The organism is Bradyrhizobium sp. U531 (assembly GCF_051710265.1).
In the GTDB taxonomy this organism is placed as follows: domain Bacteria; phylum Pseudomonadota; class Alphaproteobacteria; order Rhizobiales; family Xanthobacteraceae; genus Bradyrhizobium.
On sequence record NZ_JASVEN010000012.1, the window covers coordinates 1 to 212,649 of the forward strand.

Here is a 212,649-nt window from a genome sequence, read left to right on the forward strand (position 1 = left end):
CTGCCGCCATGATTTGCCGTCGCGTCAGCTCGCCGATAGCGAGATCGAAATGATCCTTGAGACCGCGCCGAAGCGCCGACATTGCCGGCCTCCAGTTGACGACTTGACGTTCGGTCAAGGACGTCTGGTAGGGACCATCTTCGACAATGAGCGTCGCGAGCGTGGTGCGCTGTTTCTCGGCTGCCTGTTGCCGCCTCGCCTCGCGCTTCGCATCGTTCGGGTCCAAGCCCTTGACTACCTCGCCTGCGGCGATGGTAGCGGCCTTGCGCGCGGCCTTTTCATTATATTTGGGCCATGCGCCGAGGGTCTTGCGCGGGGTCCCCCTCACCCCCGGCTTGGTGAAGAGGTAGACCCAGGTCCGGCCGCCGGTGGCGCGCATGCGTAAGGCGAGGCCGGGCAGCTTGTCGTCGTGGAGATAATGCTGCGCCTTACCCGGCGGCAGCGTTGCGTTGCGGATCACCGTATCGGTGAGTGTCAGCTGGTTGGCCGGCTCCGTCATGATTCCTTCACTCTCTCTGCGCCCGGTGTGCCACGCAAGAAGGGCGATCAGCCCTCGATCTCAACTATGGCTGGAATTGGTTAGCTAGGGTCTACGGATTGTGGTTCTTGCTGGGGATGCCGATCTTATTGCCTCAGACCGATCACGGTTCGGGGCCGAGGCCATGGGCAGCAAGGAAGAAAAGACTTAAATCGAGGCATTTGGATCGCCAGGTAGTAGGAAAATGCCGCGCGCCACGAAGCGCCATCGCAAGAGCCGTGGCATGCCGCCGCCCGCGACATTCAACATCGACAAGCTGCCGGGCAGCTCCAACTTGACCGCATTAGAGGCGGCCACGGTCATCCGGCGCACGCCCGGTGCACTCGAGCCGGCGCGACCCGAACCAACCGCTGAAATGGCGCTACGTCGATGGCCGGCCACTCTATCGAACAGATGCAGTGCGTGACTATCTGGCCAAGTGCGACAAAACCACTAAGGCCCCTCAGCCGCATAATGCTCACAGAGACGCCCGAGGAGCTCGGCCTTGATCGGCCAATCGGTTCGTCCGCTGCAGGAAACCGCCGACTGCCTGCGCAAGGATGGGGACACGCTGCTGGCTTTCTACGACCTCCTGGCCGAGCATTGGAAACACCTACGCACGACGGATGAGATGGACAAGCGATTTGTTCATGACCGAGATGACGATTGCAGAAATCGCGTACGTCCATTCTTTTGTTCGGCTGCGCCGCGGCCATTCTTCCGTCCCGGCCATCGATCTCGCAGCCGCCGCGCGCAGGGGCGGTCAAGGCTGGCCGCGTTTGCGGCCACCGCAAGGCTTGGCCTTGACCGGCCCGAGCACGGCGGCATGCTGGCGTGGAACGGGAATACATTCCTGGCTGGCACTTGCCGTCAGACGGGATTACCCTCGGCGGGCGCGGGCGACCTCGTGGCGAAGCGTGGCGCATCGGCTGCAAGCGCCACCAGGCTGCCCTATTTTGTCTTGCCGACCTGAGGCGCCCGCGCGCCGGTTTTTGGCCGTGGTTTCCATTGCGTCACCAAGCGCTCGTAGCTTTGCTCCGCCTGTGCGGCAATCAACATCTCGCGGTCGCGCAATGCCTTGATGTTGTAGGCATACGCTGGCCCACGTCGGCTGCCTTTCTGTTGCGGATGTCCGGCTTGAAGCTGCATCGCGCGGGTCTTGATGGCGACCAGTGCCGGGCGCGCCCACAGGTAATCCTCGCGCTTCGTCAACAAATGCCAGCAAAGCACGGTGAGCTTCCGGGCCACGGCCACCGCGGCGATCTGATGGCCGCGCCGGGCTCGGATGCGCACGAAAAACGCATGCAGCGGACCGGGCGCCTTGGCCGCTGCCCAGGCCGCCTCGACCAGCATGGCGCGCGCGTGACTGCGGCCGATCTTGCTGATGCGGCCGTGATGAGCGGCGCCCAGTCCGGATTGCCGCACCCGCGGGTTCAGCCCAAAATAGCTCACCAGCTTCTGCGGGCTGTTGAACCAGCTTATGTCGCCGATCGCCGCCATGATGCCGGCAGCGACCGCCAAGTTGACGCCGGTGATCGTCATCAATCTGTTGACCGCGGAATCGTCTATGGCGTCCTGCGCGATCTCGCGGTCGAGCAGGGCCAGATCTTCCGCCAGCCGGTCAAGCTCACGCACGTGCCGATCGATCGCTGCGCGCTCATCGTCCGGCAACGGTTGGGCGGCCAACCACGTCCGGCCGCGGCCGTTGAAAAGATCGGCATGCGGGCACTTCGGGATCAGGTGCGCGTGCAGGATCGAATGGACCTCGTTTTTGAGCCGCGTGCGATGCCGCACGACCTGGTAGCGCCGCGCCACCAGCCGACCTTGCGTTCCGTCTCCGCGTCAGGCGTCCAGATCTGCGGCAGGTACCCGGCCGCCTGCAGACTGGCGAGCGTGCCGGCATCAATCTTGTCGGTCTTGACGTGAGCCTGGGCGATCGCCTTCACGTGCAGCGGATTGGCGATAATCACCCGTGCCACGAACGGAGCCAGAACCCGGGATACCGCCATGCTGTTGCCGGTCGCTTCGACCACCACCTCATCACTGGCAGGGTCTTGCCAAATCCTTCCAATGCAGTCCGCGTCATATCAATGCGGCATGTCGGAGCCTGCCATCCTCCCAAACCACCACCTCCCCGAAAGTTCGGTGGACGTCGATGCCAATCACCCGTCGCATTCGCATCTCCTGCCAATCAGACCACAGAACGGGAGCTACGGGCGACACGACAACTACGGATTCGCGCTCTCAGCGCAACCGGGCGAGTCGCAGAGGCGGCCAGCTACTAACTCGAGCTCGCGGCTCATCGAATGCATCGGCCTGCCCGCACCTTTCGTGCTCCCGGTGCCTCTGTCCCGATGGTCGCACCATACGCTACGATCCTGAATATCGCAGCGGAACATCGGCACCGAGAAACTCTCATACCGGTTACCAACCCCATCGAAAGTACCTTCTCCACTATGTGCCACCGCACCATCCGATCGAAGGGCTGCCTAGCCAACAAGACCGCGCTTGCGATGGTCTTCAAACTGGTCGCGGGCGCACAGAGAAGCTGGCGCCGCCTCGACGGTCATAATCAGTTCTCAGAACCCGTTCTCGGTGTGACATTCAACGACGGGATCGAGGTCATCGACAAGTCACCGACCGTCAGCCCACAACCGCCGCCGCCTAACCGGCTCAGGCCGTCACCGAAATTTGGCGATAGCTCTCTCCCAAGCACAGCGTCGTCGACCTCTACAGCGGTGTTCTCAAGGACGTTTGCTTTGATGACAACGATAGCCCACGCGCGCTGCAACGTCTCGACCTAACCATGTGATCGGAACCGATGTCGTAGTTCGTAAACTGATGGACTGTGATCTTCGCTACAGGGTTATCCCGCGGCCTGATCCTGGGGTTTTAGTCACGAGAGTTCGCCATGAATGACCATCACCCCGATCGGGCGATCCTGGCTACTACGCCTGAATCATGCGTGATCTAAATGATGCTCATAAGGGAACGTCAAGCCGGCTCGCTTCGAAATCGACAGCTTAAGGGGAATCATTGATCTGTGTGGCACTTTCGACTAAAACAAATGTCTCAACCGGATGGTCGCCTGCTCCCAATCAGGATTGAACGGTACGGCTTTGTTGGCCCGCGGCATTCGTCAGCGATTTAGGCTGAGCTCGCACATTTATTTTAACTGCGCGTGTAGCGAAACATTATCGAGTTCGCCTTCCCACCAGGACACAAACACCGCGGCAATACCGTTCCCGATGACGTTGGTCAGCGCACGCACCTCGCTCATGAACTTATCGATCGAGAATACGATCGCAATGCCAGGGACAAGTTCAGGACTGACCACAGTCAAGGTCGCGGCCAGGGTGACAAAGCCGGCACCGGTAACACCGCTTGCGCCTTTCGAGGTGAGCATCGCCACAATGAGTATCGTGAGCTGCTGGCCGAAATTGAGATCGATCCCGAGCGCTTGCGCGATGAACAAGGTCGCCAACGTCATGTAAATGTTCGTCCCGTCCAAATTGAAAGAATATCCTGTCGGCACCACCAGGCCAACGACCGCCTTCGAACAGCCGAGCCGTTCCAGTTTTTCCATCAACTGCGGCAGCGCGCTTTCGGACGACGATGTTCCGAGCACGATCAGCAGCTCATCCTTGATGTACCTGATGAACTTTAGAATAGAAAAGCCTACCAAGCGCGCGATCAGGCCAAGCACAATGATCACGAAGAGCCCGGCTGTCACATAAAACAGGGCAACCAATCCGAGGAGTTTACCGAGCGCGGACGGTCCGAATTCGCCGATAGTGTAGGCCATGGCGCCGAACGCTCCGATTGGCGCTGCCTTCATTACGATCCTAATGACTCCAAACACCGCTTGTGCGGCATCGTCAACCAGACCGCGCATCCGCTCACCCCCCTCCCCAAGCGCCATCAGCGAGAACCCGAATAGGACGGCAAACAGTAGCACCTGGAGCACGTCACCTCGGGCCAAGGCGCCAACTACACTATCCGGAATGATATTGAGGAGGAAATCGACCGTCTTCTGCGCTTCCGCCGTCTTGACGTAGGTGGCTACGGCCGCGGCATCCCCCTTGGGAGCGAGCCCACGACCGACCTGAGCGAGATTGCCCATCAAAAGACCCAGGATGAGCGCGAAGGTTGACACGATCTCGAAATAAAGTAGCGCCTTGACGCCGACTCGGCCGACCTTTCGTGCATCCTGAACATGCGAAATTCCGGACACAACAGTGCAGAAGATGATCGGCGCGATCACCATCTTGATCAGCTTGATGAAGCCATCACCAAGCGCTTTGACCCAGCTACTCGTCCCGACAGCGGGCCATAGCCAGCCAACGAGAATGCCAATCAGGATCGCTATGAGCACCTGGACATAAAGAACTTTGTACCAGGGCCCAGATTGCCGGAACAGGGCGGCCGGTTTGACAGAGCGGCGCTGGCGCTGATTGTACATCATGCTCGCCCCGGCGCCGTGCTCGCAAAGAGGGCGCTCAATGAAGGTACAACTTCGCTCAGTGTTCCTTCACGGGCGGGCGCAGGGGAATCTGACGGCTCCGAACAGCACAGTCCAGAGCCACGGACTGGCGCCTCTCCCGAATCGGCTTGCCGTCCACGCGGAACGAAGTTCTGAACCGCTTCCGAGAGCAGCGATAGAACGTTGAGAAAGCTTCCTTGAGAGCTGGAAAGCATCAGCGTCACCACCCTTTTCTATCTTTTTCTTTATTCGAAGATGCCATCCAGCATCTTCTAGGACGCCAATCTTAGCAGCCGCCGACCACTCTTCACTTTAGCAGGCACTCTCGCCGCTATCGCGTCGGAGCGATCAACCTTGAGGAAATACTCGCCATAAGAACTCATGGTGGTGCGGCCTCGCCTGCGTCCACCGGCTCGCGCCTCCTGTCCTCACTTCATGTGAATGCCCCGACATTCCCAAGAGGCTTCGATTTCGATCGCAAAACCACGAGGCCGAAAAGACATGCCAAGCAGCATTGCTCACGCTGCCTCCCTTGGCGATCTCGGTTCCGGTTTTTCGAGAGCCGTGTTTTGCGGGCCTGAACAGCACTCCTGAGAGAGCTTCTCACGCCTGTAGCTCGCCAACGCCTGGACAGAGCACTGCACGACGTCCCGTTTCGCTAGATCCGCGGCAGGCGCTGCATCCAGCCACTTCAGCGCCAGCTCGACCAATTCGACCGCGCGGTCCCTCTTACCGGTCTCGTAATAGTACTGAGCGACCGCCCCGTACGACAGGAACTTCGCGCCCTCGCTGCCTCGGGGCGGATTCGCAGCCAGGATGTGTTCGGAGAGCTCCTTGCCCATGGCAAACCGCTCCGCATGTGGAAAATCGGAGTAGTCTTTCGCGGGGTCGAACAGTTGGCGAATCGCGACGCTCATCCAAACCACGGACTTCTTCTCGATCGCGTCGCGAACTAATTGGCGCAACACCGGTAGGCCAGCCCCCAGGTCGCGTATCTTGTGAAGCAACAATTCCGCGTGAAGCCCACGGAAGGTGACCTCGTCCGGCATCGCCGCGAGGGCCTCCTCGATAGCTGAAAGGGCTGCCGGCCAATCCTTTCTCTTCATGGCGGGCTCAAGTCTGGCAAGGATCGGCTCCACCAGAGCTCTCTTCTGCGATAGTTCACGCTTTCTGCGTCGGCCCGTGTTTATGCTTTCCGCATCCAGCGCTTTGGCGTCATCGCTCATTGCCCAGGATCCGTTCAGAACTTTGGGGAAGGCATGATCGAGCTGCGTCGGATGGCCAATAAAGGCGATGCGGCGGTCACGGTCAACGACGAATGACGTGGGAATCCCGACAGAAAAGCTTGGATCCAGCCAAAGCTTGTTCATTTCGCCGGCGTAGTCGAATGCAATCGCGTAGTTCAGATTTGACAAGCTCTTTGTCAACCAGGCGTCCAAGCTGGCTCGCGCTTCATTTTCCGTCGAAGCTAGTTCGTGAGCCGCGATGCCCACCACCTCAACTCCGTTGTTCCTGTACTTATCTTGCAGGACCACCAGATTTAGCATCGAGGCGATACATGGCCGGCACCACGTCGCCCAAAATTCGAGGATATATACTTTCCCACGTTCGAACTTTCTAACGGGCTGGCCGCGTAGCCAGTTCTCCACTTTGATCGAGGGGGCCCGCGAACCGACGCTCAGCAGGTTCGCCGCACCGACTTGACTTGCGCTCTCAGTCAGACTGGTCATTGCTCAAATTCGCTTTACCTGGCTCTGCGGAGAAAATAGCAAGTCGCATGCCAGCCAGCGCTCATTGCAATTACGCTTTTTTTGTATCATTCCTGTCGTGCTTGCGACGCATGTCGCATATCCGACCAGCTGCTTGGAGCTTCTCAGGCAATCAGTCGGTCGGAGAGGCGGGAAGTCAGGCAGCGCAAGGTCGAGTTCACCACTCCACGTCCTGATCGGCTTCCAGGATGACCATTTCGGCGCTCGGGATCGCGACGTGAACTGACCTGCTTTGGCCCGTCGACTTGCGCTTGAGTGCAATCTGAGACTTCCAATTTAACTCTTTAGCCAAGGGGGATTGAGGGATAGTGTCCTTCCTTTGCCGGCCATTGCTCGAGATTCACCCCGTCCCGTACTGGACGAGGAAAGCCCCACCCGAAATGCAGAAGTTGAGCACCTGCTCATTCCGATCGATGGCGGTGTAAACAAAAGCATCCCTAGGCGGCCCGATCTAGGAAGCGCACAAGAGCCGCCTGGGCGACGACCCTCTCGCGCATCCCCGGGCGGTCAGTCGCGGCTTCAAGTCGCTGGAAAATGCTGTCTGAAAGTTGAATCGTTATCTTTCTGGTCCGCTGAGCTTCGCTTGGGCTCAGCTGCGCGTCCACCTCAGCTTCATTCCGACTTGAGCTCGGTGTTTTCCGGCGCTCGCTGCTAATCTGCATACTCCAGCTTGCTTCTCTCTGCGACTGCACATCGCCCGCACTTGCTCGCGTGGTCGGGATGTCCGGTCGAAACGGCCCTGCTATGCCGCATGACAAACGGGACGAAGAACCGCATGCCGCGTCAACCGCGGGGACATCCTGTGTCGCAGTCTGGCGTACCGAACGAAAGAAACGGCGGACTTCACCGCGCCAGACCTCTCGTAGTCGCGTGCCCCTCTAGACAGTCAGGTCGCCGCAGACGAGCGATTTCGCGGATGGTGCCTGCACCCTTGCTTGAAATCGACAAAGTTGCCGGCCCAGAAACAGGCGCAGGCGCAATCTAGATGGCGCGCTCGCGCCGTGATCGCGCGAACGGGACGCACCGGCGTTGTTCCTGTGGGAGTGATGCGCGTCATACTAAGCGCACCAGCTCATGCGCGCGACCGAATACACCGCGCCTCGCCGAGGTCCGGCATACAACCCCAACGTGCGACAGGACTTACAACGGGTCGCGTGCCGCGCCGTTGAAACGTATCTGCTGGCCCGGTGCGACCACTCACTCATCGGGAACCTCCGCGTGGGAAGATCGCGCTGTTGGGCGCGCTCTCGCCGATGTGGATCTATGCCGCCTACGTTATTGCGGACGTGGCGTCAGCGCTGCGAAGAGGTTATCAAGCTCGCCGAGAATTCGGGAATCGATCTCAAGGCTGCCCATCTCGACCGAGACTTGGGATATCGCCAGTACGATCGCGAACTGCGCGCCCCAATTGCGAGATGCCCAGGAGCGGCCCGAACTTGTCGAGCAGATGCGCATCGACCTGCGGCGGACGGAGATGGGCTTCACCACGCTTGAGTTCATCCGGGTGGCGCTCGCGAAGCACGAGGTGAGCAAGAAGGGCAACAAGAAGCCCATTGCGTTCGCGCCGGGCCTTGCCCGTCCCAACCGCTGGTGCGGCTCGATGGAGTACGAAGCTGAGCAATGGTGGCGCGATCATCAGCTACGTCACGCCTCGCGACATCGCCGAGACCATCCGGTGCATTCCCGAGGCCGAGAATCCGAGCGACGAGGATCTGGCCGGTTTCCGAGCCTATATGAACCCGCCTGACTGTCGAGGCTCCGGCCGGGTGATGGGATCATGAGCGAGAAGCCACCACCAGAAGTCCCGGTTCATTGCTGCGATCGGTGTTGAGATTGACGAGCGAGATCGAAAGAAGATGGTTGAGGATCGTCTTGAAGAAGTCCTCCGCGTGCTTGTTGAGGTCGGTTAGGCCAAGGCGACCGCGGGTCGAGACCTAGTCCGCAACGTCGCTCAGGGCGTCTACGATCTCGCCAATGAAATACCCCCGTGTGAGCATGTGTAGTCCCGCTCTCGATCTCAGCTTCGTCGTGAATCAATATGAGCGCTTAGCGCTCTCAGGCTCGGATCGCGATGGACGACAGGGAAGAGGGAAAGCAATGTCATGCGGTCAGCTCGACAGGGCAGGCTGTGCCGAGTGCGTCGTGCCCTCTGACGGGGGCAGCCATGTCGATCCAGAGGTGATGAAGTTGTATATCTGGAAGGCCTCCGTTTCGCTGGTGCATAGATTCCAGCAGCGCTCACCTTGCCGCCGTATCGCGCTTAGTGATGCGGAGCTCATCATTCAGACTCCACCCATCGACCGGAGTTGCGACCAACCCCTGAAGCCAGGCGCGAATCTGCGTCCCAGAAGTCAATTCACGAGACTGGATGTATCCAATCATGGCGCCGATCGCGTGAGCGGCACCGTGATGGGCAGCTTTGAAACGTTGAACGCCACCAGTCGAGGAATGAGCGCTATAAAGGTACTCGCGGTCATCGCGGGTTGCGCTGGCGGGGATGGGCAGGCGCTTGCATTCGATAGGAACGAGAGACGAATACTGCGAGTATTCGCGGCCTTCGATCCAGATCGTCGCTGCGCTGGGGGCCGGAACCAAGTCGACCTTTCGCCTACCGACGATTTCGTCAGGCTCCTCGATATGAAACTGGAGAAAATCCCATCCACCAGACTTCCTCGTTGCGCTATTCATATGAGCGCAGAGCCGGGACGTCAGCGATGTCTCGGCGGTTTCGATCGGCCGCTTGGGATCATCACGCCATTTTGGCAGCTCGTCGGCGAATCAAAAGCGGTTCGCGCCTCAGTTTACCCCAGTGAACCACATCATGACATGTCAGCGGATGGTTCGCGGGGAGGGCGGCGACGACGCGTTCGCTCCAGAGCAACAATGACTTGCCGCTCCATCTTGGAGCGGACTCGGCCGCGAAGGCGACGTCAATAGCGGAACTGGCGAGATCCGAGATCAGATGGTCGCTCGCTCCGTCGACCAATTGTCTCTCGACATGGCGAAAGCGCTGCCGATGCTCGAGGAGAGTGGCCCGGAGATTGCCAGCTGAGAGGGAGGTGTGAATGCCGATGATCAACCGACCACTCTCGCCACGCGAGCGGATCTTGAGGCGAGCGGTCATTGCGTCAGTTGCGCCTACGATGCGCCGGGCATCCTCGATGAATTCCTCACCCTCAATGGTTGGTTGCGTGCCGCCGTTCGTGCGCTGGAAGATCTTGCTGCCCAAGGCGTGCTCGAGATTTCGAAGAGAGCGACTAAGCGTCGGCTGCTTGATTCTGAGTGTCTCTGCCGCCTGGCGAAGGCTGCGATGCTGGGATGCGACGATCGCCCAGCGCAGAGCTCGAAATTCCACTGGCACGTCGAACCCTACGGGGGTTGCCTCTGACTAAGAGTTCTCTTGAAAGGAGCCTTGCTTGCACTGCTTCAGCGCCTCCTCGTCCGCGATACTATTCCGATGGCCCCGACGGGGCGGATCAATTGGCAAACCTGCTGCTTGCTGGGATTCCCCGCTCGTCCATGATGGCATAATTGTCCACGCGATGATGATGCGTCCGTTGGGAGCCTCGCCTTCTCGTGGCTCGCTCCTTTGGCGCAGAACTATTCGTAACGCTCTAGTCCGAGATCCTCAGCTTCGATGTCGGGTTTTCTTCCCGAGACAAGGTCCGCTATGACCCGAGAGGAGCCGCAGCTCATCGTCCAACCGAGAGTGCCATGCCCGGTGTTCAAGAAGAGATTTCTGATCCTGGTCCCGCCGATGATTGGGGTGCCGTCTGGGGTCATGGGTCGAAGGCCTGACCAGAAGGATGCGCTCTTGGGATCTCCGCCAGGGAACAGATCCATCACGGAACACTCCAGGGTCCGTCGACGCGCTTCGACGAGGTCATTGGTGTAGCCCGAGATTTCAGCCATCCCGCCGACACGAATTCGATCTCCCAGACGGGTAATTGCAATCTTGTATGTCTCATCCATGACCGTCGATTCGGGGGCACGGGAAACGTCGGTGATTGTAATTGTCAGCGAGTATCCTTTGACAGGATAGACTGGCAGCTTGATTCCGATCTTCTTGAGGAGAAGAGGTGAATAGCTCCCTAATGCGACAACTACTGCGTCCGAGCGAATAGTCCCGCGATCGGTGATCACACCACGCACCTGGCCGGCATCGATGTCCAGTCCATTGATGATATGTCCGTAACGGAAGTCAACGCCCAATGCTGAGGCTCTTTGCTCCAGCGCATTGGTGAACTTGAAGCAGTCGCCGGTCTCGTCTTTCGGAGTCAGAAGTCCTCCCACTATGCGGTCGCGAACGTAGCGTAACGCGGGTTCAGCCCGAACACAACCATCGCGATCCAGTACCTGGAAAGGGATGCCGTCTGCCGCAAGAGCCTTCACGTCCTTAGTTGATGCATCGAGCTGCTGCTGAGTTCGGAACAGCTGCAGGGTTCCCTGCATGCGCTCGTCATAGTTCAGGGAGGCCTCCCCTCTCACCTCGGCAAGCGCCATGCGACTGTAGTCGGCTAGGCGCAGCATCCTTCCCTTGTTGAGCGCATATCGGCTCGCCGTGCAGTTGGACAACATGCGGAGGAGCCAGGAGAGCATGGCCGCATCAAGCTTTGGCCGAAGGATTAATGGTGCATGCCGCATGAGCATCCACTTGATGGCCTTCGTTGGGATTCCGGGGGCAGCCCAGGGCGAACAGTAGCCGAAGGAAACCTCCCCCGCGTTCGCGAAACTCGTTTCCAGCGCTGGACCCGGCTGTCTGTCAAGAACAACCACTTCGTGCCCGAACTTTCCAAGTTGAAATGCGGTTGTGACGCCGATAACGCCCGCGCCTAAAACGGTGACTTTCATTATCTGCTCCAATGTTCTGCCAGATGATGCTGTTTGACTGGGGACAAGTTCAGCAATGGCTTCTTTGGAAGCGATGACCGAGGCCGGTGAGGATCTCGTAGGAGATCGTGCCGGCGTCAGTCGCCAGCATTTCGAGGGTCTGATGAGGACCGATCACTTCGACCAAGCTTCCGAAATCGAGCGCGCCATCCCGCAAATCGGAGATGTCGACGGTCATGCTGTCCATCGAGACTCGCCCCACGATGGGCAGACGTTGACCGCCGAAGTAGACAGCTCCGCGACCGCTCAAGCTGCGTGGGAGCCCGTCGGCATAGCCGGCGCAAAGTGTGGCAAGCCGGGTGCAGTCGTGGGTTACGTGCGTTCCACTATAGCCGACCATGGCACCACCCGGAACCGTGCGGGTCTGCGCAACTGCGATAGAGAGGCTCACGACGGGCTCCATCGGATTTACAGCGTTTACCTGCGGCGCACCGCCATAGAGCGCGATCCCTGGGCGAACGAGAGAGCCGTGATAGTCCTTTCCCATCAGCACGCCAGCGGAGTTGGCGAAGCAGGACGGTATCGGCCCGAATTCCTTTATCACGATCTGCATCTCTGCGAGCTGCGCGGCGTTTTGCGCTTTGGTAGGCTCATCTGCGGAGGCGAGATGGCTCATGACGTAGAGAATCTCGAGCTCCGGCGATTGCGCTATTTCCATGCGCACCGCAGCGCGCTCGGCGGGCGCCAATCCGAGCCGTGACATGCCAGTGTCGAACTGCAGAACGGCAGGAAGACGCCTACGCTCCATGCGGGCCTGAGCGCGCCATCCGTGAAGCTGGCTTAAGGAGTTGATCACCGGTATGACAGCGGCAGACGCGCAAGCAGCCTCTGCGCCGGGCAATAGACCGTTCAGCACGAAGAGCTGCACGTCCCCCGGAAGATGAGGTCGCAACACAATAGCTTCCGCCGCATGTGCCACGAAGAAGTGCTTGCAGCCGGCTGCAAGCAAAGACCTCGCCACTTGGATGGCACCCAGGCCGTAGGCATCGGCTTTCACCACTCCCGCCACGCGAGCTGGATTCGCGATCGATGCAATGAGCTGAAAATTGCGGCGCAATGCGGCCAAATCGACGGTCATGTAGCCCGGAAGGCCCTGCGCTTTCCCGTCCAACACCGCCCTCGAAGCAGTCCGGCCCAATGTCTCCTGGCTTTCCATGAGGAAAGGGTTAGCGCAATATTCGAGCAAGTGCCGGGCGTTCCTTGCTTGATTATTCGAGGAATGCTACAAATTCAAACAATCTACTAACTTCTCGAATAAATCGTACAGCGCGATGGATAGCATAGATCGCAATATCTTGCGCGCGCTCCGCGTGAACGCCCGGGCGAGCAATGTCAATCTGGCGGAGGAAGTTGGGCTTTCTCCTTCGGCGTGTCTGAGACGGATCAAGCTGCTCGAGAAGGCAGGCGTCATCCGCGGGTACACGGCCCTCGTCGAGACGGGTGCCGACTCGCAAGGTCTTGCCGTTCTGATCAACATTACGTTGGAACGGCAGACAGTAGAGTATCTCAATAAATTTGAGGCTGCGGTACGCAAATATCCGGAGATACAAGAGTGCTACCTCATGACCGGGGGAGCGGATTACTTCCTGCGGGTGGAAGCGGCCAATGCTGTCGAGTTTGAGCGGATTCACAAGGAGATCCTCTCGACGCTTCCAGGCATCTCACGTATTCATTCCAGCTTTTCGATTAGAAACGTACTTGCGAACCGGCCAAAGGGCCGACGCTGACATGTGCTTTGCGCGGTAAGGCCGCAATCTTGGCAGCTCCCAATGGCCCAGAAACGGTCGCTCTGTTGCTTTCCGTTCGAGCTTCGTCTTCGGCCATTTGGCGGTAGACTTTTCCGAATGATCTTATCAGTCGTCGTGATCGGCATCTGATCAATGAACCGTACGACCCGGGCACGATCCTCCGACAGGCCGGCATCGACTAATGGCAGAGGTATCGTCCTATGCCTTTGGCACTCCGCGGGATTCCCGGGCGAATGCCTCGTGCAGATGCAGTACTTCTTTTCCCCTGCGTCGAGGCAGGTAAGACGTGGGATATAAGTATTCTGTCGGGGCCAGATTCGTGTGAGTCCCCTCATATGCCTAAAAGGACGCGGGAGTAAAATCGGGTCCGACTTTATCTGTTGGCTTTGACTCTGGGGAAGTTCGTGACCCAATTTCACTCGCAGCCTGCTTTGCTGTTTGGCACTTGCTCTCGCTGCTGCAAATTTAGTCGCACGATCCTTCCACGCAGTCGGAGTGATCCTCCGCGCCCCCTCGATTAGGCGATTTACGGCTCGGCGGCAGTATTGAACTCGAGTTCGGGCGACATTTCGATGACGCCCTCAGAATGCCCGCTCTTTAGCACGAATTTGATGGCTTGGGCGCGGTCCACAAACAGGCCGCCGAACGCGCCGTTCTTCTCTCGAACGACCCAGTTACCTTGCTGATTCCTACCAACAAAGACGATAGACGCGGTAGAGCGACACAGGGGATCGACGAATTCACTCATCACATACCTCTCCTGATGTTGGCAACAGATCGGGTGGGGTGCATGTTCCGGAGCTGCTGGTTGATCACCGCTCTTGGGCTCAAGAACCTGAACGAAAGCTGGGAGTCTCCCGCCTGGATGATGTAGTTGCACGCCCCCCGTTTGATGGGGAAGAAATACGCGGAGACGAACTGTGAAGTCGCGTATGGGTCAAAGTACGAGCGCAACGAACGCCTCGTCGCACCTGAGGCGGCACGCATTCGCGTTGCACGTGGTCCAACATAACAGCCTCTCCTGAATAGCTGAGAGTCCGAATCCACGAACCTATCAACGCTAGTAGTCGCCTGTGCGCGTGACTTGCCTTCGTGGGTCTCGGTTCGGTGCCTCCTCTCCAAAAGTGTGCGCGAGAACGAAAAGCAATCGCGACGGTTAGATCAATTCTCTAACTCTCATCGATCGCCGGGAAGCGCCTATTTCTCAAGTCATGTGCTCGGATTCGGGCCTAGTGGTCCGCGGCCGGAGGTAGAGCGCCTCTATCCCCATCCGCCGCATCAGCGTTGTGGCATGCCGGCGGCCGATCTTGCACCGTTCGGCAGCCAGCAGGTCTCGCAACATTCGCGAACCGGCGAAAGGACATCCAAATGCAGCCGGTCGACGTTGCATGATCGCGAGGTCGGCGGGCGATACCGGACGTGGTAGACAATCGACACTGCCACGGCTGATCTTCAGAACTTCCGCCTGTTTCGTGATTGGCAGGTCGTGCTCACGGCGATCATCGCTTGGCGCTCAGCAAGCTTTGCTGCGCGCGCCTTCTAAAAATCGTACTCCAGCGTCAGCTCCCCAATCTTGCCGTGCCGCGTTGTCACGTCTACGGCAGGCTCGGTCGTTCTGTTGCCTCCTGCAGGGCCAAATACCGCGGCCGCCGCTTCCTGAAGCTGGGGACTTTCACTGCGCGATCTGGTTCGGGTGCACGTCGATGCTCTGCCAGCTGGGCCAGCGTCACGGCTAACACCACGTCGGCCTTGAATGCCGGTGCGTCGTGCCGGCGGGCTCGTTTGCTCATCGTCTCTCCTGATTCGTGGGACAATCCTGCCCGCCGTCAGGCAGAAACTCGACTTATCGCCCTGTCCAGATTTCCGGAGCCAGCTCTAACATCATTCTCGGCTTGGTCGTCTTTTTAGCTGCCTCGATGCACGCCAGACGCGATCCGCGTCCCCATCAACTACTTTGCGAGGGGTACCGCTCTGCATTCCTCCTCGAAGGCACTTATTGGTCGGTGCCTCTGACTAAAATGCGCCACCGATCTCCTTAATTAGGGCTTCTGTGGAGACCAAGCGGCTATAAGTTGCACTGACTCGCAAACTGTTCTCGTGGCGCTGCTGGCTGTAAGTGGCACACGCATCTGGCACGAGAGTGACGAGGTAGCCGCGATCGCAGGCATCTCGCGCCGCAGACTCGACACACTCGTCAGTAACGACCCCCGCCAGCACGAGTTGCCTAACCCCTAGATTGCGCAGCAAATAGTCGATTTGAGTGGACACGAACGCACTCGATGACGTTTTCGGCAGTATGATTTCATCATCGCCGGGGGCGATCTGATCAATAACTTTCCCGTCCCATGCTCCCTTCGGCACGTGAAAGCCTAAGATCTTGTAGTTCAGCCCACGATCTCGACCGTCTTTGGTCAAATTTTCGATAGTTGTGTAGAGCACTTCTATGCCCGTTCTACGAAATGCCGCCTGCAACCGCTGCATGTTGGGTACCGCAATGGTACTCAGACGATCGAAATAATAGCCATACTTGGCTGCAAGCTCCGTGTCAGACACATTCTTGAACTCACCGCCATCACGGTGCACGCAAAAGTTTTGCACGTCGATGAACAGTAGCGCAGACTTCCTCGGATCGAGTGGAATCTCTCGCGTGGCCGGGCATTGTGTTTTTGACATACTCTCTCATCCTCGCAGTGGTCAAATAGCAGAGATCAAGGTTATCTATTACGCTGTGGCAACGCCGGGAAAGAACCATCGAAACACCCGACAAGTCGTATGTTGGTCCAGCAGACGCCGAGAGCGTGATGGAGCAGATTTGATGCTCGCAAGCGGCAATCGCGCCGGTCCCTTAGCAACTGCATCGCGCGTAGCAGAGGCAAGCCAACAGCGGCTTGACTACAACCCTAACCCCAGATCGGCTTTCTCTTCGGAGACTATGCGGCTTCTCAGCTCGTCGCCGGTGAGCCAAACCAGCCAATCGTCGTCGACAATTCCCTCTTCCACGAGCTGTAGTGCTGAGCCGCCTCTCTCTTGATGCGTATATCCGTATCGTGAGACCACGCCCTTATAGATCGCCCAGTGCGCCACGAGTGCACACACGAAATCAGGAGCCCATATAGCAAAAGACACGCCAAAAGCGAGTCCTGCTAAAATACTTGTCATACCAGCCCCTCGGTAGTCTCTGCGCACCCACACATCTCCGTGGTAGGCGACTTTCCCGGTCATTCTCTTTGCACCTTCTGCAATAGATACGCATTTGTCGTGAGGATGCGCATGTTGGGTTGGCGACGCGTAAAACGCCTTAAGAGATTCAAGGTGTTCTGCAAGGTTACTGCTTGAAAGGTCGTAAAGCCGAACTGCCTGCAAAACCGCAACTTCGTTGCCCTTGTCACGACCAACGACCCAAAATCCTTCCCCGGATTCAATTGGAGAGCGGTCAGGCCGAAAAACTGGAGATGTAGGCCCCTTGGTCGGAGTCGATTGAGTGATCGAGACGTATTCTCTAAAGTCATCCCCCAGCGAAAGCTTTATGCCTCTTTGGGACGCGGCAACATCATAATGCCGAATGACCCTAGCGACGTGTAGTAGGTCAACCGCGTTCTTCGTTGCATTGCTACGCGCTGTTGCGTTTAACACCGGAGCACCTTTCAGTCGCATGTTGCTAAAGCATTGTTCAGGATCGTTACACTACCTATTTCGATAGGTGGCTCAGCGCGAGGATTGGTGAATTGGCTCTCCTCGAGCTCATCGAGAAAGGCGAGAACGAGGTCCGGATCGAGATTCTTGAAGGGCGAACGTCGCGGGTTTCTTCCGCAAACGGAGGGCGGCAAAGAGGCGCGAAGCGCGCTGCGGTCGCGCATCTGCAGTCCCTCTATAGCCTGTCGGAACGGCGGGCGTGCTCGATCGTGGGCGCGGATCGGAAGATGATCCGCTATCGCTCCATCTGTCCTTCGGACGTGGCTCTCCGTGGCCGGCTGCGTGACCTCGCCAACGAGCAGCTACGTTTTGGCTACCGCCGGCTGTTCATGCTGCTGGGACGGGAGGCCGGAGGACGCGCCGTCGGGGATCAATCAGAGCCGGCTATGCGGCGGGCTCGCCGCAGGGCCGGGGAGGCTCGCGCTCCGATCCTGGGTGGAGGCCAAGCCCAACGCACGCTGGTGCTGGACTTTGTTCACACCAGTTCGCCGAGGGCCAGCGCATTCGCATCCTCAGCGTTGTCGACGACGTCACTAAGGAATGCCCGGGCGCCGTTCCGGCGACGTCGATCCCAGGGCGGCGCGTGGACCCGCGAACTGAGGGCAATTGCACAGCAACGCGGCAAGCCGGGAATGATCGAGTCGGACCGTGGCACCGAGTTCACCTCTAACGGCATGCCCCCCGTGCAAGGAGGTAGCCGAGAGTTTCAACCGCCGGATGCGCGACGAAATGCTCAACGAGACCCTGTTCTCCGATCTCAACGACGCCCCCGCCTGGCAATCGCGAGATCGTCGGTGCGATCCCTTCCCCTCCTTTTGCAGCGCGAATTGCTTTCCCCAATGCCGCCTCGCACCAGGCCGCTATGAAAGTGATATTCCGTTCCAGTACCAGCGACGGAGAAGGGCACGGCTGTGAGGCGCGTTTCGATAGTTCTTAAAAAAGACCGCTGTCTGGTTCTCGATCAACTGACAAACACAGCATTGACTGCATCCACCATGCTCTCGACGATGATATCGGCTTCGTGCCTTGTTAAGCACAACGGTGGCGCGAGCCCGAGAATGTCGCCCTGCGGCAAGGCGCGGCCGATGACGCCGCGCTCAAGCAGCGCGGCAGCGACCTGCTCCCCCACTTTTTTGGACGGATCGAAGAAGATGCGGTTATCCCTATCCTCGACAAATTCCACCGCCGCCATGAGCCCGTCGCCGCGCACCTCGCCGACGTTTCGATGATTACCCAGCGTCTCAGCCAATGCAGACCGGAGATAGGCTCCAGTATCGCGGGCATTCGCGATCAGGCCCATTTCATCGATTAGCTCGAGATTAGCAATGGCAGCCGCTGCGCAGATAGGATGAGCGGAACAAGTCCAGCCATGGCCGATAGTACCGAGTTGGTCGGAGCCTTTCACGACAACTTGCCAAACTTTGTCCGAAACGATGACGCCGGAGAGGGGCGCGTACGCGGAGGTCAGGCCTTTTGAAATTGTGATCAGGTCCGGTCTGATATCGTAGTGATCGGAGCCAAACATCCTCCCTAGGCGGCCGAATCCGGAGACGACTTCATCCGCGATGAGTAGAATGTCGTATTTCTTCAACACGGACTGCACCTTCGACCAGTAGCCGGTGGGCGGCGGAATTATGCCGCCAGCACCTTGGATCGGCTCCCCGATGAACGCCGCGATTGTATTGGCACCCTCGGCTACAATCATGTCCTCAAGCTTGTCGACACAGGCCTGGGCGAACTGCTCCTCGTTCATAGTCGTATCAGCGCGACGAAAATAGTACGGGGCTTCAGTGTGGAGAATCGGCGCGCGCGGTAGATCAAAGGCGTTGTGGTACAGTTCAAGGCCTGTCAGCGAGCCCGTCATGACCGTTGAGCCGTGATAGCCGCGCCAGCGGGAGATAATCTTCTTCTTCTCCGACCGGCCAAGCACATTATTGTAGTACCACGCCAGTTTGATATTTGTCTCGTTCGCGTCCGAGCCTGATAGACCGAAAAAAACGCGACTCATGCCCGCCGGCGCGCGATCGATGATCATCTTGGATAGTGTGATCGGGGCTTCTGTGCCGTGGTCGACAAATGCGTGGTAATAGGCGAGTTCGTTCGCCTGCTTTGCAATCGCTTCCGCGATCTTCCGGCGGCCATATCCGACATTCACACAAAAAAGACCCGCAAAGGCGTCAAGGCTGGTTCTGCCAGACTTATCTGTGATGTAGACTCCTTTACCCCCGGTGATCACGCGCGTTTGGATTTCACCTCGCGCATGGGCGCCAGCTTGCGTAGCTGGGTGGAAGAGGTGATCGCGGTCCCAGGCGCCGAGTTCGTTCGATCTGTCGAACATTCTGTTTCCTCTGCTACTTTGCATGAAAAGGCGTCGAGGCACATTCTATGGCGATAAGTGCCCCACCTGTGGCTCTATGGTGGGCTGCTTGCTGCCGCCGAAAGTTCGGATTCTTGTTGGGCGTTACGTTCGACAATAACGAACTCTGATGTTGCGAAAAGAGGCCCATCCCAGCCAGGGTTGGTAGTTGCGCCACAACGATGGCGCGGTACTCAGCTGAGAGCACGTCGAGCTCGGAGACCCGGCAGCAAACGTGAACGTGCTCGGGCAGGCTGCTCGGCTACACGCTCACTTCTTCTCCCAAGGGCTGGGCAAGGTACGGAGCCGTCTCGTGCAGCAGCCCAAGGGTCGGCACGGGAAAGCTTTCGACCGGTAGCTGCGCGCAAAGCTTGCGGTGATCAGCCAAAAGGGCAAGCTGGTGATGCCCATCCGTTACGCGCTCTCACGCTGGGAGGGGCTGACGCGCTTTATCGGTGCTGGCCACATCGAGCTCGATAGCAACGCAGTCGCGCGCTCAATCCGCCCCGATCACGCTCAACCGGAAGAATACAGTCCTCGCAGGCTCTGACTGCGGCGTCCCGCATCAGCTCTGCCGCCAAGCAGTTCCAGCGCGCGAGCTGTCGCAAAATTGTGGTGACGGCCTGGCTGGTCGGGCTGCGGCGGTTATGAGCTGACGGTCAGTCGGTTTGTCGATGACCTCGATCCCGTCGTTGAATGTCACCCGAGAACGAGTTTTGGAAATTGGTTGTGGCCATCGAGACGGCGCCAGCTTTTCTGCGCGGCTTCAGGCAGTTTGAAGACCATCACGAGCGCCGTCCTGTTGGACAGGCAGCCCTTCGATCGGATCGTGCGGTGTCGCAGGTAGCGAAGGTGCTTTCAATGGGATTGGTAACCGGTATGAGATTTCTCGGTGGCATCGTTCCGCTGCGGTATTCGACATCGTGGCGTATGGTGCGTGCGACCATCGGGACAGAGGCACCGCAGCACGATGTGCGGGCAGGCCGATACACACGATGAGCCGAGAGCTCGAGTTAGTAGCTGTCCGCCTCTGCGGCTCGCCCGGTTGGGCCGAGAGCGCGAATCCGTAGTTGTCGTGTCGCCCGCCGCTCACGCGTCTGGCAGGAGGTGCAATTGCAAAGGGGTAAGTTGGATTGATGTCTACCGAACCTTCGAGGAGGTGGTATCTTGGGAGAACGGCTGGCTCCGCCATGCCGGCCGAGTTGATATGACGCGGACCGCGCTGAGGGATTTGGCAAGACGCCTGCTGCTGGCCAGTGAAGAGATAGTGCGCGAATGCGACCGGCAACATCATTGCGGTCTCGCGAGTGCTGGCGCCGTTCGTGGCGCGGCTGATTATCCAATCCGTTGCAGCTGAAGGCGATCGCCCAGGCTCACGTCAAGACCGATAAGATCGATGCTGGCACGCTCGCCAGTCTGCAGGCGGCGAGATACCTACGGCAGATATGGACACCTGACGCGGAGACCGAACGCAAGCGCAGGCTGGTGGCGCGGCGCTACCAGAACGTGCGGCATTACGCGGCTCAAGAACGAGGTGTGTTCGATCCTGCACGCACACCTGATCCCAAAGTTCCCACATGCCGATCCTTTCTACGCTCGCGGCCGGGCGTGGTTGGCTGCTCAACAGCTGCCGGACGATGAGCGAGCGGCCATCGATCGGCACGTCCGCGAGCGGTTGACTGGCTGGCGGAAGGCCTATGCTACTCGACCGGCAGATCGCGCAGGACGCAATCGAGGATTCCGCGGTCAATAGATTGATCACGATAACCGGGTGAATCTGGCGGTCGCTGCCGGCATCCTGGCGGCGATCAGCGACGTCTGCCGCTCCAACAGCCCGCAGAAGCTGGTGAGCTATTGCGGGCTGAACCCGCGGGTGCGGTAGTCCGGGCTGGGAGCGGCCCACCACGGCCGTATCAGCAAGATCGGGCGTAGTCATGCGCGCGCCACGCTGGTCGAGGCGGCCTGGGCGGCGGCCAACGCGCCCGGTTCTCTGCATGCTTTTTTCGTGTGCATCCGCGCCCGGCGGGGCCGTCAGATCGCCGCGGTCGCCGTGGCTCGCAAGCCCACTGTGCTCATTACCTATGGGCGCGCCCAGCGCTGGTCGCCGACAAGACCTGCGTGGTGCAACTTCGAGCCGGAAATCCACAACAAAAAGGTAGCCGTCCCGGCCCAGCCTATGCCTACAACATCAAGGCGCTGCGCGACCGCGACATGTTGATTGCTGCCCAGGCGGAGCAAAGCTACGAGAGACGCCAAAAACCGGCACGCGGGCGCCTCAATCCGGCGGGAGAAAATAGGCAGTCCGGTGACGCTTGCAGCGGACGCGTTACGCTTCGCCATGAGGTCGCTCACGCCGGAGAACCATAATCGCGGCTGACGGCAAGGTCGAGCCACGCCTGGAATGCAGTCCCGTTCCACGCCCGCGTGCCGTCGTGCTCTGGCCGGTCAAGGCCAAGCCCGTGCGGTGGCCGCAAGTGCGATCAGCCTTCACCGCCTGCCCGCGGCGGCTGCGAGATCGGTCGCCGGGACGGAAGAATGGCCCGCAGCGCGACCGAACAAAAGAATGGACTAGCAGCGACTTTCGCAGTCCTCGGCTCGGCAGAGAAATCGCTTGTCCATCTCATCCGTCGTCCGCAGGTGTTTCCGGTGCTCGGCCGGGAAGTCGTAGAACGCCAGTAGCGTGTGCCGATCCTTGCTTAGGCAGTCGGCCGCCTTCTCGTATTTCGGCGTGTAGCTCTCGATGAACGCGTCGAACGCCAGCTCGGCCGCGGCCTTAATCTTGGCCATCCAGATCTCCTGCAACGCGCGTTTGGCCTTCGGTTGCTGGCTCGTCGGCAACGTGGCGATCGCATTCGCGGTCTTGTCCACCCAGCAACGCTGCTCGCACGTTTTTCGGCCAGAAATGTACTCATCTGATTCCGCACCAGTCGATTATTCCGGCGGCCAGAGTTTTCGTTGTCTCCTCCAACGAGGCGATGACTACGTACTCGTCACTACTGTGAAGACCGTCGCCAGAGGCGCCGTAGATCATGCTGTCCACCCCCGCGCCGGCGTAATGCGCGCAGTCGGCGACAGCGATGAATCCGGTGATCTTCGGCTTGCCGCCGAGTTGGGCTCGGCGCCTGAGAAGCGACTGTGCAATCGGATGATCGGATGGCGTATTCATCGGCGGGAAATGCAGGCCGCTGAGTTCCCACTGGACCTTGATCGGGTTATGCTGGAGCCAGAGGTCCTGCTGACAGAAGTGGTGCACAAAAGCTTCAAACTCGGACCGCACATCTTCCTTCGTTTGGTTTGGAAGAAATTTGTAGTCGAGGTCGATGACCGCGACGTCCGGGATAATTGCAGGATTCGTCATGACGAGCGGCAACCCATCCAGCCCGAGGCCCGCACCGGCGCGCATCGCGCCTACGTTTATTGTGTTCATGCCCGGCGGCAATAGCGGATGCTGGCGATAGCGACATCGCGAGCTTTCGAAGTGTCTAAGAGCGTCCAGAAATCGTGCAGCAATATCGATCGCATTTACAGCTCGCGCCGACCGATCAGGCTCGTCGCGCTGCGGCCAAATTTCATTGTAGCGCCAAGCGGAATGGCCTTGTCGACCCATAATGGTAACGCGGATCCATTCTAAGCCACCCTCACAAATCAGGATATTGCCCCAGCTTGGCTCGGTAATGATGGCTGCTTTGGCAAGATGACCCCGCTCCACCGCATCAATGGCGCCGAAGCCGCCAGCTTCCTCATCGATGACGGAATGGATGGAAACGCGACCATCAAGTTCGATACCGGCGGCCTTGATGCCTCGGACCGCGGCTATGGCGGCTGCTACACCGCTCTTCATGTCAATGGCGCCGCGGCCGTAAAGTCTACCGTCTTTAATTTCGCCCCCGAACGGATCCATCGTCCATGCGCTTCGCTCGCCGATCGGCACCACGTCGATGTGGCCGCATAAGAGTAGGCTGCGCTCCTCAGAGCCGGCTAGCTGACCAACGACATTCGGTCTGCCCGCGAACACGTCCCATCGGTCGATCGCCATTCCAAGTGACTTTAGCGTCGATTCGATCAAGTCTTGAGCCGCGTCCTCGCGATTCTGGATCGGGTCCTTCAGAAACTTTGGATTCACCGATGGAATCCGAACAAGCTTTCGAGTGAGTTCCGTCACATAACTCCGCTCACGATCGATCGCCGCCCAGGCAGCTGTGACTGCAGCTTCGAGAGTTTCCATAGGGCCTTGTTTCTCAGCGTTGCGGTTGATAGCGACCTCAGGGTGATCAGGCTAATGCTACGCGCCCGGATAAGTCCCCGCCGGTCATGCGCCGAGCTCTCGGGCGGCAGAGCTTAACGCGCGGTACCCGATCCCAGAGCCTTCAAGGAAGTGCCACGCCGGTCAGCCTGGCAAACTCTGCGATCATCCGCTCCTGGAATTCCGGACGGGTCGCCTCGTTGGCAGGCGCTTCTTGCCTAAGTCGGTGCCAATAGCCGCCGCTGACCTTGGCTGCTGGCTCGTCGCTCACGGCGAGCCAGCTCTGTGTGCGCTGACCGGTGTCGACGTCTACCGGGGCGGCGAGGCCGCCCATCTTCGTGCGCGCCCAGCCCGGATCGACGGCATGGCTCAACACCTGTGGCCACCGTCGCGACAGCGCGAGGGCGAGCGCGACGACGTGAAGCTTGCTTTCCGCGTAGGCTCTCGCCCAATCCCAAGGTCGCTTGGTCCAGTTGAGATCGCCGAGTGAACCTTCGCCGCCATGATGCAAACCGCTGCTGAGGTAAACCAGCCGAGCCGGGCGCTCGATCAAAGCCGTCAGCATGTATGGCGCCAGGGAATTGACGGCAAGCGTGTTCGGATGCCCCTCAGGGGTCGAGCCACGGGTTCGTTCGGTGTAGACGCCGGCATTATGAATAACTGCATCCATGCGACCGATCGCGTTCACTTGATCGGCGATGCTTTTGACCTCTCGCGCGCTGCAGAGATCGCCAACCGCAAAACCCGCGGCGCGCGAAGCAAAGTCGCCCATGGCAGGAATGCGGTCCTTTAACCTGGCATGGAGCAACACTCTGTGCCCTTCGCTCAGCAAGGTCTCGGCCGCCGCGCGTCCAAGACCGTCTGCACTTCCCGTAATGAAAACAATAGCCACTCGCTCATCCTCTCCGATCCTAACGGCGCAAACACATATCTCGGTCTGGCTTAAGTGAGACCCCGAGCTCTACAGCCAGCCCGCACCGCCCGTGTTTAGTGTTTACCCCGGGCTCGCCGAATGAGATTGTGCAACTGGCGCGCATAGAGATCGCCCTCCGGGTGGTACGAGATATGAAAGATACCATTCTTCTCCGCCGCGAAGATGCGGATGCCCGGTTCGTCGAACCAGCCGAGATCAACCGGATGAGCGGCAAACGGGTTGGTGAAGAGACGAAGCCCATCGGCCAGGCTCTCTTTGTCTTTCTTTTGCGCCAGAGTGCGGGTCGATCCTGCCGAAAATTTGGGTATGTGGGCCTTTAGTAGGCGCCGCGCGTGCGATATCGATGTAGTCATCGAAATTGATTGCTATCGAGAGCCGTAAGCCTTTTTCCAAGGCGTCGACGTCATACGACTGAAGGAAACGCGATACATGCAAGGGATTAAAGAGGCCAGTCATTGCTACACCCTCGTCCTGTCGCGATGAGGAACATCATCTGCTGCGAGACAACTTTCCGGTACAACATGGAAGGACGACTGAGACACTACTAGTCTTGGTGGGTCGCTGGCCGGGTGATAATTGATCGGTACCGCGGAGGAGAGAACATTCCGGAACAAGGACGACATCATTTCGGTTTCAGGGAGCGACTAATCACCACCATCGGACCGTCGCATGGGTCCAAATGGCCTTATGTCGCCTTAGGCCTTGCAATCGGTTCGAGCCGAAGATGTCGGCAATTGAAAGCTTCCCGGAGGGGTACCGTTTACCGACGACACCATTACCAGGATCATCAACAGCCACCCAGGTAGCAGCATCGGCGAGCTAGGTCGCCAGCCTATTGCCCTCATGACTCAAGACGTTGGTTAAAAAAGACGCATCGGTCGCTTTCAAATTTCAAGCTGCCGCACAGGAGCTGCGGACTCAGAAGTTGTAGCCATCTAAAATGTCTCTTTTAATGGCGATAGCAGCGCTCTTTGGATCGTGCACGACAATCGCGTCATAAACTTCCTTGTGCCGTCGGGCAGCGCTTTGGAATAACGCTTCGTTCGGGACGGACTGCCTGATGGAGGGGCCGATGTGCATCCAAAGCGGTTCCAGAAGGGTACGGACGAACGCGAGCCGGCTCATATCGGCAACTAGCATGTGAAAGTGGTAATTCGCCTCTAAGAAGAGATCGATGCTGTTTGTTTCCGCTGAGCGGTCAATGTCCCTGACGAATACGGCGAGTGACGCTAGTTCATCGTCCGATCGCAGCATAGCTGCACGCTCCGCCGTGGTCGTCTCCAGGACGATACGTAGCGTGCAGATATCCTGAAGCTGCTTAGGGCTGAATTGAGGGACTGCCATCGTCCGATTGGCTGTTGAAACGACGCAGCCGGTACTTTCGAGACGCTGCAGTGCGTCCCGAACGGGCATCAGGCTTGTTCCTAAACTCTTCGCGAGCGTTCTCAGCGGTAGCTTCTGTCCAGGCGTGAACCGGCCCATCATCAGATTCCGCTTCAGACGGTCGTAGATTTGCTCGTGAAGCATGTCCCGCGAGACCGGAGTGAGGACCGGCCCCTGTACAGCTTCAGGAAGGAGGTCGTTTTCTGGGCGCATTGCTCAACTCCGTTTAGATTTTTTTGTTATAACACTAGACAATCCTGTTGACATCAAAATTTAGGAAGCGCAGATTTCATTCTGTTATAACACTAGACGGATTATGGGATGAGCGTCACGCTGAACTGCGATATGGGGGAAGGCTACGGAAATTGGCGCTTTGGGAACGATGCCGGCATCATGCCCTTCATCGATTGCGCCAATATCGCGTGCGGTTTTCACGCCGGCGACCCCATGACCATGATGCGGGCGGTCGAGCTGGCCGCTTGCGAGGGAAAAAGGATTGGGGCCCATCCCTCACTGCCAGATCGTGAAGGCTTTGGTCGGCGTGAGCTGCGCTTGTCCCCCGAGGAATTGCGCGCAGCATTCATCTATCAGATTGGTGCTCTTGCTGGTGTTGCTCGCGCCGTCGGGAAAAGCCTGAACCATGTGAAACCACACGGCATCATCTACGGTATGGCCGCGCGCGACATGGCGCTTGCCACCGCAATGGCGGAGGCCGCGAAGACATTCGACCTTCCGCTCTTCGGAATGGCAGGCACTTTTCACGAGAGCGCGGCCAGGGCGGTGGGGACGCATTTCGTAGCGGAGTTTTTCGCTGATCTTTCCTACGGCGCGGCCGGCGAACTGATCATTCCGCGGACCCAGTCGGCGGTCGATATCGAAAAGACGGCCGCTCGTCTCGAGCGGGCGGTGCGAGAGGGGAAAGTCGAAGCGGTCGACGGTACTCTCCTCGACGTCTCTTTCCAAACTGTCTGCATTCACTCGGACCCGCCCAATGCGCGGGACGTCGCGGCTGCCATGCGCCGCGTGCTCGATACCGCTCAGCGGTAAAACAATCGGGCGGAAGACCCGAACAACAACAGAACGCACTCTTTCAGGAAGAAATGAACATGAGAGGACTGATGAGGACGAGCGTGCTTGCGGCTTTGGCCAGCTGCGCCTTTGTGGGAAGCGCGCAAAGCCAGCAGCCGGTTACGAGCTTCCCTGTGCAGCTTGTTGACGGGGATAAGAAGACCGATGCCGACTGGAAGCTCTTGGGCGGGGAGGAAGTGACGAAGCCCTGGAACATCTGTGTACTCTTCCCGCATCTCAAGGACAGCTATTGGGTTGCCGCGAACTATGGCGTCGCGGCTGAGATTCATCGTGCTGGAAGCGCAATGACGCTTTACGAGGCCGGAGGGTATACGAACCTTTCAACCCAGCTCAGCCAGATGGACAACTGCATCGCGCAGAAATTCGACGGCATCATTCTGGGTGCGATCAGCGCTGACGGTGTTGGGCCTCTGGTCAAGAAGGCGACGGATGCTGGCATTCCGGTGATCGATTTCGTCAATGGCGTCAAAGAGCCGAGCGTTTCCGGTCACGCCCTCGTCAGCTTCTACGACCTCGCCTACCAGACCGGAAAATACATCGTCGAGCAGTCTGGCGGAAAGTCCACGGTAGTTGGCTTCTTTCCGGGCCCGCAGGGAGCGGGCTGGTCCGATGACGCGGTGCGCGGCTTCAACGACGCAATCAACGAATCGAAGGTCGAGATTGCGGTGACGCGGCGCGGCGATACCGGCCTGAATGTTCAGCTCGACATGATCAACAACGCGCTACAGACGTACGACAAGCTCAATTGGCTGGTCGGCGTCGACATTGCCGCGCAGGCCGCTGCGGTTGCAGTTCGCAACGCCAATTTAGGAGGGAAGGTCAGCGTCGCAGCGTTCGATATTATCCCGCCGGTGTACGACGATATCGCCGCTGGAGCCACGAAAGCTTCGCCCACCGACTTTACTGTTCTTCAAGGGCGCCTCGCTGTGGACATGGTTCTGCGAGTGCTGCAGGGCCAGAAGTTGCTGGCCAAGCGTGCGGGGCCGAAGCCCCAGATGGTGACCGCGGATACGATCAAATCGGTTAGCAAGACCGACATGTTTGCACCAGCGGGATACAAGGTCGAATTTTCGGTCGAAGCGACCAAGAAATGACCATCGTTAGCGACTTTCAGGAGGGCGAAGTATTTGCCTCGCTCTCCGGCGTATCCAAATTCTATGGGAGTTTCGCCGCATTGAAGGACGTGAGCATTACGCTTCGGTGCGGCGAGGTTCATATGCTTCTTGGAGAGAATGGGGCGGGCAAGTCAACGCTTGTTTCGTTACTTATTGGAGCAAATAGGCCCAATGAAGGCGCCCGCATTCTGTGCGGGCGCGCCTGCCCGGATCTTACTCCGTTGGAAGCGCGCGAGAGTGGAGTCAACGCCGTTCTGCAAGACTTTGGCCTGGCGCCCTCGATGACGGCGGTGGAAAATTACGCTCTTGGCCGAGAAAAAACACGAGGCGGGATTCTAGACAAGGCCGCAATGCGCGCCGGGATGATGAGGTCGATGGAGAAACTCGGCGTCGCCATCGACCCCGACGCACGCGTCGACACTCTAACGCGCGCTGAACAACAGCTCCTGGAAATCGTACGTGCACTTGGCGGAAAACCAGGTGCGTTGATCCTGGATGAGCCAACCGCAACCCTCAGCCACGACGAATCCGAGCATTTGTTTTCCACCGTGGAGGTGTTGAAAAAAGAGGGGTGGGCGATCCTCTACATCAGCCATCGTATGGAGGAGATCCAGCGCCTCGGCGACGTTGTGACAATCCTGCGAGATGGATGCTTTGTGAGCTTTCATCGGCTGGCAGACGTGACGAACGAGCAGATGATCGCTGAGATGGTCGGCCGGGAGATAGCGAATTTCTATCCCCAGATTCCGCATACTCCTCGCCATGCTGTCTTGGAGGTGAAAGGGCTTTGCTCCGGGCACAAGATCAAGAACGTCTCATTTGAGGTCAGGGCCGGCGAGATTGTCGGGCTTGGCGGGCTCGTTGGTTGCGGTAAGGCGGAGGTCGCCCGCGCGATCTTCGGATTGCAGGCGATTGACGCAGGGGAAATTGTGCTCGTCGGCGAGAGCATCAAGGCTCATTCGCCGACCGCCATGCTCAAACGCGGGTTGGTTTACCTGCCGCAGGACCGCCGGGGTGAGGCGCTCGCGCTGAACCGTCCGATAGCAGAAAACATCTCAATTGAGGTGCTCGGGGAAGCTGGGTCGGCGTACGCCGGCTTCGTGCGAACGACTGTCCTCGCGAAGATTGTGAACGGTCTGCTCGCAAGGCTGAAAGTTCAACCCGCTGAGCCCAATAAAGCAGTTCAGGAGCTTTCAGGCGGCAATCAGCAAAAGGTGGTGCTCGGCCGAGCGCTGAGCCGAAAGCGGAACCTCTATATGTTCGATGAGCCGACGGCTGGCATCGATGTTGGTGCCCGCCTTGACTTCTACCATCAACTCCAACGGCTGTGCGCCGAAGGTGCTGCAATCCTCCTCATCACTTCCGACCTCCAGGAATTGGTTCATCTTTCTCATCGTGTCCACGTCATGCATGAGGGCTCGTGCACGGCGAGCTTGGAAGGAGACGGGATCAACGAGGAAGCCGTCATCGCGTACGCCTTTGGCGATACGCCACAAAAGGATCTTCAATGACTCTGATACGCTCCCAGGCGGGTATCAAGCCTTCAGCAAGCGTCAATGCCGTATCGACACTCTTGACGTTCGGTGCGCTGCCGGTCGTCTTGGTTGTCTGCGTCGTCGTGTTCCAGTTTGGAAATCCGCGCTTTCTCAGCTCGGCCAATATGCTCAACATACTGCAGCAAGGCGTGTTCCTGATGCTGATCGCATTCGGGCAGATGCTCGTTCTGCTCGCTGGCGGATTCGATCTGTCGGTAGGATCAGTCGTTGCGCTGACTTCCATCATATCGGCGCAGGTCATGGTTGCCGTTTCGCTGGCCTATCCCGAAGCGCCCAGTCTTGCTATTGGCGCAGGTTTCCTCGCGACTGTCATCGTGGGTTTGATTTGCGGGCTAGTAAACGGGCTTGGTGTCGCGGTGCTGAAGGTGAACGCCTTCATTGTGACACTGGCGACGGCCTCGATCTTCCGCGGCGTGACGCTTGTTATCTCGCAGGGCCTGCAGGTAAGCGGCCTGCCGCGTGAATTCGTCTATGGCATCGGATCTGGTTTCTTCCTCGGCCTGCCTGTCTCGTTCTTCTTCGCACTTCCAGCACTGCTCGCCGTCTTTCTACTGGTCCGGCAAATGCGCTTCGGCCGCTACATCTATGCCATCGGCTCCAACATCCGCTCTGCTATGGTGGCTGGCGTCCACATCAACCGCTATCTTATCGCTTGCTATATGCTGTGTGCGACGATCACCGCCTTCGCAGGCTGGCTTTTGACCGCACGGGTGTCCTCAGGCGAGCCATTGCTCGGCGGTGAATTTCCACTCAACTCGATCGCAGCAGCGGTCATCGGCGGATGCTCCCTTCGTGGCGGTGAGGGCTCGCCGACGGGTGTCTTTATGGGCGTGATCTTCATCACCGTGCTGGCGAATGGTATGGACCTTCTACGGATAGGATCGAACTATCAGATGATCGTGCTGGGGGTCGTGCTCGTTGGTGCGGTCGTGCTGGATCGCTATCGGCTCGCGGATGCAACGAAGCGCTGACGAATGCCGGGAGCAGTCTGTTTTGATGCGCGGCTTCCGTTATAACGAAACACCACCCGTTGGGTTTTTATATCCGAGGTCCGCGACATGCGCGATCTCGGGATGCCCATAGTAAGGACTACATGATGCTCAAACAGCTTTCGAATTCCCTCGCTCATACCGACGTCTCCACAACGTTACACCCCTATACCGATGCGCGGGCCCATGAGCGGGAAGGCCCGGTCATCATCGATCGCGGTAAAGGGATCTACGTCTACGACGATGCTGGCAAGGAATACATCGAGGGTCTTGCAGGTCTGTGGTCCGTGGCTGTCGGGTTTGATGAACCTCGCCTTGTGCAAGTCGCGAGTGCGCAGATGGCCAAGCTTCCCTACTACCACACGTTCAGCCACAAGGCTCAGGAGCCTTCGATCCGGTTGGCTGAAAAACTTGTCGGAATGACGCCCGCTCCCCTGAGCCGCGTCTTCTTCACGAGCTCGGGCTCCGAAGCAAACGACACCATGATTAAAATGGTGTGGTACATGAACAATGCATCGGGGCGACCCAAAAAAAAGAAGTTCCTTGCGCGCAATCGCGCCTATCACGGTGTTACCGTGGCTTCGGGCAGTTTGACCGGTCTGACTAATAACCACACCGATTTTGACCTGCCGGTCATTCCGGTCCGTCACCTAACTTGCCCGCATTTTTATCGTTTCGCTCAACCCGACGAAACAGAAACTGGATTTGCTGCGCGCTTGGTCGCGGAGGCCGAAGCGGTGATTCTACAGGAAGGCCCAGAAACGGTCGCGGCTTTCGTTGGTGAGCCGCTGATGGCTGCCGGCGGTGTGATGCCGCCTCCTGCCGGGTACTGGAAGGGAATTGAAGCACTGTGCCGCAAGTATGACATCCTTCTGGTCGCCGACGAGGTGATTTGTGGCTTCGGACGGCTGGGTGCGACGTTTGGCTGCGAACTTTACGATTTTACGCCCGATATCATGATTGTCTCGAAACAACTCACTTCATCTTACATGCCGCTTGCTGCGGTGATCTTTTCGCAAAAGGTGTACGACGCCATCGCCGACAACACGGCGAAGATCGGTACCTTCGGTCACGGATTTACTGCATCGGGCCATCCTGTCGCGACCAGAGTAGCTTTGGAAAACCTCAAAATCATCGAAGAGCGCGATCTCGTCGGAAACGCCGCGCGTATGGGGCGGATCCTTCAGGCTCGCCTTGGCGAGCTTGCCGATCATTCGCTTGTCGGCGAGGTGCGAGGAGCGGGGCTAATTGCCGGGATTGAACTTGTCTCCGACAAGGAAACACGTCGTCCCTTTGCGGCCGCGAGCAAGGTTGGAGCAGCGGCTTTTGCTGCGGCCCAAAAGCACGGTCTCATCGTGCGCGCGATCGGCGATACGATCGCCCTGTGCCCTCCGCTCATCATCAATGAGGATCAAGTGCACGACTTGGTTGCCCGTCTGAGCGATGCGCTCGACGATGTAGCCCAATGGCGATCCGCCGAGAACCTTAGTTGACGTCAGCGAGGAGGCGTATGTGATTTACGAACAGCCAAAGTTCTTGCCTGCTGGCGACCGATATCTGCTGATTGAGTTTGGGAACGAGATGAATCTCGATCTCAACTTCACGGCACAGGGCCTGGCGTCAGCGGCTGCGGAGGCAAACGTACACGGCGTCATCGAGACGGCGCCTTGCTTTGCTTCGCTGCTCGTTCACTACGAGCCGACGCTGATCGGCTATGATGATGTGGTCCGCGAGTTCTCTCGGCTTTCGGACTCTCTGGGCTCGTCGGAGGATATCGAACTCGAAAGCCGGCTGTTCTACCTGCCGACGCTTTACCTCGATCCATGGACGAAGGCTTGTGTCGAAGACTACTGCGCGAAGATCGCGAGGAAGGTGCCAGATCCCGAGCTGTTGGTGCAGCAAAATGGCCTTGAGGATGTCAACCATCTAGTTCGGCTTCACTCGTCCTCGGAGTATTGGGTTGCGTCCCTGGGCTTCTGGCCGGGGCTGCCCTTCTTGATGGCGCTCGACCCGCGGGCGCGTCTGACCGCGCCCAAATACAACCCTCCGCGGACGGACACGCCGGAGGGGGCAGTTGGGTTGGGCGGCGCCGCAAACTCCATCTATCCTGTCGCCACGCCCGGCGGCTACCAAATCTTTGCCCGCACGCCAGTGCCAATTTGGGATCCAACTGGCAAACGCCCGGCTTTCGAGGGAAGTCTGTGTCTCTTTCGTCCAGGAGATCGCATCAAGTTCGTTCCAGTCACGCGCGAGGAATATGACGACGCGGAGCTAGCGGTGAAGGAGGAGCGCTACGACTACACGATCGTGGAGTACCAGAAGTTCGCGGTCCGCAACTACAACAACTGGGTCTCGAAAGTGAGCGGGGCCAACAAGGCGCATGTACCGACATGATCAAGGTATTGAAAGCCGGACTTGAAACATCGATCCAAGACTACCCGGGGCGCATCGGATATTGGAATCAGGGCTTTCCGCCCTCTGGCCCCATGGATAGCTGGTCATTCCGCTTGGCGAACGTACTCGTCGGTAATCAGCCAGGTGCTGCGGGGCTCGAATGCCAGTTCCTGGGGCCTACACTTTCCTTCGATGCTGACACGGTAGTCGCCGTTACTGGTGCAGACATGCGCCCGGCGCTTGACGGCGAGCCGTTCCCCATGTGGCAGTCGCTCGCCGTAAGAGCCGGCCAAACACTAGCCCTAGGGGCAGCTCGTGTCGGTGGTCGTGCTTACATCGCGGTCGCTGGTGCGTTCGCGAATGAGGAGCGGCTTGGTTCGCGCTCCACCTTTAACAAAGCCGGTGTCGGCGGCATGGACGGCCATTCCATCAAGGCCGGCCAGGATTTGCCTGTTGGGGAAGCGAGAGCGACCCCCGGCCTCCTGGTGCCCAATAACCATAGGCCTGACATCCGCACAGACCGGACGTGGACCATCGAGGTCTGCGCGGGTCCAAACGATGACTGGATCGACGAGGCCGCCAAGGAAAGATTTCTGAGCTCCGCGTGGACACTTTCCGCTAAGTCGGATCGCACCGGCTTCCGGCTGCAAGGCCCCGAATGGACGTTCACGGAAAAGGCTTACAACAAGCCGAAAGAACATGGATCGTTACCGTCGAACATTATCGATCACGGTTATCCCATGGGAGCGATTAATCTCGCCGGCCAGACGCCGATCATTCTGGTGAATGACGGTCCCTCGATGGGAGGCTTCATCAACCCCTATACGGTTCCCTCAGCTGCATTCTGGAAATTGGGCCAAGCAAAGCCCGGGGAGCACCTGCACTTCCGGCTCGTCAGCGTTGCGGAAGCTCAAGGCATGGCTAGGCAAATCGCAGAACGTTGCGTGCGCGAGATTCTTGTAAACGCCTGATCGAGAGAAGAGGAAATGTCCGACATGGTCAAACAAATTTTGGCGCCCCTACCGGGCCTTTTCTATCGCAAATCTTCCCCGGACGACGCTCCGTTCAAGCAAGAAGGTGATCCCGTCGTGGCCGGCGAAACGATCGGGCTAATCGAAGCCATGAAATCCTTCTTCCCCGTTGAGGCGGGAGTTGCCGGCACGCTCGCTCGGTTTCTGGTGCAGGATGGCGAGACCGTCGACGCCGATCAAGCCATTGCAGAATTGGAGTAGGTGGGAATGGCTATCAAGTCGCTCTTCATCGCCAATCGCGGCGAAATTGCCGTGCGAATTAATAAAGCGGCAAAGGCCTTGGGTATTCGGACCATTCAGGCCGCCAGCGAGGCCGACACGGATTCGCTCGCCTGTCGTATGGCCGACGAGGTGGTTGTGATCGGTCCACCGCAAGCCGCAAAGTCTTACCTGGACGTGCAGGCGATCGTTCAGGCAATCAAGGCAAGTGGCTCCGACGCGGTGCATCCGGGCTACGGCTTCCTGTCCGAGAACCCGCGGTTCGTCTCAGCTGTAGAGGCGGCGGGGATCGCATTTGTCGGTCCGGACGCGGCAACGATCGCGAAGATGGGCGATAAAGCAATGGCGCGCGCTGAGGCGGTGGCAGCTGGGGTTCCCGTCGTTCCAGGCAGTGAAGGCCGGATCGGTGACCTCGACGATGCGCGCCGACAAGCCGACCGCATCGGCTATCCTGTAATGATCAAAGCCAGCGCGGGAGGAGGCGGGCGCGGCATCCGTGTCGTGGAGGACGAGGCAAGCCTGGAAAGGCTGGTGCCGCAGGCCATGGCGGAAGCGCGTGCTTCCTTCGGCGATGACGGTTTGTACATGGAGCGGTACATCCAGCATGCGCGTCATATCGAGGTGCAGGTGCTGGGGGACGGGACCGACGTCGTGCATCTGTTCGAGCGGGAATGCTCGCTTCAGCGCAAGCGCCAGAAGGTGTGGGAGGAGGCACCTGCGGCCATGCTTTCGAAAGCGGTCCGCGATGCCCTTTGTGATTCAGCTGTTTCACTGGCAAGGCGGGTGAACTACCGCAATGCCGGTACGCTCGAATACCTCTATGACAGCAAGACTCAGGAATTCTTCTTCATCGAAATGAACACGCGGATCCAGGTGGAACACCCGGTGACTGAGGCAATTACGGGAATTGATGTTGTGCAGGCGCAGCTCAGGATCGCCGGGGGTGAACGATTGTGGTTCGCGCAGCGCGACATCACTCAAACCGGTCACGCGATTGAAGTGCGTATCAACGCCGAGAATCCGGCCAAGATGTTCATGCCGTCGCCTGGTTTGGTGACAACATATAGTTCACCGGAAGGCGACAATATCCGCTTCGATACGCTGCTGTTCGAAGGCTATCGGATAGTGCCCTATTACGACTCTCTTGTAGGTAAGCTGATTGTTTGGGCACCCGATCGTCGCGCCGCGATCGTCACCCTGCAGACCGCGTTGAACAGCCTGAAAGTGGAAGGGATCCACACGACAGTGCCACTGCATCGGGCGCTTGCCACGGATATTGAAGTGGGTGAGGGAGCTTTCCACACAGCTTGGCTGGAGAGCTGGATGGCCGCCCGTGAGCTGGAGGCGAGCCGCGCGTAAAGCATTCGAATGCGAGCTTTTTCGGTTTGCGCGACGGATCGAATTCGAAAGCGCGACAGCTCAGAGCATCGGCGGCGTTCCTGGAAAAGACAGACGAACTTCATCACTGCCGCGGTACTTGCGGCCCTCCAATAAGACGACCGGAGTTATGGACATGAAGCATAAAAGCTATGGCAATCTGTTCGTTCAGGCTGCCCTGATTGACGGTAAGTGGGTCGGCGCAGTTACAGGAAACACGATTGCGGTCATGAATCCGGCCACTCGGGAGGCCGTCGGTACCGTCCCAGATATGGCTCGCGCTGAAACGCGGTCTGCGATCGAAGCCGCCGAACGAGCCTTCGGACCGTGGAAGAGGAAAACACATGCCGAGCGCGCGGGCCTGCTGGACTCCTGGCACAGGCTGATGATCGAGAATCTGGAGGATCTCGCGCACCTTCTCACTTTGGAGCAAGGCAAGCCGCTGGACGAAGCACGGAGCGAAATCCGCTACGGTGCCTCCTTTGTGAAATGGTTCGCGGAAGAGGCTCGGCGCATTGGAGGTCATACGATTCCGTCTCCGACAGCCGATCGCCGTATTGTGGTGCTGAAGGAGCCGATCGGGGTTTGCGGCATCATCACTCCGTGGAATTTTCCAAACGCCATGATCACGAGAAAGGTTGCCCCCGCGCTGGCAGCAGGCTGTACTGTCGTCATCAAGCCGTCTGAATTCACTCCCTACTCCGCAATCGCGCTTGGTTTATTGGCGGAGCGAGCCGGAATACCAGCGGGCGTCGTCAACATTGTCACAGGCATGCCGACGGAAATTGGTAACGAGCTGCTGCAGAACGAGACGGTTCGTAAGATCTCGTTCACCGGATCGACACGCGTCGGATCCGTACTGATGCGGGGTGCAGCCGATAGTGTGAAGCGGCTCTCTCTCGAGCTCGGCGGCAATGCACCCTTCATCGTATTCGATGACGCCGATCTCGAGGCGGCGGTTGAGGGAGCCATCGTTTCCAAATTTCGCAATGGTGGTCAAACCTGCGTGTGCGCGAACCGCATTCTGGTCCAGGCCGGCATCTATGATGCGTTCGCGGAAAAGTTGAGCGCCCGCGTAGACATGATGACAGTCGGTGACGGCACACAGCCTGGCGTCTCGATCGGTCCAATGATCAACGAAGCGGCCGTGCTCAAGATCAATCGGCATCTTCAAGATGCATTCGCGAAGGGCGCGAAAGTCATCACGAAGCGGCACGTTCTGCCGCCGGGCACGCAATATGTCGCACCTGTCGTCTTGACCAGCGCAACAACGCAGATGCAACTTGCAAGTGAGGAAACCTTCGGTCCGGTCGCACCGCTCTTTCGTTTCGAGACGGAAGATGAAGCAATCGCCATTGCCAATGGAACGCCTTTCGGATTGGCCGCCTATTTTTATACCGAGAGCCTCAAACGCGCTTGGCGCGTCGGCGAGGCGCTCGAATTCGGCATGATCGGCCTGAACACGGGGCTGATCTCGACGGAAGTCGCACCCTTCGGCGGAGTAAAGCAGTCCGGGCTTGGTCGAGAGGGGGGCCAGGTCGGAATCGAGGAATATCTTGAAATGAAGAGCTTCCATATCGGGGGACTCAACTGAAGCGGCCTCTTCGATGCGTCATTTCTCGGATTTCGATCTGGGCAGCTACATTGCAGTACTCGTGCCGGCGCGGCATCAGATTTCGAAAAACCGACTCGCAATCTCGTGTCGCAATGAGCAGCCGTAACCGGTATCTCAGCGATGAAGACCGAGGGCGGGCCATCGCCATCCGGTCGTGGAGTGCCCGCTGTAAGGCCGCTACGCCGCCCCGCAGCACTGTGCGTGGTGGCCTATGTCGGTTCGACGAGGCTTATCGACAACGTGCTACTTCAGCCAACTCCGTAGGGCGACAGGGGAGAAGGAATCGTCTTGATTGAAGCTGCCCGACGCGAAGCGCCTCCCGCAAGCCGTCTTCACCCTTGCGGGGCGGCTGAAGAGATCATCTTCGAACAAGTGCAGCTTCGGCGCGCGCACCGTCAGGTCCTTGTCATTCCCGGGCTTTGCTTGGCTGAGCGCCGGATCGGCCTGATTGGTGACAATGGTTCGGGCAAGAGCACGATGCTGCGGCTTATGAACGGGTTGCTTCCGCCAACACGTGGCCGCGTCGAGGTGGCGGGGCTCGATACCGTACGGCATCGCAAAGACCTTCCGGCCAAGGTCGGCTTTCTGTTTCAGAACCCCGACCACCAGCTCATCTTCCCCACGGTTGTTGAGGAGGTCGCTTTTGGGCCTGCGGAGCGGGGAAAGCCAGCGCCACAGGCGCGCCAACAGGCGATGGCACTGCTGGAGCGGCACGGCTGCGCGCAATGGGCGGAACGCAACGTCAATGAGCTATCCGGCGGTCAGAAGCAGCTTGTCTGCATCCTGGCGCTGCTCGCAACGGAGCCGTCGATCCTGCTAATGGACGAGCCGTTCTCCGGTCTCGACTTGCCGACACGATTGTTGTTGTACGGCAGGATCATGGCGCTGCCGGAGCAGGTGGTGATGGCGTCTCATGATTTTGAGCTGCTCGCCGCGTTCGATCGCGTGATCTGGCTGGATGAGGGCCGCATCCGTCTCGACGGCCGACCTGTCGAAGTCCTGGCTGCCTACCGGGCCCATGCAACGATCGTTGGTCAGGGGACGCCCTAACGTCATGATGACCGGCGGCCTCGCCCCACAGACCTGGTTGCACCGCGTACCGGCTGGCATCAAGCTTGCGGGGCTCGCTCTCCTCAGCGTACTTCTGCTGCCGGTCGGCGACTGGCGAATTCTGGCGGGCACCTTGGCGATGATTGCCGGGGTCTATGCTGGCTTCGGCCGCGTCGGCATGGCGCGCATCAGCTTGCTGCGGCCATTGCTGCCGTTGCTTGTGGTCGTTGGCGGCGTGCAGACCGCATCGGTTGGTTGGAATGCCGGCGCCGTCGTCACCATGCGGCTCCTAGCGATGCTTCTGCTTGCCGATCTCGTCAGCATGACCACCACGATGAGCGCGTTGATGGATGTGCTGACGCCGGTGCTCCGCTTGCTGCGCCCGCTTGGGGTCAATCCTCGCAAGATGGCGCTCGCAGTCGCTCTTGTCCTGCGTTTCGTGCCCGTCCTGATGACGCGGTGGCGCGCGCGCGAGGAGGCCTGGAAGGCACGCACGTGCCGGCGAGTTCCGCTGCGACTGGTGGCCGCTTTCGTCGCCGACATTCTGCAACTGGCCGACCGCGTCGCGGAAGCACTCGATGCCCGCGGTTTCGACCGGTCGACCGTCGATCGTCAGTCAGCCCCGTTGTAGGAGAAAATCCCGTGGAGTCGCGCGCCATCGTTCGTATCGCCTTGCTAGCCGCCGTCATCGCAGCGCTTGGCATGGTGCCCAGCATCGTCTTACCGATCGCCGTGGGGGTGCCGATCACGGCCCAGACGCTCGGCGTCATGCTGGCCGGGATCGTCCTCGGCCCTCGCCATGGCGCGCTGGCGGTGCTGCTGTTTTTGTTCGTGGTGCTTCTCGGAGCGCCGCTGCTGTCCGGCGGACGCGGTGGGCTCGGCGTGCTGTTCGGACCCTCCGTCGGCTTCCTGCTGGGTTGGGCTCCCGCGGCCTTCGTGTCGGGTCTCGTGATGGCCCGGCTGAGGACTGTGCCGGTGCTCGCGGCGGCGCTCGTTGCCGCGACGATGGGCGGTATCGTCGTGGAGTATGCCTGCGGCATTCTCGGCCTAATGGGGATGGCAAGGATGAGCTTGCCGCAGGCCTTGGTTGCAATCGCGGTGTTCGTGCCGGGCGATCTCTTGAAGGCGCTGGCGTCGGGCTTCGTCGCGGAGGCGGCGCACCGGAGCTATCCGGCCGCAATCGTCAGCCGTTCATGATCGCGGCCGCCACCATCACTGCAACGCTATCGCGGCATGCGCGCAAAACGCCGGACCGACCGGCCGTCGTTTGTGACAATTTTGCAGTGAGTTGGAAAGACCTCGATCAGGCGGTGAATCGTCTAGCCGGACATCTGGCGAAGGTGGTGCCGGCCGGCCGCGGCGTCGCCTTGCACCTACCGAACGGGCCGGCATTCGTGTTGCTGTTTTTCGCAGCCTGCCGCGCAGGTCGGGAAGCGCAAATTCTCGATCCGTCCTGGCCGACGGAGACGGCGCGGCTTGCGATCACGGCGCTGGCGCCTGGGATCGTCGTCAGTGGCGATGCAGGATTGGCCAGAGACACAGAGGTGTTTGCGGTTGTCGATCCTCACGGCCCGTTCGAGTCCGTCGCGGATGCCATTGGCGCCGGTCCGTCGCCCGCGGCAATTGCCGAGCCAGATCCGCTGACGCCGTTCTATGTCGGCTTTACCTCGGGATCGACTGGAATGCCGAAAGGATATCGCCGCCACCATCAATCGTGGATCGAGAGTTTTCGGGCGGGGGACCGCGAGTTCGATATCGGCGCCGGCGACATCGTTCTCGCACCGGGCGCGCTGACGCATTCGCTATTTCTCTACGGTCTTGCGCATGGGCTCTATGTCGGGGCAACCGTCATTCTGTGCCGCCAGTTCCGGCCAAATCTCGTCAACCGCCTGATCGCGGCCCACCAGGTCAGCGTGATTTACGGCGTGCCGACCCAGCTCGAAATGATGATTGAGGCCGCCATGCGTGACGGCCTGCCGCCGTTCCCAAACGTGCGGTGGATGCTGTCGTCAGGTGCCAAATGGCAAGGTCGCGCGCTGGTCGAACTGCGACGGCAATTTCCCGCGACGGGGTTTTCCGAGTTCTACGGCGCCTCCGAGTTGAGCTTTGTGACCGTGGCGAAGGACGACGAGGACGTCCCATCGGACTCCGTCGGGCGTTCGTTCGCAGCCGTCAGTCTCACCATTCGCGACCATCTCGGGCGATGCCTTCCACCCGGGGAGCCCGGTCAAGTGTTCGTGGCAAGTCCTTTCCTCTTCATGGAGTATGCCTGCGGAAGCGAAACGGTGCTGCCACGTCATGGCGACGCGGTGTCGGTCGGTGACATCGGCATGCTGGACGAGCGTGGTTTCCTGCGACTCGCTGGCCGTGCCAGCCGCATGATCATCACTGCCGGCAAGAACGTCCATCCAGAGGAGATCGAGCATGTACTCGAAGGACATCCCGCCGTGGCCGCGGCGGGGGTTCTTGGCGCCGTCGACCAACTTCGGGGCGAGCGGCTGGTGGCTTTGCTGAGACTGAGTCTGGATGGGCGCGTAGCGTCTTCCGATCTGATCAGCCATGCGCGCCTGAGCCTGCCGCTCTACAAGGTCCCGCGCCGGTTTGCCGTGCCACCGCACTGGCCCATGACCTCGTCCGGCAAGACTGATTTCCATGCGCTGCGGCGACTGTGGGAATCCGGCGCCTGCGAGGTGCTGCGATGAGCGCCGCCTATCTCGTCGCCGCACGGCGGACGGCGGTCGCTCCTCGAGGCGGCGCGTTCAAGGCGGTGGAGGTCGACGAACTCGGCGCGGCGCCAATTCGGGCCGTGCTGGCCGACACCGGCATCGCGCCGGAGGCGATCGACGACGTCATCTTCGGCAATGCATTATGCGGCGGCGGAAACCCGGCACGGCTCGCCGCGCTCCGAGCAGGTCTTCCGGATCACGTCCCGGCCTTGACCATCGATAGCCAATGCTGCGGAGGCCTCGACGCGATCATGCTAGCCGCCGAGCGTATCGGGAGCGGACGAGCAGACGCCGTCATGGCCGGCGGTGTCGAGAGCTTCAGCCGTGCGCCGTTGCGCGCGGTGCGGCCGCGCCATGCGGACGAGGCGCCGCAGCCCTACGAACGTCCTCCGTTCGCGCCATGGCCGGAGCGGGACCCTGACATGATTGCCGCCGCCGCGACGCTGGCTGAAAGATACGGCATTTCGCGTGCACGGCAGGATGAATTCGCCGTCGCAAGCCATCGCAAAGCGCTGCAAAATCCACTCGGCGCGGCCGAGATCACGCCGCTTGCCGACCTGTCGCACGATCCCTTTCCCCGTGCCCTGACGGGGGCGACCTGCACACGCCTTGCACCACTTGCGGGCGACACTGAATTCGGCGTGACGCGCGCGACGGTGGCGGTCGAAGCTGACGCGGCAGCAGCCCTGCTGGTGGTCTCCCAGACGATGGCCCGACGACTCAACGCGAGGCGGCCCTTGCGGATCATATCGGCGACCCGCCGCGGCGGCGACCCGGCCATGCCCGGTACGGCGCCGATTGCGGCGGCTGAGCGCCTCCTTGCAGCGGAACGGATCGCGCCTGCTCGGATTGCCGTGGCCGAGATCATGGAGGCCTTTGCGGCCCAAGTGATTGCCTGTATCGACGGCATCGGGGTGTTGGAGTCTTCGCTCAATCGCTGCGGCGGCGGACTAGCGCGGGGGCATCCGATCGGTGCATCCGGCGCGATCCTAGCCGTACGCCTCTGGCACGAGATGCAATCGGAATCATCCGGTGCGATCGGGCTGGCGGCGATCGCGGCTGCGGGCGGGCTCGGCAGCGCTCTGCTTGCGACAGTTTGAAGAAGGACGGGCCGCGATGATTCAAATGCCACCACGCTCCGAACCACCGACACACGCGGGCGCACTTCGCGTTGCGCGCGCGGTCGATCTTGCAGCCTTTGTGGGCACCGAGCTTGCTCCCGGCCGCTGGCGATCGGTGACGCAGGATGAGGTCGATCGTTTCGTCGCGCTGACGGATGATCGGAACTGGCTTCATTCCGATGCGGAGCGTGCCAGGCGCGAACTGGACGGAGGTACGACAATCGTGCCGGGCCAGTTGCTGCTGGCGCTCGTTCCAGCTCTTTTGCAGGAGGCGTATGTGGTCACCGGTGCCGCGCAAGGCCGAGCGGTGAGCCTCCGTGCGGTTCGGTTTCGCCATCCGGTATGTCCCGGCGCTGTGTTCCGGCTACAGGCGCGATTGACGCTCGTGAAGCACCGGCCGCGTTTCGTGCAAGTCGACGCATCGTGCGACCTCGAGCTGGCCTCCGGACAGCGGGCTCTAACCTCACACCGCACTGATGTCTTTTTCGACTGAGGCACGCACGCGACCCGAGAAATCAACAGCTACAGGATGATTTTCGCTTCGGAACGCTGCATGCAGGAGTGGTTCGACGCCGGAGCTTGCGACGGCTTCATGTTGCAGGTGCCATATAGGTGCTGGTCGACGAGTTGGTGCCCGAGCTGCAGCGTCGCGGCTTATTCCGCACGGAGTATGACGGCTCGACCTTGCGGGATTCGCTTCAGCTGGCCCGCCCGGCCGGCTAAGGGGCGCCCTCGGCCGATTCGACGTTCTGCTCTTCAGCATCGTCATGGCGCCCTTTTCATCCTCATGCTGTTCCCGCTGAGCACTCTTTGGCGCCGGTACGAACGCAAGGAGGCGGCCTAATGACCGCAACATCCACCGATAGGAAGCTGATTGGCTTCGTGGACTCGGAGATCAAGAGCTACGGCTTGTCAGTGCTTGTGACGGTCCATCTCACTAAGGAGCGCATGGAGAAAGTCGCTGGCATGGTCATAGTGTGCCCTGCCGTTGGTGAGCTGCCGGGTGCAGGGGCCGATTATGTCGCCCACGATCTCCGGCCCGAGCACCTCAGTGCGATCCGACCAAAGCTCAAGCAAATTGTCGGGAATGTCTTGGCTCGAGCCGAACAGCTTCAACAGAGATCGTTCCCCGTCGGGCTCTTTGTCGTGGTGAGCCTTGGCCGCGTAAAAGGCAAACAGCCCACGGAATGCGTCGCGAGTAAAAGCGGGCTTCGCCATCACCACTTCCTCGTAATAATTGAATTTCTAATGCGAGGAAGTCTGAAGCTCCCGTTTAGGAAAAGCCAGCAAAAAGTGAGACTACTGCGCTCTGGAAAAGAGACAGCAAAACTCACCAATTCATCGGGGCACCACGCAAAAAAGGCTAAGCCATCAAACGTTGCGTTCGTCATAGCACGCCTGAGGAGCTTTATTCCTCATGCTGCAAGCCATTCTCATATTGCTGACGTCAGGGACCCTTCTGCTGATCGCGTTCTGGGGATTGCACAAACACGTCTGAGCTGATTTGCGCCCAGCCGCTACCGAGTATCCAGGACGGCCGGGCGATCTGATTGAAGTTTGTTTCGAAGAGCGTTGGCTAATCTCTCGAGCTCTGATCGCTCTTCGCTCAAGCGCTTTTCGATAAACTTGCGCTCAAATTCGGTCAGGCGGGTTCGCAACAAACGGCGGTATCGTTGGATGTTGTTGTGACAAGCTTGTGTTCGAGCCGATTGCTCTGCTTCCATCATCGGCATCTCACACTGGCCTCTTTCATGCACTTCGAAGGCTCAATGCTGCCCCATGCCTCACCGGATCAGTGGCCTCGCCGCAAACGATCTGGTCACAAACTTGCGCCGCCCGGCTCGAAATACGGCGTCCTAGCGGCGTTTATTTCAGCCGGGCCCCTGAAATCCCCGGCAGAGTGAGCCTAGCAGGCCAACGGTGACGGAGGTGTGAAGCAGTTCACAAAGCGCCGAGACAACGATTAAGGTCCGCTATCGCGGGTGCTTCAGCTTGATTCAATGCTTCTGACGCGCGCCACGGCTGGGGCCGATCGCGATGTTTGACACAATCCCCGCCAGCGGGTCCGGCAGGCGGATGCGTCAGGACTCCTCCGTCCCTGGGGCAGCCTTTTTGTTTCGTCGTTTTCCATAGCTATGGTGTACCTTTTTCTCAGAACGTCCAGGTGCCGCTGACATGAAAAAGGCCCCAGGATCTGAGTGGATCCTGCGGCCTGTCCGGGAAAATTGATTGTTTACGGAATGAGCACTTCCAGCCCGGTTACCAGTGATGATTCCAGAACTTGGTTCGGGGGGTGAGTCCAAAAGCAACTGTTCCGAGGCGGAACATGAAGAGCTGTTGCGCAAGTGCAACGTCTTTACGTCACAGGCGAATAGGAACCCAATTTTTCTCGCAACATCGATTCAGAGCCCCGCCGGATGGAGCATGGTCAGGTGGGGAAGCGCAAATCCTTGCATGTTTGAATGTTGATGGTCCACCGGCAACTCAATATATCCGAGCGTCTATCCGTCACCAAGGACGTTTTCGCTAGGACCGACAAGCATATTGAGCAAGGTGACGCGCTCGGCGCCATTAGGCCCGCCGACTTCGAGCGGCGGTCCTATCGGATCAGCGCGCAAAGGCGGCGCCTCGATCTGGTCCCTTGTCACACGATCCGATGCCGGGAATGGTGACGATGTCCGACCAGAACAAATCGACATGAAGATCATCGATTGAATTTGCGTCGAACAACGGGCGAGCATAAGAAATCGGCGTGTTCCTCGGTGAGGTCTTCGTTGACGAGGAAACGACGCTCGATTGGTTGAGCAATATTACGGAACGGTGTGCGGCACGATCTGATTGCCCGGTGGGCCGCGCGCGCATTGGCCGGCGCGAAGTCGGGCTCGTGGTGTCTGCCACCGCATCGGCCACTTTCGACTGAACGCGCCGAATCATACGTCTGCGGCGCGGGTTAAAGCGTGCAGGTTGCTCCCTCACTCATCGCGAGCCCACGCGCACCTCACCCCGCTCCCACCTTGACCTCCGTGAGCGGCCCCACCGGCATCGGCATTGTCACATAATCCTTCGGCAGATTCACCGGGCGATATTTCGGCTCCACCGCCATCCGCTTCAGCACGCTCTCATGCACATGCGCGCCTTCGGGAATGAATCGGGGTTCGCAATCGGGGATGTAGAAGCCGAGCACCACCTTCCGGTCCGGCCATTCCTTGTAGCTCGCGCTCTTCGGCAGAAATTCCAGCACGCGCCAGGCCGCACTCATGGAATCGTGCAGCTCGCCCGTCTTGCCGGTGAAGGCGGGCGCGACATAACTGAACGGGCTGTTCTTGCGCTGGATGCCCCAGGCGAGCTGATTCACCGTGCGCGGGTTGAAATTGAGGCCGGCCTTGGTCGCCTCCTCGATCATCCAGAGCAGCGGATATTTCGAGTCCCCGCTCTCGGCCTCCGGATAGCCGCCCCCGACGTCGCAATGCACGCCGGCGAACCACACCTGGAGAATGTCCTGCGGCACCTTTTTTTCGTCGGGCACGTAGCGGTGGCTCCAGAACTCCTGCGGCTCCTCATACGCTTTCAGGCGGAACATGCAGCGCCGCTCGTCGATCGCGATCGCCTGCCGGAAGATGTTGACGCTGGGATTGCGCAGCGTGAAGGCGAGCTCCTCCAGGCTGAACAGATAGAAGAGATTGTCACGCCGCGGCACGATCAGGCTCGCCACCGTGTCCCAGACGCCGATGAAATGGATGGTCGGCCAGCGCGTCGAGGTGATGCGCGCGAATTGCGCGGCGAGGTCGAACTGGTCCTTCGGCAGCGGCCCGTCGGCGTCGATGGCGATATCCTTGAGGTCTTCGATGTCGTTGCCGCGCCCGGTGCCGGAATATTGCTTGTAGGCGACGAGGCCGGAGCCGGCGAGGTTGACCTGCTCCGGCGAGATCAGCCCGATCTTGTGGATCAGCCCCGCCAGCACCCGCACGCAGTAGGCGCCGCGCGAGAAGCCGAACAGATATATTTTGTCGCCCGGTTTGTAATGCTCGACCAGGAAGCGGTAGGCGGAGAGCACATTCTCATCGAGCCCGAAGCCGGTGGCGAGCCCCAGCACCAAATTGACGTCGGCCTTCCAGCGATTCCACGTCGACGGCTCCGTCACGGTGCCGACGCCGGGATCGTAGAACACCTTCTGCGTCGGGTGGGTGTTGTCCGTCTTGCGCAGGCAGCGATAGACCTTGAGGACGTTGGAAATGTTCTCGGAGATCTCGTTGCCGGTGCCGTCACAGCAGATAACGAGGTTGTTGCCGTAACCGTTCATGTCGCCTCACGGTGATTCAATGCGCGGTCGCCGTGTCGTCTTGCTGCGTTCAAAGCTTTGACCGGCTCGAATTGCGATCGTTAGCGGTTGCGATTTGAGAGTGAATCCACTAACAGTCGTATCGTATATTTGTCGTTTGATTCAGGTCTCACACGGTGGCGCTTAGCCAAGCCTCCAAGGATAGTGTTGAATTCGGTGCATGGAAGGAGCGTGCATGCGCGCTTGCGACAACGCATGCCACCGTTAACGATTTCAGCGCCGAGAACCTTCGGCGCGTTCTTGTCCAACTGAATGGACTGTTTCTGAGTTCGACGGGGCCCGTCCTCAAGGCTTATCGTGCCATGGCTGACGGAAGGATCGCGGGCCGGGAGAGGAAATTCTCGGATGCTCTCGCGACGGGATCGATTGCTTGGACGCTGCCCGACGGGCTGGAAGAGATCGCGGAGACGATCGGTGGTTTGATCCGAGCGGTCGATTGGACACTGGGCCAGTACCGCTCTCAATGGCCGAAGGAGCCGTCGCAATGGATCGTGGATAACTGTTACGTCATCCCGCGAGACAGCGTAAGCACGGCGAGGTCGCTATCACAAACGCAACCATATCAACGGCGTGGCTTGGTCTTCCATCGCATCATCCCCAAGGAGATCGATGGATACGCCGTTGAGGTTTTCAATGGCCGAACCCTACATCTTTCTGCGGCGGATAAAAGCAACTGGAAGATGGGCGCGTGCCTTTTCGAGGAGTTGAAGCTCGATCCAGACTTCTCTGAACATCTCGGAGAGAAACGCTTCGTCGTAAGGGGCGCGAATTCTCCTTATGCGGATGCGGTCGTCGAAGATCAGATCACGAAGTGTTTGGACGAAGAGTGCGTTGCCGTGGTCTGGCCTGAACTGGCTGTACCTCCAAAGCTACGCGGTCGGATTAAGGCTCTTCTTCAAGATCGTGACGTGGCCGATGATCGGTTGCCACCCGAAGTCGTAGTTGCGGGGACCTGGCACGAAAGCACGAAAGAGGGGGTCGTCAATCGCGCGCTCGTTTTCGACGGCTACGGGATCGAGCGGCTGGTTTACGATAAGATTGCTCCCTTCTCGGGTGGGGGCTGGGGCAAGGAAGACATCACGCCGGGTACCAAGTTGTGCATTCTCGCCACGGAGGCCGCAATAATCGGCTTCGCGATCTGTTTGGACTTCTGCGACGCAGATGCCGAGACGAACCCGTTCACCAAAATGGATATCGACCTGATGCTCATTCCCTCGATGGGGAACGATCAAACCATGGAGGGACATCAGACGACTGCGGCCCAAATGGGAGTGAAGTTCGGCACCCGAACCTTCGTCGTTCAACACATGACGGACACCGAGTTCAAAGACGGGCGCATAGGTGCTATATTACCTATGCCCAAGCGCCCCAATAAGGTTCCCGTTGAGCAACTGGGTCAAAAAACCGTTTGGAAGTCTTATCGCTGGCCTCAGACCACCTAGATTCAAGAGGCAAAATCACGGTAAAGCGTACTAAAGCGTTATTAACCGTTATGATGTATGGACATGGTCATGGATGCCGCGCTCGAAAGAATCGAATTAGGCGACGCTTCGGCTTCGGAAGCTAGGCTTGCCGTGTCTGCGCTCCTGAAGGAGGGGTCCGAGGCAAGTTACGGACGCCTGTATTCTGCGCTTGGCGCTTGGCTCTGGAAGGCGCTTGACGGAAGGCGCCGCGACGACGAGTTGCGTCAGTGGTTTGATATCTTTCGCCGTTCGAGCGCCGCCCTCTTGACGAAGAACGCGGCCTATGCGGAGCGTTTGCGTGCGTTCTACGATCTATTGGAGATGTCGATTGCGACATCCAAAGTCGCGAACGTCAGCGAAATTCTCAGTCGGCAACACGTCCTAGCGATACTAAGGCTTCTTCGCTCCGCTGACGGGAAGCCTCTGGAAAAGGCCGCGATCGCTCGAAAACTCGGACTCAAACCGGCCAATCTGAGCCGGATACTGCACATGATGGCGAATGCCCGTCTTGTGGAGCGGACGACTTATGGGAAAGAAGCTCATTTTTGCATGACGCGAGATGGCGCGATTGCGCTTTCAAAAAAGGAAGCTTCTGCCGCGCGTCCTGCACGACCCATTAACGCTGCGCAACCCGCTCGCGCTGTGCAATCCCCGCGCGCCGTGCAGCCAGCTCGTCCGGCGCTGTTCGGCCGTCATGTGCAGCCTCTTCTCCCGCATGCACCGGCCCAGATCGCTGCGGACGCCGGAGAACTGTATCTCAACCTTCTCAGAAAGGCAGTTCATGATCCGGTATTGAAGTCAGATTATGATCACCTGGTGCAGATCGGAGGCTTGCCGTTCAATAGACCTCCCCGACTAAACATGTTTGACGTGCTGCAAATGCTGGCAAATCATGAGCCGCCGACGATGGCGCCACCCGCGCCCGTGCCGGCGCAAGCGCATCATGTGAAGGTAGTAGGGAAGCGCTCCTATCGAGGTGCCCAGGTGGTAACGGCAAACGAAAAGAAGTCGGAAGCGCAAAGAACGCACATGCTCGTCGAGCCGGTGCAGCCAAAAGTGTCGCACTTTATAATGCACGCCTACAACGAGGAAAGCGAAAATCATGTCGACTGAGGATCAGTCTGCTCTAACGCCGACCGAAGGCCTCACCGAGGAAACGCTCGTTCTCTATAGCCAATCGGTAGTCGATCGTGTCATCTATGTTCCCTCTACCTACACCACATTGCTCACTTGCATGGGCAAAGTAAGTCAGGACGCGCCCGATGTGCTTGTCCCTTTGGTAGACGTGAGGCTAAATGGTCCGCTTGTGGAAGATGCAGCAGTTTCAAGCCCACTATTCTATCAATTGATGACGCTTGAGAACCTGACGTTTGTCCTGGAAGACATGACAAGCGACTTGGTCAAGGTTTGTCAGCATTTGGGCGCTGCCAGTTCTGGACGAGCCAAGCCGGATGTCGGTCAACTTTCTTCCATGAGGTCCTATCTCTCTCAAGCAAAGGCCAATCTGGAAAAGTGCCTTTCTGAGCTGGAGCCGATCGCGTAGTCGCTGAAGACGGCTCGTGAACCGTCGCTCCGGACGCAAAGTCTGAGGAGCAGCAAGTCGTAGGCTACTTCCTTGCTAGACAATGAGGATTAATCAGCGGGCTTCTGCGCGACAGGATACTCGATCTGATGGATCACCGCACATTTTGCGCGACCTCCGAGGAAGAACCCTGCGGCTTCCGCCCACTTCCGGGCGGCGGGATCGCAGCGGATCGCCCTCGCAGACCAGGCAGATGTAGCGCGACCGGCCGGGCCCGACGTCGTCGAGCACGGCCGTCATCGGCTTACTGTACTTCGGGCACAGCTTCCGGCTGAGCGAGAGCCGAGTCATGTTGTTTGCCTGCTGGGAGCAGCTTAGTTCCCCTCGTGCCGCGAGCCCAAGTAAGTCGCCGAAAATTGTTCTCATGTACCAGGCCGCTTGATCGGAGCAATTTTATAGGGGCTTCGCGCACAGCGGGCGCGCGATCTGGCGGAGAACGCGGACCCGTTCACCAAGCGGCGGCTACTCGAGCTAGCCCAACGATACGATCTCAAGAGCAGACCGGGAGCCCCGGGCGGTCGGACCCTCCCGCCTCCGCGCGCGGCGCCACCGACGGTGCTGTTTTGCGGCTCCGGCGAAGCTTAAGAGTAGCCGGAGCGACGGCCCGGTCGTCGGTTTTCTATGTGTTCATCGACCGGTCTGGGTGTCGCCGCGCGCGGTCGTGGTGCTCGCGTTAGTACAAGCTGGCTTTACGGCACTGAACCGCGCTGACTGCGGCGCGAGGAGTCATCGCCTGCGCCGCGCGATCTCGTCAGCGATCATGCCCTCCGCCCGCACCAGCCGCTCATGCAGAGTCTCGAACATATCGAGGACGCATCATTGGGTTCATTCTTGCCCTGCTCGATGGATTCGGCGAGGAGCTCATCGAGGGGCGTCTCCTTCAATTGGCTTTTGAGTGGGATGGTGCGAACAACCCAACGACTTAGCTTTGTTTGCTTCGCGTCAGCCTCGCCGTTGTCCGCACTTCCAATTGCAGGGAGCTCAGTGCCGGCATGGGCTTGGCGATTTCAGCGAGCAAACGAGCGGTGGCTGAGGATCCCTCCGGATGGCCGTGGCAGAACGAAAGGGATTTGGCCTTGCCTACCTGAGAAGTGAATGTCACACTCTACCTGTAGTTTAGGCATTTGACCTTGCACCGAGGATGTTTACCGTGGTTGGCCGGCCGGCGTCCGCTGGGCGGATTCCCCCCGTCCCTTCGATCTGACCTGAGTTTTTTAGGAGCATCCCTTGGATTACGAATTGCCCACCGATTTGTATTCTTCCGAAGATCTTCTGCGCGGCTACGATCCAAGTTCGAAGATGGGACTGGCGGAGGCGTGGGATTTCCGGGTCTTCCGGCAATATGTCGCTGACGGCGCTGACAACCCGGCGACTCTGGACGTGCGGAGGAAGCAGGCCGACCACGATGCCAACATCTCTGACGCGCTCAGACGGTTCCTGACGCAGGAGACGCCAAAGCTCGTCGGCATTATGGGTGGGCACGAGCTGTCGAGGGCGGAACCGGCCTATGCGACGCTAGCAAGGCTGGCGCGTCAACTGACTGAACAGGGCTTTATGATCGTTACGGGCGGCGGCCCCGGTGCGATGGAGGCCGCTCACGTCGGCGCAACTTTCGCGGGCGCCGACGATGCGGCCTTCTCGGCGGCGCTGTTCATCCTCGGGAAGGAGCCCCTGCTTCCTGTGCTGGATCAGCTCGTGACCAGCGACGGAGGGGTCGCGCCGGGCCACGAGACCCAATTCGACGACGCGAGGCGCTGGATCAACGCCGCTCTGGACGCCAGGACGCGTGCACCGGCCAAGCCGAGCCTCAGCCTCGGTGTGCCCACCTGGCTCTATGGTCAGGAGCCGACCACGCCCTTTGCGACGCATTACGCTAAGTTCTTCCTCAATAGCATTCGCGAGGAGACACTCATCACCAACTCGCGCGCCGGCATCGTCTACGCCCGGGGTAGCGGCGGCACGATGCGCGAAATCTTCGAAGACGCCGAGCGAAACTGCTACGTCCCTGACGCAAAATCGTTCACGCCAATGATTTTCTTCGACGAAGACCGCTACTGGCAACGCGATGCCGAATACGATGCGAATGGTGATCCCATTCCGTCGAAGAAGGGCGTCAAGGTCGACGACACCGTCCGCAACCTGTTCACCTTGGCGAGAGCTCGCAAGAAAGATGGCGCGGCCTGTCTGCTCAAGGTCAGATTCACGGTAGACGCGAAGGAGATAGGCGATGTGCTGCGGCTTCATTCTGGCATAGCGCTGCAGAACTTGATGTTTGCGCTGGCCGACGAGCCGATGAAGGTGTCGACCAGCTTCCTGAGCCGAGCCTGACAGACAAAGGGTCACATGCCCATCGAGGGGAGGAGGCATCGCCATGTCGGTTGCGGTTTCGAATACGGTCAATGGAACTCAGATACGAGCAACTGCCTATCATGATTGCGACGATGTCCAGCTCTTTTGGCGCGTCTCCAGCGGTGGTGCTTCGGACGTACCGATCCCCGGATGCCTGGGCTTCATGATTGAGCGCCAGCGCCAGGTGGGTGGGAATTGGTCGCCCACGGAGATCCTGCGCAATCGCGTGGGCTTTACCGATCAGCCGGCCGCTGATGGCGCTGATGACACAAATAGCTCAAGGCCGTCGAATGTATGGCCTTTCCAAAGATACGAATGGACGGATCACGGCGCCAACAACGGCCAGACGGTCCGCTATCGGATCAATGCGGTAGGATCGTCCGGGGAGGGCATTGTCGGAGAAAGCACGCTGGTGTCCTTGGCGGATTCCGGCTGGACCGAAGCCATCGACGTGAATGGCCAAGCCGGCAACGGCATAGAGGCGTATTTTAATCGCGGCTTCGTCATGTCTCAATTCGTCGCACGCATCGCGCGTGAGAAGAACTGGAAGCCGCGCGACATCAAGGATCACATAGCCGACCTCGAAGAGCCTTTGAGGCGATTTCTCTCGGGTGAACTTCGGTTGGCGCTCCTGCGCTTGCTCGATGAAGTCATCGGGGATCCCAGGCTGGAGCTTTATCTGGCGATTTACGAGCTCTCGGATGAGGAACTGATCGCGCGGCTGAAGCTTTTGAAGCGTCGCGCGCACCTGGTGCTCTCGAATGGCTCCGACAAGGGGGGCGACGGCAACGCGGATGCCCGCGAGGAGCTGAAGGCGGCCGGCGTTGACGTCCACGACAGGATCCTCGGCTCAAAGGGCCTGGGTCACAACAAGTTCGCCGTCGTTGTGTCCACCAAAGGCGACGTCGCAACGAAGGTGTGGACCGGAAGCACGAATTGGGCGCCGACCGGCCTCTGCACGCAGGCCAACAATGGAATTCTGTTTGTCGACCCAAAGATCGCCGGATTGTATTTCGAGCAGTGGGGCCGCCTGAGAGATGCTGGCAGCGACTTCACGCCGGATCTCGTGGGCGACAACGCCAAATCGCCGCGTCCGGCGAACGGGACAGACGTCTGGTTCACCCGGGTCCGAAGCAAGTCGAAGAAGAACGTCGGGAAAGGTATCGACATCGAGGCGCTCATTGAGCTCGTGACGGGCGCCAAGGACATGATCCTCTATGTGATGTTCCAGCCCGGTCCCGATCCACTCGCTGATATTGTCGCAAGGGCCTCAGAGATCTACGTCAGGGGTGTCGTCAGCACCGTCACGTCGGATAACCGCGAAAAATTCTCGCTGAGAGGTGTAGATACGGAGTCCCATGAGTTTGAGACGGCTCTGGTGCAGCCCGAAGGCGTCGTGAAGTCCTTTTCGGACTGGATTGGGGAAGTGACGCGCAGCCAGTTTCTGTTTCCCAACCAGAACCCGGGCATCGGCCATGCGATCACGCACTCAAAGATGATCGTGATCGACCCCTTTTCAGACGACTGCAAGGTGGTCACCGGATCCCACAATTTTTCCGGCTCCGCCAGCGAGCAGAACGACGACAATTTTGTCGTGGTGCACGGCAATCGATCTCTGGCGGAGGCGTACAGTGTCGCCTGTCTCGCCACCTATGAGCACTATTCCTGGCGTGCCTACGTCAAGCGGCAGTTCGATCAGGGCAAGGTACCGTGGTCACACTTGTCGGACGATCCCGCGTGGCAGGGCCGCTATCTATCCGCTTCGCGCAAGAAGCACTTGGCAGTATGGTGTCCACAGTAGCGTTCAACAAGGCACTGCGCCGCTGAGTGGTACGATATCCTTTATTAGCGAATGGTTACACGAATGGAATTGGATGCAAAGCCGCCCGTCGAAGGCAGAAATTTCCGGTTCACGATCCTGGGTGGCATCGGCGTGACCCGCATTACCGTCCGACTGAGCGGGAAGGTGGTGCACGACAGCGATTGTCCCGACCCACCGTGTCACGAAGAAATGCGGATGCCGCAGGGCGTGGGCGGCGCGGAATTGGTCGTGATCGCCAAGGATTCGACCGGAAAGGTCCTGGAACGGAAATTCATTGTCGGCAGAACGGAAGGTCAGGCGGGCGGAGCCATGTCAGCCTGAGATCCTCTCCATGAGCGCGCTTCAAGAGTTTTTTCAAGAGCTGTCCAAGCTGCAGCCGACTACGTTGACGGCCGTAACAGCCGTCGTAGGTGCGACCGGCGCCGTGATCGTTGGCGTCATTACAGGGGTGATCACCAAGTTCGTCATAGGCGCGCGCGACAGGCAAGATAGAGAAGTCGAATGGCGTAAGCATGCAATCGAGCTCACCAAGCTCGACCTTGACCGGAAGCTCAAAACTCGCGCGCCGGCAGACACACGGCCACTGAGGCCGAGCATCCTGGATTTCTTGGCCAACTATCGCGATCTGCAGGATCTCGATAAGGCCTCGCCGCGTGATCTTTATGCGACTATCCTGGCGATGCGGATCAAGAAGCAATATGCAACAGCGCCCGAATCGTCGCCCAAAGAGCCGCCCGCGGCTACCGAGTACGAAGATTGATGCATCGTTCCCGCGCAAGTAACTTTCTGACTAAGGCCAAAGGTGGTTCACGATCTCGGCGAGACGGGCTCCCGCCTTGGCAAGCTGCTGCCGCTTGATAGTATCCGCCGACTGAAGGTACGCGGCTCGATCCGAGAAGGAGATCGTCCACTTCCTGGGACCTATCTTGGTGTAGGTCACATTCGACATCGCCTGTTTCGCGACCGCGATCGTGTCCGTGGCCCAAATTGCTGACCAGTTCTCGATGCGGTCCGTATCGGCCGGAACGGCCTTTGCGACGTTCACCAAAGCCAGCGGGGCGGTGTCTCCCAGATCGGATGGGATGTCGTCCCAGGCATGATGGAACGCGTCGTTTCCGACCGTGATGGCTTTATCGTGGATCCAGTTGCCGCCCGCGGTTTCGGTCGACGGATCAATCGTGTGCGTGACGTCCGGATCGGCCAGGCTTCCGTTGGGATCGAGGTACGGCGCAGTGACGTGAAGGGGCTGTGCCATGTCGCCCACCAGATGAGCGACTATCAACAGAGCCTCCTTCTTGTCTTTGATGTCGAAGGGTGGCGGCGCCGGCCTGCCAAGCAGCACGGCGATCGCGGCGTTGGTAGCTGCGACCAGATCATGATCATTGGTACCCGCATCGTTTCGATCGAACTTGTCGCGCTGAACGGCCACGTCGTCGAAGTGGTACGTATTGTGACAGCCAAGATTGGCGGTCGCACTCGCTCCTTCCGGATAGACGCAATCGATCCAGTTTCGGCCGGCGTAATCGACCATAGCCTTGCGGTCGTTCGCGAAGGGGGTGCATGGAGGTTCGTACTGAGGATCCACAACGTAGGCGAGGCTGCCATCGTTTTGCCTGTGCACGCTCTTCACGCAATCGAGCCATGGCCCGGCTTGCCGTAGATCGACGCCCAGCAAGGTCTTCACCTGCTGCTTGGCATTCGGGGTCAGGAGCTGGTCAGCAATGGACCCGACCAAGCGGTGTCCGTCGGGTCCCCAAGCGGATGCGGGCTTTGCCAAGAAGAGGCTCAAGAGCACAACTGCGCTGGCGGTAATTTTAGCCATGACGGATCCTCGGGTGGGGAAAAGTTCAACACTTCGTTCCATTCATGAGCCCACGGTCGCGGCGATCGCGATCGTGTTGGCGAGCGCCTCTGCCATCCGGCGGGCGCTCCAGTCACTGTGGTGGAGGCGGTCGGGATCGGTGGGATCGACCATCCGGTCAAAGGAGATCCGTTCTGCCTCATGCCACTGCTTCATCAATGCGAAGCGGCGGAACACGTTGACCGGGAAGCCGGCCCGGCTGGCTGCCGTCTCAATCAATGCCACCATCCGGTGTGCTCGCTCCTCCATTGCCGGAGTGAGCACGGCCGGCACGTACTGAAGATCCATGAGCACGACGTCCATCAATTCATTTGCGAACATCGCGAGACCGCGCTGGATCGCGCCGGCGGTGGCGTCGAGATCCTGGCTCTTCCAAACCGCGTTGGTACCAACCTGCCAGACCACGACCGATGGCCTCTCGCCGAGTACGTCGCCTTGAATCCTTCGTAGCTCGTCTGGAGCTTCTTCACCGCCGACGCCGCGGTTGAGAATATCGAAGTTCCTGCCCGGAAAGCTTGCGCGCAGCGCCCGCTCGAGACGCTGCGGATAGGGCACGATGTCGCCTTCACCCGCCGTGGTGGACGAGCCGATCGCGACGATCTTGATCGCTCCGGCGCCGGCCAAGCGTCCCGACAGCCACCGCATGTGGTGCTGAAACCGCATCGGTTGGGCCGGAATGGCGCTCTGATCGACTGCGGGCATGAGGTTCACCTACGCGCTCGAGAGTTTCGATGGAGTTTGGTGCCGAAATGTGACAGGGCGATTACGCTATCGCAGTTGCATTCGACTATTATCAAGCCGTGTTGGATCTCGATCGCGGATACGCGGCTAGTAGAAATCTTAACCACTCAAATTTACGGCGGCTTTGCCGGAGGCGGCGGAACTGGTACTGGGCTGGGCGCGACGCTTGTAACGGGGCTCGAAGGTGACGGCATTACATCGTGCAGAGTGTGGACACCGGCGGCAACGAGAGCTCCGATCAACAGTCCATAGACCACAAGCAGTACGCCGCGGGTCTCCCGATAGTTCTTCATCGCTTGTTCGATCGGCGTTTCAGCGATTTCTTCCCGCTCGCGAACGGAGATGTAACTAAAAAGACTTTGCATCCAGCTCCGTCGGGACGAGGCTTGGCTTTGGAAGAACGCGCCATTGATCCGCCACTGCAACGCGAACGACAGACCGATGAATACGGCGGCCGCAAAGTAGAATAAGGAAGAGATGAGAGGACCCGGTGTCTTGGCCGCATCTCCCAGGATCTTCAGTATAAAAGGCGCAGCCGAGACGGCCAGGTCGCGCCAGAGCGTAGCCGCAAGATCCTGCGCCCGTTGCGCTACCTTCTGAGTTTCATCAATCACGGTCTTGCGGAGATCGGCGAGCGCCTTCAGAGTCTCGCGGCTCGATGATTGGACGTGAGCTTCATAGGCAGCTTTGGCCGCCTCAAGCGCCTGCTCCAATGTCGTGGCGAGATCTTGCTGAGGACGGCTCGCCCGAGCCAACTCACCGGAAAAGAGCAGGTGGCGTGCCTCGACATCTGTCCCCGAAAGAAAAACCCAGTTGGCGGATTCAGTCAATCGAGAACGAGCGCCGGGCAGGGCAGGATCATCGGCTCTAATGCGATAGATCGGAGGCGTCGCCGCCGCTTGCAGCCAGACCTGGCCATCCTCGAGCCAGGCGCGGGAGACGAGACCGCCCAACAGTCTGCGGGCAGAAACCGTTTCCCAAGCTTGATACGCCGGCGATGAAACCGCTGGCGCGGCCAATAATAGCCAGGGATTGAGATCGGTAACGATTTCACGGGCGGGGACGAAGTCACGAACATAGCGAGTGGGGTCGATAGACCCAAGCAAAGGCTCGGGTCGCGGTGGCGTTTGCGCGAAATCCCATGAAGCGAACTCCAATCCTCGTGCGCGAAATGCCTGAGTGGAATTGAAGTCGGCGATCGCAAGGCGCGGAAGAACAGTTCGCTGCGCCAAATATTGTGGGATGTCGGACTGGAAGATAAAGAAGGCGCAGCCGTCGGCAGTTGGCTTTCCGAGCGTGATCACGATCTCGCGGGTCGAATCAAAGATATCAGCCCCAACGAGATCACCACCCAGACCCGGATTATAGACTTGCAAGGACGAGAACGGCGGTGGGACGTCGTCGACGAAGCCGAGCCAGGCGACCTGCGCATCGACCGACGGTAGCCGGCCTCGCAACACGAGGGCGTCAATACGTTCGTCCGCCACGGCGCCGTTCGCGACAAGCTCACGTACGCGTTCGACCAGATGTGTTGATCTCGAAGTCATCGAGTGTGATCTTGTCCCTGATGATAATCTCGCCCCTGTCGCGGTTCACCGAAATGACTGAAGACATCAAACCGACAGGGAAGGTCAATTTGACCCCGCTTGCCGTCTCAACGCGACGGTTCTTGGGAGCCTGAATTGCGTTCTTTTGGAGCACGAACGATTCGCCCGCCATTCCTTCCCGCTTCAGCTTTGCTTTGAAGTCGGTCAGCACGGGGCTATCATCAGGCAGCGGCCCGAAAATGCTCTTCAGCCAATTTTCAGCACTTTCGCCGTCGACAGAACCGCCTGACTGGCTGGCGTCGTAGAGGCGTTGCGCCAGATTTTTCATCGTGTCCTGCGGAAGTATGTCTTTGTGCTTGTGCGCAATGTTGCGCGTGACCTCGACGATTGTCCTTGTCAGCTCCTCTTCCGTTCGCTGGCGTCGCACGAGCAAGAACTGTTCGAAATAGGCCGCAGGCCGTTGCGGATTTTGACGATCGACAACGCAGATTTCGTCGCGCTCTTTGCCCAGCTTGATGAGCGCGGCCTTCTGTAGGGCGTTGCGGTTCTGGACAAAAGTCCGTTCAATCTCGCCGAAGGTCGGCTTCGGCTTGCCCGAACGCCCGCGGCTGACGTCGTAGTCGTAGCTGAGAACCTTTTCGTCCTCGAATTTCAGAAGTGCATATAACCGGCCACCTGAACAAGACAGCGAGAAGATCAAGAAGGCACCGACAGCCGTGCTGCCTCCGTGAGCCTCATTGAACGCTGTCGCGAGTTTCTCGCTTTCCTCCTGGAAAGTTGCCCTATCCCGGCTGATCCGCGCCAGTTGCGCCCTCACCGGCGCGTCCGCGAGAAACTCGTATCGGTTTCCGCTGTTGACCGATCGGACGCGGCCCAGGAAAAAAGCTGCGTGTCGACCGGCATCGAACGCAGTCAGTAGCTGAAAATGTTCCTCTCCCGGGCCGACAATATGAAAAACGCTCTGATCGATGCGCAGGCTTTCGAGTTCCTGCTCAGTAAGGAAGGCCATTTATCACCATAGAACAAAAAGAGAACGAGCGCAATCGCGCCGCTCTTTTATTCCAAAATTTGCGTCGTGTTCCGTTAAGAATCTTGCATCTTGTTAAGAATTCCACCCCCAACGAGTGGCCACGCGCCGGTCTGTTGAACAGTGAACGAGGCCGCCACGCGCCGCTAAATGCCTTGCTGGTTCTCTCAAAAGCATTCCTTGGGTGGGACCGAGGGAGAACTCCAACGTCTTCGCGAAGACATTTCACATTTACCGTGTTGTGTGAGTGTTTTTCACGGTGTAAAAGGTTTTTGCGGCTCGAAGGCCGAGTTGAGAGTGAAATTCACGATCGAGAACGTTTTTCACGGATCTGGGACAATGCAGACAAAGTTTTCAGGACCAGTGTCTGTTATTCATGACCGGCGGCTGCCGGAGATCGCAACTCCTGTTGGCTATGCTGCGCTGGTTGACGCCTACAGCCTATCCGTCCCGGTCCCGCGCGTGCTTTCCGCAATCGGAACAAAGCACCGGATCATTGAGCAGGAGGGGTGGCGCATCTACACGCCGCGCCATGCGCCGGACGCGACGCTTGAGGGGCATCTCACCTTCGCTCTCAAGAATGAAGGACTAGACCTTGCAATCCTGAAACGGCTTTTCCTCATTGTGAACGAGGATGAGATTGCGGATCTTGTGAGACAGAAGCCGACCGGTCTGTATACGCGTCGTATCTGGTTTCTGCATGAATGGCTATTGGGCCGCCAACTCAACCTGCCTGCGGCAGATAAAGTCTCTTACGTCGACGCCGTCGATACCGAACTTCAACATGCGACCTCCGGGCAGAATTCGGCACGACACCGCGTCCGGAACAATTTGCCAGGAACGCCGGAATTTTGTCCGCTTGTTTTCAAGACTGCAGCGCTGAGCGAATTTATTGCGCAGGATCTCAAGGAGCGCGCCCGTTTCGTGGTGAGCCAGGTTCCAAAGGATCTGCTGGCGCGAACCGCCGCCTTCCTTCTTCTCAAGGATTCAAGGTCAAGCTACGTCATTGAAGGAGAGAGACCGCCACAGGACCGTATCCAGCGGTGGGGCCGGGTCATCGGTGAAGCGGGACGGGCCCCGCTCGACGAGGCGGAGTTTCTACGCCTGCAGCGCATCGTGATCGGCGATGAGCGCTTCGTGAAACTTGGCTTCCGTAACGAAGGTGGTTTCGTCGGCGAGCATGACCGTGAGACGCAGCGACCTGTCCCGGATCATATCAGCGCGCGTCACGAAGATATCCCCTCCCTCGTGCGCGGACTGATCGCGTTCGATCATGCGGCGGAAAACGAGCTTGATCCTGTCGTCGCTGCCGCCGTGCTCGCCTTCGGGTTCGTTTATATCCACCCGTTCGAGGACGGCAACGGACGCATTCACCGATACCTGATGCACCATGTTCTGGCACGGCGCGGATACAATCCCGCCGGGATCCACTTTCCGGTTTCTGCCGCGATTCTCGACAAGATCAGCGAATACAAGACCGTGTTGGAAAGCTATTCGACTAGATTGCTTCCATGTGTTGAATGGGAATCGACCCCACAGGGCAACGTCAAGGTCTTGAACGATACCGGTGATTTTTATCGTTTCTTCGACGCGACGCCCCACGCCGAGTTTCTGTACGAATGCGTGCAGAGGACCATCGAACAAGATCTTCCAAAGGAAACGCAATTTTTACGGAGCTTCGATACCTTCCGCGCGGGCATCGAGAACATGATCGAAATGCCGGAGCGGACGCTCAATAACCTCTTCGGATTCCTGCAACAGAATGGAGGACAACTCTCAAAGCGTGCCCGCGACAACGAATTCTCCGAACTAACGCCGGATGAAGTCACGAGGATTGAGGAGCTTTATCAAGCGGCTTTCTCGAAAGACTCTGGAACGGCGAGTTGACTGTGTCGGAGTGCCACCTTCATTGAATTGGGCCTGTCGGATCAGATGCTGGTCGACCTCTTGATAAAAAATAGCGCCCTCAATCGGCGTGGTCGCAGCTAAGACGCGCCGCATCGGTGAGTTTTGACCGTGGGAGGTTATCTTCTTTTTCTTCTTTATCCGCATCCCGCCAGAGTTTCCCCGCAGAGGACTGTACGCGCGCGTCTCGCGCGTGGATTCATTGAGCACGAGCCCTCATCGCCGTGCATCCTTCGAATTTGATTGCATCGATGCCGACTATGTTGATGGCGCCGGACCGCGGCTCTTGGACGGGTTTCGTGCTGAACAGACCAAACCATTCGCGCTCATGCGGAATCCGGGGCAAAGCGGCCACCGATTCCGACGGAAGGCGGCCACCGATTCCGATCGAAAGCGGCCACCCGATCCGAACGAATGCGGCCACCCTGTTGATAGGGTGAGACGGGGGGCGTTGTCGGCAATCTGAACGGGGCAAGGTCCCTCCTTTTGCGGTTGACGCAATGGGAGGTCCGATGCCCGCCGAGAGATTGCCGATGCGGAAGATTCGAGAAGTTCTACGCCTGAAGTATGCCTGTGGGGTGAGCGATCGGGTGATCTCCCGATCGGTCGGGATCGGTCGCACGGCGATCGCGGAGTATGTCCGCCGGGCCGCGGTGATCGGCATCACCTGGCCGATCCCGGAGGAGCTCGACGACACAGCCCTGGAGCGCAAGCTGTTTGCGCCGGCCGGCTACAACCCGCCACGATCGAAGCCGCTTCCGGATTGGGGGCATGTCCATGCCGAGTTGCGCCGCCGCAGCGTAACGCTGGCACTGCTGTGGGAGGAATACCGCGGCCATCATCCCGACGGCTACGGCTACAGCCGGTTCTGCGACCTCTACGTCGAATGGCGCCACGGCATCACGGCGACCATGCGGCAGACCCACGCGGCCGGCGAAAAGCTGTTCGTGGACTTCGCCGGCGATACCATGCCGGTGTTCGACGGGCTCACCGGGGAGGTGCGCGCCGCCAAGATCTTCGTCGCGGTCATGGGAGCGTCGAATTACACCTTTGCCCAAGCCCGGTTCAGCGAGGCGCTGCCCGACTGGATCGGCGCCCATGTGGATGCGCTCACCTTCCTGGGCGGGGTGCCGAAGGCGCTCGTCTGCGACAATCTGAAGGCCGGGGTGACGGTGGTGAGCCGCTACGAGCCAGGCGTCAACCGGACCTACCAAGATCTTGCCGCCCATTACGGCACCACCATTATGCCGGCGCGGCCCCGCAAGCCGCGCGACAAGGCCAAGGTGGAGGCGGCGGTTCTTATCGTCCAGCGATGGATTTTGGCGCGGCTGCGCAACCGGCGCTTCTTCTCGCTCGCCGAGTTGAATGTTGCGATCCGCATCCTGGTCGACCAACTCAACGCCCGCCTGATGCGCAAGCTCGGTGCCAGCCGCCGCGAGTTCTTCGACACCATCGATCGTCCGGCCCTGATGCCGCTGCCGGCCGAGGCCTATCAGTACGCCGAATGGCGTCGTGCCCGTGTGGCGCCGGATTACCATGTCGAAGTTCAGGGACACTTCTACTCGGTGCCATCCCGCATGATCCGCCAGGTTGTCGAGGTTCGGGCCACCGAAGCCACCATCGAGGTGTTCCATCGCGGCACCCGCATCGCCAGCCATGCACGCTCGGGGGTGAAGCGCCGCCACACCACGATCCCCGAGCACATGCCGAGCGCGCATCGCCGATACGCCTTCTGGACGCCGGCGCGTCTGCTGGCCGCCGCTGAGAAAGTCGGTCCGTCCACAATCGCGCTGTGCGAGGCGATCATGCGGACAAAGCCGCATCCCGAGCAGGGCTTCCGATCCTGTCTCGGCATCCTGCGGTTGGAAAAGACCTATGGGACGCAACGTCTCGAAGCCGCTTGCCGCCGCGGGATCAGCATCGGCTCAGCGAGCTATCGGTCGATTGCCTCGATTCTCAAGACCGGCCTGGACAAGTCCTTCCTTCCCGACACCACCCCCGACGCCGATCCCATCCAGCACGGTAACATCCGTGGCCGCGGCTACTACCACTGACCGCAACAAGGAGGCATTATGCTCAGCAATCATACCCACGAACGTCTCGCCGCTCTCGGGCTCGCCGGAATGGCCAAGGCCTTCGATGATCAGCAACGCCAACCGGACGTCACCGCGCTGACCTTCGAGCAGCGCCTCGGCCTGATGATCGATCGCGAAGCAACTGAGCGAGAGAACAAAAGGCTCATCGTACGCCTGAAGTTTGCCTCGCTACGGCAGGCCGCAATCGTCGAAGATGTCGATCTGCGCGCTCCGCGCGGCATCGACCGCGCCTTCTTTGCCAAGCTCGTCGATGGCGATTGGATCGGCCGCAAGCAAAATTTGCTCATCACCGGGCCGACCGGCGTCGGCAAGAGCTGGATCGCCTGCGCGCTCGGTCACAAGGCATGCCGCGATAATCGATCGGTCTTATACCATCGCCTGCCAAGGCTGTTCGAAGCTCTTGCGCTCGCCCGCGGCGACGGACGCTATGCGCGGCTCCTCAAGACGTTATCGAGGGTCGATTTGCTCATCCTCGACGACTGGGGCCTCGCTCCGATTACCGGCGAGCAGCGTCGCGATCTCCTCGAAGTCGTCGACGATCGTCACCAGCGCGGATCGACCATCATCACCAGCCAGGTACCGATCGAAAATTGGCATGAGATCATCGCCGACCCGACCATCGCCGACGCCGTCCTCGACCGCCTCGTCCACAACGCTCACCGCCTCATCCTCAAAGGAGACAGCATGCGGAAAATAACTGCCCAACGCGCCAATCTTGACGCCGCGAAGAAAACCTGACCCAACTCCTCATGCCGGCAACGACACCCCGGCCGCCTTCGTCGGAACAGGTGGCCGCCTTCGATCGGAATGCATGGTCGCGTTCAATCGGAATCTCTGGCCGCAATCCCCGGAATCCGCACGCTCATGCGCGTAGTGACGACACCAGCCCGATTTGGCCACTTTGCGGGCGCGACACCGGCGCCAGCCGATTGGTTTTATCTCGAGATCGAGCGGGATGGCTCCGGCCTGCCGGCATGGCACGCTCAACTTGAAGGCAACGGCTACTCGGCGCACGCACGCGGAGTCCTCACCTACGCGCGGCAGCTTGATACACCGGACGAGACCCGAGGGCCGCGATCGAGACCCCAAACTCTCGGTGCCGCTGCCGCCCCACGGCTAGGGCTGCCGCGTTCGCTCGTCACTGCCTGTGCGCCATTGCCGAAGCCGGCAACGCGCGCCGCAATATCGACTGTTCTCAAAAGGGTCCCACAAGCGGCATCTGTCCTGGTCAGGGATGTCGGTCAGGCAAACTTTGTCTCCCTATGCGATGATCGCGGCCGCGCCATTCTGCACTTCGATGTCGGATTTCCGATCTCCTTCAATCGCCATACATTCCCCTCCAATTTCGACATCAATCGAAGCGAGGCGCCCCCGATCGTTCTGTCGCATTGGGATTGGGATCATCTTCACGGTGCCTTCCACCTCCCCCATCTGCTAGAATGTCGCTGGATTGTTCCCAATCAGCGGCTGGGGCCTGGCGCGGCGCGACTGGCGCGAATACTCGCCCAAAAGGGCAATCTGCTCGTACGCCCCGCCAACGCAAGAATCCGCTTTCCGTTTGGTGAATTGGTAAGGAGTCGAGGCCCGGCCCGCGATCTCAATGATAGCGGATTGACCATCCTTGCCACCCTCACTAGCGGACGGTCGGCCTTGCTGACCGGAGACGCGGACTATGCGTACCTCATGCATGCCAATGCCACGAAGGTAGATCACCTCGTCGCAACTCATCATGGTGCGCGCTTCAATGCGGACGCGGCGTCGGTGCCGATGCCGAATAACAGGCATGGACAACTGGTGATTTCCTACGGTTATCGCAACGTCTACCGGCATCCACACGCGGAAGCGCTATCTAAGCACGCAAACTCGGGTTGGACGACGTGTCTGACCACCGCAGGGCGAAGAGGTGTCGCCAGCCGAGGCGATCGCATCGTGAATTGACGTTGGACAGCCAAGGTTCTGGCGCTGCAGCTTTCCGTGCGGCCGGCACTTCGATGACTCGTGATCGATGGCGAAGTTCATTTCGCGTAATTTGCCGCACTGCGACGGACGCTCTGCAAGCAACATGGACGCCAGGTCAGACAGCATTGCTTCACCTGTGTCGGCCCGACCAACGGTCAAAAGAAGTATCACCGCCGATCGGCGTTAGAGCGCGAACGTCATATCTGGAGAGCCCCTTTAGGTGTGGGGCGACTGTTCGGCTCAACTCGGGGGCTTGATTGCGACTGCATCACAAGACGAGCCACAAAGCCGAGGCCTGTTGCTCCAATTCGGGCTCCAACGTGGTTGTCTTGATTCTCTCGACAATCAATTCGAGATCAAGCGGGCGTACGGCATGGTCGGCTTCGACGAACTCCTTGTCTTTATCGACAATCTTACCTCAGTTTGCCATCATTTGGGAGGCAGCGAGCCAAAACTCGCGCGCGTTGCATATTTACAACCCGCGCTGCCATTCGAGATACTAAGCTCCTTCATCGAGCCGACGAAAGTATATTTCATGCGTACTTGAATATGATCGCGGGGGCGAAATGTACGATGTCTATCGCAGCAGCAAGCGCGACTTGCTCGTTCTGAGTACAGGCTCTGCCGTACCCCTGCTTTACTCTGCACACAAGTGGCGCAAGAGAAGAGCAAGAGTTCTCAAGGTCAGCGACGAAATCAAATCAGCCGTTCGGGCTCAAGGGTACTACGTCCGCAGTCTGTCGCGCGCCGTGGAAAACTGCCCCCTCTGCGTCACGAGGAATTGCCCCTCCTCGAATAGCTGAGGAGAGAGTGAATGAAGCGGGAACGAATCACTGAAGGCTCGCCGTGGAATGATCCACGGGGGCAGGTGATGAAGACGCCGGATGACGTGGCGGAGATGATGCGCCTGAGGGCGTGCGGATGGGGTGTGAAGCGGATTGCGCGGCAGCTGGGCTGCAGCCATCACACTGTGAAAGACTACGTTGCGGCGGGCGGTGTGAAGCCGTTCAAGTCGCCTGAGCGGAAGAAGCAGCTCGACGGCCTTGAGGGCTGGCTGCGCGAGAGGCTCATTCGGCATCGCGGCAATGCCGATGTGGTGCGCCAAGACCTGTTGGCCGAGAAAGGCGTGGCAGTCAGCCGGCGGACGCTGCAACGCGCCGTGCAGCCCTATCGCCAGGCGCTGAAGGCGGAGGCGCTGGCGACGACGCGGTTTGAGACGCCACCGGGTCGGCAGCTGCAGATCGACTTCGGGGAGCGCCTGGTCGAGATCGGAGGGGCGAAAGTCAAGGCATTCGTGTTCGTGGCGACGCTCGGGCACTCGCGACGGCTCCATGTGCGTGCGTTCCGGGCCGAGAGGCAGGAGCATTGGTTCGCCGGGCTCGAGAGCACATTCACGACCTTCAGCGGTGTGCCGGAGGAAGTGCTGATGGACAATCCACGCGCGCTTGTCGTGCGCCACGACGCGGTGAGCCGGTCGGTTCAGTTCAACGACAAGCTTATAGCCTTCGCAAAGCATTGGGGCTTCCGTCCTCGCGCCTGCGCGCCATATCGGGCGCGCACGAAGGGCAAGACGGAGAACGGCGTCGGCTACGTGAAGAAGAATGCGATCGCCGGTCATTCCTTCTCAAGTTGGGAAGCATTCGAGGCGCATCTCGACAGATGGGAGCGTGAGGTTGCGAACGTTCGTATCCACGGCACGACCGGCGAGGCGCCGATCATCCGCTTCGCGCGTGAGGAGATACATCGGTTGAAGCCGCTCGGGGGGCAGCCGTCGTTCGGATCGTTGCGTGAACTGACCCGCGTCGTCGGCAATGATTGCGCCGTCGAAATCGACACGAACAGCTACTCGGTGCCCTGGCGCCTTATTGGCGAGCGCGTGGCGGTAACGATCGCGGCCGGCGAAGTCCGGATCCGCCATGGATTGCACCAGGTAGCAGGGCACAAGCAGTCCGAGGGACGCCGGCTGCGGATCGTCGACGCCGCCCATCTCGATGGTGTCGCTGGGCGCAATGGCGCGGTCCGCCAGGAGATCGCGGCAGTGCTGGATCCGTCTCCACCGCCGTCGTTGTTACGCTCTCTTGCCGAATACGAAGCTGTGGTCGGAGGAGGCTTCTGATGGCGTGGGGAAAGAAGATAATGGAAGAAACGATCGATCCGCTCGATGCCATGCTGGCGCGATTGCAGCTCTCCTGCATCCGCGATCAGCTCGACAGCCTGCTCGACGAGGCGGCGCGCGCGAACCTGTCGGCGCGTGAGACGCTGATCCTGCTGTGCGAGCGCGAGATCGCACGCAAGGATCATCGCCGCATCGAGATGGCGCTGAAGCTCGCACACTTCCCAGCCGTCAAGGAACTGGCGGGCTTCGACTTCGAGGCGCAGCCGTCGATCGATCCCAAACAGATCCGTGACCTTGCCGCGTCACGTTGGATCGCCAACGGAGAGAACGTGCTGTTGCTCGGGCCACCCGGAGTCGGCAAGACGCACTTGTCGATCTCGCTGGGGCGAGAGGCGATCCTGGCCGGGTACACGGTGCAGTTCACCACGGCGACGACGCTGGTCGCAGGCCTTGCCAAGGCCCATGGCGAACGGCGTCTGGACGAGAAACTGCTCGCGCTATCGAAGCCAAAGCTGCTGATCGTCGACGAGCTCGGCTACCTGCCGCTGGAACCTGACGCGGCACATCTGTTCTTCCAACTGGTCAGCCGGCGCTACGAAACTGGCGCCATGCTGATCACCTCGAACCGCAGCGTTGCCGAATGGGGCACCGTGTTCGCTGATCCCGTGGTCGCCACCGCGATCCTCGACCGGCTCTTGCACCACAGCCACGTGCTGACGATCCGCGGCGACAGCTACCGGCTCCGAGCCAAGCGCAAGAGCGGCCTCATCAAGACGCCGACCGCCGGTGACGGCCCTCCGGTCGGCTCCGCCTCCCTCCGGCCCGTCACCGGCGGAAACAACCTTCAACCGAAATCATAATCCCGATGGTGGGGGGCAGTTCTTCATGACGCAAAGGGGGCAGTTCCGGATGGCGTTTGACACAGTCTGCACGCGAAGCCGAACCGCGTTTTCTTCCCACACTCCGGGGAGAAGGCTTTAGACATTCATCTCCAGCCTAGCCGCGTAGAGGATCTGCACACCAAGATGGGAAGGAGATGATCCGCTTAGGACCGAAGCGGCGATAAGTGTAGTTCCCAAGAAATTCTTGGCCATCGCTTCTCGGTACGCGCCAGTTCACAAAATCATATTCGTCCCGCCACCGGTGCACGTTGGTTTTGCAGAATGCGCACCTGAAGTGACCAGGCTCCCGGACTTCCCGGCGGATTTGGTCAGCTACGAAGGCACCTGCGCATTTAGGGCACAAGAAAATAACCTTGGTCACAATTCACATCGTTTCTTTAGAACGCTGATTGCGGTGCAAACTGGAAAAGACGGCATGGCCCTTGTCGAACACTCCTTTGGACCAGTGCTCGTCATCCGGGTGTGGTCTGTTCTGTTCAGCTCCACGACCGACTTACTTCGTGCAAAGCCCCAGCTGTTCGGCAATGAGAGAAGCGAGGTGCGCTCGATCTGTCTCTAGCGGCCTCCTCTGTTCGGTCACGTCGTGACCGTCGCGTTCCAAGACCTCCAGAAGAAATTCCTGATCGCGTATGCGTCGCTGGCGACGTTCAATGTCGCGGAACAAGTCGGCAAACTCGCTGCGAACATTCATTTAAGCCCCAAGCTGAAATGAAGACGTCCGGAACTAGGGAAAAGCGGGACGCCTTGATCGAAAAACGCGCGGCTAGTGGACCGATATATGATGTGCAGATTACCATGCGGTGATTACATTCCCACTAACTTTCCTGTCGTTTTCGGCAGAGCAGCAGGAGACGCTTCGTCCAACAATCGAGATTGCGTAAATTCCCGTTCGATAAGCGTGAGGGAGGGCGGCTGGGCTACTGGTGGACCCGTCAAGCCCAAGCCGCCCCCGACCATTTTACGTTCTTTGATGCAATCACGACACCACCATCTCACCTGCTGGGTGCGGTTGAGGTGAGGATGGTTGTACTTCCTGCTAATTAGCCAACGAATGCCGCCTGTATCGTAAAATGCGCAATACGATAGTTGCTTCAAGAGGCTATCGGAATTTGGAAATGCAGGTTGGCGCAATCTAAAACGCTGCTTTGTTGCCGCTGGCCCAGGGCATTGAAGTGCGGGGCCGATCGCAACCAGACTGCAGCCGTTTTCAATGAATACGCCGTTGGCTGCCTTCAGCGATCGCCCGCGTCACTGCCTCGAACTGCTGTGCCGCCTGGCGCATTCGCGTCGCTGCCTTCTCCAATTCGGGCAAGATTTCCGCGGCGCCTCGCGTTGCAGCGCAAGCGAGCAGCCTAGTTACGTCTCGTCCGATTGCTTCGAGTTCTGCACGGCAATGAGCAAGCTCTGCGTTGAGAATAGCAAGATTGTCCAAGAGAATATCCTCACAGCGCTAGGCTGTGATGCTGCGGCAATCAGAATCACAGTGCCCAGCGGGCTCGCCCAGTATCGCACAATGGGTGAGCGCCGTCTGTTTTGCAACCCGTTAACGACAAATCTACCTGTTGAAGGCACGCTCGGAGACCGTCGCACGCGAGCAGCGTTCCAGAACTTCTCTCTCGTGCAAAATGGGAAGCCGCTGCCGGTCGAGTGCTATTTCATGCGAAGGCGGGAGGGCGGACCCGGCCTCGAAGTCGCCGACTTCATCATGCATGCGATCGGCCGTCAGGCACGTCACAATGTCACCAAGCGGGGCCCGTTCCAGCCGAACTTCGCCGCCGTCTTTCACGGCATCGATACAAAGCTGGTCAGTTTTATGGAGGTGTCATCAGTCGTGCTAAGGCAAGCGGGTGAGGCTGATACGATAGGCCATTAAGTAACCTAGTCCAGGCGGCACTTTGCCCGAGAGCTCTTTTCCGAAGACAGTCGAGGTCTCAAGTCCAATCCCCTTGCCATGAGCTTGGCTGTCCCTCCGAGTTCCCTCGATATTCGTTGCGCTTCATCGTCCAGTAAGGACATTAATTCCTCGAACCCGATGAGCTTGCCGGTCTGGGGATGCTCCCATTCGCGAATCTTTGCGATGGTCACAAGAAGACATCCTGTACGGCACTCGTCGGCGGCCATGTATTTGGTCAAGAGTTGATCGTGGATCGTGTTGAACAGGTCGGTTCCGGAACGCTCATCTCCGAGTTTGAGTTCAATCGTTCCTTGCTGTCCGCATACAGTCGATCGAAACCGAATGTCGGTCTCCTTCTCGTCTGCCGTCACCGCCTCCTGATCGATGGTGTAGTTTTGCCTGGCGGCGTCCCGAAGGACGCCAGCTAATGCTCGCCGCATCACGTGCTCGTCTCTGATGCTGGCCCATAGTTCGCGAGGCGATACGTCCTGAAGCAACAGGTCGTCAATGTCATCGAGACGGTCCTGCATGAGCGCAAACATCGCTTCGCGGTTCTTTGGTGGCGCCTCTCCGGTCTTGTCAAGAATTGAGAATTCCGTCTCCGTAAGCGCAACGCTGTCCGCTTCCTCCGCCGCTTTTTGCTGCGCGAGCGCCATGGTGCGGTCCTTGATATGCACGAACAACGGATCGCCGGCCATTTCGATCTTTGCCGCCCAGCCTTCAGGGCCGGTTGAAGCGAACAGCGCGCTTAAGATTGCGCTCCGCCCCCGCTCAGCGTGGTCCCGCGTGTCAAGAGAATGCGACCCTTCGTGCTGCGTATCGTCGCCTATCCGAACTTGGGCATAGGCGAGCCGGAGAAGGCGAAGCAAAAGCGGTGGTGTAAATCCAGGCCCGTGGAGATCGAAACCAAGACCGCCGTATTCGTGGCCGAAAAGGTCCGCAAATAACTGAACGCCCGAGCCCAGCTTGGCGGCCGGCATATTCGCGAGTCCCTTCTCCAGGAGATCGATGCCTGCGCCCGGATTTAGGTTTAGAAGCGCTGGCAACCACACCTTTGCGAAAGGAAGGGTGAGTCCCACAGCGAGACGTTGCTGTGCGGCCAGCTCTATAAAGCTGCGATCGTCATCGCTACCCGATTTGATTAGGATTTCGATCGCCTGACGCAGGTTTTGCTCATACTGCGGATCATTGGCGCGAGTCTGACTCTGCGCCACCTCGGCCAACCAAGTGCGGATACGCGGAACAAAGAGGGCGGCTACGATGGCCGGTGCGTGGTTGATATTCTGCAGGAACATCGAATAGCCGTTCGTTCTCGTGACCTCTTGCAGGGAGACGCTGAGTTCCTGACCAAGGACGCGATCCACGGTTTGCGGATACTCGACCGCAAGTGCTTCGAGCCACGACGGAAAGCTGTTGAGCTCTATCGGCGCGTAGCGGCAGGCGAGCTCAGCTTCGCTCTCCGTTAGCCGCTTGGCCCAATTTGGATCCTCCGCCTCTGCGGCAATCCCGGCGAGGCCAAACTGCCAGCGAACCAAGAACGAGTCCTTTTGTTCTTCCGCGCGTTCACTGCGCAGCGTCGGTCTATCCCTGCGCCACGCGGCCATCATTGTTTCGCGAAGTCGGTTAGCGACGGCCGCGCCGAACTGTTCCTGGATGAAGCGTCGATTCCATCCTGAAGCCCGGCTTTTTTCACCTGAGCGCTCGACCGCCCGCCATAGATCCCAGGCTGTACCGGCGGCGCGATCCGCAGCAAAGACCGCGTCCGGATTTTGCACGATCTCACGCCAAAACATCATCCAGCTTGCATGTGCCTTGGCTGTCCGACGTTCGGCCTGCTTTGCCTGTTTTGCTCGCTCCGCCTCCATCCGGCGGTATTCGGCTGAGCCATCCTGCGGCTTCAGGCGATTATCGATGATCGTGGTGAGGGCGGACGAGTCCGAAACAAGCGGCTTGAGGCTTTCAAGCAGCGTCTGAGGATCGGTCGCGTTGCTTGTGAGCAAGACCATCTCGGCCCATAGCATCATCTCGCGATGGTCGAGCGGCTCCTGACGCTCGGCGAGGCGTTTTCGAACCCATGCAGCATCCTTTTCGCCGAGCGGGATGCCACCATGGTGGGACACGTCGAAGATGCGTTGCCAGGCGTCCTTGACCTTATGAATCGTCGCGACGAAAGCATCTTCCTTCCAAAAGACCGTCTCTCGCGCTTCCGGCGAAAGTTCTCCGAGCGCGTGCCGCAATCCGCAATCTGGCTAGAGCCTCTCTCTCGGTGCCATGCTCGTTCTTTGAGAGCCGAATTGCAAGTAGGCTCGACGAAATCCACGCTTCCGTCCGGACGCCTTCAGCCTCCTGCCGGCGGCATGTTGCTATAAGTGCCGGCAACAGCTCGTAGCGTTTGGTTCGTACATGCGGGTATTTATCAGGGGCCCACGCGATCCCATCAAGGATCATATCCGTCAGCGCCTGGCGCAATTCATCAAGATCCTCTGGTGAGAGGCCCGCGATCTCAATCTCGTGTGGCAGACGGTGATTTAGTTCGCCGATGCTACGGACATTCTGCTTTACCCGCTTCAATATTCGTGACAATCGGCTTACCGAAAGATGGGTAGGGAACAAGGTGATCAGCGCACGGCGGGCCATCGCGTCAGGCCATCGAGCAGGCTCGTTTTCGAGCGACTCTGCCAGTGCTTCGAGATGCTCGTCGCTCAGGTGCACCAAGGCTTCAGTTGCGAGGCTGCGTTCATAATCATCGCCGGCAGCATCCATCGCAATCGCATAAACGATGTCCGCACACGCCTTTAGCTTTCCGGCAATAACGATCCGGAGCAAAAGGCTTCGCACTTCCGGATTTCCGATCCCGGATTTCCATAGCCTCCTAACACTGGGCGCAAGTTCCGGCGAGGCGAACCGATGAACTTGGATTTCCGGGGTGCTGAGGCCGCGCCAGCCGCCGCGGCCGTAGCGCTCGACATAAGCTTCGAGCGCTCTGATCCGCTGGGCCACACTCAGCGACTGCGGGTCGCCGTGATCCAAAACGACAGCCGGATCAAGTTCCACGATATCATCAAAGATGGTGTGGTGCCAAAGAGAAAGCCACGCCGCCACCGGATGCATCGAGGGGCGGACCGTCCGTACCCCTTGCGCCGTCTCTACGAACAAGAGCCGCTTGATGGATTTGATCGAAACACTGCGGGCGAGCAGGGCGTCGAGCCGCTTCGCGGCAAGAAACTCGAGCACGGACCGGTGGTGAAAGCGAACGCGGCCATAGCTGGCGAAGCCAAACAACGCTCGCTCCAAGAGGACCGATTGTGCCGCGTCGCTCCAGTCCAGCAAGATCTTGGAAACGTCCAGCGCTGCTTCGCTTGCGTGGACGCTGTCCGCATCTGCCGAGTGGCGCAGGGTCAGCTTCCGGGTCAGCAACGCAGCGAGAGCCAGGCGGCTGGAGCCTTCAATTGCCGTTTCTTGCGAGAACTCCACTCTCTCCTTCGGAGCCGTCCTCGGCTTCAGCTTGGTGGCGATGTTGCTCTCAACCTGTTCTCGATGGGAACGAATGCGATGATGTTCGCGCCAATCCGAGCACAACTCGATCAAGTCTTGGGGACGTTCCGCGAATTGTTCCGCATCGCGCTCCCGGATGTCGGCCAACAATTTGTCGGGATCGGTCACGCCCTGGAGAACGGCAAACTCGCGCATCTGCTCCGTCGATAGCGGCATCAGACTGACATTGCGCCATGGCTTTGGCCTGGTTTCATCCTTGATCTTTTGTTGGTGCCGGTCCATCACGATGTCGGCGAACGCTTCGCCTGTAGACGTCGCCTTTCTCGCAGTTGGTATCGGCAAATGTTCGGCAAAAAGCTCGCGATCGATCGGAACCGGCCGCGTTGTGACGATTATTCTCGCGCGTCCGAGCTGCCCCGCCAGCGCCTTGTTGAGACGTTTCAGCGCTTGCTCAAAGCTCCCAAGCGTCAGCTTAAGTTCGTCGTATGAATCCAGGAAGAAGGTCGCAATCTCGGATTGGGAGCGTAGCCACGCCTCGAAGCGCTGCTCCTCGTCATAGGTCAGCATATCGCGGACTGAACTGCCGGCCAGCGTCGCGAGTTCCAGAAAGAATGCTGGTTCGCCAGCCTTCCAGAGCCTGGCCTGCTGTGTTTGGCACTCGTAAGTCTTTCCCGCGCCAGCTTCGGAAACCATGACCACGCGTTGCGAGCGCAACAGCTCGTCCCAACCAAAACCACCGCTCCAGCCCATGCGCGAGAGACTTGATGCTCTTTCGATATCCGCGACCTCGATATCCGACAGGTCTCGAAACGAGCGCTTGATGGATGATGGGGTGGAGGAGGCAGTGGTTGTTGGTGACATGGCTGAGCAACTGGCCTGGTCCGAAGGAGTCGTTTGATTCGAGGGTGCTACAATAGCAGCGTGCAACCGCGAGGGAATGGGAGCAATTGAATCAACCAGGGATGATCGAGGTCCGACCGGGTCGCAAACCCATCTCTCATTTCCGGAAGTGAATTTCCGACGGGTAAGGCTTCGACGAACGAGGAGATCCCCGCCGAAGCGTTGAGGCCGGTTACCTCGAAACGAGGCAGAGGCTTCAAACGTCGTAGCTGACGGGTGTTGGATGAATTCGGAAAAGCGCGGTGCTGGATCGTCGAGCGGATTATCGGACGGGCCATAAGCCAAGCTACTTCGCCAACGATAAAGCGCCTCATTCAGCTCGACGGCGGCCTCCCAGCGAGGCCCGTCCGGCTCGGTTGGATGGCGCAACTGGCGCGCGCCCCAATGTTCGTGCGCCAGCAGCCAAAATCGGCGCGCTACCGGGCCGGGATAGCGGATGCGTATCCGCGGAGAGAGCAGTCCCTGCTGTTCAAGGTATTCAAGCAAGCCTGACCCGACTTTCCGGCCACGAAAAGCGTGAAGGGAATCGAGCTCGCGCGCGAACACGTCCGTGGCCATGTAGCGTTGAAACTGCATGATTACCCATATCACGAGTCGCTGAGGTTCAAGAGCTCAACCACGACCACTTCTGTCGCGATCTATAGGTTCATTGCAGGCCTGCGCCGTGCGAACTGCGCATTCCGATCGGCTCGGCCGTTCCCGCAAACTTCAGCGCGCGGGCGCAAGCAGGACCGGGCCCGTGTGGCCGGCGGCCAAAAGTATGAGGTGGGTACGAGTCCAAGAAGACAGGACGGGTCGGCGTCAGCGGTCAAGAAGGCAATCAAAAGGTCGGAAACAGCCGGAAGCGAGTCGAGAAGCGTCTCGCGAGCTAGTCACCTTTGCCGGCGCCGCTCGTTCAGCGTGCCTAGACCTCGGTCGGACATTCGGGTCAGGTATCGCCGATCGAGTCCAGGACCTCGGTCACTGCGCCGGCCGCCACGTGGGCCGAAAGACCCGCTGGCGGATCCAGGCAGACGATTTCGAATGCCCGCTCACGGGCGTGGGGATCTGCGCGGTCCTGCATCCAGCCGTGGTACTCACACTGGCGGATCGCTCCTGCCTCCTGCAGAACGGCTATCGCCCACCCCTGTATTGTGCGGATCGCCGTCCGTCTCTCCTTGGACATCAGCATCAAGACCGCTCCTCCGCGAGGCACGAGTCCTTGCAGCCCTCGACTCGTTCCGGCTGCTAACACAGAGCAGGGATTCCAAGCCGTCCGGGCGGGTGCTTGTCCCCGTGTTCCGCCGTCCAGTGCAAAACCAGGCGGCAATCCTGTCTTTCCTTGTCCTCACGGCGCATGACGACTTACAGCGCCTCGTCTGGTACGGGCGCTGTAGCGCTTTTGCCTGGTCCCAAGGGGCGCCGGGAACGAAACTTACGCGCTTTGGCCGGAACAGTCTGCCATTTGAAGCGACCGGCAAGGTTATGATGAGTGACGGCGTCTGGAAGGTCGATGAATTCATTTGGCAGATGGATGCGATTGTGCTCTGGGCTCGCTTCGAGGGACGCTGGCTGCGCGGCTGAGAATTTCACTATCCCGAGCGGCCCGGGAACCCCCGGCACTGAGCCGCTCGAAATTTAGCCGAAATCCAGTCCGCGACATTTGCGATAGCTACAAGGTCATTGGAATGCGTCGAACCTCTGTCGCATTGATTCTCACCATTCTGTCGAGCGTGGCGCTGGCCGATGATTTTGTCGGACAGGCCAGTATTATCGACGGCGACACGCTGGAATTGCATGGCGTGCGTATCCGGCTTTGGGGTATCGATGCACCGGAGAGCAGCCAGCTGTGCCACGGCGAAGACAGCTTGCAATATCGTTGCGGTGCGCAGGCCGCAAACGACCTTGACGCCTTCATTGCCCGCCGTCCTATCAATTGTGTCCCAGTCAGCCTCGACCCGTATGGCCGCACGGTTGCGACCTGCTCGGTCGCAGGCAGGGATCTCGGGGAATGGCTTGTACGCAACGGTCTTGCGTTGGATTGGCCCCAATACTCGAAGGGCAGGTATCACGAAGCTCAGCGCGAGGCTGAGCGCATCGGCCAGGGACTCTGGAAGGGCAGCTACGTGGAGCCGTGGCTCTATCGTGCATGCATCCGCGCACGTGGAAAGCCGTCCGCCTGTTCGGACGATGCAAACGCCCATCCTCGAGGCGATCCCGGCAAGGAGCCAATCCACAACGTGCGTTGGTCTATCACCGCACTTGGGGCCGGTGGCTCTGGCGCGGTTTGGGCGACTCACGCTACCCATCATTCCCAATGGCCTCACTGCACAATGGAAATGAAATGGTTGCAGCCACCCGTGATTTGCCGGCCTCCGGTTACGCACTCGAAGTCGACGGCCGGCTCAAAGCCGAATTTGCCACCAGAGACGGAGCCAGGGCAGGTGGCGAAGAACTCAAGAAGCGTTTTCCCATGCTTCAGATCAGGATCTGTGACGCGCAGACGAATGCGCGCGAGGAAATCTAGATCCGCTGATTCAAGTTTTGGCAGAGTTGCTCGGCCTGCGCGCGTGCGGCTTTCGCCGCATCGGGCTTTCGTGAACCGAGCCGCGTTGCGTCTCGGCCATCCGGCTTTAATCCTTCGCGCAAAGGGATGCGGAGCTCCTCGCCGGGGGCACTCGGAAAAGGGGCCACCGTCATGAGTATGACGGCCGATGCAGCCTGTTCCGATGAGCGATAAGGCGACATCCGCGACTATGGTCGTCCCGACCACCACTCTGTGCGGTTAAGAGGGTGCCCGGGAAGGGGCAATGAGAGCGACGATGGCGCGGGTCATTTGGCTATTGCCAATCCATCTTCCCAGTGGTCCCAATGACGGCCAACGTCGTCATGAGACGAAGGCCTTGAGCGAAGACATCGGGGTGCGCATCAAACTCCTTTGTATGGACTCCGGCCAGTCCATGTCCGTCCTTGGTGACGCCGATGGAAAAGTACAGCGCGGACATGACGTCCGTATAATATGAGAAATCTTCCGAGAACATGCCGCGCCCAGGATGGGTCTCCAGCGCCCCGGGCCATGCCCGTCCGAGAGGCGGGATGATCTGCTCGAACAGCGCAGGGTCGTTTCGCGTCGCCGGCGCACCCGCTCGGATCGTCCAGTCGTAATTTACAGTCGCCTCCGCTGCCATTCGCGAGACAAGCTGATCGAGCTTGTCCTTGAGTGAGGGCTCGCCGTTCTCGCCCTGTGCGATATTCTCGAAGCTGCGGATGGTGCCGCTGACATCGGCCTCCGCGGGGATAACATTGCCTGCATTGCCATCAGCGAGGAGTCGTGTGACCGAAATGATGACAGGCTTGTTAGCGATATCAAGGTGACGGGCCGGATACTCAGACAGCTCGATCGCCATGCGCGCGGCGACGAGCGGCGTATCGCTGCCTTCATTGGGCGCAGCCGCGTGCGAGCCCGTCCCCTTGATTTTGAGATGAAAGTAGTTGCTTCCGGCTAGGGCAAAACCCGGTGCGATGGCGATGGTCCCTATCGGCATGCCGGGAGCGACATGTTCGGCGAAGATTGCCTTGACCCCGAGGCGTTCGAGAATCTTCTCGTGGACAATGTCATCGGCGCCGCCCGGGGTTTCCTCGGCCGGTTGAAACAAGAAGACGATCTTTCCTGAAATACGGTTCTTGTTTGCGATCAGAATGGCAGCGGTGCCGAGCAAGATCGATGCGTGGATGTCGTGACCACAATTATGCATCAAGCCGTCGATCCGTGAGCGCGGGGTGTGAGACATTGGCTCGACCGCGTTGAGCTCGAGGGGGCGGGCGTCCATCTCAGCTCGCAGTGCAATAACTGGTCCCGGCCTGCCGCTATGAAGAATTGCGATCACGGCCGTCGGCGCTTCGGTCGAGACGATAAACTCCGTGAAGCCAAATCCCTTCAGCGCATCCAGAAGATACACCTGGGCCTTGAACTCCTTCTTCCCCAGCTCGGGATTCTCATGCAGGAACGTGTAGGCGCTTCGTACAGGCTCTGTCATCGACGCAATTGCGGTCGACAAATCTGCGGCGACCGCCGGTGCGCGGCCAAAGAGCGCCAGCAGGCTGAGACCAATGACGGCCATTTTTTGCATCGATGCCTCAACCCTCGTAAGAGGACGAAATTACAGGCCTTGTCGAGCCTTGTTCCAATCGAGAGCGCGATCAATCGAGCTAACGTCGATCACAGACCACGGTCCCCAGATAGGTTACGTTTGGCGCGGCCAGCTTGGTAAAATCGATGTCCATTGATCCGCCACCGAGTGTCGCGATCGTCCCGGAGGCGTTGAAATTCACGCCCGAAATCGCAAGAGCGGCCGCATTGATCTGGTCGATGGTAGCGAGGATGCCTTTGACTGCATTGCACATTCTGGGGAATTGATCGCCGGGCCTGCATTCCGCTGCTCGGAAGCAATTGGCGAGCTTCTCATAGATCGCCTCTATCCTGCCTGTGACCTCGCCCAGCTTCTGATTGGCCCGTTTCAGCCGCGCCGTTCCCGCCACTTCTGCGAACCGGTCGTTGATTTGATCCGGCGACAGATGCTGGAGCTGCCACTCGGCAACGATTCGATCGAGATCTGCCTTCGAGAGCGGGGGTCTTATCTCGGCCTGCCCCTCCACTATCGTGCTTCGGCCATTGCCAAGTGTGTTGATCGCACTCTTGTAAGGTGAGGGGGCCTCGAGTGTGGACGAGGACGGCTGACCGAGTATTTCGTTGATGTACCCGTCCGCACGAACCTTCTGCTCGTACACACGAATGAGAGCCATGGAGGCAACGAAAACCGCTGTGGCGCAGAGGGCAAGGAAGCCCGCGAATATGAAGAAATGAATACGCGAGCGGAGATACTGCTCCGCGGTCATTCCCTTCGGCACGACGCGGCCAGTTTCGATACGTATCGCCTCCAGGCGATCTCCTTCTTTCAGCTTCTCGATCTTGTCCATCAGGATCTGGAAGCGTTTCACCCGCCACGCAATCAGCGTCCAGGCGAGGACCGTTGCCAGATACGCGATAAGGGCGAGAGGGTTCGCCGCCGCCGCGGGTATGGCATTTAGAAAGGCGCCAATTTCTTCGATCATAGAGTTTGCAAGTAATGGTTGCGGTATGCTTTTGCAAAGTGCAAATTGGATGCGATTTCCATACATCAAATCATAGGTTGTGGTCCGAGTTAAGATGTTTAGGAGGCTTGCTTGAAAATTCTTTGCGTCTCTCTGCTAAAGAGCGCTCTCTGCTGTCTTGGCTTGGCAGGCGCGATCTTGCTTTCGATTGAGCTCCCCGTCTTTGCACAGTCAACTGATCCTGCGGTCCAGTCCCAACCGTCCAAGGTCGAGCTTGCGCAGCGGCTATCAGCGGCGATGTCCGCGGCCCGAGAAAAAGTTATCTCGGATTTCGGGCCAAACGCATTTGACCGCGCGGACATTCCCGGTGGCAAGACTCTCGGAGACGTCTGGACGGATTATCTGGGACGTGCCGGGTATCCGAGCTCCCTTGCGGAGCGGCAAAGATTCGCCGGGATCCTGCGGGCTGAGCTCGACCAGCAGGCCGCGCTTGTACTTGTGATGGCGCCTGCCCGCGACGAGGCTATCGAGCATCTGGTCGTCTCGCTGAGGCGGATCGTCTCGGGGCGATCGGCAAGACTGGTCGTGCGTCAAGACCCCAACGGGGGGCGCTTCTCGGTCATGTTCGGAGAGGACACGTCCATCCAAACCACGCTACAGGCGGACGACGGCTCGAGCTATCAGCCGCGGTCTGGCGATGAGATCGCCTGGCAATTCACCTGTGCTGGAAAATTGCCTGACCTGAATGCCAGCGTCCGCGGTTGCTACGACAAGAATTACGGGTACTTGATGGCGAATTCAGCAAAGCGCCCCCTGGAATCGGCACAGGGACGATATGTTTTCCAGGGAACCAGATCCACCGGCGAACAGATGATGCTCGAAGCGCCGAGCGGATTCTGCAGGCCTATCTTCCTGGAGCTCAAGTCCGGCGCGTGCAAGCTCGAAGTCGAGATTGTCAGGGCTGGAAAGTAACTCGGCTCTCCCGGAGAGGTACTTGCTATCCGATCTTGCGGGCTCGGCGCAGGAAGCGGCGGGCCATTAGCCCGACGAGCATGACGTCATCGGCCCGCGGGCTCATCGGCCGGAAGGGAGAACACAATGGGGCGTCGTCCCGTGAGCAAGGGCTCGCCGCTTCCGGTTCAAAGGTTGCGGCGCGGTGCTCTCGGCCGACTGTCGCATTTGACAGAATTGCGACGCGGCGACGCTAAGAAACCTACTCGCACGGCTGAGGAGGTCGCTCAGAATCAATTCTGTACGAAACGTACCAAGGGGCGCGCTGTCTGCGAGGTGGATAACGCGTTAGCCGTGTTGAATGTGAGGCCGAATCCGTACCACGTGCGTGCACGAAAGCAGTAGCAAGACGATCATTTGCGTTGCCGCATTGAGTGACGACGACGGACGATTATGTGTTTGGGGGAGCATAGTGACGAATACTCAAATTGCGTTCGAAATCGATGACAGCAGAACCGTTGATGAAAACATCTCGGCGCTCTCGGCCGCGCTCAAGCGGATCGATGATCCCCTGGCAGACGTCCTGTCGGGGGCACTGTCAAGCCTCAGCCTGGACATCGCTCTCGATCACGATGCGCTCCTGGACGCGTTGTATGCAGCGACCTCGCCTATCGAATCCCAGCAGACCGCCTCTGAGGAAGGCCCTGCACAATGAGCGGCTGGTATCTCCAGAAGGTCTCCATCGAAGGCTTTCGCGGCATCAACAACGAGGGTGCCCCTCTCGTCCTCAAACTCAAGACGGATTGCGTCAACTCCATCTCCGCGCCCAACGGGGTAGGAAAGACATCGATCTTTGATGCGGTGGTCTACGCGATCACCGGCCGAATTCCCAAGCTCGATGATCTGCCCGCGGCCGAAAGGGGCTCGTCTTATTATCTGAACCGCTTCCATGCGGGTGGTGTGGGAACGATCACCCTGACCCTTATGCCTGCCGGCGGCGGCGCCGAGGTCGATGTGACCGTCCGGCGCGATGCCGCCGGCGGGCGAACCGTTGTGGCTAGCGCAGGTGCAGACGGAAATGCGATCCTGGCGGACCTCAATCGCGAGTTCGTCCTTCTCGATGGAAAGACATTTCAGGACTTTATCGATCTTGCGCCGCAGAAGCGCGGGCGGTCGTTCGCGGGGCTGCTGGGCCTGAAGCGTTACTCGTCGCTGCGGCAAGGGTTGGCCTCGCTGACAAACACGAGGGCATTCAACAATCGCTTCGGTGTCGCCGGCAAGGAAGCCAAGCAAAATAGTGCGGCCATATCCGTCCAGCGGGCCCGAGGCAATATCAAGGAGGCCTTCACGGCGCTCGTCGGCGACGAATACGATCCGGCCGAAGCCGAGGCAACGATGCTCGCGAAGGCGCATTCCGCCCTCAGTGGCATCGAACTGCTCAAGCCCCTCTGCGAGGGCCGGAGGTTCGAGGAGATCGATCCTTCAAGTTGCGTCGATGCAGCGAAAGCCGCCGAGGGAGGTGAGGCAAGGACAGAACTCGCGAAAATCCTGCGCGACGAGGCGAGGTGGTCAGAGGCCGTGAAAGCCGCGCCAAGCGAACAGCATGCCAAGCGCCTCGTGGACCTGGCCGATTCTCGCGACGTCGCCTTAAGACTTACGCAAGGAGATCTGTTTCGTCAGCTCTACGGTCTCAGCGAAACCATCCTTGAGGATGACAGTTGGGCTGACAAGTGCCTCTGCCCGACATGTGATCAATCCGCTCGCGGTTCGATTCTCGATCACGTTCGCGACAAAATCGCGGCGTTTGAGGCCGTGGAGACTGCTTCTGCCAATCTGGCTCGAGAGTGGACCGAACAAGGCTGGAATCAGCTTGACGAGCTGGAACGGTTGGGCCGCCAGGAAGATGAGCCGGCCCAGCTCTCCGATGCAAAGGACGTCGGACTGAAGGGGGCGCTGGACGGGGCGCGCGCACGCGCGCTCGCCGAATGGCTGAAGATGCTCACGAAGCGCGCGCTCGCCAATGTCAAAGAGTTTTCCGACAGGAAACTTACCCTGGAGAAGGGCCTTCCCGACAAGCTCACGGCTGTGGTGGAAAAGGCTGAAGCCGCACGCCGTCTTCAGAGCAATTTGTCGGACCTGCGCGCCGCGCGGAGAGAGCAGTCCGCCATCACTGCAGAGCTTGCGCGAATTGCCCGGGTCAAGAGCTTCCTTGACACAGCCGGCTCCTGCTTCGCAAGCGCCGAATCCGCGGCAAGTGCGCGTCGGCTCGCTGCGATCGAACCCGTCAGCCGAAATATCTTCGCAGCGATCATGTACACCGATGTAGTGCCGGCCCTGAGGAAGCGCGCCGGCAGCGAGGATCTTTCCATCTCGCTTGCTCAGTTCTGGACGCTGCCGGACGTCTCAGCCCAAGCCGTTCTCTCCGAAAGCTATCGCAACGCCTTCGCGATCAGCGTCTATTTGGCGGCCGCTTCGCTCTATGGTGGGGGCGCCAAGTTTCTGATTCTCGATGACGTCACATCGAGCTTTGATTCCGGACACCAGTTCCACCTGATGAACGTGTTCAAGGAACAATTCGCCCGGCCCTGCGTCCCCGATGGCCCACAGGTCATCCTTCTCAGCCACGACACTGTCCTCGAGAAGCTGTTCAACACAAATGCCAACGAGGGCGGCTGGTGGCATCAGTGCATTCAGGGCACGGCACGAACATCGGTGCTGCCACAGTCGGGCGCAATCCATAAGATCCGCGATGCGACTCACGCCTTTCTGGATACCGGCAACACCGATGATGCCGCTCCCCGTATCAGGCAGTACCTCGAGTTCAAGCTCGAGGAGATCATCTCCAAAGTCGGCATTCCGGTGCCTATCGGCATTGCCTTCAACGACGACAAGCACATGGCGAAAAACCTGATAGACGCCATCAGGGCAGCCGTCGATCTCCACGAAGCGGCTGGCCGCCTGGTCCTGGAGCCTGCCCAACTCGCCGGCCTCGGCACCTCGGTGGCAACCATCGTGAGCAATTACCTCTCGCATTGGGCGACGGGGCAGACCCATGCGTTCACGGCCCCGGCCCTGAAAGGGGTCATGCAAGCGATCGAGAATTTCGCGGGTTGCTTTCAGTTCGAGCATCCGGCAGGCTCGAGCCAATACCGTTACTACCGGTCTCTTGGTCAAAGGATGTGAGGCTGGGCAGGGCGGCTTGAGCCGGCCGTAAAATCAACCTGGCGCGACTTCTCATGGCATCGCCGTCGAGGAGAGTTAGAGATAGCGTATCCTCGAAGCCAACACAAACTGCCTTCGACGGGGCTTAGGCTCTGCCCAGGCTCTAAGAATTTAATCGCGCCCTGGGCAGGATTCCAAGTACCCCGTCTCGCAAGTCCCATTCGTTGCAACCGATCACTCATGCCGCTCACCCCCGAAGAGCTTTCCCGTCAGAGCCAATTGAAATCTGCGCTTCAGGCCGAGAGGAACGCCCACAAGCTGGAAAATCTCGCGGCCGGACTTGTGGGCCGGCTGCTGGGCATTTCGATTGCGGTGGCCAAGTCAGGTTTTCAACACGGTGGCGACGCGGGTGCGGTCGGCCAGCAGGATCGCCGGTTCCGCCTGGAGTGCAAGAAATATGGCGACGACACCAGCCTGAGCGATCGCGAACTCCTCGGCGAAATCGACCATGCGCTGGCACGCGACGAGGCGCTGGAAGCATGGGTCCTGATTGCCACGCGCAGCGTTCCCGAGCAGCTCGCCCAGGACCTGGTGCAAAAGGGCGAACGGCTCGGCATTCCCGTTGTCGTCATCGGCTGGAAGGAACATGAGCCTGCGCCGCTCGCTGCCTTGTGCGCATTTGGCCCCGATCTCGTGCAAGCCGAGTTCTCGCAAGACGCTGGCAATCATGCACGCAGCTTACAACCTGCCATGGGCGAGGCAATCGCCAACCTGCGGCGCAATCTGCAGGTTTGGTGCCTTGGCTTCGAAAGCCTGCGATCCGAATCGCACCGCAAACTGCAGGGCATCTGGACCTCGCATCGCCTTTCGAATGCCGAACTGGGGCAGGATGCGGCGGGAGGGGCTCAGTCCAAGAGGGTGCGGCGCCAACGGGTTTATGCTGCGCTGGATGCCTGGTGGAGGGGTGCTGCCGTTAACGACGCGCCGGCGGCGATCGTCGGGTGGGACGGTGTCGGGAAGACCTGGGCCGCGCTCGACTGGCTGACTGACCGGATGCGCGAACAGCCGATTATCCTCACCGTTCCCTCTTCCGCGCTCGCCGGTCTGACCGGGATCTCGGAATCGACCATCAGGCGTTTTTTGGCCGAGCGGCTCTGTGAGCTTACCGGCACACGCGATCCCGAGCATTGGTTGCGTCGGCTTGCCTACCTGCTCAAGCGGCCGAGGGAGGAGGGGCCCGTTCTCACCGTGCTGTTCGATGGCCTCAATCAGGAGCCCTCGGTTCCTTGGCTAACGCTCCTCAAGGCCATCCAGGGCGTGGCCTTCGAGGGGCGGGTGCGTGTGATCATCAGCACGCGCCGATATCATTTTGACGACAAGCTCTCGGGACTTCGCGGGCTTGTTGTCGCGGCAGTCCCCGTCGCCGTCGACGTCTATGATGCCACTTCAGGCGGCGAGCTCGACCAGATGCTCGCTTTCGAGAACCTCACTTGGGCAGATTTGCATCCCGAACTCATCGAACTTGCGTGCACGCCGCGCTTGTTCAGGCTTGTCATCCGCTTTCGCGATCGGGTCGTGGAGGCGGGTCAGGTCACGGTCCATCGGCTGTTGTGGGAATATGGGCGGGACACCTTCGGTGATCGGGCCGGCAAATCCTTCAGCGAAAATGAGTGGCGTGCATGGCTTGCTGAAGTCGCGGGACGCTACCGCGGCGGTATCCAGGAATTCTCGCTCAAGAGCCTTGGCGAAACGGCAAGCCGGCCCGATCTCTCCGAGCGGGAGGTGTATGCCCGGCTGAGCGACATCATTGACGGACGCTTTGCACTGCCCGGACCCTCGGGCGCAATGCAGCTCAGTCCGACGGTCGTAGCTCACGCGCTCGGGGCCGCGCTGCTTGCACAACTCGATGCGATGGATGGTGCGACCTTTGCGGCGGCCGAAGCCGAGGTCACGCAATGGCTCGACCCGATTGCCGGCCTTGATCAGCGCGCGGAAATTCTGCGGGCGGCTGTATCTATCCTTGTCGAACGGGGAGGCCCGTTCACAACGCCTATCGGAGGCGTTCTTGTCACGGCGTGGCTGCAAACCCAGAACGTGACCGATAACCACCGCCGCGAGCTTGCGAGCCTGGCACCGAGCATTCCAGACGCCCTTCTCGACGCCGTGGAACAGTCGGGCGCGCACGCGCACGCATCCGCTCGGATGTGGGCGGTCAATGCGCTTCGCGCCATCCCGCGGATTGAAGGCGCACAATTGACCGCGATCGTTGCGCGGGTCCGTGCCTGGTTTTCGATCGTGTCCCGCGAAGTCGACAACAGGCCGGACGCGAACGCCGACTTCGAGCGGCGTCGTGCGGAGCGTTACCGCGGCCGTGTCGGGATCGATACGTCCGGAGCATTGACGGTGCTGGGCGTTACGCTTCGTCTCGTCGGCCGCGACGATGGCAGGCTGCAGGCCGCGGCGCCTTCGATTCTCGAGGGGTTCCCTCTATCGAAGATCATGCCGTGTTTCGAAGCCATCGCGGTTGCTTCGGCCGTCCGCGGACACGCGGATGGCTGGCAGGGCCTGAAATGGCTTTGCTACTTGAATGAGCTCGATCCCGAACCCACAGCTGTTGCCCTGCGCGGTCTGTCCGGGGATATCCGCTCGCGCACGCCCGAATCCGGCATTCACCCGCAGCTTCCTGCACGGGCCGCGGCGCTCGTGCTCTGGCTCAGCGGACAGGAAGCCGACGAGGAATGCGCCGCTGGCCTCGACCCGGGCATCGACCGGCACTACACCTATGAGAATGACTACTTGCCAAACCCGAGCCGGAGTTTCTTTGCCCTTGAACGCCGGCACGCGCACGTTGCGCTTGAGGACAAGGGGCGGCCTCTCCATACCCGTTTGCAGCGCACCGGCGAGCTGTGGCTTGATCCAACCTTTCAGCCGCCACCCGGCTTCGTCGAGGAGTTGCGTTCCGCCGCGGCCGCCTTCGATGTGGCGAAGCTCCACCGGCAGATGGGACACATTCCGGAAGAATTGTTCTTCGAACAACTTCAACCGGCACTCGCACGATGCGCTCCGGACGCTCTCGCCGCCTTGCTACGGCGCAAAATGGACAGCTTCGCGTCCTGTCCGCCCGAGTCACGCTATTGGAGCGCCATTCACGCCACCGAGGCTCTCATCCTGGCAGGAACGGCGGAGGCGCAGGCAGCACAGGTTTTGCGCCTGAGCGCGCACGAAGCGGACGAGAATAATGATGCGATCTCGGCAAGCGAGCTGCTCAAGATCGAACTGCAGTCCCTTGGTGATGCACAAACTCAGTTCGATAGGCTTATTGCGGCCGATCTCAAATTCATTCCTGCCGATTTTGCCGAGGTCATGCGAAATGCGTCCTCTGCGGACATTGACGCCCTGATTGCGCGGTACGGCGCGGCGCCTGCCAAGCAGCGGCGTGATCTCGTCGTGCTCTTGTCGGTTCACCCGGGGGGCTTTAGCGACACAGCCTGGTCGTGGCTGATAAGTTTGATCGACCAGCCCGATCATGAGCTGGACGGTGTGCTGTTTCGCATGCTGACACTGGCCGATGCCGCTCGGTTTGGGCACTATCTTGCCGCAAAGGCCTGGGGCTGGAGCCCGTCGGCCGATGTCTGGGTCAACCACTATGGCACCGGCGCACTTATCAGAGCCGAATCGGCTCTGCCCTTTGACCAGTTGGGGCCCCGGCTTGCGCCGTGGCGCCTGCTGGAAGCGGCGCGTGTGCGTGGCGCCGATCCCACTGAGGTGCGGCTTGCCGCCGAGATCTTCGGTCACGTGCTTGCTGCCAACAAAATCGCGGAACCGGACCCGGGCTCGACACTCACGGTCGACCGGACGGAGAAGAGATTCACACCGTTCTTCGTTTCCGTGCAGCTGAGACCAGATCCCCAAGACCGAAATAGCCCTGCAGCGATCCGCGCTGCGCTCGATGCCGATGCGCGCATCAAGGCTCACCAACGTGCGGTAGAGACCGCAACAGCCCGCATCGAGGAAGCAAGGCAATCAGGAGCGAGCCTCTATCTCACCAATGTTGATGCCGTCGATCTGGTTCCTGTGATCCAGCATGCATCCAACATGATCGATCGCTGGCTGGAAGGCTCGCACGACATCAGTACGGATTTCCGTAGACGCGTGCGCCTTGCGGAGACTGCGTTCCTTGCGCTGTGTGAGGCGCTGCTCATTCAAGAGCCCACGCGCGGTGCCGCGCTGTGGCGCGCACTGCACAGGACCGTGACAACACGCTACATTGGTCCGGCCGGTGTAGACGAGTTGCTGCATATCGTGTCTCGCGTTCCCGATTCGGCGCCCGTCGCCGCGCTTCGGGATGAACTTGTTAGCCTACCATTCTGCCACTCGGATCAAGATCTCTTCGATGTCGCCTTGGCGGCGGCGTACAATGGCAAGGCTGCCTGGATCGCCGATCTTGCGGCTGCGGATCGTGCCTCGTCGCTGACTTGGCGGCAGCGACGTGGTGCCCTCCTGGACGGGCTAGGCATCGGTTATGCGCTACCTGTCCCGAACGCCTGGCCCGAAGGCGAGATGCGCACGGATAGTGCCGGTCTGCGCGCTAAGGCCGCGCGGCTGCGCTGGCGTGAAGCTTGCGCCCATCATTGGTGGCAGACCTATATCGCAGCTCAGGATGCGGTAGAGGCTTATGCCTCTTGGGTCCTGTTTCTGCGCTCGGCGGACGCGCGCGCCTGGACCTGGATGCGCGATGATCTGCAAGGACAAGCCAATAGTGACGGCTTCTTTGCCCTTAAATTCGCACATGTGCAGCTCAACCGAGCGGAACTAAAGCGAGCGATGGACAAGACTCTGGAGAGACGTGACAAGACGTTTCTCAATCACGACATCGTGGAAGGCATCGGGCCTTGGGCGAAAGCGGCCAGCCCCATCCAATCAATCCACAAGTGTGATAGCCAATCACCGCCTTTGGCAATCGAGTCTCGCGCGGTTTGGGCGCCTCAGGCTACCCATCATTCCCAATCACACACTGCACAACGGGAATGAAATGATTGCAGCCACCCGCGAATTGCCGGCATCTGGTTACGCGCTTGAAGTCGACGGCCGGCTCAAGACCGAATTTACAACCAGAGACGGCGCCAGGGCAGGTGGCGAAGAACTGAAGAGGCGTTTTCCCATGCTTCGGATCAGGATCTATGACGCGCAGACGCATGCGCGCGAGGAAATCTAGGTTCTCCGACTCAAGCTTTGGGGGAGTTCTCGTGCGGCTCCGCCGCATCGGGCTTTCGTGAACCGCGCCGCGTTGCGTCTCAGCCATCCGGCTTTAATCCCTCGCGCAAAGGGATACGGAGCTCCTCGCCGGGGGCACTCGGAAAAGGGGCTCGCCTGCGGTGATCGCTATCACTGCCCCGTTCCCGGGTGCCCTCTTAACCGGTCTCGTCGCTGCACTCGGACCCGCGTGCCCCTTTGGGTCGCTATGCTCACGCTCTCCGGGTGCCATTTTCCTTGAGGCGATGCGCCCCTGGCGCACGCCTGGTCGGGCCTGCGGCCCTAGGTAGCTCAACGGAATTCCATGAACACCCGATGGAAGGCGGGCTGCGTCGCAGATTTCGCATTCTCTCAGGTAGAGGCGAGAGTCAGAGTGTCGCGCGGGTTTGCCGAGACGGGTTACAGGCTGCGAGAGAGGCTCGCGGCGCCCGTCGCGGAGATCCGCGATGTCCAGACATCATCCTCGGGCGCGCACCGGTGAGGACCGGGCAAACCTTTATGACGACATCACCAGCAAGATCATCGCCGAGCTGGAGGCCGGCCGAGTGCCGTGGGTGCAGCCTTGGGGCACCGCGGCGGCGAAGGCGCCTTTGGCCATGCCGAAAAGTGCCGCGACCGGCCGCCAATACAGCGGCATAAACATTTTAATCCTCTGGGGGGCTGCCACGGAGCGCGCATTCACGGGTCAGAGCTGGCTCACATTCCGCCAGGCGCTGTCGCTCGGTGGTCACGTCCGCAAGGGGGAGCGCGGCACGACCGTCGTCTACGTCGACCGCTTCGTGCCCGTCGACGAAAAGCGCCGCGCACACGAGACCGGCGAGGAGGCACAAGCTGTTCCATTTTTGAAGCGCTTCACCGTTTTCAATCTCGATCAATGCGACGGGCTGGCTTCGGACGTCGTAATCGCTGCGCCGCCCCCGCCGCCGGGCCTGATCGAGCCGCAGGTCGAATATCTGATCAAGGCGACCGGCATCGACTTCCGCATCGGCGGTAACCGCGCCTTCTATGTGCCGACGGAAGATTATGTGCAGGTGCCAACACCACAAGCCTATTTCGAACCGATCAATTGGCACCGGACGGCCCTGCATGAATTGGCGCATGCCAGCGGCCATCCGTCACGCCTCAACCGCGACTTGTCGGGCAGCTTTGGTACCAAGAAGTATGCCTTTGAGGAGTTGGTTGCTGAAATCTCCTCTGCGTTCGGTTGCGCGTCGCTTGGTATCGTGCCCACGGTGCGGCACGCCGATTATATTGGCTCCTGGTTGGAGGTCCTGCGAGAGGATAATCGTGCGATCGTGCGAGCTGCTTCGCAGGCCAGCAAGGTTGCGGACTATCTCCTTGGCTTCCTGCCGGAAGAGGTTGTCGACATCACCACGGAGAGAGCGAATCAGGAAGCGGCGTGAGGTTCTCCTCCGTCAACCGCGAGCACGAGAGTGAGAGGGCAGCGGCGGTTTTCGCGACGGGTTGGAGGCCGAGAGAGAGGCTCCCGGCCGCCGTCGTGGAGAATCGATATGACCAAGGCTGTCCAAAAGATCACGCTTTCGCCCTCACGCGATATTCCGTTCAACAAGCTGGTGCTGAGCCAGTCCAATGTCCGGCATGTGAAGGCGGGCATTTCCATCGAGCAGCTCGCTGAAAGCATCGCGCAGCGTACGCTGCTGCAAAGTCTCAACGTGCGGGCGGTTGCCGACGAGTTGCCCGATGAGGTCGATCAGCGTCTCGGCGAAATCGAGACGGCACTGATGGCGTTCGAAGACCGGCCGATGATTTACGATCCGGCCGAGATCGCCCGCGCCGGTGTCTTCATCAGCATCGATTCCGAAGGGCGCCTCTCGGTGGATCGGGGTTACGTCCGGCCGGGGGACGATTTGTCGGCAAACGATCCTGAGGTCGGACATGCCGACGACACCCAGTCGATCGAGGGGAAGGCGGCTGGTACTTCCGTCCAACGCACGGTCATCGCGTTGGCTGGCGGCGCTGCTGATACTGAAGACGATGACGAGGACGCGACCAAACCTCTGCCGGATCGCCTGATCACGGAGTTGACAGCGCATCGCACGCTGGCATTGCGGGATGCGCTGGCCGAAAATCCTGCAATTGCGTTCCAGGCGGTGCTGCACAACTTCGTGCTGACGGCTTTTTACCGGTTCGCATCGACCGGAAGCTGCCTTGAGATCAGCCTTCGCACGCCGACCTTTCCGGCTCAAGCGCCTGGCTTGAGGGAAAGCGCGTCCGCGAAGGCCGTGGAGGCCCGGCACGATTCCTGGAAAGCACGGTTGCCGAAGGGCGAGAATGATCTCTGGGATGCGCTCACAGCCCTCGACGGCGCCGCACAGGCATCCCTGTTCGCTCACTGTGCGTCATTTGCGGTCAACGCCGTCCATGAGCCGGCCAACCGCTACAATCAGGGCCGCGTATTCGCCCCCGGCGTCCGCACCCGGCTCGACCGGGCTGACGTGCTGGCACGAGCGGCCGGCCTCGACATGGTTCAAGCGAGCTGGAAGCCCTCCGTCGACAATTATCTCGGCCGGGTCACCAAGCCGCGCATTCTGGAGGCGGTGCGGGAAGCAAGAGGCGAATCGTCCGCGCAACTGATCGACCACCTGAAAAAGGCGGACATGGCCAAGGAGGCCGAGCGTCTTCTCGATGGTTCGGGCTGGTTGCCGGAGCCACTGCGTCTTGTCGATCCCAATGCGGCGTCAGGGGAGCAGGAGAGTGAAGCGGGCCCGCTGCCCTAATTCCTCGCCGAGGACGAGGATCGGGACAACGCGAGCGACGATGATCCGCAACAGCTCGACGCGGCTGAGTGACATCGCAGAAGGGACGGCTCCGGCCGTCCGGCAATTGCTTGGGGACCGGTGTGCCGCGCCGGTCCCCATTTTTATGGGCGAGAGCTGAGAGGGAGAGCCGGGCCGGGAAGGGTTTGAGCCGTCGGGTCTTAAGGAGAGCACCTGATGGTTCGACCCGTTTCCTGCTCTCCGAAAGAACCCTGCCATGACCGAATCTCTCGCCGGCGGCGCGGCCGCCGCGCCGCTCTCGATGCGCGCCGCTGCATCTCTCACCTCCGCCGCCGTCAGGGCCGCCCGACAGCTCTCGACCGATCTCGAGCGCGGCCGGCGCATCGATGCCGCTGTCCTGCGCGGCGCCATGGAAGCTGCCGTCCGCGCTTCCGACGCCACTGGCGTCTGGAACTGGAAGACCGCCTACGATGTCTGCGAGGCGGCAACCGTTCTGTTCCTTCGCAAGTTCGGTCCGGCCATCCGGACCAAGGCTGACTCGACGGCCGCGATGCTGCCGATGCTCGCGAAGATCGCCAGTCTTCTTCCCACCCACACACGCCGCTCGGAGGACAGCCAGGCCCTTCAACAATTCTCGCCGCCGATCCCGCTTGGGCTCGCCGCATGCACCCCGGCCGGCATCACGCCGTCCGATCGGGTTTTGGAGCCCTCTGCGGGGACCGGCTTGCTCGCCATCTTTGCCGAGCTCGCTGGAGGCACCTTGGTACTGAACGAACTGGCCGAGACCCGCGCGGCGTTGCTCGACCAACTATTTGCCAAGGTTACGGTCACGCGGTTCGACGCCGCCCAGATCAATGATCACCTCGATGCGAGTGTCGTACCGAGCGTCGTCTTGATGAACCCGCCGTTCTCCGCGTTGGCGAACGTCGATCGACGGATGGCGGACGCGGCTTTCCGGCACATCGCCTCAGCCTTGGCGCGCCTTTGCGATGGCGGGCGTCTGGTCGCCATTACCGGCGCGAGCTTTGCGCCGGACAATCCGGCGTGGCGAGACGCCTTCGTTCGTCTCCAGGAGAGCGGGCGGGTGGTATTTTCTGTCGCCATCGACGGCGCGGTCTATGCGAAACACGGAACGCAGACCGACACAAGGCTGCTTGTGATCGACAAGTTGCCCGCCGCAGATCCGAAAGTCCTTCCGGCTTCACTTCGCGATGTCGCCACCTTGCTTGACTGGGTGACCCAGTATGTGCCGCCGAGGCTGCCCATCGCGACGCCGATAGCGGTCGACGTCATCAGGCGCCCTGCAGTATCACGAGTGGTCGGCGCATTTGCGCCACGCCCATCGTCCGCTTCGAGCCGCGTAGCGCCCGAAGGCGTAGAACTGATCTACGAGACGGTCGAATGGTCGCCGCCCGAAGGCGCCCGACTGACCGACGCGCTTTATGAGGAATATGGACTGCAGGCGATCCGCATTCCGGACTCGCGTGCGCATCCGACGAAACTCGTGCAGTCTGCCGCGATGGCCTCGGTCGCGCCGCCGAAGCCGTCGCACCGGCTACATCTGCCGGCCAATGTCGTGGCGGATGGCATCCTGTCCGACGCCCAACTTGAAAGCGTCATCTATGCAGGCGAGGCGCATTCCGAATTTCTTGCGGGCTCCTGGACGGTCGATGCGACCTTTGACGTGGTGGCGGCCGCGCGCGACAACGCAGAGAATGCCGTGCGTTTTCGCCGCAGCTGGTTTTTGGGCGACGGCACCGGCGCGGGCAAGGGGCGGCAGGCCGGCATCCTGCTCGATAACTGGTTCAAGGGGCGGCGCCGTGCCGTCTGGATCAGCAAATCCGACAAGTTGATCGAAGACGCGCAGCGCGATTGGTCCGCGCTCGGCATGGAGCGGTTGCTGGTGACGCCGTTGTCACGTTTCCGGCAGGGCACACCGATCCGGCTCGCGGAAGGCGTCCTATTCACCACCTACGCTACGCTGCGCACCGACGAGCGCGGCGAGAAGCTTTCGCGCGTGCGGCAGATCGTCGAATGGTTGGGCTCCGACTTCGACGGAATGATCGTCTTCGACGAGAGCCACGCGATGCAGAACGCGGCAGGCCAGAAGGGCGAGCGCGGCGACCAGGCGGCCTCCCAGCAGGGGCGCGCGGGGCTGAGGCTCCAGCACGCCTTGCCGAATGCCCGCGTCGTCTATGTCTCGGCGACCGGTGCCACGACCGTGCACAATCTGGCCTATGGCCAGCGGCTGGGCTTATGGGGCGGCGCCGATTTCCCGTTCGCCACGCGTGCCGAGTTCGTCGACGCGATCGAGGAGGGTGGCGTCGCCGCCATGGAGGTCCTCGCGCGCGACCTTAAGGCGCTCGGTCTCTACACGGCCCGCTCGCTCTCTTACGAGGGCGTCGCCTATGAGCTCATCGAGCACCAGCTCACGCCCGAGCAGGTTCGCATCTACGATGCCTACGCGGGCGCGTTCAGCGTCATCCATAGTAATCTCGATGCCGCGATGCGGGCCGCAAACATCACCGGCGAGACCGGCACGCTGAACGGCCAGGCCAAATCGGCCGCGCGATCTGCTTTTGAGAGCGCCAAGCAGCGCTTCTTTGGCCACCTCCTGACCTCGATGAAGACGCCGTCGCTGATCCGATCGATCGAGTGCGATCTCGACGCCGGCCATGCCGCCGTCATCCAGATCGTTTCGACCGGCGAGGCGCTGATGGAGCGCCGGCTCGCCGAGATCCGGACCGAGGAGTGGGGCGACGTCCAGGTCGACATCACCCCGCGCGAGTATGTCCTCGACTATCTCGCCCATTCCTTTCCGGTCCAGCTCTACGAGCCCTTCACGGACTCGGAGGGCAACCTCTGCTCGCGGCCTGTTTATCGCGATGGGCAGCCGGTCGAGAGCCGCGAGGCGGTAGCCCGCCGCGACCGCCTCATCGAGAAGCTGGCCTCGCTGCCGCCGGTGCCAAGCGCGCTGGACCAGGTGGTCGAGCGTTTCGGCACTGATCTGGTAGCGGAGGTGACCGGCCGCTCGCGCCGCATCATTCGCAGGGGCGACCGGCTGGTCGTCGAAAACCGGGCCGGTTCGGCCAACCTCACCGAGACCTCGGCCTTCATGGATGACATCAAGCGGATCCTCGTGTTCTCCGACGCCGGTGGCACGGGGAGGAGCTACCATGCCGAGCTGTCGGCGCGGAATCGTCGCCTCCGCGTCCATTACCTGCTCGAGCCCGGCTGGAAGGCGGACGCCGCGATCCAGGGCCTCGGCCGCACCAACCGGACCAACCAGGCGCAGCCGCCGCTGTTTCGTCCCATTGCCACAGATGTGAAGGCCGAAAAGCGTTTTCTCAGCACCATTGCGCGCCGGCTCGACACGTTGGGCGCGATCACGCGCGGCCAGCGCCAGACCGGGGGGCAGGGCCTGTTTCGGCCCGAGGACAATCTCGAAAGCCAGTACGGCCGCGACGCGTTGCGCCAGCTCTACACGCTGCTGGCGCGCGGCAAGGTCGAGGGCTGCTCGCTGGAGAGGTTTGAGGATGCAACCGGGCTGACGCTGACCGATGCCAATGGGCTCAGGGACGACCTGCCGCCGACCACGACCTTCTTGAACAGGTTGCTTGCGCTCGCGATCGAGCTTCAGAACATCCTGTTCACCGTCTTCGAGCAGCTCTTGACGGCTCGGATTGAAGGCGCAGTTGCCTCGGGCAGCTATGACCTCGGGCTGGAAACGCTCCGCGCCGAGAGCTTTGTTGTCACCGACCGGCGCACGATTTACGTTCATCCCAGCACTGGCGCCGAAACCCGGCTTCTCACGGTCACCCAGCGCGAGCGCAATCGTCCTGTGAGCCTGGATGACGCTCTCGGTCGTCTTTCCGATCTTCGTGCTGTCCTGCTGATCAATGAGCGCTCGGGACGAGCCGCCGTGCAGCTGCCGGCTCCGAGCTTCATGCTTGACGACGGAGAGATCGAGCGGCGCGTCCGCCTGATCCGGCCGATGGAGCAGCACAGCGTCTGCTTGAACATGATGGCAGAGAGCCATTGGGTCGAAGCGGATCGTGAACGTTTTGCGGCAGCCTGGCTGGCGGAGCTTGCGGACGTCCCCGAGTTCACGGAAAGCACGATCCACGTCGTGGCCGGCTTGCTGCTCCCTATCTGGAAGCGGCTGCCGAACGAATCGCCCCGGGTCTATCGGCTGCAGACAGACGCGGGCGAGCGGATCATCGGCCGCAAGGTCTCGGCGACATGGGTCGCGAACGTCCTTGCGGCAGACGCGCCGGCGTTGACGCCGGACGCAGCCTTTGCCGCGCTCGTGGAGGGGCGGACCGTCCTTGAGCTTGCGGAGGGGCTCCAGCTTCGCCGAGTCCGGGTGATGGGCGCACACCGTATCGAGCTGTCGGGCTTCAACGACACGATGCGTGATCGCTTGCGGGCCTACGGCCTCTTTGGGGAGATCATCTCTTGGAAGCTGCGCATGTTCGTACCGACGGACGCAAGCGGCGTCGAGATCCTGGCGAAGGTGCTCGACAGCTATCCGGTTGCGCGCGTCAGCGAGCGGGAGGCCGCGTGATGTCCCGCGATGCTTCCGAACTGGCACGCCGCCTCGCGCGAGAGGCCGAGGCGGTGTGCCGACACTATCTCTCCAATGGCAAGCGGGCGGGACGTTACTGGGTTGTCGGCGACGTCCACAACACCCCGGGCCGCTCACTATTTGTGCGGCTCCAGGAATCGCCAAGGGGGCCGGCGGGCAAGTGGACCGATGCCGCAACCGGCGAACATGGTGATCTCCTCGACGTCATCCGCGAAAGTCTGGTCTTGCGAGACTTTCGAGAGGTCGTCGAGGAGGCGAGGCGCTTTGTCAAGCTTCCTCGTTCTGAGAAGCAACCGGCCTCGAAACCGGTTCGTTCGCCAGCGCCGACCGGATCACAAGAGGCGGCTCGTCGGCTCTTTGCGATGTCCAGCCCGGTTGAAGGGACGGTAGCGGAGAGGTACTTACAGCGTCGCGGAATAGCCCGCATCCACCATGGTGGCAGTCTGCGCTCCCACCCACGCTGCTACTATCGGCCCGACGACAATTTGCCAACTGAAACTTGGCCGGCGATGATCGCCCGCATCACGGATCTCGATGGTCGGATTACCGGCGTGCACCGGACCTGGCTCGATCCGGATGGCTTCGATCGTGTTCGGCTCGGCAAGGCTCCGATCGATACCCCACGACGGGCCATGGGCGACCTGCTCGGCAATGCCGTTCGCTTCGGCGTGGTGGACGACGTGGTCGCTGCGGGAGAGGGTATCGAAACTATGCTGTCGCTTCGCTACGTGCTGCCGACTATGCCGATGGCGGCTGCGCTTTCGGCTAATCACCTCTCGGCCATGAGGCTGCCGTCTAGCCTACGCCGGCTCTACATTGCGCGCGATGCCGATGCCGCCGGTGATGCAGTACTGGCAACTCTCAGCCAGCGCGCAGCAGACGCCGGCATCGAAGCGATCGTGCTGTCGCCCTGGCTGGGCGACTTCAACGAAGATCTGCAGCTATTCGGTCTCGAAGCCCTCCGAGCAGCGCTGCGGTTTCAGCTTGTGCCAGAGGATATCGTTCGCTTCCTGCATTCGTCGATCGTGGCCGCGGAATAGCTCCCGGTCTTTGATCGACGTTGATGGGCCGGTCATAGGCGAGGCCAATACCGGAAGAGGACGCGACCTCGGCCTTCTAGGGGGCGATCGGACGGCAGCCGGCCCGGGCCGGCAATGGCTGCGTCCGGCTATTTTCCGCCGCGCGCCAGCGATGTGAAGACACATCATGCAGTTGGCCGCGCGCTTTGCATCGCGAAGCAAAATAGCCGGCCTCCGCCATCCTCCGCTGCCGCTTCGGCCCTGTCGGGTGCTGGCCCGGTCCGCCCGCCATCAGAGGATCGCCACGAAGGCCGCGATGGTCGCGGCCGATCCGGCAAGGACCTCTTCCCATGACCGACCATGACGACATCGAACCGCCGCATGCCTCTTCCCCGACCGACGACATCCTCACGGAAATACAGCTCTTCGGCTATCGTCCCTTCGACGACCAACCCGATCCAAGACCGCTCCCGGAGGGCAAGATGATCGTCGGCGCCATAGCGGACATGTTTGATGCCCTGGTTGCGACCCTGAACGACACGCGACTTGAGCCGGACCTTGACAATCTGCTCTGGTCGACCGTCAACCTGTTCCATCGTGCCATCGACCGCGTCGAACGCCACCTCGATGACAACGAACAAGCGCAGCATAAGAGCCAGCGCGAGCAGAACGGCTCGGAGGTGCGATCGGTCGAACTCGAGCGCCTCACGGCCGAAGGCATCACGCTGATCGAGCGCCGCAACTGCCTGGAGCTCTTCCGCGACCAGGCCATCGAACAATTTGAGGTCCACACCGGTTCAGCCTGGCGCCCACGATCGGGATCATTGGTCAATCACCGAACGCTCACCGCGGCAATGATCGACTCCCGCGACTTCATCGCAGCAAAACGCCGCGCCGAGACTGAGGTCATGTTGCCGCCAGGACCGAAGATCGCACTCACCGGCGGGCTCGATTTCAACGATCATCACCTGATCTGGGATCGGCTCGACAAGGTTCATGCCAAGCATCCCGACATGGTCCTCCTCCATGGCGGCTCCCCGAAAGGCGCTGAACTGATCGCTGCGAAATGGGCGACCAATCGCAAGGTGCCACAGATCGCCTTCAAACCCGATTGGACGAAACACGCCAAGGCGGCGCCGTTCAAGCGCAACGATGCTCTGCTTGAGCTTCTGCCGATCGGCGTCATGCATTTCCGGGGCACGGGAATCCAGGACAATCTCGCCGACAAGGCGAAGCGGCTCGGCATTCCCGTCTGGAGGTTCGGCGGCGCATGAGCGCCGTCGCCTCCAAGACGCCAAGGTGGAGTTGCACGCCGCAACTCCGCCTCGTTTCGTTTTTACATCCAAAACTGCGCCGTGGTGGTGGTGGAAGGCGCGATTGATAAATCCATGCACATGGAGCCACCACCATGCTCGCGCTTGGGCTTGTTCTCAACACATTTGGCATCGGATTGTTCTGCTGGCTGTTCTTTGCGCTGGCGATTTATGCCTTGCCGTTCTTTGTCGCGCTCAGTGCCGGGATGTTTGCGTTTCGCGATGGCGCCGGCGTCTTCGGCGCACTGCTTATCGGAATTGCTTCTGGTGCGCTGACGCTTGCCGCTGGTCAGGTCGCCGTCGCTGTCAGTCGGTCCTTGACATTGCGCGTCGCGATCGCAGCCGCATTTGCGATCCCAGCGGCAATCGCTGGCTATCATGTGGTGTTTGCCCTCTCGCAGGTCGGCGTGCCTTCGCTGGCTTGGCGCGAGGCCTTCGCTTGCGGAGGTGCGGTTTGCATCGGCTGCACGGCATGGGCGCGCTTGACCATTTTCGCGGAGACCCGCCCCTTGGAGTCGGGCGGGGTAGTGGAGAATATGCCTCAACCCGCTCTTACAGCCGCCACGCACGAACGATAAGGCTTCGTCGCCATCATCGAGCAAGACCGCACAGCGCGCCACGTTGAACGAGGGGTCGTCGAGCTTGAGCGAGAAGTAACAGCGCTTCTCCTCGGAGCACTTTAACAAGCCCTACCGATCTCTGTCTGGCCCACATAGCTGCGGTGGAGCGGCGCGCCACGCTCGATCATTCCTTCCGGGACGATACCGCCCTTTGCGGCAGATTGTTTCTCTTTCTGCGCCGAACCGTACCAACCCCTTGTTCAGCGCAACCGAGATTCGCCAGTCTTCTCGCTAAGATTGCGGTTCAGCACGCGGAGCACGTGGCCTCTTTGATGGCTTGATCTGACCGAAGACCGGCTGCGCCTCGATCGTCTGAGCCGCAACGCCGTTGACGCGACTTTCTTCCCCTGGGCTTCGCCCATTCCGCGCGAGACAAGAAAGTCGCCACAACGACGTCCTCCGCTGCGCTGCGGCCCGCGAGCGGGTGCGTCGCCGATCGTCTTCGGCCTCTAGATCGCCATCGAGGCCGCGGTGGTCGCGGGCTCGAAACACAACAGGAGAAGAGACATGGCTAACATCGGTTCTTTCAAGAAGGTCGGCAACGATTTCCAGGGCGAGATCATCACCCTGAGCTTGCAGGCCAAGGGCGTCCGCATCGTCGCCGAGACCAACCGCTCCAACGACAGCGCTCCCAGCCACCGCATCTATGTAGGCCGGGCGGAGATCGGGGCAGCCTGGTCGAAGCGCTCCGAAGAGGGACGCGACTACCTCTCGCTCAAGCTCGACGACCCCTCGTTCAACGCGCCGATCTACGCGAACCTGTTCGATGAGGAAGGCGGCGAAGGCTACACCTTGCTCTGGTCGCGGCCGCGCAAGAACGGAGAGTGAGGCTCATTAACGCCAAGCCCCTCCCGACGACCTCGGGCGGGGCTCCCCCTTGGAGAAAAGCCGACCAGCAAAGCTGCAGCTGGACCGGCTTGGTCGCGTCGATTTTCAAGTTTAAGACACGCACTTACGTGGCGCTTGTCCGCATGGCTTGCACTCGCCCAAATGCTATTGGTTCTTGGAACGCAGACGCGCTGACTTGCGACCCTTAGGCAATGTCTTGGGTGTGGCCGCTCCCCTGGGTGGCTGAACAAAGAATTCAGATAAATGAACGCCTAGCGTCTCGGCGAGCCGGTCGAGAAGATCAATTGTCGGATTCTCGGATTGCCGCTCAAGGCCGCTCATATATGAGCGGTCGATCCCGGCATCGTAGGCCAGTTGCTCTTGCGGAATACCGCGATCCACGCGGATCCGGCGCACATTCCAGGCAACGAGCGCACGAGCTTTCATGCGCTCAAACAGCCATTAGGCAGACCATCAAACCACTGGCTATAACCGAACTATTTTGGTAAGTTTCGCTTACAATGCAGATTAGCGAAGTGCGCGCATAAGCCTACATGACGAAGCCACCGTTAGATCCCGATGTCGCGGATGTCGCGCCGCATGAGCCGGTGCTGACGACCTATGACGAGCAGCATCTCGTGACGTACTGGCGACTTCTTGATGCCGAAGCCGATGGCGCGGATTGGAAAGAAGTGACCAGGATCGTGTTGCACATCGATCCCGATCGTGAACCGGATCGCGCTCGCAATGCGTTTGATAGTCATCTGGCCCGCGCAAAATGGATGGCAGACCACGGCTACCGTGACTTGCTTCGCGGCGGCGCGCCTAAACAGCAAAATCTGTCATGAAGAATTCGCACTTGAGAACAGATTTCCCCGCTGACGCGTGATCGCCTGCAGGCATCGCACAATGCATAATTGGTGACTTCCCCGACAATCCCAAGCTTCATAGACATTGCGCCGCAATCGAGTTACGGCAGGAGATAACAGCAATGTCTGAGTTCGACTGGCGCTCACCGGAGGCGTATCAGCACGCTATCAAGTCGGGCGAGATGGCGGATTTCGCCTGGGAGTCACTGCGGCGCAGCCCGAACTATCGAGCTTCCTATCGTGAAAATCGATCCCAGATGACCTCCGAGTTCCGAAGGAGATGGGGCGTCTGCTTTCGCCCATGACCCGCAGGGGTCCTTTCACCAACAGACTATCTTCTGGGCACCTGAGGCGTTGCCGACGGTGGTGCCGGTCGTTCGCAGCGCGTCCGGCTCAAAAACGGTCGGCGCGGGGCTACAGCTTGCCGACCTTTCATCGGGCGCCATCAGACAGGCATCTGACGGCTGGCATGCCGTATTGCGCATTCAAGGGGCACAACATCATCTCTGGCTCAAAGAGGCGCCGCAGTTTGGTGTCTCTTATGCGGCCGAACTGCCGCTCGATGCGGACTTTGAGATCCGCGCCCACGCCTCACATCGGCTGTGGCGCACAATCAACGGCCGCCCGCCGGGACCTCCCTTTCATCAGCTTTCGGCGCAGCGGCGCGAACGACTCGTCTTGGTGCTGCGTGCGCTCGATGGACACATGGAGGGTGCTTCCTATCGCGTCATCGCCGAGGTGCTGTTCGGCCGAAAACGCATGCCCGAGCGCGCCTGGAAAACCCACGAATTGCGCAGCCGGACCATCCGCCTGGTGCAGGCTGGTTTGGCTCTGATGCGCGGCGGCTATCGCGCATTGCTACGTCCTTCATCTCGCAAGGAGTAGAGCAGGGGTGCCGGAAATCATCGTTCGATCTTCGGCATCCCCATCGGCACGCTGACTGCGCCATCGTGACCGTCGACGCGCGGGCCGAGCCGGCCGCGCTCCAGACGACCACGGAGCCTCGCAAATGCCCGATCCGAACGCCGGCCTGCCGCCGCGATACCTGCGCACGCCCGAAGCGGCGCGCTTTCTCGGACTCTCCGGCCGAACCCTGGAAAAGCACCGCACCTATGGGACAGGCCCGACCTACCGCAAGCTCGGCGGTCGCGTTGTGTATGCGATCGAGGACCTGAAGGCGTGGGTTGACCGTGGCGCCAAAACGTCCACCAGCGATCCCGGCACAGGCACGGTCCTGCCCGCGAAACGGCACACACCGATTCCGTATGCCGGCAAGGAGCGGCGCTGACCCATGCCGGACAGCAACTCCACTGCAAGCAGCAGGCGGCGATCAGAGCGCGACCAACTCGATCTGTTTCGCGCCCTCCCGGGCGATCTGGCGCCACGGGACGCACAAGACTTGATGGCGTATCCGTTCTTTTCGCTGGCAAAATCAAAGCGCAATGTTCCCATCGATTTCCGCGCAGGCACCATCACCATTCGTGTCGAACCCGTGCCGGAACATGGCATGGCGACGATCTGGGACGCGGACGTTCTGATCTGGGCTGCCTCGCAGATTGTCGAAGCCCGTGATGCCGGCCTGAAAACGTCCCGCCTGATGGCAGCGACCCCTTACGAGATCCTGACCTTCGTCGGCCGCGGCACCAGCGTGCGCGACTACGACCGCCTGAAGGCTGCGCTCGACCGGCTGCAATCGACCACTGTGATGACATCGATCCGGCAGCCGAGCGAACGGCGGCGGCATCGTTTCTCCTGGATCAACGAATGGAAAGAGACAGCCGATCTGCACGGGCATGCCCGTGGAATCGAGCTGATCCTGCCCGATTGGTTCTACACTGGCGTTGTCGATGAAGCGCTCGTGCTGACGATTGACCGGGCCTATTTCGATCTGACCGGTGGATTGGAGCGCTGGCTCTATCGGCTCGTCCGCAAGCACGGCGGCCGTCAGAATGGCGGCTGGAGCTTCGATCTTGTGCACTTGCATGCGAAGTCCGGCAGCCTGTCGCCATTCAAACACTTTGCCTACGACCTGCGTCAGATCGTCCGTCGTCAGACATTGCCAGGCTATCGGCTCATCATCACGCATCATCCGAATGGCGCAGAGCGATTGAATTTCGCACCAGTCCCAATCGGCCCGTTGAGCAAGCGACTGCGCAAGCGTGGCCTCGTCCTTCCTGCTGGGGATAAGCTGTGAATTCGCTCGTGCTATCAGGGACCAGAACCCTCGTGCCATCGGGGACGCGATGCTCGTGCTATCGAGGACCGGAATCAGAGCTAAGGTTCTGCGGCTCCAAGTCTTGCTGCTCCCGTAACTTTACTAACGTACTGACACTAACTTTTTGTTGTGAATCAGTGCGTTGTGAACAAGTCGGTCTTGCGTGCAACGAGGATGCCTCATGCGCTTATGCTGTCACGCGCAAGACCTTCCTGCAATGCGAACCCGTTCTCCAAGATGCGGGTGCAAGCGTGATCGCGCGCAAAATTACGCGATCGCCAGCACCGGCAGCACCGCATCACGATCGTCGCTTTGTTTTGCGGCAGCTCGCTCGTCGAGGAGAACTCGCTAACGTCCGTGGTTGGCACCAAGACCACCACATGCCGGAATCTGGAGAATGGGCAGTCAGGCTAACCAGCGCCGTGCTTGATGGCTTCAAAGGTGCCCATGAAGCCGCCGGCAAGAAAAGCCGCGGTCTCACCCGCATCCCCGTCGCGGGAGACGCCGCTCCGCCGTGGCGGAAGGAGAAGGCGCGCGTGGAAGCGGCCGGGTCGTGGAGGCCCTTAATCCACCGCAGCGACCCGGCCGCGCTTGCCGCCAGCGCGAAACCAGAATGTGGTGCCATCGATCCAGATCTTGTGCAGCAGCAAGGCGCGCGCCCGCGCAACTGCGGTCGCCGCGCGCTTCGGACCCTTCTTCCTCGCCAGGCGAAGGCCCCACAAGCGAAGTTTGAAGTCTTTCGGAATGCGGGTGAGGAGCGCGATCGCCGCCTCGTACAGCAACGCCCGCGCCAGCTCATCGCAGCATTTGGAGATGCTGCCAATGCGGGCGGTCTGGCCGGATTGATAGCGCCGCGGCGTCAGCCCGAAACGGGCGCCGACATTGGCCGATTTCTTGAATCGTGCCGGATCATCGACGTCTGCGCGAAAAGTCAGCGCCACGCGGTGCAGTTTTGCCAACTGCTGCCGCATGGCGCTGCGGGCGTCCAACAGCGGCGCGACGATCGCTTTCAATTCCTTCTTCCCGGCCAAGAGATCGCGCACCCGCGCATCAAAACGGCCGACCGAGATCTCGCCGATCTTGAGTCCGAGTGGTCGCGACAGGCCGCGGATCATGTTCTCCATGTCCAACACCTTGCCGAGCATCGCATTGCGCGCGACCAGCAGCGCCCGCAACGTCTGTGCGCTCTCCGGCTTGACATGAACCCCGCGGAACCAGCCAGTCCGCATCATCTGCGCAATGTCTTTTGTGTCGTTGCGGGCGGTCTTGTTCAGCATCGCGTTCATAGCCGCCTTGGCGTGCCGGTTCTCGATGCAGATCATCAGGAGCTCCTTTTCGGCAAGCGCCGTGAACAGCCAGGCGCTGAACGAGAAAGCTTCCAGGCCGACGCGCTTGAGATGAATTCCTCATTCCGCCAGCAACAGTCCGATCGCGTTCGGATCGGTGCCCAGCTTCGCCTCTCAGACCTTGCCGTCGCCGTCGACCACACAAATGTCCGTCACCTCCAGCGACACGTCGAGCCCTGCATAGAAGTCCATCATGCGCCTCCGTTGCCGACCGCCGGAACGCTCCGCGCGTTCCGTTCGCGAAGCGTCGCGAGGCATCATCGTCGCAATGCGACCGGCGCGGGGGCACCGGTCAGTACCCCGGCCAACCTGGAATCCTTCGGAATCTTTTTAACGAGTTGGAGCACTCGGCTGGGATCCTTGGTAGCAGCGGGAGCGCTGCAAGGCTTGGACAACGCCGATCATCGGCCCTTCATCACAACCGTTTTTGCCGAAACCACGGCTCTGACGCCGATGCGCTGGGCGACAGCGCACCCGGTGGCATGTCCAAAATTCCTCTCAAAACTATGGAGTGGCCAGGTGAGCGACCTCACAACTGTTGAACTCTTGTGGCTCGAAAAGCGGATCGAGAACCGAATCCGGTTCGGCAAGCCGGTATCGGAGAAGATCATTGACCAGCACCGGCGCATTCTCTCGTTTGTGCCCGGCAGCATCTTTGCGTTCGTGCGCTGGACGTCCAATGACTTCGGAACCATCCTGTCTCGCATCGACATTCTGCGCGCGATCGCGCCGCGGCAGCGCTATTCGACCGTGCCTTGGGTCAGCCCCGGCGGCGAAAGCCTGCTGCGACTGGCTGGCTGGCGAAAGGTCGAACGCGTTCTCCAGTTGATCGACGCCGTGGAGTCACTCGGCATCGATCCAGCCGATGTAGCCCCCGAATACTGGCATCACGTCCACAACCGCCTTTCCGTCAACGAAACGCCACGACCTTACACGCGTGCGCGCCACCAGGCGTGGCTCCGCCGGCGCAGGGTGGTGCTCTGATGGGACGGCTAAGGATCATCCTTGCGATATGTGGGGCCACAACGCTCGCGCTTTGGCCGGTCACCGACACCTCACTGTCGTATATCTGGAACGCTTCCGAAAGTGTGCCGATCGGCCTCTATCGTTTGCAAGGGACCGCACGATTGCACATTACTGAGCTCGTGGCCGTTCGGCCACCAGAGCCGCTTGCGAGCTTCCTCGACTTCAACGGCTATTTGCCGAGCGGTCTTCCGATGCTCAAGCGCGTGCTGGCGTTGCCCGGACAAACCGTCTGCAGAACGGGACTCACAATCGTCGTCGACGGCATCGAAATGGGCCACGCACGCGAGCGCGACCGCCGTGGCAGGCCGTTGCCCGCCTGGCAGGGCTGCCGGGTCCTCGCCGAGGACGAGGTCTTTCTCATGAACTGGCAGTCGCCGGAGTCCTTTGACGGCAGATATTTTGGACCACTCCCGAGCTCAGCCGTCATCGGGCAAGCGGTACCGGTGTGGACCAAGGAGGAGACTGACGAATGCCGGATTTGCTCCACTGGCTTGCGGTTTCTATGTTCGGCCGATCGCAACATCATTGCTCCATCCCGGCCAAATTGCCGGCAATCGGCACGCGGCGCGGCCGTCTCGCGCCGGCTCAGTGCCGGCCGGGAAGAGCTTTGTCCTTGGCGGCTGCCCGCACATTGCTATCGGGAGCCACTGCTTGCGCTCTGGGAATTCTCATGACGCTCGCAGCGCCATCGGCCGGCAGAGCGGTGGCTGGATCGCGCGCACAAGCTGCGCGCTCCTCAAACCTGCTTCCTGGCCTTGCATACACCGCGTTCGTGACCGAAGCCTCGCATCGGTTCGCGATCCCGGAGCGCTGGATTCGTGCCGTCATGCAGGCTGAAAGCGGCGGGAATGCGCACGCCATATCGGCTCGGGGAGCGCTCGGGTTGATGCAAATCATGCCGGCGACCTGGGTCGAGCTGAGCGTCCGTCACGATCTCGGTATCGATCCGTTTGATCCTCGCGACAACATTATGGCTGGGGCAGCGTACGTTCGCGAGATGCTCGATCGCTTCGGATCGGAAGGGTTTCTCGCAGCCTACAATGCGGGACCAAAGCGGTACGAGGAGCACCTGGCCACCGGCCGACCGCTTCCGGATGAAACACAGATCTACATCGCTCGACTTGCACCATTGATCGGTCTTGAGCAGCGCAACAGCAGTGGTTCGGGTGCCAGACGCTTCGCCACGTGGCAGCAAGCGCCAGTCCTTGTTGAGCGGTCCAAGAGCTTATCGGCTGATAACGCCAACTCGGCATCCGGCGTCCGTACAATGAATTCGTCGAAAGCAGCGCCTAGGGCGGGTGCAACTGCACTCGTCCCTTTCGCGACGGGCCTGTTTGTGCGGCGATCAGACGAGGTGCAGTCCCGATGATCGCAATCGCATTTCGTCGCATGATGTCGAAGCTAGTCGCAACGTTGAGAGTGGCCGGCAGAGAGCCGGGAGTGGGCGACCAGGGAGGGCAGGATAAAAGCCGCAAGGTGCGGCCGGTCGGTTGTGGACGAAACTGCATCGATTTCAATGATCCGGAAAACATTGCGAATGGGCGACGCAACTTGCGATTTGCGGTAACACTACGTTATTGCTCGGTTTTCGACAGGTTGCAGCGGGCACGATGACCGGTCACGACGATTTCCGCATCCGCCCAGGCCGCATCCGTTCGACGCGCGCGCCCAGGACGAAGCCGTTCTTGGCGCAGACGCTAAGGGCTGCTCAGAAGGCCGGAGGTCTCTGGCGGGGTAGCCGCAGCCGTGGCAGCAAGTTTGGGCGCGGTCGCGCGGCGAGCCTTGCCGCGACGCGGCTCCTCAACAACCGCGCGCGATCCGCCATGATCAAGGCGCGGGTCGTGCGCCGGATGCGTTCGCCGGGCGCGCTGCGCGCGCATATCGGTTATCTCCAGCGCGACGGGGTCACCCGCGATGGGACACCAGGCAAGCTCTTTGACGCAGCGGGCGATGAGGCCGATGGCCGCGCGTTCGCCGAGCGCTGCGAGGGCGACCGGCATCACTTCCGGTTCATCGTCTCGCCGGACGATGCTGGCGAACTCGCGAACTTGCGGATCTTTACCCGGGAGCTGATGGATCAGGCCTCGCGCGACCTCGGCACCCGGCTCGATTGGGTTGCGGTCGATCATTGGAACACCGAGCACCCGCACGTCCACATCCTGGTGCGCGGCCGTGCGGATGACGGAAATGACCTCATCATCAGCCGTGACTATATCTCGACGGGCTTGCGCGCCCGCGCCGGCGATCTCGTCACGCGCGAGCTTGGCCCGCGATCGGAGCTCGAGATCCGCCAAGTCCTTGAAGCGGAGGTGACGGCCGAACGCTGGACCAGGCTCGACCGGGCGTTTGCCCGGGAAGCGGGTGCGGCGGACGGGGTGATCGATCTGAGGCCGGACGGGATTGCCGAGGGCGACCCGGTACGGGAGATTCGCATCGGGCGGATGCGGACACTCGAGCGGCTTGGCGTGGCCGCGCCCGCCGGTCCTGCGCAGTGGGTACTGGCCGCAGATGCCCAGCCGCGGCTGCGTGCGCTCGGTGAGCGCGGCGACATCATAAAGCGGCTGCACAATACAATCGCGAAGGATGGCCCGGCGCGCGCGCCCTCGTCCTGGGCACTCGAGGGCGAACGCCATGGCGAACCGGTCATCGGCCGTCTTATGGCGCGCGGGCTCGACGACGAGCTCAGGGGCACGGCCTTTGCCATTGTCGACGGGATCGACGGGCGCGTGCATCACCTGAAACTCCCCGATATCGAATCGGCTGGCAACGGGCCGATCGGCGCCATTGTGGAGTTCCGGCGCTTTGACGATGCGCGCGGTCGAGCACGGATCGCGCTCGCTGTGCGCTCGGACGTGGCGCTCGAGCAGCAGGTCTCGGCGGAGGGAGCGACCTGGCTCGACCGACAGCTTGTGGCACGCGAGCCCACCGATCTCTCACGCACTGGCTTTGGCGCCGAGGTGCGGACCGCGCTCGAGCGGCGGATTGACGTCCTGGCAGAGCAGGGACTCGCCCGCCGTAACGGCGGAAAGGTCACACTCGGTCGTAACCTGGTCGAGACCCTTCGCCGCCGTGAGTTGGAAGCCGTCGGACGACGTCTGGCTGAGGAATCAGGGCTTGCGCATTTGGCCGCTGATGCAGGTGAGCAGATTTCGGGGGTCTATCGCCGGCGCCTATGGTTGGCCTCTGGGCGTTTCGCCATGATCGACAATGGGCTTGGTTTCCAGCTCGTGCCGTGGACGCCTTCACTTGAGCACCAACTGGGAAAACAAGTGAGCGGCATCGCGGGACCGGCCAATGTGGAGTGGAGCTTTGGACGGAAACGGGGGCTCGCGCTCTGACCCCGTCGATTTCTGCTTTGGGGCCGCCGGCAGTTGCTGGGCACGGCCGCACATCGTTCCTATCCAACCCGAACCCTGTTCGCGTCAAAGGGGGCAATCTTGAGGGGCCGGCATGACGACTGGATCTCCATTTCTTGTTCAATGTTGAGGGCGTCGGCTTCATCAAGTCGTAACAGTGGAATGCAGGCCGACGACCTTAGGCCAACCCTACACGCCGACATCAGCCCGCCAGTTAGAATGCATCGGATATACCCATGCGGACGCAGGAGTTAGCCGTCAACTCAGCATGCATTGCACCAATTGAGATTTGAATCCCCCCTTTAGGATCGGAAATCGAGCAGCTGCCACTCTCGGCCATCACCAGCCTGCAGCAAATTCAAAAGGATTATCATCAGGAAGCTGCCACACGTGATGTCGAAAAGGCGCATGCTAGCCTAATGGCGCGTCTCAGCCTTCTTGTCGGCCTGGACAGCCGGTACCAAATGCACGACCCGATATCCGTTCTTGTGCAGATATCGCAGCAACGCCGGTATCATTGCAGCGGTGCGGGCTTGGGCATCATGCAGGAGGATGATGCCCTTTCTCGCGCTCTCTAACTGCACGATCATGTTCATGAGCTCTTGGTCCGGGCTAATGTCTTCCCAATCGCGCGCCCAAAGGTCGGTTCCGAACACCACGATTCCGCGCGACTGCAACGCGTCCAGCATTGCAGGCGACGAATCGAAATGGGGAAAGCGGAAGAATGGCGTCGAAGGGACGTTGGTCGACACGCCCTCGAGTGCGAGCTCATCAGCCGCAATGCCGCGATCGATATCGTCCATTGCCTGCTCGAACGGCATCTTGGACATCACCTGGTGCGACCAGCTATGGTGCGCAATGCTGTGGCCCTGTGAGGCGATGCGGCGGACGAGCTCGGGAAATTCTGCCGAGGATCTGCCGACGAGGAAGAAGGTGGCCCGGACGCATTCCTGCGCGAGCGCTTCCAGCACCCTTTGTGTGTTCGGCGGCCTCGGACCGTCATCGAAGGTGAGGACGACCTCGTGGTCTGCCAGAGGAAGGGTCTTCGGAAACTCATTCGATCCCACGCGCGGATAGGCCTTCGGATCGACAGCGAGTACGCGCGACGTTCCCAATGCGTCCTGCCGCGGGCAGTCGGTCGCGCTAGTGATGCCATTGCAGGCAAACACCACGGCCGCAGCGCCGGCAAGCCATGATGCCAATCTGTTCAAACGCCTGTTTGCCATCGCCCCCGGCGCGACTTTGCTTGCTGCGCAAACCCGTGCGCGCCGTACGATATTCGATGTCACTAGCGGGATTTCTGCGCATCAATGGCATATCGGGCCAAAAAGCGTCGTTAGGCCCCGGCTGGTGCGATGAACGCGGCGTTCTTAATGATTGAACTTATTTTCTGTGCCCTCTCTCCTGGGAAGCATCCGGGCCCGACCTTGGGCATAGTCGACAGGTCGCCAAGTCGCTCGTGTCAAGCACAACAACTTCCGAAAGAGAACGCCACCAGGGCCGGTTGATCAGATCAAGGGCGAATCCGCCAGATTGAGCAAATTGGGTAACGTCTGACGCCGTAGCCGCGACGGTCACGCAACGATATGATAATCGCCGGATCTTCCCAGTCGTTTTCGGAGCGCGGCATGGATCATTGCATGTTGTGGCTAGCATCACTGGTACGTACAGGGCCGTCGGGATCTTCATTCACGAGTGCGACCGTTCGCCTGACCCGCTGATTTCTGCGCCCTGACCCGCGCGAGTACGATGCACGGGCGGCACCGCTTGTGTGCACCCGATGAATACCTCCACATCTCCAATCCATGTCCGCAACAAAGATCATATGGCATCAGGTCATCCTAGTTTGTCTCGTCGTGCTCGCCTTTCTTTGGGGGGCTACCGAATGGACGGCATGGCGGCTCGCGTTCCAACCGCAGCTTGGACCAGCCTGGTTCAGGATTGGGCATTGGCCGATTTACCAGCCGGCAGCCTTCTTCCCTTGGTGGTTCAAATTCGACGCTTACGCACCGTTGGTCTTCCTGGAGGGCGGCGCCATTGCCGCGAGCGGTGGCATCGCAGCGATTGCGCTAGCGATGATGCTCTCCGTCTTGCGGGCGCAAGAGGCGAGGGACGTCACCACCTATGGCTCGGCACGCTGGGCGGATGCGCGCGAGGTCAGGCGGGCGGGTCTCTTGGGATCTGACGGCATCGTGCTCGGCCGGCTTGAGGGCCATTATCTGCGGCATGACGGGCCTGAGCACGTACTCTGCTTTGCTCCCACGCGCTCTGGCAAGGGCGTTGGCCTTGTCATACCGACTCTTTTGACCTGGCCGGCTTCCACGATTGTTCATGACATTAAGGGCGAGAACTTCCAGTTGACTTCCGGCTGGCGCGCGCGATTTGGGCCAGTGCTCTTGTTCGATCCGACCAATCCGGCCAGCGCCGCCTACAACCCGCTTCTCGAGATCCGTCGTGGTGATTGCGAGGTGCGAGATGCCCAAAACATCGCCGATATCCTTGTCGACCCGGAAGGGGCACTCGAACGCCGCAACCACTGGGAAAAGACCAGCCACTCTCTCCTTGTCGGTGCAATCCTGCATGTCCTCTACGCCGAAGCCGACAAGACCCTCGCAGGCGTCGCCAATTTCCTGTCTGATCCCTCCCGCCCGATCGACGCTACACTCACCGCAATGCTCGCAACCCCGCATCTTGGAGGTAGCGTTCATCCCGTCGTCGCTTCGGCCGCGCGCGAGCTTCTCAACAAGAGCGAGAACGAGCGCTCCGGCGTGCTCTCAACCGCGATGAGCTTCCTGGGGCTCTATCGCGATCCGGTGGTTGCCAAGATCACCGCGCGAAGCGATTGGCGCATCCGGGATCTCGTGGACGGCTCGGAGCCCGTCTCACTCTATCTCGTGGTGCCTCCATCCGACATCGTCCGCACCAAACCCCTGATGCGACTCATCCTCAACCAGATCGGGCGGCGGTTGACCGAAAGCCTGGATCCAGACCGGCGCCGGCAAAAACTCCTTCTCATGCTCGATGAGTTTGCAGCGCTCGGCCGGCTCGACTTTTTCGAGAGTCAGCTCGCCTTCATGGCAGGCTACGGCATCCGCAGCTTTCTGATCACCCAGAGCCTCAATCAGCTCGAACGCGCCTATGGGCCGAACCATGCCATCCTCGACAATTGTCACGTCCGGATCGCCTTCTCGACCAATGATGAGCGTACCGCCAAGCGCGTATCCGACGCACTGGGAACTGCGACCGAGTTGCGCGCCATGAAGAACTATGCCGGACACCGATTGAGCCCCTGGCTTGGGCACCTCATGGTGAGCCGTCAGGAGACCTCGCGGCCGCTGCTGACGCCAGGCGAGGTCATGCAACTCTCGCCTAAAGAGGCAATCGTGATGATTTCCGGGGTGCACCCGGTGCGCGCCACCAAAGTCCGCTACTATGAGGATCCGCAGTTCCAGCGACGTGTGTTGAAGCCGCCCCGCTTCGAACCGCGTACCTTGTCCGCGGGACCGGATGACTGGTCGGCCGGCGCTCCAATTCCGCCATCAGTCGAGCTACTGACCAGACGCAAGCGCAGGAGCGACCAGGCGAACGGTGGTTTGCGTCGCGAGCCGGAATTGCCAGAACATGAGGAGATCGAGATCAAGGCACCGCTTGGCGAGCATGAGTTCGACGCCGACCTCGATGAGGGTGATGCCGATGCCGTCCAGGCACAAGCTCTGAGCCGCTCGATGCAGGGCGTCGCGCGGACCGTCAGCCTCGACGCGGACGATGGGATGGATCTGTGAGCGGGGCAGCGTGAAAAAGATCCAGCTCAGCATCTATCTCGATCCGGAAACCTTCAAAACCCTTGAGGCCTTCGCACAACGCCGGGGTCAGCCCAAGTCGCTGGTCGCCGAGGCCGCAATCGGCGCCTTTCTTTCTCCGGATGATTCCGATCGGCGCGAGGCGGCGATCGCCAAGCGTCTGGACCGGATCGCGCGCGCGCTTGAGCGCCTCGAGCGCAATGATGGCATCACGCTTGAGACCATCGCGCTCTTCATCCGTTTCTGGCTGACCTCAACGCCGGCGCTCCCCGAACATTCGATGCCCGCCGCGCGCGCCAAGGGCGCGGAACGTTACGATCGCTTTGTTGAGGCGCTCGGACGGCGGCTTACAAGCGGATCCACCGTCCTGAAAGAGGTGAGCATCGACATGCACGCCTCTGAGAAGCCCGAGTAATCAGTACACGCGCCCCAATGCGCCCTGGCAGCTCCTGGCGATGGGTGCGGCGCCGAGTCAGATAAGTCGACCCGCAGATCGGCAGCATGCCACGAAGCGCGCAAGCGATGGGCGCGTCACTCAAGGCGCCCGGGCCAGCTGCAACAGCCCGTTAGCTGCCCGCGAATGACACAGGCTTACAAATCCCACTCTTCTTGAGACCGCCTTGTCTTTCTTTGGCTACGCCAGACAACGACACAGATGTCGGTGCGGTTGAAGTGACGTTCGGATTGGCCCTTGTGTCAAGTCCATCATCGCTGGGGCGATCCAGCCGTTTCGATTCCGAAATCGACGCCGCGCGTACCGCGCTGCGCGGGCAGGTCGCGGCCGCAAATTGGGAGTGAACAAGCAGTGCAAATCGATGGAGAGCTTGGAGGCCAGCCCAGCTCGATTGTGAATCAAGCCGAGCCGAGCCCGAACGAAAGAGCGCGAACCAAGAAGGTTACCGTTCAGCTCTCCGAGAGCATGTTTCAGCGGCTTGAAGTTGCGACCGAACGCCCGGGGGTCGGCAAGAGCATGGTCGTCGAGACGGCGCTTGAACAATTCCTGAATCCTGCACCGCCCATAAGGGCGCGTTCATGAGGCTCTGGACCGGATAAGTGGCCAGATGGCCAGGCTCGAGCACGAGATCGCGATCATCGCGGAGACCGTAGCCCTGCATGCGCGCTATCACCTCACCGTGACGCCGCCCATGCTGCCATCCGGGCAGCGGGAGGCGTGCCTGCTTGGGCAGCAGCGTTTCAAGGTATTGGCGGAGCAGGTCGAACGGCGGGTACGGCTCGGTCAGCCATTGATCCGGGAGACGATCGATCGGCTGGGCAAAGGCAGTCGACCGGGTGGTGAAGCTCTTGGCGGCGCGTCACAGCGCGCGGCAGAGCAACACTTGAGTCAGGAAGGTCTGTCAGCAGTCGCGGTGGATGGAAACTCCGAGCCGAACGCTGCCGCCGTGGAGGGCGGCAGCGCTCCAAACTTTCGAAACTTGCCCAACTCCTTTTGTTAGGCCGGCCGCCACAAGCGTGCGGAAGGAGCTTGGGTCGCAAATATTGCCGGTGGCACGAGTTGAGCCAGTTCCTGTGTGGCGGCTCATCGCGTGCGTGTTTCTTCCCTTCGCGGCCGGGTACTACCTTTCGTACCTGTTCCGGACCATCAATACACTCATTGCTGGCCGCCTCGCCTCTGATCTCGGGCTTGGCGCCGCCGATATCGGGCTGCTCACGTCAATCTACTTTTTGGTCGTTATGGCGGCCCAGATTCCGGTCGGCATGTTACTTGATCGCTTGGGGCCGCGCCGGGTCCAGAGCGTGCTCTTGGCTGTTGCTGCAGGGGGTGCCGCGCTCTTTGGACTATCGACGGGATTCCTTTCCCTTCTTTTTGCTCGCGCGATGGTCGGACTTGGGAGCGCAGCAGCCCTGATGTCCGGGCTGAAAATCATCGTCCTCTGGTTTCCAAGAGAACGAATGGCGCTCATCAATGGCTATATGATCATGCTGGGCTCATTGGGGGCCGTTACCGCAACGGCTCCTGCGGAAGCGCTCCTGGACTGGATCGGATGGCGGGGTCTATTCGAGGCGCTGGCCGCGGCGAGCGCGCTTGCTGCCATTTTGATCTATCTCGTGGTTCCCGAACGAACCACTGGACCACAAGGCGGCAGGACGCCCGCCACTCTGAAAACCGTCTACTCGGATGCGCGGTTCTGGAGAATGGCGCCCTTATCGGCGACCTGCATCGGGTCGGCTTGGGCACTGCAATCCTTATGGGCGGCGCCCTGGCTTTCCGATGTGGAGCGGCTGGATCGAACGAGACTCGTCAACGAATTGTTCGTGATGGCGGTCGCTCTGAGTCTCGGCGCTCTGGTCTTGGGCGTCCTTGCCAACTGGGTGCGCCGCCGGGCTAAGAAGAGCGAGGCTCTGTTTGGCTTGGTCGCGGCGATGTTGATTGTGACGGAGCTTGTGCTGATCTTGCATCCGCCCTGGCCATCACTCCTGCCGTGGTGCGTGCTGTCGGTGGCCGGATCAGCCACTGCTCTGACCTACGCCATCATAGCGGATTATTTCCCGGCCGAGCTGGTTGCGCGCGCCAATGGCGGTCTGAATGTCCTGCAGTTTGGCTGGGCTTTCGTCGTGCAGTACGGGACGGGACTGATTCTGGAGCAATGGCCTCTGGAGGCGGGGCATTATCCTTTACCGGCCTACCAGACCGCGTTCGGTGTGAACGTTTTGCTGCAGGTGGCAGCGCTGGTCTGGTTCGCCGCCGTCCCGTGGCTGGAGCGCCGGAAACGGAAGGCTGGCGCTTCGGCCACACGTCAACCGGCGGGGGGCTGGAACTCGGTTGAGGTCGTTATTCCACCAGCCGAGCTCGCCATCCTGGAGGCGGATGATCATGCGGAGTGGTGAAGCCCGCATGTCGCCGGGCTGATGTTCGGGGTCATGATGTTCGGCGCGTCAGAAGCGGTCGTCCCTAATCTTTCTTCTTCTACGCCAGACTACGATTGACACGGTCCCATTCTTGCTGTCGCGCAGGTTCTGCTTTTTCTAGTTGTTCTCATGTGAGGCGGCTAGACGCTAGCTGCCTCACTCAACTGAGGGCAGTCGTGGCGATCCATTCATTTCATTCGGAAGCCGAGTTGCGCGGAGCGCGCATGCTCCGCACAGCGCTGGGGCCTGCCATCGCGGGCTTTCTGGAAGATCCGTCGATCGTTGAGGTGATGCTGAACCCCGATGGCCGGCTGTGGATCGATAGGCTGTCGAGCGGCCTTACCGATACCGGCGAAAGTCTATCAGCTGCCGACGGCGAGCGAATTGTCCGGCTGGTCGCGCACTATGTGGGCGCCGAGGTTCATGCCGGCTCGCCCCGAATCTCGGCTGAGCTGCCGGAAACGGGAGAACGGTTCGAAGGTTTGTTGCCGCCGGTCGTCGCCGCGCCGGCTTTCGCGATCCGCAAACCCGCGGTCGCTGTCTTCAGCCTGCACGACTATGTCGCTGCCGGCATCCTGAGCTTGGAGCAGGCGAACGCGCTCCGCGATGCGGTCGCTACACGCAAGAACATCCTGGTCGCGGGCGGCACATCGACGGGCAAGACGACGCTGACGAACGCGCTTCTGGCGGAGGTGGCCAAAGGTTCGGATCGCGTCGTTCTCATCGAAGATACGCGGGAGCTTCAGTGCACGGCGCCGAACCTCGTGGCGCTGCGGACCAAGGATGGCGTCGTCTCGCTGTCCGAACTTGTGCGCTCGTCGCTTCGCCTGCGCCCTGATCGTATCCCGATTGGCGAGGTGCGCGGAGCCGAGGCGCTCGATCTGCTCAAAGCCTGGGGGACTGGACATCCCGGCGGAATCGGCACGATCCACGCCGGCACCGCGCTTGGCGCGCTCCGCCGGCTCGAGCAGCTCATCCAGGAGGCCGTCGTCACGGTCCCGCGCGCGCTGATCGCCGAGACCATCAACGTCATCGCCGTGCTCTCTGGCCGTGGTGCCGAACGGCGTTTGAGCGAACTCGCTTCTGTCACCGGGCTTGGGTCATCAGGCGACTACACCCTGTCGAAAATCGGAGATCAGTCATGAACGTACGATCATCTCTCGGGCGAGGTTTCGCATCAGTTGCGGCATTCGCTTGTCTGTACCTGGTGAGTAGCCCGGCCTGGGCCGCCGGCTCGAACATGCCCTGGGAGCAGCCGCTCAACCAGATCCTGCAGTCGGTCGAAGGACCCGTGGCCAAGATCATCGCGGTCATCATCATCATCGTGACCGGTCTTTCGCTCGCATTCGGCGACACCTCGGGCGGCTTCCGGCGGCTGATCCAGATCGTGTTTGGTCTGTCGATCGCATTTGCCGCCTCGAGCTTCTTCCTGTCGTTCTTCTCGTTCGGCGGCGGGGTGGTGATCTGATGGATGAGCCAGTCCCGGGCTTTGTCGCCCCTGTCCATCGTGCGCTGACCGAGCCGATCCTGATGGGCGGTGCACCGCGATCGGTTGCCATTCTCAACGGCACATTGGCCGCAGCACTCGGCCTTGGTCTGCGCTTGTGGCTGGCCGGCCTTCTGCTGGCGTTCGTCGGCCACATGGCCGCGGTCTGGGCCGCAAAACGCGATCCGGAATTCGTCGAAGTCGTACGCCGGCACGTTCGTGTTCCCGGTCATCTCAGCGCTTGAGAATAGTCCCATGATGAATCTTGCCGAATACCGCCGCTCGAATACGCGCCTTGCTGATTTCCTGCCCTGGGCTGCTCTGGTCGACGAGGGAATCGTATTGAACAAGGACGGCTCACTTCAGCGGACGGCGCAGTTCAGGGGACCGGACCTCGACAGTTCCGTGCCGGCTGAGGTTGTTGCGGTCGCAAGCCGGCTGAACAATGCGCTCCGGCGTCTCGGATCGGGCTGGGCGGTTTTCGTCGAGGCGCAACGGCATTCGGCAGGCCGCTATCCGCCCGACACATTCCCGGATGTCGCATCCGCCCTGGTGGATGCGGAGCGCAAAGCGCAATTCGAGGAGGCCGGCAGCCATTATGAATCGAGCTACTACCTGACCTTCCTTTATCTGCCGCCTGCAGAGAGTGCCGCTGTGGCAGAGCGTCTCCTGTACGAGGTCGGCCATCGCAGCGCGGGAGCGGATGCGCGCGAGGTGCTGAGTGGCTTCGTCGACCGAACCAACCGCGTGCTGCAGCTCGTTGAGGGCTTTATGCCGGAATGCGGCTGGCTCGATGACGAGGCAACGCTCACCTACCTGCACTCGACGGTCTCGACCAAGCGGCATCGCGTTCGCGTGCCGGAAATCCCGATGTATCTCGATGCGCTGCTTGCCGATCAGCCGCTGACAGGCGGGCTTGAGCCGATGCTGGGTGAGGCGCATGTGCGTGTCCTGACGGTTGTGGGGTTTCCCACGACGACGACGCCCGGGATCCTCGATGATCTCAACCGCCTCGCATTCCCGTACCGCTGGTCCACGCGGGCGATCATGCTCGACAAGACGGATGCTCTAAAGCTCCTGACCAGGATCAGGCGGCAATGGTTTGCCAAGCGCAAGTCGATTGCCGGGATCCTGAAGGAGGTGATGACGAACGAGGCGTCCACGCTTCTGGATACCGATGCCCACAACAAGGCGATGGATGCAGACAGCGCGCTCCAGGAGCTCGGCTCGGATCAGATTGGAGAGGCCTTTGTGACGGCAACCGTCACGGTCTGGGACAGGGATCCGCACGCGGCGGACGAAAAGCTACGCCTCGTTGAAAAGGTGATCCAGGGCCGGGACTTTACCTCCATGACCGAGACAGTAAATGCCGTTGAGGCCTGGCTCGGCAGCCTGCCGGGACAGGTCTATGCAAACGTGCGCCAGCCACCGGTGTCGACGCTAAATCTCGCCCACATGATCCCGCTCTCTGCGGTCTGGGCGGGAGAGGTGAGGGACCATCATTTCAAGGCGCCTCCGCTGTTCTTCGGCAAGACGGAAGGATCGACCCCTTTCCGCTTTGCGCTCCATGTCGGCGATGTCGGACACACTCTAATCGTTGGACCGACCGGCGCCGGCAAATCGGTGCTGCTCGCACTGATGGCATTGCAGTTCCGGCGATATCCGGCCGCTCAGATCTTTGCCTTTGATTTCGGTGGGTCGATCCGCGCGGCGGCGATCGCCATGGGAGGCGACTGGCATGATCTTGGCGGCGCGGTTGGTGGAGACTCGGCAGAATTCGTGGCGCTCCAGCCGCTTGCGCGCATCGACGATGTCGCGGAGCGCGGTTGGGCAGCCGATTGGATCGCATCGATTCTTGCGCGCGAGCGCATCGAGGTCACGCCCGAGACCAAGGATCATGTCTGGTCGGCCTTGACCTCGCTCGCCTCGGCGCCAGTTCGGGAGCGGACGCTGACGGGCTTGTCCGTTCTTCTGCAATCCAATGCCTTGAAGCGCGCGCTGCAACCCTATTGCCTCGGCGGTCCATTTGAGCGGCTGCTGGATGCCGAAGGTGAACGGCTGGGAGAGACCTCCGTCCAGGTGTTTGAGACTGACGGGTTGATCGGGACCGGTGTCGCGCCGGCGGTTCTCTCCTATTTGTTCCACCGGATTGAGGATCGCTTCGACGGCCGTCCGGCCCTTCTCATCATCGATGAGGGCTGGCTTGCGCTGGACGATGCCGATTTTGCCGGCAAGCTCCGCGTTTGGTTGAAGACGCTGCGCAAGAAGAACGCCTCCGTCGTGTTTGCGACCCAGTCGCTGGCCGATATCGATGGCTCCGCAATTGCGCCCGCAATTATCGAGAGCTGTCCGACCCGGATCCTGCTTCCCAATGACCGCGCGATCGAGCCGCAGATCTTAGGCGTCTACCGGCGCTTTGGACTAAATGATCGGCAGATCGAGATCCTCGCCCGCGCGACGCCAAAGCGCGACTACTACTGCCAGTCGCGCCGGGGCAACCGGCTGTTCGAGCTCGGCCTTGGTGAGATCGCGCTGGCTTTTGCGGCCGCGTCGTCCAAGACCGATCAGGCCCTCATCGAGCGCGTTCTTGAGGAGCACGGACGAGACGATTTCGTCACCGGCTGGCTCAAGGCGCGCGACCTCGGCTGGGCCTGCAATCTCATTCCGCAGCTTGCCAAGGAAGGAGGCTTGTCATGAAACGTCTCCGTCCGCTTCTGGCAGCAAGTATCATCGCAATTAGCCTGACCCAAGCGCCCCGGGAAGGGAAGGCACAGTGGATCGTGTTCGATCCCAACAACTACGTACAAAATGTGCTGACGGCTGCGCGCGAGCTGCAGCAGATCAACAACCAGATCACGTCGCTGCAAAACGAAGCGCAGATGTTGATCAATCAGGCGAAGAACCTAGCGAGCCTGCCGTACTCGTCCTTGCAGCAGCTCGAGCAATCGATTCAGCGCACGCAGCAGCTGCTCAGTCAAGCGCAGCGCATTGCCTACGATGTCCAGCAGATCGATCGCGCGTTCTCGACAACTTATGCGACGGCATCCGCGAGCATGTCCAACGGGCTCCTCGTCGCCAACGCCCAGACACGCTGGCAGAATGCGGTTGCCGGACTGCAGGACGCCATGCGGGTGCAGGCGACCGTCGTCGGCAATCTCGATACCAACCGCACCCAGATGTCGGCCCTGGTCACGGCGAGCCAGGGCGCGTCAGGTGCTCTGCAGGCAAGTCAGGCCGGCAACCAGCTCCTTGCGCTTCAAGCCCAGCAGCTTGCTGATCTCACCGCGACGATGGCCGCGCAGGGGCGCGCACAAACGCTCGAAGCCGCCCAAAGAGCAAGTGCCCAGGATCAGGGGAGGGAGCAAATGCGGCGCTTTCTGACCCAGGGGCAGGGCTATCAACCGACAACCGTGCAGATGTTCCACTGATGATGAAGAACAAATTTGAACGGCTGCCAATCGCGGTGGCAGTTGGCCTCACAGTCCTGGTCGTCGCCGCCTGCGCCATTCGCCTGCGCGGCGACGACAGCGCGAACCAATCTTCCGCCTCGCTCGCTGCGAAGCCCGATCCGGCGGCGGCAAAGCTCGAGCAATGCCGCACCGTCACCTACGAGCAGAGAGAGACTCTCTTCGAATGCCAGAGGATCTGGGCCGAACGGCGCAGCCAGTTCTTGGGGAAAAGTGGATCGGTAGACGGTGATAGCGGGGTAGGCGCCGCGCCATTTTCCTCGCCTGTGCCGCGCAAGGACGAAAGCCGCCTCCCGTCCGGCTCTCCCTCCATTCCAAGCCAGAGCGAGTGAGCAATGGGTGGCACCTCCGTCATCGACCAGTTCCTGGAAACCTTCACCCGCTACATCGATTCCGGATTCGGCCTGGTCGGGGGCGAAGTCGGATATCTCGCCACGACGTTGGCCGCAATCGACCTCACGCTTGCGGGCCTGTTCTGGTCCCTCGGAAGTGATGAGGAGATTCTTGCCCGGCTCGTCAAGAAAACCTTGTTTGTCGGTGTCTTTGCCTACCTGATCGGCAATTGGAACAGCCTCGCCCGCATCGTCTTCGAGAGCTTTGCAGGTCTTGGACTCAAAGCCTCGGGCACGAGCCTGTCATCGGCGGATTTCTTGCGGCCAGGTCGGATCGCGCAGGTGGGGCTCGATGCCGGCCGTCCGATCCTGGACTCCATCTCGGGCCTGATGGGGTATGTCAGCTTTTTCGAAAATTTCGTCCAGATCACGGTCCTGCTGTTCGCCTGGATCGTGGTGCTGCTGGCCTTCTTTATTCTCGCCATCCAGCTCTTCGTCACCCTGATCGAGTTCAAGCTGACGACGCTTGCAGGTTTCGTCCTGATCCCCTTCGGTCTGTTCGGCAAGACCGCCTTTGCGGCCGAACGGGTGCTGGGCAACGTCATGTCCTCCGGCATCAAGGTTTTGGTCCTCGCCGTCATCGTCGGCATTGGATCGACCTTATTCTCGCAGTTCACGGCAGGTTTCGGCGGCAATCAGCCGACCATCGAGAACGCGATGGCGCTGGTGCTCGGCGCACTTTCCTTGTTGGGGCTCGGCATTTTCGGACCTGGGATTGCCAACGGCATCGTCTCCGGAGGTCCGCAGCTCGGCGCAGGTAGCGCAGTCGGGACGGGACTTGCCGCCGGTGGAGTCGTTGCGGCTGGCGCTGGCCTTGCGGCCGGCGCTGCCGGTCTCGCCGGCGGCGCGATTGCAGGCTCGCTACGCGGTGGAAGCGCGATTGCAAGCGGCACCATGAGCGTGTTTCGGGCGGGGAGTCAGTCCGGCTCCGAGGCGAGCGCGTCCGGTGCTGCAAGCCCCTTGCGTTCGGTCGCAGCTGGTCTTGGTGGACCGGCGAGCGATGCCGGTAAGGGGGAAGGGGGTTCCTCGAGAGCTTCCGACAGCGCGCCCGCTTGGGTTCGGCGCATGAAGAGAGCGCAGACGATCAGTCATGGCGCATCGGCGGCAACCCACGCGATCCGTTCAGGTGATCACGGAGGCGGCGGCGGATCTGTCGACCTCTCGCAAGAGGATCACTGACGCCTCCTTTCTAATTCGGTTCCCCGCCATCTCTTGAGGTCAAACAATGTTTAAACGATCGGCCGTTCACTATGGCCGCACGCCGGAAGCCGTCACCCCCTATCAACGCGCAGCTCAGGTCTGGGATGACCGCATTGGGTCTGCGCGCGTGCAGGCCAAGAACTGGCGCCTGATGGCCTTTGGCTGCCTCTTCTTATCAGCCGGCTTTGCCGGCGCCCTGGTCTGGCAGTCCGCTCACGGGACGATCACGCCCTGGGTGGTCGAGGTCGATCAGTTGGGGGAAGCGAAAGCCGTTGCTCCGGCAAATGCCAGCTATCAACCGACCGATCCGCAAGTAGCCTTTCACCTGGCGCGCTTCATCGAGCATGTGCGTGGCCTGCCGATGGACGCCATTGTGCTGCGCGAAAACTGGCTCCGCGCCTACGACTTTACAACGGATCGCGGTGCGGCCGCACTGAATGACTACGCCCGCAACAACGATCCATTCGCCAAGATTGGCAAGACGCAAATTGCGATCGAGGTCTCGAGCGTCATTCGGGCTTCGCCTGAGAGCTTTCGCCTCGCCTGGGTCGAGCGCCGCTACGACAACGGTCAGCTTGCCGCAACCGAGCGGTGGAGCGCGATCCTCACGATTATCGTGGAGATGCCGCGCGATCTCGATCGCCTCCGCAAGAATCCGCTTGGTATTTACGTGAACGCCATCAACTGGTCGAAGGAGCTGGGCTAGTCATGCCGTCAGGTTTCGTTATTGCGTCACAGAGGGTCCGCCCGAGCCTGGCTCTGGCTCTTGTTATTGGTGTGTCCACCCTTGGCGGTTGCACCACGTTCAAGCCGCCGCAAATCAGTTACGATAGCGATGTCCCGCCGGCTCCAGATCTGCCGGCGCTTGCCGACGATCGGCCGCGGCCGCTGCATGTTCCACCGGCCTGGAAGGCGGCGCGCGGCGGTAAGAACGCGGAAGCCAAAGAGCCCGTCGAGCGGATTGAAACCGCGAATGACGCCGCACGTGTGCAGCCGCGAAAGGCCGGCTACTTCAATGCGGTGCAGGTGTTTTCGTACAGTCCGGGCGCTCTCTATCAGATCTATGCCGCGCCGGGGCAGATCACCGACATCGCCTTGGAGCCCGGCGAGCAGCTAATCGGGTCGGGACCAGTTGCCGCGGGTGATACCGTGCGCTGGGTGCTCGGTGACACCGAAAGCGGCAGTGGCGACACGCGACGCGTGCACATCATGGTGAAGCCGACACGACCGGCGATCGAGACCAATCTCGTCGTCAACACGGATCGGCGTACTTACCTGGTCGAGCTCCGCTCCCGCGAAAGGCCCTACATGCCACAGGTCGCGTGGTTCTATCCGGAGGACCGGACCGCGCGTGGTCCAGCTCTGCCGCCCACACCCGTCATCCCGGATCAGGCGCAGCGCCGTTACCGCTACGCCATCGAGGGAGACAGCCCGCCCTGGCGTCCTGTCAATGCCTATGACGACGGCCGCAAGGTCTACGTCGAGTTTTCGCCCGTTGTCGGCCAGGGCGAGATGCCGCCGCTGTTCGTAATCGGGCCTGATGGCAAGACCGAGCTCGTCAACTATCGCGCCTACGGCAATGTGCTGATCGTCGACCGGCTGTTCGCGGCGGCGGAACTGAGGCTGGGCGAGGAGCACCAGCAGAAGGTCAGAATCGTCCGAACCGACGGGAGGTCGCTGTGACAGAGACTGGCCAGCCGAATGACACACCCAAGGACGCTCCTCGGGTTAAGCCGCCGGAAAATATCGCTGAAACCCTTCGGCTCCGGCCAGATCGGCCGCAAGTTACGCGCCTATCGCGCAAGGTGCTTGCGGGTGGCAGCGCTCTTTTGCTGGTGCTCATCTCTGGTGCGGTCTTCTGGGCTCTGCAGGAGAAGCGATCGCGCACGCCGGCCACCGAGGAGTTTTACGCGACCGACCACCACAATGTCGCAGATCAGCTTGCAACCTTGCCGAAGGATTATACCGAGATCCCGAAGGAGGTGCCGCGTCTTGGACCACCTTTACCCGGCGATCTTGGCCGGCCGATCGTTGCAGCACAGGGCGCGTCGACGTCGAGCCCGCTCGGTATTGACGCTGAACAGCAGCGCGTCAATCAGGAGAGCGAGGCGGCACGCACCAGCAAGGTGTTTGCCAGCACGAACGTCCGCGCACAGGCCCCTGTCACATCGGCAAGTGAAGCCCCATCAAATGCAGCGCCATCATCCGACGAAGCATTTGCCCAGAATGGCCAGGACCGAAAACTTGCATTCGTCAGTGCTTCCGTTGACCGTCGAACCACCAGTCCCGATCGCCTGGCAAGACCGGTCTCTCCCTTTGTGGTCCAGGCGGGAACGGTCATTCCGGCCGCTCTTATCACGGGGATTCGGTCCGACCTGCCTGGGCAGATCACGGCCCAAGTCACAGAAGCGGTATACGATTCCCCGACCGGGCGAGCTCGCCTTATTCCGCAAGGAGCCCGGTTGATCGGGACGTATGATAGCCAAGTCGCATTTGGCCAATCGCGCGTGCTCCTGGTGTGGACGCGCCTCATCATGCCAAATGGGCGCTCGATTGTCCTGGAGCGGCAGCCGGGCGCAGATGTCGCGGGCTACTCTGGGCTTGAGGATGAGGTCGACAACCATTGGAAGGAGCTGTTGGGGGCCGCTGCGCTTTCGACGCTGCTCGCCGTCGGCACCGAGGTGAATTCCGGATCGGATACGGGGAGCACCAACAGCGACCTTATCGCTGCCCTCCGCCGTGGGGCGGGGGACTCGATGAACCAGACGGGCCAGCAGGTGGTCCGCCGCAATCTCAACATCCAGCCGACCTTGACGATTCGTCCGGGATTTCCGGTGCGGGTGATCGTCAATCGCGACCTGGTGCTCGAACCGTATAGAGGGTGAGGTACGATGGCTAAGCTTAAACTTGGAGCGCTCGAAGACGATAAGCCGATCAAGATTACGCATGAACTCCCAGCGAGCGTGCACAGGGATCTCGTAGCGTACGCCGAAATCCTCGCACAAGAGAGCGGACAGCCGATCGGGGAGCCGGCGAAGCTTATCGCTCCTATGTTGGCGCGGTTCATGGCAGCGGACAGAAATTTCCGCAAGGCTCGACGGGCGCGTCAGCGTCCGAGCGGAGGCGAGGGATAGCGCTCTGACAGCAGCTTCAGGAAGGCAGCTAGGACAGGGTTTTCGTTGTCGTCTCGCCAGTACGCGGAAAAGTCGAACCGGCTCGGGCCGGTCCCGTCGCGCAAGTCCCGGTAGACCAAGCCGGCAAAATTGGCCCCGATGTCGGATTCGAGAACCAGACTGATACCGGCCTTCATGCAAATCAAACTCTTGATGATGCCTCGGCTGACGTCGTGGCGCTCGATCTTCGGACAATTTTCAAGTGAAGCGAGTTTGGAGATCATAAGCTGTTCAAGCTCCCGCCCAGGATCGTAATGACTTAGCAGCACCGTCTCGCCGCGGAGGTCGGTCCAGTAGAGAGTCTCCCGCGCAGTGAGGGAATGATCCTGGGACAGAGCAACCAGAACGCGCTCGCTCCACAACGAGATGGTCTTGGTGCCCAATAGCGGCAGGCTTCCCGTGACAATCAGGATGTCAAGCAGGCCGTTGCGAAGCGCCGTTGCCAGACGCGTCCGTGATCGCTCGACGGTCGCAAGTTCAACTTTTGGAAATCGCTGCTTGAACTCGAGCAAGGAGGCCTGCAGATTTCCCGCCGAAAGTGATGTGCAGAAGCCGACCGCCAGCCGACCCGTTTCGCTGGTCCGAACAGAGTTTGCCGCTGCTACCAGTGCATCGAATTCTTCCAGAATCGTTCTTGCCAGGCCAAGAACGCTGTGGCCAGCCCGCGTCGGGCGTACACCTCCGCTGTAGCGCTCAAAGATCGTAAAACCCAAGTAATCCTCAGTCTCGCGAATTGATCGGCTGAGGCTCGACTGTTGCAATCTCAGCAACTCCGCGGCTTGACGAATACTGCCACAATCGGCCGCGACGACGGCAGATCGCAGGTGCTTCAGTTCGAGAGCTTTGATGCCCTGAAAGGATGGACTTGTTGGTTGGAAATTGCTCATCTTGAGACTTACCGAGGAGCTTGCCGCCCAATGGGGAACATTGGGGCCGCCGTGTGCTTGATTCCAAAGGCCTAAGCGGCTGCTCGCATGACCGGAGCCCAGAGCACCGGACCTGAGATGCGACCCGCCTTGCGGATGCGCTGCAAGGCATCAGTCGACACCTCCAGATAGCCCGCCATGGCCAGAGTGTTTCCGAGAGGTCGTGCTTTGCCGATCGGGCGGAGTGGCCACCGGGCGCGCCGAAGAATGCGCTCCATGCGCGCGTCGGTGACGGTGACGATTTCGTTCAAACGAATGGAAAGGCCGAACTCGACCATGCCTGCAAAGAGCTCGTACGTGGCAGCAGCGAGTCCACCGCTCGCCTTCGGCGCATCCGGAGGAACATCCACTGCAAAGCGACTGCTCTCCCAGATGTGGTCGGTTCGTGGCGCCGGCTGCTCGTCCAGAAGAATTGGGAAAGTGTCCCTGAGCATGGTTGGACCGGTCGTCGGGAGAAGTCGAACGCAACCCTGAATCCGTCCATCCGCTGAGCGATGCAGCAAGTGAGTTGGTCGAAGTACGTCAAACTCGTCCACCTCCATGTCGCCACTGACCTGTACATCCCATTTCAGACGCTGTTTGAAGACGCGGTAGCGCAATCGATGCATCTCAGCGAGTTCGTTGACGAACTCGCCATAGTAGTCTGGCGTGATGAGCAGCATCATTGCTGTCCTCCCTGCTTCGTATCGGCAATCAAAGCAGAAGCTGACGCAAATGCATCCTGTGCAGATGCACAGCATGCTTATGTACGGGCGGTCGTTTATCTTCGAGATTTTGATTCAACGAGCCGCACGACTGCTTGACGAAGCGTACGGACGCCGAGCTTCGCTCGGGCGTTATCTAGATGAAAGGCAGCGGTGCGTCGCGAGATGCCCAGAATATTGCCAATCTCCCAAGCAGATTTGCCACGAGCAGACCATTCGAGACATTCAAGCTCACGAGGAGACAACAACACGCCATCGACCACGCGATCGGACGCCAACATGCGACGAGCGTGCGCGTGGAAGAACATTGCGATTAGCCGCAGAACTTGGGCGTGCTCGCTTACCGAGCGCTCGAAAGCAGTTCGCCGCTCGTCGGTCGCAAAGCTCACGGCGGCGATCGCACCTCTGTTGTCATGGATTGGAATCGTGAATCCACACCGAATGCCGAACTTAGCGGCTTCTTCAAATAGTGCGCACTCGGATTCCGACCGAACTCGCGGTCCGAATCCAAGCCCCCATCGGAACGGTTTAGTATGGCGGATCGCCTGGCGAACCACGGGATCGAAGGATTCATAATGGTGCTGCAGATAGTGTGCCGTCCACGATGGGGGATATGTCGAGATTAGATTGGGGACACCGCCCGGTTCGTGAGGCAGAGCAAGATATGCAAAGCAAGACAGGTTCAGCGCGGCGGCCATATCCGCCATGCTCTGCTGAGCAGCATCTCGGTCAGTGCTTTCGGTCAGCCGATCGACAAATTTTTGAAAATCTCGATACATCGTTGGATGAACTTGAATGTCGATCCGCTGCGCGATCTTCCTGAACTTGGGCTGCCTCTTGGATCTTTGTTGCTGCTCGCGACCTGCATGGAGTGCGTCGTGGGAAGAGAAGAGTTCGCCAACAATGCGGCGAAAGCACGAGTGTGAGGCTTTCCTGCCGGTGGCGTGAGTGAGAGCCCAAGCCAATGTGTACACTGCGATCGCTTGAGTGATTGCTCGTCCGATCGCGCGCGTTCGAACACGGCGTTATCGCAAAAACATTGCAGGATTTCTGCGCAAACAGCGGGATGGCGTTGCAGTTTGCGCCCCGCTCCCCATTAAAAGGGCATCGGTCAAGGTTGGAGATTACAAATGAAAGTGGGTGTCCCCAAGGAAATCAAGACGCACGAATACCGTGTCGGTCTGACCCCGGGGGCCGTCCGCGAATACGTTGCCGCTGGCCATAGCGTTGTCATCGAGACCAATGCGGGAGCGGCGATTGGTGCGACAGACGAGCACTATCTCAAGGCCGGAGCCACCATTGCGGCTTCCGCTCGCGAAGTCTTTTCGTCAAGCGAGATGATTGTAAAGGTCAAGGAGCCGCAACTGTCCGAATGGAGCCAACTCCGGGAAAACCACATCCTTTTCACCTACCTGCATCTGGCACCAGATCTGGAGCAGGCCGAGGGGCTGCTGAAGTCCGGATGCACTGCAATCGCTTACGAGACGGTCACTGATGCGCATGGCGGTCTTCCGCTACTTGCTCCAATGAGCGAAGTCGCAGGCAGACTTGCAATCGAAGCCGCAGGTAGTGCCCTGAAGCGATACGCGGGTGGCCGAGGGCTATTGCTCGGAGGCGTGCCGGGTGTCCAGCCGGCTCGTGTCCTGATCATTGGAGGCGGTGTTGTCGGTATGCATGCAGCGCGCATGACAGCTGGCTTAGGTGCCGAAGCCACAATCCTTGACCGCTCCATTCCACGGCTGCGTGACCTGGATGAGCTGTTCCAGGGGCGTGTTCGTACCCGCTTCTCAACAATCGATGCCGTCGAGGAAGAGGTCTTTGCCGCGGATGTTGTGATTGGCGCCGTGCTCATCCCCGGCGCAAGTGCACCGAAACTCGTCAGCCGCGGCATGTTGAGCTCGATGCGCAAAGGGTCCGTTATCGTTGATGTTGCAATCGATCAAGGTGGCTGCTTCGAGACTTCTCGTCCTACAACACACGCTGATCCAACTTACGAGATCGATGGTGTCGTCCATTACTGCGTCGCCAACATGCCCGGAGCAGTCCCGCTCACCTCAAGCCACGCGTTGAACAATGCCACTCTGCCGTTTGGCTTGGCTCTTGCCAAAAAAGGCTTTGCGGCAGTGCTTGAAAACCCGCACTTGCGAGCTGGCCTGAATGTCTATCGTGGTCGGCTAACTTACAAAGCTGTAGCGGAGAGTCTAGGGCTACCATTCTCACCAATCGAACAGGCCGCCGCCTGATCCCAGAGGTCCCTCATGGGACGTTTCCTCCCTGACTCAGCGGGCCACTCTTCGGGGTGGCCCATTTTTTTCCGATCGATGCAAGCTCGACGCTTGCGTGCAATCCTCACCCTTAGTCGGCAAAGAGACCGGTAGGTTTGCGCTGGGCGAGAATTTCTGCCGCCGCCGTCCGCCCTCTGTTGGTAGAACCCGATCGTGTTTCTTCGCAACTAGATCCGGGGTGTCTTCCTTCCAGCATGGCTCGCAGAGTTGCACAGTTGCTAAGGGTACCCACATCAAAAGATAGTCGATGAACAATAGCGCAAACATGTCTTCATGGGGCGCGGACCACTCGCCTACTCCTCCGACGGTACTTCAATTGGAACGGCAAAACCCGCCTTCACGCGATCCATTATGACCATTGTTTTAATCCCCTTTATATCCGAGTTCTCGTAGAAGAAGCGTCGGGTGAACTGCTCATAATCTTCCATGCTGCGGGCGGTAATGTAGAGTACAAAATCGGCGTCGCCAGTAACGTAAAAGCCGTTGACGACCTGTGCTGACGACTTGATCGCCTTTTTGAATTTGTCGATGATGTCTGAACGCTCCCGCTCAAGTGTAACCAGCACCAGCATTTGAATAGGGTTGCCGACTGCCTTCGGCGAGACGATCGAGACATCCGCCTCGATAATACCTTCTGAACGAAGCTTCTTCATCCGTCGTTGGCATGCGGTCGCAGAAAGCCCTGCCAATTCGCCGATCACATCCGACGTTAAGCGATTGTTTTTTTGAACGATTTCAAGGATCCGGGCGTCCGTTCGGTCGTATCGCATAGTCGCTCCAACTTAGGCGTTTTTCGTCGCAGGTGCCCATGCGTTGCAGGAAATCCTCCGAACCTCGGGAAAATGCGACGCAAATCAGTTTGCGACATCAGTATCCTGATTGCTCTAGCAACTTTCAACAAATCACGGTGGGACGGGCAGCCGCTGCAACAGAGCACGTCCGCCGTAAGGCCGACAGCGGAAATGCGGCGCATATCGCCGCCCGATGCCGGGTGTGGTGTCAACCATCAAAATATGAGCTCGCGTATGCGGTGATCAGCGCGCGAGCGTAGCGGATCGGCATCCAGTATTGACGCAAGGCCTCGATGGCCGCCGGAATATCGGCGTGGGCGTTAGGCCGGGTTTCGCGGCGGTCAGAGGCTCATCGTCGCGACAGTGCGGCAGGAATGGGCAGAAGCGGGCCATGTTTGACGTTGGTGGCGTCCAGCAACGGTGGCCACTCCGGCAGGCTGAGCCGCATCACGGCTTAGAAACCTTGGCACCAGGCACGCGGATCGACGTCGCCATGGGATTGCGCCGGTGCCTCGACGCGAACCGGCGAGGCGCAGTCGAAGGATCTGGCTGATCTCGTTATGGCGCAGCGCGGCGGCGGAGATCGCGGCGAACTCCGGGGCGCCGCCGTGGTTGAAAGCATCGGCATCGATGGCGAGCAACGGGCAGATCCAGTCGAGCGGGTTCATCGACAGTGGGCCGGCCACGTTCGCGGCGACGTAATCGTCGAGCATGGGGAGATTGGTGGCGGCAGGATGCTGATCGAGGCGAGCCTGTAGCCATCGGTCGAGGGCCGCAAGCGGCATCGCGGCGGCGGCAATCACCTCACGAGCGATTGGCGACTGCGTCGTCTTGTAGACCTCGACAATTTGCGTCGGGAATGGGCGAGACAAAAAGCTAGCTGGATCGCGCCGCCATGGACGCGGGCGAGCGCCGTGTAGGCGGCATGTCCATCTAGCTGCAGAATGCCGGAAAAGCCCGTCAATTGTCCGGCGACCTCCCGTGCCGCGCCCGTCGGCGAACACGTAGGCGACCGCCGGCGGCGATTGCCCGCCCCAGGGCCGGTCATCCATGGCAGTGCCCAGACTATAGGAGGTCACCTTCCTGCCTTGCATGCATGACATTTTCCATCTCTCTCTCTCCACCAATCAGCTCATGCCAAGCTGTATTGCAGGCGAGCCGAAGGATGGCGAGGTGGGAGCCTCGTGCCGGTTACCATCAAAGCGGCAAAAGACCAGATCGTGAAGGCGGGTGACGCCCTCCTTGCTCTTGAAGAGATGAAGATGGAGACGGTGCTGTACGCGCCCCAGGGACGTGCGCGGAGACATTCGTCGCTCTGGGCGCTCAGTTAATTGCGAAGGATCGTCTGGTAGAACCGCGAGCGGCCGGAGGTTAAGCAAACTAGGCCATTGCCATCTCCTCAGCTTGAATCGGCAGTGCGGCTGCCGGCCTGTCCGTGACCATTCTAAGAGTTTGTCTGAACCTACACTGGCGGAGCGGGGAATTAGATGTCCGAAGCTGCTCTATCGGCATGAACTTTTGGGAATGTGAATGGTCGAGTTTTTATCGCTTTAATCAATCTGAGTTCCAAGCCATCGTGGCAGACACTTGAATTCTGGAGCGGGGTGGCGAGGCTCCCGGCACGGGTCGGACCAGCTGTCGAACGAGAATTCCTTGTGGTCGGCCTCCGTATCAAACACCCGCGACACAGAATGAGAATGTGTATTCGGGAGACGGGCCTCCACCGGGCCCGTGACCTTGGCCGGCGCCGACTAGGCGCCGGCCTTTTTCGAGCAGTGCCATCGTACGGCGTTGTCCCGCTCCAAGCTTCGGCGCCGCTGCCTGGCAGTGCCATTTTGAGTACTACGACCACCGCAAGGAATAAATTTAGGCAAAAGTAAATCGCTATGTGAGGTAGGTCGAGCCAATCTATGCTGTCTGCGGCCGCCCCTAACGTGGTGAAGTCCGGCGCACCCTATCAAAGGCAGGAAACGCCAACGCCTTAGAGCTGTAATCCACTTGCGAGCTGGAAATGCACCATGGTGAGAGTTGATCTCAACGCTGATCTCGGAGAGGGCTACGGCGCCTATTCCGTCGGCGACGATGAACAGATGTTGTCGGTCGTGACCTCCGCCAATGTCGCTTGCGGTTTCCATGCAGGCGATCCCGACATCATGGAAAAGACGTTTCAGATAGCGAAAAGAAATAGGGTTGCTGTGGGTGCCCATCCAGGCTTTCCCGACCTCAACGGGTTTGGAAGACGACGGATACCGTTTTCTCTCGCCGAGATCGAGCGGCTGGTAGCTTACCAGATTGGGGCCGCCCAAGCCCTGGCGGTCTACGCCGGACATAGAATTACGTACGTCAAACCTCACGGAGCCCTGGGAAATCTCGCCGCCGCGGAAGCGGACATTGCAGGAGCTGTGGCACGCGCGGTCAAGGCAGTCGATCCGTCGCTGATCCTCATGGCGATCGCATTGAGCCAGCTGGTGAGATGCGGAGAAGCCGAGCGGCTAAAGGTCGTGCATGAGATCTTCGCCGATCGCACCTTTGGCGCTGACCACCAGCTTGTACCACGCGGCAAGTCGGGGGCAATGATCGAGGACCCAGATGAAGCTGCAAACCACGTCCTCGCGATGATCGAGGCGCAGTCGGTTATTACAATCGAGGGCAGACGCCATCCAAGTCCGATCGACTCAATCTGTGTCCACGGCGATTCCGCGCACGCCGTCACCGTTGCCCGGCGGGTTCGATCACGCCTGGAGACTGGCGGAATCGTGCTTCAGGCCTTCGCTCCCGTGTCAGCTTGATTCCTGTCTCCACCGCGTTGGCGAGCTCCTGAGCCGCAGTTGAGTGTTGGGAGAGACATTTTCGGGGGACGTAAGGTCGAGCGTCAATAGTGAGGGGGGGTAATGACCCAAACCACTTTCGCCGGGACCTTCCCCGGGTTGGCGCAGCGGTGTTGGGAGGTGCTCTTGAACGAAAAGCTGTCCCCCTCCTCAAGGTGGAAGCGTTTTCCGTCCACCCACAGATCTAATTGGCCTGCAATCAAAATTCCGGCCTCGTTGCCGGCGTGAGCGTAGTTCCCGCTGTCCGCGCCCGGTTCAATCGTGCTCAAAAGTAGCTCGAGAGGTCCGGCCAAGTTGGGAGACAACAGCTCTTCGACGATGCCAAGCCCGGTGAAGGTAAGCCTTCGTCGGTGCGCCTTGCGAACAATTATATTCCTCTCATCCGAGGTGGCCCCCATGCCCCCATTGAAGAACCAGTTCATGTGTACGCCAAGGACGTCGCAAAGTTTCTTCAAGACCCCGATCGGCAGCTTGGACTGGTTTCTTTCAATCTGACTCAAATAGCCAACGGAGATTCCAGCTGCTCGAGCAAGCTGGCTGAGAGTTAGCTTCTTCAATTTGCGAAGCTCGCGGATCTGGCCACCAATTGCGGCCTCAGAATCCATGCTGGATCCCCCACCGGCTACCCATTCGTCAGCGGACCGTATCGACCTAATAGCCATCAGTTCATTCGACCTTCCAAACCGAACCGGCGCCTTTTTGTATAGGCGGTCAAACCAAGGAAAAATACAGCAGGTCGTGAAAAATCGTTCACATCTGTGAAAAAAGATGTAATAAATTCACGAGCGGTCGGAGAACGGGTGTGGTGGAACTTCCAAAGTCGGCGCAGGTCGTCATCATTGGTGGCGGCATTATGGGCTGCAGTCTTGCGTACCATCTGACCCTTCGTGGTTGGACAGATGTTGTTCTGCTGGAACGCAAGCAGCTCACGTCAGGAACCACGTGGCACGCGGCCGGACTCGTTGGTCAGCTCAGTCCAACTCACAATCTGACGCGATTGGCTCAATACACGACTGAGCTCTATTCCCAGCTCGAGCGCGACACCGGTCACAACACCGGCTATCGGCAGATCGGATCTCTCGCAATCGCAAACAACCAGGAGCGCTTTGAAGAACTCCGGCGAGCGGCGTCCATGGCCCGATGTTTCGGCTTGGAAGTGAATATCTTGTCGGCGAACGAGGCCGGTGATCTCTGGCCGCTAATGGCAAGCGACGATCTCGTCGGCGCCGTGCACCTTCCGAAGGATGGGCAGACCAATCCGGTCGACACGACCCAAGCTCTTGCAAAGGCGGCCAAAGTCCACGGGGCGAAGATCTTCGAGAACACGTTAGTTACGGACATTCTCATCAGCAACGGACGTGCGGTCGGCGTGCGCACCAAGAATGGTGAAATAGCAGCCGAATTTGTTGTCAATTGCGCTGGTATGTGGGCGAGGGAGCTTGGCGCGAAGGCCGGGACCACGGTCCCCCTGCACGCTGCTGAGCACTTCTACATCGTCACAGAGCCGGTCCCGGAAATCAAAAAGCATCTTCCCGTCCTCCGCGACGCCGATGCCTGCACGTATTTCAAGGAAGATGCCGGTAAGCTGTTGGTGGGCTGGTTCGAGCCGATCGCAAAACCCTGGGGCATGCAGGGAATCCCCGAAAACTTTGAGTTTGACACTCTGCCGGATGACCTAGAGCATATTGAGCCCCTGCTTGAAGGCGCGATTCGTCGCCTGCCCATTCTGGCAAAGACTGGCATCCAATTGTTTTTCAACGGCCCTGAAAGTTTCACACCCGACGATCGCTATATGCTCGGGGAGACGCCGGAGGTTCGAAACCTTTTCGTGGGGGCTGGCTTCAACTCGATCGGCATTCGGTCCGCGGGTGGAGCAGGTAAGGTCTTGGCCGACTGGATTGTCGATGGTCATCCGCCAATGGACCTTTGGGACGTCGACGTCCGCCGCATGATGCCATTCCAGTCGAACCGGCGTTACCTAAAGGATCGTACCGTCGAGTCCCTCGGCCTGTTGTACGCGATGCATTGGCCGTTCCGCCAACCCGAGACAGCAAGAGGAGCTCGGCGCTCCGCTCTGCACGATCGTCTGGTTGCGCAGGGAGCGTGTTTTGGAGATGTCGCTGGCTGGGAACGCCCAAATTGGTTCGCCCCGAAGGGACAGCAACCAAGATACGAATATAGCTACGGCCGACAGAATTGGTTCGAATACTCGGCCGCGGAACACCGAGCCGTCCGGGAAAGCGTTGGCTTGTTCGATCAATCGTCCTTTGCAAAGTTTATCGTTGAAGGTGACGATGCCGAGGCCGTTCTGAACAGGATCTGCGCGAACAACATTTCACTGCCGATCGGCCGCATCGTTTATACGCAGTGGCTCAACGAAAGGGGCGGCATCGAAGCTGATCTGACCGTGACGCGAGAAAGTCCGACTCGATTTTTCATCGTGACGGCGGCAGCGACGCAAGTCAGGGACTTTGCATGGCTCACTCGGCACATTCCCCAAGGCGCTAGAGCAACCGCAATTGACGTAAGCTCAGCGTACGGCGTGCTTGGCGTGATGGGTCCGAAATCCCGAGATCTCTTAGGCAGGCTGACGGACGCGGATCTTTCCAATTCCGCATTTCCATTCGCGACCTCCCGGGTAATTGATATCGGCTACGCGAAGGTCAGGGCAAGCCGCATCACTTATGTCGGAGAATTGGGCTGGGAGCTCTACATTCCTTCTGAGTTCGTCCAAGGGGTCTACGATTTTATCACCGAAGAAGGTAGGCCATTCGATTTGCGCCTAGCCGGTTATCACGCGCTGAACTCTTTGCGAATGGAGAAGGGATACCGTCACTGGGGGCATGACATCACGGACGAAGACACTCCCCTGGAATCAGGCCTCGGCTTCGCGGTGGGATGGTCAAAACCGGAAGGATTTATTGGTCGAGATGCACTATTGCGGCAGAAGGACGCGGGGCCGCCGCGTAGGATGGTCCACGTCGCGCTGAACGATCCCTCGGTCTTGATCTACCATAACGAACCGATCTGGCATGAGGGACGGCTTGTGGGCCGCATCACGTCAGGCATGTTCGGGCACACGATCGGTAGCTGCCTTGGACTTGGCTATGTGGCGAACCCAGGTGGCGCTGTTGACGCCGCCTTCCTCGAGACCGCTAAATTGGAAATTGAGGTCGCCGGCGTCCGCGTGCCCGCACGTGCATCGCTGCGCGCGTTCTATGATCCAAGTCATAGCCGGGTAAAGGGATGACAAGCGTGATCTGCCAGGGCCAGAGGCCTCTTCGAAGAGCTGAATCGTCATGATCAAAACAAGTGTACCGCTACTAGAGGCTTGGTCTGCCCCTTCGAAACTGCAAACCTCAGTAGTCGAGTGGCCCCGGGAGGGTCACTCCCAACGTCCCGATTTTGTTCTCACGTTCTCCTGTCCGGACCGGATTGGAATCGTGCACGCTGTGTCAGGCCTTCTTGCAATAAACGGTTGCAACATCCGAGACAGTGCACAGTTCTCGGATCGCAATGCTGGGAAATTCTTCATGCGGGTCGCATTCGACGCGCAAGGAGGCCGTCTGGTCGATCTTCAGTCGCAATTTTCCGAGATCGGTGGCTCCTTCGACATGAGCTGCGACCTCCATGACTGCAGATCCAAGCCGCGTATTTTGATCATGGTGTCCAAGGCAGGGCATTGCCTCAATGACCTGCTGTTCAGGCACGCAAGCGGTACTCTCGCGGTCGACATTTCATCGATTGTATCGAATCATCCGGACTTCGAGCGGCTCGCGGTGTCCTACGACATCCCATTTCACTACTTGCCTATCACAGCCGATAAAAAACTCGCGCAGGAGGCAAAGATCCTAGAGCTTGTAGAGCAGGAGCGGATCGATCTCATTGTATTGGTGAGATACATGCAGGTTCTATCGAACAATCTCTGCCGGAATATGTCGGGAAAGATCATCAATATACATCATTCCTTCCTTCCAAGCTTCAAGGGAGCTCGGCCATACCATCAGGCTCATTCACGCGGAGTTAAACTTATCGGAGCGACCGCTCATTATGTCACGGCAGATCTTGATGAGGGCCCGATCATTGAGCAGGATGTCTTACGTGTGGATCACTCCCTGGAGCCAGACGATCTGACCGCGATGGGAAGAGACGTCGAGGCAACCTCCTGGCGGGCTGTCAAGCTCCATGCCGAAAAGAGAATACTTGTGAATGGCGATCGAACGGTGATTTTTCGATGAACAGCAGCGATATCAAAGGGGTGCAAAAACACGTTGCCACCATCATCGATGGCGCCGCGGTCGCGGCCAGGCTTCACTCCGACTTGAAGCGCGCCGTAGAGAACCTTGCGGAGCGGGGCCTTACTCCCGGACTGGCCGTTGTGCTCGTCGGGAACGATCCGGCCAGTTCGGTCTACGTTCGCAATAAGGTACGCAGATCGGTCGAAGCCGGATTCCGCTCGTTTCATCATGAGCTACCGAGCACGACGGGTGAAAAAGATCTGCTATGCCTGATCGACCGTCTCAACGCTGCTGACGATGTAGACGGCATTCTCGTTCAATTGCCTTTGCCTGCTCATATCGATGCGCAAAAGGTGACAGCCGCGATCGATCCGAAGAAGGACGTGGACGGCTTTCACCCAATTAACGTGGGCAAGCTCTCGCTCGGTGACAGCGCATCGGTTCCCTGCACGCCACTCGGGTGCATGCTGCTCATCAGGGAAGCTCGAAGCAGGCTCGCGGGCCTGAATGCCGTCATCGTCGGGCGTTCCAACATCGTCGGAAAGCCCCTTGCCCAGCTTCTTCTCCGGGAGAATTGCACGGTCACGATCGCGCACTCCAAGACCGAAGATCTTCCTTCGGTGTGTCGCCGCGCGGATATTCTCGTAGCGGCGGTTGGGCAGCTCGAGCTTGTTCGCGGCGAATGGATCAAGCCGGGCGCCACCGTGATTGACGTTGGTATCAACCGCGTCGAGCGCGACGGACGACGAAAATTAGTCGGAGACGTGGATTTTGCAAGCGCGAGCGCAATAGCCGGCGCGCTCACCCCAGTCCCGGGCGGAGTCGGCCCCATGACGATCGCGTGCCTCCTTAGAAATACAATCGAAGCTGCGTGCCGTCGCCATGGCGTTGCTTCGCCGATTGAAAGCTAGCGCGGCCAAGCTTTAGCGGCGTCGCCGCCCCTAGCATGTGAAGCGCAGCGCCGCTGATCCGCTCAATGGTACTCACGGCGGATCTCGCCGACCTGAACTCCGGTTATCCCAAGCTTGCCGAGAGCTGGGACAATTACAGCCTAAAGTGCAGCCCAGCAAGCAATTCGCCAATCCAAGGTGTAAGTCCGCTCAGCGGGATGAATGTCATCCTGTGTCGCTGGTGGTCATTGACATTGGAAGCGGCGCATCAACGGCGTACAGGCGCTTGGAGTGGTCACCTGGCACGAAACTCGCCGGCCGAACTGGGCACTTGTAGGACGAGGACAACGTGCATCGCGTGCTGCGCGATCCGCCTGGGTCGAAATGCGATCTGATCCACCGCCGGCGATCACATGTCGAAATGGCATCTTTCACCATGACATTTAATCGGTTTCCGCGTGAGTGTTTTTTTCATATTTTATTCAATCAGGCGAAGGGCGTTTCCTGAACTGCAATTGGTTGGACAGCCCTTCGTGGCACCAGAGCATTCGCAAAAATAGGAGATGAGCCCAGCTCGAAGAACCAGCAACTGGCACGAGATTCCGCGGCGGCTCCTCTTCATCTTGGGACGAACGGCTAGATCATCATTGGACGATCCTGTCAGGGGGAGACGCTTACGATGAGGGCCATCCGAATGAACTGCGTTGCTGAGCTTCGGATGAGGGGCGATCTTGCTTCTTCACGCCGAAACGCCGCAAGATTTCTGAACGATCCATCTTTCAGCCGCCCTGAGGACGGCAAGAATGTAAGTCCATCGCGCAATGGATCGAGGTCGCTGAGGACAATAGCCTTCTCGCGGAATTCAATCTGAAGGCAGGAGGCCTCGAGAAAGCTGTCGAGGCTCAACTATGTGCGCTGACGGCCTTTGAAGTGGCAAGGCGCCTAAGGGGCGAAGATAACGCTCGTTGGGAGAGCATAACCGCCAGAATCGAGGCCGCCGTCCAGTGGATAGGGTTTTGCGGCGCGCAGAAGGTGGAACTGGTGCAGATCTCGTGCGCGGATCAGGTCAATCTCTCCGCCTGCTACTTAGCCGCTGGACGCCCAAGCCTAACTGCGCCGGCGGTGATCTGCGTTTGCAGTGAACAAGACACGCCGCACGCGTTGCTCGGAAGGGTGATGCCGGTCGTTCTTGGCAGGGGCATCTCTCTTCTCGTCGTCTCCCACCAAGACCTTGCAGAATGCTCGCGCGGTTCATCGCAAGCAAAGCTGCCTTTCTGTTTGGATTACTTATCGCACCTGTCGGACGTCGATTCCGCTCGGGTCGCTATTTATGGCGATGCCTCGTCCGCCGCGCTGGCCACCGACTTCGTTGCTTCCGATAACCGCGTTGCTGCGGCGGTGTGCGACGGCGGTCTTTGGCGTGCGACACGAGCTTTAGCCTCCATCGGCTGGATGACGAAAACGGCGGGCGCGGTAGACGAGCTCGTCGTCGCTGCCACTCGGCTACGGCAAGCTCGGCAGTTGAATTGCCCCGTTCTCATTGTCGCCGGCGGACGTGGACTCGTGAGCGCACGCGAGGCGTCCGAATTGCAGGCCGATTGCGTTGGCGCGCGCATCCAGCTGGAGTTGTTCGTTTCGCAGACGACTTCAACGGCGATGGGGGAAATCGAAAAACTTCGTGAGTTGCGATGACGCTATCTTCGGTTGGTTGCAGCAGAAGCTCTTAAGTCGTTCAGCTCCCGAAGCATAGCTCACAGTTTGTCAGTAATGCTGTAGCGGGCGCGAGTCTTCCAGCGTTTGCGCCGTGGTATCGCTCTCCAGAGTACGTCCGCATCGACGAGGGCGCCCGTGCAGTGGAAATTGACTGTCTTGCGGCGTAACCGGCTCTCGCCCGGGGATCTGGAAATCAGTCCGCGTAAGCAGATAAGTTTCGCGCCTCCGTCTCTATCGAGCGCGAGGCGCTAATTCAGCGGTTGCGGACAGAGCGGTGCTTCCGTTCTTTTCGCATCTGGTCATCCGCCTGGATGGGACGAAGGCCGCGATGCAGAATGGGTCGAAACGACCACGAGCATCTTGTGATGTCGCGTCGGTTCAACCGATGGGATCAATGAGTTGTCCTTCGAGGCTAATCCGGCAGATTCTGATGAGCGGTCTCTCTAATAGTCAGCAGCGCAATCACGCCAATGGCGGCTAAAGCCATCACGAAGTAGGAAGGCGAAAGATAGTCGCCGGTTTTCTCGAGCAACCACGTGGCGACATACGGCGTCGTTGCCCCTCCGAGGATTGTCGCGATATTGAACCCGAGGGAGACGCCGCTGTAGCGGACGTGCGTCGGGAATAGTTCTCCGTATAGGGGGTAACCGGTCGACTGCGTTGCGGCGAAGGGGATGAAGGCCACAATGGTCGCGACACATGCAAGCGGAAAGCCGAGCTTCATTGTCCAAAGAGCGGCGGGCAATACCACGATGTAGCCGACATACGCGACTTTCAAGATCACCAGCCGTCCAACGCGATCCGAAAGTCCACCGAAGAGCGGCATGAGGAATGCCGCGCTCAAAGGCGCGACAGTCATGAGCCAAAAGACCGCGGCCTTGTCGTAGCCAAGTGTCCTGGTCAAGAAGAGATTGAAATAAACGAGCCCAAGATAGGCGGTCGCGCTTTGGGCCGATGCTATGGCGATCACCTTCACCAAGGAGACGCCGTGAACGGTAACCACTTCTATAACCGGGGCGCGTGCCACTTGCCGTTCGGCTGCCAGTCTTTTGAACCGTGGCGTATCCTCAAGCATCATACGGGCGTAGACTGTCAATGCAACGAGTGGAAGGCAGAGCAGGAATGGCACCCGCCATCCCCAAGTAAACATCTGTTCGGAAGTCAGAAGCGATTGCAAAATTCCCGCGATTACCGCTGCCAAACTGAAGCCCACGGACACGCCTGCGGGATTGAATGCCCCGAAAAAGCCACGACGATTGGGAGGAGCGATCTCCGCTATGTATGTAACGGCGCCACATACTTCGCCTCCGGCAAAGAAGCCTTGCGCCAGACGACAGGTAAGTAGAGCAATTCCGGCGAGCAAGCCAACATTGGCATAGGTAGGCAACAAGCCAATCGCCGCGCTCGATATGCCGGTACCTAGCACTGTGAATATGAGAGTACTGTTACGGCCGCGCCTGTCTCCCAACCAGCCAAAAACGAGTCCTCCGATCGGACGAACGATGAAGGCGCTGCCGAAAATCGCTAGAGTCACCAGGAGCCCCTCAGCACTCGATTGATTTGGAAAGAATAGGGGACTGATCGTCGACGCTAATAGGCCGTAAAGGGCAAAATCGTAGTACTCCACTACCGATCCGAGACTTGCGATCAAAGATGGCTTCCACGCGGATGGATGCTCCTCGGTAGTCGTATCAATTGAGGCGTCGCCATAGGCGACTTCGATTCTAGACATGTACCCCTCCCATAACGCGCTTGTTCCAGTCCTGTCCGTCGGAGGCGCATGCAACCAGGCAATGACGCTTCACTCCCGACACGGTCTTCAACCCAAAGGCGATGGCTAAACGGGCTGTCATCAAATGATGATAAGTATTTCGTCTGGACAACAAGCGCGGGAAATTCATGCCCTTTCATGACTTGATTTCATATTGAAATGCACTCGATGCTGCGCGCAGCGCGAGAAGCCCACCTTACGAGCGCTGCGGTCGAACCCAGAGCCGAGTTTAGCGATCATGTTGAGCATTATTACTGACCCTTCATCAAATACTTCGAACGGTTCTCTGGCGCTTTAACGCGAGCGTTTCGTTGCGCAGCGTCGAAGCCGGCCACCGACCCTCCGTTCGCAACCGAGTAGGGGCGATCGGCTGCCTTAAGGCGATAGATTCACCAGAACCATCGCTAATCATGTTCGTCTGGCAATAGAGGAAGTCGCGCACCTCGCTCCGGGAGCGGCTAATTGCTAAAACTGTTGGGAGCGCGGCCGGCCACACCGTTCGGGAATAGAAGCACTCCAACTTGATTGTAATTCCTCGATCCCGATGTCGCATACGGTCATCTTGATGACGCTTATCGTCAAGGGAGTGCCTTTGCTTCGTCTAAATAGTCTCGACACGAGGTGATTCCAGGCAAGGTCCCACGCTTGCTATTCGATCTGAGCCCCGGATGAGCGAGCATTTTGCGGCCCCGGCAATTTGAATGTCGGCGCGTTCCGAAACTCTTGAGCGCGTCTGTACCGTGTTGCAGGCCTCAAGGGATCCGAGAGTGGGCTCCGGCCTCATAGAGCGGAAGGGTGCAATGACAAGAGACCTCGACCCATCAGTGCCGTTCGCCTTCATCGGCGAAATATCTCGCGAATTCTTCCGCCCGATGCTGTACCAGCAGATCATGTGGAACGATTGTCACAGGCACTTGATCTTCCGCACGTTATCCCAATTGGCGCTCTCGGACATGTCGAACGTTTCCACTCGCATGATGTACTCCAACGCAACGCGGCACAAGATGTAACAAGCTTCGCGGAAACGAAGGGGCGGTTGCGTCGATCGCGAGCTGCGGTTCGTGACCAATGGGCTCTACTCCTCGAACAAAGCAACAGCATCGGAGGTGAGCGTGCTTGCAAGATCCCGCGACGCCTAATCCTCCATTATTCTGTGGGAACCAAGCATGACTGCCGATCTGATTGATGGAAAAGCCGTAGCCGGGGCACTTCGGGCCAACATCGCACGCGACGTGGCGCGGCTCCTATCCGAAAGCAACATAAAGTTGGAATTGGCCGTGGTATTGGTCGGGAGTGATCCGGCGAGTTCGGTCTATGTTAAGATGAAGTCCAAGCAGGCAAGGTCCGTGGGGATCACCTCGCGCCAATATCAGCTGCCGAGCACTGCTAGCGAAGCCGTGCTCATCAGGTTGATCGAAAACCTTAACGCAGACGAGGCGGTTGACGGCATTCTCGTCCAACTTCCGCTGCCGGGTCACATCGATCGCTGGCGAGTCCTGGAGGCCATTGATCCTGCCAAGGATGTGGACGGATTCCACCCTTACAACGTTGGGCGTCTGGCGGTGGGGCAACCGGCTCTCGCGCCATGTACCCCGTTGGGCGTCGTCCATTTGATCAAGACGGTCGTGAGTGATTTGAACGGGCTCGATGTCGTCGTTATCGGTCGATCGAACATCGTTGGAAAGCCTCTGGGCATTCTCCTTGGCGATGCCGGATGCACGGTGACCGGTGCACAGCTCGAGACCCGCAATGTACCTGGTATCTGTCGAAGGGCTGACATTGTTGTCGCCGCGGCGGGCTCGGCCGAACTCGTTCGTGGCGATTGGCTCAAGGCCGGCGCGATCGTAATCGACGTCGGCATTAATCGTACAATCGATTCAAGGGGCACAGCCAAGCTCGTCGGAGATGTTGCTTTCGCCGAGGCGGTCGAGCGCGCGAGTTACATAACGCCGGTGCCCGGCGGAGTCGGACCGATGACCGTGGCTTACTTACTTGCGAACACCGTTAAAGCGGCGGTCTCACGCAGAAGTGTGGCCCTGGCGGCTGCTCCTGCAGGTCGCCCGGCTCGAAGTTCTTCCCACGTCACGGCCGAGCACAAGCTCAGCAGCGCCAATCTGCAACGCGAAACTTGCAAGAACATAGATCTCAATGTCGTTTAGCGGTCGTTTCGTGCAGCCGCTCGGTCCGCGGTGCTTGACCGAAGCGAGCACGATAGCTGCGAGAAAAATGGCTGGCGCTCGCGAAACCGCAGGCGAGCGCAATCTCCAGGACAGACAAACTACTTTGGCGCACGAGCTCCCGCGCGCGGTCTAAGCGAAGCGCTAGATAGTGCTCGCCCAATGAGCAGCCCAGATGCTGGCGAAAAAGTCGCTCCAAGTGCCGCAACGAGACCTTTGCAACGCGCGCGAGCTCACCTCGCGAGACAGGCTTCTCCACGGATTGCTCCATCCGGCTGATTACGCGGAGTAATGGAGCGTGCGCGATCCCGAGGCGCTCCCGCAACGGCATCCGTTGGGAGCCCGTCCCTTCCCGAACATGGGTCTGCAGGAACCACTCGCTAACGGCCATCGCCAGATCAGTGCCATGCTCGCGAGCAATGATAGCGTGCATCATGTCCAAAGGCGCGGTGCCGCCGCCCGACGTGAGTCGATCGCGATCGACTTCGTAAAGAGAGCGCCGCAGGTCTAAGTCCGGGTACTCTTCAACAATCGCTGGCGCATGCTCCCAATGAATGGTGAAACGATAGCCCGCAAGCAAGCTCGCGCGCGCGAGGATGTAAGGGCCACCCGAGACGCCGCCGATCTTGACGCCGCGTCGAGCGAGTTGTCTCAGCCAAGCGAATGTCGCGGGATGTTTGAACAGAGTCGGGTTGCCGCCGGCGCAGACGAAAACATAGTCGAAATGCTCGTCCGTTCCGACACGAAAGTCGGTTTGAATCTGTACCCCGTTGGAGGCCGGAGTGGGCTCTCCATCGATTGAAACATGGCTCCAGCGGTAGAGCGTGCGGCCTGATAGACGATTGGCGGCTCGTAGAGGCTCAATAACGGACACGTACGGCAGCATCGCAAAATCGGGAATGAGTAAGAAGCCAACGTGAGCGGCAGGCTCGCCAGGACTGTCGCTTCCAGACATTCGAAGGTCGTTATCGATCATGCCGGCGAAACTACGCCGTTCAATGTGGTTCAGACAAGCTGGACTTGGATCCGGACCGTTCAGAATCCGAAAGCCAAGAATCTCTAGCACAAGCAAGCATGTATCCGCCAAATCAACTTGTGGTTTAGGAGCCGATGTGACCGCTTACAGTGGGCCAGTTTTTGACATGGCCGTAAAGCAATTCGACGTGATCGCCGACTATCTGTCTATACCCGACGATGCCAGGGCAAGACTATTGATGCCGAAACGAGCGGTCGCGGTCTCCTGTCCAATTCACCGCGACGATGGCACCACGGCCGTCTTCCAAGGCTATCGAGTGCAACACCATCTCACGCTAGGGCCTACGAAGGGAGGTACGCGATTCGCGACGAGCGTCGATCTTGGAGAAATCGCAGCGCTCGCGATCTGGATGAGCTGGAAATGCGCGCTGGTCGGACTGCCGTATGGTGGTGCGAAGGGCGGCATCAATGTCGAGCCGCTGAGCCTTTCAAGGCGGGAACTCGAAGCTCTCTCACGTCGATATATGCAGGAAATGATCCCATTCGTCGGACCGCACACGGACGTGATGGCGCCCGATATGGGCACGAACGAGCAAATCATGGCCTGGTTCATGGACACATACTCGATGTACCAAGGGCAAACTGTTACCGAGATCGTCACGGGCAAGCCCGTCAGCGCAGGCGGAACGCTAGGCAGGCGCGAAGCGACCGGGCGAGGGGTCGCGCATTTGGTTCGTCGCGCCGCGGATGAACTGAACATCCGCCTCAGTGGTACAACAGCCGTCGTCCAGGGCTTCGGCAACGTCGGTTCGATCGCCGCGCTAGAACTGCACAACAACGGAGTCAAGGTCATCGCTGTAAGCGATCACACCGGGGCGCTTTATCGGCCCGGCGGTCTCAACATCCCGAAACTGATCGAACATGTCGCTGTGCGAGGGAGCTTGGAGGGATACTCAAACGAGGTCGATTTGGATCCGGCGGGGATACTATCGTTGCCCTGTGACGTACTTGTTCCCGCCGCGGTCGAACGCGTGATCGACGCGAAGCTGGCTAGTACTCTGCGCTGTCGTATCCTCGCGGAAGGCGCTAACGGCCCGACCACGCCTGAAGCCGATCAGATCCTTGAAAAACGCCGGGACGAGATCTTTCTGATCCCGGACATTTTGTGCAACTCGGGTGGAGTGGTGGTCAGCTACTTTGAATGGGTGCAGGACCTCCAGCGATTCTTCTGGGAGGAGGAGGAAGTGATGCGGCGCGAGTATCAGGTGTTGGACCGAGCCTTTGAACAGGTACAGGCTCGCAGCAGGAAAGACAACGTGTTCAACCGGACTGCGGCTATGGCCATCGGCGTGGAGCGCGTGCGCGGAGCAAAGGAAACGCGTGGGCTATTCCCATAACATCATTGTCGCTGCTGGTCGGTTCGGTAAGAGCAAGCAGGGCCCACGACGGATCGCTCGCGCCACGGTCCTAGACGGGCCAGAGTTCTGATACGGCTAGTCTCTTCGGGTAAGGGCTGTCGCTTTCGGGCAATCGGAGGTCGCTACTGATCATGCCTGCGAAGCTACGGCGTTCAATCTTCACCAGCGAGCTAACGACAGCAGCTCCGATACATTCGCGAAATCATCAATGCGCTATTCCATTTTCTCTCTCATTGCACAGACGTTGAAGGGCCATCGTGGCTGGCAGCCGGCCTGGCGCGATGCCACTCCCAAATCCGAATACGACGTCCTGATCATCGGCGGCGGCGGCCACGGTCTTGCCACGGCTTACTATCTTGCTAGCCGGCATGGAATCCGCAACGTCGCGGTGCTCGAGAAAGGCTACATCGGCTCTGGCAACGTCGGCCGCAACACGACGATCATCCGATCCAACTATTTGCTTCCTGGAAATACCCCCTTTTATGAGCTGTCGATGAAGCTGTGGGAAGGTCTGGAGCAAGACTTGAACTACAACGCAATGATCAGCCAGCGTGGGGTGCTTAACCTTTTTCATTCGGACGTTCAACGCGATGCCTTTGTGCGCCGGGCTAACGCGATGCGTCTCGCCGGCGTTGACGCGCAGCTCATCGATCGCGAACGAGTGCGTGCCATGTTGCCTTTCCTCGACTACGAGACCAGCCGATTTCCGATCCAGGGTGGGCTGTTACAGAAGCGCGGCGGCACCGTCCGCCATGACGCCGTTGCTTGGGGCTACGCGCGGGCCGCCGATGCTCGCGGAGTCGATATCGTGCAGAATTGCGAGGTGACCGGTATCGATATCGTCGATGGTCGCGCGATCGGGGTCACGACGACGCGGGGCTCGATCAAGGCAAAGAAAGTCGCTTTCGCCGTGGCAGGCAATTCCTCTCGCCTAGCCGCGATGGCCGGGATGCGGCTGCCGATCGAAAGCCACGTGCTCCAAGCCTTTGTCTCCGAGGGGCTCAAACCCCTGATCGATTGCGTGGTCACCTTCGGAGCAGGCCATCTCTACATCAGTCAGTCCGACAAGGGTGGTCTGGTGTTCGGAGGCGATATTGACGGTTACAATTCGTACGCCCAGCGCGGCAACCTTCCGGTCATCGAGGATGTGATGGAAGCCGCGATGGGCCTGTGGCCCGGTTTGGGCCGAGTGCGGCTGCTGCGTCACTGGGGCGGCATCATGGACATGTCGATGGACGGCTCGCCGATCATCGATCGTGCTGCGGTCGAAGGGCTCTATCTCAATGCTGGCTGGTGCTACGGCGGCTTCAAGGCAATACCGGCGTCGGGCCTCTGCTTCGCGCACCTAATAGCCAAGGACGAGCCGCATGCCGTGGCGACCGCGTACAGGCTTGATCGTTTCGCAACAGGTCGGCTGATCGACGAAAAGGGCGTCGGCGCCCAGCCAAATCTTCACTGAGTTCCTTGGAGCAGACCCGATGCGCATTCCATGTCCCCATTGCGGCGCGCGTGACGTCCAGGAATTCATCTACCTGGGCGATGCCGCGCCACGGCGCCCCGGCGGGCTCGATGCGACGGAAGCCGCAATGTTCGAATACGTCTATGTGCGAGACAATCCCCGGGGCCTTCATGAGGAGCTCTGGTATCACGCCGCCGGCTGCCGCGCATGGCTTTTGGTGCGCCGTCATACATTGACCCACGTCATCGAATCGGCCGTCGCGGCCAAGAGCCTGAGACGGGGAGCGGCAGCATGAGCACGCAGCCGTTCCGACTGCCAACTGGGGGGCTGGTCGACCGTCACCAAACGTTATCGTTCCGGTTCGATGGCAAGACCTATCATGGACATCCCGGCGACACGTTGGCGGCCGCTCTTCTCGCGAACGGTGCCCGACTCGTCGGTCGCTCTTTCAAATATCACCGTCCGCGCGGCATCCTCTCGGCCGGCTCCGAGGAGCCGAACGCGCTGGTGGAGTTGCGCGCAGGTGCCCGACGCGAGCCGAATACCCGAGCAACCACCGTAGAGTTGTTCGACGGACTTCAGGCAACGAGTCAGAATCGCTGGCCCTCGCTCGGCTTCGATGTCCTCTCATTGAATCGCCTCGTGGGATCTGCCCTCGTCGCGGGCTTCTACTACAAGACCTTCATGTGGCCGGCCTCGTTCTGGGAGAAACTGTATGAGCCGCTGATCCGCCGTGCCGCGGGATTAGGGCGTGCCGCCCAATTCGCCGATCCCGATCATTACGAGAAGGCTTTTGCCTTCTGCGATGTCCTGGTCATCGGTGGTGGGCCGGCGGGTCTATCCGCGGCGCTCGCCGCGGGTCGTAGCGGGGCGCGCGTTATTCTGTGCGATGAAGATTTTCGGTTGGGAGGCCGACTGCTCGCTGAGAAACGAGAGATTGAAGGCCGTCCCGCAGCCGACTGGCTCGCAGCTGCGTTGGCAGAACTGGCCTCTCTGTCCGAAGTGCGCATCATGCCCCGGACTACGGTCTTTGGGCTTTATGACCACGGCACCTTCGGCGCGGTCGAACGGGTCAACGACCACGTCGCCGTTCCGCCGGCTTATCAGCCGCGTCAGCGCGCTTGGCGAATCTATACAAAGCGCGCGGTCCTTGCCGCCGGGGCAATCGAACGACCCATCGTGTTTCCGGGCAATGATCGGCCAGGGGTTATGCTAGCGGGTAGCGTGCGTGAATACGTCAACCGATTTGGCGTTCTGCCCGGACGAGAGGTTGTTCTCTTTACGGCCTGCGACGATGGCTGGGCCACGGCGCGCGATTTGGTGGGCGCGGGCGCTCGCTTGTCCGCTGTGGTCGATAGTCGCAGCGAAGTCGATCCCGAGTTCAAAGCCCTCGCCAAGCGCGCTGGCGCACTCGTCTTCGCCGGGGGGGCCATTGAGGCAGCTCAAGGAACGCCCCACCTGCGCGGCGTTGTCATACGGAGCAGCTCTGGCAAGCGCACAACTCTGGCTTGCGACGTGCTTGCTGTTTCCAATGGGTGGAACCCAGCGCTGCACCTGACTTCCCACCAGAACGGTAAACCGATCTGGGACGAGGAAGTGCAGGCCTTCGTGCCCGGGACGCTGCCGCCGGGTTTGGTCGTGGCGGGCAGCGCCGCCGGCCGCTTCACGCTGGCCCAGGCACTGGCAGATGGCGCGCGGCTCGGCCGTGAGTCAGCAATGGAACTCGGCTTTGGTCAAGCATCGATCGAACCTATTCCCGCGACCGACGCCGAGTTGAGCAGCGTCAAGCCGATCTGGCGCGTCACGGGTGGCACAGGCAAGGCTTTCGTCGATTTCCAGAACGACGTCACGGAGAAGGATGTCGAGCTGGCGGCGCGAGAAGGCTTCCGTTCAGTCGAACATCTCAAACGCTACACGACGCTTGGCATGGCCACCGATCAGGGTAAGACCTCCAACATCGCTGGCCTCGCCATCATGGCCGAGCAGACGGGGAAGGCGATTTGCGAGGCGGGCACCACCGTTTTCCGGCCCCCCTATACACCGGTCGCGATCGGTGCTCTTGCCGGGCATCACCGCGGCAAGGATTTCCGGCCGGTGCGTCTAGCGCCGACCCATGATTGGTCGCAAGAGCAAGGCGCGGCGTTTGTCGCTACGGGACAATGGCTGCGAGCTCAATACTATCCAAAGCCAGGTGAGCAGGATTGGCTGGCCACGGTCAAGCGCGAGGTGCTTGCCGTTCGGAGCGGGGTGGGCATTTGCGATGTCTCGACCCTCGGCAAGATCGATATTCAGGGTAGGGATGCCGCCGAGTTTCTGGAGCGCGTCTATGTTAATGGCTGGAAGTCGCTCCCACTTGGCAAGGCGCGGTACGGACTGATGCTGCGCGAAGACGGCTTCGTCATGGACGATGGGACTACGTCGCGTCTGTGCGAGGATCATTTCCTCATGACGACCACGACGGCGAACGCCGGCAAGGTCATGCAACATCTCGAATTCTGCCATCAGGTGCTTTCGCCGGAGCTCGACGTGCGGATGGTCTCCGTCTCCGAACAATGGGCACAGGCGGCTATCGCCGGTCCGCGATCGCGGGAGGTTCTACGCGCCATAATCGATGCCGCGCACGACATCTCCAACGAAAGCTTCCCATATCTGGCCGCCCGCTCAGTCACGGTCGGTGGAGGCATCCCAGCACGGCTGTTCCGGATTTCGTTTTCAGGTGAGCTGGCCTACGAACTCGCGGTTCCCGCTGACTATGGTGATGCGATGATGAGGGGGCTGATGACTGCCGGCGAGCGCTACGGAATCACGGCTTACGGTACCGAGGCGCTCGGCGTCATGCGCATCGAGAAGGGGCATGTGGCGGGCAACGAGATTAATGGCCAGACGACTGCCCGCGATCTCGGTCTTGGCAAGATGATGTCATCGAAGAAGGACTTCATCGGACGATTGATGGCAAGACGCGAGGCTCTCGTGCAGACCGATCGTCCGATGCTGGTCGGATTCAGGCCAGTCAAATCAGGCGACCGGCTGCGAGCCGGTGCACATTTGATCGCGATGGGACGCACGGCCAACACCGAGAATGACGAAGGCTACATGAGCTCCGTGGCCTATTCGCCCAGCCTGGGGCACTGGATCGGCCTGGGTCTGCTCAAGAATGGGCCCAGCCGGATCGGCGAGCGCGTTCGCGCGGTCGATCCGGTTCGCGACAACGAGACCCAGGTTGAGATTTGCTCACCCGTGTTTGTCGATCCTGAAGGTACCCGTCTGCATGGCTGAGCAACCGACTTTCATTTGGCGCGATCGCGATGCGTGGGCTGGCCTCGTGAAGGCTGGTCACATCGGAGCGGCAGGCGAGCCCGGGGTGAACGTGGTCATCCCGAACAACCTGCAGCTTGCGACATTGATCGCAACCCCGCAGGTCTCCGGCCTGCAGCGCCTTACGAGCCAGCTGATTGGTCTCAATCCGCCACAAACGCCTTCCGCCGTGCTGACCTACACACATGGGCTGATATGGTCAGGGCCGGACCAGTGGCTGCTCATCGCTCGACAACGAGAGGGCTTCTCGGATCTCCTCGAACTTCTTTCGGGCGAGGCTGCTGTCAGCGATCAAAGCCACGCTCGCGCGGCACTGTGCGTCTCAGGCCCACGGGCTCGTGAGGTTCTCGCCAAGGGAGCGATGATCGATCTTCACCCCAAAGTATTTCCCATCGGCGCAACAGCTTTGACGAGCTTCGCGCATATCGGCGTGCAGTTGTGGCGGGGGAAAGATGGAGCCGACGGTCCTGTCTACGAAATGCTCGTGCCACGGAGCATGGCGGGCAGCTTTTGGGCCTGGTTTGCGGCTTCGGCCGTGGAGTTCGGTTGCCACGTTACGCTCCCGCGAAGTTGACCCAATGCTTACGCGCCAATTCCGCCTTTCTTACTTAACACATCTTGCGAGGACCGCCTCTGGCGGTGACTGACATGTCCGATCGTTCCATGATTCTCGCTCTGTCTTGCCCCGATCGCCCCGGCATCGTCTCGGCAATCTCGGTTCTTCTGTTTGAGGCGGGTTGCAACATCCTGGATGCTCAGCAATTCGATGATACCGAGACAGGTCGCTTCTTTATGCGTGTTGTCTTCGATCGCCTCGATCACGCGAACTCGGAGGCGGACATCACCGCGGCGATCGAAGAGCTGGCTCAACGTCTTGCAATGACGTTCACTCTTCGACCGGGCACTGCAAAGAAACGCGTTATGCTGCTGGTCTCGAAATTCGACCATTGCCTGGCGGATTTGCTCTATCGTTGGCGCATCGGCGAACTTCCAATGGAAGTGACGGCAATCGTCTCGAACCATGGTCGCGAGCATCTGGCTTCCACCGACCTGACTGAGCTGCCCTTCCACCACTTCCCGGTTAGCAAGCAGACGAAGATGGAGCAGGAGGCGAAAATTTGGGAGCTGGTGCAGCAGACCAATACCGATATCGTTATCCTCGCCCGTTACATGCAGATCCTGTCGGATGGCTTTTCAGCCAAGCTGTCCGGCCGCTGCATTAACATTCATCACTCGTTCCTGCCAGGCTTCAAGGGGGCCAAGCCCTACCATCAGGCTCACGAGCGCGGCGTCAAATTGATCGGCGCGACAGCACATTACGTGACCTCTGATCTCGACGAGGGACCTATCATCGAGCAAGATGTCGAACGGATCTCACATCGCGACACGCCAGACGATCTGGTCCGCAAGGGACGGGACATAGAACGGCGCGTACTCGCGCGCGCCGTTCGCCATCACCTCGAGGATCGGGTGGTGCTCAATGGAAAAAAGGCTGTTGTCTTTACCGGCTGAAGCGAGCTTCACTCCCAGCGTGAAGCTGCTTGCACCAGGCGGTGGTCGTTTCCAACAGTCGATTGTTGACGTCGGCCATTCGTCCGTACGCAGTAACGAACTGGAGCGCTTTAGGTCTGGGCTAGCGAGAGTACGTGTCTGCTGCGAGACTCGGCTAGCGTTGCCGCCGGCTCAATCAGCTACTTGAAGAAACCTAGGCCGTTGCTTTTCGAAAAGCTTGCTGGGCTTGCGGCAAGACGCAGGTTTTCGACTTTTCACAGCGCCAAATCTGAGGAATTCGGCACAAGGGCTTTCTTACTATTTGGGTGAATTGACGCGCCGCGTTGCAGCAGGAAATCCCGAATCAATATGCCGCGCGAGAAATCTCTAAACCAGTGCAAAACTTGCAGGAGAAAAGATGAATACGAAAACTGACATGGGTCCAGAGAGCCCCGCTCCGCTTCCGCCCGGCGGCCCAGGTTACTTGACTTGGACTCCCGAGCAGCAGGTGATTGGGTTCCGTTCGTTCGAGAAAATCAATCCGGTCCGCGTGGTCGGCCGTGGCGAGCACGTCTATAGCTTGCCCAAAGCGGCCCATCAGATCTCCCCTCGCTGGACATCGGATGGCCAAGACATGGATGTAGATCTCTACATGCAGCAGGCACGCACCTCTGGCCTCATCGTCCTTAAGGACGGCCAGGTGCTGCTCGAACGTTACGGCCTCGACCGGAAGGAGAAAGACCGGTGGAATTTAACGTCGGCCTCTAAATCGGTGACTTCGATCCTCGTCGGCGCGGCTATTCAGGATGGCTGCATCAAAAGCCTCGAGGCGCTCGTTACCGATTACATCTCAGAATTGAAGGACAGCGCTTACGAGGGCGTGACGATTCGCCAGCTTTTAACCATGACTTCGGGCGTTCAGTGGAACGAGTCCGTACAAGGAGACTTTACACACGCAGGGTCGGATTTTCACCTGTTCTGGTCTACGGTGGCAGAGCCTGAGGTCGATCCCATGGTCTCCGTCATGCGCCGTCGCCCGAGGATTCACGAGCCGGGCGCCAAGTACAACTATAGCACTGCTGATACCCATCTGGCCGGGATCTTGGTCTCCAACGCCGTCGCCAAATCGCTCTCGGAGTATCTCTCCGACAAGCTCTGGCAGCCTTACGGCATGGAAGAGGATGCGATCTGGCAAGTGGACGCGGGCGGGCGGGAGCTCGGCGGAGGGTGGCTCTCGGTGACTCTGCGCGATTGCGCTCGGATAGGCCAGTTCATGCTAAGCGGTGGCAAGGCGGGCGCCCGGCAGGTACTGCCTCCTGGCTGGGTAGAGGACGCCACAAGCGCTCACGTAACGTTCCCGTCCGAACCGGCGTCTGACCGCATCGGTTATGGATATTTCTGGTGGATCACAAAAAACAGCTATGTCGCGTCAGGCGGGTTTGGCCAGAGAATTATCGTCTATCCGCAAGATAAGGTGGTGATCGTGATCAATTCAGCCTGGCCTAGCGTGTACCCACCCGGTGGTCAGGCGGTCCACGTGGCGCTCGCAGAAGCTCTCCGCGCGGCTGCAATCGCTTCGCGCTGATCAACACACAATCTGAATCGGCTGCCCTGAATACGCGCAGCCGACTCTCGTTCCGCAAAGGGATTCGTCTCGATCAGCACTTCCCCGACCCGACCTCCGCTCGAGGCGCGACAAGGAATGTGGATCGCGCGCCCTGCGATCCAGATGACGGCTGTTACGCAATTGAACGGGTAGCTAGCCGCACTGTCGATCAAGCAGGCATGAAAACTGGCTTTCCCGTGCCTTCAATGAAATGTCCGATCCGGCGCCTGAACCTTTCAGCGTGATCGGTAATCGTTACGAGAAGATGCTCGCGATTGCCGTTGCGGATGGAATCGATGATAGCGATATGCTCGTCAACGATAATGCGCTGCCTGTACTGGAACGCCTGCTGTTCACTCGATTCTCGTTGATACACGTAATAGGCAAGGCGTCGCGCAATATTGTGCAGGCGTTGTGCAAAGCTGATGAGATATTCGTTTTCGGTAGCTTCGGCAATACGTAAATGGAAGGCTGCATTGTGGTGTGAGATCTCAACAAAGATATGATTGTTAACCGCCCGAGTGTGATGGGTCTGTATCGCCTCTAAATCCTTTACTAGATGCGGATGAGACATTCGGCAGTAATAGGCTGAGCTTCGCTCGATCACGAGATAAGCTTCGAAGAACTGCGTCAAATCACCGAGGTCCAAAGGTCGAACGAAGAAGCCGCGGTTGGGTCTCATCTCGATCAGACCCTCCGTGGTCAAGCGGTTCAGTGCTTCGCGCGCCGGCGTGCGACTAATACCAAGGTCATTGCGAAGCATAGTCTCGTCGAGCTGAAGTCCCGGTTGCAAGGTCAGGTCGAGAATCCGATCGCGGATTGTGTTCGTCGCAGCTACAGCGAGCGAAAGCTCGGCTGCTCCCTCGTCCTTGGCGCTCTTTCGTGGCGGCATGCGTCTCGACCTTTGCTGATCACCAAATCACTGGCGATATATACCCGATCCGCCGACATTTTCGAGCTGCCTACCGTGCGAGCAACGGGCGGAGCTCATTGATCGCCCTGCACACGTCTCTCAATTGTCGTTGACGGGACGTCCCGCTAATAATATATCCATCATATACGAAATCGAAAGGCGAACAATATGCCCCTGAAAGTCGGGGTCGATGTGGGCGGAACCTTCACGGACTTCTTTGTCATCGACGAAGAAGCTGGACGGACGATCCGCTACAAGCGACCGTCAACGCCGGCGCAACCGCAGGAAGCGATCCTTCAGGGGATCGGAGAGCTCCTGAAACTTCACGACCTGCCGCCTTCGGCCGTGGGAGCGCTCTTTCATGGAACGACCGTGGGAACCAACGCGCTAATTCAGCGGCGCATTGGCAAAGTCGCCCTCGTCACCAGTGAGGGCTTTCGTGATCTGATTGAAATCGGCAGGCAGACGCGGCCAAAGGTCTACGACATCCACCAGGACTTCCCAGCGCCGCTCGTCACGCGTGATTGTCGCTTTGAAGTGCCCGCGCGCGTTCGAGCGGACGGTACGGTCGTCACGCCTCTTGATGAGGAGCGTCTGGGCGGACTGGTGCCGGCCCTGCTGGACAGGAAGGTCGACTGTGTCGTGGTCGCCTTTCTTCATTCCTTCGCTTATCCCGAGCATGAGCGTCGCGCGGTCGAGGTGCTACGTGCCGCCTTGCCTGACAGTGTTCATGTCATCTCGTCGGCCTCGGTCTATCCCGAGTTCAGAGAGTACGAGCGCTTCACGACAGCCGTGCTTAACGGAGCCCTCCTGACCGTGATGGATCGGTACATCAGCAGGCTGATCTCCGGGGTGAAGGCTCTTGGAACGGTCGCCCGGCCGTTGATCTCTCAGAGCAGCGGCGGGCTCATGTCGGCGGAAATGGCCAAGGAACTTCCCATACGTGCCTCGCTCTCTGGTCCGGCGGCTGGCGTTTCGGCGGTCGTGCACTGGGCGCGTCAGATGGGCTATCGCGAAGTCATCACCCTCGACATTGGGGGAACCAGCTCGGACGTAGCGTTGATTCGTGACTACGAGCCAAGTGAGGTCTCGCTGCAGGATGTGGGCGGCTTCCCGGTACGCATGCCGGCGGTCGACGTGACCGCGGTCGGCGCCGGCGGCGGCACGATTGCCTGGATCGACAAGGATGCCCTTCTCAAGGTCGGGCCGCACAGTGCCGGCGCGGATCCTGGGCCTGCCTGTTATGGCCTCGGTGGCGTCGATGCCACGACCACCGACGCCAATGTACTGCTTGGGCGTCTCAGCAACGAGGCTCTGCTTGGCGGGCGAATGCCCATCAGCCCTGGCTTGGCGCGCAAGGCGATCGCCGGTCTTGCCGAGAAGCTCGGGCTGGAGACCTTGGATACGGCGCTCGGGATATTGAAGCTCGCGGGCACCACGATGGTCAAAGCCTTGCGCAGGATGTCGATTGAAAGAGGCCACGACCCGTCGAAGTTCGTGCTGTTTGCTTTTGGCGGAGCGGGGCCGTTGTTCTCGATAGATGTAGCCAGGGAAATCGGCATTTCCACGGTCGTTGTGCCCATCAATCCAGGTTTGATGTGTGCCGAGGGCCTGCACTTTTGCGCCCTTTCGAACGACTTCGTCGGGACTTACCTCCGTGAGCTAGCCCCCACCGCCGAGTCGGCCATTAAGGGTCTGCGCGACGCCCTGGTAGCCGATGCGGAGGCGTGGTTCTCGAACGAAAAAGTGCCACCCGACCAGCGCGGCTACGAGTGGCGCGCGGAGCTGCGTTACCGTGGTCAGAACTTTGAACTCTCCCTACCTATCTTCGATGAGAGCCTTTCTGCTGATGGCGTCGAGGCGCTGCGAGAGGCGTTCCATGTCGCGCACGAACGTTCCTACGGGTTCTCGATGCTTGGCGAAATCATCGAGCTGGTCAGCATCAAACTGAAGGCCCGGCAAAAAATCGAATTCGTGCGCCCGACGGAGTTGCCGGAAGCGCGCCAAGGCCGGCCCACGCACACGCGCAACGTGATCTTCGATCTGATCGAGCCGATCGAGACCCCGATCTATGAGCGCGCTGATCTAGCGAAGGGCCAGCGCATCCAGGGGCCGGCAATCATCGATCAGCAAGACGCGACTACTCTCGTTTACCCGGGCGACGAAGCGCGCGTCGACAAATGGGGCAACATCATCATCCAACTTCGTCGTGAGGCCGCCTAATGTCCCTCAATCCCATCGAAATTGAGATGATGCGCAACGCACTCGCCAGCATATGCGACGAGATGTATGTCGCGATCATGCGCAGCGCTTATTCCACGAACATCAAGGAGCGGCGAGACCACAGCACGGCCATTTTCGACACCAAGGGGCGAACGATTGCGCAGGGAGAAAGTCTGCCGCTGCTGCTCGCCTCCATGCATGGCCTCGTCGAGGTCGTGCTCGAGAAATACGGCATCGAGGCGATCAGGCCGGGCGACATGTTCTTGTCGAACGACCCCTATGTGGGACGAGGCTCCCATCTGCCCGACATTGCCGCCGTCATGCCTATATTCTCGAATGGGAGATTGGTCGCTTTCGTTGCCGATATCGCCCATCACGCCGACGTCGGCGGAATGGTGCCCGGCAGCATGGCGGGCGGAATGACGGAGATCTACCAGGAAGGATTGCGCATTCCCCCGCTCCGCATCATGCAAGACTATAAGATCGACCAGAATGTCATGGATCTCGTTCTATTGAACGTGCGAGTTCCGCATGAGCGGCGCGGTGACTACAACGCTCAGTTCGCAGCCAACCTGCTCGGCGCGCGTCGGATGGAGGAGTTTTTCCAGCGTTGGAGAATCGAGCAGTTCGAAGAAGGATCGGAAGCAATCCTCAACGCTGTTGCCCGTCGGATCCGTTCGGGCATCAGTGAACTCCCAGACGGAAAATACGTCTTTGAGGATTATGTCGATGACGATGGCGCTGGGACGACAGACATCCCGATCAAGGTGGCAGTCGAGATCAAGGGCGATGAGATCTCCTTCGATTTCGAAGGATCCTCGCCACAAGTGTTGGGCAACATCAACGTTACGACGAGCGGCCTCGAGGCGAGTGTGCTTTATGCACTAAAAGTGCTCGTTGATCCCGACGGCCCAACCAACAGCGGCATGATGGATCCCGTATCGATCACCGCGCCCGAGGGGTCGATCGTCAACGCCAAATTCCCGGCCGCGACCGCGGCTCGTGCCCAGACCTGCCAGCGCATTATTGACGTTGTCCTCGGCGCTCTTGCCAAAGCGGCGCCGCAGCTCGTGGTCGCGGCATCCAATGGCAGCAACACGAGCTGCTCGTTCTCCGGGATCGCGCCCGATGGCACCCACTACCTCTACATGGAAACCATCGGCGGCGGCGCGGGGGCTCGTGCCTACAAGGATGGTAGTGATGGCGTCCAGGTGCATATCACGAACACGTCCAATCTTCCGATTGAGGCTCTCGAACGTGAATATCCGCTTCTCATCGAGCGATATGAATTCATCGAAAGCTCCGGTGGCGCCGGCAAGTGGCGTGGCGGTCTCGGCCTGAGGCGTGTTTACCGTCCGATCGGCCATACCTGCAACTTCAGTGGTCAGGGCGAGCGCTTCATCTCCCGGCCGTGGGGTTTGTTCGGCGGCAAACCGGGCCGAGCGGGCCGGTTCACTCTATTCAATGGTGATGGCACAGCGACGCCGGTTTCCGCCAAGCTCACTGGACTGCAAATCCCCGCCGGGGCTCGCCTGCAGGTGGAGACGCCTGGGGCAGGCGGTTATGGCGACCCAGCGGAACGAAATCCAACACTCGCGGAACAGGACATACGTTTCGGGAAAATCGGTCCCGATGCCGAGGCGGATGCCGCATAACAACCAGCTCCCCTCCTCAAAGAAGGATATGAAGATGAAATTCGATGTCATTGTGGTCGGCGCGGGCATCACCGGTGCCGCAACAGCCTACTTCCTGAAAAAACGCGGCATCGCAAATGTGTTGCTGCTCGACCGCGATGAACCGGCGGCGGGCGGCACGGGAAAGAGCGCGGCGATCATCCGCCAGCATTACTCAAATCCCTTAGCGGCGAACCTCACGCGGGAATCCATAGCAATCCTGTCAACGCTTTCCAAGGAAGGCTTCGACACGGGCTTCGCGCGCACGGGCTATCATATGCTCGTTCCTGAGCCGATGCTGGAAGGGGCTCGCGCCAATATTGCAATGCTAACTGGAATCGGCATCGTTACTGAGCTGCAAGACCTCGCCTCGTCGAGCATCGCCGATCTGGTCAACCCAGAAGGCGTGGCGGGGGTCGTCTATGAGCCAGGCGGGGGATACGCTGATCCCGTCCGTGCGACAGAAGCCCTCGTCGAAGCCTTCAAGGCACTGGGCGGGCAGTTCCGCGGCAGGACTCCGGTGGAGGCGCTCGTCGGGGGTGCCACGCGCGTGACCGGCGTAAAGGTCCGCGGAGAGACCATCCAGGCGAACTTCGTCGTCAATGCCAGCGGCCCGTGGGCGGGCAAACTGGGCGAGAGCGTTGGCATCGCCATGCCGCTGCGCATAGTTCGTGAACAAGACACGGTGTGGGAGGCAAGGCCCGGCCGTCCCGTTCCTGAGGGCCCGGTCTCCAACGCCGTTGATGCGATTTACATGCGGCCGCTCGGCAATCGCCGCTTCGTCGTCGGACGGGGTTTCCCGAAGGAATACCACGATGTCGATCCGAACAATTACGAGACGAACGCTGACGAAGACTTCGTCAGCGACGTCCTGGTGCGTTTGGAAAGGCGCTTCCCCCCCTTCACCAGCGCAGTGCGGATCGATTCTTACGCCTCACTCTATGATGTGACCCCTGATTGGTATCCCTTCGCCGGCCCGCGGACTGGTGTTGAAGGCTATGCCGACGCGTGGGGTGGTAGCGGACACGGGTTCAAGCTGGCGCCAGCCATAGGCCGTCGCTTGGCCGACTGGATCGCTGACGGCCGGACAGACAACGAGTTCAGGCGCCTGTCTCACGATCGGATCGCCCAAGATCATCTTTTCGTCCAGAAGTACGGCGGCAACCGCGGCTGACAATGTCAGGGAGTTGGGCCAACCGGCCGAGCTCCCTTGCCTTCCGATGATGAACCGCGCTTCGACATGCTGAGATTTGCGCCAGCCGGTCCCGTGCTTATCGAAGAGAGTCGCCATTCCTCACAATCGACGCCACCGAAACAACGAAAGGTAGTACTCGATGTCCTCTCGATCGGAAACTGGCAAGCGGAGCAGCGGAGCAACACAGCCTTGGCAGATGGATGCCACCGAGCTCTCCTATCTTATCCGTTGCGGGAAAATTTCCAGCCGCGAAGCGACGCTGTCGTGCCTGTCTCGGCTTGATGAGGTCAATCCCAGGGTCAATGCAGTGACGCTCGTTTTGCGCGACCAAGCACTCGCGCAAGCTGACGAGGCTGACCGCCGCCTGGCGAGCGGCGAGACCCTCGGATTGTTGCATGGAGTCCCCGTCACCACCAAGGGCAGCACCGATCAGCTTGGATGCCCCACCGATGACGGTGTCACCGCCTTTCGGGATCGGCTGGCGGGATCCGACAATCCGGTGATCGCCAACATGCGCAAGGCCGGCGCAATTTTCATCGGACGAACCAACACCCCGTCATTCTCGATGCGCTTTGAAACGGACAACGAACTGCACGGTCGAACACTGAATCCATACAGCAAGACGCACACGGCGGGCGGCTCAAGCGGCGGCGGCGGAGCGGCCGTTGCCGTGGGCATTTCATCCATCAGCCAGGGGAGCGACCTCGGTGGATCGGTGCGCTGGCCGGCCTATTGCAATGGCGTCGTGGGGCTGCGGACGAGCTACGGCCGCATACCGTCGCTCGACGCGACCAGTCCTGGCGGGCGATTGCTTTCCGCGCAGCTGATGCTTGTGCAGGGTCCAATAACGCGCACGATAAGGGATGCTCGATTGGCCCTCACGGTGATGTCTCAACGAGATCACCGGGACAGCCGATGGGTCGATGTTCCTTTGCGAGGCCCGCCCGCGCCGAAGAAGGTGGCTCTCGTTCCTCACGTCCCAGGGGCTCCCGACAACCCTGTCGTGGCGGAGGTGGTCCGTAAAGCCGGCCGCAGGTTGGCCGCGGCAGGCTACGTGGTCGAGGAGGTGGTGCCGCCGCTGTGGGATGAGATCTACGAAATTCACCATCGCATCGTTGTTGTCGATCTAGTTGGCGGCTTAAGCGACGCAATTGCCCAATTCGGAGACGAGGGCGTCAAGCGCACCTTGGCCAATTGGCAGGTCTATCGACCGCCGGTCTCCTTCTCCGAGTTCTTGCAGGCTTTGAAGGACAGAGACGCTGCCATTACGGCCTGGACAGCTTTCCTCGCCGATACGCCGATCGTCATCACGCCGATCGCCGCCGGTCCGGCGTTTCGCGCCAATCTCGACTCAGATAGCGCCGCGTCGATGAAGACAGTGTTGGATACCGCTGCGCGCTATCTGTACCCGGTTCCGACTTTGGGCTTGCCGGCGCTCAGCGTGCCGCTCGGCAGCCATGACGGCTTGCCATTGGGAGTGCAGATTATCGCCGGGCAGTATCGAGAGGATCTTTGCCTGCAGGTGGGAGAAATCATCGAAGCCCACGAGGGCGTTCGCCTTCCCGTAGACCCGCAGTTCTAGGGGCCGGAATGCCGGTGAGTCGTGTCACGGCTAGTTCCGGGGCGCCGGCTTGAACGGCTAAACTGGGTTCGGTCACTTAGGCCGCCAGCCAATTTGCAACTTCGAATTAAGAGAGATCGAATCTGATGACTGGCCCAGACGCTGTTCGCGAAAGCTTGGCCTTGTATCAGCGCCTCCGAGACGGACGGCACAGCTGAGCAGGGAGAGGGCGGTTGGCTTTAGTCGACCAGCTTGAACTTGTGGAGACGTCGGGCATCGAGGTCTTCCAGCTCCGGTTGGTGCAGGTCAGTCTTCAATCAAACTGATCCTCGAGCGGGGCCGGAAGCGCTGCGGGCTATCGCGTTTATAGCTTCCGCAGTTGTTCTGTCCTAGCGCGGGTGGATCGGGCTGCGGATAAGTTCGTCGAGCGCTGGCATCTGAAACGCAGCAACAGGACCATGAACCGGCAACGACTTGGCGATTACGGATCTCGCGGGGCCGACGAAGCAGAATTGGTAAGGATGTCTTCGACCGGTTCGTCGACGAATTGCCTTAGGATCGCCAGCAGCTGGCTCGCTGGAAATCGGCGGGCCGCTGTCGCGAGCCTAGTCACATCGCCATGTGCAGTGATGCTCAAAACCCGATTCGGCTATTCGGTATCCTGCATGACGAAAACTCCTAGCATGGTATTCCGCGCGGGTCACTCGTCGTGCGTCGCGCAAACGCCCATTCTATTGACCACGCCTTCAGGATCGTATACTTAGAATATACGACCTGTCGGGGGACGGGCGTGCGCAAGTCGATGCGCGCTCAAATCGAAAATAAAGACAAATCAAGGAGGGATCAGAAATGCAGGGAATTTCAACCACGCGCCGTCGCTTCATGATCGGAAGCGCGGGCATTACCCTGGCAACCGCCGTGGGGTTTCCGGCCGCCGTAAGGGCCGCCGGCGCGCAGATTGGCTTCATTCTGTCGAATTATGTTGTGCCGAGATACAGATACCTCGACCAGCCATTCTTCGAGAAGGCCGTCAGCGCAGGCGGCTTCGAGCCGATCGCCACGCAAGCGAACCTCGACGTCGCGCAGGAGCTGCGTGACGTCGACAACTTCATCAATCGAGGAGTCAAGGTTCTGGCTCTGATCGCGATTGATAAAAAGACCAGCATCAACATGGTTCGCAAGGCAAAGGACGCGGGCATCCCGGTGATCGCCTACAATGAGGCGATCCCCAATCCTGACGTTTCGGCCTTCGTGGGTCGCGACAATCGAAGCGTTGGCCGTAACGCTGTCCAAGCGGCAGCCCAGATGGTGGGCCTGGAAGGGAAGTTCGTGATCGTCTCGGGAAGCCCCGACGATACGGTGGCCGAAGAATGCACCGCCGGATACTACGACGTCCTCAAGCCGCTCATCGACTCCGGCAAGGTCCAGATCGTGAGCCAGCAGTTCAACGCAAATTGGGATCCGGAGCTGGCGCGGCAGCAAGCGGAGAATGCGCTCTCCGCCAATGGCAATCAGATCAAAGGTTTCTTCTGCAATGACGACGGCATGGCCGGCGGCGTCATCCAGGCGCTCCTGGCGCAGGGACTGGCTGGGAAGGTCTTCGTCAGCGGACAGGACGCCACGACGCAAGGCTGCCGGAATATTCTTCTCGGTCACATGATGGTTTCAAGCTTCACGAAGTACGACGTGATGGGAACCACCGCGGGAGAGCTCGCCCTGAAGCTAGCCAAGGGTGAGGCACTAAAGGCGCCAACGACTTACCTAGCTGAAGGAAAAGTACCGCTACCTTGGTGGCCGATCGAAAGTTATAATGTCACCAAGGACAACGTGGCAGATCATCTCGAGCACTACAGCCCAGGTTACCTGGATTCCAAGGCAGCGCTCAAGGGCCTTGACGACAGCCTGGTTCCCGAGCGTCTGCGCAAACTGCGCTAAATTAAGACGCCCGGCGGCTGCTCGTCGCCGGGCGATAAAACATCGGGAGGGGATACGTCCAAATGTCGGAGTACGCGCCCAATATGCAGGCAGCAAGTCAGGTCGATGTTAGGGCGAGCGACATGAAAAACACGTCGCTTGCCGCGACCGTCAGGGATTTGCGCCTCATCATCCTGTTTGGCCTCACGGCGATCGCGTGGGTTGCATTCCACTTCACGACCGGAGGCTATGTGCTAACACCGCGCAACCTCAGTATTCTTTCAGTGCAGATGAGCGTGACCGCCATCATTGCCGTTGGAATGACTTTGCTGCTGATTGCCAGAGAAATCGATTTGTCGGCGGGCGCCTCAATGGCGCTGATTATCGTTGTGATTTTCCAGCTGCAGGTTGTGGTTGACGCTTCGACTCCGGTCACGATCTGCGCGGCGCTGGCGCTCGGGGCAGCGATCGGGCTTTTACACGGACTGATCCGTATCCGCCTGATGATCCCTTCCTTTATTATTACGCTGGCGGGCATTTCTTGGATCCGCGGAGTCGCCTTCATTATTCCCGACGCTCAAACGCTGTCGGGCTCGTCAAAATCCTTCTACATGTTGTCGAATTCCCAATTGCCTCCGGCGGTCTCGGGTGCTCTGGTTGTCGTGGTTGGAACAATTTTCATTCGTAGCTGCGTGAAGAAGATGCGCACGAAGCAGCCGAAGCTCGCTATTTCGCGAACGGTTGAGCGACTGCAGCTGGCGCTTGTGCTCCTGGTGTCGGCAGGCGCTCTTTGGGTGTTTACGAGTTATCGAGGACTGCCCTATCCGACGCTCCTTCTGATCGTTTTGACCGGGCTGTTCCACTGGCTGACAACGAGCACTGACTTTGGCCGCTACGTATACGCCATCGGGGGCAACGATGAGGCCGCCAAGCGCGTTGGCATCAATGTGAAGGTCATCACGGTCATGCTGTTCGTGATCATGGGGCTGCTGACGGCAACAGCCGCCATCGTGCAGGGGGCTCTCCTCGACGCGGCGCCGCCAGGAATTGGTGATCTGGTCGCCCTCAACGCGATCAGCGCCGCGATTATTGGCGGCACGAACTTGTTCGGCGGTCAGGGTTCAATGGTCGGAACGGTCGCCGGCGCCATGCTGATGGCGAGCATTGCCAATGGACTGAGTCTTCTGGGGGTCAACAGCTTCAAGCAGATGGTCGCCACTGGTGCGGTCTTGCTGATTGCCGTCAGTATCGACTCCCTGACTGCAAAGAAACGGTGAGAGCAAGAAGATGCAAAACATCATCGAGGCCAAGGGAATCGCTCGCTACTATGGCGCGGTCACTGCCGTGGAGGGGATCAACTTCCATATCGGTCCGGGCGAGATAGTCGGTTTCGCCGGGGACAACGGCGCCGGGAAATCCACGCTTATGCGAATCGTTGCCGGAGACGTACCGCACTCAAAAGGTGAGTTGCTGCTACATGGCGTCCGGCAAGAGCAATATTCGCCGAAAAAAGCCCGCGGGCTTGGCATTGAGATGGTGTATCAGGATCTTGCGCTTTGCGACAATCTCGAGATCTATGAGAACATCTTCCTGGGCCGCGAGCAGCTCAAGTTCAAGCTATTTGGATTGGGAGCGCTTGATCAAGCGTCGATGCTCGATCAATCCGAGCGCGTGCTCAGTACTCTCGGACTGCGGCTTCCTTCATTGACTGAACCTGTCTCTGCGCTTTCGGGAGGGCAACGGCAGCTTGTCGCGATCGCGCGTGCCATGGCGAATTCGCCGCGGCTTGTCATTCTTGACGAGCCTACGGCGGCTCTATCGGTTGCGGCCGGGCGTCCATTGCTTGAGCTCATCAGGCGTCTTCCGGAAAACGGAGCTTCCGTGATGCTGGTCAGTCATCGTCTGTCTGATCTCATTGAGACGACGGACCGCATCTACATTCTCAGGCGGGGTTCGATCGCCTGTGAATTGAAGACGAGCGAGACGACCGAGGAAGAAATTCTGCATGCGATGGCAGGCGTGGGCGAGACGGCCCGGGCGGCAAGCACTGATCGGAGCCAGGCAAACTGCGCTCCTCAGAGTGAAGGTCATTCATTGCATTGAAGTCGATTCCGCCAAGTCGGTCTCACGCCATTAGCCGATCCGAGAGACGCCCTGCGTCTCTCGGAGCGCTCCGTGACGTAAACAGGAGGCGGACCGAGAGGCGAAACGGTCTTTGGCACCGGGTCATGCCGCCAGCTCGGTGAGGACGCTGCAATGGTGCGATCGGCTCGCCACGACCTGTGGGAGAGCCGATCCTCGGAAGGGCGAGATCAAGTCGGAGGAATTTTCGGTGCTCGAGATCGAGGTCCGCCCCGACGATACTGGGTGGTCTAGAACCAAGGTGCGCTTGGCGAGCCATACAATTTCGTTCGATGAGAACCTTTGTTGTCGAGGTGCGCGGCGGTTCCAGTCCTGTCCTGCATTGGCCGAGACTGCGTCGGCATGACTCGCCGCGCTCGGAATTGACCAGTGAATCTCTATGGGCCTAGTGACTAATAATGTTCGAGAAGAAGGTGCGGCCCGCTCTGAGCGCCCCTGTAAAACGCGTGTTTATCGAATTCTCGACGATTTCACCGCAGTCCATGGAGACGACGCGGTCCGCAAACTTGCGAGCAAAACTCGTTTCATGGGTGACAACCATCATCGTCATGCCTTCTTGGGCGAGGCCCATCATAACGTCGAGGACCTCGCCAACCATCTCTGGATCGAGCGCCGAAGTGGCCTCGTCGAACATCGACCGCGATGAGACCTTCCTGAAATGGCTCCAACGCGTTGACGCATTTTATCAGGCTAGACTTGCCCGATCCCGATGGTCCACAGACCACGACGACCTTCCCGCGGCCCACGGAAGTCGTGCAGTTCTTTAGGACCTGAAAGCGCGGCCCGTACCATTTGCTTAATTTAGGTTGTTGATCTCAATCACTGCCGCGCAGAGGGCGCCGGCTGGGCCGCAACCGCGTTGCCGGATGCAAACATGGGAGTCACCGGGCTGTGGCCGTCCGCGGCTGAAGATGTTTAACCAGCGACGAGGCAAGAAACCAAACGGCAAAGCAGTCGAACACGGCGAAGAGATACATTTCGACGCTCCGTCCGTGGGTCACTTTTGCGCAGCTCTGGGGAAGTCGGCGTGAGAGACGACGTAAACGAGTGAGGTGTCCTGAAACAGTATGATCGTCTGCGGAGGACAGGCAGCATAGAGATCAACACGGCTGAGCGGCGCCCGATAGACGTTTGGAAGAAGGGAGCTGTCGCTATTCAGAGTATCGGCGGTTCAGCAGCTGCATCGGCGGAGAGGCTCCCGCTTTCAACCGGATCCGCCCGGCTCGTGCCAAGATCCTAGTCAAGCGGGTAGTGGCAGGCTACCGAGCTCTCGGCGTCTGGCATCAATTGCGGGCGTTCTTCTTGGCACTTTAACTGCGCGCGCGGGCAGCGCGAAAAAAAGGCGCAGCCCGCGGGGATATTGAGAGGGCTCGGTGGTTCGCCTTTCACACTGCCGTGACGCATGTATCCCGCGCTCTTGCGGCGCGCCAGCGACGGCGCCGCCGCAAGCAGGGCGGCGGTGTAGGGATGCCGGGGCCGGCAAAAAATGGTCGGACGATCGGCAAACTCCACGATTTGCCCTAGGTACATGACCGCGATATCGTCGCAGATGAATTGCACGACACCTAGATCGTGACTGATGAACAGATACGAAAGCCGGTAATCGTCCTGGAGTCGGCGCAGGAGATTAAGAATTTGTGCCTGAATGGCCACGTCCAGCGCTGAAACGGGTTCATCACAGACGACTAAACGGGGATTGGTGGCGAGCGCCCTGGCGATCGAGATGCGCTGCCGCTGACCGCCCGAAAACTGATGCGGAAAAAGCGCCATCTGGTCCTGCCGCAAGCCGACGAGGTTGAACAGCTCGCGTACGCGCAGCTCACGTTCGGACTTCGGCAGCTCCGGGGTCATTAATTCGAGCGGCTCGCGGACAATTGCCCCGACGCGTTCTCGTGGGTTCAGTGATGAGTACGGGTCCTGGAAGATCACTTGAAGATGACGCCTGGACCGCCGCATGTCCTCAGCATCAAGTTTAAGGAGATCGGTGCCATCAAACATCACGGCCCCCGAATGAGCCGGTACTAACCGGATCGCGGCCATTCCCGTCGTTGTCTTGCCCGACCCGCTTTCGCCGACCAATCCAAGGGTTCGGCCAGGCCTTAGGGAAAACGACACTTGGCGCACGGCGTGCAGCACGGGCCGCTCGCCAAACAGTGATTTGGGAGCCGTGGCGAAGCGCACGCAGAGGTCTTTCACCTCAAGGAGTGTATCAGAGCTCACGCTACCTCCATTCCTCCGCCCTGAAACAGGCGACCTTGTGAACAGTTCCGTCCAGCGCAGGCCGGGTCGCGCGGCATTGATCAAAGGCCATCGGACAACGGTCAGCGAAGGCGCAACCGCGACCAAGGACGTGAAGCGGCGGTACGATACCGGGGATCTCGGCCAACGGCGGCATACGACCATGCTGACCAGCCTGCTTACCGAGCACCGGAATGCAACCAATCAACCCTCGTGTGTAAGGATGGCGCGGATTGTCAAGAATGGTGTCCGCGCTTCCGTTTTCCACCACGCGACCCGCGTACATGACGGCCACTTGGTCGGCCATTTCAGCGATCGCGCCCATGTCGTGCGTGATCAGCATGATCGCGACGCCGAATTTGTTCTGGATCTCACGCATGAGATCGAAAATCTGCGCCTGAATCGTGACGTCGAGAGCGGTCGTCGGCTCATCGGCTATCAGCACGCGCGGCCGACACGAAATGGCCATGGCGATCATGACACGTTGGCGCATTCCCCCTGATAGTTCGTGAGGGAACGACTTGGCCCTGCGCTGCGGGTCGGGAATGCCAACCGTCCGCAGAAGTTCCACGGCCAAACGACCAGCCTCAGCTTTGCTCGCCGATTGGTGCAGCATGATTGCTTCGGCAATCTGATCACCCGCCGTGAATACCGGGTTGAGCGATGTCATCGGCTCCTGGAAAATCATGGAGATGTCGGCGCCCCGCAGATTTCTCAGCCGCCTCTGATCAGCATGCGTGATGTCTTCGCCATCGAGCAGAATCTGGCCGTCCACCACGCGGCCCGGTGGGTTCGGGATAAGGCCCATTGTAGCGAGAGCGGTGATCGATTTTCCGCAGCCTGATTCTCCCACAATTCCCAGAGTTTCGCCCGGCATTAGATCCAGGCTAATTCCGTCAAGCGCGGTCACGGGCCCATTGCGCGTCGAGAACTCGACCTTCAGATCTCGGATCGAAATCAGTGGTTTTTCCATTTAGCGCCCGCGCAACTTTGGATTAAATGCATCATTCAGACCGTCGCCGACCAGACTGATGGCCAGAACCGTGAGAAAGATCGCGACGCCGGGCAATGTAACGGGCCACCAGGCATCGAGGATGTACTGCCGGTTTGTGCCGATCATCAGCCCCCAGGACATGATGTTTGGATCGCCCAGCCCCAAGAACGAAAGTCCGGCCTGGAAGAGAATGGCCACGCCGACGGTGAGCGTCGCCGACACGATGAGTGGAGGAAGGGCGTTCGGAAGGATTACTCTCCACATGATCCGCCCGTCGCGCGCGCCGATCGAACGCGCCGCCATGACGTATTCGAGTTCGCGTATTTTCAGAAACTCCCCGCGTGTTAAGCGGGCCGTTTGAGGCCAGAGCACTAGGCCAATCGCAATCGCCGTTGTCATCGTCGTGGGCGAGAACAACGTGATTACCACCATGGCAAAGAGTAGCGCGGGAAGTACCTGGAAGAATTCCGTAACGCGCATGAGAAGATCATCGACCCACCCACCAAAATAGCCGGCAATACCACCAAGTGAGATGCCGATTGCGAGCGTGATTAGCGCAGCCGCAGCGCCAACGGCGATTGTGGGGCCTCCTCCCCTAAGCAGTCCGCGGCCTAAATCGCGGCCAAGATAGTCCGTACCCAAAGGTGCCGCGGAATCAGTCCATGGTGGAGTTTCTGGAGCCGAGACAATCTCGTAGGGGTCGGCCTGGTAAAGGAAAGTACCAAACAGAGCAAGCGCGATGATGGCGGCGAGCAACACGGTGCCAAGCATGGCGGCTTTGTTTCGGCGGTAAACGATCCAGGCATCCTTCAGCGGGCTGATTGCCTCAGGCGGCTGCTTAGCCACAGCGGATGTCCTCGTGTTCGGCATCATGTTCATCAGTGCCGTCCAATTCGGATGCGAGGATCGACGAAGCGATAGGAGATATCGGTCAGGATATTGGCGACGACAACCATGAGAGCTGCGAAGAACAGGATGCCGAGCAAGGTCGGATAGTCGCGGCGAAGAACGGATTCAAATGCTAGCCGACCCATGCCTGGCCAGTTAAAGACAGATTCGACCAAGAGCGCGCCCGAAATCAAGTTGCCGAATTGGATGCCAACGACCGTGACGATCGGAAGCAGGGCGTTCCTAAGACCGTGCTTGAACATAACCGCCCTCTCGCTCAAGCCCTTGGCGCGCGCGGTGCGAACATAGTCGGCGCCGAGCACCTCGATCATTGAAGCGCGTGACAATCGCGAATATTGCGCCAGGAAGATGATGGCAAGCGTCGAAGCGGGGAGAACCAAATGGTACAAGATATCGCGAATATGGGCGAGGTAGCCGCCTTCGAACCGCGCGCCTGTCATGCCGTCAACCGGAAAGATAGGCCATACCGACGCGAAGAGAATGATCAGCATGATGCCCGACCAGAAGACCGGCGCCGCGTAGCCAATTGTCGAGACGACTGCAACGATGGCTGACAAGAGGCCGTCGGGCCGGCGCGCTGCTAGCACGCCCATGGCGACGCCAACAGCCAGTGCAACTACCTGAGAGGAAAAGACTAGAAGAATCGTCGGGCCCAGGCGAGCCGCGATGAGCGTGATTACGGGTTGGTTGAAGTAATACGAGATCCCAAGATCGCCCTTCGCGACATTGGCAAGATAAATCCCTAGCTGCGTGAGGATAGGCTTATCCAATCCATAGCTCGTCCGAATCTCGGCGAGCACTTTCGGATTGGCACCAGCCATCTCTCCCGCGATCGCCTGAGCTGGATCGCCAGGCGCCGCGTGAATCAAGAAGAAGTTCAGAACAAGAACGCCAACCAGCAACAACAAACCGTAAACTAGGCGCCGGCTGACATATCCAAATAATCCCATTTTGTCCTAATAATCCGGAAAAGAATCGACGAGTGTGGCCGCGTCCTTAGACGCGGCCACATTTGGCCACCGCAGTTGTATTGGACATTACAATCTCAGCTCTTTTCTTGAGTCCAGTATAGGTCATCCATCGACTGCATGGGGCCCCAAATCGACTCTGGAATGTTGGCCAGACGCTTGTCGTAGGCTGTCCGGTATGGAAGCACGTGGAGCCAGTGGATTGGCAGATCTTCTGCAACGATCATCTGGAATTTGTCGTAGAGATCTTTGCGTTTGGCCTTATCCATCTCGACTGCAGCTTTATTGAGCAATTCGTCCACTTCCGCATTGCGATACTGCTGAGTATTCGACCAGATCACGCCTTTTCGAATGTTCGAGGACAGATAGGTGCGGTGCACTCCAATGACCGGATCGGCCCAGTTGAAGCCCGCGTCCATCGTCAAGTCGAAATCATAGTTCGAGATGCGATTAGCCCAGGTCGGGAAGTCGGGGGCAGATCGAACGTCCAGTTCAATGCCCACCTTTTTGAGCTGCGACTTCAGATACTGGGCGACACCTTCCTGGACTTCGCCGACGTTAGGAATGTAGTCAATCGTCAGCCTGAAGCGCGTGCCGTCAGGACTTCTTTTGTGGCCGGCCTGATCAAGGAGAGCGTTGGCCTTTGTGAGATCGAAATCGTATGGAGCTATTCTTGGATTGAAAAATGGCCCAGATTCAATGATTGGCCCGTGCTGCGGTTTGGCGACGCCGCGCAGTAGGGCGTTGCAGATGAAGTTGCGATCGGTGGCATAGGCGATCGCGTGACGAACCATCTTGTTGTCCAGCGGGGCTTTCGCGGTGTTGAACGCCAGCCAGTTGATCGGACCCGCGCCGACATAACCCTTGTCGGTGACACCGAGACGCTCCACCTTTTCCAAATACTTGATGTGCTGGCTGATCTGCACGAAGGGGTAAAAGTCTGCCTCGCCGTTCTGCATAGCGACCAAGACCGCGTTCGGATCCGGATTGATCCGGATGACGATCTTGTCGAGATAGGGCCGCCCCTCAAGGAAGAACTCTGGGTGCTTGACCAGCGTGATCTGCTGTCCCGGCTTGAACTCCTCCAGCTTGAATGGGCCACTGCCGATCGGATTGGAATTCGCTGGATGTTTCATGATGTCCTGCCCGTCGCCGAATACGTGCTTCGGCAGGATAGGGCAGAGCGCGCTCGACATACACAACAGTAGCGCTGGGTGCGGGCGGGCAAGACGAACGACAGCAGTATGCTCATCAGGCGTTTCGACCGTACTAACCGGCTCGAACATGGTATTATATGGGTGATGAGCCTTGATCGTCTCGATGGAGAACTTTACGTCTTCAGACGTAATGGGCTTCCCATCGTGGAATTTGCCGTTCTTCACCAAATTCAGTGTCACAGATAGGCCATCCTCAGCGACCTTCCAGCTTTGCGCGAGATAGGGCTGCGGGTTCCAGTTCGCATCGTACTTGAGCGGTGACGCAAAAAGCTGTGTTCCTGGGACCGCGGTGGGAATGCCGGATTGAATAGCCGGATTGAGATGGCGAGGCGTCTGAGTTGTCACCATCACTAAAGTGCCGCCTGGACGACCCTGTTCTGCGGCTGCTGCAAACGGAAGTCTACCACCTGCAAGCGCCAGCGCAGCGGTCGATTGCAGAAGAAGTCTGCGCGAAATGTCCATGTTGTTCACCCTCTTAGTGTTCCTCGTTGGATAATTGTCGCCGGGGACCGCCCGTGGCAGCCTGCTGCGATCGCCGTTTTTTTCCACTATGGAGTTCAAAATACTGTCAGAAAAGAAATTATTAGTAATGATGAAGCATTCCGGAAAGTGATCGATGCCAAGCGCTTCGTCAAATTTGCCACAGCCCCTTTCTGGGGAGTGACCCGCGCCATTAACTCGAGCCGGTAGACTGAAGGAAGGTAAAAATTACCATGTTGCCGCAAATGAAACTTGCCCCTGCCAGCTGACGATTGCCTTTAGTTGCCCGAGGGACCGAGCATGTCGCGATCATTCAAGGTGCATCAAGGTTGAATGACCGGCCAAGAAGCTGAGTGCCAGCGTTATTACAAACTGGCCGCGCCGCGCCTTAAGGCGGCATCAGGTTAGATCTCACGTCTTTGACTGTTCAGGATCTCGGCATGCTTGATCCAGCATATGTCTTCCACCGATGCATAGGACCCTAAATCGAGTCCCGCTTTGTTGGCCGGGCGCTTGTCCGCTTTGCACTCCTGCCCGTTCGTTTCTCTCCTACTACTATGCCCGTCTCGACGACTGAGCCGCAGATCAGTACCTTTCTCCGAGTTGGCAATCTGCTCGGAGAGAATCGTTTGCAGGTCGATCCGGGCTGTCTTCTCTCGACCGCATGGAGCCGAACGGGCGCTCCAGCATGCGTCGAACTCGCACCGGCTCGGTACCAACATGGAAAGATGAGGCCTGCCGGTCCAGTGCGCGCTCCGATTGCGTCGAGCGGTTGCGCTGTCGCAAATAATCAAACCATGTCGGACAGTGATAGCGCTCCGTCCATAGTTCGGGATCCGCAATGTCACGAGCAATCGACCACCCGTAGGCTCCATTTCGTTGTCGAAAGAGCTGAACCTCTTGCATCAAGTTGTGGAAGGCACGGGCGTTCTCCTGGGCGATGCAATAGTCAATCTCCACCACCACCGGCCCGCTCCGTCCGGTCAGCGCTAGCTTTGCCTTGGGATCCTCCAGCATTTCGGCCTCTTCGCCTCGCGCGCTAATGCGCGGCATCGGCAGCCAAACTCCAAGAAGTGGTGATACGAACATTAAAGCTGCTGAGATCAAGAGTGCCGTATCGACGCCAGCAGCATCGGTTAGATGGCCCCACCCCCAACTTCCGAAAGCAATACCGCCTGAACTTACCGCTTGATATGCGGCTAGCGAACGTCCCGCGACCCACCGTGGCGCCGAAAGCTGCACGCCAATGCTAAACAACACCCAGGCCAGCATCCAAACCGCCCCGGCCAAGATGAGCGCGACAGCGGTCAGAATCGCCTCGCTGCTCAGTCCCACAGTAGCAATTGCGCCGGCCATGGAAAGAGCGCAGGTGCGGATCGCCGCCTCACCACTCATGCGCTTCCGGACCTCAGTTATACTGAGAGCGCCGACTACCGCGCCAACGCCAAAGGCGCTGAGCATGATGCCATAGGTCTTGGCGCCGCCCTGCAAAAGATCGCGGGCGACCAGCGGCAACAAGGCGATGATCGCTCCACCTATCAAGCCCATGAAGAAAGAGCGTACCAATACGATCTTGATTGATGGCGAATTGATGATGTAACGGACGCCAGATACGATGGCGCGGTTTAGTGTTTCAGGTGGAAGCCGAGAGGGTTCAGCATGGCGCTTCCAAACAAACAGGGCAGCTATCAGCGGCAAATAGAGCAACGCGTTAAGCGCAAAGGCGGCTACTGCGCCGGCAGTGGCAACGACGATACCGCCGATCGCCGGACCCGCGCTGCGTGCGATGTTGTAGCTGATCCCATTAAGCGCAACAGCTGCAGGGAGCGCGTCAGAGGGGACCTGTTCGCCGACTGAGGATTGCCAGGCAGGCCCCAGAAGGGCCATGCCGCCACCGACGGCGAAACAGAGTGCGAGCAGACCATTCGGTGTTACCAGGTCTAGCCAGGCTAGTGTGGTCAGCACGATCGCGCCGACGAGCGTAATGCAAAGTGATACAAGCGCCACTATGCGACGATCATGCATGTCAGCAAGCGCGCCAGCAGGTATAGCAATCAGCATAACCGGAAACATGAGCGCGCTCTGCACCAGCGCGACTTTGTCGGCCGACGAAGCCATCTGAGTCATCGCCCACGCCGCGCCTACGCCCTGGATAAGAATGCCAAGATTGGAGAGCAGGCTTGCAAGCCAGATGCGGCGGAAAGCCAGGACTCGTAGCGGCGCGGTTATCCCGTCTGATTTGAACGAGGGGGAGTCAGATGAACCAATCATCTCTATCCCAGAATTGGCTCGTCAAGCGATGTGCCAGACCATCAATGATAGCAGAAAATAGTCGTTCTCGACCGAGAGAGATTTTCCTAGCTGCGGGATGCATGAGCGGTGCAAACGAACGAGACGCCTTCGGAGAGATGTTTTTCAATTATCGACAATCATAGATTAGAGGAACAACAGCGCGGGTTTTGAGCGAAATTTGCCATTGACGGATGAAAAAGCGCACAAGCTCCAAGCTTATCCATGACCAACATCGGATTAATCCTCGGACGGTACTTCAATTGGAACGGCAAAGCCCGTTTTCACGCGGTCCATTATGACCATCGTCTTCACGCCTTTTATGTCCGTGTTCTCGTAGAAGAAGCGCCGCGTGAATTGTTCATAATCTTCCATGCTGCGCGCCGTGACATATAGGAGGAAGTCCGCATCCCCAGTCACATAGAATCCATTGACGACTTCGGCCGACGATTTGATCGCCTTCTTGAATCTATCGACGATATCTGAGCGCTCCCGCTCCAATGTCACCAGCACGAGCATTTGAATAGGCCTGCCTACCGCCTTAGGCGAAACGATTGAGACATCGGCTTCGATGATCCCATCCGAACGAAGTCTCTTCAGCCGTCGTTGACATGCGGTGGCAGAAAGACCAGCGGTTTCGCCGATCACTTCGGATGTTAAGCGGTTGTTTTTCTGTACGATTTCGAGGATCCGGGCGTCCGTCCGGTCATATTGCATAGAGAGGCTCCAGGCTTCAGCTGCATTTCGCCGCAGAATCGGCGCGCCACGCAGGAAATCCTCCCAACGATGGGAAAATGCAACAAAAAATCGCTTTTGCCTTCTGTATCCTGATTGCGCAGCCAATATCAACAAGTGACGGTGAACGAGCTTCGATGGCCTTCCAAGAGATTCGATCCAGAAGTACTCGTTTGACCGGGCTTGCTGCTAGGCATCTGCAGGCCCTCCATCGTCGTGATTTCCTCGTAGGGGATGCCCTCGTTGATGGCAGGTGGATCGCAGGCGAGCAAAGACACGTGGTGGTCGACCCCGCTAGTGATGAGAATATTGCAGACGTCGCTCACTGCTCGGCCGCGGATATGGACGCTGCGGTCGCCGCAGCTTCGCGATCTTTTCCTGGTTGGCGTGACCTGCTGCCGGCGAAGCGCGGCGCAATTCTTAGAGCCTGGGCTTCATTGCTGCGCGACCATTCGGACGAACTCTCGATCGTAATCACGTGTGAACAAGGTAAGCCGCTTGCCGAGGCTCAGCACGAGATCGCGTATGCTGCTGGATTTCTCGAGTGGTTCGCAGCAGAGGGAGAGCGAGCATACGGAGACACCATACCCAGTCACAAGCCGGCCAGTCTGCTGCAGGTCCGAATGCAGCCGATCGGCGTCGCGGCGGCGATCACGCCGTGGAATTTTCCTGTTGCGATGATTACACGAAAGGCCGGAGCTGCTCTTGCGGCTGGCTGTCCTGCAATTGTTAAGCCTGCTCCGGAGACGCCGCTGTCCGCTCTCGCGATTGGCAGGTTAGCCCAAGCAGCTGGAGTGCCTTCCGGCATTCTTCAGGTGCTTACAGGCAATTCAATCGAACTGTCAGGGTCTTTGCTGCGCGACCCGCGAGTAAGGGCTCTTTCGTTTACGGGCTCGACGGAGGTGGGGCGTCTGCTTCTGGAGGGGGCAGCCGAAACGATCAAGAAAGTCTCGCTGGAGCTGGGCGGGCACGCTCCCTTCGTCGTTTTTGACGATGTCGACCTGAGGAAGGCCGTCAACGGCGCAATCGCCGCTAAGTTCGCGACGTCGGGCCAAGACTGCTTGGCCGCCAATCGCATCTACGTTCAAAAGAATATCTACGAGGCTTTCGTAGAGGCGTTCGGCGCAGCAGTGGCTCAACTCCGAGTTGGCCACGGTCTGGAGCCCGCGACAGACATTGGGCCCATGACAAAACTATCTGTGGCCAACAAGTGCAAGACCCATATCGATGATGCGACAAAAAGGGGGGCGCGAGTGTTTTCCAGCAGTCACGGTGCTGCCCTTGGGGGCAACTTTGTGTCTCCGACGTTGCTCAGTGACGTGACCGATGAGATGCTCATCGTGAGAGAAGAAACGTTTGGTCCGGTTGCTGCCGTGCTTCCATTCGAGAGTGAAGAAGAAGTCGTCGCACGGGCCAATGCCAACGAAATGGGACTGGCAGGTTACGTCTACACGGATAGTCTACGTCGGGCGCTCCGGCTTTGTGATCGAATCGAGTGCGGTATGATCGGTGTCAACACCGCGTCGTTTACAGGCTCCCCAATTCCATTCGGCGGTTGGAAGCAATCCGGGCTCGGTCGCGAAGGATCGCGCCACGGTCTGGCCGAGTATATGGAGCTGAAATACGTTTGCTTCGGCGATCTCGCCCAGTAGGAGATGACGGATGCCTGATATCAAAACTGTCGCTGAACTCGATCGCTCGAGTGTCTTGCATCCGTTCACGCAGCTGAAGGACTTTACCACTGGCAAGATCGGTAACCCTACAATCGTTACCGGCGGCCAAGGAATTCGCATCCAGGATGCTGAAGGGCGCAGCTACATCGATGGTTTTGCGGGCCTGTACTGCGTAAACATTGGGTACGGCCGGACCGAAGTGGCTGAAGCGATCGCGCGGCAGGCCCATAAGCTCGCATACTACCACACATATGCGGCTCATACGACCGAAGAGCTGGCCATCTTATCAAGCCGTCTCATTCGAATATCACCAGGTAAGCCCAGCAAGGTATTCTTTGGGCTTTCCGGATCAGACGCCAACGAAACACAAGCAAAGCTTGTCTGGTATTACAACAATCTGCGCGGTCAGCCTAAGAGGAAAAAAATCATCGCGCGTGAGCGCGGGTATCATGGTTGCTCAGTCATTTCAGGCTCGATGACGGGTATGTCATTCTACCATGATCATATGGATCTTCCCTTTCCGGGCATCTTACACACCGGCGCACCACATCACTATTGGGGGGCTGAGCCCGGCGAGACAGAAGAATCGTTTTCTCGGCGGCGCGCGTCCGAGCTCGAGCAACTGATCTTACGGGAGGGGCCGGAGACGATCGGTGCATTTATCGCAGAGCCTGTGCTGGGCACAGGTGGCATTACGCCGCCTCCAACAGGATACTGGCACGAGATTCAGGCTGTGCTCAGGCGCTATGATGTTCTTCTGATTGCGGACGAGGTAATCTGCGGGTTCGGTCGAACCGGCGCAGATTTCGGCAGCATGCTGTATGATATCGAGCCGGATCTGGTAACAGTCGCTAAGGGGCTGACATCTGGGTACGTACCACTCTCCGGTGCAATCGTGGGCGAAAGGGTATATGCGGTCATGGAAGAAGCAGCCGACCGTATCGGAGCTTTCTCTCACGGATATACCTATTCTGGTCACCCGATCGCAGCGGCTGCTGCCAACGCGGTACTTGACATTGTGGAGAAGGAGCAACTGAGCGAGCGCGCCAGAATCGTGGGCTCCCACTTTCAGAAGCAGCTCAAGGAGCGCTTTGCGCAGCTGGAGATTGTTGGGGAAGTGAGGGGCGTAGGTTTGCTTGGGGCTATCGAATTCGTGGCCGATCGCCACACGAAGCGCCGGTTCGATCCCCAGGTAAAGGTGGGTGCCCGCATCTCGAAAGCTGCTCGCGATCGCGGCCTTATCGCACGCGCTATGCCGCACGGTGATATTCTCGGCTTTGCACCACCTCTTGTAACCTCGGAAGCTGAGATAGATGAAATCGTTGATCTGGCGTACAGAGCGACCAAGCAAGTAATGGACGAGCTTGCAGGATCGCCTATGACCTGAATGGCAGGGTTATTTTGCTTGCGTGCAGGCGAAGTGTGATGGCTAAGCGACCTCAGTTTATCGAAGGCTCAAAGAGCGAGTGATCCATTCTAGGACGCTCGATGGCAATTCAGACAGATAGCTTGGATACTGCCGATCGTAGCGAGCATGTTTGCTGTGATCGATGCGGCGGATCGATTTAAGCGGTCCTATTGCTCCTCGATAATGGCGTAACTGGCCGGTTCGGCACGAGCTCCGTTGGGGCTCACGGTTAATCGCCCCCATAGCAAGTGCAAAAACTTCGCTTCTTGCGGAGTGAGCGCAGAATTTCTGTTCGGTAAAGGTCCTTATTGATTAAATTCGGATGGCGCGCTCTGTAGTATTTCAGGGACAGAAGGACCTTTGTGTCAGCAGGACAAACGCGACGGTCCGTAAGATCCTAGGCGCGCGAGGAGATCAAGCTTTGCTCGATTCCGATCACACATGCCTGTCGTCAGGTGCAGCTGCGCCCGCAACTCAGCAAAACGATTTAGCCAAGACGCCCCACCAAGTGCCGACAGTCAATGGGATGGCGGCAGCGGCACCCAACTCGAATGTCGCGCTTGCGCCGGAACACAACTTCTGAGGATCTCTGCGCTTGGATCCTAGGCTGCACCCAAAAATCGCTTACGGACATTTTTTGAGTTTATAATGTCAAGTAAACTGCCATCACATGCGGAATACGTCATCATCGGCGGCGGCATTATCGGTCTGTCGGTAGCCTATCATCTTACACGGCTCGGCCATCGTGACGTCCTTCTCCTTGAGCGGGATCAGCTCACCTGCGGTACCACCTGGCACGCGGCGGGGCTAGTCACGCAACTTCGCGCTAGCGAGAATATGGCGAAGCTGGCCCAGTATACTGCGCGGCTGTTCCAAGATCTTGAGAAGCTGAGCGGTCAGCACACCGGTTTTCGGCAATGCGGGTCGATAACTGTCGCCTCGACACCTGCTCGACTCGAAGAGTTGAAGCGGGCGGCCTCTATGGGACGCTCATTCGGTCTCGATGTCGAGATCATCGATGCCCCCGAAGCCAAGCGGCGTGTACCTTCCCTCGATGTTGGTGACGTACTTGGCGCGGCATGGATTGCCTCCGACGGCAAGACGAACCCGGTCGACACAGCGCGCGCGTTCGCTGCTGGCGCGCGGCAGGGCGGGGCGACAATCCTGGAACGCACACCGGTGACGCGCATTGTGGTGAAGAACGGCCGAATTTCGGGCGTGCAAACTCCGGAGGGCATGGTAACCGCGGAAAAGGTCGCGATCTGCGCGGGGATGTGGACCCGAACCCTAGCTGCTGATCTTGATTGGACCGTGCCGCTGCACGCCGCAGAGCATTTCTACGTAGTTACAGAACCGATTCAAGGCCTGCCGCCCGATACTCCCACTGTACGCGATCTTGATGCGTGCTTCTACGCAAAGGAGGACGCGGGCAAATTGCTCGTGGGTTTCTTCGAGCCCATTGGCAAGCCTTGGGGAATGGAAGGAATTCCGCGTCAGTTCAGTTTTGATTCGCTTCCCGATGATTTTGAACACATCGAACCTCATCTTACGAATGCCATGCGGCGCATGCCGGTGCTCACAAACGTAGGACTGCAACTCAGTTTCAACGGGCCGGAAAGCTTTACGCCGGACAATCGCTTCCTGATAGGACCAGCGCCAGACATAGCAGGCCTCTACGTAGCCGCTGGGTTCAATTCTTGCGGTATCGAGTCTTCCGGCGGCGCCGGCAAGGTCATGGCCGAGTGGATGTCGACGGGTATCCCCGCAAACGACTATTGGGAAATGGACGTACGGCGCGCCATGCCGTTCCAGCGCAATCGCCAATATTTGCGCGATCGAACAGGCGAAGCGGTTGGGCTGCTTTACGCTCTGCATTGGCCCCATAAGTCACCCGTGACTGCTCGTGATGTGCGCCTATCCCCTCTGCACGATCGGCTAGCAGGGGTCGGCGCGAACTTCGGCGAGGCTGCCGGATGGGAGCGGGCGCAATGGTTTAGCTCGAATGAAGGCTCAGGGAAAGGCCACGCAAGTTTTGCTCGCGAGGATTGGTTTCACGCGAGCGGGACAGAGCATGAAGCGACTCGTTCCAGAGTCGCGCTCTTCGATCAGACATCCTTCGCGCATCTGCTGGTTCAGGGCCGCGATGCACTCGCCTTTTTGCAGCGTCTCTCCACCAATGACCTTGGCGTTCCGGTGGGGCGCATCGTGTACACGCCATGGCTCAACGAGCGAGGCGGCATGGAGTCGGATGTCACGATCGCTAGAACAGGTGACGAAGAATATTTGGTGGTAACGGCAGCCGTGCAGCGGATCCGTGATCTCGCCTGGTTGCGGATGCATGCTAAAAATGCGGGACACGTGTACATCACAGATGTGTCATCCGGCTATGCATGCTTGTCTGTCATGGGGCCGCATTCGCGAGAGCTACTGATGCGCGTTAGTCCCGCAGACTTCTCTGATGCTGCATTCCCCTTTGCTACGGCGCGAGAAGTCGAAATCGGCTATGGAATGGCACTCGCATGCCGCATGACCTTTGTCGGCGAACTAGGATGGGAGCTGCATATCCCCGTCGAACAAGCGCTCAGCATCTACGATGCATTGATCGCTGCTGGTCGCGATTTCGATCTACGCCATGCGGGGTACGTTGCGCTGAATACGTTGCGCCTTGAAGCGGGATACCGCGATTGGGGTGCAGATGTAAGTGATGAAGAATCGCCTCTCGAAGCGGGCTTGGGCTTTACGATAGCCTGGAACAAGAAAGACGAGTTTATAGGGCGCAGGAGCCTCGAACCACAACGCGCGCAAAATCCACGTCGGCGTCTTGTGCAGTTGGCGGCACCCAAAGCAGTACCGCTCTTGTTCGGAGCAGAGCCAGTATGGCGTAATGGCTCGCTCGTCGGTTATCTGCGCTCCGCCGGCTTCGGTCACACCCTCGGCTGCGGCATTGGTATGGGCTATTTGCACTCAGAGAGCGGCGTGAGCGCCGAGTGGTTGGCCAAGGGGACCTTTGAGATAGAGATCGCGGGCGAAAGGCACGCGGCAATTGCGTCTCTCCGACCCTTCTACGATCCCAATCGCACACGAGTTAAGGGTCAACGTCGTAACGCCGAAGAGATCATCGCCCCAGAGTTGCTCAGGGCACGCATTGAGGACTGAGATTTCGCTCTCGGTTTCTTTCATACAGTCTTGGACGTTCTGCGCCTGCCACGTCGCGCCTCGTGCGGAGCCGGTGAAAAAGTCCCGATGCCAGCCGCGACGCTCCGTCGATCGAGCGAATCGAGCAGGGCGTCGACAGCCGCTCGCTCGGCGAAGCGGAATGTGCTCGCAAAACGGTGTGTCATGCAGGAATTCATCTGAGTGGCAGACAAGTGGGACGCAAACGACTCTGCGATGGCGCTATCGTTAGCGAATAGGCAGTTTGATGGAACTAACGATGGACAATTTCTGGTTAAAACAGGCCTTCGATCGTCTTGGGCGACCTCACGTCAAATCTCTATCGACGCACATAACGGCTGACGTGACGATCGTCGGAGGTGGCTATTTGGGGTTATGGACAGCGATCCGGATCAAGGAGCACTCTCCCTCGCTCAAGGTCGTCATAGTGGAAAGGGATGTGTGCGGGGCCGGTGCAAGCGGCCGCAATGGCGGATTTGTCACTAGCTACTGGGCGAAATATCTGTCGCTGCACAAGCTGTGCGGCACAGATGAAGCGAGACGAATCGCTAAGAGCTCGGCAGAAGCCGTCCTCGAAATCGGCACATTCTGTCGCGAAAATGGAATCGATGCTGATTTTCGAGCGGATGGTTGGCTGTGGACCGCGACGTCTGCCCAGCAAATTGGTTGCTGGAACGATCTGATTAGTCAACTAGCCGAACACAATGTGCGGCCATTTGAGTTCCTCGAGCCGGCGCAGGTGGCTCAACTGGGCGGCACCGACCGCAACCTGGCTGGCGTGTTTGAACCTGATGCCGCGACGGTCCAGCCGGCTATCCTTGCCCTCGGTCTTCGGAGTCATGCCCAGAAGCTTGGCGTCACGATTTATGAACATTCTCCAATGATCCGCCTAGAGCGGACTAGAACGCCGAAGGTAGTAACGCGCAAAGGCTCTGTCATGAGCAAAAAAGTCGTCCTTGCGATGAACGCGTGGGGCGCGCAGTTTTCCTACCTGCGACGCAAGGTAGCGATCGTGTCTAGCGACATGATCGCGACGACCGCCAGCCCCGACAAATTGAACAGCATTGGTTTGAGGACCGGTGTGGCAATCTGCGATTCCCGAATGTTCCTGAACTACTACAGAAATACGCCCGACGGCCGCATCGTTTTTGGTAAGTCGCTAGGGCACTTCGCGTTCGCTGGGCAAGTGGCCGATCATTATGAAGGGCCCTCGCCTAGAGCCGACGAAGTAGAGGAGAGCTTCCGTCAGCTGTACCCGATGCTCAACGGTGTGGATGTCGAATCGTCCTGGACTGGTCCTATCGACAGGTCTGTTGACGGTCTGCCGTTTTTCGGGCGCCTTGACCATAACCCCAATATCTATTTCGGAATCGGTTTCTCTGGCCAGGGCGTCGGACCCACAGTTCTGGGCGGAAGGATACTCGCCTCGCTTACTCTTGACGAGGCGGACGAATGGTCCTGCTGCGGCTTAGTCCGAGACGATGTAGAGAAATTTCCGGTAGAGCCCTTTCGCTATGTCGGCTCTCTCGTTGTGCGTGAAGCGCTGCGCCGGAAAGAGGAGCTGGAAGATCGGGCCCTACGCCCCGATAGGCTTACTCTTGCAATCGCAAACCTTGCCCCCGTCGGGTACGTACCGTCCACCCGCAACTGATACCAGCAACAGGAGCACATCATGACTCCGGTCCTTCTCAAATCTTCCGCAAATCTGCCCACGGCCGCGCTGGAGAACATCGCGCCGGTTTCTCGTCCGATCGGCGAGCCAGTCTCGATCATGCGCAGTAAGATTGCGTTCAAATCTTCAACCGACGCTACGAGCGCGGGCGCTTGGGAATGCTCCCCAGGAAGATGGCGCCGTCAGGTGGCCGAAGCCGAATTCTCTACCTTTCTCTCGGGACGTTGTACGTTTACCCCGGATGGCGGTCCGACCTTGGTTCTGGAGGCTGGAGACTCCTTATTCTTCCATCCCAACACCAACGGCGAATGGGATGTGTTAGAGACGGTGCGGAAAGCTTACGTCATCCTCCCAGGAGGGGGATGAGTGAGCGAGCGGGGCGCGCGCTCTCATTCGAGTTTCGAAGTCGGATAGGTGATGTTATACTAGATATCCGGCTTAAGGCTAGCTCGGGCGATCGGTGCTTCTTGCGTGTCATCCGCACACCGGTACGACGGGAAGACTAGCGGGGACGCCTTAGCCGAGTGCGATGGCCCGATGCGTAGCCACAATGCTTCGATGGAGTCGCACAAAGCAACTTGGCCACTTCGAATGGACGCATCGTCATCCGACTGCGCGCACTCTGACCGGTGCGGAGCCGCGTCATCTTCCTGCATCAAGAGGCGATAGAAGAGGGTAGTCCAGAACTGTTGAGTAGTTCCGCTTCTTTTCCGCAGTGTACGAGCAGCGAAGTTGGTGCTTAGCCGTACCTGCCTGTTGCGATGCCTCTCTTACCCGAAGTAGCGAGGGCCTCGGATGAAGGAAAGCGGCGTCAATCTTAAGATTTCGCGGCGAACAGGCCTAAGAGCGGCACGAACGGCGAAATTCGCCCTCGGACCTCCATTATCATGTCGTGGAGCCCAGCTCATCTGGGTCATGGACCCGAGCTTCTCCAACACAAGCAAAAACAAAGCTTTGAGACCAATCAGCCATTCTTCGACGCAGCTGCCCAGTGTTAATCTCAATGAGATAGTCCAATGCTCAGAAATACCAAACCGGTCTGGGAGTACGTAGAGGCTCACAAATCAAAGTTCCACAACTTGAGTGATCGAATCTGGGACAAGCCGGAGCTGAACTATCATGAAGTTTTTGCCGCGACCGAGCACAGTTGTGCGCTTGCCTCGGAAGACTTTGCGATTACGCAAGGTTTGGCGGGCATTCCGACGGCAATCATGGCTGAAGCTGGGAGCGGTGGCCCCGTGATTGCAATACTTGGCGAGTACGACGCCTTGCCGGCGTTGAGCCAAGAGGCGGGCAAGGCTGAACAACGCCCAGTCGTTGCGGGCGGGACGGGGCACGGGTGCGGTCACAATCTGCTTGGTTCAGCCTCTCTCTTGGCTGCGCTCGCAATCAAGGAGTGGTTGGCTCGGTCTGGACTACCTGGACGAGTCCGCTACTACGGCTGCCCTGCAGAAGAAAGCGGATCCGGAAAGAGCTTTTTGGTCCGCGCCGGTGCATTTGATGACGTCGACGTTGCAATCAGTTGGCACCCTTCGACGTTTACGGGTGTCTGGCCTCCTGTTTCGCTCGCCTGTGTCGAAATGGAGTTCACGTTTCATGGACGCGCAGCCCATGCTGCAACGGCACCGCATCTTGGACGAAGCGCTCTTGATGCAGTGGAACTCATGAACGTGGGCGTCAATTATATGCGCGAGCACATGCCTTCTTCCGCCCGAGTTCACTACGCTCTCGTGGACGCCGGAGGGATTGCGCCCAACGTTGTGCAGCCGCGTGCTGTGGTGCGGCATCTTGTTCGTGCGCTGAGACTTGATGAAATGTGGAGCCTCGTTGAAAGGGTCAAGAAGATTGCCGAAGGGGCGGCGCTCATGACCGAAACCACCGTCGAAATAAAGCAGCTATCGGGCGAAGCAAACCTGGTCGGCAATGCACCGCTGGAAAAAGCGATGTACACGAATCTGGTTCAACTGGGCGGACCTGGGTTCGACGGCGTTGACATGAAATTTGCGAAGCAGATTCAAAGCACGCTTCCGCCTGATAGCATTGCTTCTTCTTACGGAAAGTACGGGTTGCCGGTCGCCGCAGAACCTTTGAGTGAGGAGATATTCCCATTGCAGGACTCCCGCGCCGACTCCATGGGGTCCACAGATGTTGGAAGTGTTAGCTGGGTTGTTCCGACAGTGCAGTGCTTCGTCGCATCCTATGCGGTGGGAACGCCGTTCCATTCTTGGCAGCTCGTTGCCCAGGGCAAATCGCCCGCGGCACACAAAGGGATGACGCTTGCAGCAAAGGCAATGGCCGGGGTCGCCGCTGACGTTATTTCAAATCCCGCTCTTCTGTCCGAGGCAAAAGATGCTCTCAAGGAATTTCGTGACAAGAATGCTTTTAAAAACCCCATCGGACCGGAGGCCGAGCCGCCCCTTGCCATGTCTGCACAATAGCGAGGAGCGAGGACAACCTCCAAGCCGCAGGATCTGACCTCGTCTCTCACACCATGGTTGCAACGGCGACGAGCGAGAGCTGGTCATTATCGCAGATGAGAGCTCGCCGCCATAATGTCAGAAGCCGCCGACGCGTCCAGAGATCGCTCTGACGGAAATCGATCGCGCGATGAGCCGGTACGCGCTTCGGCTGTGTGTTGGCGGATGCCGGATGCCGGATGCCGCCCCAGCGCTCCGTTTTCTGTTTTTGGAGGTGGGCTATGGCAGATGCCATGCAGACGCCGTCGACGGTGCTGACGGCGCTCGGGAGCGTCCGGTGATTGCGCTACGACCTGACCTAAGCGCATAGCCGGAACCCTTGCTTCGGGACCTGGATAGCTGTGCGAGAAGCCTCCGGCTTGGACGGTAAGCGGGGCTGCGAGGCCCATCAGATTGTTTGTGCGTAGACCTATGAGCGCCGTTAGAAGAGTCATCTTCTGCAAGGGTGCTCACAATGGACGACCATTCGGACGACATAAGACGACCGTTGTCACCACGCATAGAAGTGTACGCCGGCAGCGGCCGGAAACAGTGGCCAGATGATTTGAAGGCGCAGACCCTCAAGGACGTAAAACCGGAGGTGATGCGTCGCCTTGTCGTGCCGCTCACGCTGCGCCTTGATCGGCTGCATCTGACGCTTCAGGAGGCATTCGGCTGGACGAACAGTCACCTCTTCGAGTTCTTCGCTGGTGAGGCACATTGGGGGATTCCCGACCCCGACAATGATTACGGCCACCAGCCCATGGATGCCCGTAAAGCGCGGCTTTGCGATATCGTTCGAGAGACCGGCGCCAAGACGATCCACTATCTCTATGACTTCGGCGACAGCTGGGATCACGTGATCAAGCTCGAAAAATGGTTCGACAACACCACGACGGAGGGCATGCCCTTCCTGCTCGAGGCCGCCGGTCGTTGTCCTCCGGAAGAGGTCGGTGGTGCGCCAGGCTATGCCGAATACCTCGACGCCATCAGCGACCCTGCTCATCCGGAGCACGAAAATATGCGCCGCTGCGGCCCGGAGCGGTTCGATCCCAACGTGATCGACCGGAAGGCCCTCGAGGCCGCCGTCAACGCGTTGTCCGACACATGGAAACCGCGGCGACGCGCCACGCGAACAAAATAGACGTCAAGCGCGATTCAAAAGGGCCGCAGAGCTACGCTTACCTTGGACGGAGTCGGGATGGGATTGGACAGCAAAAAGGAAAAAAGGAACGTCCATTTGGACGGCTCATCGGCAGGGGCAGTGAGCCGGCTGAAGGTTCTTGAAGGGCCGTCGGGGCGCCGTGTGCGTTCGGGAAGCGGATAGAGCTCGGATCGTCGCCGAGAGCCTGTACCGACAGGTGCAGATCTGGCCGCCCAGGCCGTCCGTCTCGACCGGGCAACGCTTGTCGGCTGGGTGAAGCGTGCGGCCCTAGTGGCTCAAGAGCCTCTATGAGCTCCAGCTCCGCACAATCCAAACCTCGCAAAGCTCCACGAACTCGATCCGTAGGCCTATCTGCCCGATGTGCTGGAGCGCATCGCCTCCGGTCAGACCAAGAGCACCGACTGCACGAACTTCTCCCCTGGAACTGGAAGGCAACCCGCGAGCTCAGCGCGCGGGGATCGCTGCATCAGCCCCGCCGTTGCCTAGGCTGCAGGCTCGTGCCGAGTAGCATACCGTCGCCACGAGTCTTCCCATGCTCGAACAGCGCGTGGATAAGTCTGCCAAACTAGCACTAGCTTGGCCAGCCGAGGAGATGATCAGAGATCACCTCGGCCGGAATACATTAGGCTGAGCACGCCATCATTTCTTGCGATACCAGTCCTGGACATTCCAGAGCTGCGTATCCCAGACATTGAGCGAGTAACCACCAAGCGAATTTGAGATCGGCGTCATGAAGCCGCGCCAGACCAACGGCACGAGTACGTAGCTGTCAACTGTGACCATATTGTTAAGTTGCTTGACGATGTCGCCCCGCCGTTCGGATCCCGCGGTGCGGCCAAGTTCGGTCACGAGCGCGTCGTAGTCCTTGTTGCAGTAACGTGGTATGTTCGTGGTTTGACCGCTACATACGTACTGTACGACGTAAGTACCCGGGTCGGTACCATTGAAGACGTCCGTGTACATCTCTATGTCAGCATAGAATTTAAGGTATGTATCGGGATTCCCAGGATCGCTGCTGAAGAACACGGATGGATTAACGTTCTTCAGCTCGACGTCGATGCCAATCTCACGCCACCACTGTTTCATGATCGCCTGGAACTGCTGCCGCACGGCGCTGGTCGAGGTCACAAAGGAGAGTTTCAGCTTCTTGCCCTCCTTTTCTCGAATCCCATCGGGGCTATCTTTCCAACCCGCTTGGTCAAGAAGTTTCTTCGCGCCGTCGGTATCCTGCTGGAGACAATCCTTGTTGCCGGCGGCGAACGTCGCGGGGGCAGGGATCCAATCGCAGGTCGGCTTGCCCATGAAACCATAGCCGATTTTTGCCAATGTCGTGCGATCGATAGCCATCGAAAGGGCTTTCCGAACGCGCAAGTCGCTGAGTATGGGATTCGGATGCTTAGTGTTTGATCGTTCGTCCGCTGGAAGGCTGGGCGATGGGTCAGTCAAGTTCAAATATAAGTTCTCGACCGACGTACCGAAGCGTACGATCGTCCTCCCCTTCCCGCTATCCTCCATTTTCTTCAAGACATCCGGGGCCACATTCGCTCCCCAGGCAAAGTCATACTCGCCCGTCTGCAACACAGCGCGAGCCGCGGCGAGCGGATCGCCTCCACCCTTAAAGTTGACTTCTGCGAAAGCCGGCTTCTCGGGGTCGCGATAGTTTCGATTGGCTTTAAGTAGGATGGTATCGTTCGGCTTAAAGTCCGCGACCACAAAGGGTCCGGTACCGATCGGCCTGAAATTGGCGTCGGTGCATGTGGGAGCCTTCGCACCCAGACATTCGGCGAACTGCGTTGCCTGGATGACGGGAGACCGCGCGCCGACGAAGGGGCCATATGGGACGGGCATCGGGCTCTTGAAGGTGATTTGCACGGTCAAATCATCCAATGCGTTTACCTTGTCCACGCCTTGAAATTGCTTTAGCTGTGCGCAGCCTCCCTTCGGGTCCAAGCAGTACTCTGCCGTGAACACAACGTCCCGCGCAGTAACTGGCGTTCCGTCGGACCATTTGAGACCGGCCTTCAGTTTCCAGGTGATCGATTTGAGATCTGTCGATATTCCGCCGTTCTCGATGGTAGGGATATCTGCTGCAAGTCGCGGGAACAGCTTGCCATCTTCGTTGTAGCCACCGAGGGGCTCGATTACCAGGGAAGCGGCGTTGAGTTCCTTGTCGCTGGCCGCGAGGTAAGGATTCATGATCGAGGGGGCCTGCGAGAACAAGATGTTCACCGTTCCATCGGCGCCCTGACCAGCGCACGTCGGCGTTGCGGCGAGTATTGTCGTCGTCCCGGCGACAACGAAGGATTTCAAGCTTGACATGTGTGTCTCTCCCATTTGTTAGCAATTGACGAGTCGCACGCGAATCGCCCGATCGTGCGCACCAAGGTGCAATCGACTGCCGCGCTCTCGATGATTCTGATGGACTCTGACGGACGGCGTTCCAACCAGATCGCGGAGGGACCAGAGCGTCATCGCTTTTTCTGGAAGGGCACGACGGGACGGCACTGTAAGTTCGATACCTGAAGAGACTTGGTCGGAATGCCGGGTCCGTCAATTATAGAACCGGTGTTGTGCGCGCAGTTAAGAACTCTTGGCTATGTAAACCCATTGGCCAGTATCTAGGTCCTCCCCAGCATGTACTTCAGTCCCCGTAAACCGAGACCTTCGAGTAAAGGTATCGAACCCAAATGCCTGAATTCCCTGATTTTGCGTTACGCAAGCCGAAATTCTGCGTACAGGTGCGCGACGCGTGCGCCAACCGCCTCGGATATCACGATCTGCAACGGCATTCCGAATGGAAAATGCTCCTAGGCAATGCGATTAGTAATCAGGCCCGGACAGTCACGAACGCGGGCACTGCTCGAATACCGATAATGTTCAAGCCAACTTTTTCCAGCTGCGTTCGACGCCGCAAGTAGCTCAAGTCTTTCGGGCCATTCAAACCTGCGCTGTCACAAACTCTTAAACTAGTAACACTGTTGCCGATCAATATTTGATCATCGAAGCCAAAAAACGAGCTGACGAAAAAGCACAAGGCATCGATCTGCTTGGGACATTCAGCATGGTGGATGCCGCCGAGCTCGGCAATTTGCAATGAGCGCGGACTCTTCGACTCCCTCAGCGCGAATACTGCAAATATTCACCATTCAGCGCAGCATTTCGACGAGCCAAGCCACAATTGCTTCATCTAGCGCCCCCTTTTTGATGATCAGGTCACCAAGTATATTGTGGTCATCACCAATTTTCGTCCATCTGGCGATCCAGTTTTGCCGAACCGTCGGCTCGCTGTTGTCCTCGATGGCTAAATTTTCCAGGAATGCCGCGGCAGCTCGTCTAACGGACGAAAGGTCGCGCCCCACATCCGGCCACGGAATATGCTCCATCCGATCCGCCCCCTAGGTGCTGCTCGCAACCTACAACTGCGGATTGCTCAGCTCGTCCAATCGCTTGCATGGAGACCCGTGTTCGTTCCGATTTCCTCAGGCTTCGACTTATCTCCTGTTACAAACATATTACGAGGCGACCAAAGTCAAAGTTCCTCGAATTGCACTGGCGCATCAGCGCTCTGACCGCGTTCGAAGTTGCGAGGCGGCTCGCTCATAATGATCGTCCAGAATCTAAAGAAGTATTAGCCCGAATTGATGCCGGGATTGAGAGGTTTCGATCCATCCAAAGAATCGAGCCAGTGAGGATTGCGTCGCTCTATCGTGCTGAATTTACGGCGTATCGGCTGCTCGCCGGTGCTCCCGATTCTCCTGCGCCAGCACCCATCTGCATCAGCAGGGAAGATGAATCTGGAGCGATACTACTCGCAAGACTCTTACCGTCAATCGTGGGGCGGGGCATATCGGTTCTTGTGATAACTCATAACGATGTCTTTACCCACCCGCGGGGAGAGTCGGAAGCCTTGCTCTCTTACTGTTTTGACAATCTCTCAGACCGACCTGATATTGATGCCGGGCGGATTGGCGTTTATGGGGAAGGATTGTCGGCTGCTCTCGCGAGTCAATTTGCCGCATGCGAAACGCGCGTTTCTGCTGCTGTTTGCGACGGTGGCCTTTGGAGCTGGGTTCGGGCTCTGGCATCTGTCGGTTGGATGACTAAGGGTGCAGGTGATGCAGTAGATGAGCTCGCGCCACGCCGCACGCACCTCATACGGCTACTGAAATGCCCTGTTCTCGTGCTTACCGGCGCAGATAATATCATCGATGTCTCGGACGCCCAAAAGTTGCAATCTGATTGCGCGACGGCCGGCATCGAAATCGAATTAGCTATTCCACGGATGATTAAGACGCCTTGGGGAGAGATCGAAGACTTCGTGAGGTCCGACAACCGGGTCTTCCGATGGTTGGAACACAAGCTCGCGCGCAATTCAGGCGCTTAGGCCTTATCTTTGGTCGTCCTTCCGACAAGGCTCACGGTGCAACTGATGCGTACTTGTCGGGCAGTCATCGATCTCGAGAATCGATGCCTACAACGGCCTGCATAAGGCCCACATAGCCGGCAAGATGGCCTTGCGGGATGTTCCCCGGCAGGACTGCACGACTAATGGAACGCCGCTGCCGGAGGATCATTGCCCCAAACGGCCGTCATCGCGAACATAGGTCCAGATCCGGCGATCCGGCCGGTGATAGTCTTCAATTTCGCCAGCACAAGCACCGTCGTGTCGTCGACATGGATGCGTTCGGCGCGCATGACATGGGCCGGATGGCCTCAACAATTTGGAGCGAGCGCCACCACCCAGGCACCGACGCGATCCGCCAGTTGAGACATCGATCTCGATTGCTTCGCGGGCAAAGGTCTTGCTCTGGCGGTTCAACGGCTGATGCAAGGAACTTGTTGACCAGCAAGATCGCCAGCAGGCTTGGTCCGGCAAAGCCACGCCGGATCGGATGCAAGGACGCCGGCGCCTTGGTAATCGCCTCGCAGTCCCGGCAGGAGAACTTCTCGCGGATGTGCTCGATGAGCTTCCAGCGCCGCGGCTCGCATTCAAGGGTCTTCGACACCGCCGCGCCCTGCTCGTGCAGCCGCTCGCTGCCGCATGCCACATAGTGATCCAGGTTCAGGCGCAAGCTTGTAGGACCTGCCAAGCCGAAGAGGTGAGAAGAGTCTGAAGACCGACTGGAAGTCAGACTGACTGATAGTACTCCGAGGACGGGAGAGCCGGCCACATGGGGAAGCGGTCAGCGGTAGTTGAATCGTTCTCGGGCGACATGGGCTCCATGCAACGGGAGTTGCGGCCTTCTATTCAAAGAGAAGATCAGCCGACCATGGAAACGAAACTTGAACAGATAGCAGTGAACCAACTGCCGAACAGCGTGGTGCGGGAAATCCGCACGCCACGTTGTGTGGGAGCCGGGGGCGGGCGACCGCCTCCGGCTCCCGGTGCGAGGAGAAATCCTTGTCCCTAGCGCGACCCTAAGGTCACACGCCTCGCGAAATACCACGCGTCAGACAAGACGGCGCTCGTCGGATGCGTACCCTACAACACGCCTATATTCAGTTTCTGATAAGCCAAACGACTGTTCCTGGCGATAAGAGCTAGTCGCTTATTCAGATAGGCGAGAGAGGCCTCATCCAGCCCGTCAAACATCGTGGAATTTAGCGCTTGTCTTTTGATCGACAAGTTTCCGATCTCCGCGCGCGCCTTTAGCGTCAAGGACATTTGGATGAACCGTGCATCATCGACCGAAATTGCGCGGTGTAAAAATCCCATCGCCTCCAACTTCTTCGTTTGGTTGCTCACAAACCCGGGATGGATCTTTAGCTTGTTTGCGACCGCTATTCCTGAGACGCCACGCCCCTCGTCGAGCTCGTCAATGGCCATCACGATCAACCATTGCGGCTCCGTGATACCGAGCATCTGAGCCCAACTCTTATGAATATCCCCAATCTGCGCGTGGATCTCGACAACGTGCCAGATGAATTCCCTAACCGCACTGTCTAATTGATCTTTTTCGGCCATGTTCGCTTTCCGCTGAACCCTTAGTTGTCGAATCGGGCGCGCAGCCAAGTGCGCAGAGGATGCTATGCATCTAGCCGTATCGCCTGCCTCAAAGAAGTGCGGATCAGACATAGCGGCGATGAGCGAAATCAATTGACTCATACGATTAATGTGAGTAACGATATTGCGGATCGTTCAGCTCTTAAGCTGCCGATCATAAATTCGAACCTCCAAGTCGAGCCCCCGAGATGCCCATCGGGGGCTCATTTATGTCGTTTTTGTCCTTTTTTCGCGGATCAGTAACGGCTTGTTGCCGAATTGCCACATTTATCGCGAAAGATATTACTAGTGTAAATTAACGAATTGCGACAAGTCATTTTTGGAATTAATGCTTGGTGGACAGCGAGGGGTGCCTCGAAGTCGTTCCGTCAAGCAGCCGCCCGTGGGGGAGAGGTCAGCAGCGGATCTTTGAAGGACGGAAACGACGTTTCCAACTTGGAGGGTTATCGATGAAACGGAAGACAATAGTGCTTGGTTCAGTGGCAATCCTGGCAAGCGCCGGGGCCCAAGCTGCTGACCTTCCCGTCAAGGCGAAGGCGATCGAGTACGTCAAAATCTGCTCGCTTTACGGCGCTGGGTTCTACTACATCCCGGGAACCGATACCTGCATCAAGCTCGGGGGATACCTCCGTGCCGAGGTTGCTCTGGGCACCAACGGTGTGTATGACGCAGCAAACTCGGGCGTGGGCGGCGCACGAAATCGCCTGAGCAACTACTACACGTCGAGGTCTCGCCAGGATCTGGGCATCGACACCCGGACCGCGACCGAGTACGGCGTCGTACGAAGCTATTTCGAGGGCGCGTTCAGCTGGACTGCGGGTGGCTACAATGGTGCAGGCACGACTGCTGTAAACGGCTTGACCTCCTATAGCGGTAGCGCCACCGGAACCAGCGGTTCTGGCTCAGTTGCTGGTGGCTCACTCGGCATCTACTACGCCTTCATCCAGTTCGCCGGTTTCACGATGGGTAAGGCGAGCTCGCAGTTTGCGACACCCTGGGCCAACTATCCCGGCCAAAGCTTCGACGGTCTGCCGGGCGGCGGCAGTTGGGAGCCCGTGAACCAGTTCACCTACACTGCTGATTTCGGCCAAGGCATCACGGCCTCCGTCTCGGCGCAGGACCAAGTGGGCCAGACCACGAGCTCCATCTGGAACATCAGCGGAGCGACGGCCGCCGGCATGGCCGCCGGGACATACGGTGCTAACGACATCGGCGGTTCGCGAACTCCGGATCTCATTGGTATGGTGCGTGTTGACCAGGCTTGGGGCCTCTTCCAAGCGTCAGTCGCCGCTCATGATAACCACGCTGCTTACTATGGCGCATCCGAGCTCACCGGCCATCCGAACGATAAATGGGGCTGGGCTGCTCAGTTGGGTCTATCTATCAAGAACATTCCGACGGGCGCCGGTGATACGATCAACCTACAGGGCGTCTATACTAATGGTGCAACCCGTTACAATTTCCAGCAGTATATGGGCACCCAATTCGCCATGTACGGCGGTAGCGGCCTCGCAGGTGCTTACCAAAGCCTTGGTATCGCCGGCGCTTCTGATTCGGTTTTTGTAACGGGCTCGGGCCAGGAGCTGACCACGACATTCGGCTTCAATGGTGCTTACACGCACAACTGGGACCCCCATTGGAACACCGCCATTTACGGTGCATGGGCTGGCGTGCGCTATAATGGCACGGCAAAGGGCTACATTTGCGGCGCCCTGGTCACTAACCTGGCTCTGACTGGTACTTGCAACCCCGATTTCAATTACGCGGTCGTTGGTACGAGGACGGCCTGGACGCCGGTCAAGAACCTCTCCTTCTTCGCCGATCTTGCTTACACGATGGTCGACCAGAAGTATGGCGGCGGAAGCACCGTAACGCTGCCGCTACAGTCGAATATCGCCAAGCCAGCCGGCGTCTACGAGCTCAAGAATCAGGGCAGCCTCACACTGCTGCTCCGTGCTCAGCGCGTCTTCTAAATTCAAAGTAGCAAAGGAGAAACGAACGGCTCTGTAATTAAAGTTAACCTCCAAGAAGGCCTCCGGCATGCCCGCCGGGGGCCTTTTAACAATGGAGCTCTCCTGCGAACCCTAACAAAAGGGAGCGCGGCGCGCTCGAAGCACCAAGCGCCATCGCCGCCACGCTCAACATCGTTTGAACGTGTTCCGATCGCCGTCTAAATCCAACTGAAACCTTCGAGGAGTGACCGCATGAATTCCGAGATCGGCGTTATGCCTGCGCTAGCAGGCTGTTGAAACGGCGCTCGCCGCGGACTGGCTGGCGACCGTGATTCATTGGCTCCGCCGAGATTGGGAGACGGTGCGTGCGCGGTGGCGACAAACGAACGGGGGAGCTGTTCAGGTACGTTGATCTGGAGGCGCGGATGTGGCGTGATCATCAGCCGCAGGCGATCCCGACGTGAACGAGGCACGTCGCCGATGGAGCGCAAGTTTGCCGCGCTCTATCTGCCTATTGGGCGGCCTCGATCCCGCCGGAGAAGCTGCTGCGGGCGATGCTGTTACAGGCGTATTATTCGATCTGCTCCGAGCGATTCCTGATGGAGCGGCTGGAATACGACCTGCTGTTCTGCTGGTTGTCGTCATCGGCGTTCGGTCTTTTCGATGAATCGCGACCGGCTGCTGGAAGGCGACATCCCGGCCAAGTTCCTGGCGGCGGTGCTGGCGCAGCCCAAGGTGAAGAAGCTTCTGTCGAGCGATCACTTCTCGGTCGACGGCAACCTGATCGAGGCCTGGGGCCTCGATGAAGAGCGTCAAGCCGAAGGATGGCCCCGGCGAGCCACCGGCCCAAGGAGGCGGGCGCAATGCCGATGCGGACTTCCACGGCCAGAAACGCTCCAGCGACACCCATGCTTCGACCACTGATCCGGACGCCAGGCTGTACCGCAAGGCAACGGCAATAGACGAAGCTGTGCTTCATTGGGCTGCGGCTGACGGAGAACGGCCACGGCCAGCCGGTCGACGCCTGCCTGACGCAGGCCGACGGGCATGCCTAGCGGGTGGCTGCGCTGCACTTGATCGAGCACCGTGCCGACTGGCCGACAGCGATCACGCTTGGCGCCGACAAAGCCTACGATGCAGAAGACTCCGTCAAAGAGCTACGCTCGATAATTCTTTTAACTCCCACAACTTCGGTCGCGGCTTTTCCAGTTGCACAACTGACTGGTCCACGCCTCCTTCGGGATGGATCGGCCGGATCGAGTTCTTGTATCCGTTCAACTTGTCATGGGATCCGGCCGCCAGCGTGCCGTGCGGTTTTACGGCGGCCGGGTCGCCTGTTGGCCTGCAGATCGTGATAACAGGTTCGACCATATGGGCGTGCTGCAGGCGTCGGCAGCACTCGAGCTGGCGCAGCCTTGGGAAGACAGAAGACAACCGCCCGCCGTGCGATTGACCGCGTCTCCGTTCCGGCTGGTCGAATAGCGGAGGTGAGCGGGGCTTAGGAGCGCGCCAGAGTGCGACACCGTCTGATCAAAGGCCAGCTCGTTGTCTGCCGGACTTTCCATTGTCGCGGAATGAGAAGTCGCAGGCGCGGCCGGCCAGTTCTGCGATGGCGGCCGTTAGCGCCGAAGGCCGATCATTCCGGTACATTGCGGCGTAAGGGATGGTCGGCAGAACGGGTCTGACCGGAATGATCTCAAGCTTCCTTTCGTCGACGAGGGGACGAAAGCATTGCCGCGGCAAGTAGCTCACGCCAATTCCGGCCGTCACCAGACCGACCACGGCCGTCAGGCTGTCGCAGGAGATCACGCGCTGGAACGCGACCCCGTTGGTCCGCAGCCATTTGTTCATGAGCAGACTCGACCCGGATCGGCTGCCCTGGGTCAGGATGGTGTGTTCGGCAAGATCTTCAAAGCTGAGAGCGCGGCGGGAAGATTTGATCATGCCCGGACGCGCGGTCCAGACGTTGGTGACCTGGGCAAGCCGAACCGAGGTAATCTCGGGGTCGGAAAAGGCTTCCGGAATGACGATGAGATCGGTCGTGCCATCGAGCAGCCGATCATAGAGGTTGCGGCTCATGTCGACTTCCGGCTCGAGGATCATCGTTGGATACTCGTCTCGAATGGCGGAAACCAGTCGCGGAAGCCAGGTCAGGGCGGCCATCTCCGTGACACCCAGGCGAAGGCGCCTGGCGGGCGCGAGTTTGGCATCCTTGAGCTCGACAATCCGTTGCTGGATGTCGAGCATGTTGCGGCCCAAGGTCAGGAGCTGTTCTCCCTGTTCGGTCAGGCGGGCTCCGCGCTGGTTGCGGTCGAACAGGGCCAAACCCGTCGAGGCTTCGAGCTCCTGGATCCGCTTGGAGATGCCTGATTGCGTCGTGTTGAGCTTCGCCGCGGCGCGCTCGAACGTGCCGAGCTGAGCGATCCAGTGCAGTGCTTCAAGTTGCTTCAGCGTGACGACCATCAGCAGTCCGGCCTGTGATTAGGTGGTCCGCGCAAGGCTCGGCCACATTCAAAAAAGAGATGCATTGAGATGATATTTTATCTGTTTTTTGAATTGCAATCCAGCCCTACGGTTCCTCGGAGTACAAATTGGGTCCCTCAGGAGACGATCTATGTCGTTGAAGCTGGCCGAACGCGTCGCCACGCTGAAGCCGTCTGCAAGCATCGCAGCAAAGAAGAAGGTCACGGAGCTGCTGGCGGCCGGCCGCAGCGTGATCGACTTCACGATCGGAGAGCCCGACCTCGATACGCCTGGCCATATCGTCGAGGCGGCGATCGCCGCGATGCAAAGGGGAGATACCCATTACACCGCGACACCAGGAACGCCCGCGCTTCGCGAGGCGATCTGCGCCAAGCTGGAGCGGGAGAACGGATTACATTATAGCCCCGATCACGTGGTAGTTGGCTGCGGCGCCAAGCAGCTCATCTTCGAGGCGTTCGCTGCCACCCTGACCAAGGGTGACGAAGTTATCGTTCCCGCGCCGTACTGGGTCTCCTATCCGGATATCGTCAGCCTCAACGAAGGAGCACCCGTCATCGTCGAGTGCGGCGAAAACGTCGCCTTCAAGCTGACGCCGGCCGCGCTCGATGCCGCCATCACGCCGCGCACGCGCTGGGTCATCCTCAATTCGCCGAATAATCCGACCGGTGCAGTCTATTCGCGCGATGAACTGAAGGAATTGACCGCCGTGTTGAGGCGCCATCCACATGTTTGGCTGATGACCGACGAGATCTACGAGCACCTAGTCTATGATGGCCAGACTGCCGTCAACGCTCTTCAGGTCGCCCCAGATCTTGCGGATCGAGCCTTGATCGTCAACGGCCTGTCAAAGGCCTACGCCATGACCGGGTGGCGTATCGGATATGCGGCGGGTCACAAGGACCTGATCAACGCCATCGCCAAGCTGCTCGGTCAGAGCACCACCTGTCCGAGTTCGATCAGTCAAGCCGCTGCTATAGCCGCTCTCACCGGTGACCAATCCTGCGTCAAAGAGGCCAGGGCGCGCTATGAGATGCGACGCGGGCGCATGATTGAGCTATTGGACGGGACACCGGGCCTGCGGATCGGCAAGCCGGATGGCGCTTTCTACCTTTATCCGTCAGTCGCAGGTCTGATCGGCCGCACGACAAGTTCAGGACAGATCTTAAAGAGTGATCTCCACGTTGCGCTCTATCTGCTGGACGCCGCGAACGTCGCGGTGCTGGACGGCACGTCCTACGGCCTGTCTCCTTACCTTCGACTTTGCTTTGCAACGTCCATGGGCGCGATCGAGCTAGGCTGTGCCAACATTCGAAGGGCTTGCGAAGCCCTTTTCTGACGATGCACCAAGCTATTGACGAAACGATTTGGACGCTCTGGACGGAGGCTCCGTACCACAAATGATTGAACCGCAGCAGAACCCCTGTGCGCCGTCAGCCGACCCTGCCTTGATCGAGGCGTTCAAGACAGTGGCCACATCGATCATCAGCGACAATCTCGGTCGTCTACCAGGGGCAACTGGTCTGACGCCCTTCCATCGCGGCGGCCCGATGGCGGGAACGGCCGTGACCGTACGCACCGCGGCGGGAGACAATCTGTCCATTCACAAAGCCCTGGACCTGATCCGCCCCGGCGATGTCTTGGTAGTCGATGGCGGTGGTGACGTCTCGCGAGCTTTGATCGGCGAGATCATGCTGCTAATCGCCACGAGCCGCAATGCCGCCGGTCTTGTCATTGACGGTGCAATCCGCGATACGGGCGCGATTGCCAAATCCGACCTGCCGGTGTTTGCGCGAGCTGCGAACCACCGTGGGCCTTACAAAAATGGCCCGGGCCACATCAATGTTCCGGTTTGTGTCGGCGGCCTCGCCGTGGCGCCAGGCGATGTCGTGATCGGCGATGAGGATGGCGTCGTCAGCTTCCCTCAGGCCATTGCGGCCGACCTGCTCGGAATGGTGCGCCGCCAGGAGAAGCGCGAGGCCGAGATCATGCAGAGTATCCGAGAAGGGCGATACACCGGGGTCTATGGCAAACCTCAAGCGGGCTAACGCTTGATCCGGACCCGGTTGCTATGCGCGCCTTGTATCATCCTTGGCCCATAGAGCTCTAGCGGACGACATCGCAGGAAAACCAAGACGCCGCTGCAGAATGTATGGCGTCGTCCGACAATCTAATACGACGGAAAACATTTCAAGCTGTTTGTGCTTAGTACGTTCGAGTGCGGCATGTCTGTTTCTTCTCCATGCGGAGCAGTAATGAGGGGCAAAAAGATGAGGAAGATATAACTTCATGAAGGGTCGTAACATCGATCCGCCGGAATGGGCGATTCGTTGCGATCTGGCGGCGGCATACCGCCTGATCGCCTATTTTGGAATGGACGATCTAATCTACACTCATCTTTCCGCTCGGTTGCCAGACAAAGAGCACCGATTTCTGCTCAATCCTTACGGTCTGATGTTCGACGAGATCACCGCATCCAGTCTGGTCGTGGTCGATCCCGAGGGCCAGGCCATCGAGGCGGAGGAGAAATCAAAAATCAACAATGCAGGCTTTACCATTCACTCGGCCGTGCACATGAACCGCGAGGATGCGATGTGCGTGATGCACACTCACACCATCGCGGGAATGGCCGTTGCGGCACAGCAACAAGGGCTATTGCCACTGAACCAAATGTCCATGGAGTTCTATAGCCGGCTCTCCTACCACGAGTTCGAAGGAATTGCACTCGACCTTGACGAGCGGAAGCGACTGGTGAGAGATCTAGGCAACAACAACGCGATGATCCTCAAACATCACGGCCTTCTGACAACTGGCCGGACAATCGCGGAAGCTTTCTATAATATGTACTACTTGAACCAGGCGTGCAGGATTCAAATCGCTGCCATCCAGGGTGGACAGAAGGCCGAGCTCCCGCCGGGCGAGGTGGCCGAGCACACAGCGCAGCAGTTCGAGCAAACCTCCAACACTCGAGGGCAACGTCCTTGGGCGGCGCTGCGCCGTATGCTGGACCGTGTTAGCCCAGGGTACGCGAGCTGATCCGCGGTCGTCGCAACACCGTGATTCTGACAAGTTCGGCCTATTGCCGCCTCACCCCCTACTTCTGAGACAGCCGCGCTTGTGCGCGCAATTGTGCCGCCGTGGCACCGAACGATCGAAATCGGCGAGACGAGCCTTCTCCAGCTCTGGCCGCAACCGGTCGGATTTCGTCGAAATCGGCCCTGCGGCGCAGGATTTATGTGCAATCGCGGGACGGATTGCGCTAATCGATACCAAACAGCCGATAGAGTAGAGAAAGATAATCTGCCGAGCGGCGGCTTGAACCAGCAAGTCCGCATGAACAAAGGGCTTCGAAGTGGACTCTGAGACCATCGGCTTTATGCCGGCTGTTAAGCTCGCGGAGTTGATCCGTCGCAGAAAGATTTCGCCGGTCGAGTATTTGCGTGGCCTGCTGTCTCGCATTGCCACGCTTGGCCCCAAGGTGAACGCTTTCGCCTACCTTGCCGCAGATCGCGCAATGGATGATGCGAAAAAGGCGGAGCTCGCCGTGATGAGGGGTGAGCAAGTCGGGCGCCTGCATGGCGTTCCCGTGACCCTCAAAGACCTACTGATGACCAAGGATATGCCGACCCAATATGGCAGTAAGATCTTCGCGGGCAATCAGCCGGACGAGGACGCGCCAGTGGTGTCGCGTCTGGTCGCGGAGGGGGCGATCATGCTCGGAAAGACAACCACGTCGGAGTTCGGCATGGGGAGCCCAGGCATCTCCCGAAGTCCGCTTACCGGTATCACCAGCAACCCCTGGAAGCTTGGCTACAACGCGGGGGCCTCCTCGGGGGGGGCAGCGGCCGCCGCGGCTGCTGGGTTTGGGCCGTTACACCAGGGAGGCGACGGCGGCGGCTCCATTCGTCTTCCTGCGCATTTCTGCGGTGTGTTCGGACTGAAGCCGAGCTTTGGCAGAGTGCCGTTCTATCCCGTCTCCATAGGTGGTCACATCGGGCCGATAACACGTACTGTCGCCGACGCAGCGTTGATGCTCGAGGCGATGGCTGGCCCTCATTTTCTTGATCACACCACCCTTGAAGGGAAGCCTGACAATTATGTGAATCGTTTGCGTGAAGGCATAAGGGGCAAGCGCATAGCCTACAGCCCCAATCTCGGTGTGGCCAGTGTGGATCCCGAGGTCGCGGAGCTTGCCCAGTCCGCCGTACGACGCTTCACCGAACTCGGGGCAGTCGTCGAGGAAGTACCGACCCCTTGGGCTAAGGAGGGGCCAGAGCTATTCCGTTTCTTTTGGTCTGCGGCAATGACGAAATACGCCCAGTATCTTCCCGAATGGCAGCTGGACATGGAGCCTGGCTTCGTTGACTCCATCAAGCAGTCAGGCAGTATTCCGCTCTCGCGCTACAATGAAATGCGCAAGCGCGAAATGGTATATGTCGCAAACATCCATCGATGGTTCCAGGATTGGGACTTTCTGTTGACTCCGTCGGCCCCAATTGCTTCTGGCGCGCTTGAGAAATTGCTGCCCGATCTCGCTTGGGTCGACTTTTTCTACCCCTTTAACATGTCTTGGAATCCGGCCGCGAGTGTGCCTTGCGGCTTCACTCAGGATGGGCTGCCCGTCGGTCTACAGATCGTCGGAAAGCGCTTCGATGATCTTGGCGTGTTGCAGGCCTCGGCAGCATTCGAAGAGCTGCAGCCGTGGGCCGAAAAGCGTCCGCGGCTCTAAGCTCTAACAAGACCGGCATCTGCCGTAACGACAAAGAGCGCAACCAGGAGGAAGCGTCATGGAAGAGGTTGCGCCGGCTGCATTGGCTGGCAACGTCCTTGCGCCACCGGGACAGGACCGGCTCGGCGCCAACTCTAGTTTCGATGCGGGTGGCCTGCAGGCCTCGCTCCAGGCTGGCAATTTGGATCCAGTCCTGGAGGTTTCCGACTTGCGAACAGTCTTCAGATCACGCGATCGATCGATTTATGCGGTCAACGGCGTAAGTTTTCACCTGAATCGCGGTGAGCTTCTGGGCGTGGTGGGTGAAAGCGGGTCAGGCAAGAGCGTGACTATGATGTCGCTCATGCGGCTCCTACCTACACCGCCTGCCGAAATTGTGTCCAAAAGGATACGTCTTGCTGGTCGGGATCTCTTGGCACTCAATCCGCGCGAAATGCGAAACATCCGCGGTGGCGAAATCGGGTTTGTGTTTCAAGACCCCATGACCTCTCTCAATCCGGTGTTGACCGTCGGCTATCAGGTCATGGAACCACTTCGCAAACACCTCGGATTAGGCCGAAGCGAAGCGCGCAAACGTGCAATCGAGCTGCTTTCGTTAGTCGGCATACCCTCGCCGCAGGAAAGAATCAAAAACTATCCCCATCAATTTTCAGGCGGCATGCGTCAGCGGGTTATGATTGCTATCGCGCTTGCCTGCGATCCGAAGGTTCTCATTGCCGATGAGCCGACAACTGCGCTGGACGTCACGATCCAGGCCCAGATACTGGAGCTCATCAAGAAGCTGCGCCAGGAGATCGGCATGAGTATCATCTGGATCACACACGATCTCGGAGTGGTAGCGGGCATTGCCGACCGGGTGATGGTGATGTACGGCGGACTCGTCGTCGAGTGCGCCACGGTCGATGATCTCTATGCAAAGCCAAGTCATCCATACACGCGCGCGCTTTTGCAGACGTTGCCGAGGGCAGACATGGCACAGCGCGAACGACTAAAGAGTGTCCAAGGTCAGCCCCCGCATATTACGGCCTTTCCGACAAGCTGTCCGTTTGCGCCGCGATGTCCGCACGTCTTCGATCGATGCCGCCGCGAGAAGCCTCCGCTGATGCCTTTGAGCGATGGTCACGTTGCCGCTTGTTGGTGGGACATAGATGCGCGGAGGCCGCGCCATGATGCCTGAGCTGAGTGGCAAGCCTAAAGAACTGCAGACGAGCCGGAATAGCGTCCTACTTCAGGTTAGCAACCTGACTTTGCATTTCAAGATCTATCAGGGGCTCTTAGGGCGCCAAGTTGGTGCCATCAGAGCGCTGGACGGCGTCAATCTGGAAGTCAGGCGCGGGCGGACGCTCGGACTAGTCGGTGAGAGCGGTTGTGGCAAGTCGACGGCCGGGCGGGCCATTCTGCGTCTCTACGAGCCAACCGCTGGGAGCATCATTTTCGAGGGCCAAGATATCACGCATCTGCACGGCAATATGCTCCGCCGGATCCGGCCTCGAATGCAGATGATATTCCAGGATCCGCAGGCTTGTCTGAACCCGCGCATGACTGTGGGTTCAATCATCGCTGAACCACTCAGTGAACACGGAGTGCTGAAGCGAAGTGAAAAGGAGGATCGGGTACGCGAGCTGCTCGGCTCCGTCGGGCTTAATCCAAAATTCGCTGATCGCTACCCGCACGAGTTCTCTGGTGGCCAACGCCAACGGATCGGTATCGCCCGAGCACTTGCGCTCAACCCGGACTTCATTGTTTGCGATGAGCCGATTGCCGCTCTGGATGTATCAATTCAGGCCCAGGTCGTGAATTTGTTGGAGGATTTGCAGGACAAGTTCTCTCTGACATACCTTTTCATCAGCCACGATCTCTCGATGGTTCGTTACATATGTGACGATGTCGCAGTGATGTATCTGGGTAAAGTCGTCGAATTTGCATCACGCGATCTCATTTACAGAGATCCGCTGCATCCATATACGAAGGCGCTGCTCGCAGCGGTGCCGGTGCCTGATCCAAAAGTCGAACGTGCTCGCCGGCATGTGCTGCTGAAGGGCGAATTACCGAGCCCTGTAAATCCGCCGTCCGGATGTCGGTTTCGTACTCGCTGTCCGCTCGCATTCGACCGATGCGCAGCAGAGCAACCTGTATGGCGAAAGATTGCTGGCGAGCGGTGGGTTGCTTGCCATCGCGTGGAGTAAGAGACGGCGATCAAGATCGGAGACTGAGCGGTCCAATCCTTCATAAAGTAAATATAGGGGAGCAAAATCAACGTGCTGAACTCGAATTTATTCCTGGTCGCGGGGACCGCGATAACTCTCATGTCGGCTCCAGCCTTGGCGGGTCGTGGTACTGACGGTACCGTCAAGATCGTATTCGCGCAGGCGGTATCTATCCTCAACCCTTATCTCTCAGGAGGAGAGAAGGAGGTTCAGGCTGCCTCACTCGTGCTTGAGCCACTCGCCGGCTACGACGAGAACGGCAAGCTGTTCCCGCGGCTGGCGGCGGATATCCCGAGTATCCAGAATGGCGGAGTATCGCCGGACCTCAAGTCGATCACCTGGAAACTGAAGGCTGGTCTCAAATGGTCCGACGGCACCCCAGTCACAGCACGTGACGTTGTATTCACGGCAGAGTACTGCATGCATCCGAAGGCTGGTTGCGCAAAACTTAGCTCGTTCCAAGGCGTGGATAAGGTTGAATCCCTCGATGATTTGACCGTCAGGGTCTCATTCAAGGAGACAATGGCAGTTCCTTACGGTCCCTTCGTTAGCGCGCGCGCTCCAATTATCCAAGCTAAGCAATTCGCAGAGTGCTTGGGCGCGAAGGCTCCCACATGCACCCAAGCCAATTTCAGTCCAGTTGGTACTGGGCCATTTGTCGTCACTTCATTCAGGCCGAACGACGCAATTCAATTGACAGCGAACGCGAACTACCGTGACCCTGACAAGCCTGCCTTTGCGGAAGTGAACGTGAAAGGCGGAGGTGATTCGGTTTCAGCCGCACGCGCCGTGTTGCAGACAGGCGAGTATGATCTCGCGTGGGATGCGGGAATCGCTCCCGACGTGCTGAAGAAGATGGAGCAAGCGGGGAAGGGCAAGGTGCTCGTTAGCTTTGGGTCGCTTGTCGAACACCTGGTCATGAACCTGACCGATGCCTCGCCTGATCTTCCGTCAGACGAACGCTCGACTTCCATGCATCCCAATCCCATCCTTAGCGACGTTCGCGTGCGAAAGGCGCTGTCGATGGCGATTGACCGCGGAACATTGACAAAGATTGGATACGATTTTCTCGGAAAGCCGACCTGCGACTGGATCACGGCACCGGCAAGATACGCGGCAGGCAATACGGAGTGCCTGAAGCAGGACATTGACGGCGCAAAGCAGCTTCTCAATGAGGCTGGTTGGAGAGTGGGGAGCGAGGGCATTCGAGAGCGGGACGGAAAGAAGCTGAAGCTGTCCTTCATGACATCGACCAACCCCGTGCGCCAGCAGTTCCAAGCCATTATTAAGCAATGGTGGCAGCAAATCGGCGTCGACGTTGAGCTGAAAAACGTCAGTTCAACCGTCTTCTTCGGCAGCGACATCGGCAGTCCTGACACGATACAGAAATTCTATGCAGACGTCCAGATGTGGACGAACGACTTCAATGGGACCGATCCCGGCGCATATGCTGCGAACAACACGTGTGAGAAGGCTCCGCGGCCTGCCAGCCAATGGCAAGGCACGAATTATTCGCGCTACTGCGATAAGAACTACGACGCCTTGGTTACTGAGCTTAGCCATACAGGCGATTCCAAGCAGCGCGGCGTGATTTTCAAAAAGCTCAACAACATGCTGACAGTGGAGAGCTACACCTTCGTGCCTTTGGTCTGGCGCGGCACTGTCACCCCGATTTCCAATTCGCTAGGCGGATACGCCCACAGTGTCTGGGACGGCCAGCTCTGGAATGCCCAAGATTGGTATCGCAAGAGGTGATGCAGGGTGCGCAATGTCAAGCGCGCGCCGTGTTCGCAACTCGTTTCGTATTCCTCAAGTCGGCCTTGATCTCGGTCGGCAGCGGTAGGCGTGATCAATGCTCAACTATGCTATTCGACGGCTGCTTCTCGCAGTTCCGACCTTGCTCTTGATTAGTCTGATAATCTTCTCGCTGCTGAAGTTGGCGCCTGGCGATCCACTATCGGACGTTCCACTGAGCATCCCGCCAGAGGTGCGCGAGAAGATGCGCATCGCGCTCGGCGCGAACCAGCCGCTGACCGTACAGTATCTCCTGTGGCTGAAGCAGTTTTTCGTAGTCGAACCATTGCACTGGGTTGACATTCTGTTCGGAACTCATCTCTCCGACGGAATGCAACGCATCTTATCCTGGCAGACCCGCAGCCCAGTCTTCGACATCGTGGGCCAGCGCCTTCCTCAGACTCTCTGGGTCGTTGGCCTCGCCTATATCATCGGGGTGCTGATTGCCCTGCCTATCGGCATTGTGTCGGCCTACAAGCACTACTCGGTCTTTGATCAAATCGGGACGTTCCTCTCGATGGTCGGTCTCGCGATTCCGTCCTTCTTTTCCGGCGTACTTGCCATTCTGGTATTCTCTGTCTTGCTCGGCTGGTTTCCGTCGATCTACAACACCTACTTGGAAGTCAACAGCTGGAGCAGTTTCGTCGAGCAACTCCGTCAGATGGTGATGCCGGTGATGGTACTGGCAATACAGACGACGGCCCACATCAGTCGCTATGCGCGTTCGTCGATGCTCGACAATCTTGGCCAAGATTATGTCCGCACCGCTCGTGCCAAAGGCATGGGCGAAGCAGCCGTCGTCTTCATCCACGTCCTTCGCAATTCAATGATTCCCGTTGTTACCGTGATCGCGCTTGGGCTTCCCGCCATCTTTGGCGGGGCGATCGTGACTGAACAGATTTTTGGCGTGAACGGTATTGGGCAGCTCCTGATTACCTCGATCATCGGCAACGACATCCCCACTGTTCAGACCCTGGCGTTTATCTTTGCCGCGCTGATCGTCATGTTCAACCTGATCGCCGACCTGCTCTACGGCGTGCTCGATCCGAGGATTCGGTATGAGTGAACTACTTCACCAAAAAGAACGGACACCGCTAGAGGGACAGTTGCCAGAAATTGATGCGCCTGAGGCGGCGGCGCGGAATCCCTGGTGGGACGTCTTGGAGCAATTCAAAACTCACAAGGGGGCGTTAGCTGGCGCGGCCATCTTCTTGCTAATTTTTATCGGCGTGGTCTTTGGTCCCTACGTCTGGCCGTTGAGCTCCAGCTATATCGACTTTACGGCGTTAAACGTGGGACCAAGTTGGCCTCACCCCCTTGGTACTGACCAGCTTGGGCGCGATCTTCTAGCTAGGATGATGGTGGGAGGGCGCATTTCAATCGCCGTCGGACTCACAGCGATGATCATTTCGATCCTCCTTGGCACGCTCGTGGGCTCGCTCGCGGGCTTCTTCCGGGCTCTCGATGGACCGCTGATGCGAGCGACCGAGCTGTTTCTAGCTTTGCCGGTGCTGCCCCTACTTCTGGTGATGGTGATGCTTTTTCGGGACGCATTGGCCAACTTTCTCGGCATGAATATGGGAATGTTCATCTTGATCGTGTCGGCCATTGGCGTGACAAGCTGGATGCATGCTGCGCGTGTCGTACGCAGTGAAGTGTTGGTTATCAAACAGCGCGAATTCGTTTTGGCCTCCCGAAGCATTGGAACGCCGGCGCGCCGCATCATGTTACGTCATGTGCTGCCAAATGTCTTATCTCCCGTGATTGTCTCCGCCACGCTCGGCATCGCCACCGCCATCATTGGCGAAAGTACGCTTTCGTTTCTAGGTTTGGGCTTTCCGCCGGATTTTCCGACCTGGGGCAGATTGCTCTACGATGGTCTTGATCACTTGCAGGACTCTCCGCAGCTCGTCTTGTGGCCAGGAATCGCCATTTCGCTCACGGTACTCAGCGTAACTTACATAGGGGACGGTCTGAGGGATGCCCTCGATCCGCGACTGCGGCGCTGAGCGCCCCCCTAGAATCCGCAATTCTGGCTAGGATTATGCAAGCCCCATAATCGGTGCGCGCTGGCGACCGTTGTGTTGTCGGACCTAAACTCGGTCGAGTTAAGAGCGACTTGGATCGCTGCTATTCGCAATTCAAATGTTGGCGGTCCTGTGCTCGATATTCCACGCAGCAGCGAATAGCTGGCCACTGTGAAATTCCGGAGCTGGACAGAGATCGATTATTCTATTTCCGCCGCTCGCAAAGCGACCTGCAAGAAGTGTGTAAGCAACTCCTGGCCGTGATCCGTGATGATTGATTCTGGTTGACACTGAAGAACGCAAGTTGGTTCGTAACGATGTTCGAAGCCCATAGTCTCACCTTCGTCCGAACGCACCGTGACAGTGAGATGCGGCGCGGAGGAAGAATCCAACTCAACGACAAGCGAGTGGTAGCGCCCCAACGAATACGGGGAGCGTAGTCCTTGGAATAGCCCCAGGCCGCTATGTGCGACCTACGAACACCGGCCGTGCATAGGGCGATGTGCGCGTACGACCCGTACACCGAAAACGCTCGCAATAAACTGGTCCAAGGCAGATATCAAGAATTGGAGTTTGGCCGGAGAGCTCGCGGACAGCGACGGTAGAGGCCTGTATTAGAGTGCGCGGGCCGGGGGAGATGACTGGAGCAGATTCTCATCAGACACGATCATAACCCGCTGCGGCGAAGAAGTTCAGGCACTCTTGGGCGGTGAAAGCGATAGCGTTGTCTAAAGCCTCGATTGATCTGGCAGCGGCCTTTTGAAGGGCACCTTTGAAGCTTCGCGAAGGCCATTTCCATCGGATTGAGGTCGGGCGAATAGGGCGGCAGATAGAGGAGCTGGGCGCCCGCGGCGTCGATTGCGATGCCGACCTGAGACCGCTTGTGTGCTGCGAGATTGTCCATCACCACGATGTCGCCGGGCCTGAGTGTCGGCACGAAGACTTGCGTCACGTAAGCCTCGAATGCCGGACAATCCATGGAGCCGTCAAGGACCATCGCGCAGTCATGCCGGTCCCTCTGAGCGCGCGGACTTAGGTCGTCGTCTTCCGGTGACTATGCGGGAGCGCTGAGATCCAGTGCTGGCCTACGGCGAACGGCCATAGCGCTGCGCCGCCTTGGTCGAGGCCTCCGTCTCATCGATGAACACCAACATGGATGCCGATCTCGGGCTGAGATGCCTTCCACGTCGCGCGTTCAGCCGCGACGTCCGGCCGAACCTGTTCGCTGGCGTGCGACGTGGTTTTGAACGTGATGTTGCGGCGCTCGAAGAATCGCCAGACCACGCTCGGCACGAAGCGCTCGCCGTGGAGTTTGAAGAGATGGTCAGCGATCTCGCCATCGTCATGTCAGGCGTAGCCTTGACCAGGGAGAGGATCTCCGCAGCATGACCCTCGATCCGAGCTGGACGCCGGTCTCCGCCCTGCGCTCCCGCCTCACAGGCGCCGGTGCTTCGCCACTCGCTGACCAGTTCGATCGCTGTCGATGGCGCCACGCCGAACCGGCTGGCGGCGCCCCGACAGCTCATGCCTTCATCTTCCACAGCCCGAATAATGCAAAGGCGAAGGTCCGTCGGGAGCGGTTTAGCCATGGGAGCTGGCCTCCATCACCAGCCCTCAGGGTAAATCGCGATTCGCCTCGCCAGGGAATCCTCTCCGATTCCGCCAGGTCGGAAAATACTCTCTAGCGCGCCTGGCTTGAGTGCAACAAGCTCAGGAACGGTGATTGCGTCAATTCGGATCACTTCCGTTGCTGTCTTGCATGCGAATAGCAATTAAAGAGTACGAAACGTACAATGTCAGCCAATTGACGTACGAAACGTACTCTTGTGATGTGCTAGGAGCACGCTTTCCAATCATGCGTCGCCTTGGTTCGTTCCGTACTGACTTGGTCGCCGATAGCGGACGTAAATCTGTCACCTTGCCGACACGAGGGCCAAGAGGCCGGCCCAACGCGTGTTCTCCGGTTCACTTGCCGTTCAAGGTCGGGCTTCGGTCGAACGCTGGTGATCCAAACGAACGACTGAGTTGTGGCCCGATCTTCGCAGCGAGGGGACGGAATCGGATGAAGTACGTTGCTTGGCGTGACGTGAAGAACAATCTTTGGTCTATACGGCAACGCGCCGAGTTGTTCCTTGACGGTTTCGCTGACGGCAGCTTCGGCGGGGCAATGGAACGGCACAACTGCTTTGCGCAATGGACATGTATCGGCGATGCACACCGTGCTCTTGCTGACCTCAATAGCAAAAGAGGAGAAGTCGATGAGGCGACTGAGGCGTGGCTTTGCGCGCTAACCGCCTTCGAAGTTGCCAGACGACTTGTTGACGAAGACGATCCACAAATCGAAGACATTTCCTCAAGAGTCAAGTCTGTCATTCTGGCGATCAATCTATCCCTGAAGCAAAAATTAGAGCGAGTGCAGATTTCGTGTTGCGATCAGGCCGAGGTTCATGGCTACTACGTTTCCGCCGGTACTCCTGATGTCTGCGCTCCGGCAGTCATTTGCATCGGCAGCAAACAAGAAACCGATACAATACTCCTCGGAAGATTATTGCCGGCGGTCGTCGGAAAAGACATGTCGGTCCTCGTCGTCTCTCATGCCGCCTTCTCGGATCGGTCGCGCCTTGAATCGGAAATTTTATTGTCTTGCTGCTTAGATTTCCTATCGTCTCGGCCGAACGTTGATCCCGGACGGATTGGCGTCTTTGGCGAAGGCTTGTCGGCTGCTTTAGCTACTACCTTTGCCGCTTCCGACCGCCGCGTTGCTGCAGCGGTTTGCGACGGCGGTCTTTGGAATTGGGCGCAAGCTCTGGCATCGGTTGGCTGGAGAAGCGCGGCTGCAGATCTACCTGGTGAGGAGTTGAATTCGGAACGCCGCTTGCGTTTGGTCCGGCAATTGAGATGTCCGGTTCTCGTGGTTGCTGGTGGGCGTGGGATTGTTAGCGTGTCGGAGGCGACCAAACTTCAAGCTGAATCCAGGGCCGTAGGAATCGACCTGGAGTTAGCCATCCACCCGATGGCTCATACCACCATTGGGGAGATGGAAAATTTCGTGACCTCCGACAATCGCATCATTGGATGGCTCGAGCATAAGCTCGCATACCCTCAGATCGCACTGTTGGAGCAGGCGAGAAGATCGTCAAATCGTAAAACCTGATATGTTACAGAAAAGAGAAAAGAGAGGGGACCTCATGAACAGGCGGGAACTAGCGAGATCGATGTTGGCAGCCGGAATGGGTGCTGCCCCGCTGACAATCGCAGCGGGTCCGGCAGCGCATGCGCAGACTCAAGCACGATCTGGAACCGGAAATAATCTGGAGCGGATTCTTTCTAGCAAAAAACTGCGTGTTGCAGGAATTGTGGGAGAGGAGCCGAATTATAGCAAAGATATAGTTACAGGATCTTGGAGCGGGTTCTGCATTGATATGGCTAAGAATATGGCCGACGAGCTGGGGGTCGATCTAGAGGTTCTGGAAACCACTTGGGGTAATTCGATATTGGACCTGCAGTCTGATAAGATTGATATCTCTTTCGGCCTGACACCGACGCCGAAGCGTGCTCTTGTTACCGATTTTTCGCGTCCGATGTACTACAATACGTTCTGTGTAGTGGCGAAGAAGGGTTTCTCGGCTAGCACCTGGGACGATCTAAACAATCCAAAGGTTACAATCGCGGTAGATATCGGCTCCTCACACGAGGCGGTAGCTCGACGTTTTGCCAAGAACGCCAACATTTTAGCTTTCAAGACTCGCGACGAAGCAGTTCTCGCTGTCGCATCGGGCCGTGCGGATTGCTTTGTGTGTACGGTGTTTCTGGGATTGATCTCGAAGAAGAAAAACCCGCAACTGGGGAGTTTCATCATGCCGCGCCCGTATGTTGAGACCCTCGTGTCTGCCGCCCTCCAGTACGACCTCGACGGCAGATTTCGTGATTTCGTGAATACTTGGTGCGACTTCAATCGCAGCGCGGGACAAGTAAGAGAATGGGTGATCGCTAATTTGGCCAAAGTCGGGCTTGAGCCAGGAGACATCCCAGCCGAGGTACGGTTCTGAGGCATTGCACGGACCGCATTTGCGCCGGGCTCAGTAAGAGCCTCGCTGTGGGAGCGTAATGCTCCGAGCAAAGTGTTTCTGTATCGCGGGGAAAATAAGTTGTCCTACGACTGGCAGTTTGGCTTTCTTTGGCAGTATCACCAAATAATACTGAGGGGGCTCGCCCTCACAATCTTGTTTGCGCTCGGTACAAATATAGCTGGCCTAGTACTTGGCTTGGTTGTCGGCCTTCTTCGCCAATTTGGAAATACCTTCGTCGCGGCTATTCCGTTAGCATACATCGAGTTCTTTAGATGTACTCCTCTATTGGTGCAGCTGGTTTGGATATACTATGCGCTCCCGGTTCTTCTAGGAATAGAGATATCCGCGTATGCGGCGGCTGGGTTAGCGCTGTCGTGACCTGCCCCTGCCGATTTCCTCCAGTTGAAGTTAGAGTCCGGCCTTCTGAAGGACGGACAAATGAAGCGAGCCAGGTTTACGGAAGAGCAGATTATAGGCGTGCTGCGCGAGCATGAGGCCGGTGCGAAGACGGCCGATTTGGCACGCAGGCACGGCGTCTCGGAAGCGACGCTTTACAACTGGAAGTCCAAATTCGGCGGTATGGACGTCTCGGAGGCCAAGCGGCTACGGCAGCTTGAGGACGAGAACGCCAAGCTGAAGAAGCTGTTGGCCGAGCAGATGCTGGATGCGGCAGCGCTGCGTGAGCTTCTTTCAAAAAATGTATGACCCGCCCCGCCCGTGCAAGGTCGTTTAATGAGGACGATGCAGTCTGCACAAATGTATC

General features: G+C 59.3%; 167 protein-coding genes and 22 pseudogenes. 128 read left to right on the forward strand and 61 right to left on the reverse strand.

What is annotated here, in order from left to right; translation table 11 throughout:
- Positions 1-499 (reverse strand): integrase arm-type DNA-binding domain-containing protein (locus QRQ56_RS34500; protein ID WP_438745929.1); only part of this gene is annotated, 499 nt, incomplete at its 3' end.
- Between the two features lie 186 nt (positions 500-685).
- Positions 686-841, reverse strand: coding sequence for a hypothetical protein (locus QRQ56_RS34505; RefSeq protein ID WP_438745930.1), 156 nt, complete (start codon positions 839-841; stop codon positions 686-688).
- A 181-nt stretch (positions 842-1,022) separates the two neighbouring features.
- Between QRQ56_RS34505 and QRQ56_RS34510 the strand changes: the two genes are divergently transcribed.
- Positions 1,023-1,490 carry a hypothetical protein gene (locus QRQ56_RS34510; protein WP_438746163.1) on the forward strand — a complete coding sequence of 156 codons (468 nt, stop codon included), beginning with the start codon at positions 1,023-1,025 and terminating at the stop codon, positions 1,488-1,490.
- Here QRQ56_RS34510 and QRQ56_RS34515 read toward each other — a convergent pair.
- A pseudogene (locus QRQ56_RS34515) lies at positions 1,469-2,674 on the reverse strand (IS110 family transposase). The gene QRQ56_RS34510 and the pseudogene QRQ56_RS34515 overlap by 22 nt on opposite strands.
- A 233-nt stretch (positions 2,675-2,907) precedes the next feature.
- Here QRQ56_RS34515 and QRQ56_RS34520 point away from each other — a divergent pair.
- Positions 2,908-3,185, forward strand: a pseudogene (locus QRQ56_RS34520) (IS256 family transposase); the annotation flags it as partial.
- A 498-nt stretch (positions 3,186-3,683) separates the two neighbouring features.
- On the opposite strand, the gene dctA reads toward QRQ56_RS34520, so the two are convergent.
- Both dctA and QRQ56_RS34530 read right to left on the reverse strand, forming a co-directional pair.
- Complete coding sequence (gene dctA, locus QRQ56_RS34525; RefSeq protein ID WP_317246483.1) at positions 3,684-4,979, reverse strand: C4-dicarboxylate transporter DctA; 1,296 nt, start codon at positions 4,977-4,979, stop codon at positions 3,684-3,686.
- A gap of 539 nt (positions 4,980-5,518) precedes the next feature.
- Complete coding sequence (locus QRQ56_RS34530; protein WP_438745931.1) at positions 5,519-6,730, reverse strand: TlpA disulfide reductase family protein; 1,212 nt, start codon at positions 6,728-6,730, stop codon at positions 5,519-5,521.
- A 1,486-nt stretch (positions 6,731-8,216) separates the two neighbouring features.
- Here QRQ56_RS34530 and QRQ56_RS34535 point away from each other — a divergent pair.
- Positions 8,217-8,516: a hypothetical protein gene (locus QRQ56_RS34535; RefSeq protein WP_438745932.1), complete on the forward strand. Its 300-nt coding sequence runs from the start codon at positions 8,217-8,219 to the stop codon at positions 8,514-8,516.
- Between the two features lie 28 nt (positions 8,517-8,544).
- On the opposite strand, the pseudogene QRQ56_RS34540 reads toward QRQ56_RS34535, so the two are convergent.
- The 6 genes and pseudogenes from QRQ56_RS34540 to alr form a co-directional block, all read right to left on the reverse strand.
- Positions 8,545-8,691: pseudogene (locus QRQ56_RS34540) on the reverse strand (SMEK domain-containing protein); the annotation flags it as partial.
- Between the two features lie 316 nt (positions 8,692-9,007).
- A complete protein-coding gene (locus tag QRQ56_RS34545; protein WP_438745933.1) occupies positions 9,008-9,457 on the reverse strand; it encodes a hypothetical protein in 450 nt (149 codons plus the stop codon).
- A 61-nt stretch (positions 9,458-9,518) separates the two neighbouring features.
- Positions 9,519-9,998 carry a LysR family transcriptional regulator gene (locus QRQ56_RS34550; protein WP_438746152.1) on the reverse strand — a complete coding sequence of 160 codons (480 nt, stop codon included), beginning with the start codon at positions 9,996-9,998 and terminating at the stop codon, positions 9,519-9,521.
- Positions 9,999-10,130: pseudogene (locus tag QRQ56_RS34555) on the reverse strand (helix-turn-helix domain-containing protein); the annotation flags it as partial.
- A 239-nt stretch (positions 10,131-10,369) separates the two neighbouring features.
- Positions 10,370-11,620 carry a D-amino acid dehydrogenase gene (locus tag QRQ56_RS34560; RefSeq protein ID WP_317245351.1) on the reverse strand — a complete coding sequence of 417 codons (1,251 nt, stop codon included), beginning with the start codon at positions 11,618-11,620 and terminating at the stop codon, positions 10,370-10,372.
- A 49-nt stretch (positions 11,621-11,669) separates the two neighbouring features.
- Positions 11,670-12,815: an alanine racemase gene (gene alr / locus QRQ56_RS34565; protein WP_438746154.1), complete on the reverse strand. Its 1,146-nt coding sequence runs from the start codon at positions 12,813-12,815 to the stop codon at positions 11,670-11,672.
- A gap of 115 nt (positions 12,816-12,930) precedes the next feature.
- Here alr and QRQ56_RS34570 point away from each other — a divergent pair, with 115 nt between their 5' ends.
- On the forward strand, positions 12,931-13,386 hold the full coding sequence (locus QRQ56_RS34570) for an Lrp/AsnC family transcriptional regulator (RefSeq protein WP_317245350.1): 456 nt from the start codon (positions 12,931-12,933) through the stop codon (positions 13,384-13,386).
- A 547-nt stretch (positions 13,387-13,933) separates the two neighbouring features.
- On the opposite strand, the gene QRQ56_RS34575 is transcribed toward QRQ56_RS34570, so the two are convergent.
- The 4 genes and pseudogenes from QRQ56_RS34575 to QRQ56_RS34590 form a co-directional block, all read right to left on the reverse strand.
- Positions 13,934-14,155, reverse strand: coding sequence for a hypothetical protein (locus QRQ56_RS34575; protein WP_438745935.1), 222 nt, complete (start codon positions 14,153-14,155; stop codon positions 13,934-13,936).
- Between the two features lie 465 nt (positions 14,156-14,620).
- A pseudogene (locus QRQ56_RS34580) lies at positions 14,621-15,197 on the reverse strand (IS3 family transposase); the annotation flags it as partial.
- Positions 15,198-15,420: 223 nt separating this feature from the next.
- Positions 15,421-16,080: an isochorismatase family cysteine hydrolase gene (locus tag QRQ56_RS34585; RefSeq protein ID WP_438745937.1), complete on the reverse strand. Its 660-nt coding sequence runs from the start codon at positions 16,078-16,080 to the stop codon at positions 15,421-15,423.
- A 219-nt stretch (positions 16,081-16,299) separates the two neighbouring features.
- Complete coding sequence (locus tag QRQ56_RS34590; protein WP_438745938.1) at positions 16,300-17,061, reverse strand: hypothetical protein; 762 nt, start codon at positions 17,059-17,061, stop codon at positions 16,300-16,302.
- A gap of 179 nt (positions 17,062-17,240) precedes the next feature.
- On the opposite strand from QRQ56_RS34590, the pseudogene QRQ56_RS34595 reads away from it, so the two are divergent.
- Positions 17,241-17,868 (forward strand): annotated as a pseudogene (locus QRQ56_RS34595) (DDE-type integrase/transposase/recombinase); the annotation flags it as partial.
- 193 nt (positions 17,869-18,061) lie between these two features.
- Here QRQ56_RS34595 and QRQ56_RS34600 read toward each other — a convergent pair.
- Positions 18,062-19,438, reverse strand: coding sequence for an aspartate aminotransferase family protein (locus tag QRQ56_RS34600; RefSeq protein WP_317245345.1), 1,377 nt, complete (start codon positions 19,436-19,438; stop codon positions 18,062-18,064).
- 376 nt (positions 19,439-19,814) lie between these two features.
- Here QRQ56_RS34600 and QRQ56_RS34605 point away from each other — a divergent pair.
- Positions 19,815-20,022 (forward strand): annotated as a pseudogene (locus QRQ56_RS34605) (IS66 family transposase); the annotation flags it as partial.
- Between the two features lie 68 nt (positions 20,023-20,090).
- Here QRQ56_RS34605 and QRQ56_RS34610 read toward each other — a convergent pair.
- Positions 20,091-20,328: pseudogene (locus tag QRQ56_RS34610) on the reverse strand (IS256 family transposase); the annotation flags it as partial.
- An 899-nt stretch (positions 20,329-21,227) separates the two neighbouring features.
- Here QRQ56_RS34610 and QRQ56_RS34615 point away from each other — a divergent pair.
- Positions 21,228-21,674 (forward strand): annotated as a pseudogene (locus QRQ56_RS34615) (transposase).
- Between the two features lie 386 nt (positions 21,675-22,060).
- Here QRQ56_RS34615 and QRQ56_RS34620 read toward each other — a convergent pair.
- The 5 genes and pseudogenes from QRQ56_RS34620 to QRQ56_RS34640 form a co-directional block, all read right to left on the reverse strand.
- Positions 22,061-22,348: pseudogene (locus QRQ56_RS34620) on the reverse strand (transposase); the annotation flags it as partial.
- Positions 22,349-22,364: 16 nt separating this feature from the next.
- Positions 22,365-23,681: a M20 family metallopeptidase gene (locus QRQ56_RS34625; protein WP_317245344.1), complete on the reverse strand. Its 1,317-nt coding sequence runs from the start codon at positions 23,679-23,681 to the stop codon at positions 22,365-22,367.
- Positions 23,682-23,823: 142 nt separating this feature from the next.
- Positions 23,824-24,591: an SDR family NAD(P)-dependent oxidoreductase gene (locus tag QRQ56_RS34630; protein ID WP_438745941.1), complete on the reverse strand. Its 768-nt coding sequence runs from the start codon at positions 24,589-24,591 to the stop codon at positions 23,824-23,826.
- Between the two features lie 95 nt (positions 24,592-24,686).
- Positions 24,687-24,986 carry a hypothetical protein gene (locus tag QRQ56_RS34635; protein ID WP_317245342.1) on the reverse strand — a complete coding sequence of 100 codons (300 nt, stop codon included), beginning with the start codon at positions 24,984-24,986 and terminating at the stop codon, positions 24,687-24,689.
- Between the two features lie 565 nt (positions 24,987-25,551).
- Positions 25,552-26,229, reverse strand: coding sequence for a GntR family transcriptional regulator (locus QRQ56_RS34640; protein WP_438745942.1), 678 nt, complete (start codon positions 26,227-26,229; stop codon positions 25,552-25,554).
- 108 nt (positions 26,230-26,337) lie between these two features.
- On the opposite strand from QRQ56_RS34640, the gene pxpA reads away from it, so the two are divergent.
- The 18 genes and pseudogenes from pxpA (at position 26,338) to QRQ56_RS34730 (ending at position 43,801) form a co-directional block, all read left to right on the forward strand.
- Positions 26,338-27,063, forward strand: coding sequence for a 5-oxoprolinase subunit PxpA (pxpA, locus tag QRQ56_RS34645; protein ID WP_317245340.1), 726 nt, complete (start codon positions 26,338-26,340; stop codon positions 27,061-27,063).
- A gap of 71 nt (positions 27,064-27,134) precedes the next feature.
- Positions 27,135-28,199, forward strand: a complete 1,065-nt coding sequence (torT, locus tag QRQ56_RS34650; protein WP_438745944.1) for a TMAO reductase system periplasmic protein TorT — start codon at positions 27,135-27,137, stop codon at positions 28,197-28,199.
- Positions 28,196-29,731 carry a sugar ABC transporter ATP-binding protein gene (locus QRQ56_RS34655; protein ID WP_438745945.1) on the forward strand — a complete coding sequence of 512 codons (1,536 nt, stop codon included), beginning with the start codon at positions 28,196-28,198 and terminating at the stop codon, positions 29,729-29,731. The genes torT and QRQ56_RS34655 overlap by 4 nt, the downstream gene beginning before the upstream one ends.
- Entirely contained in the window at positions 29,728-30,747 is a 1,020-nt protein-coding gene (locus QRQ56_RS34660; RefSeq protein ID WP_438745946.1) for an ABC transporter permease, read from the forward strand. The genes QRQ56_RS34655 and QRQ56_RS34660 overlap by 4 nt, the downstream gene beginning before the upstream one ends.
- Positions 30,748-30,869: 122 nt before the next feature.
- The gene (locus QRQ56_RS34665) at positions 30,870-32,258 is read left to right on the forward strand and encodes an aspartate aminotransferase family protein (protein WP_438745948.1); all 1,389 of its coding nucleotides are present in this window, start codon (positions 30,870-30,872) and stop codon (positions 32,256-32,258) included.
- Between the two features lie 19 nt (positions 32,259-32,277).
- Positions 32,278-33,159 (forward strand): 5-oxoprolinase subunit B family protein, encoded by an 882-nt coding sequence (locus QRQ56_RS34670; RefSeq protein WP_317245335.1) that lies wholly within the window; start codon positions 32,278-32,280, stop codon positions 33,157-33,159.
- Complete coding sequence (locus QRQ56_RS34675) at positions 33,156-34,130, forward strand: biotin-dependent carboxyltransferase family protein (protein WP_438745950.1); 975 nt, start codon at positions 33,156-33,158, stop codon at positions 34,128-34,130. Before QRQ56_RS34670 ends, QRQ56_RS34675 begins: the two co-directional genes overlap by 4 nt.
- A gap of 15 nt (positions 34,131-34,145) precedes the next feature.
- Complete coding sequence (locus QRQ56_RS34680) at positions 34,146-34,391, forward strand: acetyl-CoA carboxylase (RefSeq protein ID WP_410706211.1); 246 nt, start codon at positions 34,146-34,148, stop codon at positions 34,389-34,391.
- A 6-nt stretch (positions 34,392-34,397) separates the two neighbouring features.
- A complete protein-coding gene (locus QRQ56_RS34685) occupies positions 34,398-35,768 on the forward strand; it encodes an acetyl-CoA carboxylase biotin carboxylase subunit (protein ID WP_438745952.1) in 1,371 nt (456 codons plus the stop codon).
- Positions 35,769-35,922: 154 nt separating this feature from the next.
- Positions 35,923-37,380, forward strand: coding sequence for an NAD-dependent succinate-semialdehyde dehydrogenase (locus tag QRQ56_RS34690; protein ID WP_317245332.1), 1,458 nt, complete (start codon positions 35,923-35,925; stop codon positions 37,378-37,380).
- Between the two features lie 107 nt (positions 37,381-37,487).
- Positions 37,488-37,665 (forward strand): annotated as a pseudogene (locus QRQ56_RS34695) (pantoate--beta-alanine ligase); the annotation flags it as partial.
- A 24-nt stretch (positions 37,666-37,689) separates the two neighbouring features.
- Positions 37,690-38,451 (forward strand): energy-coupling factor ABC transporter ATP-binding protein, encoded by a 762-nt coding sequence (locus QRQ56_RS34700; RefSeq protein ID WP_438745953.1) that lies wholly within the window; start codon positions 37,690-37,692, stop codon positions 38,449-38,451.
- Positions 38,452-38,455: 4 nt separating this feature from the next.
- Positions 38,456-39,082: a CbiQ family ECF transporter T component gene (locus QRQ56_RS34705; RefSeq protein WP_438745955.1), complete on the forward strand. Its 627-nt coding sequence runs from the start codon at positions 38,456-38,458 to the stop codon at positions 39,080-39,082.
- An 11-nt stretch (positions 39,083-39,093) separates the two neighbouring features.
- Entirely contained in the window at positions 39,094-39,648 is a 555-nt protein-coding gene (locus tag QRQ56_RS34710) for a biotin transporter BioY (protein ID WP_438745956.1), read from the forward strand.
- Complete coding sequence (locus QRQ56_RS34715; RefSeq protein ID WP_438745958.1) at positions 39,645-41,153, forward strand: AMP-binding protein; 1,509 nt, start codon at positions 39,645-39,647, stop codon at positions 41,151-41,153. The genes QRQ56_RS34710 and QRQ56_RS34715 overlap by 4 nt, the downstream gene beginning before the upstream one ends.
- Positions 41,150-42,277, forward strand: a complete 1,128-nt coding sequence (locus tag QRQ56_RS34720; RefSeq protein WP_317245327.1) for a thiolase family protein — start codon at positions 41,150-41,152, stop codon at positions 42,275-42,277. Before QRQ56_RS34715 ends, QRQ56_RS34720 begins: the two co-directional genes overlap by 4 nt.
- A gap of 16 nt (positions 42,278-42,293) precedes the next feature.
- Complete coding sequence (locus QRQ56_RS34725) at positions 42,294-42,791, forward strand: MaoC/PaaZ C-terminal domain-containing protein (protein WP_438745960.1); 498 nt, start codon at positions 42,294-42,296, stop codon at positions 42,789-42,791.
- A gap of 350 nt (positions 42,792-43,141) precedes the next feature.
- Positions 43,142-43,801, forward strand: a complete 660-nt coding sequence (locus QRQ56_RS34730; RefSeq protein WP_438745962.1) for a hypothetical protein — start codon at positions 43,142-43,144, stop codon at positions 43,799-43,801.
- A gap of 1,495 nt (positions 43,802-45,296) precedes the next feature.
- Here QRQ56_RS34730 and QRQ56_RS34735 read toward each other — a convergent pair.
- Positions 45,297-46,598, reverse strand: a complete 1,302-nt coding sequence (locus tag QRQ56_RS34735) for a DUF2235 domain-containing protein (RefSeq protein ID WP_438745963.1) — start codon at positions 46,596-46,598, stop codon at positions 45,297-45,299.
- Between the two features lie 155 nt (positions 46,599-46,753).
- Between QRQ56_RS34735 and QRQ56_RS34740 the strand changes: the two genes are divergently transcribed.
- The 8 genes and pseudogenes from QRQ56_RS34740 to QRQ56_RS34775 all read left to right on the forward strand — a co-directional run bounded on the left by QRQ56_RS34740 (position 46,754) and on the right by QRQ56_RS34775 (position 54,613).
- Positions 46,754-48,079 carry a hypothetical protein gene (locus tag QRQ56_RS34740; protein ID WP_438745965.1) on the forward strand — a complete coding sequence of 442 codons (1,326 nt, stop codon included), beginning with the start codon at positions 46,754-46,756 and terminating at the stop codon, positions 48,077-48,079.
- A 69-nt stretch (positions 48,080-48,148) separates the two neighbouring features.
- Complete coding sequence (locus tag QRQ56_RS34745) at positions 48,149-49,213, forward strand: helix-turn-helix transcriptional regulator (RefSeq protein ID WP_438745967.1); 1,065 nt, start codon at positions 48,149-48,151, stop codon at positions 49,211-49,213.
- Complete coding sequence (locus QRQ56_RS34750) at positions 49,203-49,643, forward strand: hypothetical protein (RefSeq protein ID WP_438745969.1); 441 nt, start codon at positions 49,203-49,205, stop codon at positions 49,641-49,643. The genes QRQ56_RS34745 and QRQ56_RS34750 overlap by 11 nt, the downstream gene beginning before the upstream one ends.
- A 424-nt stretch (positions 49,644-50,067) precedes the next feature.
- Positions 50,068-50,267 (forward strand): annotated as a pseudogene (locus QRQ56_RS34755) (hypothetical protein); the annotation flags it as partial.
- A 642-nt stretch (positions 50,268-50,909) separates the two neighbouring features.
- Positions 50,910-52,010, forward strand: coding sequence for a hypothetical protein (locus QRQ56_RS34760; RefSeq protein ID WP_438745971.1), 1,101 nt, complete (start codon positions 50,910-50,912; stop codon positions 52,008-52,010).
- A 43-nt stretch (positions 52,011-52,053) separates the two neighbouring features.
- Positions 52,054-53,832, forward strand: coding sequence for a phospholipase D-like domain-containing protein (locus QRQ56_RS34765; protein WP_438745973.1), 1,779 nt, complete (start codon positions 52,054-52,056; stop codon positions 53,830-53,832).
- Positions 53,833-53,895: 63 nt separating this feature from the next.
- Positions 53,896-54,174 (forward strand): hypothetical protein, encoded by a 279-nt coding sequence (locus QRQ56_RS34770; RefSeq protein WP_200496251.1) that lies wholly within the window; start codon positions 53,896-53,898, stop codon positions 54,172-54,174.
- 10 nt (positions 54,175-54,184) lie between these two features.
- Positions 54,185-54,613 (forward strand): hypothetical protein, encoded by a 429-nt coding sequence (locus QRQ56_RS34775; protein ID WP_438745975.1) that lies wholly within the window; start codon positions 54,185-54,187, stop codon positions 54,611-54,613.
- Between the two features lie 30 nt (positions 54,614-54,643).
- Here the strand turns inward: QRQ56_RS34775 and QRQ56_RS34780 are convergent, their stop codons facing one another.
- The 4 genes from QRQ56_RS34780 to QRQ56_RS34795 all read right to left on the reverse strand — a co-directional run bounded on the left by QRQ56_RS34780 (position 54,644) and on the right by QRQ56_RS34795 (position 59,011).
- Positions 54,644-55,675, reverse strand: a complete 1,032-nt coding sequence (locus QRQ56_RS34780; RefSeq protein ID WP_438745977.1) for a S1/P1 nuclease — start codon at positions 55,673-55,675, stop codon at positions 54,644-54,646.
- 42 nt (positions 55,676-55,717) lie between these two features.
- Entirely contained in the window at positions 55,718-56,416 is a 699-nt protein-coding gene (locus tag QRQ56_RS34785; RefSeq protein ID WP_438745978.1) for an SGNH/GDSL hydrolase family protein, read from the reverse strand.
- A gap of 152 nt (positions 56,417-56,568) precedes the next feature.
- On the reverse strand, positions 56,569-58,002 hold the full coding sequence (locus QRQ56_RS34790) for a hypothetical protein (protein WP_438745980.1): 1,434 nt from the start codon (positions 58,000-58,002) through the stop codon (positions 56,569-56,571).
- Entirely contained in the window at positions 57,962-59,011 is a 1,050-nt protein-coding gene (locus tag QRQ56_RS34795; RefSeq protein WP_231190342.1) for a nucleoid-associated protein, read from the reverse strand. Before QRQ56_RS34795 ends, QRQ56_RS34790 begins: the two co-directional genes overlap by 41 nt.
- Before the next feature lie 357 nt (positions 59,012-59,368).
- On the opposite strand from QRQ56_RS34795, the gene QRQ56_RS34800 reads away from it, so the two are divergent.
- From QRQ56_RS34800 to QRQ56_RS34845, 10 genes are all read left to right on the forward strand, one after another.
- A complete protein-coding gene (locus QRQ56_RS34800) occupies positions 59,369-60,916 on the forward strand; it encodes a Fic family protein (protein ID WP_438746155.1) in 1,548 nt (515 codons plus the stop codon).
- Between the two features lie 530 nt (positions 60,917-61,446).
- Positions 61,447-62,988 carry an IS21 family transposase gene (gene istA, locus QRQ56_RS34805; RefSeq protein ID WP_247294116.1) on the forward strand — a complete coding sequence of 514 codons (1,542 nt, stop codon included), beginning with the start codon at positions 61,447-61,449 and terminating at the stop codon, positions 62,986-62,988.
- An 18-nt stretch (positions 62,989-63,006) separates the two neighbouring features.
- Positions 63,007-63,768, forward strand: coding sequence for an IS21-like element helper ATPase IstB (gene istB, locus QRQ56_RS34810; protein WP_027515747.1), 762 nt, complete (start codon positions 63,007-63,009; stop codon positions 63,766-63,768).
- A 126-nt stretch (positions 63,769-63,894) separates the two neighbouring features.
- Positions 63,895-64,968, forward strand: a complete 1,074-nt coding sequence (locus QRQ56_RS34815) for a metallo-hydrolase/oxidoreductase (RefSeq protein WP_438745982.1) — start codon at positions 63,895-63,897, stop codon at positions 64,966-64,968.
- A 587-nt stretch (positions 64,969-65,555) separates the two neighbouring features.
- Positions 65,556-65,792, forward strand: a complete 237-nt coding sequence (locus QRQ56_RS34820; protein ID WP_438745984.1) for a hypothetical protein — start codon at positions 65,556-65,558, stop codon at positions 65,790-65,792.
- Positions 65,793-65,803: 11 nt separating this feature from the next.
- Positions 65,804-67,105 (forward strand): IS21 family transposase, encoded by a 1,302-nt coding sequence (gene istA / locus QRQ56_RS34825; RefSeq protein WP_438745985.1) that lies wholly within the window; start codon positions 65,804-65,806, stop codon positions 67,103-67,105.
- A 20-nt stretch (positions 67,106-67,125) separates the two neighbouring features.
- Positions 67,126-67,965, forward strand: coding sequence for an IS21-like element helper ATPase IstB (gene istB, locus QRQ56_RS34830; RefSeq protein WP_247337631.1), 840 nt, complete (start codon positions 67,126-67,128; stop codon positions 67,963-67,965).
- A gap of 226 nt (positions 67,966-68,191) precedes the next feature.
- The gene (locus QRQ56_RS34835; protein ID WP_438745987.1) at positions 68,192-68,566 is read left to right on the forward strand and encodes a hypothetical protein; all 375 of its coding nucleotides are present in this window, start codon (positions 68,192-68,194) and stop codon (positions 68,564-68,566) included.
- A 24-nt stretch (positions 68,567-68,590) separates the two neighbouring features.
- Complete coding sequence (locus QRQ56_RS34840; RefSeq protein WP_438745989.1) at positions 68,591-68,719, forward strand: hypothetical protein; 129 nt, start codon at positions 68,591-68,593, stop codon at positions 68,717-68,719.
- A 498-nt stretch (positions 68,720-69,217) separates the two neighbouring features.
- The gene (locus QRQ56_RS34845; RefSeq protein WP_438745990.1) at positions 69,218-69,880 is read left to right on the forward strand and encodes a hypothetical protein; all 663 of its coding nucleotides are present in this window, start codon (positions 69,218-69,220) and stop codon (positions 69,878-69,880) included.
- A 5-nt stretch (positions 69,881-69,885) separates the two neighbouring features.
- Here the strand turns inward: QRQ56_RS34845 and QRQ56_RS34850 are convergent, their stop codons facing one another.
- Positions 69,886-72,138, reverse strand: a complete 2,253-nt coding sequence (locus QRQ56_RS34850; RefSeq protein WP_438745992.1) for a hypothetical protein — start codon at positions 72,136-72,138, stop codon at positions 69,886-69,888.
- Complete coding sequence (locus tag QRQ56_RS34855; protein ID WP_438746164.1) at positions 72,053-74,872, reverse strand: hypothetical protein; 2,820 nt, start codon at positions 74,870-74,872, stop codon at positions 72,053-72,055. The genes QRQ56_RS34850 and QRQ56_RS34855 overlap by 86 nt, the downstream gene beginning before the upstream one ends.
- 81 nt (positions 74,873-74,953) lie before the next feature.
- On the opposite strand from QRQ56_RS34855, the pseudogene QRQ56_RS34860 reads away from it, so the two are divergent.
- Positions 74,954-75,168: pseudogene (locus tag QRQ56_RS34860) on the forward strand (DUF3606 domain-containing protein).
- 56 nt (positions 75,169-75,224) lie between these two features.
- Here the strand turns inward: QRQ56_RS34860 and QRQ56_RS34865 are convergent.
- On the reverse strand, positions 75,225-75,467 hold the full coding sequence (locus QRQ56_RS34865) for a hypothetical protein (RefSeq protein ID WP_438745993.1): 243 nt from the start codon (positions 75,465-75,467) through the stop codon (positions 75,225-75,227).
- A 104-nt stretch (positions 75,468-75,571) separates the two neighbouring features.
- On the opposite strand from QRQ56_RS34865, the gene QRQ56_RS34870 reads away from it, so the two are divergent.
- The 3 genes and pseudogenes from QRQ56_RS34870 (at position 75,572) to QRQ56_RS34880 (ending at position 76,802) form a co-directional block, all read left to right on the forward strand.
- A complete protein-coding gene (locus QRQ56_RS34870) occupies positions 75,572-75,859 on the forward strand; it encodes a hypothetical protein (RefSeq protein ID WP_438745995.1) in 288 nt (95 codons plus the stop codon).
- A gap of 104 nt (positions 75,860-75,963) precedes the next feature.
- Positions 75,964-76,380 (forward strand): annotated as a pseudogene (locus tag QRQ56_RS34875) (thermonuclease family protein); the annotation flags it as partial.
- Positions 76,381-76,619: 239 nt separating this feature from the next.
- A complete protein-coding gene (locus QRQ56_RS34880; RefSeq protein ID WP_438745996.1) occupies positions 76,620-76,802 on the forward strand; it encodes a hypothetical protein in 183 nt (60 codons plus the stop codon).
- Between the two features lie 313 nt (positions 76,803-77,115).
- Here QRQ56_RS34880 and QRQ56_RS34885 read toward each other — a convergent pair whose 3' ends face one another.
- Positions 77,116-78,405 (reverse strand): M20 metallopeptidase family protein, encoded by a 1,290-nt coding sequence (locus tag QRQ56_RS34885; RefSeq protein ID WP_438745998.1) that lies wholly within the window; start codon positions 78,403-78,405, stop codon positions 77,116-77,118.
- 79 nt (positions 78,406-78,484) lie between these two features.
- Positions 78,485-79,387, reverse strand: a complete 903-nt coding sequence (locus tag QRQ56_RS34890) for a hypothetical protein (RefSeq protein WP_438745999.1) — start codon at positions 79,385-79,387, stop codon at positions 78,485-78,487.
- Between the two features lie 111 nt (positions 79,388-79,498).
- On the opposite strand from QRQ56_RS34890, the gene QRQ56_RS34895 reads away from it, so the two are divergent.
- From QRQ56_RS34895 to QRQ56_RS34950, 12 genes and pseudogenes are all read left to right on the forward strand, one after another.
- Positions 79,499-80,338, forward strand: a complete 840-nt coding sequence (locus QRQ56_RS34895; protein ID WP_438746000.1) for a hypothetical protein — start codon at positions 79,499-79,501, stop codon at positions 80,336-80,338.
- Positions 80,339-80,789: 451 nt separating this feature from the next.
- Positions 80,790-81,032 (forward strand): hypothetical protein, encoded by a 243-nt coding sequence (locus QRQ56_RS34900; RefSeq protein WP_438746001.1) that lies wholly within the window; start codon positions 80,790-80,792, stop codon positions 81,030-81,032.
- Positions 81,029-83,500: an AAA family ATPase gene (locus tag QRQ56_RS34905; RefSeq protein ID WP_438746003.1), complete on the forward strand. Its 2,472-nt coding sequence runs from the start codon at positions 81,029-81,031 to the stop codon at positions 83,498-83,500. The genes QRQ56_RS34900 and QRQ56_RS34905 overlap by 4 nt, the downstream gene beginning before the upstream one ends.
- Before the next feature lie 219 nt (positions 83,501-83,719).
- Complete coding sequence (locus QRQ56_RS34910) at positions 83,720-88,510, forward strand: hypothetical protein (RefSeq protein ID WP_438746005.1); 4,791 nt, start codon at positions 83,720-83,722, stop codon at positions 88,508-88,510.
- 1 nt (position 88,511) lies between these two features.
- Positions 88,512-88,694, forward strand: coding sequence for a hypothetical protein (locus tag QRQ56_RS34915; protein WP_438746007.1), 183 nt, complete (start codon positions 88,512-88,514; stop codon positions 88,692-88,694).
- Positions 88,695-89,178: 484 nt separating this feature from the next.
- On the forward strand, positions 89,179-90,135 hold the full coding sequence (locus QRQ56_RS34920) for an ArdC family protein (RefSeq protein ID WP_438746008.1): 957 nt from the start codon (positions 89,179-89,181) through the stop codon (positions 90,133-90,135).
- A gap of 282 nt (positions 90,136-90,417) precedes the next feature.
- A pseudogene (locus tag QRQ56_RS34925) lies at positions 90,418-91,542 on the forward strand (DNA-binding protein); the annotation flags it as partial.
- Positions 91,543-91,726: 184 nt separating this feature from the next.
- Entirely contained in the window at positions 91,727-96,037 is a 4,311-nt protein-coding gene (locus QRQ56_RS34930; protein ID WP_438746010.1) for a strawberry notch-like NTP hydrolase domain-containing protein, read from the forward strand.
- On the forward strand, positions 96,037-97,098 hold the full coding sequence (locus tag QRQ56_RS34935) for a DUF7146 domain-containing protein (RefSeq protein ID WP_438746011.1): 1,062 nt from the start codon (positions 96,037-96,039) through the stop codon (positions 97,096-97,098). Before QRQ56_RS34930 ends, QRQ56_RS34935 begins: the two co-directional genes overlap by 1 nt.
- A gap of 329 nt (positions 97,099-97,427) precedes the next feature.
- Positions 97,428-98,351 carry an SLOG family protein gene (locus tag QRQ56_RS34940; RefSeq protein ID WP_438746013.1) on the forward strand — a complete coding sequence of 308 codons (924 nt, stop codon included), beginning with the start codon at positions 97,428-97,430 and terminating at the stop codon, positions 98,349-98,351.
- 134 nt (positions 98,352-98,485) lie between these two features.
- Positions 98,486-98,968 (forward strand): hypothetical protein, encoded by a 483-nt coding sequence (locus QRQ56_RS34945; RefSeq protein WP_438746015.1) that lies wholly within the window; start codon positions 98,486-98,488, stop codon positions 98,966-98,968.
- A 549-nt stretch (positions 98,969-99,517) separates the two neighbouring features.
- Complete coding sequence (locus QRQ56_RS34950) at positions 99,518-99,838, forward strand: DUF736 domain-containing protein (protein WP_438746017.1); 321 nt, start codon at positions 99,518-99,520, stop codon at positions 99,836-99,838.
- 165 nt (positions 99,839-100,003) lie between these two features.
- Here the strand turns inward: QRQ56_RS34950 and QRQ56_RS34955 are convergent, their stop codons facing one another.
- Positions 100,004-100,285: a helix-turn-helix domain-containing protein gene (locus QRQ56_RS34955; RefSeq protein WP_438746019.1), complete on the reverse strand. Its 282-nt coding sequence runs from the start codon at positions 100,283-100,285 to the stop codon at positions 100,004-100,006.
- 107 nt (positions 100,286-100,392) lie between these two features.
- On the opposite strand from QRQ56_RS34955, the gene QRQ56_RS34960 reads away from it, so the two are divergent.
- From QRQ56_RS34960 to QRQ56_RS34980, 5 genes are all read left to right on the forward strand, one after another.
- Positions 100,393-100,686 carry a DNA -binding domain-containing protein gene (locus QRQ56_RS34960; protein ID WP_438746020.1) on the forward strand — a complete coding sequence of 98 codons (294 nt, stop codon included), beginning with the start codon at positions 100,393-100,395 and terminating at the stop codon, positions 100,684-100,686.
- Between the two features lie 143 nt (positions 100,687-100,829).
- Positions 100,830-101,012, forward strand: coding sequence for a transcriptional regulator domain-containing protein (locus QRQ56_RS34965; protein ID WP_317245281.1), 183 nt, complete (start codon positions 100,830-100,832; stop codon positions 101,010-101,012).
- Positions 101,013-101,070: 58 nt separating this feature from the next.
- Complete coding sequence (locus QRQ56_RS34970) at positions 101,071-101,592, forward strand: DUF2285 domain-containing protein (RefSeq protein WP_410706546.1); 522 nt, start codon at positions 101,071-101,073, stop codon at positions 101,590-101,592.
- A 124-nt stretch (positions 101,593-101,716) separates the two neighbouring features.
- A complete protein-coding gene (locus QRQ56_RS34975) occupies positions 101,717-101,995 on the forward strand; it encodes a helix-turn-helix transcriptional regulator (RefSeq protein WP_007605953.1) in 279 nt (92 codons plus the stop codon).
- 3 nt (positions 101,996-101,998) lie between these two features.
- A complete protein-coding gene (locus QRQ56_RS34980) occupies positions 101,999-102,901 on the forward strand; it encodes a replication initiator protein A (protein WP_438746024.1) in 903 nt (300 codons plus the stop codon).
- 584 nt (positions 102,902-103,485) lie between these two features.
- On the opposite strand, the pseudogene QRQ56_RS34985 reads toward QRQ56_RS34980, so the two are convergent.
- A pseudogene (locus tag QRQ56_RS34985) lies at positions 103,486-104,460 on the reverse strand (IS110 family transposase).
- Positions 104,461-104,787: 327 nt separating this feature from the next.
- Between QRQ56_RS34985 and QRQ56_RS34990 the strand changes: the two are divergent.
- The 4 genes and pseudogenes from QRQ56_RS34990 to QRQ56_RS35005 all read left to right on the forward strand — a co-directional run bounded on the left by QRQ56_RS34990 (position 104,788) and on the right by QRQ56_RS35005 (position 108,632).
- Positions 104,788-105,252 (forward strand): DUF2840 domain-containing protein, encoded by a 465-nt coding sequence (locus tag QRQ56_RS34990; RefSeq protein ID WP_438746156.1) that lies wholly within the window; start codon positions 104,788-104,790, stop codon positions 105,250-105,252.
- Positions 105,252-105,755, forward strand: a pseudogene (locus tag QRQ56_RS34995) (S26 family signal peptidase); the annotation flags it as partial. The gene QRQ56_RS34990 and the pseudogene QRQ56_RS34995, both read left to right, overlap by 1 nt.
- Before the next feature lie 209 nt (positions 105,756-105,964).
- Positions 105,965-106,663 carry a lytic transglycosylase domain-containing protein gene (locus tag QRQ56_RS35000; RefSeq protein WP_438746025.1) on the forward strand — a complete coding sequence of 233 codons (699 nt, stop codon included), beginning with the start codon at positions 105,965-105,967 and terminating at the stop codon, positions 106,661-106,663.
- Positions 106,664-106,904: 241 nt separating this feature from the next.
- Positions 106,905-108,632: a relaxase/mobilization nuclease domain-containing protein gene (locus QRQ56_RS35005; RefSeq protein WP_438746026.1), complete on the forward strand. Its 1,728-nt coding sequence runs from the start codon at positions 106,905-106,907 to the stop codon at positions 108,630-108,632.
- Between the two features lie 434 nt (positions 108,633-109,066).
- Here the strand turns inward: QRQ56_RS35005 and QRQ56_RS35010 are convergent, their stop codons facing one another.
- Positions 109,067-109,876, reverse strand: coding sequence for a polysaccharide deacetylase family protein (locus tag QRQ56_RS35010; protein WP_438746028.1), 810 nt, complete (start codon positions 109,874-109,876; stop codon positions 109,067-109,069).
- A 579-nt stretch (positions 109,877-110,455) separates the two neighbouring features.
- Here QRQ56_RS35010 and QRQ56_RS35015 point away from each other — a divergent pair.
- The 15 genes from QRQ56_RS35015 to QRQ56_RS35085 all read left to right on the forward strand — a co-directional run bounded on the left by QRQ56_RS35015 (position 110,456) and on the right by QRQ56_RS35085 (position 124,997).
- On the forward strand, positions 110,456-112,432 hold the full coding sequence (locus QRQ56_RS35015) for a conjugal transfer protein TraG (RefSeq protein WP_438746029.1): 1,977 nt from the start codon (positions 110,456-110,458) through the stop codon (positions 112,430-112,432).
- Positions 112,433-112,442: 10 nt separating this feature from the next.
- Positions 112,443-112,865 carry a CopG family transcriptional regulator gene (locus QRQ56_RS35020; protein ID WP_438746031.1) on the forward strand — a complete coding sequence of 141 codons (423 nt, stop codon included), beginning with the start codon at positions 112,443-112,445 and terminating at the stop codon, positions 112,863-112,865.
- A 646-nt stretch (positions 112,866-113,511) separates the two neighbouring features.
- Entirely contained in the window at positions 113,512-113,904 is a 393-nt protein-coding gene (locus QRQ56_RS35025; protein WP_438746033.1) for a hypothetical protein, read from the forward strand.
- A 73-nt stretch (positions 113,905-113,977) separates the two neighbouring features.
- Positions 113,978-115,297 (forward strand): MFS transporter, encoded by a 1,320-nt coding sequence (locus tag QRQ56_RS35030; RefSeq protein ID WP_438746035.1) that lies wholly within the window; start codon positions 113,978-113,980, stop codon positions 115,295-115,297.
- A gap of 245 nt (positions 115,298-115,542) precedes the next feature.
- Positions 115,543-116,463, forward strand: coding sequence for a P-type conjugative transfer ATPase TrbB (trbB, locus tag QRQ56_RS35035; RefSeq protein ID WP_438746158.1), 921 nt, complete (start codon positions 115,543-115,545; stop codon positions 116,461-116,463).
- Positions 116,460-116,786, forward strand: a complete 327-nt coding sequence (locus QRQ56_RS35040) for a TrbC/VirB2 family protein (RefSeq protein WP_283018292.1) — start codon at positions 116,460-116,462, stop codon at positions 116,784-116,786. The genes trbB and QRQ56_RS35040 overlap by 4 nt, the downstream gene beginning before the upstream one ends.
- Positions 116,786-117,049 (forward strand): VirB3 family type IV secretion system protein, encoded by a 264-nt coding sequence (locus QRQ56_RS35045; protein ID WP_438746036.1) that lies wholly within the window; start codon positions 116,786-116,788, stop codon positions 117,047-117,049. Before QRQ56_RS35040 ends, QRQ56_RS35045 begins: the two co-directional genes overlap by 1 nt.
- 10 nt (positions 117,050-117,059) lie before the next feature.
- Entirely contained in the window at positions 117,060-119,501 is a 2,442-nt protein-coding gene (gene trbE, locus QRQ56_RS35050; protein WP_438746037.1) for a conjugal transfer protein TrbE, read from the forward strand.
- Positions 119,498-120,232: a P-type conjugative transfer protein TrbJ gene (trbJ, locus tag QRQ56_RS35055; RefSeq protein WP_438746039.1), complete on the forward strand. Its 735-nt coding sequence runs from the start codon at positions 119,498-119,500 to the stop codon at positions 120,230-120,232. The genes trbE and trbJ overlap by 4 nt, the downstream gene beginning before the upstream one ends.
- The gene (gene trbK-alt, locus QRQ56_RS35060) at positions 120,232-120,603 is read left to right on the forward strand and encodes a putative entry exclusion protein TrbK-alt (RefSeq protein ID WP_438746040.1); all 372 of its coding nucleotides are present in this window, start codon (positions 120,232-120,234) and stop codon (positions 120,601-120,603) included. Before trbJ ends, trbK-alt begins: the two co-directional genes overlap by 1 nt.
- 3 nt (positions 120,604-120,606) lie before the next feature.
- A complete protein-coding gene (gene trbL / locus QRQ56_RS35065; RefSeq protein WP_438746042.1) occupies positions 120,607-121,842 on the forward strand; it encodes a P-type conjugative transfer protein TrbL in 1,236 nt (411 codons plus the stop codon).
- A gap of 46 nt (positions 121,843-121,888) precedes the next feature.
- Positions 121,889-122,569, forward strand: coding sequence for a conjugal transfer protein TrbF (gene trbF, locus QRQ56_RS35070; protein WP_438746043.1), 681 nt, complete (start codon positions 121,889-121,891; stop codon positions 122,567-122,569).
- Between the two features lie 2 nt (positions 122,570-122,571).
- Positions 122,572-123,546 carry a P-type conjugative transfer protein TrbG gene (trbG, locus tag QRQ56_RS35075; protein ID WP_438746044.1) on the forward strand — a complete coding sequence of 325 codons (975 nt, stop codon included), beginning with the start codon at positions 122,572-122,574 and terminating at the stop codon, positions 123,544-123,546.
- Positions 123,543-124,748: a TrbI/VirB10 family protein gene (locus QRQ56_RS35080; RefSeq protein WP_438746046.1), complete on the forward strand. Its 1,206-nt coding sequence runs from the start codon at positions 123,543-123,545 to the stop codon at positions 124,746-124,748. The genes trbG and QRQ56_RS35080 overlap by 4 nt, the downstream gene beginning before the upstream one ends.
- Before the next feature lie 6 nt (positions 124,749-124,754).
- Positions 124,755-124,997, forward strand: coding sequence for a DUF2274 domain-containing protein (locus tag QRQ56_RS35085; RefSeq protein ID WP_438746047.1), 243 nt, complete (start codon positions 124,755-124,757; stop codon positions 124,995-124,997).
- Here the strand turns inward: QRQ56_RS35085 and QRQ56_RS35090 are convergent.
- The 3 genes from QRQ56_RS35090 to QRQ56_RS35100 all read right to left on the reverse strand — a co-directional run bounded on the left by QRQ56_RS35090 (position 124,970) and on the right by QRQ56_RS35100 (position 127,445).
- Positions 124,970-125,923 carry a LysR family transcriptional regulator gene (locus tag QRQ56_RS35090; protein WP_438746049.1) on the reverse strand — a complete coding sequence of 318 codons (954 nt, stop codon included), beginning with the start codon at positions 125,921-125,923 and terminating at the stop codon, positions 124,970-124,972. The two genes, QRQ56_RS35085 and QRQ56_RS35090, sit on opposite strands and share 28 nt — an antisense overlap.
- A gap of 71 nt (positions 125,924-125,994) precedes the next feature.
- The gene (locus tag QRQ56_RS35095) at positions 125,995-126,627 is read right to left on the reverse strand and encodes an acyl-homoserine-lactone synthase (RefSeq protein ID WP_438746051.1); all 633 of its coding nucleotides are present in this window, start codon (positions 126,625-126,627) and stop codon (positions 125,995-125,997) included.
- Between the two features lie 95 nt (positions 126,628-126,722).
- A complete protein-coding gene (locus QRQ56_RS35100; protein WP_438746159.1) occupies positions 126,723-127,445 on the reverse strand; it encodes an autoinducer binding domain-containing protein in 723 nt (240 codons plus the stop codon).
- A 351-nt stretch (positions 127,446-127,796) separates the two neighbouring features.
- Between QRQ56_RS35100 and ald the strand changes: the two genes are divergently transcribed.
- A complete protein-coding gene (gene ald, locus QRQ56_RS35105) occupies positions 127,797-128,909 on the forward strand; it encodes an alanine dehydrogenase (protein WP_438746052.1) in 1,113 nt (370 codons plus the stop codon).
- A gap of 335 nt (positions 128,910-129,244) precedes the next feature.
- Here ald and QRQ56_RS35110 read toward each other — a convergent pair whose 3' ends face one another.
- The 3 genes from QRQ56_RS35110 to QRQ56_RS35120 form a co-directional block, all read right to left on the reverse strand.
- Positions 129,245-129,721, reverse strand: a complete 477-nt coding sequence (locus tag QRQ56_RS35110) for an Lrp/AsnC family transcriptional regulator (RefSeq protein WP_438746054.1) — start codon at positions 129,719-129,721, stop codon at positions 129,245-129,247.
- Positions 129,722-130,083: 362 nt separating this feature from the next.
- Positions 130,084-130,545, reverse strand: coding sequence for a hypothetical protein (locus QRQ56_RS35115; RefSeq protein ID WP_438746056.1), 462 nt, complete (start codon positions 130,543-130,545; stop codon positions 130,084-130,086).
- On the reverse strand, positions 130,542-130,790 hold the full coding sequence (locus QRQ56_RS35120; protein WP_438746058.1) for an IS66 family transposase: 249 nt from the start codon (positions 130,788-130,790) through the stop codon (positions 130,542-130,544). The genes QRQ56_RS35115 and QRQ56_RS35120 overlap by 4 nt, the downstream gene beginning before the upstream one ends.
- 970 nt (positions 130,791-131,760) lie before the next feature.
- On the opposite strand from QRQ56_RS35120, the gene QRQ56_RS35125 reads away from it, so the two are divergent.
- Entirely contained in the window at positions 131,761-132,531 is a 771-nt protein-coding gene (locus tag QRQ56_RS35125) for a LamB/YcsF family protein (protein WP_438746060.1), read from the forward strand.
- An 83-nt stretch (positions 132,532-132,614) separates the two neighbouring features.
- Here QRQ56_RS35125 and QRQ56_RS35130 read toward each other — a convergent pair whose 3' ends face one another.
- Positions 132,615-133,175, reverse strand: coding sequence for a helix-turn-helix domain-containing protein (locus QRQ56_RS35130; RefSeq protein ID WP_438746061.1), 561 nt, complete (start codon positions 133,173-133,175; stop codon positions 132,615-132,617).
- A gap of 200 nt (positions 133,176-133,375) precedes the next feature.
- Between QRQ56_RS35130 and QRQ56_RS35135 the strand changes: the two genes are divergently transcribed.
- From QRQ56_RS35135 to QRQ56_RS35150, 4 genes are all read left to right on the forward strand, one after another.
- Entirely contained in the window at positions 133,376-135,820 is a 2,445-nt protein-coding gene (locus QRQ56_RS35135) for a GcvT family protein (RefSeq protein WP_438746062.1), read from the forward strand.
- 100 nt (positions 135,821-135,920) lie between these two features.
- Complete coding sequence (purU, locus tag QRQ56_RS35140) at positions 135,921-136,808, forward strand: formyltetrahydrofolate deformylase (protein ID WP_438746161.1); 888 nt, start codon at positions 135,921-135,923, stop codon at positions 136,806-136,808.
- Entirely contained in the window at positions 136,805-137,719 is a 915-nt protein-coding gene (gene folD / locus QRQ56_RS35145; protein ID WP_438746064.1) for a bifunctional methylenetetrahydrofolate dehydrogenase/methenyltetrahydrofolate cyclohydrolase FolD, read from the forward strand. The genes purU (QRQ56_RS35140) and folD (QRQ56_RS35145) overlap by 4 nt, the downstream gene beginning before the upstream one ends.
- A 1,155-nt stretch (positions 137,720-138,874) precedes the next feature.
- Positions 138,875-139,390 (forward strand): alpha/beta hydrolase family protein, encoded by a 516-nt coding sequence (locus QRQ56_RS35150; protein ID WP_438746065.1) that lies wholly within the window; start codon positions 138,875-138,877, stop codon positions 139,388-139,390.
- Positions 139,391-139,823: 433 nt separating this feature from the next.
- Here QRQ56_RS35150 and QRQ56_RS35155 read toward each other — a convergent pair whose 3' ends face one another.
- On the reverse strand, positions 139,824-141,143 hold the full coding sequence (locus tag QRQ56_RS35155) for an MFS transporter (RefSeq protein WP_438746066.1): 1,320 nt from the start codon (positions 141,141-141,143) through the stop codon (positions 139,824-139,826).
- Between the two features lie 839 nt (positions 141,144-141,982).
- On the opposite strand from QRQ56_RS35155, the gene QRQ56_RS35160 reads away from it, so the two are divergent.
- Positions 141,983-142,192 (forward strand): hypothetical protein, encoded by a 210-nt coding sequence (locus tag QRQ56_RS35160; protein WP_438746068.1) that lies wholly within the window; start codon positions 141,983-141,985, stop codon positions 142,190-142,192.
- 156 nt (positions 142,193-142,348) lie between these two features.
- Positions 142,349-143,341, forward strand: a complete 993-nt coding sequence (gene folD, locus QRQ56_RS35165) for a bifunctional methylenetetrahydrofolate dehydrogenase/methenyltetrahydrofolate cyclohydrolase FolD (RefSeq protein ID WP_438746070.1) — start codon at positions 142,349-142,351, stop codon at positions 143,339-143,341.
- Here the strand turns inward: folD (QRQ56_RS35165) and QRQ56_RS35170 are convergent.
- Positions 143,328-144,335 carry a GlxA family transcriptional regulator gene (locus QRQ56_RS35170; protein WP_438746072.1) on the reverse strand — a complete coding sequence of 336 codons (1,008 nt, stop codon included), beginning with the start codon at positions 144,333-144,335 and terminating at the stop codon, positions 143,328-143,330. The two genes, folD (QRQ56_RS35165) and QRQ56_RS35170, sit on opposite strands and share 14 nt — an antisense overlap.
- A 136-nt stretch (positions 144,336-144,471) precedes the next feature.
- Between QRQ56_RS35170 and QRQ56_RS35175 the strand changes: the two genes are divergently transcribed.
- The 7 genes from QRQ56_RS35175 (at position 144,472) to QRQ56_RS35205 (ending at position 153,602) form a co-directional block, all read left to right on the forward strand.
- The gene (locus tag QRQ56_RS35175; protein ID WP_438746074.1) at positions 144,472-145,731 is read left to right on the forward strand and encodes a Glu/Leu/Phe/Val family dehydrogenase; all 1,260 of its coding nucleotides are present in this window, start codon (positions 144,472-144,474) and stop codon (positions 145,729-145,731) included.
- Positions 145,732-145,960: 229 nt separating this feature from the next.
- Positions 145,961-147,211, forward strand: a complete 1,251-nt coding sequence (locus tag QRQ56_RS35180; RefSeq protein WP_438746075.1) for a sarcosine oxidase subunit beta family protein — start codon at positions 145,961-145,963, stop codon at positions 147,209-147,211.
- Between the two features lie 19 nt (positions 147,212-147,230).
- Complete coding sequence (locus QRQ56_RS35185) at positions 147,231-147,506, forward strand: sarcosine oxidase subunit delta (RefSeq protein ID WP_438746077.1); 276 nt, start codon at positions 147,231-147,233, stop codon at positions 147,504-147,506.
- Positions 147,503-150,487 (forward strand): sarcosine oxidase subunit alpha family protein, encoded by a 2,985-nt coding sequence (locus tag QRQ56_RS35190; protein WP_438746079.1) that lies wholly within the window; start codon positions 147,503-147,505, stop codon positions 150,485-150,487. Before QRQ56_RS35185 ends, QRQ56_RS35190 begins: the two co-directional genes overlap by 4 nt.
- Before the next feature lie 85 nt (positions 150,488-150,572).
- On the forward strand, positions 150,573-151,100 hold the full coding sequence (locus QRQ56_RS35195) for a sarcosine oxidase subunit gamma (RefSeq protein WP_438746080.1): 528 nt from the start codon (positions 150,573-150,575) through the stop codon (positions 151,098-151,100).
- A gap of 74 nt (positions 151,101-151,174) precedes the next feature.
- The gene (gene purU, locus QRQ56_RS35200; RefSeq protein ID WP_438746082.1) at positions 151,175-152,038 is read left to right on the forward strand and encodes a formyltetrahydrofolate deformylase; all 864 of its coding nucleotides are present in this window, start codon (positions 151,175-151,177) and stop codon (positions 152,036-152,038) included.
- Positions 152,039-152,435: 397 nt separating this feature from the next.
- Positions 152,436-153,602: a serine hydrolase domain-containing protein gene (locus QRQ56_RS35205; protein ID WP_438746084.1), complete on the forward strand. Its 1,167-nt coding sequence runs from the start codon at positions 152,436-152,438 to the stop codon at positions 153,600-153,602.
- A gap of 190 nt (positions 153,603-153,792) precedes the next feature.
- Here the strand turns inward: QRQ56_RS35205 and QRQ56_RS35210 are convergent, their stop codons facing one another.
- Positions 153,793-154,515, reverse strand: coding sequence for a GntR family transcriptional regulator (locus tag QRQ56_RS35210; RefSeq protein ID WP_438746085.1), 723 nt, complete (start codon positions 154,513-154,515; stop codon positions 153,793-153,795).
- 189 nt (positions 154,516-154,704) lie between these two features.
- Here QRQ56_RS35210 and QRQ56_RS35215 point away from each other — a divergent pair, with 189 nt between their 5' ends.
- The 7 genes from QRQ56_RS35215 (at position 154,705) to QRQ56_RS35245 (ending at position 165,205) form a co-directional block, all read left to right on the forward strand.
- Positions 154,705-156,759, forward strand: a complete 2,055-nt coding sequence (locus tag QRQ56_RS35215; RefSeq protein WP_438746087.1) for a hydantoinase/oxoprolinase family protein — start codon at positions 154,705-154,707, stop codon at positions 156,757-156,759.
- Positions 156,759-158,414 (forward strand): hydantoinase B/oxoprolinase family protein, encoded by a 1,656-nt coding sequence (locus QRQ56_RS35220; RefSeq protein WP_438746088.1) that lies wholly within the window; start codon positions 156,759-156,761, stop codon positions 158,412-158,414. Before QRQ56_RS35215 ends, QRQ56_RS35220 begins: the two co-directional genes overlap by 1 nt.
- Positions 158,415-158,448: 34 nt before the next feature.
- Entirely contained in the window at positions 158,449-159,606 is a 1,158-nt protein-coding gene (locus tag QRQ56_RS35225) for an NAD(P)/FAD-dependent oxidoreductase (RefSeq protein ID WP_438746089.1), read from the forward strand.
- Between the two features lie 217 nt (positions 159,607-159,823).
- The gene (locus QRQ56_RS35230) at positions 159,824-161,209 is read left to right on the forward strand and encodes an amidase (protein ID WP_438746091.1); all 1,386 of its coding nucleotides are present in this window, start codon (positions 159,824-159,826) and stop codon (positions 161,207-161,209) included.
- A gap of 828 nt (positions 161,210-162,037) precedes the next feature.
- Positions 162,038-163,123 (forward strand): sugar ABC transporter substrate-binding protein, encoded by a 1,086-nt coding sequence (locus QRQ56_RS35235; RefSeq protein ID WP_438746093.1) that lies wholly within the window; start codon positions 162,038-162,040, stop codon positions 163,121-163,123.
- 62 nt (positions 163,124-163,185) lie between these two features.
- Entirely contained in the window at positions 163,186-164,379 is a 1,194-nt protein-coding gene (locus tag QRQ56_RS35240; protein ID WP_438746095.1) for a sugar ABC transporter permease, read from the forward strand.
- Positions 164,380-164,389: 10 nt separating this feature from the next.
- Entirely contained in the window at positions 164,390-165,205 is an 816-nt protein-coding gene (locus QRQ56_RS35245) for an ATP-binding cassette domain-containing protein (protein WP_438746096.1), read from the forward strand.
- Positions 165,206-165,629: 424 nt separating this feature from the next.
- Here QRQ56_RS35245 and QRQ56_RS35250 read toward each other — a convergent pair.
- The 8 genes and pseudogenes from QRQ56_RS35250 to QRQ56_RS35285 form a co-directional block, all read right to left on the reverse strand.
- Positions 165,630-166,044, reverse strand: a pseudogene (locus QRQ56_RS35250) (ATP-binding cassette domain-containing protein); the annotation flags it as partial.
- Positions 166,045-166,480: 436 nt separating this feature from the next.
- Positions 166,481-167,464, reverse strand: coding sequence for an ABC transporter ATP-binding protein (locus QRQ56_RS35255; protein ID WP_438746097.1), 984 nt, complete (start codon positions 167,462-167,464; stop codon positions 166,481-166,483).
- Between the two features lies 1 nt (position 167,465).
- Positions 167,466-168,455: an ABC transporter ATP-binding protein gene (locus tag QRQ56_RS35260; RefSeq protein WP_438746099.1), complete on the reverse strand. Its 990-nt coding sequence runs from the start codon at positions 168,453-168,455 to the stop codon at positions 167,466-167,468.
- Entirely contained in the window at positions 168,456-169,355 is a 900-nt protein-coding gene (locus QRQ56_RS35265) for an ABC transporter permease (protein WP_438746101.1), read from the reverse strand.
- Entirely contained in the window at positions 169,355-170,335 is a 981-nt protein-coding gene (locus QRQ56_RS35270) for an ABC transporter permease (RefSeq protein WP_438746103.1), read from the reverse strand. The genes QRQ56_RS35265 and QRQ56_RS35270 overlap by 1 nt, the downstream gene beginning before the upstream one ends.
- A gap of 95 nt (positions 170,336-170,430) precedes the next feature.
- The gene (locus QRQ56_RS35275; protein ID WP_438746104.1) at positions 170,431-172,032 is read right to left on the reverse strand and encodes an ABC transporter substrate-binding protein; all 1,602 of its coding nucleotides are present in this window, start codon (positions 172,030-172,032) and stop codon (positions 170,431-170,433) included.
- 603 nt (positions 172,033-172,635) lie between these two features.
- On the reverse strand, positions 172,636-174,321 hold the full coding sequence (locus tag QRQ56_RS35280) for an MFS transporter (protein ID WP_438746106.1): 1,686 nt from the start codon (positions 174,319-174,321) through the stop codon (positions 172,636-172,638).
- A gap of 258 nt (positions 174,322-174,579) precedes the next feature.
- Positions 174,580-175,056 (reverse strand): Lrp/AsnC family transcriptional regulator, encoded by a 477-nt coding sequence (locus tag QRQ56_RS35285; RefSeq protein WP_438746107.1) that lies wholly within the window; start codon positions 175,054-175,056, stop codon positions 174,580-174,582.
- A gap of 191 nt (positions 175,057-175,247) precedes the next feature.
- Between QRQ56_RS35285 and QRQ56_RS35290 the strand changes: the two genes are divergently transcribed.
- The 7 genes from QRQ56_RS35290 (at position 175,248) to QRQ56_RS35320 (ending at position 186,601) form a co-directional block, all read left to right on the forward strand.
- A complete protein-coding gene (locus QRQ56_RS35290; RefSeq protein ID WP_438746162.1) occupies positions 175,248-176,726 on the forward strand; it encodes an NAD-dependent succinate-semialdehyde dehydrogenase in 1,479 nt (492 codons plus the stop codon).
- A 10-nt stretch (positions 176,727-176,736) separates the two neighbouring features.
- Positions 176,737-178,134, forward strand: coding sequence for an aminotransferase (locus tag QRQ56_RS35295; protein WP_438746109.1), 1,398 nt, complete (start codon positions 176,737-176,739; stop codon positions 178,132-178,134).
- Positions 178,135-178,803: 669 nt separating this feature from the next.
- Entirely contained in the window at positions 178,804-181,311 is a 2,508-nt protein-coding gene (locus QRQ56_RS35300; protein ID WP_438746111.1) for a GcvT family protein, read from the forward strand.
- A gap of 277 nt (positions 181,312-181,588) precedes the next feature.
- A complete protein-coding gene (locus QRQ56_RS35305) occupies positions 181,589-182,980 on the forward strand; it encodes an FAD-dependent oxidoreductase (protein ID WP_438746112.1) in 1,392 nt (463 codons plus the stop codon).
- A gap of 21 nt (positions 182,981-183,001) precedes the next feature.
- Entirely contained in the window at positions 183,002-183,367 is a 366-nt protein-coding gene (locus QRQ56_RS35310; RefSeq protein ID WP_438746113.1) for a cupin domain-containing protein, read from the forward strand.
- Positions 183,368-184,017: 650 nt separating this feature from the next.
- Positions 184,018-185,439: a M20 family metallopeptidase gene (locus tag QRQ56_RS35315; RefSeq protein WP_438746115.1), complete on the forward strand. Its 1,422-nt coding sequence runs from the start codon at positions 184,018-184,020 to the stop codon at positions 185,437-185,439.
- 493 nt (positions 185,440-185,932) lie between these two features.
- Positions 185,933-186,601, forward strand: a complete 669-nt coding sequence (locus QRQ56_RS35320; protein WP_438746117.1) for a plasmid pRiA4b ORF-3 family protein — start codon at positions 185,933-185,935, stop codon at positions 186,599-186,601.
- A gap of 660 nt (positions 186,602-187,261) precedes the next feature.
- Here QRQ56_RS35320 and QRQ56_RS35325 read toward each other — a convergent pair.
- Both QRQ56_RS35325 and QRQ56_RS35330 read right to left on the reverse strand, forming a co-directional pair.
- Positions 187,262-188,941, reverse strand: a complete 1,680-nt coding sequence (locus QRQ56_RS35325) for a peptide ABC transporter substrate-binding protein (protein ID WP_438746118.1) — start codon at positions 188,939-188,941, stop codon at positions 187,262-187,264.
- An 827-nt stretch (positions 188,942-189,768) separates the two neighbouring features.
- On the reverse strand, positions 189,769-190,005 hold the full coding sequence (locus QRQ56_RS35330; RefSeq protein ID WP_438746120.1) for a hypothetical protein: 237 nt from the start codon (positions 190,003-190,005) through the stop codon (positions 189,769-189,771).
- A gap of 302 nt (positions 190,006-190,307) precedes the next feature.
- On the opposite strand from QRQ56_RS35330, the gene QRQ56_RS35335 reads away from it, so the two are divergent.
- Positions 190,308-191,006 (forward strand): alpha/beta hydrolase family protein, encoded by a 699-nt coding sequence (locus tag QRQ56_RS35335; RefSeq protein WP_438746122.1) that lies wholly within the window; start codon positions 190,308-190,310, stop codon positions 191,004-191,006.
- Between the two features lie 94 nt (positions 191,007-191,100).
- Here QRQ56_RS35335 and QRQ56_RS35340 read toward each other — a convergent pair.
- Both QRQ56_RS35340 and QRQ56_RS35345 read right to left on the reverse strand, forming a co-directional pair.
- Positions 191,101-191,664: pseudogene (locus QRQ56_RS35340) on the reverse strand (IS66 family transposase); the annotation flags it as partial.
- 440 nt (positions 191,665-192,104) lie between these two features.
- Positions 192,105-192,587, reverse strand: coding sequence for a MarR family winged helix-turn-helix transcriptional regulator (locus tag QRQ56_RS35345; RefSeq protein ID WP_438746124.1), 483 nt, complete (start codon positions 192,585-192,587; stop codon positions 192,105-192,107).
- Between the two features lie 488 nt (positions 192,588-193,075).
- On the opposite strand from QRQ56_RS35345, the gene QRQ56_RS35350 reads away from it, so the two are divergent.
- A complete protein-coding gene (locus tag QRQ56_RS35350; RefSeq protein ID WP_438746126.1) occupies positions 193,076-194,599 on the forward strand; it encodes a porin in 1,524 nt (507 codons plus the stop codon).
- 344 nt (positions 194,600-194,943) lie between these two features.
- A pseudogene (locus QRQ56_RS35355) lies at positions 194,944-195,747 on the forward strand (transposase); the annotation flags it as partial.
- Here QRQ56_RS35355 and QRQ56_RS35360 read toward each other — a convergent pair.
- A complete protein-coding gene (locus tag QRQ56_RS35360; RefSeq protein WP_438746165.1) occupies positions 195,728-195,949 on the reverse strand; it encodes a hypothetical protein in 222 nt (73 codons plus the stop codon). The pseudogene QRQ56_RS35355 and the gene QRQ56_RS35360 sit on opposite strands and share 20 nt — an antisense overlap.
- A gap of 159 nt (positions 195,950-196,108) precedes the next feature.
- Positions 196,109-197,041 (reverse strand): LysR family transcriptional regulator, encoded by a 933-nt coding sequence (locus tag QRQ56_RS35365; protein ID WP_438746128.1) that lies wholly within the window; start codon positions 197,039-197,041, stop codon positions 196,109-196,111.
- A gap of 151 nt (positions 197,042-197,192) precedes the next feature.
- On the opposite strand from QRQ56_RS35365, the gene QRQ56_RS35370 reads away from it, so the two are divergent.
- The 9 genes from QRQ56_RS35370 (at position 197,193) to QRQ56_RS35410 (ending at position 207,798) form a co-directional block, all read left to right on the forward strand.
- A complete protein-coding gene (locus QRQ56_RS35370; RefSeq protein ID WP_438746129.1) occupies positions 197,193-198,398 on the forward strand; it encodes an aminotransferase class I/II-fold pyridoxal phosphate-dependent enzyme in 1,206 nt (401 codons plus the stop codon).
- Between the two features lie 61 nt (positions 198,399-198,459).
- The gene (locus QRQ56_RS35375) at positions 198,460-199,107 is read left to right on the forward strand and encodes an RraA family protein (RefSeq protein ID WP_438746130.1); all 648 of its coding nucleotides are present in this window, start codon (positions 198,460-198,462) and stop codon (positions 199,105-199,107) included.
- A gap of 241 nt (positions 199,108-199,348) precedes the next feature.
- Complete coding sequence (locus QRQ56_RS35380) at positions 199,349-200,095, forward strand: class II aldolase/adducin family protein (RefSeq protein WP_438746132.1); 747 nt, start codon at positions 199,349-199,351, stop codon at positions 200,093-200,095.
- Between the two features lie 316 nt (positions 200,096-200,411).
- Positions 200,412-201,788 (forward strand): amidase, encoded by a 1,377-nt coding sequence (locus QRQ56_RS35385; protein ID WP_438746134.1) that lies wholly within the window; start codon positions 200,412-200,414, stop codon positions 201,786-201,788.
- Between the two features lie 58 nt (positions 201,789-201,846).
- The gene (locus QRQ56_RS35390) at positions 201,847-202,965 is read left to right on the forward strand and encodes an ABC transporter ATP-binding protein (protein ID WP_438746135.1); all 1,119 of its coding nucleotides are present in this window, start codon (positions 201,847-201,849) and stop codon (positions 202,963-202,965) included.
- Entirely contained in the window at positions 202,955-203,974 is a 1,020-nt protein-coding gene (locus QRQ56_RS35395) for an ABC transporter ATP-binding protein (RefSeq protein WP_438746137.1), read from the forward strand. Before QRQ56_RS35390 ends, QRQ56_RS35395 begins: the two co-directional genes overlap by 11 nt.
- A 120-nt stretch (positions 203,975-204,094) precedes the next feature.
- Positions 204,095-205,750: a peptide ABC transporter substrate-binding protein gene (locus QRQ56_RS35400; RefSeq protein WP_438746139.1), complete on the forward strand. Its 1,656-nt coding sequence runs from the start codon at positions 204,095-204,097 to the stop codon at positions 205,748-205,750.
- Between the two features lie 97 nt (positions 205,751-205,847).
- Complete coding sequence (locus QRQ56_RS35405) at positions 205,848-206,855, forward strand: ABC transporter permease (RefSeq protein WP_438746141.1); 1,008 nt, start codon at positions 205,848-205,850, stop codon at positions 206,853-206,855.
- A complete protein-coding gene (locus tag QRQ56_RS35410) occupies positions 206,848-207,798 on the forward strand; it encodes an ABC transporter permease (protein WP_438746143.1) in 951 nt (316 codons plus the stop codon). The genes QRQ56_RS35405 and QRQ56_RS35410 overlap by 8 nt, the downstream gene beginning before the upstream one ends.
- Before the next feature lie 218 nt (positions 207,799-208,016).
- Here QRQ56_RS35410 and QRQ56_RS35415 read toward each other — a convergent pair whose 3' ends face one another.
- Both QRQ56_RS35415 and QRQ56_RS35420 read right to left on the reverse strand, forming a co-directional pair.
- A complete protein-coding gene (locus QRQ56_RS35415; RefSeq protein WP_438746145.1) occupies positions 208,017-208,238 on the reverse strand; it encodes a glutamine amidotransferase-related protein in 222 nt (73 codons plus the stop codon).
- Positions 208,239-208,473: 235 nt separating this feature from the next.
- Positions 208,474-209,405 (reverse strand): annotated as a pseudogene (locus QRQ56_RS35420) (IS630 family transposase).
- A 473-nt stretch (positions 209,406-209,878) separates the two neighbouring features.
- On the opposite strand from QRQ56_RS35420, the gene QRQ56_RS35425 reads away from it, so the two are divergent.
- From QRQ56_RS35425 to QRQ56_RS35440, 4 genes and pseudogenes are all read left to right on the forward strand, one after another.
- Entirely contained in the window at positions 209,879-210,970 is a 1,092-nt protein-coding gene (locus QRQ56_RS35425; RefSeq protein ID WP_438746147.1) for an alpha/beta hydrolase family protein, read from the forward strand.
- A 61-nt stretch (positions 210,971-211,031) separates the two neighbouring features.
- The gene (locus tag QRQ56_RS35430; protein WP_438746149.1) at positions 211,032-211,865 is read left to right on the forward strand and encodes a transporter substrate-binding domain-containing protein; all 834 of its coding nucleotides are present in this window, start codon (positions 211,032-211,034) and stop codon (positions 211,863-211,865) included.
- Positions 211,866-211,937: 72 nt separating this feature from the next.
- Positions 211,938-212,264: an ABC transporter permease subunit gene (locus QRQ56_RS35435; RefSeq protein ID WP_438746151.1), complete on the forward strand. Its 327-nt coding sequence runs from the start codon at positions 211,938-211,940 to the stop codon at positions 212,262-212,264.
- 60 nt (positions 212,265-212,324) lie between these two features.
- A pseudogene (locus tag QRQ56_RS35440) lies at positions 212,325-212,588 on the forward strand (transposase); the annotation flags it as partial.
- Positions 212,589-212,649: the final 61 nt, after the last annotated feature.

Excerpts from the sequence above, each read along its gene's own strand:
- QRQ56_RS34505 (WP_438745930.1), bottom strand. The coding sequence starts at position 841 with ATGACCGTGGCCGCCTCTAATGCGGTCAAGTTGGAGCTGCCCGGCAGC.
- dctA (WP_317246483.1), bottom strand. The coding sequence starts at position 4,979 with ATGTACAATCAGCGCCAGCGCCGCTCTGTCAAACCGGCCGCCCTGTTC.
- QRQ56_RS34530 (WP_438745931.1), bottom strand. The coding sequence starts at position 6,730 with ATGACCAGTCTGACTGAGAGCGCAAGTCAAGTCGGTGCGGCGAACCTG.
- QRQ56_RS34535 (WP_438745932.1), top strand. The coding sequence starts at position 8,217 with ATGCGCATCGACCTGCGGCGGACGGAGATGGGCTTCACCACGCTTGAG.
- QRQ56_RS34545 (WP_438745933.1), bottom strand. The coding sequence starts at position 9,457 with ATGAATAGCGCAACGAGGAAGTCTGGTGGATGGGATTTTCTCCAGTTT.
- QRQ56_RS34560 (WP_317245351.1), bottom strand. The coding sequence starts at position 11,620 with ATGAAAGTCACCGTTTTAGGCGCGGGCGTTATCGGCGTCACAACCGCA.
- alr (WP_438746154.1), bottom strand. The coding sequence starts at position 12,815 with ATGGAAAGCCAGGAGACATTGGGCCGGACTGCTTCGAGGGCGGTGTTG.
- QRQ56_RS34570 (WP_317245350.1), top strand. The coding sequence starts at position 12,931 with ATGGATAGCATAGATCGCAATATCTTGCGCGCGCTCCGCGTGAACGCC.
- QRQ56_RS34575 (WP_438745935.1), bottom strand. The coding sequence starts at position 14,155 with ATGAGTGAATTCGTCGATCCCCTGTGTCGCTCTACCGCGTCTATCGTC.
- QRQ56_RS34585 (WP_438745937.1), bottom strand. The coding sequence starts at position 16,080 with ATGTCAAAAACACAATGCCCGGCCACGCGAGAGATTCCACTCGATCCG.
- QRQ56_RS34590 (WP_438745938.1), bottom strand. The coding sequence starts at position 17,061 with ATGCGACTGAAAGGTGCTCCGGTGTTAAACGCAACAGCGCGTAGCAAT.
- QRQ56_RS34600 (WP_317245345.1), bottom strand. The coding sequence starts at position 19,438 with ATGTTCGACAGATCGAACGAACTCGGCGCCTGGGACCGCGATCACCTC.
- QRQ56_RS34625 (WP_317245344.1), bottom strand. The coding sequence starts at position 23,681 with ATGGAAACTCTCGAAGCTGCAGTCACAGCTGCCTGGGCGGCGATCGAT.
- QRQ56_RS34635 (WP_317245342.1), bottom strand. The coding sequence starts at position 24,986 with ATGACTACATCGATATCGCACGCGCGGCGCCTACTAAAGGCCCACATA.
- QRQ56_RS34640 (WP_438745942.1), bottom strand. The coding sequence starts at position 26,229 with ATGCGCCCAGAAAACGACCTCCTTCCTGAAGCTGTACAGGGGCCGGTC.
- pxpA (WP_317245340.1), top strand. The coding sequence starts at position 26,338 with ATGAGCGTCACGCTGAACTGCGATATGGGGGAAGGCTACGGAAATTGG.
- torT (WP_438745944.1), top strand. The coding sequence starts at position 27,135 with ATGAGGACGAGCGTGCTTGCGGCTTTGGCCAGCTGCGCCTTTGTGGGA.
- QRQ56_RS34655 (WP_438745945.1), top strand. The coding sequence starts at position 28,196 with ATGACCATCGTTAGCGACTTTCAGGAGGGCGAAGTATTTGCCTCGCTC.
- QRQ56_RS34660 (WP_438745946.1), top strand. The coding sequence starts at position 29,728 with ATGACTCTGATACGCTCCCAGGCGGGTATCAAGCCTTCAGCAAGCGTC.
- QRQ56_RS34665 (WP_438745948.1), top strand. The coding sequence starts at position 30,870 with ATGATGCTCAAACAGCTTTCGAATTCCCTCGCTCATACCGACGTCTCC.
- QRQ56_RS34675 (WP_438745950.1), top strand. The coding sequence starts at position 33,156 with ATGATCAAGGTATTGAAAGCCGGACTTGAAACATCGATCCAAGACTAC.
- QRQ56_RS34680 (WP_410706211.1), top strand. The coding sequence starts at position 34,146 with ATGTCCGACATGGTCAAACAAATTTTGGCGCCCCTACCGGGCCTTTTC.
- QRQ56_RS34685 (WP_438745952.1), top strand. The coding sequence starts at position 34,398 with ATGGCTATCAAGTCGCTCTTCATCGCCAATCGCGGCGAAATTGCCGTG.
- QRQ56_RS34690 (WP_317245332.1), top strand. The coding sequence starts at position 35,923 with ATGAAGCATAAAAGCTATGGCAATCTGTTCGTTCAGGCTGCCCTGATT.
- QRQ56_RS34705 (WP_438745955.1), top strand. The coding sequence starts at position 38,456 with ATGATGACCGGCGGCCTCGCCCCACAGACCTGGTTGCACCGCGTACCG.
- QRQ56_RS34715 (WP_438745958.1), top strand. The coding sequence starts at position 39,645 with ATGATCGCGGCCGCCACCATCACTGCAACGCTATCGCGGCATGCGCGC.
- QRQ56_RS34720 (WP_317245327.1), top strand. The coding sequence starts at position 41,150 with ATGAGCGCCGCCTATCTCGTCGCCGCACGGCGGACGGCGGTCGCTCCT.
- QRQ56_RS34725 (WP_438745960.1), top strand. The coding sequence starts at position 42,294 with ATGATTCAAATGCCACCACGCTCCGAACCACCGACACACGCGGGCGCA.
- QRQ56_RS34730 (WP_438745962.1), top strand. The coding sequence starts at position 43,142 with ATGACCGCAACATCCACCGATAGGAAGCTGATTGGCTTCGTGGACTCG.
- QRQ56_RS34735 (WP_438745963.1), bottom strand. The coding sequence starts at position 46,598 with ATGAACGGTTACGGCAACAACCTCGTTATCTGCTGTGACGGCACCGGC.
- QRQ56_RS34745 (WP_438745967.1), top strand. The coding sequence starts at position 48,149 with ATGGATGCCGCGCTCGAAAGAATCGAATTAGGCGACGCTTCGGCTTCG.
- QRQ56_RS34750 (WP_438745969.1), top strand. The coding sequence starts at position 49,203 with ATGTCGACTGAGGATCAGTCTGCTCTAACGCCGACCGAAGGCCTCACC.
- QRQ56_RS34765 (WP_438745973.1), top strand. The coding sequence starts at position 52,054 with ATGTCGGTTGCGGTTTCGAATACGGTCAATGGAACTCAGATACGAGCA.
- QRQ56_RS34770 (WP_200496251.1), top strand. The coding sequence starts at position 53,896 with ATGGAATTGGATGCAAAGCCGCCCGTCGAAGGCAGAAATTTCCGGTTC.
- QRQ56_RS34775 (WP_438745975.1), top strand. The coding sequence starts at position 54,185 with ATGAGCGCGCTTCAAGAGTTTTTTCAAGAGCTGTCCAAGCTGCAGCCG.
- QRQ56_RS34780 (WP_438745977.1), bottom strand. The coding sequence starts at position 55,675 with ATGGCTAAAATTACCGCCAGCGCAGTTGTGCTCTTGAGCCTCTTCTTG.
- QRQ56_RS34785 (WP_438745978.1), bottom strand. The coding sequence starts at position 56,416 with ATGCCCGCAGTCGATCAGAGCGCCATTCCGGCCCAACCGATGCGGTTT.
- QRQ56_RS34790 (WP_438745980.1), bottom strand. The coding sequence starts at position 58,002 with ATGACTTCGAGATCAACACATCTGGTCGAACGCGTACGTGAGCTTGTC.
- QRQ56_RS34795 (WP_231190342.1), bottom strand. The coding sequence starts at position 59,011 with ATGGCCTTCCTTACTGAGCAGGAACTCGAAAGCCTGCGCATCGATCAG.
- QRQ56_RS34800 (WP_438746155.1), top strand. The coding sequence starts at position 59,369 with ATGCAGACAAAGTTTTCAGGACCAGTGTCTGTTATTCATGACCGGCGG.
- istA (WP_247294116.1), top strand. The coding sequence starts at position 61,447 with ATGCCCGCCGAGAGATTGCCGATGCGGAAGATTCGAGAAGTTCTACGC.
- istB (WP_027515747.1), top strand. The coding sequence starts at position 63,007 with ATGCTCAGCAATCATACCCACGAACGTCTCGCCGCTCTCGGGCTCGCC.
- QRQ56_RS34815 (WP_438745982.1), top strand. The coding sequence starts at position 63,895 with ATGCGCGTAGTGACGACACCAGCCCGATTTGGCCACTTTGCGGGCGCG.
- QRQ56_RS34820 (WP_438745984.1), top strand. The coding sequence starts at position 65,556 with ATGTACGATGTCTATCGCAGCAGCAAGCGCGACTTGCTCGTTCTGAGT.
- istA (WP_438745985.1), top strand. The coding sequence starts at position 65,804 with ATGAAGCGGGAACGAATCACTGAAGGCTCGCCGTGGAATGATCCACGG.
- istB (WP_247337631.1), top strand. The coding sequence starts at position 67,126 with ATGGAAGAAACGATCGATCCGCTCGATGCCATGCTGGCGCGATTGCAG.
- QRQ56_RS34845 (WP_438745990.1), top strand. The coding sequence starts at position 69,218 with ATGAATACGCCGTTGGCTGCCTTCAGCGATCGCCCGCGTCACTGCCTC.
- QRQ56_RS34855 (WP_438746164.1), bottom strand. The coding sequence starts at position 74,872 with ATGCAGTTTCAACGCTACATGGCCACGGACGTGTTCGCGCGCGAGCTC.
- QRQ56_RS34865 (WP_438745993.1), bottom strand. The coding sequence starts at position 75,467 with ATGCTGATGTCCAAGGAGAGACGGACGGCGATCCGCACAATACAGGGG.
- QRQ56_RS34880 (WP_438745996.1), top strand. The coding sequence starts at position 76,620 with ATGGTTGCAGCCACCCGTGATTTGCCGGCCTCCGGTTACGCACTCGAA.
- QRQ56_RS34885 (WP_438745998.1), bottom strand. The coding sequence starts at position 78,405 with ATGCAAAAAATGGCCGTCATTGGTCTCAGCCTGCTGGCGCTCTTTGGC.
- QRQ56_RS34890 (WP_438745999.1), bottom strand. The coding sequence starts at position 79,387 with ATGATCGAAGAAATTGGCGCCTTTCTAAATGCCATACCCGCGGCGGCG.
- QRQ56_RS34905 (WP_438746003.1), top strand. The coding sequence starts at position 81,029 with ATGAGCGGCTGGTATCTCCAGAAGGTCTCCATCGAAGGCTTTCGCGGC.
- QRQ56_RS34910 (WP_438746005.1), top strand. The coding sequence starts at position 83,720 with ATGCCGCTCACCCCCGAAGAGCTTTCCCGTCAGAGCCAATTGAAATCT.
- QRQ56_RS34915 (WP_438746007.1), top strand. The coding sequence starts at position 88,512 with ATGATTGCAGCCACCCGCGAATTGCCGGCATCTGGTTACGCGCTTGAA.
- QRQ56_RS34920 (WP_438746008.1), top strand. The coding sequence starts at position 89,179 with ATGTCCAGACATCATCCTCGGGCGCGCACCGGTGAGGACCGGGCAAAC.
- QRQ56_RS34930 (WP_438746010.1), top strand. The coding sequence starts at position 91,727 with ATGACCGAATCTCTCGCCGGCGGCGCGGCCGCCGCGCCGCTCTCGATG.
- QRQ56_RS34935 (WP_438746011.1), top strand. The coding sequence starts at position 96,037 with ATGTCCCGCGATGCTTCCGAACTGGCACGCCGCCTCGCGCGAGAGGCC.
- QRQ56_RS34940 (WP_438746013.1), top strand. The coding sequence starts at position 97,428 with ATGACCGACCATGACGACATCGAACCGCCGCATGCCTCTTCCCCGACC.
- QRQ56_RS34945 (WP_438746015.1), top strand. The coding sequence starts at position 98,486 with ATGCTCGCGCTTGGGCTTGTTCTCAACACATTTGGCATCGGATTGTTC.
- QRQ56_RS34950 (WP_438746017.1), top strand. The coding sequence starts at position 99,518 with ATGGCTAACATCGGTTCTTTCAAGAAGGTCGGCAACGATTTCCAGGGC.
- QRQ56_RS34955 (WP_438746019.1), bottom strand. The coding sequence starts at position 100,285 with ATGAAAGCTCGTGCGCTCGTTGCCTGGAATGTGCGCCGGATCCGCGTG.
- QRQ56_RS34960 (WP_438746020.1), top strand. The coding sequence starts at position 100,393 with ATGACGAAGCCACCGTTAGATCCCGATGTCGCGGATGTCGCGCCGCAT.
- QRQ56_RS34965 (WP_317245281.1), top strand. The coding sequence starts at position 100,830 with ATGTCTGAGTTCGACTGGCGCTCACCGGAGGCGTATCAGCACGCTATC.
- QRQ56_RS34975 (WP_007605953.1), top strand. The coding sequence starts at position 101,717 with ATGCCCGATCCGAACGCCGGCCTGCCGCCGCGATACCTGCGCACGCCC.
- QRQ56_RS34980 (WP_438746024.1), top strand. The coding sequence starts at position 101,999 with ATGCCGGACAGCAACTCCACTGCAAGCAGCAGGCGGCGATCAGAGCGC.
- QRQ56_RS35000 (WP_438746025.1), top strand. The coding sequence starts at position 105,965 with ATGACGCTCGCAGCGCCATCGGCCGGCAGAGCGGTGGCTGGATCGCGC.
- QRQ56_RS35005 (WP_438746026.1), top strand. The coding sequence starts at position 106,905 with ATGACCGGTCACGACGATTTCCGCATCCGCCCAGGCCGCATCCGTTCG.
- QRQ56_RS35010 (WP_438746028.1), bottom strand. The coding sequence starts at position 109,876 with ATGGCAAACAGGCGTTTGAACAGATTGGCATCATGGCTTGCCGGCGCT.
- QRQ56_RS35015 (WP_438746029.1), top strand. The coding sequence starts at position 110,456 with ATGTCCGCAACAAAGATCATATGGCATCAGGTCATCCTAGTTTGTCTC.
- QRQ56_RS35025 (WP_438746033.1), top strand. The coding sequence starts at position 113,512 with ATGGCCAGGCTCGAGCACGAGATCGCGATCATCGCGGAGACCGTAGCC.
- trbB (WP_438746158.1), top strand. The coding sequence starts at position 115,543 with ATGCTCCGCACAGCGCTGGGGCCTGCCATCGCGGGCTTTCTGGAAGAT.
- QRQ56_RS35040 (WP_283018292.1), top strand. The coding sequence starts at position 116,460 with ATGAACGTACGATCATCTCTCGGGCGAGGTTTCGCATCAGTTGCGGCA.
- QRQ56_RS35045 (WP_438746036.1), top strand. The coding sequence starts at position 116,786 with ATGGATGAGCCAGTCCCGGGCTTTGTCGCCCCTGTCCATCGTGCGCTG.
- trbE (WP_438746037.1), top strand. The coding sequence starts at position 117,060 with ATGATGAATCTTGCCGAATACCGCCGCTCGAATACGCGCCTTGCTGAT.
- trbJ (WP_438746039.1), top strand. The coding sequence starts at position 119,498 with ATGAAACGTCTCCGTCCGCTTCTGGCAGCAAGTATCATCGCAATTAGC.
- trbK-alt (WP_438746040.1), top strand. The coding sequence starts at position 120,232 with ATGATGAAGAACAAATTTGAACGGCTGCCAATCGCGGTGGCAGTTGGC.
- trbL (WP_438746042.1), top strand. The coding sequence starts at position 120,607 with ATGGGTGGCACCTCCGTCATCGACCAGTTCCTGGAAACCTTCACCCGC.
- trbF (WP_438746043.1), top strand. The coding sequence starts at position 121,889 with ATGTTTAAACGATCGGCCGTTCACTATGGCCGCACGCCGGAAGCCGTC.
- trbG (WP_438746044.1), top strand. The coding sequence starts at position 122,572 with ATGCCGTCAGGTTTCGTTATTGCGTCACAGAGGGTCCGCCCGAGCCTG.
- QRQ56_RS35085 (WP_438746047.1), top strand. The coding sequence starts at position 124,755 with ATGGCTAAGCTTAAACTTGGAGCGCTCGAAGACGATAAGCCGATCAAG.
- QRQ56_RS35090 (WP_438746049.1), bottom strand. The coding sequence starts at position 125,923 with ATGAGCAATTTCCAACCAACAAGTCCATCCTTTCAGGGCATCAAAGCT.
- QRQ56_RS35095 (WP_438746051.1), bottom strand. The coding sequence starts at position 126,627 with ATGATGCTGCTCATCACGCCAGACTACTATGGCGAGTTCGTCAACGAA.
- QRQ56_RS35100 (WP_438746159.1), bottom strand. The coding sequence starts at position 127,445 with ATGTATCGAGATTTTCAAAAATTTGTCGATCGGCTGACCGAAAGCACT.
- ald (WP_438746052.1), top strand. The coding sequence starts at position 127,797 with ATGAAAGTGGGTGTCCCCAAGGAAATCAAGACGCACGAATACCGTGTC.
- QRQ56_RS35110 (WP_438746054.1), bottom strand. The coding sequence starts at position 129,721 with ATGCGATACGACCGAACGGACGCCCGGATCCTTGAAATCGTTCAAAAA.
- QRQ56_RS35120 (WP_438746058.1), bottom strand. The coding sequence starts at position 130,790 with ATGACCGGCCCTGGGGCGGGCAATCGCCGCCGGCGGTCGCCTACGTGT.
- QRQ56_RS35125 (WP_438746060.1), top strand. The coding sequence starts at position 131,761 with ATGGTGAGAGTTGATCTCAACGCTGATCTCGGAGAGGGCTACGGCGCC.
- QRQ56_RS35130 (WP_438746061.1), bottom strand. The coding sequence starts at position 133,175 with ATGGATTCTGAGGCCGCAATTGGTGGCCAGATCCGCGAGCTTCGCAAA.
- folD (WP_438746064.1), top strand. The coding sequence starts at position 136,805 with ATGAACAGCAGCGATATCAAAGGGGTGCAAAAACACGTTGCCACCATC.
- QRQ56_RS35150 (WP_438746065.1), top strand. The coding sequence starts at position 138,875 with ATGCCGGTCGTTCTTGGCAGGGGCATCTCTCTTCTCGTCGTCTCCCAC.
- QRQ56_RS35155 (WP_438746066.1), bottom strand. The coding sequence starts at position 141,143 with ATGTCTAGAATCGAAGTCGCCTATGGCGACGCCTCAATTGATACGACT.
- QRQ56_RS35160 (WP_438746068.1), top strand. The coding sequence starts at position 141,983 with ATGACAAGAGACCTCGACCCATCAGTGCCGTTCGCCTTCATCGGCGAA.
- folD (WP_438746070.1), top strand. The coding sequence starts at position 142,349 with ATGACTGCCGATCTGATTGATGGAAAAGCCGTAGCCGGGGCACTTCGG.
- QRQ56_RS35170 (WP_438746072.1), bottom strand. The coding sequence starts at position 144,335 with ATGATCGATAACGACCTTCGAATGTCTGGAAGCGACAGTCCTGGCGAG.
- QRQ56_RS35180 (WP_438746075.1), top strand. The coding sequence starts at position 145,961 with ATGCGCTATTCCATTTTCTCTCTCATTGCACAGACGTTGAAGGGCCAT.
- QRQ56_RS35185 (WP_438746077.1), top strand. The coding sequence starts at position 147,231 with ATGCGCATTCCATGTCCCCATTGCGGCGCGCGTGACGTCCAGGAATTC.
- QRQ56_RS35190 (WP_438746079.1), top strand. The coding sequence starts at position 147,503 with ATGAGCACGCAGCCGTTCCGACTGCCAACTGGGGGGCTGGTCGACCGT.
- purU (WP_438746082.1), top strand. The coding sequence starts at position 151,175 with ATGTCCGATCGTTCCATGATTCTCGCTCTGTCTTGCCCCGATCGCCCC.
- QRQ56_RS35205 (WP_438746084.1), top strand. The coding sequence starts at position 152,436 with ATGAATACGAAAACTGACATGGGTCCAGAGAGCCCCGCTCCGCTTCCG.
- QRQ56_RS35210 (WP_438746085.1), bottom strand. The coding sequence starts at position 154,515 with ATGCCGCCACGAAAGAGCGCCAAGGACGAGGGAGCAGCCGAGCTTTCG.
- QRQ56_RS35215 (WP_438746087.1), top strand. The coding sequence starts at position 154,705 with ATGCCCCTGAAAGTCGGGGTCGATGTGGGCGGAACCTTCACGGACTTC.
- QRQ56_RS35220 (WP_438746088.1), top strand. The coding sequence starts at position 156,759 with ATGTCCCTCAATCCCATCGAAATTGAGATGATGCGCAACGCACTCGCC.
- QRQ56_RS35225 (WP_438746089.1), top strand. The coding sequence starts at position 158,449 with ATGAAATTCGATGTCATTGTGGTCGGCGCGGGCATCACCGGTGCCGCA.
- QRQ56_RS35230 (WP_438746091.1), top strand. The coding sequence starts at position 159,824 with ATGGATGCCACCGAGCTCTCCTATCTTATCCGTTGCGGGAAAATTTCC.
- QRQ56_RS35235 (WP_438746093.1), top strand. The coding sequence starts at position 162,038 with ATGCAGGGAATTTCAACCACGCGCCGTCGCTTCATGATCGGAAGCGCG.
- QRQ56_RS35240 (WP_438746095.1), top strand. The coding sequence starts at position 163,186 with ATGTCGGAGTACGCGCCCAATATGCAGGCAGCAAGTCAGGTCGATGTT.
- QRQ56_RS35245 (WP_438746096.1), top strand. The coding sequence starts at position 164,390 with ATGCAAAACATCATCGAGGCCAAGGGAATCGCTCGCTACTATGGCGCG.
- QRQ56_RS35260 (WP_438746099.1), bottom strand. The coding sequence starts at position 168,455 with ATGGAAAAACCACTGATTTCGATCCGAGATCTGAAGGTCGAGTTCTCG.
- QRQ56_RS35265 (WP_438746101.1), bottom strand. The coding sequence starts at position 169,355 with ATGAACATGATGCCGAACACGAGGACATCCGCTGTGGCTAAGCAGCCG.
- QRQ56_RS35270 (WP_438746103.1), bottom strand. The coding sequence starts at position 170,335 with ATGGGATTATTTGGATATGTCAGCCGGCGCCTAGTTTACGGTTTGTTG.
- QRQ56_RS35275 (WP_438746104.1), bottom strand. The coding sequence starts at position 172,032 with ATGGACATTTCGCGCAGACTTCTTCTGCAATCGACCGCTGCGCTGGCG.
- QRQ56_RS35280 (WP_438746106.1), bottom strand. The coding sequence starts at position 174,321 with ATGATTGGTTCATCTGACTCCCCCTCGTTCAAATCAGACGGGATAACC.
- QRQ56_RS35285 (WP_438746107.1), bottom strand. The coding sequence starts at position 175,056 with ATGCAATATGACCGGACGGACGCCCGGATCCTCGAAATCGTACAGAAA.
- QRQ56_RS35295 (WP_438746109.1), top strand. The coding sequence starts at position 176,737 with ATGCCTGATATCAAAACTGTCGCTGAACTCGATCGCTCGAGTGTCTTG.
- QRQ56_RS35300 (WP_438746111.1), top strand. The coding sequence starts at position 178,804 with ATGTCAAGTAAACTGCCATCACATGCGGAATACGTCATCATCGGCGGC.
- QRQ56_RS35305 (WP_438746112.1), top strand. The coding sequence starts at position 181,589 with ATGGACAATTTCTGGTTAAAACAGGCCTTCGATCGTCTTGGGCGACCT.
- QRQ56_RS35310 (WP_438746113.1), top strand. The coding sequence starts at position 183,002 with ATGACTCCGGTCCTTCTCAAATCTTCCGCAAATCTGCCCACGGCCGCG.
- QRQ56_RS35315 (WP_438746115.1), top strand. The coding sequence starts at position 184,018 with ATGCTCAGAAATACCAAACCGGTCTGGGAGTACGTAGAGGCTCACAAA.
- QRQ56_RS35320 (WP_438746117.1), top strand. The coding sequence starts at position 185,933 with ATGGACGACCATTCGGACGACATAAGACGACCGTTGTCACCACGCATA.
- QRQ56_RS35325 (WP_438746118.1), bottom strand. The coding sequence starts at position 188,941 with ATGTCAAGCTTGAAATCCTTCGTTGTCGCCGGGACGACGACAATACTC.
- QRQ56_RS35330 (WP_438746120.1), bottom strand. The coding sequence starts at position 190,005 with ATGGAGCATATTCCGTGGCCGGATGTGGGGCGCGACCTTTCGTCCGTT.
- QRQ56_RS35345 (WP_438746124.1), bottom strand. The coding sequence starts at position 192,587 with ATGGCCGAAAAAGATCAATTAGACAGTGCGGTTAGGGAATTCATCTGG.
- QRQ56_RS35350 (WP_438746126.1), top strand. The coding sequence starts at position 193,076 with ATGAAACGGAAGACAATAGTGCTTGGTTCAGTGGCAATCCTGGCAAGC.
- QRQ56_RS35360 (WP_438746165.1), bottom strand. The coding sequence starts at position 195,949 with ATGGTCGAACCTGTTATCACGATCTGCAGGCCAACAGGCGACCCGGCC.
- QRQ56_RS35365 (WP_438746128.1), bottom strand. The coding sequence starts at position 197,041 with ATGGTCGTCACGCTGAAGCAACTTGAAGCACTGCACTGGATCGCTCAG.
- QRQ56_RS35370 (WP_438746129.1), top strand. The coding sequence starts at position 197,193 with ATGTCGTTGAAGCTGGCCGAACGCGTCGCCACGCTGAAGCCGTCTGCA.
- QRQ56_RS35375 (WP_438746130.1), top strand. The coding sequence starts at position 198,460 with ATGATTGAACCGCAGCAGAACCCCTGTGCGCCGTCAGCCGACCCTGCC.
- QRQ56_RS35380 (WP_438746132.1), top strand. The coding sequence starts at position 199,349 with ATGAAGGGTCGTAACATCGATCCGCCGGAATGGGCGATTCGTTGCGAT.
- QRQ56_RS35390 (WP_438746135.1), top strand. The coding sequence starts at position 201,847 with ATGGAAGAGGTTGCGCCGGCTGCATTGGCTGGCAACGTCCTTGCGCCA.
- QRQ56_RS35395 (WP_438746137.1), top strand. The coding sequence starts at position 202,955 with ATGATGCCTGAGCTGAGTGGCAAGCCTAAAGAACTGCAGACGAGCCGG.
- QRQ56_RS35400 (WP_438746139.1), top strand. The coding sequence starts at position 204,095 with ATGTCGGCTCCAGCCTTGGCGGGTCGTGGTACTGACGGTACCGTCAAG.
- QRQ56_RS35405 (WP_438746141.1), top strand. The coding sequence starts at position 205,848 with ATGCTCAACTATGCTATTCGACGGCTGCTTCTCGCAGTTCCGACCTTG.
- QRQ56_RS35410 (WP_438746143.1), top strand. The coding sequence starts at position 206,848 with ATGAGTGAACTACTTCACCAAAAAGAACGGACACCGCTAGAGGGACAG.
- QRQ56_RS35425 (WP_438746147.1), top strand. The coding sequence starts at position 209,879 with ATGAAGTACGTTGCTTGGCGTGACGTGAAGAACAATCTTTGGTCTATA.
- QRQ56_RS35430 (WP_438746149.1), top strand. The coding sequence starts at position 211,032 with ATGTTGGCAGCCGGAATGGGTGCTGCCCCGCTGACAATCGCAGCGGGT.